Genomic DNA, 226,976 nt, shown 5'->3' with positions numbered 1-226,976 from the left:
AAACGAAATAGAATCGCACCGGCGCAGCAGGTCTATTTTGCTGACACGCGGTTGCGGCTTTTTCAAGGGGCGAGGCCTTTAGCCCGATAGCCTGAGGCGCTCAGCCGATCTTGCCGCCGCCTATCTTGGTGATCGCCACGACCGAAGGACGTGGGGGCATCCCGTCCTCAAAGTCCGGCCAGCGGGTCGCCGGGTCGTGGAAGGTGGAGGCCCGGGCGAACGGCGCGTAATCCTCTGTCGCATCCGTCCCAGGGTGCTGCACGGCAACGAACGCGGTCTGCTGGTCCGGTGTGAAGCAGGGCCCGCAAAGCTCCGCACCCACGGGGCAACGGAAGAATAGTTTCGCGCTGCTGCGGCCAGCCCCTTCCGTCTCCACCCCATAGAGCCCGTCCGCCTTGCCCGTTGCCTTCCAGTTCTCACCCTGATCGGTGGCGACCCACAGGCGCCCATCGGCATCGACCGCGGCATTGTCGGGCGATGCGAACCATCCGGCGTCGCTCGTCTCGGGTCCCCATAGGGCGCCGACCTCGGCGATGTGGGGATTGCCGCATTTCACCAGCAGGCTCCAATCGTAAGTCTCCGCGGCGTGGTCACCGTCCGGCGGCGCCATCTCCACGATATGGCCGAACACATTCTCCGGGCGCGGATTGGCGGCGTCGGTCTCGCCGGCGCCGCGCTTGTCGTTATTGGTCAGCATCAGATAGACGCGGCCGTTGACCTCGTTGGGCTGAATGTCCTCCGGCCGGTCCATCCGCGTGGCGCCAAGCGCATCGGCGGCGAGCCGGGCATCGATCACCACATCGGCCTGAGAGGCGAACCCGTTCTCTTTCGTCAGCCCGTTATGGCCATGGACCAAGGGCAGCCAGTGCAGCGTCCCGTCCGCATCGAACCTGGCCACAGACAGGGTGCCTTCCGACAGGAGCTGCATATTCGCCGTGCGATCTTCCGGGTCGTATGTGCCCGCCGAGACGAAGCGGTAGACATACTCGAACTTGCCGTCGTCGCCTGAATAGACCACCGCCCGCCCGTCCTTGTTCAGGATGCACTCCGCCCCTTCATGGCGGAAGCGGCCCAGCGCCGTATGCTTCACCGGCGTCGAGGACGCATCGAAGGGGTCGATCTCGCAAATCCAGCCGAACCGGTTGGGCTCGTTCGGCTCGCGATCGACATTGAAGCGGTCGTGGAATTTGCCCCAGCTATACCAGAGGGCAGGGACGTCATAGCGCTTGTAGCTCCCCGCCTGGTCGCCGCCGATTCCGGCCCGCGGCTCGTCCTCGGCGTCGAGATCGTCGGTCCAGAAATAGCCGTGGAAGTTCTCTTCAGATGTCAGATATGTCCCCCACGGCGTCACTCCGCCGGCACAATTGTTGAGCGTTCCAAGGATCTTCGATGCGGTCGGGTCATCCTTCGTCTTAAGGCGCCAATGGCCCGCGGCCGGACCGTCCACGCCCATCTCCGTGACCAGCGGGGAGATGCGCCGATTATGGGAACTGTCGAGTTTCGGCACCCAATCCTCGCCGATCCGCTCGATCTCCAAGATGGTGACGCCATGGGCGGCCATCTCGATCTCGGTCAGCCGCTTCGTCATGTCCTTGAAGAAGGCGCTCTGGTCCTGGCGTGGCAGATCCGGAAACATCACCTCTTCATTGGTGTACTCGTGGTTCACGCAGAGCAGCGCACGGGTGCCGGCCGCGTTCAGCGGGATGAAGCCGATATAGTCGTTGTTGTATCCGAACTGTCGAAGCTGGGCCTCCGGGCTCTGGTCGTAGGGGTCGAAATCGGGCGCATCGGCAAACACCGGATCGCCCCAGCGCAGCAGAATTTGCGCGCGATAGCCGTCCGCGACGTGGGCATCCTCGTCGATGCCCGCCGCGACCTCTTGGAAATCGAAACGGCTCGGCGCAGCCACCGGCTTCGCCTCGGCCGAGGTGAGCGCCTTACGGCCGAACAGGGCGGTCGCCGCCGCTACCCCCAGCGCCCCACGCATGACGTCTCGGCGGCTGTAGCGCCGGGCCACGATCTCGCCCAGCGTCCGGTTCGTCTCCGGGCTCCGCGGGATGTCGTCGTGGGCTTCGTAACTTTCCGAGCGGTTGCGGTGGCGGATGTCTCCGGCCATATCTCAATCCTCGATGTCTGAGAGACGGGCGCCGGACTCTAGGAGCGCTCCATGGCAGATTTTTAAACCCGATCGAACGGTTTGACGGAGGTCATATGGCGGAACAGACGCCGATTTGCGACTTTGGCTGGCAGGCGCCCGATTTCTCGCTGCCCGCGACGGATGGCAAGACCTATAGCCTGGAAGACGTCAGGGGAGAGAACGGCACGCTGGTGATGTTCATCTGCAATCACTGCCCCTACGTGAAGTCGGTGATCGACCGGATCGTGCGCGACGTGAACGATCTGAAAGCCCACGGCATCGGCGCCGTCGCCATCTGCTCCAACGACGCTGAGAGCCACCCGGAGGATTCCTTCGACAACATGAAGCTCTTCGCCCAAGAGCACGGTTTCGCCTTTCCCTATCTCCGGGACGAGACCCAAGAGGTCGCAAAACGGTATGACGCAGTCTGTACCCCCGACTTCTTCGGGTTCGACGCCGATCTCGGCCTGCAATATCGCGGGCGCCTGGACGAAAGCCGCAAGGAAGCGGCTGCGCCCGATGCCAAGCGCGAGCTCTTCGAAGCCATGAAGCAGGTCGCCGAGACGGGGAAGGGGCCGCGCGACCAGACGCCTTCCATGGGCTGCTCCATCAAATGGAAGGCGGCTTAGCTCAACCTGCACCAGGTTTGCTGAGTGATCCCCGCACTCTCAGCCGGCATTGCCAGGCTTGTCCCGGCAATCCATGAACACCCACATGAACACCCACGCCTATGGAAATAACTGAGGCCGGGGTTATGGATCCCCGGCACAAGGCCGGGGATGACCTCGTGATGGGGACTTCACCACGCCCCAAAACGACGCAACCCGTAACCACCCGCTAAGCTTGAAACTTTCCCCTTCGTTAACGCCGTTTGCCTAAAGTTTACTTCGAATTTTAGGGGAACGAGCTAGCGATGTTTCGCGCATGTTTTTCCATGGCGCTGCTCACCCTGTCGCTCTACGCGGTGTTCGCCGCCTGGGCGGAGACGAGCAAGGCTTTGGTCGCGGAGCAACAGGCCGGGAGCGCTGGCGAGGCAAATTACGGGATCCTGATCCTGGCGGCCATCGCCATCCCGCTGGCGCTTTCGCTGGTGGGGTCGATGGTCCACAGCGTGCCCGTGATGCTCGCCGAATGGTACGAGGACAACCGCGCCTGGCTGTCGGCCATGGGCCTCGGCGCGATCTTGCTCTTCGTCTTCTACTGGCTCTGAGGGCCGGACACGAAGGCGGGGCGCATAACGAACTTGGGGGAGCCCGGTCAGCACTGTTCATCAAGGCTTGCGGAGAATACGGGGACCGCGAGCTGAAAAGGGCAGGCCGGGCAACAAAAAGGGGGCGGCTCTTTGCGCAAGAGCCGCCCCCTTCGTTTTCAGCCTATCCGCCGTGTGTCGGCAGCGCGACTACCAGCTGTAATACAGCTCGTACTCCACCGGATGTGGCATTAGACGCAGCGCGTCGATCTCTTCCATCTTCAGCTCCAGATAGCCGTCGATCATGTCTTCGGTGAAGACATTGCCCTTCTTCAGGAACTCGCGATCGGAATCGAGAGCCTCGCAGGCTTCGGCCAGGGAGCCCGACACGGTCGGGATGTCGGCCAGCTCTTCCGGCGGCAGATCGTAGAGGTTCTTGTCCATGGCCGAACCCGGATCGATCTTGTTCTCGATGCCGTCGAGACCGGCCATGAGAAGCGCGGCGAAGGCGAGATAGGGATTCGCCATCGGATCGGGGAAACGAACCTCGACGCGCTTTGATTTCGGGCTGGAGCCGAACGGAATACGGCAGGAGGCCGAACGGTTGCGCGACGAGTAGGCCAGCAGCACCGGCGCCTCGTAGCCCGGCACCAGACGCTTGTAGGAGTTGGTGCTGGGATTGGTGAAGGCGTTCAGCGCGCGGGCATGCTTCAGGATGCCCCCGATATAGTAGAGCGCGTTGTCCGACAGGTCGGCGTATTTGTCGCCGGCGAAGGTCGGGTTGCCGTCCTTCCAGATCGACTGATGCACATGCATGCCCGAGCCGTTATCGCCGAATACCGGCTTCGGCATGAACGTCGCCGTCTTGCCGTAGGCGGCCGTGACGTTGTGCACAGCGTATTTGTAGAGCTGGATGTTGTCGGCGGTCTTCACCAGCGGGCCGAACTTGATGCCGAGCTCGTGCTGGGCCGCGGCGACCTCGTGGTGATGCTTCTCCACCGGAACGCCCATCTCGCCCATGACGCTGAGGATCTCACTGCGGAGGTCCTGGCCGGAATCGATCGGCGGCACGGGGAAGTAGCCGCCCTTGGTGCGCGGTCGGTGACCCATGTTGCCCATCTCGTACTCGGTGTCCATGTTGGACGGGAGTTCGGAGGAGTCGACCCGGAACATGCAGTTATACGGATCGGCCTTGAAGCGGACGTCGTCGAAGATGAAGAACTCCGGCTCCGGACCAAACACGGCCATGTCGCCCACGCCGGTCTGCTTCAGGTATTCCTGCGCCTTGACGGCCACGCCGCGCGGATCGCGCTCGTAGGGCTCGTCCGTCGTCGGCTCGAGCACGTTGCAGACCACCGCGAGGGTGCTCTGGGCGAAGAAGGGATCGAGAATGGCCGTATCGCAGTCGGGCATGAGCTTCATGTCGGACTGGTCGATGGTCTTCCAGCCGGCAATGGAGGAGCCGTCGAACATGACGCCCTCGGCGAAGGCCTCCTCGTCCATCAGCCCGGCATCCATGGTGACGTGCTGCATCTTGCCCCGGGGATCCGTGAACCGGACATCGACATACTTGATGTCCTCGTCCTTGATCTTTTTCACTAAGCTCGAAGCGTCTGCCATAGTACTCCCCTGTCGTTTCGGAAAAAGGATGATCGCCGCAAGGCAACCCTGGCGGCAATCCTTGATGAATTGATGATGGGGCGACATACGGCGCCCCTCTCAGGCTATCGCCTTCCTAGATGGCCTCTGGCCCGGTTTCGCCGGTACGGATACGCACCGCTTCCTCCACGGCCGACACGAAGATCTTACCATCGCCGATGCGGCCGGTTTTTGCGGACCGGCTGATCGCTTCGATGGCCTTGTCGATCATGTCGTCGTCGATCACGAGCTCAAGTTTTACCTTAGGGAGGAAATCGACCACGTATTCGGCGCCGCGATAGAGCTCCGTGTGGCCTTTCTGACGTCCGAAGCCTTTGGCCTCGGTTACCGTGATGCCCTGCAGGCCAATCTCCTGCAGCGCTTCTTTCACTTCATCTAACTTGAACGGTTTGATGATAGCTTCGACTTTTTTCATGTATGACGGCATCTCCCCGCTGGGTGGTGGGTGGCGGTTAGCAACGGCGTCCGCCTTTGGCTTTGTTAGTCGACTGCATGTAGCATGCGCTATGCCAAAAATGATGCGGCGGAATAACCTCGGTATTCCAACAGGATAGAGAAAACCGCACAAAAATTCCGCTAAAACCGCCTGTTGCACTGCACAAGTTATAGGCGTTTCGCCTAACAACTAATCAACGAAGGTCAATTCTCGTGCTTGAGCTGCTCACCGCGAAGGAAATGTCCGTCGCCGACCGGCTGACCGCGGAGCGGGGCGTGCCGGGATACGATCTGATGCAGAACGCCGGGGACGCAGTCGCGGACGAGGTCTTCAAGCGCTATCCGCAAGCCGAATCCGTCAGCGTGCTGTGCGGTCCCGGCAACAATGGCGGCGACGGGTTCGTGGCCGCTGTCGCCCTGCAGCAGAAGGGCTACCGCGTGCGCCTCGGCCTGCTGGGATCCCTGGAGAAGCTCCCCGGAGACGCTGCCGCCCATGCCGAGCGCTGGGAGGGCGAGGTCGAGCCCCTGAGCGCCGATCTGCTGGACGAGGCCGATGTGGTGATCGACGCCATATTCGGGGCAGGGCTTGCGCGTCCGATCGAGGGCGATATCGCGGCCTTGATAGAGGCTCTGAATGACAGCGACATCCCGGCCATCGCCGTCGACGTGCCCTCCGGCATCGACGGGACGTCCGGGTCGGTGCGCGGTATCGCGATCGAAGCCGAGGCCACCGTCACCTTCTTCCGTCTCAAGCCCGGACATCTGCTGCTGCCGGGCCGTCTATATTGCGGCGAGATCACCCTCGCCGATATCGGCATCCCGGATTCCGTGTTGCAGGATATCGCGCCGTCGGCCTTCGGCAACGAGCCGAGGCTTTGGCTCGGCGATTTTCCCTGGCCGGAGGTTGGCGGCCATAAATACAGCCGCGGCCATGCCGTAGTGGTTTCGGGCCCGGCCGATGCCACGGGGGCCGCCCGGCTCGCAGCGCGCGGCGCCTTGCGCATAGGGGCAGGGCTGGTGACGATGGCGTCGCCCAAGGATGCCCTCTCCATCAACGCGAGCCAGCTTACCGCGGTGATGGTCCGTCCGGTGGACGGCGCGAAGGAATTCTCGGAGCTTCTGTCCGACACCCGCAAGAATTCGGCCGTACTGGGCCCGGGGCTTGGGGTGGGCAAGCCGGCCTGCGAGATGGTCCAGGCGGCGCTCGAAAGCCGTGCCGCCGTGGTGATCGACGCCGACGGGCTGACCTCCTTCGCCGACGCCCCGGACAAGCTCTTCGACTCTGTGCAGGACCGCCAGGCGCCAACCGTCTTCACACCTCACGCAGGCGAGTTCGCGAGGCTCTTCCCCGATCTGAAGCCCAAGACGGAAGGGGAGCCGGCCTCCAAGCTCGAATCCGCACGTGAGGCGGCAAAGCGCTCCGGCGCGGTCGTCGTCTTCAAAGGTCCCGACACGGTCGTGGCAACGCCGGATGGCCGCGCCAGCATCAATGCGACCTCGTCGCCCTGGCTCGCCACCGCCGGAACGGGCGATGTTCTGGCAGGAATGATCGGCGGTCTTCTCGCCCAGGAAATGCTTGATCAGGCCTTGCCTGTTTTTGAGGCAGTCTCCGCCGCGGTTTGGCTGCACGGCGAAGCGGCACGCGCGTTCGGCCCCGGCCTGATCTCCGAGGATGTGCCGGAAATGCTGCCTGAGGTGTTTCGCGCGCTCCTCACTTTGTAACGTGGGAAGCCCGAGAGACGCTTTCTTGACAACCTCTCCTGGAGGATAAAGGAGAAGGGGATTGGAGGAGCGGCCAGGCCGGAAATCGATGCTGCGTCTTGTGAGTCATACTCCGCGTTCTGGCGCGTGTTTTGTCGTATGCCTTACCGCATGCCTTGCCGCGGCGACTCTCGCCCTGCCGGCAGCGGCCCGCGCCAAGGAGGACGTCACGCTGCTCCGGGCGCGCGAAGGCGCGGCCGCCCTGATGCGCGGCCAGTACGACAAGGCGATCGCCTCTCTCAACCTGGCCCTCGAGCAGCCCGAGATTTCCGACTTCGTGAAGGCGAGCATCTTTAGCGATCGCGGCATCGCCAAATGGCGGCTCGGAGACTCCAAGGCGGCGATCGAGGATTTCAACGAATCCATCACCCTCTCGCCGGAAAACGCCAGCGTCTACAACAACCGCGGCAACGCGCTGCTCCAGCTCGGCCACGCCGAGGAGGCGGTGAAGGATTTCGACCGCGCCGTGGCGCTCTCCCCCAATTACGGCGTGGCGTTCAACAATCGCGGCAATGCCCATGTCGCCTTGAACGAATACGATTCTGCCTTCCAGGACTTCCGGAAGGCTGTGCAGCTCATGTCCACCAGCGCCGTGCCTTTGAACGGGCGAGGGCAGAGCCACGCGGCCCTGAAGCGCTATCATGCGGCGATCCGCGATCTGACCAAGGCGGTCGAGGTCGATGCCAGTTGCCGCGCCTGCTATGCCAATCGCGGCAAGGCCTATCTGGCGATCGAATCCTATGACAAGGCGGCGTCCGATTTCACCCAGGCGCTGCTCGGCAGCCCCGACGATCAGGAGCTGCTGCTGCTCCGGGCGAAAGCCTATCTCGGCGCGCGCCAATACGGCCCCGCACGCAAGGATCTCGACAAGCTGATCGCTCTCGATCCCGAAGGACTCGAGCCCTATCTGGAGCGCGGAAAGCTCTTCACGGCCATCGGCCGCTATGACGACGCGATCAAGGATCTGACCTACGTGATCGAGAAGAAGCCGAGCGGCGAGGCGTATGCTTTGCGCGCCGAAACCAAGCTGAAGGACAAGCAGCCGGACGAAGCGCTGACCGACGCCCTCCAGGCCGCCTCCATGGACACCGAAAGCGCCTTCGCCTCTCGCGTGCGCGGCGACGTCTACCGGGCGCTGGAGCGTAACGACGACGCCATCCGCGCCTATCGCACGGCCCTGAAGAAGGATCCGTTCCAGGACGCTGCCCGCGAAGCGCTCCTCGCCCTCGACGAGGAGGTGCCTCCGGCAGAGGGGGCGCCCCTCGGGCCGCCGGTCTCCGGCTGGATCGTGAAGGAACCGGAGCCCAGCCGCTTCGTCGCCCTCAATCCGAAATATCCCGCCATCCGCGCGCAGCTCGAGATGTTCGGCTCCGGCAAGCCCAAGATCCTCGAATGGAGCGAGCTCGACGATGCCAAGAACGGCATCGGCCTCCTCCGCTACCATGCCGGGGAGCTCACGGGTGAAAGCAGCTCCGAACTCGTCTACGTCGCCATCGTGGATCTCTGGGGCAAGAAGGTGCTCGCCGTTGAGCCCTATAGCTGGGGCTCCAACAGCGCCGATTGGGAATGGAGCCGCTATGCCGTGGCCGTAACCGATCCCGAAGGCAACACCAACCGGATCCAGCTGCGCAAGCCGAAGCCGCCGCCCCAACCCACCACCAGCACCTATCAGCCGAACCGCCCACAGCAGCGCCGTGGCGGCGGCGGTGGCCTGTTCGATTTCCTGTTTCGCTGATAGACCGGCAGGACATGACCCAGTTTTCGACATGACCCAGTTCCTGGCCAGCGTGCGGGGGCCGGAAGAGGCGGAGATCGCTCTTCGGGCCGGCGCCGACATCATCGACCTCAAGGAGCCCGATCGCGGCGCCTTGGGCGCGGTTCCCGACGACGTGTTGCGGGAGACCGTGCGCCGCATTGCCGGGCGCGCGCCTGTGAGCGCCACAGTGGGCGACCTCCCCATGGATCGGGATGTGTTGGAGACGGCCATCGCGAAGACCGCCACGGCCGGCGTCGACTATGTAAAGTTCGGCGTGTTCGAAAGCGCGGCCACGGAAGCCTGTCTGCGTGCGCTGAAGCCCAGACTGCTGGGTGCACAGCTGATTCTCGTGCTCTTCGCCGATGAGCTGCCGGAGTGTGATGCGATTGGATTGGCGGCGGAGATGGGCGCCGCCGGCGTCATGCTCGACACGCGGTACAAGACCTCCGGCCATCTTCTGAGCCATTTGAATCGGGATGCGCTCGCCGCCTTCGTTGCCGACGCCCGGAGCCGCGGACTGCGCGTCGGCCTTGCCGGCTCCCTTCGTGCCGGTCACGTGCACGATTTGCTGCCGCTGGGACCGGACCTGCTGGGCTTTCGCGGTGCACTCTGTGAAGCGAGCCTGCGCGGCGGCGCCCTGAGCGAGCCGGCCGTCCGCGCGGTCCGCGCGCTGATCCCGGCGGAGCCCGAGACCGTTTCGCGCGTTGATCCCTCATTGTCGGCAGATGCGCCGACACCGATATGGTAGGCAGCGAGATATCGCGGCCGACAGCAATTCTTCGAACCACATGAAAGCGAGTGACGTGCCGGAACAGACCGCACAACGTTTAGCATCCACCACAGCAGCGTCGGCCGACGCGACCGGCGGAGAGCCGCTCGACCGCATCTTCGTCCACGACTACGTCCTGGATAGCGAGATCGGCGTCTACTCCAACGAGAAGGGCGTGACCCAGCGCGTACGCGTTTCCGTCGATGTCGAGATCGGCGCGAGCGATCAGCCTCTTCAGGACGATATCCACCGCACCTTCGACTACGACGTCATCATCAATGCGGTGAAAGAGGTTGTCGGCAGCGGCCATATCAATCTGACCGAGACCATGGCCGAGGAGATCGCGGCCCGCGTGCTCAACCATCCGCGCGCCCAGACCGTGAAGGTGAAGGTCGAGAAGCTCGACAAGGACCCCGGCGCCGTCGGTACGGAGATCATGCGGAAGCGGCGGGCATGAGCGGGCAGGCGCTCCAGACCTCTGCCGCCGGCCGCCCGGCCCATATTCCGGAGCATCTGCGCCCCATCGTGGTGAAGCTCGGCGGCAGCGTCGTGCGCTCGGGCGACCTCGAGGCCTGGCTCAACGCCATCGCCGGCGCCCCATGTCCTGTTGTCGTGGTTCCGGGCGGCGGCGCCCTGGCCGACGAGGTTCGGGCGACCCAGTCCGCCCTCGGCTTCGGCGATCCGGCTGCTCACCGCATGGCGCTGCTCGCCATGGATCAACTCGCCTGGGCCGTGGCGGGATTACGCCCCGATTTTACGGTCGGCGATAGCGAGACGGCGCTGCTGGAGAGCCTGGATCAGAACCGGGTGGCGGTTTGGGCACCTGCTGCTCATGTGGCGAACCGGCCGGAGATCGCGCCGTCCTGGACCATCACGTCCGACAGCTTGGCGCTGTGGCTGGCCGGCCGTTTGGCCGCGACCCGCTGCTACGTCGTGAAGTCGATCGAACGGCGCCAAAGAGTGACGAGCGCCGCCGCGCTGGCAGGTGAGGGCATCGTCGACGAGGCATTTCCCGACATGCTGCGCGCCGCCGGCGTGCCCACCTTCCTTCTTGGGAAGGGGGACCAGCAGGATTTCGCCACGGCGCTCGCGTCCGGACAGACGTGCGGCGCGGCCATCGATTGACGCTTGCCAGGGCGACCGCCTCTGTTATGGAGGCGACCGCCTCTGCCATGGGACGCTGTTTTCGAAGCTCGAACGGATAGCTGAAGCCATTCTCTTTCTGACCGGACATATCGCCAAGCCACGCCTCGAAGCCGTGCTCGAGGGCATGCAGCCCGATTTCGAGTACGAGGTCTTCGATATCGGCGTGAAGGTCGCGGCCCTGATGACCGAGGAGATCATCGCCCGGCGCCTGCCCGAGCCCGTCGAGGCGGATCAGGTCATGGTGCCGGGACGGTGCCGGGCCGATCTCGATCAGCTCTCCGAGCGCTTCGGCGTGCCCTTCGTGCGCGGCCCCGACGAGCTGAAGGATCTGCCGACCTATTTCGGCAAGGCGAAGCGCGACGCCGATCTCAGCCAGTACGACATCAAGATCTTCGCCGAGATCGTCGATGCCTCCGCGCTCTCCGTCGAGACCCTGGTCATGCGCGCCGCGGAGCTGAACGAGGCCGGCGCCGACGTGATCGATCTCGCTGTCTTCCCGATACGCCGTTTCCGCACCTGGAGGAGGCGATCCGGGCACTCCACGGCGAGCGCTACAAGGTCAGCGTCGACTCCGCGAACCCCGAAGAGCTTCTGCGTGGCGGCAAGGCGGGCGCCGACTATCTCCTGAGCCTCAACGAGGACACGCTCCATATCGCCGATGAGGTGGCGTCGGTCCCGGTTCTCATCCCGAAGGACCACGGCGATCTCAACTCGCTCTACCGCGCCATGGACGCCATGGAGAAGAAGGGGCTGCCCTATATGGCGGACCCGGTGCTCGACCCGATCAACTTCGGCTTCATGACATCCCTGGAGCGCTACGCCGAAGTGCGCCGGCAATATCCCGATTGCGAGATTCTCATGGGAACGGGGAATTTGACCGAGCTGACCGATGCCGACTCCGGCGGCGTGACCGCCATGCTGCTCGGCATCTGCTCGGAGCTGCACATCCGCAACGTCCTCGTCGTCCATGTCAGCCCCCACACGAGGCGCACCGTGCAGGAGCACGATCTGGCGAGGCGCATCATGCATGCGTCCAGAGGCGATCACGATCTGCCGAAGGACTATGACTCCGGGCTGCTGAGCCTCCACGACAGACGGCCGTTTCCCCAGACGCCGGAAGAGCTGGCCGAGCTGGCCGCCGAGATCAAGGACAAGAATTTCCGCATCTATACGGCGGAGGACGGCATCCACATCTTCAACCGGGACATGCATCACGTGGCCGACGACGCCTTCGACCTCTTCCCGAAGCTCGGGGTGGAGGAGGATGGCGCGCATGCCTTTTATCTCGCAGCAGAGCTGACCAAGGCCCAGATCGCCTGGCAGCTCGGTAAGCGCTACGCCCAGGACGAGCCCCTGGATTGGGGGGTCGCCGCGCCGAAGGACGATGAGGACGAGACCCAGCTGAAGGAAGCCGGCCACACCCTCGTCACCAAGAAGCAGGGCAAGAAGAAGCAGAAGGCCAGCGGCGAGACTCCTCCTGAGAAGAAGGAGCCTGGAGAGACGCCCCCGGCCGAAAAGGAGCCTGGGACCCCGCCTGCGAAAGAGGAGCCGGGCAAGGACAAGCCTGTGAAGAAGGCGGAGCAGGCAGGCGGCGACAAGATCCCAGACCGCAAGATCAAGAAGGAGACGGCCTCCTAAGGTCCGCGCGCGCCATGCCGATGATCCGCGAATGCATCGTCACGACAATGAGCGGCGGGGGAGAGGTCCACGTCGCCCCGCTCGGCATCATTGCCGATGACGACAACTGGATCATCGCGCCGTTTCATCCCTCCACGACCCTGGAGAATTTGCGCGAGAACCCCCATGCCGTCGCCAATTTCACCGACGACGTGCTCGTCTTCGCCGGCTGCCTCACGGGAAGGAAGGAATGGCCCACGGTGCCCGCGGAAGCCGTGCCCGGGGCCCGTCTCGCCGAGACCCTGGCCCATGCCGAGCTTGCTGTGGAGAGCATCTCGGAAGATGAGCTGCGCCCGCGCTTTTCCTGCCGCGTCGTGAAGACCGTCAACCACGCACCCTTCGGCGGTATGAACCGGGCGAAAAGTGCCGTGCTGGAAGCGGCCATCCTGGCGAGCCGTCTGAAGATGCTGCCACGGGAGAAGGTCGAGCAGGAGATCGGCTATCTCACCATCGCCATCGAGAAGACCGCCGGCCCGCGCGAGCAGGAAGCCTGGGATATGCTGATGGCCAAGATCGATGCGTTCTATAAGGACGCGGCCCAATAGGGCGGATCAGCCCAGCGCGGTGAGGCCTACGGGCCTAGCGCCGCTTCACCTTCACGCAGACCTTCCCATTCCAGACCGCGCCCTCCGGGCATGTCTGCGGCCGCTTCCGGTGATGCTTGCCGGGAATGCGGAAAAACGTACGGGGAGGGGGACGAACGCTCTTCGCGAGCACGACCTCGCCGGACGGCAGCACCAACGGCGGCTGCGGCAAGGCTGGCGCAGCAAGGACTGCACTTGTGGAAGTCAGGAGAGGCCCCGCAACTGCCATTATCACGCCCGCGGCAATGAGAAGCGACGCGAGCCGGCAGCCGAAAGACCTCTCCTGCATCATCTGTCTACGGCGTCTCTTCGTATCGCGCGTCTACACAAGCGATGCCGTTCCAGTAGTGATACTCGCCGCAGGTCGTCGGACGGACCGGGACCACGGCTGCGCCAGGCGGCACCGCCACGGCGGGTCCCGTGCCGACGATGACCGGAGCCGTCCCGGGAGGCGCCGGCGGAATCACCGTGTAGCCGTTGCGGCGGAGGCGCCGTTCCGCCCGATCGACGAAATCGACCTGCTGAACGGCCGACGCGCTGGCGGCATGCGCCGATGTCGCGGACTGGCCAGGCGTGGCATGGGCCGGGCCGCCTGCAGCAAGCGCAGCGGTGCCGGCGGCGAGGCCGAGGGCAATGAAATAATTACGCATTTCTAGCTCCAAATGGCTGTTTCCTACCGGAAAGACAACGCGGAGCCTTCCTGATCGGTTGCAGCCAGGAGCGCCACCGAAACTGCCGGTGCGCAGACGGCGGCAGCGTCCCGAAGCGGCTCCGCTGCGCCGATGGAGAGGCCGAAATCCCGATAGGGCCGGTCGAGCATCCGCGCGAGCGCTTCGCCCAGGAAACGCCCGCAACCCGCGCCGACCACAGGCGCATCCGGCGCCAGGGCTTCGCGTGCGATCACGGCCTCCGCTTCCCGGACGATCTGCTCCCGATGACGGTCTGCGAACCATCGCGACAGGGTTAGCCAATCGGCCATGGGAGCGTCGTCCGCGTCCCGGCCCAGCATTCGCGCCAGCCGGGCAGCGCTCGCCTCTAGGCTTTTGTCGCGGCCATCTGCGGTCGGGTAGGGATCGGCATCTGCGGGCAGCTCACCGGTCAGCCGGTAGATGTCGGCCAGGGTCGCGAATTTCTCCGCCGTCACGCCCTGCATCCGTCCCTGAAATGGGGCCCGTTGGGCGAGCGCCATCACCGGGGTGCGCACCACGCCGGAATAGATCAGCTCGCCCTCCGTGAGCCGCGCCGCATCCGTCTTTCCACGCATGCGGGGAATGCCGTCCCGAAATGGAATCAGGTCCGTCGTCGTCGTGCCGATATCCACCAGAAGCCCGGTCTCCTCCCGCCGCGCTGCCAAAACGGCGGTGGCGAGCCAGTTTGCCGAGGCCACGGCCTGGTCCTCTCGCTTTGCGCTCTCCGGTGCGAGAAGCCCCTTTTCCCCCGCCCAGAGCGTCAACGGCGTCTTCGCGGCCGTCCGCTCCATGAGGGCGATGAGATAGGCGACGCCCTCGCGGCGGCTCTCGAACACGTCGGAGAGTTCGCCGGTCATCGTGACAGCGTGCAGATCCGCCCCGGCCGATTCGGGAACGGCCTCCAAGGCAGCCGTAACCGCCTGATCGAACTTCGAGCGATCCGGCAAGATTGGGCAGGGAATCTGGACCGCCCGCGCGAGCGCTCCCTCTTCGACGACGGCCAGCTTGAGGTTCGCGCCGCCGAGATCCCAACCGATGACTTTGTCCATGGACTTCTCTTCCGCGATACCACGCCGCTATTCAAGCGGCCCGGCAGACGCTACCTGAATGGGATGAGAGATTTCTCCGTTATCCCCGTACTCGACCTCATGGACGGTCAGGTGGTGCACGGCAAAGCCGGTGCCCGGGAAACCTATCGGCCGATCCAGACGCCCCTGGGGAGCGCGGACGATCCTGTCGCGTTGGCGAGCGCCCTGGTCGATCGGGCCGATGCGGGGGAGCTTTATATCGCCGATCTCGATGCTATCGAGCGGACGGGCGATCATCTCTCTCTCTGCCGCCGCATCAAGGCGGCTCTGCCCGATACGCAAGTTTGGGTGGATGCGGGCCTGACGGGAGCCGAGCCCGTGCGGCTTTGCCTCGAGGAAGGCCTCACCCCCATCATCGGCTCGGAGAGCCTTGGCGATCTTGCCCAGTGGGCTTCCATCTGCGCTGCGGCCGGCGACGATGTGGTTCTGTCTCTCGATTTCGACCAAGCCGGCTTCCGCGGCCCCGAGATGCTGTTGGCCGACGCAAAGCTTTGGCCATCCCGCATCATCGTCATGACCCTGGGCGCCGTCGGGTCCAATGCCGGGCCGGATATCGCCAAGCTCGCGGAGATCGGAAATCAGGCCCGCGCCGGCACAGCACTCTATGCCGCGGGCGGCATTCGCGGGGTCGAGGACCTCGACGTCGCGGCGGGGGCAGGGGCCAGCGGCGCCCTCGTGGCGACAGCGCTTCACCGTGGGGCTCTAACCCAAAAAGAAATCGCCGCCTTCCGGAGAAGACGGCGATTATCGGCCTCTAACACGACGCCCTAGAGCGCCGTGCCGTTACTTAAAAACCCAGCTTACTTAACCACCGCCGTATCGGGCCCGGTGAATTGCCGGATTCGCCCCGACCGGGGGGCTCGCTTTTTCAGCCAGCTGCGAACGGGTGAGACGCAGTGTCCTTCTGAGCGGTAACTTCGGCAGCCGTGGGCTCGCCCTTGACGGCGCGCTGGATGGACTCCTTGGTCGCCTGGTAGTTGTAGTCCTGGATCTTCTTGTCGTCCTTGGCTTCCCAATGGATGAAGACGCCGACGCAGATGTAGAGATCGTCAGCCTCGTCAGCCGGGATGATGCCCTCGGCGACGCAGTCAGCAACAGCCTTGGCAACGCCATACTGAGCCGGGCCGAACATCTGGGTCGCCTGACGGGCGTCCTTGATGGTGACCTTGTTGAACAGCATGGTGTTCGGCTTGCAGAGAAGGTTCGGAGCAACCACCGCCAGAAGCGTGGTGAAGCCGTCCTTGTTGTTGGTCAGCGCGTTGCAGAAAGCGGTCTCGACGGCCGAGCCACGCGGGCCCATGAGAAGATCGATATGAGCAACTTCGTTGCCGTCGCCCACGAGCGATTCGCCGACGCGTACATTGGTAATTTTGGCCATGAACTAAGCCCTCCCTAAATTCAGAGAAATGAAAATGAGATCGCGCCCGCGCTCGAAGCACCCGGACCGACCGACGAGAGCGCTATGCCTCAAACGCTCGTCGTTCACAACTCCTGTCCAGAGTTGCGGGGGCAACATAAGCAGGCGTCGATGTCAGGAGCAAGTCGATTATCGGCAGAATAAGGCCTTTTATTGAGCGGATTCGAGTCTTTGCAATCGGTCGGCGAATAATGTCGCAACCGTCAGATCCGCCGTAGTGCCCGGATTCAGCGCGCGTTTTTTGAGTGACCGGTCGAAACAGAGAAGGTCCGATTCGAGTTTTTCCGGGTCGTCCGACGCGGAAATTTTTTCTGCGAATTCGCCTGCTTCCTCGCGCACGCCACTGGCCGCCTCCATTCCGTGCTTGCGGGCGATGAGGCTGTCCGGCTCGGCGGCGAGAAACGTCATATAGACCGCTGCCAGCGCCCAGTTGGACGCCCCCCAACGCTCCATCGCTTGGGCAAGAGTGGGGAGGCCTATCTCGAATATGTCAGCGAAATCATGGGTGTAGTTCCAGGCAATCCGATCGCGGCTCTGGGCCGCGGACATCGCCTCGAGGAAAGTCGTTGAGGGCTGGTCAGCCACGTCATGCTCCGGCACCTCGCCGAGCCCGCCCGCGTTCGCGGCGCGAATTCCGGCATACGCTTCCCGGGCGTCGTGCTTATCGAGCTTCATCAGGGTTCTGGCCAGGCGGTGCTGGAGATCCTTCTTCGCGCTCCGCTGGGCGGCCGCCGCCAGGGGGGCGGAGAGCAGGATGATGCCGAGATTGGTGTTGGTGCCGCAGGCCTCTGCCGTGGCTTCCGCCGCGCCGCGGATCCGCTCGCCGACTTTCAGCTCTGAATTGGCGAGGTAGGGTGCGGACGCCTCAGCGCTCTTTTCGAAATCCTCGACGAAGTGCCGCGGATCGCCGGCATAGCGATGCACATTGCCGGGCTTCAGGGCATCGAGCTCGGCCAGGCAGGCCTCGATATATGCCTTGGCGACCACATCGTCGGCCAGGTCGTCGCTCACGCCTCGCCTCGTTCTGCCGCTCTTCCGTGAGCAAAGGCGGCATCGAGGAAGGCATCCACCACGTGCTCGGTGATGCCGAACTTCGTAACCTTCTGCAGTCCGTTCCATGCGGGCATGCTGTTCACCTCCAAGACAAGGAAGCCGCCGTCCCGGGACTGGATCACGTCGACGCCGGCGTAATCGGCACCAACGCACGCCGCCGCTTTTAGTGCCATATCGCTCAGGTCTTGCGACGGGATCGCAGCCTTCGCCCGGGCCCCTTGCTTGATATTGGTGATCCAGCTCACCCCATGGCGCAGCATCGCCGCGACCACACGGCCCCGGCACACGAAGATGCGCCAGTCCTGAAACTGCTCGTCCAGGGCAGGGGGAATGAACTCCTGCAGATAGTAGGTGCCGTTGACCTCTTCGTCGGGCGCCAGGTCGTCCGGCGTTTCGACCAGCACCAGACCGTTTCCCTGAGCGCCGAAGAGAGGCTTCTGCACCGCCTTCAGACCTTCGGCCCTAAGGCGTCTCACGATCTCGATCGCCTCGTCGCGATGGACTGTGGTCCAGCTGCGCGGCGTGCGCAGTCCCGCCTTCGCCAGGCGGAAGCTGGTGGTCGACTTGTCGACGCACGCTTCGATTGTGCGCGCGTCGTTCCACACCATGACGCCCGAATCCCGCAAGGCGTGAAGCACCCCGAGATACATGGTCACCTGCTCGAAGCTGCCGCCAGGCACGAAGCGCACGAAGGCGGCCGCGGGCAGCTCGTCGCCGAGGCCCGGAATGGCGAGTCCGTGGGACTTCGTCGTGTCGAAGCCACATGCCCCGAGCGGCACGGTGATCGGCGAAATGCCCCGCGCCTTGAACGCGCGGCCGAGGCTCTTGCCGTGCCAGTCCCTGCCGTCTCCGAACAGGAGGATCGGCGCATCCTGGCGCGGCTGGACCACGGGGCGATCGTTGGAGCCGGAAGCGAGAGGCGTGATATCTGCCATGTGAGTGCCTGTATGGCGCCCTGCGCTATTTGTAGAAGCAGCGGTTCAGAAGCACGTTGTCGATGCCGCCGGCCTGGAAGCTCTTGCCGCTCTCCAGCGCGCTGACCATTGCCTGAGCAGGGCTGAACAGCATCTTGTCGATGGCGTAGAAATCGCCCTTCACGGCGGAGAAAATCTCGGCGAAGGGCTGGCCGTAATCCTTCGACGCCGAGCTCGGCAGCTTCTCGGCCAGCTCTTCGGCGGCCTTCTCGTCACCGTTCACATAGAGCTGCACCCGGCCGCCATAGATGATGGCGTCATTGGTGCGGCCCATGGCCTGGACGAAGTCCGGAGCGGGGGGCGCAAGCGGCGCCGAAGCGATGCCGTCGACGATATTCTCCAGCGGGAAATGCAGCTCGTGGGCCTTGTGCAGGGCCACCTCAAGGCTGCGGCCGATGATCTGGACCATGCCCGCGATGCTGCTGGTGGGCGCATAGAGGAAGGTGAGGTTCTCCGGCTTCACCTTGCAGGCTTCGGCCACTTCCTTGACCAGCGAGGCCGGCGGCGGGGCGTCGGCCTCGAGCACGAAGAATCCTTCGTCGGCCGTGTCGCGGTATCCGAGTTCCTTGAACAGCGGCTCGGAAGATCCGAGCGCGCGGCCGGGCCCCGAGCCCAGCACGTAATACGTCTTGCCGTCGTCCTTCTTGGCCGACAGGCTCCAGCCCGCGTATTGGGAGCCGAGACAGGCGATCACCGGCTGGCTGGAATGCACCGTGACGTTGAAGGCAAAGGGGCTCTCCGTGTCGGCCACTTCGAGGCTCACCGTGCCGAGCCCGCCGAGGCAGACTTCGGCCATGCGCCGTCCGGCTTCCAGGCCGCCGGGAACCTTGTCGCCGCAATCGATCAGCGTCTCGCCGGCTTCACCTTTGGAAACCGCGATCCGGAGCTGATCCGCTTCCGCGATCATCTTCTCCACGATGGGTTTCACAGTCTTGTTGACGCTCGGCGCCTTGATCTTATCGCTCACTAAACCCTCCTATGAGCCGCTGACTGCGGCCAAGATGTCCCGAACCCGCGTCTCGGCTAGCTGCCGCGCCCGGTCCGTCGTCTTCTCCCGGGCCATCACGGTGCAGATGGGCCCGTTCCGCGCGATATGCTCGCCCGGCTTCGGTATATCGGAAGCCCACTCCGGCCAGTCGAAGCTGTGCGGAATAGTCACCCCATGTTCGGCAAACACGACCGCGCTCGCGGCCGCATCGCGCATCCCTCGCAGGCTGGGTAGCTTTCGCTCAGTCACCGCGTCAAGGTGAAATGAAATGAGCGGATTGCCCGGATCGTCGAAGATCTCGAGGGTTGCGCCCGGCCGCGGATTGATCTCCAGGAGCCAGGCCTCGTCGCCTTGTACGAGGAAATCGGCGCTCCCGAGCCCTATCAGGCCGAAAGCCCTGGCCAGTGCCGCGACCCATGAGGCCATCCGTTCTTCAAGCGCCGCGCCGAGGCCGGCGGGCCTCACCGCGCCGCCGTAGCGCCAAGGCGATCGCGGACTCGGGCTCGGCCATTGGGCGCTGAACCCTAGCGGCGTGATCTCGCGCCCATTGGCCACGAAGAGCAGGGAGACGGGTACACCTTCCACCTGTCGCTGATAGTAGGTGCCGTCGGAATGGGTGGCGGGGGCAGGGCCGACATGGCTGCCGCCGGATCCACCGATACGCTTCCCAAGCCAGCCTTCCAGCATCGGAGGGGGCGTGGCGCGTGTTTCAGGATGCGGAATCTCCAGGCGACGAAGCGTCTCGAAGAACCGCACCGGATCCTTCACCCCAGCAATTATGTCGGAGCTGTTGCCCAGCACGGGCCAGCGCGCCGCGACCGCGTCGAGCATGCCCGGATTCGCTTCGAAACCGGACCCGTAGAGGAGGCCAATTGGCGGGGAAGGGGCGTCGGAGGAAAGCCGCTCCAGCTTGTCGAGAAGATCGTCCTGCGCGATGCCCGCCTTCATCGCCCCATCGAAGGTGAGGCTCGCTTCGGCCATTTCGCAGGTGTCGCGATCGGCGAAGAAATCGACCGTCAGCGGGATCATCCCCGCACGCCTGACCGCGGCGGCCAGGCTTCGCGCCGAGACCGCCGCAACCAGAATGCATGCGCCGCTACGGCGCGATGGTCTTGGCAAGGTCGTAGGCGTCGCGGAAGTCGAGATAGAGCGGCTTGTCGGACTCCAGCATTTTTTTGAACAGCCCCGCCTCGGTCTTGTACTTCACGTCGCCGATGGCGAGCGCGCCGATGCCGACCGTCTTTAACCCGTCGATGGGCTTGCCGTTGTCCTGGATGCCGATGCCCTCGATGCCGGCAGGCGGCACCGCGTTGACGTCCGCCGCCACCAGAAGCTTGTCGGCCTCCTTCAGCTGATTGGTGGTGAGGAGCTGCCGGCCCGCGGGACCCGCGGAGAAGGTGAGATCGCACTCTTTCAAAATCTCGGTCTTCTGGGATTCGGTGCTGCCGTCGGCATATTGCAGGTTGGCGTCGAAGCGGGCGTTGGACTCTTCTGCCAGTCGCCGTACGCGCTCCGGCCCGTCATAGCCCACGAGCACCGGCGTCGCGCCGTGCAGGCCTGCGATCACCGCCGACGCGAAGCCCACCACGCCGGTACCGCCGTAGATGGCGATACGCTTGCCGTCGAGACCGGTGTCGAACTTGTCCTCCAGCGCCTTGTTGGCGCACGCGACCATGGCGGCGGCCGTGGTGAACGAGCCGGCCGGATCGGCGAAGACGGAGATCTCGAAAGGCGGCACCATGGCCTCTTTCGCCTTGTCCATCATGTTCAGCGCTTCGATGGCGCGCTTGCCGCCGATGAAGATGCCGGTTTGCTTCACGCCTTCGGGGCCGCGGGAGAAGATCGCGTCCTGCACCAAGCCGTTCACATCGCTCTCGGTGACGCTGGTATAGGGAATCACCACGTCGAACCCGGCATCGACCGCCATGTTGACGTCGAACGGGCTCATATATTTGAGCGGGGTGAGCATGTGCAGAATGTGGCGGTGCGCCATGAGCCTTTCATCTCCTCAAAATTTCGAAATCGAATAACGAATGGCCCAAACGGCCCTATTCAAGCTTCCCTGACTATCTGGCAAAACCAGCTAAAGGGCACAAGGCTTAGCCAGGACGTCTTGGCGTCGAACGTCACGCAACAGACGAGTGCTCAGACGCATTCGATCGATGCGCCAGTGTTGCAGCCCCGCGCGATCTCGAATCGCAACCCGGCGAATGCGGGTCGCGATTCGGCTTCCGAAAAGAGACGCTCCGCCTCCGCCGCGCTGGGCAGAAGCGCATAACCTGTCGGTCCCCATGAGCTTTGGCCGACGCCGTCATAGCCTTCGTCCCGCAGCCAGTGCACCGCGGCGCTGACCTTCTCGCTGACCAGCGGACCGCCCTGATAGGGCGCGAAATACAATCCCATCACCGACTGCAGATGGCCGATCGCTTCACAGAACGTGTCGAACCGCCGCTCTGAAAGGGCCGGGAACGCAATTTCGAGCGCGCGCTGCTTCAACCTTGCAGCTTCGGCGTCGGGAAAGGCCGGCGCCGTGGCGAAAGCCTCCAGCTCGCCCGAGCCGTGCAGGCCCTTGCAGCCGGGGTCGAAGATCAGCAGCACGCGCCATTCTTCCGGAAAGTCCGCCCGCGCCAGCATCGCGGGCAGGCCACCGTCCTGGGGGCCGCTATCGATGACCGCGCCGCCCTGGGTGAAGGTGCCGATACCGATGCCGGAGCGCCGCCCGCGCTGCAGCACGCTGGCGATCTCCTCCGGCGTCAGGTTGAGCCCTTCGAGACGCGCATAGGCCGTGCCCACGGCGAGGGCCAGCTGGGTGCCGGATCCCAAGCCCGAGTGGGAGGGGATTGCCGATTCGATCTCGAGGTCGAGCGCCGCGTCACGTCCGCAATGGCGTGCAAGCTCGGTGAGATAGGTTCCGGCGCGCTCGCTTTCGGGGCCGCGTACGGCAAGCGATTCGGCGCGGCGCAGGCTGAGCTTGGTCACCGGCCGGTCCAGGCCGAGGCCGAAGCTGCCGAAGGGCTGGCTTCCCTGGCCGCTCGGATCGAAGAAGCCGAAATGCAGCCGTGCCCGCGTCGTGACGGAGACGCGCTCCGGCCAAGCCCGCTCGGTGTGGCCTCCGGACCGTCCAGGCGAAGAGGCGAGTATGCGATCAAATTTGGTCAATCGTGATCCCGGTAAGGTCCTTGATAGAAGCCTCGGCGGCCCAAAGGCTTCGGCGACTCAAAACATTCCATTCCCGTTGGCCGACTGCTCCGGAACAGTCTGCAGCACGTCCCAGTGCTCGACGATCTTGCCGTCCTCATCCAACCGGAAAATGTCTATCCCGGCCCAATCGCTGTCGCCGGGCCATTCCTGGCGGCAATGCAGAACGACGAGATCGCCCTCTGCGATCACGCGCTTGATATGGACCCGCTTCCCCGGAAAGCGGCGAGCCATCTCCTCGAAATAGGCGATGAAGCCCGCCTTGCCGTCGGGGACGCCGGGGCTGTGCTGCCGGTATTCCTCCCCGGCATAGCGCTCGATCGCTTCCCGAGGCCGGCACGCGTTGAACATCAACTCATAGAAGGCAACCACGGCCTTCTTGTTGCGTTCCACTTGAGACGCTGGCGTTCCGCAAGAACCATCCATTGCTGCGCATGAAGCCTCTCGGTATGGTGACGTCAAGCGAGAAGACCGAATTTTGTAAGAGAAGTTTTTCCCACGGAAGTTTTTAAAAGACAGGTGTCATGGCAACGTCCGACCGCGTTTACGACGACAACGAATGTGAGAAGCGGCTCAAGGAAGAGCTGCCCCATTGGTATCTGGAAGACGGCTGGATTCGCCGGAAATACAAGACCGCGAGCTGGAAAAGCACCCTGATGGTGATCAACACCGTCGGTCACCTCGCCGAGGCCGCTTTTCATCATCCCGATATCACCGCCTCCTATGCTTGGGTCGAGGTTCGCCTCAAGAATCACGCCGCCAAGGGAATCACCGACAAGGATTTCGAGCTGGCGAAGAAGATCGAGGAGGTCGTTCATTGGCAGCCCGGCGTCGAGGAGGGCTCCTTGGAAGGCACTCCGGACGATCAGCGCTTTGCCTACATCAAGTATGATAAGGCCAAATCCTAGTTCGCCCCTCTAATCGCCTGGGCTGATTGAGAAGCCGCCCATGCAATCCTTCATCCCAACGGCCTGCGCGCATTCGAGCGCTTGCGCAGGTCTTCGCTTCTGAATAAAGGTGCGCCGCTATGGCGGTCTATTTGAACGGTAATGAGGTCGAGGAGTCCCAGGCGCTCGACAGCGCGGCGGAGCTCCTGAACCGAGCCAATCTTCCTTTGCTTGCAGGTCTGATGACCGATGTCGCGGGTGCCGAGGCGGCGGTCACGCTCGCCGAGGAGATCGGCGGCGTGGTCGATCATGCGAGCGGCGGCGGCTTGGCGCGGGCCAACCGGCTGATGCGCGAGGCGGGCTCCACGCCCGTCAGCCTCGGCGAGCTGCGCAACCGGTCCGATCTGGTGATTGTGCTGGGCAAGAAGCCCTTCGAGGCCGACCCGGACCTGCTCGATAAGATCTTCCCCGGCAAGAAGGGACTGCCCCGTCCGGGCGCTGCGCCCCGCCGGTTGGTCACCCTCGGCGCGAAGCCGAAAAAGCTCCCGGATGCGATCGAGGCGAAGGTCATCGAGACCCGCAAGACCGACCTCGCCACGGCCATCGGCATGCTCGCCGCAGCCACGCGGAAGCATCCGTTCGGCGACACGGGCAAGGCTCTGCCGAAGGAGCTTGCAGACGCGGCGGAGATGTTCCGCGAAGCCGCGTTCTCGGTATTCGTCTATTCACCGGAGGAGCTCGACGAGCCTGTGCTCCATGTCGTGCTCGATATGATTCGCTCCCTTTGCGACAAGAATCGCTCCGGCCTCTATACGGTCCCGGTTCGGGGCAACGGCGACGGCGTGAATCTCTGCTCCGTGTGGACCTGCGGGCTGCCGATGCGCACCAGCTTCGCCCACGGCGATCCCGTCAACGATGCCTGGCGCTTCGACGCAAACCGCATGATCGAGTCCGGTGAGGCCGACGCGCTGGTCTGGATCGATGCGTTCGGGGAGGGCAAGACCGATGCGCCGAAGGGCCTGCCGACGATCGCGCTTGCGGTTCCTGGCGCGGTGAAGCCCGACGCGGCCGATATCGTGATCGAGGTCGCAAAGCCCGGCGTCGACCATGACGCGGCGCTCTATCTCGCTGAAATTTCTGGTCTCGGCATGGTGAAGGCGAAGGCCGGCGGATCGGGTCTGCCGACCGTCGCCGATGTGCTCCGTGCCCTGTCGGACCGTCTCAAGACCACGGAGGCCGCATAATGCTGATCTGCCTGAAGGGCGGCCGCGTCGTCGATCCTGCGAATAATCGAGACGCGGTCGGCGACGTTTTCATCGATAACGGCCGCGTCGTCGCCGACGCCGGCGGCCGCGAGCCCGACGAGACTTATGATGTCTCCGGCAAGATCGTGATGCCCGGCGGCGTCGACGTCCATTCCCACATCGCCGGCTCCAACGTCACCTTGGCGCGTCAGCTCATGCCGGAACTGCCGTTGCTGGCAGCAGAAGGCGGTGTCCACATTCCGCCGACGCCCGCCTCGTGGGGCGCCTACGCGACGGGCCTGCGCTATGCGCAGATGGGCTACACCACGGCCATCGAGCCGGCGGTCCAGCCAACCCATGCGATTCAGACCCATCTGGAGCTTGCCCAGATCCCGATCCTCGACGTGGGCGGTCTGGCGATCCTGGGCAACGACGACCTTTCGCTCCAGCAGCTTCACCGCAACGCGTCCGAAAGCGAGATCCAGGATTACGTCGCCTGGACCCTCCATCGCACGAAATGTCTCGGGCTGAAGGTCATCAACGCGGGCGGCGCCGAAGCCTTCAAGTTCACGCGCGCACCTTCGACCTTGATGACGAGGTTCCGTATTACGGCGCCACTTCGCGCCAGATCGTCCAGTCCATGCAGCACGCGGTGCATAATCTGGGCGTGCCTCATCCGGCTCACGTCCACTGCAACAATCTCGGCATCGCCGGGAATATCGACACCGCCATCGCCACCATCGAGGCGGCGGAGGGCGTGCCGATCCATTTCGCCCATATCCAGTTCTACGGCTACGGCACGGAAGGCGAGAAAGGCCTATCCTCCGGCGCGCCGCGTTTGGTGGAAGCGCTGAACGCCCATCCCAACGTCACCGTCGATGTCGGCCAGGTCCTGTTCGGACAGACCGTCACCATCTCGGGCGACGTGCTGCGCCAGTTCGACGGCCGCAAGGCGGCGAGCCCCGGCAAATGGGCGCTCTATCAGGGCGAGGGCAATGGCACCGGCGTCGTGCCCTACAAATATAAGTCCAAGAGCTTTGTGAACGCCGTTCAGTGGGCCATCGGCCTGGAGATCTTCCTCCTGGCCAAGAACCCGTGGCAGGTTCTGTTCTCCACCGATCATCCCAACGGCGCGCTGTTCACCCGCTACCCGGAGATCTTCGGTCTGCTCCTGGACAAGGACGAGCGCACGCGCTGGCTGGACAAGCTGCCGGAGGCGGTTCGCGAGGTCACCAATCTCGCCGAGATCGATCGGGAGCTCACCCTGTCGGAATTCGCCGTCATGACCCGCGCCGGGCCTGCAAAGCTGCTCGGCCTCACCGATCGCGGCCATCTCGGGGCAGGCGCCGTGGGCGACGTTGCGGTCTACACCGAGCAGAGCGACAAGGTCGCCATGTTCGACCGCGCCAGCCTCGTCTTCAAGGACGGCAAGCTGGTCGTCCGCGACGGTCAGATCACCGACATCACCTGGGGCACGGCATTCCACGCCACCCCGGATTACGACAGCGCCATCGAGCGCCGGGTGGACAAGTTCTACGGCGACAATTATGGCATCCACCCGGAGGTCTTTGACGTGCCGGAGGGGATCGCAGGGCGCGAAGGCCGCTTCGCGAAGCTGCCAGGGACGACGTCATGACCGATATCAAACGCAAGGGCGTGAACATTGTCGACACCTTCGCGGAGGCCTTCCCCATGGTGGGCACCCGGGTCGTCGTCACGGCGCCGACCGCGGAGTGGGCGGAGATCGCCGCCCGCACCATGACGGGCTTTGCCACCTCGGTGATCGCCTGCGGTGCGGAAGCCGGCATCGAGCGGAAGCTTTCCAGGGACGAAACCTATGACGGCCGTCCCGGGGTCTCCGTGCTGCTCTTCACCATGGATAAGGACAAGCTCCAGAAGCAGCTGCGCAACCGCGTCGGCCAGTGCATCCTGACCTGTCCGGGCACCGCCTGCTACGCCGGCATCCCGGGCAAGCCGTCCCTGAAGCTCGGCTCGTCGCTCCGCTTCTTCGGCGATGGCTGGCAGATGTCCAAGGTCATCGAGGGCCGCCGTTTCTGGCGCATCCCCGTCATGGATGGCGAGTTCGTCTGCGAGGAGAAGACCGGCTACACCAAGGACGCCGTCGGCGGCGGCAACTTCCTGGTGCTCGGCAAATCCCATGAGGGCGTGCTGAAGGCCTGCACCCGCGCCGTGAAGGCCATGAGTCAGATGCCCGATATCATCACCCCGTTCCCGGGCGGCATCGTGCGGTCGGGCTCCAAGGTCGGCTCCAAATACAAGGGGCAGATCGCCTCCACCAACGACGCCTATTGCCCGACCCTCAAGGGCGCGGTGGACTCCGAACTCCCCCTCGATGTCGAGGCCGTCATGGAGATCGTCATCGATGGGCTGCGCCCGAGGCCATCTCCGCCTCCATGAAGGCCGGTATGGATGCCGTCATCGACGGCGGCTCCAAGGACGGCATCATCAGCATCGCTGCCGGCAACTACGGCGGCAATCTCGGCCCCCATCATTTCCATTTGAAGGAGATTGTCGGTTGAGCGCTCTCACCTTCAAGATGAAGCAGCGGCCCGATCAGCGGGTCGATCTGTCTTGCCTGACGCCCGATCGCCTGGCCGGCATGCGGTCCAAGGATATCGAGGCCCTGCATATCGGCACCACCCGGAGCAAGCTTTGCGTCGGGGACCTCTTCAAGGTCTCGGGCGACGAGACCTCCCAGATCCGCTTTGTCGGCACCGATGACCGCTGCGACCATATCGGCGCGCGCTTCGGCGAGGGCGAGGTTCTGGTCGACGGCGATGCCGGCGCCTATCTCGGTGCGTCCCTGAAGGGCGGGACCCTGACCCTAAAGGGAGATGCCGGCCCTTATGCCGGTGCGGCCATGTCCGGCGGCACCCTCGACATCGGCGGCAATGCGGGCGAGCGGGCCGGCGGCGTGCTGGTCGGCGAAGTGCACGGCATGCGCGGTGGGCGTCTCATCATCCGCGGCAACGCAGGCCCCATGCTGGCTGAGCGTATGCGGCGCGGCATCATCACCGTGTGCGGGGATGCCGACGATTATGCCGGCGCCCGCGTCGTGGCGGGCACCATCGTGTTTCTCGGCAAGGTCGGCCGCTTTGCGGGCTATGGCTCCAAGCGCGGGACCCTGATCTTCAAGAAAGAGCCGAAGGAGATCCTGCCCACCTTCGCCGATTGCGGCGTCATCGAGTTCACCTATCTGAAGCTGCTCGAGCGCCATCTGAAGGAGCACGACGTCAAGCTCCGGCTTCCCCGGCGGGCCCAGCGGCTCATGGGCGATATGGCGGCCATGGGCAAGGGAGAGATGCTGATCCTCCGCTAGCCTTGCGCTAAGCTGGCGAGCCCGGCGCTCGATCTTGGTGCTGGCCATTCCCATATGAGAGCCGGCCCAGTAAGGCGCCGGTCGGGAGCATAGGGAGCCGCGTCGGTTCATGACCGATTCTCCATACGTATTGCTAGATGACAGCCTCAGGCCCGGCGGCGTCTCGCTTCTGTTCGAGGAGCCGCTGGAGGTCGTGATCTGCCGCGACCCCGCGGAGGTCGAAGAGAAGCTCATCGCCGTTGAGCAGGGGCTGAAGCGCGGACTCCATGCGGCAGGATTCTTCGCCTACGAGCTCGGCTACTGCCTGGAGCCGAAGATCCGCGAATTGATGCCGGAAGGGCGCGACCAGCCGCTGTTCTGGATCGGGCTTTATCGCGCGCCGAAACGGTTCGACGATCGAGAGACCAAGGCGTGGCTCGCCCGCAAGGGCGGGGAGGGCGATCCTGACGTCACCGATCTGGAACTCTCCTGGTCGAAGCAGGAGTATCTCGATGCCTTCGCCAGGGTGAAGGACTACATCACCGCCGGCGACGTCTATCAGATCAATCTCACCCTCAAATATTTCTTCCGTTATGCGGGCGACCCCGTCGCCCTCTACCAGGCGCTACGCCGGAAGCAGCGGGTCTCCTTTGGCGGGCTGATCGGCGCGGAGGATTTTCACTGCCTCTCGCTCTCGCCGGAGCTGTTCTTCAAGCGGGAAGGGACCGTGCTCTCCACCCGCCCCATGAAGGGAACGGCGCCCCGCGGCCGCACGCCCCGCGAGGATGCGCGGCTTAAGACGTGGCTCGCCGTCGACGACAAGCAGCGCGCGGAGAACCTGATGATCGTCGATCTCCTGCGCAACGATCTCGGCCGTCTCGCCAAGATCGGCTCCGTGGAGGTGACCGACCTCTTCACCGTCGAGACATATCGCACCGTGCATCAGATGACGTCGGGGATCCGCGCCGAGATGCGCAGCGATATGGGCCTGCGGGAGATGCTCAAGGCGCTGTTTCCCTCCGGCTCCGTCACCGGCGCACCGAAGGTCCGCGCCATGGAGATCATCCGCGAGTTGGAATCGCTGCCCCGCGGGGTCTACACCGGCTCCGTTGGGACTATCGCGCCGAATGGGGATGCGGAGTTCAACGTCGCTATCCGCACCCTGATGCTGAGCGGCGGCAAGGGCGAGATGGGAATTGGCAGCGGCGTGGTCGCCGACAGCAAGGGCGAGTCCGAATACGAGGAATGTCTCCTGAAAGGCGAATTCCTGACCAAGCCCGCCCAGAATTTCGACCTGATCGAGACCATCCGCTGGGAGCGGGAAGCTGGCTTCTATCTGCTGGACCGCCATCTGAGCCGTCTGAAAGCCTCCGCCCAGCATTTCGGCTATCCCTACGAGCGCGAGGCCATAAAGGAGGCGCTTGCCGCCGAGACGTCGGGCTTGCAAAGCCAGACCTACATGGTCCGCATGCTGCTCGGCGAGGACGGCGCGATTTCCGTCTCCGCCAAGGAGATCACCCTGCCGGACCAGGGCACGGTCTGGACATTCGCCGTCTCCGACCGTCGCCTCGACGAGAAGAACCCGTTCTTCTTTCACAAGACGACGATCCGCGCTTTTTACGAGGAAGCTCTGGCTGCCGCGCAAGCCGCGACCGGCTGCGACGAGGTCATCTTCCTCAACAGCAAAGGCGAGCTGACCGAGGGCACGCGCACCAATCTCTTCATCGAAAAGGATGGAAGGCTCTACACGCCTGCCGTGGCGTGCGGCCTGCTGCCGGGCACGCTCCGTGAGGAGATGATCGACCTGCCGCGCGTCGAGGCGAGTGAAGCGATCCTCACCTTGGACGACCTCAAACGGGCCGACCGCATCTATCTGGGAAATTCTGTCCGCGGTCTGATTCGCGCCGTGCCGGTCGAGAAGGCCGCTGCGGAAGGCAGCCCGCAAGCGGCCGCAGCGGACGGGCGCTGATCGTCAGACCGGAATAGCGGGTCCTTCGCCTTCGATCCGTTCGGGCGTTGCCGGCAAAGGGGTAGGGCGAAGCGCCCGGTCCCCGGCCAGCCAGCGTTCGAAGGCATCGATCGCCCGGAGGGTGCGCCCCTCGAGCGCCTCGTACGTTCCTTTCGCATGGCTTCGGAGGGCGCCGAACTTTTCGAGCGTCTCCTCCCAGGCATCATCCATGCGCTCGGCCGACTCCGTCACCGATATCCCAAAGGAACGGACAGTATTCTCCGCCTGTCGCTGCAGGCGCGCCGCCCCGTCATTCAGCCGTTGCAGCGTTTCGACGGCGAAGGCCTCGAAGCTCGAAGGATCGTGCCCCTCTGGGGCCAGCGCATCGGCAGTGGCATCCGCCCCGTGCTCGATCTGCTCCGCCGGGGCCGAGAGAAGGGGAGACGCCGCAAGCGACAGGGACAGCGCGAGCACGCAGAAAGAGAGCGCGGCCCCGATTGCCACGCTCCCGGTATTCTCTTTGCGGTGTCGTCGAAAGATAGCCGCCTCCCTCGGTCGCGGCTGACGCTCCGATCGCTCCTAGGTGCCCCAGGGGATCGGGCCGGTCCAGCCGACGGCCAGAATAAGATACATGGCGACTGCTGCAACCACGGTCGAGATCAGCAGCACCCACACCATTGCGCCTGGGCGCGTGCCCTGGCGCGCTTCCTGGGTGGCAAGCTCGTCTTTCGTGTGATCGTGGGCCATTCTCACTCTCTCTTTCGGTCTTATACGGTTCGCGATCCGGCTTTCCGGACCTTCGATGGAGGGGATTAGGCTTATGCCAGCGCCAGTCGATGGCTGCTTCGCGCCCGACCCCCATGTCGATGAATAAAACGTCGCAAATCGGCGAACGTTCCTCTTCCGGAAAGCGAGAGCGGAAAGCGCTACTTCGAATCGAGTTTGTCGAGGGCACTGCGAACCGCGCGCACGAGTTCGCCGCTGGCCGCATCCTCGTCCATCCCCTCGTCGCCGGCGCGCAGCAGCGCATCGGCGTCCATTTCCCAGCGCTTTAGGATGGCCCGCTTGTCAGCCTCCGAAAGACCGTCGGCGGATAAGACGTCCTGCGGGCGGTCGAAGACCGTAGACGGATCCAGCTTTGCCTCTTCGAGCTCCGCGGCGGAAAGTTTGGCCATTGGTGTCCTCCTCATCGACGGTGAAAGTTGCCCGGCAATCGCACCTCAAACGAAACCTTTTTCTAGCGAAGAGCGTTGCCCAGACCTGAAAGAAAACGAGCGACTAAAGGAGACTATAATGCTGGGTTGGGCACTTACATTCTTGATCATCGCCTTGATCGCGGCGGCGCTGGGCTTCGGTGGCCTTGCCGGTACGGCGGTAGGCATTGCCAAGCTGATTTTCGTCGTTGCTCTGATCCTGTTCGCGCTGTCCATCGTGGCGAATATTATCCGCCGTTAGGTATCGGACGGTCTTGAGCGCCTCTCCCCAGGCCTCATGAGCGCATCAAAAAGCGGGCGCCTCCGTAAGGGGACGCCCGCTTTTTATTGGATCCGTCCGCGATTATCTCGGCGGCCGGGCAGGGGCACTATAATCAGAGCACCGGTTGAAACCCGCGCGCTGAACCCATGTCCTGCTAGCGGCTCGTGGGTCCCGCGGACGCCAGCGCCGATGCAAGCCCCTGGTCGAACTCCTCGCCGCTCGCGCCGAGGCTTTCGCCCAGCCTGTTGCGGGCGCGGTTTACGCGGCTCTTTATCGTCCCGATGGCGCAATCCGAGATCTCTGCGGCCTCCTCGTATGAGAACCCGGCCGCGCCGACCAGGATCAACGCCTCGCGCTGATCGTCCGGCAGCTCAGCCAGCGCCTCCCGGAAGTCCTGCAGATCCATATGCCCATGCTGCTCCGGGTGGGTGGAGAGCTTGGCGGCGTAGCTGCCGTCGGCATCCTCCACCTCACGCCGTCTTTTGCGGCGCTCGGAGAAGTAGGTATTGCGCAGGATGGTGAAGAGCCAAGCCTTGAGGTTGGTCCCCTCCCGGAAGGAATCGAGATGATTCCAAGCCTTGTAGAGGGTCTCCTGAACGAGGTCGTCCGCGCGCTCCTTGTCGCCGCACAATGAGACGGCGAAGGCGCGCAGATTGCTCATCTCGCCCACAAGGGCTTCCTTCAAACTCGCCGAAGCCTTTTGGTTCACTTCTTAGACCCGCTTTCCTCAAGGTCCTTGAGAAGCTGCATGAACCGGTCCGGAATCGGCTCGCGCGCCACCTCGTCGAAGGCAGCGCGAAGCTGACGGCCGATATGCGCCTGCAAGTCGGACGACAAGCCGCTCTTATCGTCGGCGGCGGGCTGCCCGTCCATCATAGGAGAGACAGCATCATCCGCTGCGCTGTTGGACGCATTCCCTGTTGCTAGGTCCATCCTTCCCTTCTCTTCCGGGGTCTTATCCCGAGCCCCACTCTTCTGTTTGTCAGTCACAAGTCATCCTTCAATCCGCTCAATACCCGGTCCGACGGCGAATGCAGGTCGATCAAGGGCGAGAAACGCCTGAAAACTCGCTCGGTTCCTTGATGGAACCTAGAAAGAAACAAATGTGTTGAATACCCCGGCTGCCTTTTTGAGTTGCCATTTCCCGCCTGCCCATGCCATTGGGGGCCGTATCAGGGGGAGGTCTTTATCGAGGCCTCTCAAAATTTCCAGAGACGGAATTTAGATGTCGATTTCCAAAGCGATTGCGCCACACCTTCCATACCTGCGCCGATTTGCTCGGGCCCTTGCCGGCACCCAGCAGGCCGGCGACGCTTACGTTGCGGCGACGCTAGAGGTTCTCGTGGAAGACTCCTCTGTCTTCAACACCGAGATCGAGCCGCGGGTTGCGCTGTACCAGACTTTCGTCGGCCTGTGGAACTCTCTCGACGTCAATCGCCGGGCCGAGATCTCCACGGACCTCGCCTCGACCATCGATCGCAAGCTCGAATCCATCACGCCGCTTCCGCGGCAGGCCTTCCTGCTCTGTTCGGTAGAGAATTTCACCCCGGCCGAAGCCGCTACCATCTTGTCCATTGACGAGGATGAGGTTCGCAGGCTGGTGGACGAGGCGGGCCGCGAGATTGCTCAGCAGGTGGCGACCGATGTCCTCATCATCGAGGACGAACCCATGATCGCCATGGACCTAGAGGGCATCGTCGACGGACTCGGCCATAACGTCACCGGCGTCGCGCGAACCCATTCCGAGGCGGTCGACGCTGTGAACGCCCAGCGTCCCGGTCTCGTGCTGGCCGATATCCAGCTTGCCGACGGAAGCTCGGGCCTCGATGCGGTGAACGAGATCCTCGGCGGATTCGAGGTTCCGGTGATCTTCATCACCGCCTATCCGGATCGGCTGCTCACCGGCGACCGGCCAGAGCCGGCCTTCCTGATCACCAAGCCTTATCAGCCGGACACCGTGAAGGCGATCATCAGCCAGGCCCTGTTCTTCGAGCGCCGCGCCCATCTGCGCGATCGCTCCGACGCCGACGCGTAAGTCCCGGTCCGATCGCTCCTCGTTGAAGCGATCCTCCGACGGGACAGCACAAATTGCGACGACCGAATAAAAAAGGGCGGCTTCATCGGAGCCGCCCTTTTTGCGTCGCGAGCCTGCCACGCGGTAACTCGCTGGTCCGTTACACGCGTCCCAGCAGCACCAGAATGATCAGGATGACGAGGATCAGTCCGACCACGCCCGACGGACCGTAGCCCCACGACCGGCTGTAAGGCCAAGCCGGAACGGCGCCCAGCAGGATCAGAATGAGAATGATGATGAGAATCGTGCCCAACATGTTGCCTCCTTATGAGGGATCGCCCTAGGGCCGCCTTGGCCGGACGCCCTAACCGCAGCGATGCGGCCGCTGCTCCCGAAAAAACGCAAGTCGATAATGACGCGGGGCGAGACAATCCAACGCAAGCGAAAAGAGAAAATCGTCCCCGCCGAAACACCCTCATACCGTCGCCTAGCGCGCCGCGCCGTTTGAATGGCGAAGATATGAGGGTGAACTCCGAAGCGGCGTTTAGGACCGGTCCATCCAGTTGTCGACCTCACGCTCGGCTTCATCTTTCGCAACGCCGTAGCGTTCTTGGATGCGGCCGACGAGTTCCTCGCGGCGGCCTTCCACCTGATCGAGATCGTCGTTGGTGAGCTTGCCCCACTGTTGTTGAGCCTGTCCCTTAAACTGCTTCCAATTACCTTCGATCTGGTCCCAGTTCATTTCGGCCTCCTTGGCTTGTTCGTGTGATTACCAGGTCTCCGATCGATCAACGTTCGCCCGCGCAAGCCGGTTCCTGTCGGGACAGGTCGCTTTCAATCCGGAGCGTCTGCCGGGCGCAGGAGAAGTCGCCGAGCCTTAAGTTTGCGAAACGGAGGAGGGCTCGGGGGATGGTCGGGATGGAGCCTGAAAAAGCAAACGCCCGCGCCGGGGGAGGGCAGCGGGCGTTTTTTAAATCTCGGTGCCGCTGGAGGGGCGAGTTGCGGGGGGTGCGGCGATCCGATTGGCGAATAAACGCCGACCCCTAACTCCAGTTCCCGAAAACCGAAAAATTTCTGTGCGCCTTGCGAATCCCTCGGCGATTGATCGTCAAACGTGCATCTGCGGAGCTGCAGTTGAAAATCCGAGTCAGGAGAGAACGAATTTTGCTTCAGGGGGTTATGCGAAGGCACACTTGATGTCGCCTTCCTGCGACCGCAATGGTGCCAAACTCGACGCCGGGGCGGGCACGGTGACATCCGACGACCGCTTACTGAATGCTTCCGCGAGGCGCGGTCACGGATGGCATGTGTCCTCGCGCGGTTTCGAAAATGATGGAGTCTGGGATCGCTAGTGTTTTCGAATCCGAAATGTCCGGCGGCATGAGCGGCGGCTTCCTCTACTTGCAGACCGCAGGCGAGATCATGCTCGCCATCGCTCTGCTCGGCATGGCCGGCCTCATTTTCTTCGTCTATTCGCAGTTTGAGAATCGCCGGGGCCTGACCTCGGCCATGCTTCTGCTGCTCGGAATAGGCGTGGGCATCGCCGGCTTGGCGCACCTTGCCGATCTTCCGAGGCTGTGGTCCGGCGCCAACCGGTTCGAGGCGGTGCTCAATGCCTTTGCAGGCGTTTTCGCGCTCGGATCGCTCGGTCTGGCGATGTGGCTGGCGCCACGGCTGCGCAAACGGTTCAACAAGGATCTTGAGGCTGAAATCGCCGCTCATTCGGCGACCCGCAACGCACTTACCAAGGCGGAATCCGAACTCGAGGTGCGGGCCGCGGCCCACCAGAGCGAGCTGGCGCGCATCAAGCAGCGGTTCGAGCTGGCGCTTCGCAACTCGCCCATCGGGGTTTTCACCCAGGATACGGATATGCGCTTCACCTGGGTGCACAATCCGCCGCCCGGCATGTCGTCGAAGAACCTGCTTGGCCGGCGCGATGAGGAGGTTCTGCCCCTCAGCGTGGCCGAGCCCATCATCGCCGCCAAGGAAAAGGCCATGGCGACCATGCAGCCGCAGGAGCTCGAGACCACCTACGAAAGCGGTGGACGCCAGCGCGCCCTTTACATTCTCGTCGAGCCCATGATCGACAAGGACGAGAAGGCCGCCGGCACGATTTCCGTCGTCGTCGATATCAGCCAGCGCCGGGCCCAGGAGATGCAGCTCCGTCTGCTGCTCCGCGAGCTCACCCACCGGTCCAAGAACCTTCTGGCCGTCATCAACGCCATCGCCCGGCAAACTGCTGCGCGGACATGCACGCTCGACGAGTTTCTCGACAGCTTCAACGCCCGCCTGGTGGCGATCGGGTCCGCCCACGATCTTCTCGTGGCCGACGATTGGCGCGGCGCATCCTTGCGGAACCTGGTTCAGAGCCAGCTCTACAACCACCTCTCCAGCAACGAGGACCGGATCGAGGTGGAAGGCGAAGATGTCATGTTGAAGCCGGAAGCAGTCCAGAATGTCGGCCTGGCGCTCCACGAGCTCTTCGTCAACGCCCAGAAATACGGTGCGCTCTCCACCAGCGGCGGTCACGTGAACGTGAGTTGGGACCAGTTCGACGGCCACGGTGTGAAGCTTGTTTGGGAGGAGCGTGGCGGCCCGCAGGTTCCGCGTCCGGATTCCGTGGGCTTCGGCAGAACCATGATCGAGAATGTCGTCGGCAGGGCCTTGAATGGGGAGGTCGATCTCACCTTCGACCCGGACGGCGTTCGCTGCGAGATCGCCATCCCGCCGAGCCAGCTCATCGCCGATTAGGCCGGCGGTCGGTCCCGCGTCGGGCTGAAGATGTCTTGCGTTTCGGTTCTAGGCTTTTTGCCGACAAAGCGCAGGCGGCAGCTTAGAGTGGGAGAGTACATATTTATGAGTTGCCCGTGTGATGTGGTGACACTCGCAGCCATCCGCGCGCGGATCAGATCCAAAGTCTAAGAGGGATAATTCGATGAGCATATTTGGAAAGATCGTAGATTCGATTTTCGGCAGCAGCGAAGCCAAGGCCGAGGAGGCCAAATCGGCCGAGGCTCAGGCGGAAGAGGGCAAGGCGCCGACGGCAGCGCCCGGCGAAGCCGCCGCGGCCGAGCCGATCACTGTCGAGGAAGTCGAGATCATCATCGCCAAGATCGATGCGAACCGGCCCGGCGACTACAACTGGAAGCAATCCATCGTGGATCTGATGAAGCTGCTCGATCTCGATAGCAGTCTCGGCGCGCGCAAGGAGCTTGCCCAGGAGCTTGGTTATACCGGTGCCCTCGACGGCTCCGCCGAGATGAATATCTGGCTTCATAAGCAGGTGATGGAAAAGCTCGCCGAGAGCGGCGGCAAGGTGCCTGACAGCCTGAAATAGCCGGACCTTCCGGAAATCCCCGCACCGGAGCGGGGTGGGCCGGCGCCCTCCATCGGGTGCCGGTCTAGACTTCGCTCTCTTCGCTTGCCCGGCTCTCGTCCACATCGACCAGGCCGCGCTGATGCGGTGGCAGCTCGGAGGGGATGGCAACTTCCAGCGCGCGTCGCGCGACGGAAAATTCCGCCGGCGTGGTGCTCCTGATGTCGCCGTCGATATTGATATGACGGGGCCGGGAGGTGGTTAGCCGAACGGTTTCGGCGGCCCGCCGCTTCAGAGTCTCCCGTTCGCCCCCAAGTCCGAATTTCAGGCTGGCAACCGAGGCGGCGAGGTCCAGAAAGGTGCCCGGCCGGACCACGTAGATGTGCAGCTTGCCGTCGTCGATGGCGGCATCCTCTGCCACCACTAGCCCGCCGCCGTGGAAACGCCCGTTTCCCACGCTCACCTGGTGGACCATTCCACGCCAATGGTTGTGATCGTCTAGCGTCATGGAAACGCTGAACGGCTTGGCGTCCCGGATCGCCTCCCGGAAGCTCATCGCGTAGCTCAACACGCGGAACGAACGCTTCAAGTCCTTCGACTGAAGTTCGCTCACCTTGCTCGCCACGCCGACGCTCGCCACGTTGATGAATGGATGGTCGTTGACCATGCCGACGTCGATCAGGTGGGTGCGCGGCCCGATCGCAACCTCGACCGCCTCGATCGGGTCCTCCGGCAAGCTGAGGGTCCGCGCGAAATCGTTTGCCGTTCCCAGGGGCAGCACGCCCAACGGCTTCTTCAGCTTCAGCAGCTTGGGCAACATGGAGGAGATCGTGCCGTCGCCGCCGCCGAGCACGATCCGGTCGGCCTCCGGGCCGCGCTCGTCGAGCGCGTTCAGCATCTCGTCGGGAGTTTCGACGGCCACCAGCTCGGCGTCCGGCTCGGAGTCGAATCGCTCTTTCAGCCGCGGCATGGCCTCCTCGCCGCCCGAGGCATTGGGGTTCACCAGGATCAGGAGGCGCATAGGGATCTCATCTCATAGGCCGGGCCGAAGCCGGCGCGGGGCAAATCGTAGGCAAACCGCGGTGTAACCTGCTCGTGATCGCATGTGGGGTGAAGTTGATTTGAAAGGCCCCGGTGCTCGTCCCCATTTTATCCTCAAGAACTTTGTGTCCCTACGCTGCCGGAAAGGAAAGACCGATGATCACCAGACGCCAACTTGGAATCGGGGTCCTTTCGATCGCGGGCTTGGCGGGCGTCCGCCTGTTGGCCCCACAGGAAACGGCAGCAAAGGCCGGAAAGTTCGATGTCAGTTATACGCCGGCCCAATGGAAGGAGCGGCTGACGCCGGAGCAGTATTATATTCTGCGCGAGGAGGGGACCGAGCGCCCCTTCACCAGCCCCCTGAACAAGGAGAAGCGCGCCGGCACGTTCCACTGCGCCGGCTGCGATCTGGCCCTGTTCTCATCGGAGACGAAATTCGATAGCGGCACGGGTTGGCCAAGCTTCTACGCGCCCATCGACGGCGCGGTGGAGCAATCCAGGGACGCATCTTTGGGCATGGTCCGCCAGGAGGTCCATTGCAGCCGTTGCGGCGGTCATCTCGGCCACGTCTTCAACGACGGACCGAATCCGACGGGCCTGCGCTACTGCATCAACGGCGTGGCGCTGACCTTCGACGCTGGCACGGCGTAATCGCCAGGCTGCGATCTTTCCGGATGTGTGAAGAAGAAAGTTGGCTCCCCGGGCCGGACTCGAACCAGCGACCCAGCGGTTAACAGCCGCTTGCTCTACCAACTGAGCTACCGGGGAGCAGGGCACGTTGCGACCGTGATCGGTGCGACGCGCGTGAGGCGTCATAGCAAAACCGGATTGGTCTTTAAAGGCTTTTACGCATCTCCGGAACGAAGATGCGCCTCGGCCATTCTGCTTCGGCGATTGAAGGCGGATGAATGAGCGCATATCTGCGCCTCTCACCCGCAAAGTCGAATCGTCAGCCCGGAGCAGCAATCCCGCCAATGGCCCATAAAATCCGTTTCGGCGATCGTCATATCAAGCTGCCGGGGTCCCGCATCCTGCGCGTCGTCATCGGCGTTCTACTCGTGCTTGGCGGAATCCTGGGATTCCTGCCAATCCTCGGGTTTTGGATGATTCCTCTCGGCCTGCTGATCTTGTCGGTCGACGTTCCCGCCGTGCGGCGATGGCGCCGTCAGCTCACCGTCTGGTGGCATCGCAGAAAACAGGAAAAGGATGAACGGAAGGGGCGTGCCGGCGAAACGGGAATGGAAGATCCCCGCACCGGCAACGGCTCGGCGCCATAGGCACCGGGTCGATTTCGCCGATTTTTCAAGAAACTGGAGGCCACGCCCGGAATCGAACCGGGGTACACGGATTTGCAGTCCGTTGCGTCACCACTCCGCCACGTGGCCCTCGTAAGTGCGGAAAGCGATTGGATCGCCCTGCACGGCGTTACTAAGTGTCGCTTGTGATTGCGTCAACAAGCCTTCGTCTCTGTCGCGCAAAAACGTCGCCAAATCGTAAGCCTCCCGCTAAGCTTCGTCCCATGCCGCACGAAAACCGAATCAATCAATTCAGCGGGCCTGCAGGCTCCGCATCGGCGCGGGCAACGGACTTCGCAGCGGCCCGCGAGATCATGGTGGAATCCCAGCTCCGGCCGTCCGGCGTCCATGACCGGAAGGTCATTTCCGCAATGGAAAGTCTGCCCCGGGAGCGCTTCGTGAGCGAGGCGAGCCTGCCGCTCGCTTATATGGACGGCGCGGTGCCCGTCGATGTCGGGGGCCGCGGTAGCGATGGGAGAATGCCTCGCTATCTGGCGCCACCCATGGTTTTGGCCCGCATGATCCAGCTCGCGGAGCCGGACGAGACCGACCGGGTGTTGGTTGTCGGCTGTGCCACGGGCTACTCCGTCGCTGTCCTCTCCTGTCTCGCCGGGGAGGTGATAGGGCTGGAATGCGACGAAGGGCTGGCAGCCCGGGCCGCGAGCAATCTCAAGGCCTTAGACGTAACCAATGCGCGCATAGTTCAAGGGACCCTCACCGACGGTGCTGCGTCAGACGGACCCTATGACCTCATCCTGATGGATGGTAGCGTGCCCACCATTCCAACTGCCATCGAAGAGCAGGTTAAAGAAGGGGGACGGTTAGTCGGGGTCGTATCGAACGGCGTGCAGGGGACGGTCTACCTCTTTGTGAAGACCGACGACGAGTTGGTGGCGCTGCCCCAGTTCTCGGCCGGCGCCAAGCCTCTGCCAGGCTTCGCGGCGGAAGCCGTATTCGATTTTTAGCTGCCTGAACGGCTTTCGCGGCGCTGTTGCTCTCTTCACACAGGGTGCTGATGTTTTTCGGGAATTTGGATTTCTGAACGAGTCAGAGTATGTCTAATTGCGCCAGGTGCCCTATATTGGGACATGGCATGAGGCAAGGGGCCGTCTCATATGCAGGGGAATATTGTGCGTCGTATTAGAGCCTTCGCTGCTTTGAAGCAGGTCGGTCCGCTGGCGGTTGCGCTTGGCGGGACGCTGCTGATGTGCGCGCCGGCCTATGCGGAATCGCTTCAGCAGGCCCTGGCGAATGCTTATCTCGTCAATCCGACCTTGAATGCGGAGCGTGCGGCCCTGCGTTCGTCGGATGAGAATCTGCCAATCGCCAAATCGAACTTGCGGCCTCAGATTCTCGGCAACGCCTCCAAGAGCTACATCAATCAGAACAGCGACGGCCCGACCGGGGTCGGCACTGGCATTTCCGACGGCACGGGCACGGGCGTCGACTTCACGACCTTTTCCACGGACGGGGTGACGCGGCCGTTTAGCATGGGCGTGACCCTCAGCCAGACCATTTTCGCAGGCTTCCAGAACGTCAACGCCATCCGTCAGGCCAAGTCCGGCATTCAGGCGGCGCGGGAGGCCCTGCGCTATGCCGAGCAGCAGGTGCTGCTCCAGGCAACCATCGCCTATGTGGACGTGGTGCGCGACGAGGCGGTGATCCGCCTGCGCGAGAACAACGTCAACGTGCTTACCGAACAGCTGAAACAGACCCGCGACCGGTTCGATGTGGGCGAGGTGACCCGCACGGACGTCGCTCAGGCCGAAGCCCGCCGCGCCGACGCTCTGTCGACCCTCAGCGTGGCCCAGGCCAACCTCAAGTCGAGCCGGGCCACCTACGAGCAGATCGTCGGCCATCCGCCGCGCAGCCTCGCCAAGCCGACCTCGATCATGCATCTCCTGCCGCGGACCCTGAGCCAGGCCCAGACCTTGGGCGACGGCGAGAATCCGCAGATCCTCAACGCGGTCTATCTTGAGGAAGCCTCCCTCTACGTGGTCAATCAGATCACAGGCGAGCTGCTTCCCCAGGTCAGCCTGGAAGCGGGCTACCAGAAGGATTACGGCCTTTCCGACCGCCTGGACGAGCAGGAGGCCACCACGGTCACGGGCCGTGTCACAGTGCCCCTCTACCAGGGCGGCGGCGTGGCTGCCCGCATCCGTCAGGCCAAGGAAGACAACCACCGGCTGAAGAAGCTTGTCGAGGAAGCACGCCTCGCAGTCCATGCCGACGTGATCTCGTCCTGGGGCGTGCTGCAATCCACCGCCGCCACGATCCGTTCGGCGGAATCTGCCGTGCGGGCCAACAAGATCGCGCTCGCCGGCGTGCGCGAGGAAGCCCAGGTCGGCCAGCGCACCACCCTGGATGTATTGAATGCCCAGCTTGAATATCTGGAATCCCAGATCAATCTGGTGACCGCGCTCCGTGATCGGGTCGTCGCGGAGTACTCGCTCTATGCCGCGATCGGCCGCATGGATGCCCAGACCCTCGCCCTCAACGTGCCCTATTACGATCCGTTCGAGCACTACGATACGGTGAAAAACAAGTGGTTCGGCCTGCGGCCTCCGTCGCCGCCTCTAGCCGACGAATAGCTCCCGTTAACCATAGGCGGAACCAAGTGTCCGCCAACCAATCCGAGACTTGTACGTTAAGCCTATGTTAAGCTCCGCACGCGCTGGGGGGTAGAGCAGGGTCGCCGTTGGCGATGCCAGTTTTGAATTGCGGCAAGAGGTTTGAGTTATGAGCAGTACGGACCGGGCTCCGGAACCCACCATGGAGGAGATTCTGGCGTCCATCAGGCGCATCATCTCCGAAGAAGAGAACAACGACGCTCCGGACGAGGCAGCCGCCGAAGCGGATGAGGTATACACCCGGCCGGCGCAGCAGCAGCCGGAGCCGACAGCGCCGCCCGCAGGGCCGGGCGCACCTTCGGCGGCCCCGCATGGCGCTCAGACGGATCCTCAGCCAGACGCGCCCGACAATGCCCCGGCCACCGGAGCCGATGAATCGGCCCCGGCAGATATCGAGTTCGTCGAGGAGACCATCGAGGAGCTGACCATCGCCGTCGAGCCGGAAGACGAGGTCGCCGGTGGCGGAGATGAGATCCTCGAGCTCGGCGATCTGACGGCCGGTGCTCCTGAAGACTCGGCCCCTGCCACGGCGGACGAGCCCTTGGAGCTTTCCGACGACGGCGCCTTCCCCTTCGAGGAAGAGGACGAGCCGGAGGACACCGGCGAGGCCCTGGTGCGGGAAACCTCGGCTCTGGAGGCCGCCATCGCCGCGCTGAAGGGCGATCAGTCCCGCTCCGGCATGATGGAAACCCCATCCGAGCCGGAAGAGGAGCAGTTTACCCAGGCCGCCGAAGCGAAGCCTGCTGGCGAGACGCCGTTTCCGGCCGAGGCTTCAGAAGAGCCGTCCCTCGAATCGGCCCTTCGTGAGGTCGCCGAGGAGGATGACGACGTCGACTTCGAGGTTGGCGAGACCTACGGCGATCCGGATGACGACGAGACCCTGGCGGAGGATGCGGCAGCGTTCCCTGGCGCCTATGCCTCCGAGCGCCGGAATGGGGCGGCCCATCATCGCGAGTCCGCCGATTTCGCTCACGCCGCCGCTGCCGGCCCTCTTGAGGAGACCGTGAAGGCGATGCTTCGCCCCATGCTCCGCGAGTGGCTCGACGAGAACATGGACCGGCTGCTTCAGGAAGCGCTTCACGAAGAGCTTCAGTCGGACGTGAAGCCCCAGCGAAACTAGCTGACGGCCGGGTCGTCAAGACCCGGCCCAGCTCTCGCTTTTCGGACAATTCGGATTTGTCGTCGGACCGCGCAATTGCGGCGCCGCGGCCCTTTGGCTTGCGCCTCTTGTGCTCGCGCGCCCTTCCGCTCTATTCACAGTCTCCGAATTGCCAGCCTGCCGCCGGCGCCTTCGCGCCCGCGGCCGACATAAGAGACTCCGGCCCCATGCTCGATAAGACCTACCAGCCCGCTTCCCTCGAAGGCACGATCTTCGCCGCCTGGGAAGACGCGAACGCATTTGCTGCGGGGGCCGGAAGCGACGGCGGCCAAGCTTACTCCATCGTCATCCCGCCGCCCAACGTCACCGGCTCGCTCCATATGGGCCACGCCCTGAACAACACGCTTCAGGACATCCTGGTCCGGTTCGAGCGGATGCGCGGCAAGGACGTTCTCTGGCAGCCCGGTATGGATCATGCGGGCATCGCGACCCAGATGGTTGTCGAGCGCCAGCTCATGGAGACCCAGGAGCCGGGGCGCCGCGAAATGGGCCGCGAGAAATTCGTGGAGCGTGTCTGGCAGTGGAAGGGTGAGAGCGGCGGCAAGATCCTGTCCCAGCTGAAGCGCCTCGGCTGCTCCTGCGACTGGTCCCGCGAGCGCTTCACCATGGATGACGGCCTGTCGGAAGCCGTCCGCAAGGTCTTTGTCGAGCTCTACGAAGCCGGCCTGATCTACAAGGACAAACGGCTCGTCAACTGGGATCCGAAGCTGCTGACCGCCATTTCCGACCTCGAGGTCGAGCAGGTCGAGGTCAACGGTCATCTCTGGCATTTCCGCTATCCGCTGGAAGGCGTCGACTTCAATGCCGAGGATCCATCCACCTATATCGTCGTCGCCACGACCCGGCCCGAGACCATGCTGGGCGACACGGCCGTCGCCGTTCACCCCGAGGACGAGCGCTATACGAATCTGATCGGCAACCACATCATCCTGCCCCTGGTCGGCCGGCGCATTCCCATCGTCGCGGACGAGTATTCGGACCCTGAGAAGGGCTCCGGCGCGGTGAAGATCACACCGGCCCACGACTTCAACGACTTCGAGGTCGGGAAGCGCCACGACCTGCCGATGATCAATATCCTCGATATCGAGGGGAAGGTCGTCCTCGAAGGCAACGAGGACTTCACCCGCGATGTCAGCGGAAGTTCGGAACTGACTCAGACGACTCGCGAATTGCAAGGCCAGGACCGCTTCGCCGCCCGGAAAGCCGTCGTCGCCATGATGGACGAGCGCGGCCTGCTGGCGGAGATCGAGGACAACCGCCACGCCGTTCCGCACGGCGATCGGTCGGGCGTCGTCATCGAGCCCTTCCTGACCGACCAGTGGTATGTTGACGCCAAGACCCTCGCGAAGCCGGCCATCGAGGCCGTCCGCAGCGGCCAGACTGGCTTCACCCCGAAGACCTGGGAGAACACCTATTTCCACTGGATGGAGAACATCCAGCCTTGGTGCATCTCCCGCCAGCTCTGGTGGGGTCACCAGATCCCGGCTTGGTACGGGCCGGACGGAACCGTCTTCGTCGCCACCGACGAGTCGGAGGCGAAAGAGAAGGCAAAGGCCCATTACGGCGAGGCGACGGAACTGACCCAGGACGAGGACGTGCTCGACACCTGGTTCTCATCCGGCCTCTGGCCGTTCTCGACTTTGGGCTGGCCGGACGAAACCGAGGCGCTCAAGCGCTACTACCCGACCTCCGTCTTGGTCACCGGCTTCGACATCATCTTCTTCTGGATCGCCCGCATGATGATGTTGGGCATCCATTTCATGGAGGAGGTCCCGTTCCACCGGGTCTACATCCACGCCCTGGTCCGCGACGAGAAGGGCCAGAAGATGTCGAAGTCCAAGGGGAACGTCATCGATCCTCTTGATTTGATTGAGCAATACGGCGCCGATGCCTTGCGCTTCACCCTAGCGGCCATGGAGGCCCAGGGACGCGACATCAAGCTCTCGACTGCCCGGGTCGAGGGCTATCGGAACTTCGCCACCAAGCTCTGGAACGCCGCCCGCTTCGCCGAGATGAACGAATGCGCGCCCGTCGACGGCTTCGATCCGAAGAGCGCGACGCTCACCGTCAATCGCTGGATTGCCGGCGAGAGCGAACGCGCCGCGGTCAAGGTCACGGAGTCGCTTGAGAACTTCCGGTTCAATGACGCCGCCGGCGCCATCTATCACTTCCTGTGGCACATCTTCTGCGACTGGTATCTGGAGCTCATCAAGCCGGTCCTCATGGGCGACGACGAGGACGCCAAGCGTGAGACCCGCGCCATGGCCGGCTACGTTCTCGACCGCGCCCTGAAGCTGCTGCACCCCTTCATGCCCTTCGTCACTGAGGAGCTGTGGGCGAAGCTGGGCGAGGGCAGGGAGCAGATCCTCATGCTGAGCCCTTGGCCCCGCCACGAGGGGCTTGAGAACGCCCAGGCCGATGCGGAGATCGATTGGGTCATCCGCTTCGTCACCGAGATCCGCTCCGTCCGGGCCGAGATGAACGTGCCCGCCGGTGCCCGCGTGCCGCTCATCGTCACTGGCGCCAACACCGAATCCCAGGAGCGGCTCGCCAGCCATGGCGAGACCCTAAAACGGCTGGCCCGGCTGGAGAGCATCGAAGCTGGCGAGACCCCAAAGGGCGCCCTCCAGATCGTCCTCGAGGAGGCGATCCTCGCGCTTCCGCTGGCCGAGATCATCGATGTCGCGGCGGAATCGGCACGGCTGAGGAAGGAGATCGACAAGGTCTCCAAGGAGATCGGCCAGCTCGACGCCAAGCTCGCCAACGAGAAGTTCGTCTCGCGCGCCCCGGAGCACGTCGTGGAGGAGCAGCGGGAGCGCAAATCCGAGGCCGAAGCCACCGCCGCCCGCCTTAACCAGGCTCTCGACAGACTCCAGGCGGTCCTCTAGATCGCCCAGCTTTTGAGCATGCCGCTGGCGCCTTCGCGGGCAGTTGCCGGAATCCGGTTAGACTGTGCTAAATGTGCAACGAAGTGAGGCATTTGCGCCTCCTTTGCGCCATAAAACATTGATACCCGCTGCCATTAACAGGGAAGAAGCCGTTTCGGGTGTATTGGGCGCCCGAACGACGGCTCGCCCGGCACACAATGCCGGGCCTTGAGGCCAGTTGAGTGAGGTTTGGGGAAAACGGCGGCGAGCCCTCCTGCCGCCATCTTTTCGGGATCATTGAGACGCTCCCATCGGATGCTTGAGGAATGGACGCTAAAACCTTCGATAAGTCGCGCCTGCCGAGCCGGCATGTGACCGAGGGCCCGAGCCGGGCCCCGCACCGCTCCTATTATTACGCCATGGGGCTGTCGTCCAAGCAGATCCATCAGCCCTTCGTGGGCGTGGCCACCTGCTGGAACGAAGCCGCGCCGTGCAATATCTCGCTGATGCGCCAGGCCCAGGCCGTGAAGCAGGGTGTCGCGTCCGCCCAAGGCACGCCGCGCGAATTCTGCACCATCACCGTCACCGACGGCATCGCCATGGGCCACCAGGGCATGAAGTCGTCTCTGCCGTCCCGCGAGGTGATCGCCGATTCCGTCGAGCTCACCATGCGCGGCCATTGCTACGACGCGCTGGTCGGCATGGCCGGCTGCGACAAGTCTCTGCCCGGCATGATGATGGCCATGGTCCGCCTCAACGTGCCGTCGATCTTCATCTATGGCGGCTCCATCCTTCCCGGCACCTTCAAGGGCAAACCCGTCACCGTCCAGGACGTCTTCGAGGCGGTCGGCCAGCACTCCGTCGGCAACATGTCCGACGAGGATCTGGAGGCCCTTGAGCAAGTGGCCTGTCCCTCTGCCGGTGCCTGCGGCGCCCAGTTTACCGCCAACACCATGGCCATGGTCTCCGAGGCCATCGGCCTGGCGCTGCCCTATTCGGCCGGCGCGCCCGCACCCTACGAGATGCGCGACCGCTTCTGTCACACCGCCGGCGCCAAGATCATGGACCTCATCGCCATGAACATCCGGCCGCGGGACATCGTGACTCGCAAGGCGCTGGAGAATGCAGCCGCCGTCGTCGCCGCATCCGGCGGCTCCACCAACGCAGCGCTCCATCTGCCGGCCATCGCCAATGAATGCGGCATCGAGTTCGACCTGTTCGACGTCGCCGAGATCTTCCGCAAGACCCCCTATATCGCCGATCTGAAGCCCGGCGGCCGTTACGTCGCGCGAGACCTCTTCGAGGCCGGCGGCATCCCGCTGGTCATGAAGACCCTGCTGGAGCACGGCTTCATGCACGGCGACTGCATGACCGTCACTGGCCGCACCATCGAAGAGAACATGGCGCGTGTTGAGTGGAATGCGGATCAGGACGTCGTCTATCCGGCCAACAAACCGATCTCCAAGACCGGCGGCGTGGTCGAGCTGCGCGGCAGCCTTGCGCCCGAAGGCGGCATCGTGAAGGTCGCCGGCCTCGCCAATCAGAAATTCCGCGGCCCCGCCCGCTGCTTCGACTGCGAAGAGGACGCCTTCGCCGCCGTCAGCAAGAAGGAATACAAGGAGGGCGAGGTTCTCGTCATCCGCTACGAAGGCCCGAAGGGCGGTCCCGGCATGCGCGAGATGCTCGCCACCACGGCTGCGCTTTATGGCCAGGGCATGGGCGACAAGGTCGCCCTGATCACCGACGGGCGCTTCTCCGGTGCCACCCGCGGCTTCTGCGTCGGCCATGTCGGCCCCGAAGCGGCGGTCTGCGGTCCCATCGCGCTCATCCGCGACGGCGACATGATCACCCTCGACGCGGAGAAGGGCATCCTCGACCACGAGCTTTCCGAGGCTGAGCTCGAGGAGCGCAAGAAGGACTGGAAAGAGCCCGCGCCGAAATTCGGTTCCGGCGCCATCTGGAAATATGCCGAGCAGGTGGGACCCGCCCGCGACGGCGCGGTGACCCATCCCGGCGGCAAAGCGGAAGTGAACTGCTATGCAGATGTCTAGCCGAGTGACATTGATCACAGCCGCGGCCGGCGTCCTTGCGTTCTGGCTCAACCCTGCGCCGGCGGAAACGCCGGCCCAGAAGACGAGCCCCGCAAACGCCGTCGCCGCCGGCGTATTCTCCTCCGCCACCGCCGCCTATCGGGAAGGCGTGTCCGCGGTTCAGTCCGGCGCGGTCGACAAGGGGGTTCCGGCGCTTCGTTTCGCCGCCGATCGCGGCGTCCTCGGCGCCCAGCTCCGTCTTGCGGAGCTCTACGCCAAGGGCGGGCCCGTGCCGAAGGACGACGCCCAGGCCTTCACCTATTACCGTCAGATCGCCGACACCTACGCCGATATCCCGCCGCGCAGCCCGGTTGCGAAATACGTCGCCGACGCGTTTGTGGCGCTCGGTCGATATCAGCTCGCCGGCATCCCGCAGATCGGCTTGCGGCCAGATCCGAAACGGGCCGCCGATCTCTTCGGCCATGCGGCGAGCTATTTCGGCGACGCCGACGCCCAGTACGAACTGGCCCAGCTCTACCTGTCCGGCAATGGCGTGAAGCGCAATCTCCGCCTCGGCGCCAACTGGTTGGCCATGGCCGCCCGCAAGCAGCATCCCGAATCCCAGGCCATGCTGGGCGAGATGCTGTGGCGCAGCGAGAAGGGCAGCGGACGTTACATTCGAGGTCTCGCCTTGATCGCGCTGGCCCACCATAACTCGGTGACCACGGGCAATGAGCCGGCTTGGATCAAGGATCTCTACGCCGAGGCCTTCAGCGACATCGACGACGAGACCCGCCAGGCGGTGGAAGCGACCACTCCACGCTGGGGCGGCCCGCGCGTGGCCATCGTCTCGGCACACGAGCATCACGAGGAGATGGCAGACGAGCGGTCCATCGGCTCCCGTATCGGCGGCTTCGTCCTGGGCGATCCGATCGGCGATCTCGATGTCCATGAAGATCCCGCGCTGACGGCTCAGACCGTCTCGGACGATGCCATCGTGGCACCGGAAGGGATCGGCGAGCCGGTCATCAGCCTGCAGGGCATGAATGCCGCAGGCGATCAGAGCGCCGCCTCGGCCTCCGCGGCGCCCGTCATGCCTTCGGATATGACGAGCGGTTCGGCGGGCATGGGCGTGTCCATGGGCTTTAGCGGCAGTGCCGCTGGCGGCCTGCAATAGGCCGGACCTGAAGGGGCGCCTCGGCGCCAAACGCTCCGAAGCTCTAAACCGAGAGTTCGATCCAGATCGGCACGTGGTCCGACGGCTTTTCCCAGCCGCGCGGGGCCGTATCGATCTCGCAGGTTCGCAAAAGGTCGGCGGCTTGCGGCGACAGCAGCAGGTGGTCGATCCGCAATCCTCGGTTCTTCTGCCAAGCGCCGGCCTGATAATCCCAGAACGTATATTGATGGGCTTCGTCGTGGCAGGCCCGGAAGGCGTCCGTCAGGCCGAGATTGAGCAGGCTGCGGAATTGCGCTCGCGTCTCCGGCTTGAACAGGGCGTCGTCCACCCAGGCCGCCGGATTGTAGACGTCGTCGGGCATTGGGATGACATTGTAGTCGCCGGCCATCACCATGGGCTCTTCGTAGGTCAGAAGCTCTGCCGCCCGCGCCTTCAGCCGATCCATCCAGGCGAGCTTGTAATCGTATTTGGGACCGTCCGCCGGATTGCCGTTGGGCAGATAAAGATTGGCGATCCGCACCACGCCCGACGGCACCGAAACCACCGCCTCGAGATAGCGCGCCTGTTCGTCCGCATCGTCTCCGCCAAGCCGCGGCGCCGTCTCGTCGAACGGAAGCTTGGAGAGTAGGGCGACGCCGTTGAAGCCCTTCTGGCCATGCACGGCGACGTTATAGCCGAGCTCCTCGAACTGCTCCGACGGGAAGGATTCGTCCACGCATTTGATCTCCTGCAGGCAGGCGATATCGGGCGAGGCGTCCTTCAGCCAGGTCAGCAGCGTGTCGATCCGGGCCTTGATGCCGTTGATGTTCCAGGTGGCGATTTTCATGGGACGATTGTCATACGACCATTTTCATCGGGATGCCGGCCAACCCTCTCCGTCGTCATGACCGGACTCGATCCGGGCATCCATACCCGGACGGCGCAGCGAATCTAAGCGGTCCGATTGGTCCGCTGAGGAACGTGAGAAGTAACGGCATGGCCCCCCGGGTCAAGCCCGGGGGTGACGAAACTGTACGACCCGCTAAAGCGAGAAGCTGGTGCCGCAGCCACAGGACGCGGTGGCGTTCGGATTGTTGACCTGGAAATGGGCGCCGATCAGATCGTCCACGAAGTCGATCTCGCTGCCCGCCACGAACGGCACCGACATGGGATCAATGATCACCCGCGCGCCGTCGCGCCCGATATCGATATCGTCGTCCTCGCGTTCCTTGACGAGGTCGAACCGGTATTGGAAGCCCGAGCAGCCGCCGCCTTCGACGGTGACCCGCAGCACGGTGTCCTGGGATTCCGCCTTTAGGATCTCGTTGATCCGCTGGACGGCGCTGTCGCTTATGGTGATGGACGCTTCAGTCATCCTGGGTTAGGTCTGTCCGCGATTGAGAGAGTTCAAGTGCATGAGCGAAAGGCCATGAGCCTCTCGCCTCGATATCATACCAGAGAGATAGGGGTACGGCCCGGCTTGTCAATCGCTGACGGGCCGTTCGAGACGCTGACCGACCACCTTAAAGTCCAAGAATCGGGCGCCGTGACCTACCCGTTCGCGCGCGCACCCTATGCCGTCGATCCGGCGAAAAGCCGGGGGCGCTACGAGCCGGAGCCGAAAAGCGCGACCCGCTCGCCGTTTCAGCGCGACCGCGACCGGATCGTCCATGCGACCGCCTTCAGGCGTCTCACCCACAAGACCCAGGTCTTCATCTATCACGAGGGCGATCACTACCGGACCCGGCTGACCCATAGCTTGGAGGTGGCCCAGATCGCCCGCTCCATGGCGCGCAGCCTCGCCCTCGACGAGGACCTGACCGAAGCGGTGGCGCTGGCCCACGATCTCGGCCATTCGCCCTTCGGACATGCGGGTGAGCGGGCGCTCGACCGGGCCATGCAAGGGGCCGGCGGTTTCGACCACAACGCCCAGAGCTTGCGGGTCGTCACCGAGCTTGAGCGGAAATATGCCGGCTTCGACGGGCTGAACCTCACCTGGGAGACTCTCGAAGGGCTCGTGAAGCATAACGGCCCGCTAGAGGGCCCGGATTCCGAGGACGAAGAGGTGCCCGCGCCTGTCCTCAACTATAACGCCAAGCACGATTTGGAGCTCGGCACCTATGCCTATCTGGAGTCCCAGCTCGCCAGCCTCGCCGACGACATCGCCTACAATAATCACGACGTTGACGACGGCTTCCGCTTCGGCTGTTTCGCATTCGAGGAGCTTGGCGAAATCCCCCTGGTGGGCGTGATCCTCGGAGAGCTTCGCTGGCGGTATCCCGAATTGGAGACGCCGCGCCTCTTGAACGAGCTGAACCGGCGCCTCATCACCCGCATGATCAACGATGCCCGGAACGAGACCGCGAAGCGTCTGGAGGACCTGGCGCCCGAGGATGCCGATGCGATCCGCTTCGCAGGCCGGCCGATCGCGGCCTTCTCCGACGAGATGACGGCGGAACTCGACACCTTGCGGGATTTTCTCACCGAACGTGTCTACCGCCACGACCGCGTGATGGGCATCATGCGCCGGGCAGAGCAGGTGGTCGCCGACCTCTTCCAACGCTATAAGGACGATGCTGGCGCCTTGCCGCCCAACTGGAGCGACCAGGCGCCCGATCGCGGCTCGCCCGCCTACGCCCGACATATCTGCGATTTCATCGCCGGCATGACCGACCGCTATGCGCTCGCCGAACATGCCCGGCTGTTTGACGTGACCCCGGACTTGCGCTAGGGCCCCGCCGCTTCACTTTTCGGATTTTCGACCATGGATGTCTTTGCACCCTTTCACGACGCGGTTCTGAACGCCGTCGCCAAGCTTCAGGAAGACGGCATCGTTCCCGCCGACGTCAAACTCGGCGCCATCACCATGGAGCCGCCCCGCGAGTCGGGCCATGGCGATCTCGCCACCAATGCCGCCATGGTGCTGGCGAAACCGTCCAAGGCGAAGCCGCGCGACCTGGCCGAAAAGCTGCTGCCCATGATCGAGGCCCACGATGATGTGGAGAAGGTCGAGATCGCCGGGCCGGGCTTCCTCAACCTTACCTTGAAGCAGAGCTTCTGGCCGGGTGTGGTGCGGGCCGTGCTGGGGCAAGGTGAAGCCTTCGGCTCCAGCGACCAGGGCGCGGCCGGAAGGTGAACGTGGAGTATGTCTCCGCCAACCCGACCGGCCCCATGCATGTGGGCCATTGCCGGGGAGCGGTGTTCGGCGACGCGCTGGCCAACCTCCTGTCATTTACCGGCCATGACGTCACCTGCGAGTATTACGTCAATGACGCCGGCACCCAGATCGACGTGCTCGCCCGCTCCGCCTATCTCCGCTATCGCGAGGCGCTTGGGGAGGATATCGGCGAAATCCCCGAAGGCCTGTACCCGGGCGACTACCTCAAGCCCGTCGGCGAGGCCTTGGCGGCGAAATATGGGGATAAGCTGTTGAAAGCTGACGAGTCGGACTGGCTTCCGACCGTAAAGCTCGAGGCAGTCGACGCCATGCTGGCTCTCATCAAGGATGACCTCAGCCAGCTAGGCATCAGCCATCACGTATTTTTTTCCGAGCGCTCCATGCTCGAAGGCGAGAATCTCGTCATGGAGACCATCGCCGACCTCAAGCAGAAGGGGGTTGTGTACGAAGGCCGTTTGCCGCCGCCCAAGGGCGTGGTCGACGAAGACTGGGAAGACCGCGAACAGCTGCTTTTCCGTTCCACGGATTTTGGTGACGACCTCGATCGGGCGCTCCTGAAATCCGATGGCTCGCCGACTTATTTCGCTTCCGACATCGCCTATCACCGCGAGAAGTTCAGACGCGGCTTTAACACGATGATCGATGTGTGGGGCGCCGATCACTCGGGCCATGTGAAGCGCATGAAGGCGGCCCTTGCAGCTCTGCTCGGCGAAGAGGCCGAGCTGGATATTAAGCTTTGTCAGCTGGTTCGCTTGTTTCGGTCTGGCACGCCTGTAAAGATGTCTAAACGCGCCGGGACGTTTGTGACTTTGAGGGACGTCGTGGACGAGGTCGGGCCTGGTCCGGTTCGTTTCATGATGTTGTTTCGGAAGAACGACGCGCCGCTCGACTTCGACTTCGCGAAAGTCACCGAGCAGTCGCGGGACAACCCGGTGTTCTATGTCCAGTACGCCCATGCGAGGGCGTGTTCGGTGTTGCGTAATGTGCGGGAGGTCTTTCCCACACTCGACCCAGGGGGTGATGCGTTGGGGCAGGCGGCAATAGATCTGTTGAACGACGAGTCGGAACTCGCTCTGATTCGGCGCATGGCGGACTATCCGCGAATCGTTCAGGCGGCCGCGTCTGCCCATGAACCTCATCGCATTGCATTTTACCTTCATGACCTTGCGAGTGACTTCCATAGCCTCTGGAATCGAGGCAAAGACTCGCCACAATTACGTTTTATTCACCAAAACGACCCAGATTTGACGAATTCTCGTGTTGCGCTTGTGTCAGCTGTCAAGCGCATTTTGTCGTCTGGACTGGGCATTCTCGGCGTCAAACCGGTTGAAGAGTTGCACTGAGCCCGCCGATCGGAAGGGTTCGAGGGGAGTAGCCATGTCTATCAAGGATCAGCAGGCTGGTCGGCCTGGAAACGCCGCACACGGTCAGCAGGGGCAGCGCCCCGCGCCGCGTCCGCGGGCGGCGACCGGACTTGCCGCCGGCTCGTTCGCGCGTATGCCGTCTTACACGCCGGTGACCCGCGCGCCTGAGCAGGCCTATCCTCAGGACCCGGGCTACGACACCCAGCCGGCGCCTGCCGACTACACCTACGACGAGACCGCCCAGGGCGGCGCATATCAGGGTGAGCACTACGCTCCTCATCAGGGCTACGCCCAGCAGCCCCAAGGATATGAGAACCAGGGCTACGACAACCAGCCTTACGATAATCAGGGCTACGCGAACCAAGGCTACGACCAGCAGGGTTATGCTGGTCAGCAAGGTTACGAGAACGGTCAGCCGTATTATCAGGACGAGACCGGCTACCCTGCCGAGACCTATGCCGAGCAGGGCTACGATCAGAACGGCTATCCCCAGCAGCCCTACCAGGGGACCGATTACCAGGCGCCGAATACGGCCAGCCCTACCAGAACGGCGCCTATCACGACGCCGGCGCGGCCGAAGACGAGCCGCTCGACCTGGATATGGAAGATGCGTCCGAATACGCGGGGCAGCAGCCGGTCGAGCAGAGCTTCGAAGCCTATGGCGAAGAAGCAGCCTATGCGGACCAGGAGGCCCAGGGATACGATCACTACGCTCCCGCCGAGGGTTATGGGCCCGGACAGGAGCAGGGCTATAGCAACGGCTATGGCGATCAGGCTTACGCCGAGCAGGACTACGCAGAGCAGGGCTACGATCCCAACGCCTATGCCGGTCAGGCTTATGCCGAGGGCCAATATCCCGATGGCGAATATGCGCCGCAGGATGGCAGCCACGCGGTGCAGACTTACGAGGCAGCCTATGACGGCGCGCCCGAGATCCCGCTGAGCTACGGCCAGCCGGGCGCCGGATACCAGGATGCCGAACCCCAGTCCGATGCCGACTTCATGGGTACCGAGGGCGGTGCCGACGGTAAGGTCAAGGCCGGCATTTTCAGCAAATATATGGGCCGCCGCAGCGGCATCATGATCGGCAGCGCCGTGGTCGGCGCCATCGCTCTGGGCGGCGCTCTCGCCTTTGCCTTCAAGCAGAGCGGTGGCGGCATTTCCGGCGAGCCGCCCCTGATCACGGCCGAGAACACCCCCGTCAAGGAAGCGCCCGAGCAACCCGGCGGCAAGGAGTTCCCTCACAAGAACAAGCTGATCTACGACCGGCTCGAGAACGGCGATCAGCCCGAGGCCGATCGCCTCGTTCCGCGCCAGGAAGAGCTGGCCCTGCCGAACATGCCGGCCCAGACCGACATGCCGGATATGCCGGAGCTGGCCGCCAATGACGCCGGCAACGCCGGTGCGGCCGACGCATCCGACCCGGATTCCGGACCGCGCAAGGTGAAGACCCTAACCGTGCGTCCCGACGGCTCCGTCGATGCAGGACAGGCCACCGCCAATGCGGCCGGCGCCCAATCCGAGCCGACCACCACGGCCTCCATCGAGCCGCAGGCACAGCCGGCACCCGCGCCGGCGGCCGCAAGCCGGAACTATGTGGTCCAGGTCGCTTCGAAGAAGGATCAGACCGAAGCACTCGCCGCCTTCGCCGACATGCAGCAGAAATATCCTTCGCTGCTGGCGAATTACCGGCCGATGGTCAACCGCGTGAACCTTGGCGACAAGGGCGTGTGGTACCGTCTCCAGGTCGGCCCCATGTCCAGCCAGGCCGACGCATCTCAGCTTTGCGGTCAGTTGAAGGCAAAGGGTCTCAACGACTGCCTGGTGATGGCCCAGTAGAGCAGGCTGCCGCCAAAGCGGTGGACGCAGTCAATAAGCGGGCTTGACGGGGTGAGCCGCCCCGGATAGCCCGCTTGAATGGCATTCCAAGCCTTCATAGCGAGTTGCGCGGGTCCGGAGCTTTCCGAGGCCGAGCGCAGCTTTTTCGGACGGAGCCGCCCCTGCGGCCTCATCCTCTTTGCCCGCAATTGCGAGACGCCGGAACAGATCCGCGCGCTCACCGACAGCTTCAAGCAGGCGGTCGGCAGCGAAGAAATCCTCATCCTGATCGATCAGGAAGGGGGCAGGGTGCAACGTCTCAAGCCGCCGACATGGCCGCAAATGCCGCCCGCCCGGGCCTATGGCGACCTCTACGCCAAGGATGCCGAGGCCGGGAAGCGGGCCGCCTTCTACGGCGCCCGTCTCATCGCCCACCAGCTCCATGCCCTCGGCATCAACACCAATTGCGCCCCCGTGCTCGACGTGCCCCAGCCGGGGGCCCATGAGATTATCGGCGATCGCGCCTACGGCACCGATCCCGAAACCATCGCGATCCTCGGCCGGGCCGTCATGGACGGCTATCTCGCCGGCGGCGTTTTGCCGGTGATCAAGCACGTGCCCGGCCACGGTCGTGCCGAAGCCGACAGCCATCTGTCTCTGCCCAAGATCGATGCGACCCAAGAGGAACTGGCGGCAGTCGACTTCAAGCCGTTCCAGGCGTTGAAGGACGCGCCGCTCGCCATGACCGCCCACGTCCTTCTGCCTGTTTTCGATTCCGACCGTCCAGCCAGCACCTCGCCCGTTATAATGGGGGAAGTGATTCGGAAGACCATCGGCCTCGAAGGACTCGTGATGTGTGACGACCTCGGCATGAAGGCGCTTTCAGGCACCATGCGGGAGAAGGCGGCAGCGGCCATCGCGGCCGGCTGCGATGTCGCCCTTCACTGCAGTGGCGCGCTGTCCGAGATGGAAGACGTCGCCGAGGCCGTGCCCGCGCTAACGGGCGAGCCGAAATCCCGCTTCGACCGCGCCATCGCGGCGCTCCATGCCCCGGAGCCCTTCGACCACGAAGAGGCGCTCGCCATGCTCGCCCAGGTCCAGGGCACGCCCATCGTCTGGGCGGAAGGCTAGCCATGGCCGAAGACGAGATCTCCCAGGAAGAAGAGAGCGTCGACGCCGGGTCGAAACAGGCCGCGCCCTCCAAGGCACCGCCGGCCGATCCTGATTTCGCCTCTTGGGACGACGATCCCTTGCGGGAGAGCGACCCCAACGAGGCCCTCGTCGTCGATGTGGAGGGCTTCGAAGGCCCTCTCGACCTGCTGCTCGCCATGGCCCGCACCCAGAAGGTGGATCTGTCAAAGATCTCCGTCCTGGCGCTCGCCCAGCAATATCTCAGCTTCATCGAGGACGCGCGCAAGCTGCGCCTGGAGCTTGCCGCCGACTATCTCGTCATGGCGGCATGGCTGACCTTCATCAAGTCCAAGCTGCTCCTCCCCGACGAGGAGGACGACGAGGAAGGGCTCTCCGGCGAGGAGATGGCCCTGATGCTGCAGTTCCGGCTGAAGCGCCTCGATGCCATGCGCGAGGCCGCCGCCACCCTGATGAACCGCAAGCGTCTGGGCCGCGACATCTTCAGACGCGGCGACCCGGAGCCGATCCGCGTGATGCGCCGCCAGATCTATGACGCCAATGTCTATGACCTGCTGAAGGCTTACGCCCAGCAGCGCCAGCGAAATTCCGTTCGCGCATTTAACGTGAAGAAGCGCACCGTCTGGTCCATCAAGGAAGCCCGCGGCGAGCTCGAACGGCTGCTCGGCATGGCCGTCGACTGGGCGCCCCTCAACGATCTTTTCGCCGAGTTCCTGGTCGATCCGGAGATTCGGCGCACGGCGCTCGCCAGCGGGCTCAATGCCAGCCTGGAGATGGCGCGGGAAGGGGCTGTCGAGCTCCGCCAGTCTAAGGTGTTTGCGCCGCTTCTGGTGCGCCGCCGCGAAGGATCGGAAGAGGGCGGTACGGACCGCCACAGGACTGCCGAAGAAACGCACTAGAGAGACACGAGAACGAGGTCGCGGATGACAGTCAAGAACCTGGAGAGAGCCGCAAAGGTGGAAGAAGAGGAACACGATGCCGGCCGGCCCGAGCTGGGCTTGCCTCTCCCGTTCCCCTCCAACGTCACGTCGCTTCCCTCCGCCGACCGGCGCGAGAAGCTGCGCATCGTGGAGGCGCTGCTGTTTGCCGCGAGCGAGCCGCTGGACGAGAAGACCCTCGGCCGGCATTTTGCCGCCGACGAGGACGTCTCGGCGCTAATCGAGGAGCTTCAGGGCCTGTATGCAGGGCGCGGCGTGAACTTGGTCCGCGTCGCCGGCAAATGGGCCTTCCGCACCGCGGAGGATCTCGGCTTCCTGCTGGAGCGCGAAGCCGTCGAGCAGCGCCGCCTGTCCCGTGCGGCTCTGGAGACCCTCGCCATCATCGCCTACCACCAGCCGGTCACCCGCGCCGAGATCGAGGAGATCCGCGGCGTCAGCATCTCCAAGGGCACTCTGGACGTGCTGCTGGAAACGGGCTGGGTGAAGCTGCGCGGCCGGCGCCGCGCCCCGGGCCGTCCCGTGACTTACGGCACGACGCCTTATTTCCTCGAGCATTTCGGCTTCGACTGCATCGACGATCTGCCCGGCCTCGCCGAGCTGAAAGGGGCGGGTTTGCTCGATTCGAGCCTGCCGCCCGGCTTCGCCATGCCGTCGCCCAACGATTCCGCCGAGCTTCGCGACGACGAGGATCCGCTGGAGGACGGCGAATTCGACGAGTTCGACGAAGCGGCCCCGGAGTCCGATGACGAGGACGAGGGTTCAGATGCGAACGCAAAAGCGGATGCCGAGCCCGGAACCGCTGAATCCGAGGGTGAGGACAACGTCACCACGGCGTTGTCCGATCCAGAGCGCGATGGGAGCGGCTGAGGGACCTTCGTGAGGTCGGCAGCCGGATCGATGTGTTGGAGTTCCTGAAAGCGCTGCGCCGGGATCCCGGAGATGGAGGTCAGGCCGGCTCTACACCGGCGCGACCCGACGTGACGCCCAAGGCTGGCGTCAGTTTCGCCAAGCCTCTCATCTTCGATCGCGTCGGGCGGAAGTTCGGCCGGACTTCGGCGCTGAACGATGTCAGCCTCGATATTCCTCCCGGTGAGATCCTTTGCCTGCTCGGCCCGTCCGGCTGCGGCAAGTCCACCCTACTGCGCATCGCAGCCGGCGTGGAGCGGCCGACCAGCGGGCGCGTGCTTCTTGACGGCGAGGAGGTGGCGGGGCCGAGCCGTTTCGTGCTTCCCGAGAAGCGCGGCATTGGCCTGATGTTCCAGGACTACTCGTTGTTTCCCCATCTGACGGTCGTGCAGAACGTCGCCTACGGCCTGCGCGATCTCGGCCGGGCCGAGGCGCGGCGGGAAGCGATGATGGCCCTGGACCGGGTCGGACTGGACGCCTATGCCGGGCGTTATCCCCACGTTCTCTCGGGCGGCGAACAGCAGCGCGTTGCGCTCGCCCGGGCCATCGCGCCGCGGCCTGGCGTGCTTCTGATGGATGAGCCGTTCTCCAATCTCGATTCCCGCCTCAGGGACCGTATGCGCGATGACACCCTCGCCATCCTCCGGGAGACCGGCGCCACTGCCATCGTGGTGACCCATGACAGCGAAGAGGCCATGCGCATGGGCGATCGCATCGCCCTCTTGCGGGACGGGCGGCTGATGCAGCTCGGCTCGGCGGAAGAGCTCTATGTCGCGCCGAACGATATTTTCGCGGCGCGTTTCTTCTCCGATCTCAACGAGATTCCGGCGCGGGTGACCGCGGGCAGGGCGGAGACCCCCCTCGGCAGTTTCGAAGCGGACGGCCATGCCGATGGCAGCGCCGTGGTGGTATGCATTCGCCAGCGGGATCTGAAGCTTCTGCCGGCAGGCGAAGGTACCTCCGCCCGAATCGTGGACCGCCGCTTTCTCGGAGACGTGCTGCTGGTCGAGCTTGCGGTGGCTGGTCTCGACCGCCCGATTTTCCTTCGCCCGCCGGGCGATGCGCCGCCGCCGGGCACGGAAACCGGGCTTGGCGTGGCCGCCAATGCCCCGTTGATTTTCGCAGGACAAGGCGCCTCTGCCCAATAGGGGCTATATCCGCTGACCGGCTTGCGGCCCGTGGGGCTTTCCTGTCATAGTGTGCGAAATCTTCCCTGCCATCCGGTGCGCGCTACGAAATCGAGAGGCTCTTCATGGGGCTAAGCTGGGCTCACATTCTAATCGTCTTGGTCGTGTTCATCCTTCTGTTTGGACGGAACAAGATCTCCGATCTCATGGGCGACGTCGCCAAGGGCATCAAGAGCTTCAAGAAGGGGCTCGCCGAGGACGACGATGTGCGCGAAGAGGATACGCCCGCGGAGCGGGTCGCCCGGGCCGAGCCCCAGGTTATCGAGCATCAGCCTGTCGAGCCGCCCCCGTCGCCGAAGCCGGCCAAGAAGGCGCCCGCCCGTCGTGCAACCACCAAGGCCGCGGCCAAGCCGGCGGCGGCCCGCAAGACCTCCAGCCGTACCGGCACGAGCGCGAAGAAGACCACGGCCAGCGCCCGCAAGACGTCCGGCAGCAAATCGACCACCCGGAAGTCGTCCAGCGGCTCCAGCCGCAAATCCGGTTGATCCGGCATTCGGGCGAGACGCGGCGCCGACCGGTGACCGTGAACCAATAAGACAGCACCCATGTTCGACATCGGCTGGATGGAGCTTCTGGTCATCGCGGTGGTGGCCATCGTGGTGGTGGGGCCGAAGGATCTACCCCGCCTGATGCGAACCTTCGGCCACTACGCCGGCAAGATCCGCCGCATGGCCAGCGACTTTCAGAATCAGTTCGATCAGGCTCTTAGCGGTGCAGAGCTGGAGGAGATGCAGCGCCGCTACCAGGAAGCGGTCGACATGCCCGAGCGGGTGAAGGGTCCGCCGATGCTTCCAGCGCCCGAAGAGGCGCGGGCGCATCCGCAGAATCAGCCGAAGGAAACAGCGCAGGCCGCGAACACGACCGCGCGCAAGTCGCCAACGCAAGCATCCGCTGCCCGAAAGGCCGCGTCCTCCGGCACGACCAAGAAGCCAAGCGCTACTAAGACAGGCAAATCCACTTCCGGCAGCGCCGCGTCCAAATCCAGGACGACGGCGGCAACCGCTTCGAAGGCCGGTGGAAAGACATCTCGGAAGACCGCGGCCAGCGCGAAGGCCGGCTCTGCCACGACGGGCGCGGGCAAGGCCTCCGCCGCGGCGAAGCCCGCATCCGCCAAGGCGCCCCCGAAGCCCGGCGGGACCAAGCGGGCCGCATCGGGCACAGCTAAGCCGCGCGGTGGCGCCAAGCCCCGGGGCAAGGGCGGAGCCAAGGAGCAATCCTCGTGAGCGCCGACGACGATCAGGACGATATCGACGCGAGCAAAGCGCCGCTGATGGATCACCTGGTCGAGCTGCGCCGGCGACTCCTCTGGTCGCTTCTCGCGGTGGGCGCGGCCTTCATCCTGTGCTTCGCCTTTGCCAAGCAAATCTACAATCTGCTGCTCTGGCCTTACCGCTGGGCGGCGGGCGTCAACACGCCCATCGAGATGATCTACACCGCGCCCCAGGAATTCTTCTTCACCGAGATGAAGCTCGCCCTGTTCGGCGCCGTGTTCATCGCCTTTCCGGTGATCGCCAGCCAGCTCTACATGTTCGTGGCGCCGGGCCTCTACAAGAACGAGCGGCGGGCCTTCCTGCCGTTCCTGGCGGCGACGCCCGTGCTGTTCCTGCTCGGCGCGGCGCTGGTCTATTTCCTGGCCATGCCGCTCGCCATGACCTTCTTCCTCTCCATGCAGCAATCGGGAGAGGACGGGGTGAAAATCGCGCTGACCGCCAAGGTCAGCGAGTATCTCAGCCTGATCATGACCCTGATCCTGGCGTTCGGGGTCTGCTTCCAGCTCCCTGTGGTGCTGACGCTGCTGGCCCGCGCCGGCATCATTACCGCCGACTGGCTCCGGAAATATCGCCGCCACGCCATCATGGTCATGGTGGTCATCGCCGCGGTCCTGACGCCGCCCGATCCCATCAGCCAGCTCGCCCTGTGGATCCCGACCATCCTCCTCTACGAACTGTCGATCCTCGCGGTCTCCATGGCCGAAAAGAAACGCGATCAGGCGAAAGAGGCGGACGAGGACGATAAGTCCGACGAGTAGTGGGAAAGCGCTCGAGCTTGGATCCGTCGGGCGCGATCAAATTCTGAGTCATCACCGGGCTTGTCCCGGTGATCCATGAACACGGAATAAATGATTCAGCACGGTGGTCATGGATGCCCGGCACAAGGCCGGGCATGACGCCGATATTAGAAGCAACGCTGATCTAGATTCTCATGGTGAGGGCGGGCGCAGCCCGCGTCCCGAACCATGCAGGCCCCCAGCCACACATTCCACGTCATTGCCGGACTTGATCCGGCAATCCAGGGCAAGTCGTACTGGAGCTTCCGGCCCTGGATGCCTGGGGCGAGCCCGGGCCTCACGGAGTCACAGGAAGGCCCCCCATGACAAAGCTCGGCTATCGCCGTATAGGGGAGACGACTTTCAGCGGCGAAAAGAACAGGGTCCCTCGTGCTCGACATCAAATGGATTCGCGATAACCAGGACGCCTTCGTCGAGGGCCTGACAAATCGCGGCTTCGACGATCCCCAAGCCCAGTTGAATCAGATCCTCAAGCTGGACGAACAACGTCGTGAGACGATTCAGAAATTGCAGGACGCCCAGGAGCGCCGCAATGCTGCGTCCAAGGAGATCGGCAAGGCCAAGCAGGCGAAGGACGAGACGCTCGCCCAATCCCTCATGGACGAGGTCGCCGGCCTGAAAGACGAGGTGAAGCAGGGCGAGGATGCCGAGCGTGCCATCGATACAGAACTCCGCGATCTCCTTGCGGGCATTCCGAATATGCCTCTCGACGACGTGCCGGTCGGGCCGGACGAGGAGGCCAATGTCGAGATTCGGAAATGGGGTGAGCTGCCCAGCCTAAGCTTTGACGCGAAGCAGCATTTCGAGCTCGGCGAAGACCTGGGCCTGATGGATTTCGAGACCGCCGCCAAGATGTCCGGCGCCCGCTTCGTGGTGCTGCAAGGGGCGCTCGCGCGCCTGGAGCGCGCCCTGGGACACTTCATGCTCGACCTTCACACGAGCGAGCACGGCTATACCGAAGTGGCGCCGCCGCTTTTAGTCCGCGACGACACCATGTTCGGCACCGGCCAGTTGCCGAAGTTTCGAGATGACCAGTTTCAGGCCAAATCAAAGGTCGCGCTTGGAGACGAGGAGTTCCGTGTAACCGTCGGCTCAGAGTCAGGCACTCTGTCTGTAGAATTCCTCGGGCCACGGAAAGATGAGCTAAAAAGACGCTTCGTCGGCTTGATGGATTTGCGGAATCCTCACCTGGACCAGGGGGTGGTGGTCGGGGCCAAACCTGTCATCGACGATCACGAATGCTGGCTCATCCCGACCGCCGAAGTGCCGCTCACCAATCTTGTCCGCGAGGAGATCGTCCCCGAGGACACGCTCCCCAAACGCGTCACCGCCTTCACCCCGTGCTTCCGGGCCGAAGCAGGGGCTGCGGGCCGCGACACCCGCGGCATGATCCGCCAACACCAGTTCTCCAAGGTCGAGATGGTCTCCATCACGACGCCGGATGAGTCCCTTGACGAGCTGGAGCGTATGACCGGCTGCGCCGAGACCGTGCTCCAGCGTCTCGGCCTCCCGTATCGCGTCGTGACGCTGTCGACTGGCGACATGGGGTTCTCGGCCCGCAAGACCTACGACATTGAAGTCTGGCTTCCGGGGCAGGATGCCTATCGCGAAATCTCGTCCTGCTCGGTATGCGGCGATTTCCAGGCCCGTCGCATGAATGCCCGCTACCGGGTGAAGGACGGCAAGGACAACCGCCTCGTCCATACCCTGAACGGCTCCGGCGTCGCTGTCGGGCGCGCGCTGATTGCCGTCATGGAGAATTACCAGGAGGCGGACGGCGGCATTCGCATTCCCGACGTGCTGAAGCCCTATATGGGTGGCATGGAAAGAATCGATCCTCCCAAGCGTTGAGGCCTCTCCGCACGGACGAGGAACACGAAGACGTCGCTGGTGGCCGGTAATCGGGTCACGGCCGCCGGCTCGAGAACAAGCATGCAGGGTGAGCAGTAGGTGAGTATGAGAATCGTTGTGACCAATGACGACGGCGTCGAGGCGGCCGGGATCGAGGTTCTGGAGGAGATCGCCCACGAGCTCTCCGACGACGTCTGGGTCGTCGCGCCGGAGACTGATAATAGCGGCGCCTCCCATTCCCTGACCCTGGCGGAACCCCTCCGCCTGCGCGAGCTCGGTCAGCAGCGCTACGCGGTGAAGGGCACGCCGACCGATTGCGTGATCATGGCGGTCCGCTCGCTCCTGCTCGATCATCCGCCGGATCTCATCCTTTCCGGCGTCAATCGCGGACAAAACGTGGCCGACGACGTGACCTATTCCGGCACCGTCGCAGGCGCCATCGAAGGCACGCTGCTCGGCATCCGCTCCATCGCGCTGAGCCTGGTGACCGGACCCATGGAGCAGGGCGTTCCGATCTGGGAGACCCCGCTCACCCACGGCGCCAAGGTCGTCCGGCAGCTTCTCGACACGGATTGGACCAGGGGCGTGCTGCTCAACGTGAACTTTCCCGATTGCCAGCCCGACGAGGTAACCGGCGTTGAAGTCACGCGTATGGGCCAGCGCTCGCCGGATCTGCTCAATATCGACGACCGCATGGATACCCGCGGCAAGGCCTATTATTGGATCGGCGTGAACCGCGAAATGGCCGAGCCCCCTGAGGGCACCGACATCTGGGCGGTGCGCAACAAGGCCATCTCCGTGACGCCGCTCTGTCTCGACTTCACGCACCAGCCCACCTGCGAGCAGCTCCAAAAAGCGCTGAAAAGCTGAATCCGCATCGCGGCCATGGCGTAACAGCCTAGAATCGTCGGATATTCCGGGACCGACTCTGATTCGGAGCAGTCCCCTTATGGCGGCAAGCGCCCAAGACCAGATCGGGCTGATCATGCAGCTCAGGCGTCGCGGCATCCGCGACACGCGGGTCCTGCGCGCCATGGAGCTCGTGCCGCGTGACGTCTTCGTCGAGCCGTCCTTCCTCAAGCACGCCTATCAGGATATCGCGCTGCCCATCGAATGCGGGCAGACCATCTCTCAGCCCTACGTGGTCGCCTTCATGACCGAGGCGCTGGAGGTGGCGGATCATCACACCGTGCTCGAGATCGGCACCGGCTCCGGTTACCAGGCCGCAGTGCTCTCCCAGCTTTGCCGCCACGTCTACACCATCGAACGCTACCGGGAATTGCAGAAGCTCGCCGACGATCACTTCGAAGCGCTCGGTATCGACAATGTCAGCACGATCATCGGCGACGGCTGGATCGGCTGGCCGCCCCAGGCGCCGTTCGACCGCATCATCGTCACCGCGGCGGCGCCCGAATTGCCGGAAGCCCTGGTCGATCAGCTGAAGGTCGGCGGACGGATGATCATCCCCATCGGCGAGAACCGGGACTCTCAATCCCTCGTCCAGGTCGACAAATTTGGCGAAGACGACGAATTCACGGAAAGATCGCTCCTGCCGGTGCGATTCGTGCCGCTGGTGAAGGGCAGGGTGAAACGCTCATGACGCGAATCCTCAGGGTTTCAGGGGCGCCGCGACGCTACCAGCCCGAATGGCGGACCCGTGGAGAACTCTCGGCCCCAGACGGCATCGCCGATGAAAAGGACAGCGAAATCATGCCCATCCTCACCAATCAGGGAGCGGTGTTAAGACGCTGTTTACCCCATCGGCGCTTAACTGCCGCTTCGATTAGAAAGTTTGGAGTACGGGGGTTTCTGGGTATGAGGGAAACGGCATTTTGGTCGACCCTTGGGCGCGGCTCAATTCTGGCTGCAGCCGCCATTGCCACCGCCGGCGTGGCGGGGTGCAGCAACAGCTCCCGCTTCGATAGTCCGGCCTACAGCCTGTCGAGCAACGGCGGCAGCGGTTACGACGAGACCACAACCGCCTCTCTCGGCCCGGTTCCGCCGGAATCCGTCTATGGCGGCAGCGGCGGCTCCTATGGCGGCGGCGGTTCGAACCAATATGCCAGCGCCACGCCACCGCGCACCACGCCGGGCTTCGACAGCCGCGGCCGCTATACCAGCGGAACCGGTTACGCGAGCAACAATAGCGGCGGCAGCAGCTATAGCGGCAGCAACAGCTACAGCGGCGGCGGGAACAGCTATTCGAGCAATTCCTACAGCGGTGGAAATTCGTATACCGGCGGCAACAGCTACAAGCCGACGCCCGTGTCCTATCGGCCGAACGACGACACCACCAGCAGCTATTCCGGCTCGACCAACAAATACCCGGTGCAGCAGGCGGTCTACACGCCGCCCGCGCCGAAGCAGCCCGCTATGCCGCCCCAGCGCGTCGCCTCCGCCGACCGTGCTGCGCTGACCGGTCCGGGCTCCAAGACCATCACCGTCCAGAACGGTGACAGCCTCTATCTCTATTCCCTGCGCTACGGCGTGTCGGTGGAAGCGATCCAGAAGGCCAACGGCCTGTCGGGCATTGCCCTGACGGCTGGCCAGAAGATCGTCATCCCGGCCAAGGGTGCGACGGTGGAGGACGATTCCTACATCATCCAGGCCGGCGACAGCCTGAGCTCCATCGCCCGCAAGCACGGCGTGACCGAGCAGGCCCTCGCGAGCGCCAACAACATCAGCAATGCGCGCAGCCTGCAGATCGGCCAGGAGCTGAAGATCCCGAGCGGCGGCAGCACGCCTCAGCCGACGGTTCAGGCCCGCAGCCAACAGCCGCAGACGGCGCCCGCCGCTCCGCAGCCGCCGGCCCAGCAGGCCGAAAGCGACAGCAACGTGCGGGTTGTGCGGACTCAGAAGGTCGAGTCGCCCGACTTCGCCAAGCAGAGCCAGCCCGAGCCGCAGCAGGAGGCGAGCACCGCACCCGCCAGCGGCAGCCAGGTCGCGAGCACCAAATCTCTTCCGTCGCCCGATCCCATGTCCGGTCAGCGCTTCCGCTGGCCCGTGAATGGCCGCGTGATCTCCAAGTTCGGCTCCCGTGCTGATGGGGGTCATAACGACGGCATCGACATTTCCGTGCCCCAGGGCACGTCCGTGAAGGCCGCCGAGAATGGCGTCGTCGCCTATGCGGGCAACGAGCTGAAGGGCTACGGCAACCTGGTGCTGATCCGGCACTCCAACAACTGGGTCTCGGCTTACGCCCACAACGAGAACGTTACCGTCAAGCGCGGCGACAAGGTGACCCGCGGCCAGACCATCGCTCAAGCCGGCGCCACGGGTTCGGTCAGCCAGCCGCAGCTCCACTTCGAGCTGCGTAAAGGATCTCGCCCGGTCGATCCGCTCAAATATATGAGCACGGCGACCGCCGGCGCGAACTAGGGACCGGTTTCCGAAGAGACGGGTTTCAGAAGAGATTGAATCAGGGGTGAGCCGAGGCTCGCCCCTTTTTCGTTTGGGGGTCGCCAACCACGCCTCCTCGTCGGGAGAGTAGGAGCCCGTTGCGGGTTTTGGGAAAATGGTCCCGCAAAACACGTCGTCATGCCCGGGCTCGTCCCGGGCATCCATGAACACCGGCGCCCGTTGAAAGAACGCCCGCAGGGGTTATGGATCCCCGGCACAGGGCCGGGGATGACTGGCTTCCCGAGGCGAGCGTGTCTAAAACCGCTTCCCCAGCCGCCCCGCAAGCGACTGGATATACTGCCAGGCCACGCGGCCCGAGCGGCTGCCCCGGCCCATGGCCCAGGCCAGCGCCTCTCGACGCAACTCCTCATCGGAGATGTCGAGCCCGTAATGCGCGGCGTAGCCTCGGACCATCTCCAGATAGTCATTTTGGCTGCAATTGTGGAAGCCGAGCCACAAGCCGAACCGGTCCGAGAGGGACACCGATTCCTCCACCGCCTCTGACGGATTGATCGCCGTGGACTGCTCGTTCTCGATCATCTCCCGGGACAGGAGATGCCGACGGTTGGAGGTTGCGTAGAAGATCACGTTCTCCGGCCGGCCTTCGACACCGCCCTCCAGCACCGCCTTCAGCGACTTGTAGGAGGTGTCCTGCGCCTCGAACGAGAGGTCGTCGCAGAACAGGATGAACCGGTACTCCGCATCTCTCAGCAGATGAAGAAGCTGGGGCAGGGAGCCGATATCCTCCCGGTGAATCTCGATGAGCTTGAGGTCGGGCGTCTCGGCCTCGCCTGCGGCCTGTTCTGCGACCGCGCCGTGGACAGCTTTCACCAGAGAACTCTTGCCCATGCCCCGCGCGCCCCAGAGAAGCGCGTTATTGGCGGGTAGCCCGTGAGCGAAACGCTCGGTGTTCTCCACCAACGTGTCGCGCATATGGTCGATGCCCTTGAGCAGGGGCAGGGGTTGGCGGTTGACCGCAGCCACCGGCTGCAGGGCCTCGCGCTCCGCCTGCCACACAAACGCATCCGCCGCACCGAAATCGGGCGCCTTGCGATTTGCGGGCGCCATGCGGTCCAACGCGTCCGCGATTCGAGCCAACAGGCTCTCGGTCTTCGTCTCAGAGGTCATTGATGGTTCTGCCGGGAGAAAGATTGCGAGAAACAGGCTTTACGATGCCCTCACAGCCGTTGCAAAGGCGCGTTAGCTGGCTATAGTCGCGCCAAACGCGGGGAGGGGTTTCCCTCCTTTATCAAGCCCTTCGACTGGGCGGCCATAATTTATGTAATACGAGGGATGGGAGCAAATGATCGAGCCGGTCTTAGCCCAAGCTGCTCCGGGCGCAATGGACTACTTCAATAGTCTCCTGATCCCGACTGTTCTGATCATCGGCATCATGTATTTCCTGATGATCCGTCCGCAGCAGAAGCGGATGAAAGCCCATCAGGACATGATCGGATCTCTGCGCCGGGGCGACAATGTCGTCACCGCCGGCGGCATCCTCGGCAAGATCACCAAGGTCGATGACGACGAGATCCAGGTCGAGGTTTCGGAAGGCGTTCGCATTCGCGTGCTGAAATCGACCATCTCCGAGGTTCGCGGCAAGCCCGAGCCCGCCAACAACAACGACAAGACACCGGCCAAGCCCGGCGGCCGCTCCAAGGGCGGGAGCGCCTCCTGATGCGCCTTGTCCGCTCTCGGCCGTCCGGCCACCTCGCCTAGTCAATCCGGAGCTCCGCGGCGATGCTGCAATTCCCAAGATGGAAGGTGGTGCTGATTCTTCTCGTCGTCATCGGCGGCGTAGCCTATGCACTCCCCAACGTTTTCCCGTCCAAGACCATGGCGGACGTGCCGGATTGGCTGCCCCACAAGCAGGTCAATCTCGGCCTCGATCTCCAGGGCGGCGCCCATCTTCTTTATGAGATCGACGAGAAGCAGCTCGTCGACGACTGGCTCAAGACCTTGCGCGGCGAGACCCGTTCCGCCCTGCGCGACGACCGCATCGGCTACACCAACCTCCAGGCCAACCCGAAGACCAAGAGCGTCTCGGTGCGCATTCGCGACAACTCCGATTTCGACAAGGCGGTCAGCGCCCTCAAGGAGCTGTCCGTTCCCATCGATACCTCCGGTTTCGGGATGAGCGGCGAGCGCAACATCTCCGTCCAGGGCGGCGAGAATCGCACCGTCACCCTGACCATCACCGATGCGGGCCTGACCCAGCGCATCAACGGCGCGATCGAATCCTCCATCGAGACGATCCGCCGCCGCATCGATGCGTTCGGCACCTCCGAGCCGAGCATTCAGCGCCAGGGCCGCGACCGCATTCTGGTCCAGTTTCCGGGCATCCAGGACGTGCAGCGTCTGAAGGGGCTGATCAACGAGACCGGCAAGCTCGACTTCCAGATGGTGGATCCGTCCGCCAATCCCCAGGAGGTCGAGGCGAGCAAGCGTCCGCCCGCCGGCTCCATCCTCACCTACTCGGCGGACGACGCGAAGATCCCGTACGTCTTGAAGGATGACGTGCTGGTCAGCGGCGAGAATCTCGTGGATGCCCAGCCGGGCTTCGACGGGCGGACCGGCGAACCCATCGTGTCTTTCCGCTTCGATTCTACCGGGGCCAAGCGGTTCGCGCGCGCCACCCAGGAGAATGTCGGTCTGCCCTTCGCCATCGTGCTTGACGGCAAGGTGATCTCCGCGCCGCGCATCCAGGAGCCCATCCTCGGCGGCAGCGGCCAGATCAGCGGCAATTTCACTGTCGAGGAGGCCAACGACCTCGCCATTCTGCTGCGGTCCGGCGCATTGCCTGCAAAGCTGACACCGATCGAGGAACGCACCGTCGGGGCGAGCCTCGGCGCAGACTCCATTGCCTCGGGCAAGCGCGCCGCCGTTATCGCGGTGATCGCCGTGGCGGTCTTCATGGTGCTGGCCTACGGCCTGTTCGGCCTGTTCGCAGATCTGGCGCTTCTGTTGAACGCCATCCTGATCTTTGCCGCGCTATCGCTCATCGGCGCGACCCTCACGCTGCCCGGCATCGCCGGCATCGTTCTGGTGATCGGTATCTCGGTCGATTCCAACGTGCTGATCTTCGAGCGCATACGCGAGGAGGTCAGAGCCGGGAAGTCGCCGCTTGCGGCCATCGATGCGGGCTATTCCCGCGCCATGGCCACGATTATCGACTCCAACGTCACCACCCTGATTTCCACCCTGGTCCTGTTCTGGCTCGGGTCCGGCCCGGTGCGCGGCTTTGCCGTGACCCTGTGCATCGGCATTCTCTGCTCGATGTTCACCGCCGTGACCTTCTCCAGGATGATCGTGGCTTTCTGGCTGCGCTGGACCCGGCCGCAAGTCGTGCCGATTTAGGAGACGCGCGATGTTCCGAGGCTTCAGTTTCGTCCCGCCGGACACGAAAGTCGATTTCGTCGGCATGCGGGGCATCAGCTTCTTTGTTTCAGCCCTGATGATGGTCCTGTCGTTGGTGGCCTTGCAGACCTATGGCCTCAACTACGGCATCGACTTCGAGGGCGGCACCCTGATCGAGATCAGCACCAAGTCCCAGGAGGCGGATCTCGCCGAGCTGCGGTCCAGCCTGAACGCCCTGGATATCGGCGAGGTGCAGATCCAGCGTTTCGGCGCGCCCAACGATGTGCTGATCCGTATCCAGGAGCAGGGCACCGAGAAGGCGCAGGCCGCGTCGGTCGAGAAGGTGAAGGGGGTGCTCGGCGACACGGTGGATTATCGCCGGGTCGAAACCGTCGGACCGACCGTTTCCTCCGAGCTCATCTATATGGGCACCATCGCGGTGGTTGTCGCCATGCTGGCGATCCTCGTCTATGTGTGGCTGCGTTTCGAATGGCAGTTCGCCGTGGCGGCTATCGCGGCGCTGACTCATGATGTGGTCGGCGCAATCGGGCTCTTCTGTATCCTCCAGCTTGAGTTCAATCTGGCGGCGCTCGCGGCAATCCTGACCATCATTGGTTATTCGCTCAACGATACGGTCGTTGTCTTCGACCGTATCCGCGAGAATTTGAGGAAATACCGCAAGTTGCCCATGGCCGATCTGATCGATCTCGCCATCAACGAGACCCTGTCGCGTACCCTGCTGACCCATTTCACCACTTTCCTGGCGGTGCTCGCGCTCTATCTGTGGGGTGGCAAGGTGATCGAGAACTTCAACATCGCCATGCTGTTCGGCATCATCGTCGGTGCGTACTCCTCGATCTTCGTCGCCGCGCCGCTCCTTCTGATTCTGGGCATGCGCCGGGACTGGGGAGCGTCGTCCACGACCAAGCGTCCGAAATCCGGTATGCCGGCCAGCGTCTAGGGCAGGGGGACCAGGTTCCCGATCGGAGGGATGGAGGCTTCAGCGAAGTCTTCATCCATGGCAGCCTTCCGGCCCATGGGATCCCTGGCCGGATAAGGAGCTTCAGCCTTGGAAGAGGCCGAAAGGCGCAAGACCGTTCGCGACGTGGCCCGGGCGCAAGATCCCGACCGCTATTTGGCGACACTCTTCGCGCCGGCGGCCGCCCGCGACGCTCTTTTCGCACTTTACGCATTCAACGCTGAGCTGGCCCGCATCGCCGACGAGGTCAGCGAGCCGACACTGGGCGAGATCCGCCTGCAATGGTGGCGGGACGCGATGCGGGTAGCCGTCTCGGGCGAGCGCACCGGAAACCCCGTTGCCGATGCGTTGGGTGCGGCCCTGAAGACCCACGACATTCCAGTTTCGCGTCTCGATCCGATGATCCATGCCCGCCGTTTCGACGTGCTGGAACGGATCATGCCGGACAGCGCGAGCCTGTTTAGATATCTCGACGATACGGCGGGCCAAGCCTTTCTTCTGGCGGCCGAATTCATGGGCTGCGACGCCGAGCGCGCCACGCCCGCGGCCATGGCGGCGGGACGTGCCTACGGGCTGACGGGGCTCATGCGGGCGGTCACGGCCCATGCCGCCCGAAACCGGCTCTATCTGCCCGTGCAGAATCTTCAGACCAGCGCCACCCAGCGCCTGCTGGCGGGAGAGGCCGACCCTGCGTTTCTCGGTCTGATGAGTGAAATGCGCCGCCAGGCCCGGGCCGAGTTTGAAACTGCGCAGCCATTGATCCGGTCGCTTCCGCGCGAAGCGCAGGCCGCCTTCAAGCCGCTCGCCCTAGTCGAGCCCTATCTCGATGCCCTGGAAGCGATCGAAGATCCCATGGTCAGCCTGGCCGATATCAATCCGCTGCGCAGACTGTGGCGGCTCACCACGTGGCGGCCTTAGCCAGCCGGTCTTCGTAGAGGCGGGCGCGCCTTGATTATTCCGCGGCGACCGCGGGGACGCCTTCCAGCCACTGCTCGAGATCGCGTAAGGCGCGGGCGGTCGTCGCGCGCCGCCTCGCCTGGGTCTTCGCCTTCTTGCCCTTCACTTTCTCGATCGGCTCGGTGTAGGGCGGCAACAGTCCGAAATTGATGTTCATGGGCTGGAAGCGGTTGTCGTCAGCCGTCAGATGTCCGCCAGTGATATGGGCCACCAGGGCACCGAGCGCCGTGGTCTGCGGGGGCGGGGTGCCCGAGCCGCCGAGCCGTTCGGCAGAGGCGAACCGGCCGGCGATCAGTCCGATGGCCGCCGATTCCACATACCCTTCCACGCCCGTGATCTGGCCGGCGAAACGCAAGCGCGTATCGGCCTTCAACCTGAGCTGTCCATCCAACAGCTTGGGACTGTTGAGGAACGTGTTCCGGTGCAGCCCGCCGAGCCGCGCGAACTCCGCCTGTTCAAGCCCAGGGATGAGCCGGAAGATCTCTGTTTGGGCGCCGTATTTCAGTTTGGTCTGGAAGCCGACCATGTTCCACAGCGTGCCCAGCGCGTTGTCTTGGCGGAGCTGGACCACCGCCCAGGGCTTCTCCTCCGGCTTATGGGCATTGGTAAGCCCGATCGGCTTCATCGGGCCATGCCGCAAGGTCTCGCGACCGCGCTCGGCCATCACCTCAATGGGCAGGCAGCCTTCGAAATAGGGCGTGTTGGCTTCCCACTCCTTGAACTGGGTCTTCTCGCCTTCGATCAGCCCATCGATGAAGCGCTCGTATTGCTCCTTGTCCATGGGGCAGTTGATGTAGTCGGCGCCCGAACCGCCGGGGCCCGGCTTGTCGTAGCGCGACTGCATCCAGCACACCCCCATATCGAGCTTTCGCGATGTACGATAGGGGCGATGGCGTCAAAGAAGGCGAGCTCGGCTTCGCCGGTCAATGCGCCGATTGCTTGGGCCAGCTTCTCCGCCGTCAGCGGCCCGGTCGCAACGATGACGCTGTCCCAGTCGGCCTGCGGCATGCCGTCGATCTCCTCGCGGACGATTTCGACGTTGGGATGGCTTTCGAGCCGTTCCGTGACTGCCGCGGCGAAGCGTTCGCGGTCGACGGCGAGTGCACCGCCTGCCGGAAGCTTGTGGGAATCCGCCGCCGCCATGATCAGGGATCCCGCCCGGCGCATCTCTTCGTGGAGCAGCCCGACCGCATTGGTCTCCGCATCGTCCGAACGGAACGAGTTCGAACAGACGAGTTCCGCGAACGAGCCCGTTTGATGGGCGTGCGTCCCCCGCACAGGCCGCATCTCGTGCAGCACGACGGGTACGCCTGCCTCCGCCGCCTGCCATGCGGCTTCGGAGCCGGCGAGCCCGCCGCCGATGACGTGAATTGGTTTCATGCTCTCCTGCTATCGAGAACGGCAGCAGCCTGCAAGCCGAAGGGCGGGGTTGGTCCGCCACGCGGGAGCCCCGATTACAGGCTAAGACGCCTCCGGCAATCGAAGGAGGCCTCTCATGGCATCGTTGACCCTCTACCACGCGTCTCCCTCCCGCTCGTCTATCGTGCGCTGGATGCTGGAGGAGATTGGCGAGCCCTATGACCTCGAGATCATGAACCTTGGGAGCGGCATTCAGCGCCAAGCCGAGTATCGCAAGATCAACCCCATGGGGAAGGTGCCGGCCTTGCGCCACGGCGACACGATCGTGACCGAGGGAGCCGCCATCTGCACCTATCTGGCCGACGAATATCCTCAGGCCGGATTGAACGTGCCGATCGGCGATCCGGCGCGCGGACCTTACCTGAAATGGCTCTTCTTCAGCGCCGGCTGCCTGGAGCCCGCCATGATGGACAAAGCCTATCCGCGCCAGGAGACGCCATTCAGCGGCATGCTGGGCTACGGCAGCTTCGACCTCGTCCTCGACGTGCTCCGTCAAGCCGTCAGTCGCGGCGATTTTCTCCTCGGCGAGAAATTCTCCGCCGCCGATATCGTCCTTGGCTCCAACATCCGCTGGGGCATGATCTTCGGCCTGCTGCCCCAGGTCGATGAGCTGGAAGCCTACGTGAAGCGCCTCGAGGCCCGGCCCGCCTTGCAACGGGCCCTCGCTCTCGATCAGGAACTCGCCCCGAAGCCGGAAGAGGCGTGACTCAGGGCGACTGGCCGTCGCCTAGTAACGCCCCTCGTCCGGAATTGTGAGCTGTTCGCCGCAGGCCTTGCAGTGGATCGCGTCGGCCTCATGGCGCTGAAGTCCGCAGGACGGGCAGGGGAACCGGACCTTGTGAGGCCGCAGTAGCGTCTGCAGCAGCCGAAGGAACAGCGTCACCCCGAAGATCATGATCACGACGGCGACCAGCCGTCCGATCGACCCTTCGAGAGTAATGTCGCCGAAACCCGTCGTGGTCAGCGCCGTAACGGTGAAATAGAGGGCGTCGACATAGTTGGCGATCTCCGGATTCCGCCAGTGCTGGGTCTCATAGACCACCGACGTCATGATGAAGAGGAAGACCGAGAGGTTCACCACCGCCACTACGGCTTCCTCGTTGCGGCGGAAGAAGACGCTCTCACGCCGCAGCCGCGAGATCATCTGATAGGTGTGCAGCAGCCGCAGCGTTCGCAGGATTCGCAGGAAGGCGAGGCCTTCGCCCGCGAGGGGTGCCAGGAAGGAGAAGATCGCCACGATATCCGCCCAGGTGGAGATGTGGGTGAACTCTCTCCAGGGGCGCTCATGGGCGTAGAGGCGCGCGACGAAATCGGCCAGCACGATCAGGCCGACCGTGATGTCGATATACTCGATCATCGCGCTTCGCTGCACGAACGAGGTCGCGATGATGAAGACCACCGTGATCGCATCGAAGATCAGCAGCCCGAACCGGAATCGGTGTGCGGCCTGGCTCTGGCCGAAATAGAGCTGTCTCAAGCGTTCGCGCAAAATTGCCTATCCTTCGGCCCGCCGGTCGCCAGCCTCTAGCTCATCTCTCCGCACTTGCCAACCCAAGCGCCCCAAGACCTGAGCCCGGGAAGGGTTGGCCGCAAGACTGCGGTGGTCCGCTCATCACGAACACGGCGTGGAACGCCCCGCCAAGCAGGCCGTTTGCTTCAGAATGGATCGCGAAGAAGAACCGACTGCGCTCTACATCGTTGCGTTTGACCCGGCGGCGGAGAACGATGGAACCCTCGGCGGCGCCGATGCGATGAAATTGCGGCCGGGCCTTTATCTGGTTCGGACCGCTGCCTCTCAATCGCGGCTCTATCATTCCGTGAAGCGCCAGGCGCGGCCTAATAGTCTCTTCGTGGGCCGTCTCGACGGCGATCCGAAATTCAAGGGTATGGCGGAAGGCGCGCTAAGGTGGCTTCGCCAAGAATAGCAGGGAGCAACTCGACATGGCGCTGATCATCACCGGTGGACAGACAGGCGTGGACCGCGCGGCGCTCGACGTCGCCCTTGAGGACGACATCGACTATGGCGGCTGGTGCCCCCATGGTGGTTGGGCGGAGGATATGACCGAACCGCCGGGCCTGCTGTCCGCCTATCCCAAGCTTCGCGAGACGCCCTCCGACGATCCGGCCCAGCGCACCGAATGGAACGTGCGCGACAGCGACGCGGTGCTGATCATCACAGATGGGGCGGGGACCGAGTCCTCGAAGGGGTCCAAGCGCGCCGAAGATTTTGCGGAGAAATACGGCAAGCCGCTCATGGTGATGAATGTCGAGGACGAGGACGACGTGGAGCGGGCCGAGATCTGGCTGACCGAGCTCCTCACTGCCCATACGGTCGATCAGGATTTCCAGCTTGGCATCGGCGGTCCCCGCGAGAGCGAGGCGCCCGGCATCTATGAGAAGGCGAAGAACGTGCTGCCGGGACTATTGGAAGCGCTTTAGACCCCGCCGCTTCCCCCGGTGCATGAGCGCCGCGCAATAAGCATCGGCCAAACCCCAGCGAATCGTTGTCAGCGTCCGCGCGCCCGCGTAGTTTGACGCCGCCGGTCCGGGGGAGGAGCCGGCGAGCCCTGAGATGGAGGAGGCGATGAAGCATTTTGGTTTTTGTATTGCCGCGGCGATGGCGCTTGGCCTGGCCGCATTGACGGCCCAGCCCCAGCCGGCATCGGCCATGAGCGGCTTTTATGATTCCGATCCGGATCCAAAGAACTGCGAGAACGAGGACGGCGCCCTCGACAACGCCGATTTCGTGATCGTGATGTCGCCCCGCGCCGGCGACCGCGTCCACACGGGTTTCGCCGTGAACGGCTGCTCCCGCACCTATGAGAGCAACGTCCAGTGGAAGCTGGTCGGCAAGGACGGTTCCGAGCTCGCCAGCGGCAACACCGCGGGCGGCGGTGTCGACGGGTCCGCGACCTTCGACTTCAATGTCGCCTATGAGGTCAAGGAGCGTCAGATCGGCCATCTCGAAGTGATGGGCGAGGACGCCTCTGACGGCGAGGGCAACCCTCCGGGCCGTACCGTGATCCCGCTGGTGCTTCAAACGCCGGAAGCCGAGTAAGACCGGCTTCGATCGATCAATCCGTCATTCCGGCCGGGCCGGATCCGGCTCTATTCTCGACGAATGTGCTGGATGCGGCTTAGCCGGCGTGCCGGGTGATCAGCGCGCCGCCTCGATCTTCGGATTTCCCGACACATCGAAGACCGTCAGCCGCTCCGCCAGCCCCTCGGGGACCGGCGGAGAGAGGTCGTTGTCGTCCAGCCGCAGGACCTGGAGCGGCGCGATCGCGGCGAGGCCTTCGGGGATCGTGCCCGTCAGACGGTTCCGGTTAAGCCGGAGATCGGTCAGGTTTGCGAGCCCTCCCACGTCTTTCGGGATCGGGCCGGTCAGCCTGTTATCGGCCAGCAGCAGGGATGTCAGGCTTTTCGCATCGGAGAGCGTTTCCGGCAGCTTTCCGCTGAATTTGTTGCTGTGCAGGAAGATCTCTTTCAGCGCCTGCTGCTGAAACAGCTGGTCCGGAAGCTTCCCGGTGAATTCGTTATCCTCACCCCGGAAGATCTCCATCTTCGGGGTCGCCCAATGCTCCGGGAGCTTGCCGGACATCCGGTTGGCATGGATGTCGAGATATTCCAGTTCCGGCAGCGTCGCGACGCCGTCGGGCAAGGGGCCAGTGATCCTGTTTCCCTTGAGCCAGAGATTCTTCAGTGCCCGGCATTTCTCAAGCCCCTCGGGTAGGCGGCCGGAGATTTTGTTGAAGGAGAGGTGCAGCGTATGCAGCCGCTCCAGCCCGCAGATCGCGGCCGGCAGCTTGCCTTCCAGATTGTTGTCGTAGATCGTGAGGCGAACGACGTAACCATCTGAATCCGTTTCGATCCCGTGCCAGCGGCCCACCGGCTCGTCGCTGGCCCAGAAATCCCGTTGGATCCAGTCAGGCCCGGCCAGACGGTCATAGAAGATGAGGAGCGCCTTGCGTTCCCGCTCGCGGATCGCGGCGTCCGCCGGCTCGGGCACGGTGTTGACGATCGTTCCGTCAGCATCGGCGGCATGAACGGGTAATGGGGCAGATGCCGCCATCCACGCTCCCAGAACCATGAAAATTCGCGCAGAAATGGATCGAAACCGCCGCATCTGCGTTGCTCCCCGATAGGTTGCGCCTGGTGCGTTCCGCACTGGGCCCGGCGCCAACGTCTTGTAAAGAGCTTATGGCGTAATATCTATCGGTTGAAGGCTTCGAATCACCCGCAAGATTGCGGAACCAGGAGAGACCACGTGCTGCGCTTTTTGATCCTACTGTTGCCGTTGGCCCTGGCGGGCTGCGTCACTGAAGAGCGTCAGCCTCTGCCCATGTCGCTCGGGCCGACCGACGGTGCCGCCTCATGCCTGGAAGTTGGGGATTCCCCGAGCTTTTCCGATTGCAAAGGCCCGGCCACCGTCACGATTCCGGCCGAGTAGCCTTCTTCTTTCTCACCATGTGAAGCGTGTCGCGGTCCGCCGCGAGTTCGGCGTGACCGGTCGTGGCTTGCCCGCAGCCACAGCCATGTTGCGTTAGTCCGCGTTGCCCATCAGCTCGGCGCGCTGTGCCCGCAGCGCATCCAGCTTTTCCTGCTGATCGGCGATGCGCTCTGCGTTCCGCTCCTCGTCCGCGGCGCCAGAATAGGCGGCGGCCTGCTCCTGCAGCTCGCGAAGATTGTCCTCCACGATCTGAATGCGGCGTTCGACTTCTTCCAGGGAGAGGGGCTCGGTCATGGGACGATCTTTCAAGCAAAGAAATTGAATATCAGCGCGGAAGATAGCCGTTTCGACGCAGCTTGCTCAAGCGAATGAGCGGCCGCTTCCCACAATTCGGTAGACCTGAAGTGCAGGCTTGGCCAAACTCAGCCGATGGGGGAGCTGCAACATCGCGTGCGCAACGCGATCGTCGACCGCGAGCGGATCTGGTTGCTTGAGCCGGACGCGCTCGGCTGGCGCGACGACAAGGGCCGGCAGGGCCGAATGCCCTATGCCGACATAGCGAGCCTGCAGCTCATCGATTACGCCTCCTTCGACGGCCGCATCTATCAATGCGCGGTGCAGCGGCGGTCAGGCAGCGGCGTGAAGATCCGCTCCCACAGCTATGTCAGCCTCGGCAGGTTCGAAGACCGCCTCGCCACCTACGCGCCGTTCATCCGGGAGCTCGCCGGAAGGGTTGCGGACGCGAACCCGGAAGCCGAGTTCATCGCCGGCAGCACCGGCCTCTGGATCGTCTGGACCGTCGTCGGTCTCTTGGCCATCGTCATGCTCGGCTTCTTCTTCGCCTCGTTCGGGGCCGGAGGCCCGAGCGTCAACGGCACCATCATGGTGGTCGTCATCCTGCTCGTGGGCGGGCCGATCATCTGGCGCCAGTTGAAATACGGCAAGGCGAAGAGCTTCGATCCCAGGGCCGTCCCGCCCGAGCTGATCGGGGACGCCTAGCGCTCGCCTGCGCTCAATCCTTCAAGGCGTTCGTATCCGGCACCACCACGGCGAACAAATCGGCCAGCGCCGACAGGCTCGCATCCTGCACCTCTCCCGCCGGCACCGTCTTGCCGGCCCAGCCCTCCGGCAGGTCCCGCGTGGCCGTCGCCCCGGCGACCACCGTCGTGGCATAGCCCCGATTGAAGGACGCCCGCGCGGTCGAGTTCACGCACATATGGGTCATGAAGCCGGCATAGACGACGTTCTCCGCCTGAAGCCGCTTCAGCTCTTCGTCGAGATTGGTGCCCTCGAAGGAGCTGGGCAGGTTCTTCACGATCACGGTCTCGCCGTCGATCGGCGCGACGGAATCCGCGATCTGGCCGATCGGCGCGTTCACGTCGTAGGGCGTGTCCGGCCCCGCATCGTGCATGATGTGGATGACCGGGCGCCCGGCGGCGCGAAACCGCTTCAGAAGGGCTGCGGCTTCCGCAAGCGCCGGCTCCACGCCGTCCAGCTGCATCACCCCTTCGCGATAGGTCTGCTGGCAATCGATCAGCACCAGCACGCTTTCCGAGATCGGAGCAGGGCTGTCGGGCAGCGCCAAAAGGTTGCGCAAAGTCGGTCCGGCCATCGTTTATCCTCCCTACGGATTCGCTTTCAGCACGCTTGTCGTTGGCGTCACCATAGCAGACTGAGCACCGCGGAGTTCGACCGCGTAGGGCCGGAACGCGCGGAAGCCGTTTTTGCCTGTAACCCAGGACGCACGCCTCGCACAGTGCTGACAACTCAGTAAAAATCGACACAGGTTGTCGGAATTTTCCTTCGCAACCAAATCTCCCGACGCGGCGTTCTGAAATCCGAGGAGCGAAGAGGAGGAGATCTGAAATGTTGAAGGCAGTCATATTCGGCGCGCTCGGCTTGTTGGGCCTCGCCATCATCGCCACCAGCAGCGCGCAGGCCGCCGTGGTCTGCAACGGAGCCGGCGATTGCTGGCGCGTCAAGAAGCAGCATACCTATCCCGACGCGGCCCGCGTCCATATCTACGGCGACGATTGGGCCTGGGACGAGGCTGAGGCCGATCGCTACCGCTGGCGCGACCCGGGCGAAGGCCGTGGCTATTACGACGGCAGCGGGGTCTGGATCACCTTCTAGGCGATACCCTGCTAGGACGCTGACGACGCCTGCAAGAGACGCGCTCGGACCTCGCGGTCCGGGCGCTTTTTGTTGTGATCCCCACTGCTTTCAGCGCATGCAACCATCTCGGGCAGCGACGGGCCCGCTACCCGCAAATTGCAAATCGGATCGATCTGGCTAAGCTCGAAGGAACTTGGTCACGACTTCAGGGGGAGGTCGGCAATGTATGTACCGACCGATTATTGCATAGTCGGGTTTCCGAAATGCGCGACGACGGCACTCGCCAGACTGTTCGAGGCCCATCCAGACTGCCACCTCGCAAAGCTGAATGGCCGTTATGAATCGCCCTATTTTCGATTGGGCGACCTCGATCCCTCATCCGACTACAAGCGGGGCAAGATCAATGGCCACAAATATGCGGCCTACGCCAATTCCCTCGAGCAGATGGACCGGATCTACACCTCCAACCCCGATGCGCTCTTCGTCTTCTGTGTCCGCAGCAGCCGCTCGGTGCTCTTCTCGTGGTGGAAAATGCACCGCCGCGTTGCCCATCGGAATCTTCCGCATCATCCCATCAACCAGGATGAAGAACGGCGCCATTTTCACCTCAACTGCACGCCGGAGGAATATTTCGCGAGGTTCGCATCGTTGTGGATGCGTTATGGCGAGAAGATTGAGCGCTTCCGGGATCGGTTCCCCGATGGACGGTTCTCCGTTGTCTCGCAAGAAAGGTTGGCCAGAGACCCCAGCGGTGTCATGCGTAACCTCCTTGGCACCCTCGGCGTAGAGGCGACAAGCCAATATCTCGAATCCTTGCCTGCAGGACACGAAGCCAAGGGCGACAAGATCCGCAAGGAAATCAGCCTCAGCGCAGATGTCTCCCGCAAACTTAAGCAGCTCGACGAAGAGCTTGACGCTGTCCTCGAAACACTGCCGCAGCAGCAGAACCTGACGACCCATGCGCAGCCTCCGCAACGTCTGAAACCGCTTTCTTTGTTGAGGGGGCTGATTGGCCGCCGTAGCCGTTCTGATGCGCAAGGAGAGCGCATCTCGTCGGAATCATAACCGCGCTTTCGGGCGGCCGAACGGCTCTCACGGCTGCAATCACGGACGGAAACCTGCCGCAAGCCGAGGGAGCAAGACGCTCGGACTTCGCGGTCCGGGTGCTTTTTCGTATTCCTTTGGTAACAAAACCGGCGCAGCGTGTTGAGTTGCAGGCTAAAATGCCTCGCGCACGCATTGCTTGAGCGTGCGCGCTTTGCACCTGTCTCGCCGACTTCACTCAGCTCACCATGGGGACTGCCATGATTTCCCGGACTGCCGCTGCAAATCGTAAGATCGCGACCCGTCTCTCCGCTTTCGCCCTCGCTGCCGGGATGGGCGCGCTGCTGGCCGTGCCATCGGCCCATGCCAGCCGCTTCGACGGCAGCTGGGACATGCTGCTTCAGACCACCAATGGCCATTGCGGGAAGATCAAGATCGACGTCGCGGTGACCGGCGGCGAGATCTCAGCAACCGGCGGCCGGTTCGTCTTCCACAAGATCGCGCTCGGCGGCCATGTCGGCCCCGCCGGACATGTGAACATCAAGGGCATAGCCGGCCCGCGCACCGCCTGGGGAACGGGCCGCTTCGGCCGCGAGCACGCACAAGGCAAGTGGCACGGCGTCGGCCCGTCCGGCAAATGCAATGGCGTGTGGGCCGCCGAACGGGTTTAGCGCACGACGCCATATGATGCTTGATGCCCGGGGGACTTTCCCCGAGCATCAACCGTTCACCTAAGACTGCGAAGCGCTGCCGCCTGCCGTGGCGCCGCCATCGATGCGGAGCTCCGTGGTGAGCCGCGCATGCACGGCCGCGAGCAACAACTCGTGGGCCTTGTCGATGATCTCGTCCAGGGACGGCGTCTTGGCGAAGAGCTGCCGCGCCGTTTCGACCAGCTCGTCGCGGGTCGGCACATGGGGTAGGTGCATGGTCGCCAGGATATCCGCCGTGCGGTGATGGGCTTGCAGGAGCGAAACCTCCGAGCTGCGCAGCGTCGAGGCGACCGCAAGGGCGATGCGCTCGGCGTTGAACTGCCCGGCGAGCTGCTCCGCCGCCTTCCGCACCACCTTCGAGCCGAGCCGCTGCTCGTTGCGCAGCACATGGGCCGGCGGCGTCTTCACGTCCCAGATCAGCCGGACGCGCTCCAGCCCTTTCAGGATGTAATAGGTCGGATCGATCTCCCAGGCGCGGAACCCCTGGCGTGCGCTGCTCTGATAGGCGTGGTGGTTGTTGTGCCACCCTTCGCCCATGGTGAAGATCGCCAGGATCCAGTTGTTGCGGGAATCGTCCCCCGTCACGTAGCGGGTGCTGCCCGAGACATGGGCGAGCGAGTTGATGCAGAACGTCGCGTGATAGACCAGCACGGTGCTCCAGACGAAGCCGACGATGAGCCCCGACCAGCCGGCGATGGCGAAGCACAAAGCCGCCAGCACCATGGCCGGAACCAGCTCCAGCTTGTGCAGCCATACGAGCTCCGGATAGCGGGTCAGGTCGCCGACCAGCTCCAGCTCCGGCTCGTCATGCTTGGCCGCGAAGATCCAGCCCACATGGCTGTAGAAGAAGCCCGTATGGCGCGGCGAATGCACGTCGTGCTCGGTGTCCGAATGAAGATGGTGATGCCGATGCTTCGACGCCCACCACAGCACGCTCTTCTGCGCGGTGCTCTGGGCCAGGAAGGCGAGCACGAACTGGAAGACGCGGCTGGTCGAATAGGCGCGGTGCGAGAAATAGCGGTGATACCCGGCGCCGATCGCGAAGATCCGCAGCCAGTAGAGCGAAATGCATAGGACTACCGCTTCCCACGTCACACCGGTCCAGATCGCCGCAAAGCAGGCGAGATGGAGCAGGACAAAGGGAATGGCGGACGGATAGACGACGTCGTCGTGAGGAGATTCGTGTTCGGTTTCCATGGGGCCAAGTCTGTCACATCGGCGCGCCGCTGGTAAGAACCGGTAGACCGGCGCAGGCCCGATAAACATGCATGCTGAAAGGCTCGAGAATGGTCGGACTCGAGAACGGGGCGGCGAACCGCCGGCACAGCATAGATAGGCGGGCAGGGCGGAGCAACAAGGGCGGCCATGCCGCGAGAAGCGAGATGTCAGGCGCAGCCTTTGCGGCAGAACGAGCCGCCGGCCCCGGCGCCGAAAGGTCTCGCCCCGCCCTTACGGGGCCAGGCTGAAGCTGATCACCTCGGCCGCCATGCCTTCGCCCACCCGCAGCGTGATCGTCTCCGGCGGGGCCGGGAAGATCAGCGCCAGGCTGCAGGTGAACTGGCCATGGGGCGGAATGGGCCCATCGCAATGCGTCCGGTGATAGTCGTAGTCGCCGTATTCCCCGCTTTCCGCCTGCGCCTCGACGAAGAGCAGGAAGGCGATGCTCTTTTCCTCGTCCGACAGATTTTCCATGCGCAGCACCACATCGGCCTTCGGCCCGTCGATCGCGAAGGAGTCGAGGGTGACGCGGATACGGTCGAACTGCTTGACGTCGCCGACCTTCGAGTTCACGGGCACGGGCGCGGCGACCTGCGCCGATGCCGCGGGCGGGAACGAGAGCGTCGAAGCGACGAGCGCGAAGACGGACAGCGCCGTCACGCTCAGCGCCAACGGAACGGCGGTCAGCCCCGCCGAAAGGAATCGCGTCATGCCGGTTCACCAAATGGCGGTTGGAGAAGCTTGGAACCGCGTCCGGAGAACCCGGGGCGGACCCCCGCATTTCGATCATTTCCCAGGGTCCGCGCAAGCGAAAATTCGCGCATGAAGTGTGGTCGTTCCGTCGCACCCGGCCATGACGAGGCATTCGGATCGGCTCCGAACCTCTCGGTCATACCGGCGAAAGCCGGTATCCAACTCAGGGTTCGGAGCTTGTCGCTGGATTCCGGCTTGCGCCGGAATGACGCCCTTACGGATCTGCAAGCCTTCAGTCTCCAGTGGCATAACCCTTATCCCCCAAAGCCCGGCGCCAGAGGCGGTAGGCACGAAGGTCTGCGGGCGTTTTCACCAGATCCTCGATTTCCGAGAAGCCGGGCCGCGCCCGCCGCTCCGCCTCAATGGCCTTCAGCCACGTCACGATGCGCCCGGAGCAAGCCTGCACGTCGCCTCGGCAGGCGCGCGCACGCCGGCAGCGAAGCGAGCCGCACAGACACCAGAGGCACAGCCGGTCCGCGCCGAAGCGCAAGGCCCGGTCCAAGTCCCGCTCCAAGTCCCGGTCCGTGTCCCGGGCGCGGTCGGACACCCGTTTCGATGGCGTCTCTCGCCGGGGCTTTCGCGTCACGTTTCTCCTTTCATGAGGAAGTGGGGGGTAGGGGTAAGGCAAGCAGTCCGAGCAGAATGCTGCGTCATCCCGGCGAAAGCCGGGATCCAGCGATCGCTCTCAGCCGCGCGCGATCAAGCAGGCACGCGCAAACCCTCTCGCCGGGCCGGACCCGCGAGGTTTAAGGGGAATGGCGCGCCGGGAAGCGCAAACCTTTTGGCATCCGCGTATCCGAAGAGCCGCGGCGGGCGCCTCGCGGCGCGCCACAGCGAACGTCTTATCGGCGGCAGGCCCAGCTTCGATCCCGGACGGTGTCCGGTCTCTACACGCCAGCACGTAAACCTGTGCGTCTGGCAGGGGCTCGTAATGGCCCCGGGGGGAACCCCGCCGCCGCCCAAGTCAGTTCTTGTCATGAGAGCGCGCGCCTCGCGTCAAGGCACGCCCGCAGGCGCCGCACCCCGTCCCGCATCACGAACGCCTTCGCGACAACGCCCCTTAATAGGACGAGGTGAGGGGAGGATACGGCAGGTTTTTGGGGTGGGGGATAAGGTTGGGGTGAGGCGGGATGAATGGCTCCGCTAAGCTAATTTTTTAATATCACCACGCTTGAATTCAGTCACGCCGTCTCGGGACAACAGTAACAATCGATCAACGCGGCCAACCTGGGACATCGCCAAACAGCTGTTGAACGCCGAACCCCGGTTGGTGAGGCCCTCTGCCCCCGTTGCTGGAGGGAATAATCTGTAGGACCAGCCAGTTAGGATGTAGTCTTCAGCTTTAGAAGAACGGCCAAACATAAGAGCGCCGTCATGCAGTGCCGCATTGGCGGCCATTGCCTTCAGAAGATAGCAGGTGAAATTTGAATCCAGCGGGTGGCCGGCATCTGGAACTGGCGAGCGCGGCATCGCATGGCAATATGAAGGTGGTTCCTTACCCCTGTAGAAACAAGCTATCAAAGACTCCTCAATGACTTGCGATTTATGCAAATCTAGAAAGAACTGATCTACAGTGGGCACCAAGTCACCCCCATGCTCAATCTTTTACCGGTCAAAATCATTGTAACAGTTCTTCTGATATTGGCAGGACTTTGGGTTGTGCTTGCAACTTATGCCGGCATGGTCGGGAGCAAAGGCCTGCTGGCAGACACACTTTTGATCGTACGAGTCGCGTCCTCCGCAGCGCTAATTATCACAGCGATCGCATTTGCCGCTTGGAGATGGCTGCCTTTCGTTCAACGAGCAATTTTTCCCTACTTGGGAGGACGGTGGAACGGCACTCTCTACTACGATGGGCAGCGGGGAAAAGGTCGAACGCAGGTAACACTTCGAATTCGGCACACTCTCCTAAAAATTGAACTCATCCTAGATAGTAAAGAATCCACATCTCGGACGTTGGCTGTTCAAGCGCGACGCGACGCGGGATTGAATCAAGACCACCTCTATTACGTGTATTCGAACGAACGGAAAGAGGGCGTCCTTAACGCCGGAAGTCGATATCGGGGTCTTGCGATTATGCTCGTAGAGGCTGGAGCCTCCCCAAAGTTACAGGGGAGTTACTTCGCCGAAAATAGTAACAATGGGACGCTTCGACTAAAGCGCCAAGAACCAAATCCTTGGTGGTGTATATGGCAATAAAAATACTTTATTTAAACCCTAATTTTCCCAGAATTGTCTAGCTGCACCAAAAAATGCGGTAAAGTTCGCAATTGGCCATGATGTCGGGGAGCCGTCTCTTACAAGCCAGTGCAATTCGTTCGCACAGGTCAACTTGGTTCTATCAGCCTGCACTAGCCAATTGAAGCAATTCACCAACATATCAGTGTATGTACCGGAAAATATCTCATTAGGGACATTGTAGAGCATTCCCTCGAGAAAATATGATGGAGCAATGCCTTTCGCCAGAAAACCCGTTTCAATCATCTCGTTGCGCAAATTCTTGTATACACGAACAATGCGTTTGAAATTTTGGTTAGTGGCTTGGTGCTTGGCCGTGCAGTTCTCAATGTGCTGCTTAGGGAAGTTCACAATCCGTCGACCGTTCGCATAAAAGGCGAGGCCTTCGTGAAAACTGTAGTTACCGAGCGTGGTGGAGTAGTAGTGGCGAAATTGCTGCGCTATAAGCACGTCAACATCTCTCCGGCTATTGTTGCCTAAGATGGAAACCGCCTTGTTACCTAGGCGCACTCCACTAAAGAGCTGGTTGACCCATTTTTCCGCGTCGGCCTTGAAGTCGAAGTAGCCGTAACTTGCGTTCGACGAGAAGCGCACGTTGAAGGCCTGTTTCTCTTGTTGTGGTAAGCCGCTTATATCGAAATAAAAGGCTCCGTTATGTTTGAGCACGATATCGACGTCGCTATCCGCCCATACATTAGTGCTATTCGCATACGAGCCTTGCAAAAACACCTCGCAATCAGTCACAGGATATATCGCTGATTTATCCATTAAGTGGGTGCGAAAGGACTTGTAAGTATCAGTAAACTGTCCGGTCTTACCTTGCTTTGACCACCTCTCCAATCGTGCCTCGGCGATTGCCATGGCAGCTCTCCTAGCCCAAAAAATTCTTCAGTTCGGATTCAACTTCACGTGCGGAGTCTCTGCCTCGTTGCCAGAGAAGATCTAACTTAGATAGGTCGGCTTCGAAAATATCTGTCGCCAATTCTGGCTGTGTATAGCGGTTATTGATGCGGATGGTTGGCACTTCTAGAAAAAGCACCCTACGGAGTTGATCCATCGACTGCGTATTTATCTCTAGTGACTTTTGTAGGAGTCGGACCGACGGGAGGTAGCCAATCCAACGCATTACGCTGAGCCAACTCTTCCTTGGTGCCGGATATTCACCGACCCCGATACTCACGACGCGTACTTCGTGACGCGCTGCACCCAGCGACTCAGTGGCATCGGAGATGGCGTATAGAGCGGGGTTATTCGCGCAGTAGCCCCCGTCGGCGAGTTCTATTCTTTCTCCTCGACTAGTCGTCACCACCTTTCTGGTAAAGAAGGGATAAGCTGAACATGAAGCGACAACGGCATCGCCGATGGTGCATCCAAAACCGGGTACGAATGTCCCCGCTCCAGCGTATGCTTGCTTGGAACTCGTCTTGAAGATCATTGGGCGCTCGAAGTCCCAGCGCGTGCAGACAATGCCCACGTCAGTCTTGAAGGAATCAAACCTCCGGTCGCCATAGATCCGTTCCGAAAGTTCTTGGAGTGCAGCAGACTTTCGAAAAGGCAGCCATCTTCCCATGACCTCGACGACGTGTTCACGGTAGTAACAAAGCACTTCATCGACCGAATAGCCTAACGCCACCATACTCGCGATGATTGCGCCCGTTGACGTGCCAAATACCAAATCGAACTTCTCATACAATCCTGTGTCCGCTAGGGCTTCGATCTCTTTCAACGCCCCAAGAGTGTAGAAGCCCTTGGCTCCGCCGCCATCGAGGCTGAGTACGCGGCAAAGTGTGTTGGAAGACGGATCAGACATATCCGCTTATTTCCAGGTGCCGGCTCGATCTCCCTCGAAGCCGATCACCCGAGCAGGTCCTGAGGGAACGGCCCCGGAATCGTCGTTAGATTCCATAGCGTCCAAGACCTCAATTTTCGCGTAGACTTCCAAGCCCAAGCTCTTGTGGCAAACTTCAACAGCATCGCTCGCGGAAGCCGCAGCCACCAGCGCTACGCGCGGCTCGCTCTCCAAAGCGTCATTCGGGCGCCAACAGCCCAACCTGTACAGGTTCATTGTCCCTCCCACTGTCTGGGTCCGTAGGCTGTAGTTCAATCGGCTCAAACCGATTCTACCGTTCAATTTATCCGAGCAAAATTCATAGTATCAAACACCGCGTGTAAATCCATCCCGATGAAAGGATCACTCCGCCGCCTCAGCCGCACCCGCCTTCGCCGCGGCACTCCCGGTCTTCTTCCGCCGGCCGAGCAGCTCCTTCAGATACTGCCCCGTATAGCTCTCCGGGACCTTGGCGACTTGCTCCGGCGTGCCTTCGGCCACGATGCGGCCGCCGCCGTCGCCGCCTTCCGGGCCGAGGTCTAGGATCCAGTCGGCGGTCTTGATCACCTCCAGATTATGCTCGATGACGACGACGGTGTTCCCCTGGTTCACCAGCTCGTGCAGCACCTCCAGGAGCTTCGCCACGTCGTGGAAATGCAGGCCCGTGGTCGGCTCGTCGAGGATATAGAGGGTGCGGCCCGTGGCGCGCTTGGAGAGCTCGCGCGAGAGCTTGATGCGCTGGGCCTCGCCGCCAGAAAGCGTCGTCGCCTGCTGGCCCACATGGATATAGCCGAGGCCGACCCGCTTCAGGGTCTCCAGCTTGTCCCTTATCACCGGCACCGCCTTGAAGAAGTCGGCGGCTTCCTCCACCGTCATGTCGAGCACGTCGGCGATGGACTTGCCCTTGAACTTGATGTCCAGCGTCTCGCGGTTATAGCGCTTGCCCTTGCAGACATCGCAGGTGACGAAGACGTCAGGCAAGAAGTGCATCTCGATCTTGATCAGCCCGTCGCCCTGGCAGGCCTCGCAGCGCCCGCCCTTCACGTTGAAGGAGAAGCGCCCGGGCTTGTAGCCGCGCGCCTTGGCTTCGGGCAGCTCGGAGAACCATTCGCGGATCGGCGTGAAGGCGCCGGTGTAGGTCGCCGGGTTGGAGCGCGGCGTGCGGCCGATCGGGCTCTGGTCGATATCGATGACCTTGTCGAGATGCTCCAGCCCTTCGATCTTGTCATGGGCGCCGGGGATCTCGCGCGCGCCGGTGAGCTTGCGGGCCACGGCGCGGTAGAGGGTCTCGATCAGGAAGGTGGACTTGCCGCCGCCCGAGACGCCGGTGACGCAGGTGAAGAGGCCGAGGGGAATGTCGGCGGAAACGTTCTTGAGGTTGTTCTCCCGCGCACCCTTGACCGAGACCTTCTTCCGGCCGGGCTCCCGCCGCTTCTTCGGCAGGGGGATCTGCTTCATGCCGGTGAGGTACTGACCGGTGAGGCTGTTCGGGTCGGCCATGATCTCGGCCGGCGTGCCTTCCGAGACCACCTGGCCGCCATGGATGCCAGCGCCGGGGCCCATATCCACCACATAGTCGGCCTCGAGGATCGCGTCCTCGTCATGCTCCACCACGATCACCGAGTTGCCGAGATCGCGTAAGGCCTTCAGGGTCTCCAGGAGGCGCGCGTTGTCCCGCTGATGCAGGCCGATGGACGGCTCGTCCAGCACGTAGAGAACGCCGGTGAGGCCGGAGCCGATCTGGGAGGCGAGGCGAATGCGCTGGCTTTCGCCGCCCGATAATGTGCCCGAGCCGCGCGACAGGGTGAGATAGTCGAGGCCGACATCGTTCAGGAAGCGCAGCCGCTCGCGGATCTCCTTCAGGATGCGGCTGGCGATCTCCTTCTTCTGAGGCGTCAGGGTGTCGCCCACCTGGTCGAACCATTTGTTCGCCTGGCGGATCGACATGTCCGAGACCTCGCCGATATGCATGCCGGCGATCTTGACCGCGAGCGCCTGAGGCTTGAGCCGGTAGCCGTTGCAGACCTGGCAGGGCTGGCTCGACTGGTAGCGGGAGAGCTCGTCGCGCACCCAGTTGCTCTCCGTCTCGCGCCAGCGCCGGTCGATATTGGTGATGACGCCCTCGAACGGCTTGCTGGTCGAATAGCGCCGCACCCCGTCGTCATAGGTGAAGGTGATCTCCTCGTCGCCGGAGCCGAACAGCAGCACGGCGCGGAACTCCTCCGGCAGATCCTTCCAGGGCGTCGTCATGCGCTGCTTGTAGTGCTTGGCGATGGCCTCCAGCGTCTGCTGGTAATAGGGGGAGGAGGCGCCGGTGCGCGCCCAGGCGGTGATGGCGCCGCGGTCGAGGCTCAGGCTTTCGTCGGGCACGACGAGGTCCGCCTCGAAGGTGAGTTCCGTGCCGAGCCCGTCGCAGGCCGGGCAGGCGCCGAACGGGTTGTTGAAGGAGAACAGCCGCGGCTCGATCTCTTCGATGGTGAAGCCGGAGACTGGGCAGGCGAAGCGGGAGGAGAAGATCAGCCGCTCGGGCTCGCCTTTCTCGTCCTTGCGGTCGGCGAACTCGCCCACGGCGATCCCGTCCGACAAGGCCAGCGCCGTCTCGAAGGAGTCCGCCAGCCGGGTCGCCATGTCGTCGCGCACCACGATGCGATCCACCACCACGTCGATGTCGTGCTTGAACTTCTTGTCCAGGGCAGGGGCATCGGCGATCTCGTGGAATTCGCCGTCGATCTTCACCCGCTGGAAGCCCTTCTTCAGGAGCTCCGCCAGCTCCTTCTTGTACTCGCCCTTGCGGCCGCGCACGATCGGTGCCAGCAGATAGAGCCGCGTGCCTTCCTCGAGCTCCAGCACCTTGTCCACCATCTGGCTGACGGTCTGGCTCTCGATGGGCAGCCCCGTGGCCGGCGAATAGGGCACGCCCACCCGCGCGAACAGCAGCCGCATATAGTCGTAGATCTCGGTGACCGTGCCGACCGTGGAGCGCGGGTTCTTCGAGGTGGTCTTCTGCTCGATGGAGATCGCCGGCGACAGCCCCTCGATGGAGTCCACATCCGGCTTCTGCATCATGTCCAGGAACTGGCGCGCATAAGCCGAGAGAGACTCCACGTAGCGCCGCTGTCCTTCGGCATAGATCGTATCGAAGGCGAGGGACGACTTGCCGGAGCCGGACAGGCCGGTCATCACCACGAGGCCTTCCCGCGGCAGCTCCAGGGTCACGTTTTTCAGGTTGTGTTCCCGCGCGCGCGCACGGAAAGGGTCTTGGATGTCATGAGCACCAATGTCGGGGGGCCACAAGGCTTTCACAAGGGATAAGCGCGTCTATCCAAAGGAACAAGAGGGGTGCGATGGCTTGATGGACGGCTGCTCCTTACTCGGCGTCATCACCGGGCTTGTCCCGGTGATCCATGACCACAGAATCAAAGATCGGGTACGGTTCATGAATCCCCGCACAAGGCCGGGCATGACACCAGAACGTCCTAAATCAGCTCCAGCTTCTTTAAACGCGACCGGATGGCGCCGGGTTTCCGGCCATGGGCGGCGGCGATGGCGGCCACGGTCTCGCCGGCCTCGTGACGTCGGATAAGGGCCTGCTCCTCGTCCTCGCTCCACGGCGCATAAGCCTTCTTATGACCGTCGGCCCGGGCAGCCGCGACCTGGGGCGAGGCAGCGGACTGGGCGGCCTCCGCCGCCTCCAGGGCGTCGGCCAGGAAGTCCCGCTGCTTCGCGGCGATCGCCTCCGAACCTGCCTCCTGGGCGGCCTGCAGCGCCGTTTGGGACAGGGCTTGAAAGGCCTCGTCCTGCTCCACCGCCGCCGGGTGAACCTGCAGTGCGCGGGCGTTCAGCCCCAGCAGGTGAAGCCCGGCGAGACCCCGCAGTCGGGAGAGGGCCACGTAGCCTTGGCCGTATTCGAGGCCCGGGAGAGGTCGATCACCGCGGCATCCAGCGACATGCCCTGGCTCTTGTGCACGGTCATGGCCCAGGCGAGCCGGAGCGGCAGCTGGGTGATGGACGCCCGCTCCTTGCCGTTCTCGTCGATCTTCCACTTGGTCGGTTCGGCGACGATCATCTTGCCGGACCGCATGCGGATCATCGGATTGCCGGTCTCGTCGTCGAAGGAGATCACCTCGCCGAGCGTCCCGTTCACGAAACGCAGGCCGGGATCGTTCTTGGTGAACATCACCACCGCGCCTTCCTTCAGCACCAGCTGCTCCGGCGACAGGCAGCCGCGCTTCAAGGTGTTCACGAACACCTCCGGTCCCGTAGCGTGCATGGGGAAGCGCTTCGCGTCGCCTGGAAGCTTCCGCAGCTCACGGCCGTTGATCTCGTCCACGGCGGCGTTGTGGGTGAACAGCCGCGTGCAATCGGCAGGGAATTCGTCCCGGGCGATGGTGCGCCGGTCGAGGATCGCGCGATGCGGCTGCGCGCAGTCATTGCGGCGGATCGCCGACAGCAGATCGAGGAATTCGCGGTCGCTCTGGCGATGCTGCTCTGAGAGATAGCAGACCGTCGGGCTGAGATCCCGCCAGGCGGCGGAGCCATAGGCGAAGACGGGTCCGGTCTCCGCCATGTCGCCAAACAGGGAGGCGTCGTTTGCCTCCCGGCGCACCACCGGCGGAAGCTGGAAGAAATCGCCCACGAGAATGACCTGAAGCCCGCCGAACGGGGCTGGGTTCTTCCGCACATGGCGGCAGACCGCATCCACCAGGTCCAGGGCGTACGCCGGCAGCATCGAAATCTCGTCGATGATCAGCACCCGAGACTTCTCGATCCGCGACGCCACCCGGCGATTGGCCGCGATCCGGTCCAGGTCGCGACGACTCAGCGAGCTGTTCACGCCAATGCCGCTCCAGGCATGGATGGTGATGCCGTTGCCGTGGGTGGCCGCGATCCCCGTCGAGGCGGTGTAGGCCACCGGGATCTTCGCCTGGCGCAGGGCGGCGATATAGCGGTTCACCGTATGGGTCTTGCCGCTCCCCGGCTGCCCGGTGAGGAAAACGCTCATGCCGGTCTTCATCAGCGCCAGGGCTTGGGTCTGCTTCATGGTCGGTCCGGGATTCGGGGTAGTGGTGGATAAGGGAGGATAGGGGGCAGGACGCCCGCGCGAAAGGCCGTAGCGCGGCGTGGAGCGTTCAGCCACACTCCCACGCCATGCGACTCACACGCCAACAGACAGTCTATCTCGTCGCCGCCATCGGCATCGTGCTAGCGACCGCCGCCATTCTGCTCTCCATGGGCCGCGTGCCCATCTGCAAATGCGGCTACGTGAAGCTCTGGCATGGCGAGGTGGTGAGCTCGGAGAACTCCCAGCACCTTACGGATTGGTACACGCCATCCCACGTGATCCACGGCTTCGTGTTCTACGGGCTGCTCTGGCTGGTGTTCGGCCGGCGCCTCTCCTTCGGCGCGCGGCTGATTCTGGCGCTGCTGGTGGAGTGCGCCTGGGAGATCTCCGAGAACACCGATACGGTCATCGAGCGCTATCGGGAAGCGACCATCGCGCTGGATTACTATGGCGACAGCGTCGTCAATTCAGTGATGGACATTCTGGCCATGGTGCTCGGCTTTTGGCTGGCTTCGAAATGGCCTGTCTGGCTCACCGTGACCGTCGCGGTGGCCCTGGAGCTGTTCACCGGCGTGATGATCCGCGACAACCTCACCCTGAACGTGGTGATGCTCCTTTGGCCCCTCGACTGGATCAAGGAATGGCAGGCCGGAGCGTTCCAGCCCGGCGCGTAGCGTGGGATGCAGGCCCGCTAGGGCGCTCCGAGCACGGCGTCATCCCGGCGAAAGCCGGGATCCAGACGCGGGTCTATGCGCGTTTGGCTGGATGCCGGCGTTCGCCGGCAGGACCGGCTCACGGTGTCTTCCGCCCCTAGAGCGGAACCCGGATGCCCGTTGTCATGTAGACGATGAGGCAGAAATACGCGGCCACGGTCGGGTAGAAGGTGAGCCCGAAGCCGAAGGCCCGCAGATGCGGGTTCTTGTGGTAGCCGATCCAGAACAGGATACGGCCGAGCACAAACAGGGCGGTCAGGATCACCACCGTGCGGGCTTCCGAAGCCGGCGAATAGATCGCGAGGGCCGCATGGGCGATGAAATAGGCGGTGAACTGCTCGAACGTGTTCAGGATGAACCGCGTGTTGATGTCGAGCGAGGAGTTCGGCTTCGCCATCTGGCCCACGAACATGTTCGGGTTGAGCCGCTGCGCCGCCACGATGCAGATGCCGATGACGCCCGGCAGGATCGCGAACACCGAATCCTTGATCACCAGGCCGATCTTGTCGCCGGTCGTCTGCCATTGGGTGGGCTCCCAGTCCCAGACCAGCTTGCAGATGATCAGGAAGGCGAGGGCGAAGACCCAGTTTCCGACGAGGACGAACAGGAATTCCCATTGCCGCCACGTGAAGCCGAAATATTTGACTCGCGGGTCCTGCCGTCTGCGCTTCTTAAGATGGGCGGCAGACAGGTTCGGGTGCGCAGTACGCTGCATTCTTTTCCTCTTCTCGGAGCGGCTTGTGCCGTTGGCTCGAGGTCTCACGCAAGGACCTCCATAGTCCATAAGCGACGAGCATGGGCTGGCGTTTCATAAGGCATATTACCCTCGCGGGGCAACGGTACGGTTTACGGCCTCTGGACGCACAAGAACAAAAAGAGTACATTGCTCTTTCCGCGCGAGGGAGAGCGGCGCCGACTGCCTGTGGACGACTGCCGGGGGCTCTGGCGGAGCGCACCCGCCGCGGGCTAGGGTCGCAAGCAATGGTCGAGAGCGAAGGATCGCTCGAAAGCGTAACGATCGGCAACGATCGAGTGAGCAGGACGGAGGGTTAGTCAATGGCCGGATCGGTGAACAAGGTAATTTTGATCGGCAATCTCGGTGCCGATCCGGAGATTCGTCATACCCAGGACGGGCGCCCCATCGCGAATCTGCGGGTCGCCACCAGCGATAGTTGGCGCGACAAGAATTCGGGGGAGCGCCGCGAGCGTACCGAATGGCACCGGGTGGTGATCTTCAACGAAGGGCTGTGCCGCATTGCCGAGCAATATCTGCGCAAGGGCTCGAAGGTTTATCTGGAAGGCCAGCTGCAGACCCGGAAGTGGGAAGATCAGTCGGGCCAGGAACGCTATTCCACCGAAGTGGTGCTCCAAGGCTTCAACTCGGCCCTGACCATGCTGGACGGCCGCCAGGGCGGCGGCATGAGCGACAGTGGCGGCGGCTCGGGCGGACGGTCGTCCGACGATGGCGATTTCGGCCGCACCAGCGCGCTGGGCGGCGGATCCTACGACAAGGAACTGGACGACGAGATCCCGTTCTAGCGCTCCAGGCTAGCGTCCAAGCGCGATTTTGGTGCAGGGGCCGCCTGTGCCCCCACCGGATATCGGCGCTGCCAAAGTTCTAAGCGCCGCGGGAAGATTTAACTCTGATTCGATTCAAGCTGATCGGTCGCCGGCCCAAACGTTAAGATGCGTAATGGACCCGATCCGATCTCAAAGCGCTCGCGAAAACCGGCTGTTGTCGTCGGCGACCGTCGCCGAGCGCATGTCGGGCCGGGACAACAACTTCAACCTGATCCGCTTCCTGGCCGCCACCGTGGTCATGCTGGATCACGCGGTCGCTCTGGCAGGGACCGGGGATCCCCGGGTGCTGACCCTAGGACCGTTCTCCTTCGATCTGCACGCGGTACCCCTCGGACGCATCGCCGTGGACGTCTTCTTCGTCGTCTCCGGCTTCCTGGTCACGAGGAGCGTTCTCACCCGCCCGACGGTGCTGGATTTCACCGTCGCCCGGGTCCTGCGGCTGTTCCCGGCACTGCTTGCCGTTTGCCTGCTGACCGCTTTCGTGCTCGGTCCGCTGATCAGTGACCGGAGTCTCTCCGAATATTTCGGTGATCTGAAGACCTGGCTCTATGCGCCCCTCACCGGTCTTCTGGTCAGCCACTCGGAGACCTTGCCGGGCGTGTTCGGAACCGTCCGGGAGGAGGGGGTCGTGAACTCGCCTCTCTGGACCCTGCGCTACGAAGCCGTCTGCTATGCCATCCTGGGCGGACTAGCTCTCGTCGGCGCGCTGCTCGATCGCCGTATCGTCTACACCCTCGCAGCCCTGCTTGCCGCGTATCTGTTGGTGACGTTCGGGACGGATCTGCGCGGGCAGATGGCCGCCATCGACAGTCTCGCCCGGTTCGGTCTCAGCTTTTTCCTGGGCGGCGCGATCTATGTCTTCGCCGACCGCATCCGCCTCAATCTGCTGTGGCTCGTCGGCCTCGCCGTGGTTGCGGCGGCGACCAGCCAGACGTCCATTGCGGAGTTCACCTTCCGCCTGGCCTTGGCCTATGGCGTTGTCTGGGTGGCCCTCGTGCCGGGCGGCCCGATCCGCAGCTTCAACCGTCTCGGCGATTACTCCTACGGCCTCTACATCCTCTGCTGGCCGATTCAGCAGACCATCGTCACCCTCATGCCCGGCATCGCCGCGCCTGCGCTGTTCGTCCTCAGCTTCCCCGTGACCCTCGGGATCGCCGCGCTCTCCTGGCACCTGGTGGAGCATCCCGCTCTCGAGCGGAAGGAAGCGACCAGCCGGCGCGCCGCATCCCTCGCCACCAGCGTTCGGGGGCGGCTCGACGGATGGCGCGGCGGCCGGCGCAAGCCGGGGCTCGACCCGCAGGAATCCAAGGGATCGTGAACCGGGGCTCCTACTCCTGTTGGGCTTTCCGCGCTTCGAGCTTCTTGGCATAGGCGTCCGCCGCAATGGCTTCCGCCGTGATGCGCACCTCCATCTCGTCGCTTACATTGGGCACGTAAGCGTCCATCCCGAAATCGGAACGCTTTAGAGTGGTGGTCGCATTGAATCCCGCCGCCGGCGCGCCGTCATACATGGGATGCGGGCCCTTCTTGTTCAGCTCGCTGTTGAGCACGACCTGCTTGGCGATCCCGTTCACCGTGAGCGTGCCGACGACCTGGAAGCGCTTTCCGTCCTCGCTGACATTGCGGATCTCTTTGCTCTCGAACGTGATGTCGGGATGCTCTTCGACCTGGAAATACTCGGGCTTGGTGAGGAGGTGCTCGTTCAGCAGCGGCACATGAGTGTCGATGCTCTTGACCGGGATGGTGACCGACAGCGCCGCCGTGCTCGGGTCCTCGTCGTCGACATTAAGCGTGCCGGTGACCTCGTTGAAATTCGCCTCGGGTACGGAGAACCCGAAATGGTGCCAGGAAAAGCGCACCTGGGTATGGGTCGGGTCGAGAGTGTACTCGGCCGCCTGGGCAGGCGAGACCGCCAGGGGCAGGACAGAGGACAAGCCGAGGGAAAGGGAAAAGAGGAAAGCGAGCAGAGCCTTGCGCATAGGGTCTCCTTGTTGGGGATGCTGACGTGAGCCCACCTGCGGCCAGGCCGCAAAGGTTCGGGCTGGGGACAGTCGCCACGTGGGCGGAGACGGGACGGCCTTCAAGACTCCGCGCGAGCCTTCCGCTCCTCTGCGGCGAATTGCTCGTGCCGGCGCTCCGACTGCACCTCGATGAAGATCCGGGTCACCATGGGGTGCGCCTTCTTGATCTTCATCTCCAGCTGGCTCACCGCCTCTTCCACCTCCGCCGAGCTCATCTCGTCGGAGAAATCGATGCTCAGGGCGAGGAGGATCTCCTGCGGCGCCAGATGCATGGTCCTGATCTCGTTGAGATGGAGAACGTTGGGCGAGGACTCGACGATCTCGCAGATGCTGGTGGTCACCGTCCGGCTCGCCGCTTCGCCGATCAAAAGACCCTTGGTCTCGTAGGCCAGCAGGATCGCAGCGCCCGCCAGGATGGCCGCGATCACGAGAGACGCCACGCCGTCGGCCCAGGCGATCCCGTAGACGTCGCTGAGGAAGACGCCCGTCAGCGCCGCGACCAGACCGAGCAGGGCGGCGGTGTCCTCGAAAAGCACCGTGAATACCGTCGGATCTTTCGATTGCCGCACGGCCCGGACGAAGCGGAACGGCCGGTGCTTGTCCTGCGCGCCGCGGAATTCGCGATAGGCGATGAACCACGCGGTCGCCTCGAACCCCATCGCGACCGCGAGGATGATGTAGTTCACATAGGCGTTGGTGATCGGGTGAGGTTCGATGAGCTTGATCACGCCCTCGTAGAACGAGATGCCCGCGCCGACGGCGAAGATCAGGATGGCGACCACGAAGGCCCAGAAGAAGACCTCCGCGCCATAGCCGAAGGGATGGTGGCGGTCGGGCGGGCGCTGGGACCGCTTCATGCCGAGCAGAAGCAGCCCCTGGTTCCCCGTATCCACCACCGAGTGCACCGCTTCGGAGAACATGGCGGAAGACCCGGTATAAAGCGCCCCGCCGAACTTGCTGATTGCGATGATGAGATTGGCGCCGAGCGCCGCATAGATGACCTTATGCGAACCGGTGGCCATGTTGTTGCCCCTCCGTTGATCTCAGCCCCTCAGCCCGTGGGGCGTTGACGTGCGGCGCCTCGCCGGACGTGCCTCAATAGGTGCGCTTGACCTCTCCGTCCTCGCCCCGCACCACGCTCTGCTCTTCCAGGGTGCGATACGCCGGAGCGGCGCTCAGCGTCTCCTTCGTCAGATTCGCCATGATCTCGATCTTGCCGTTCTCCTCGTTCCGCGAGACCACCACGTCGTCATACTGGACGGCGACGTTCTTCTCGCCAATGCCGAGGAAGCCGCCCACGCCGATGACCACGCCGCGGATCTTCCCGTCGGCCCCGCCGATGATATCGTTGATCTGGCCGACGGTTTCCCGGGCCGGGTTCAGCACCGGCTTGCCGATGAGATCGCTGGCCAGCGCATCGGTCGGCGACTGCTCTGTGATGAAGCGGGCCGTCTTGGCCGGAACGCCGTTGACCTGGCCGGCCGTCTGCGACTGCTCCATGGTCTCCGTCGGATGGGGCGGCGCGACCGGCTCGCTGCTCTCGTCCTGGGCCAAGGCCGGGCCGGCGGTCATGAAAATGCCGGCGATCGTGCCGATGAGGATGCGCTTCATAAATCTTATCTCCGCAATTGTCGGGACAGTGAGATGCCCTGGAATATGGGTTTAGTGTCTCCTTGCGGATCAAGCGGTGCAACGCCGCCTGAACAGAATCGTTCCGCATTCTGACAAAGTGACGCCGCGTTTCGATCCGCGTATGCCGAGCCGTTGGCGGCCGCCTTGAGCGGGTCCCCTGACGATTCGGCAAGTCCCTGAAATAATTTAGAGAAAACGCCGAAAAAGAGGCCGGCAAATGACGGTTCGAAGAGTTGCGGTAGAAGCGTCAAATCGGCTATACAGGGCACGCTAGAAGCGCCGCTATTTCACGGTTGCAGAGCGTGTCTCGTCGCGCTTCGCGACCCGCCGCTTATTCCCGCCTTTCAGCCGAACGGTTTTCAGCCATTGACTGACGACGACAAGACGGAATCGCCGGAAGGATCCGGAGACCCCTCCGACATTCATCCGATCTCGCTCATCGATGAGATGAAGCGGTCCTATCTGGACTATGCGATGAGCGTCATCGTCAGCCGTGCGCTGCCCGACGTGCGCGACGGACTGAAGCCGGTGCATCGACGCATTCTGTATTCGATGTACCAGAACAACTACACGCCGGACCGGCCGTACAACAAATCGGCCCGCGTCACCGGCGACACCATGGGTAAGTACCACCCCCATGGCAACCAGGCGATCTACGACGCCCTCGTTCGCCTGGCCCAGGAATTCTCCATGCGCCTGCCGCTGCTCGACGGCCAGGGCAATTTCGGCTCCGTGGACGGCGACCCGCCCGCGGCCGAACGCTATACCGAGGTGCGGCTCGCCAAGCCGGCAATGTCGCTCCTCGACGATCTCGACAAGGATACCGTCGATTTCCAGGACAACTACGACGGCCGCGAGCGCGAGCCGACCGTCCTGCCGGCCAAGTTCCCGAACCTTCTGGTCAACGGCGGCGGCGGCATCGCCGTGGGCATGGCGACCAATATCCCGCCCCACAATCTGGGCGAGGTGATCGACGCCTGCGTGGCCCATCTCGACAACCCGGCCATCACCATCGAGGAGCTGATCGAGTTTATCCCCGGTCCCGACTTCCCGACCGGCGGCATCATTCTGGGCCGCACCGGCATCCGCTCCGCCTATCACAAGGGTAGGGGCTCCGTCGTCATGCGCGGCCGGGTCTCCACCGAGACCGTCGGCAAGGGCGACCGCGAAGCGCTGATCATTTCCGAGATCCCCTACCAGGTGAACAAGGCCTCGATGATCGAAAAGATCGCCGATCTCGTGCGCGAGAAGCGCATCGAGGGGATCTCCGACATCCGCGACGAGTCCGACCGCCAGGGCATGCGGGTCGTCATCGAGCTGAAGCGCGACGCCATGGCCGACGTGGTTCTGAACCAGCTCTATCGCTTCTCGCCGCTGCAAAGCACCTTCGGCTGCAATCTGGTCGCCCTCAATGGCGGCCGTCCCGAGCAGCTGAATCTGAAGGACATGATCTCCGCCTTCACGGACTTCCGCGAGGAGGTCGTCGGGCGGCGCACCAAGTACCTGCTGAAGAAGGCGCGCGACCGCGCCCATGTCTTGGTTGGCCTCGCCATCGCGGTGGCCAATATCGACGAGATCATCAAGCTGATCCGCCATGCGCCGAACCCGGCGACGGCCCGCGAGCAGTTGATGGAGCGCGATTGGCCGGCCCGCGATATCGCGCCGCTGGTCGAGCTGATCGCCGATCCGCGTCACAAGGTGTCGGAGCAGGGGACCTACAAGCTTTCCGAGGAGCAGGCCCGCGCCATCCTCGATCTGCGTCTCCACCGGCTTACCGCGCTGGGCCGCGATGAGGTTGGCGGCGAGCTCCATAAGCTCGGCGCCGAGATCCAGGAATATCTCGACATCCTGCGTTCGCGCTCGCGCATCATCGGCATCGTCAAGGACGAGCTCGCAGAGATCCGCGAGCAGTTCGATACCCCCCGCAAGACGGAGATCGTGGACGCGGAAGGTGAGGTCGAGGACGAGGACCTGATCGCCCGCGAGGACATGGTCGTCACCGTCTCCCACAAGGGCTACATCAAGCGCGTTCCGCTCTCCACCTACCGGGCTCAGCGCCGGGGCGGCAAGGGCCGGTCGGGCATGTCGACCCGGGACGAGGATTTCGTCACCCGCATCTTCATCGCCAGCACCCATACGCCGGTCCTGTTCTTCACCTCCGGCGGCATGGTCTACAAGATGAAGGTCTGGCGTCTGCCGGTCGCTGCTCCGCAGGCCCGCGGTAAGGCGTTGGTGAACCTGCTGCCGTTGGGCAAGGACGAGAACATCACCAGCATCCTGCCGCTCCCCGAGGACGAGGAGAGCTGGGCAGATCTCGACGTGATGTTTGCCACCAATGTCGGCGCCGTCCGTCGCAACAAGCTGTCCGATTTCGTCGAGGTGCGCCAGAACGGCAAGATCGCCATGAAGCTGGACGAGGGCGACTGGATCGTCGACGTCCATACCTGCAGCGAGGCCCAGGACGTCCTGCTCACTACGGCGAAAGGCCAGGCGATCCGCTTCCCCGTGACCGATGTGCGCGTCTTCAAGGGGCGCGACTCCACCGGCGTTCGCGGCATCCGTCTCGCCAAGGGCGATGCCATGATTTCCATGTCCATCCTGACCCATGTGGAGGCGAGCCCCGCCGAGCGTGCGACCTATCTCCGCCAAGCCCGGCAGATCCGGAGCGGCGGTGTCGAGATGGAGCCGGAAACGGATCTGGAGGAGGGCAGCGAGGAAGAAGTCGTTCTCTCCCAGGACCGCTATGCGGAGCTCAGCGCCCACGAACAGTTCGTCCTGACCATTTCCGAGAACGGCTTCGGCAAGCGTACATCCGCCTACGAATACCGGACCTCGGGACGCGGCGGCAAAGGCATCATCGCCATGACCGTCAACGCGCGGAACGGTAATCTCATCCGCTCCTTCCCCGTGGAGGAGGACGATCAGATCATGCTGGTCACCAATCGCGGCCAGCTGATCCGCGTGCCGGTCACCGATATCAGCATCGTCGGCCGCTCGACCCAGGGCGTTACGGTATTCTCGACCGCGAGCGACGAGCAGGTGGTCTCCATCGAGCACATCCCCGCCGACGTCGAAAGCGACGAGAACGGGGATATCGACGAGCTGGATGACGACATCGATTCCGACGACACCAATTCCAGTGAGGACGAGGGGCCGTCCGAGGACTAGGCGCCGCCGGCCGGGCCGACGGTCCAATCCCTAGCCAAGGGGCTGGAGCGAGACCCCGCGGACAAACAGCTTCGCCAATGCTTCGGCCGCGGGTGTGAGCGCAGACAGCGCTTCCAGCTGGCAGGTCACCGTCCGCTTCTGGCGCTGCTGGCGGATCAGGCCTCTGGCCCGCAGACCCGACATGATGCGTGACAGGGTATCTGCGTTGAGCCCGAGATAATCGGCCATCTGCCCCCGCGTCAGCGGCATGGCGAAGACCACGCCGCCGGCCCGCGATGGGACGCCGTTGCGCATGGCGAGCTCGACCAGGTAGGTGGCGAGTCGCTGCTGGGTATCGAGCTGGCCCAGCGCCGCCATATGGATCGCCTTCGCCGCATCCTGGAGCGCCGTGGTTCGGCAGAAATAGCGGCAGATCTGCGGATTCCGCTCCATCAGCTCGGAGAAGACCGGCCACCGCAACCGCAGAAGCTCTCCGGCGCGAACGGCGATGAAGCTCGTGATCCCTTCGGCCAATGACCCCGTGCGGACAAGGCCGCCGGGATGGAGAATTTCGGTAATCTGACGGTGCGCCCCCTCAAGGGTGACCTCCTGGATCAGGGCGCCTGAGCGGACGAAGTAGACTGCTTCGCTACCGTCTATGGTCGCCGCCAGGCTCTGGCCCGGACGCGTCGTCATCTTGGATGCTTTTTCGAGAAGTGACGGCGGAAGACCGTCATAATTCAGCGGTTTCATCTCAGCACGCGCGGCTCTCGTTTTCAGGGGGCCGCCCCCTCATTCAGCGTTGCCTATAGATAAAAGTGGGGATGCGCGGGCGCTCCGGCGACATACAACCTGCGACATTTTCGACGGTTTCCCGCCGTTCCGACGCGGTCTCGCGGGGGGCGTTGCTTCCGCGCAACAGATTCCTGCCGATCCCGATTCCGGCTGACCTGGATCAGCGAGGACCGGCGCTCCGAGCTGGTAGGGGCCCCGCCCATCGTCACAAAAATAGATCGGTTACACGGATTCGCGTGGGCCTCTTCACGCGACGTTGGGGACTCTGAAATGCAAAAAATCAAGACCGTTACGATCGGAATTCTGGCGCTCGCAGCCCTTGGAATCATGGCTCAGCCTGCCGCAGCAGGCGACGACCACGGCGACTTCATGGTGCGCGGGCTGGTGACGGGGGTGCTTCCGGAGACCGATGCGGCCGTCTACGCCGGTGGCAGGCGCATTCCGGGCGCCGGCGCCGAGGTGAGCGACGAGATTATCCCAGCGGCGACCCTGACCTATTTCTTCACCGACAACCTGGCCGTGGAGCTATTCTGCTGCTTCGCAAAGCATGACGTGAACGCCACCGGCTCGATTGCCGCTCTCGGCGAGATCGCCGATACGTGGATCTTCCCGCCCGCGTTGACGGCCCAGTATCATTTCAATCCGGGCGGCAAGTTTCAGCCCTATGCGGGCGTCGGCCTGCAATACATCGCCTTTTTCGACGAGGGCAAAGGCTCGAACCTCCTCGGTGCGAGCAGCGTCGATATCGACGACGCCTTAGGCTTCACCCTCCAGCTCGGCATGGATTATTCCTTGGGGAATGGTTGGTTCCTGAATGCCGACGTGAAGAAGACCTGGATCGACACCGACGTGAAGTGGACGGGCACCGGCATCAGCGGAGATGTGGACCTCGATCCGTGGATCGTTTCCGCCGGCGTCGGCTATCGCTTCAATTTGAGCGACGTTCTCGGCGGGCTTTAGGCGGCTCAGACGGTCCCTCGCGAAGAAGCAAGACCGCTGAAAGGCCCGGCCTCACCGGGCCTTTTTCCTTCTCGCCACCGCCGTGCCGTTGGCGACAATCGCCATGCGGTCTTGCGAAGACGGCTTCCGCCCGGCTAGAAGGGCGCTCACGCGCCGCGGACCTCATCCATCGGGGGTGAGTCCCGTCCGCGAGTCGCCTGGAGTCCCTGCCGTATGCGCACCGCTCTCTATCCCGGAAGCTTCGATCCCATCACCTTCGGCCACGTCGACATCGTGCGCCGCGCCGCAAGGCTCGTGGACCGCCTGGTCATCGCCATCGGCATCCACCACCAGAAGAATCCGATGTTCTCGCCGGGTGAGCGGATCGACCTCGCCAAGCAGAGCCTCCATACGGTCGCGCGCGACACGGGCCTGGATGTGAAGATCGCCACTTTCGAAGGTCTGGTGGTGGACGCCGCCAAGATCGAAGGCGCGAGCATCATCATCCGCGGCCTTCGCGACGCGGCCGATTTCGATTACGAGATGCAGATGGCCGGCATGAACGCCGCGCTGTCGCCCCACCTCGAGACCATGTTCCTGGCCTCGTCGCCGGGCACGCGACACATCACCGCCACCCTCGTCCGGCAGATTGCCGAGATGGGAGGCGACGTCACGCCCTTCGTTCCGGCCTGCGTCGCAGATGCATTCAAGAGGAAACTGTCCAAATGATCTTTGCCCGTATCGCGCTTGTCGCCGGCCTTCTCTTCGCGTTCGCGCCGGTCGCGACCGCCGTTCAGGCGGCGCCCGAGAAGACCCTGGAAAACACGCTGCTCCTCGATCTGAAGGACGGCCGAGTCACCATCCTCCTGAGGCCCGACCTGGCGCCCAACCACGTGGAGCGTATCAAGAAGCTCACGCGGGAGGGCTTCTATGACGGCATCGTCTTCCACCGCGTGCTCGACGGCTTCATGGCCCAGACCGGCGACCCGACCGGCACCGGCATGGGCGGCTCCGACTATCCCGACGTCGCGGCCGAATTCTCGCAGGAGCCTTTCGTTCGCGGCACTGTGGGCGCGGCGCGCAGCCAGGATCCCGACAGCGCCAACAGCCAGTTCTTCATCATGTTCGCCGAGACGCCGTCCTTGAACGGCCAGTACACGGTCTGGGGCGAGGTGATCGACGGCATGGAGCATGTCGACAACATCAAGCGGGGCACGCCGCCTTCCGGCACCGTGGAGAACCCCGACAAGATCGTGAAGATGCAGATCGCCGCCGACGCGGATGCCGCATCGCAAGCGAAGGCCAAGCAGGCGCTCCAGAAATAATCGGACGTTTCGAAGAAAGCGCCATAACAGCAGCAAGGGAGGCCCCGATGACTGCAAGCCCAGAAGATACCCTCATCATCGAAACGGACCGCGGCCCGGTGACCATCGAGCTCCGTCCCGATCTCGCGCCGAAGCACGTGGAGCGCATCAAGCAGCTTGCCCGCGACGGCTTCTATGACGGCGTCGTGTTCCACCGGGTGATCGATGGCTTCATGGCCCAGACCGGCGATCCGACGGGCACCGGCATGGGCGGCTCGGACTATCCCGACGTTCCGGCGGAGTTCTCCCAGGAGCCGTTCACCCGCGGCACCGTGGGGGCGGCCCGGGCGCAGCACCCGGATAGCGCCAACAGCCAGTTCTTCATCATGTTCGCCGACGGCCCCTTCCTGAACGGCCAGTACACGGTTTGGGGCAAGGTCGTCGACGGGATGGAGAATGTCGACAAGATCACCCGCGGCGAGCCGCCCGAGACCCCGGACAAGATGAAATCCGTTCGGGTTGCGGCGGACGTTCAGTAGGCTAGGCATCGGGCAGGGCGAACGGCCGCGCAGGCGTTCGCCCGAGAGAAAATCGAGAACGGGAAAGCGAAGACGATGGGGCTGCAGGCGATCGTGTTGACCCTCGTGGCGTTTGTCGGCGGCGGGTTCATTGCCCTCCAGGCGCCGATCAACGCCCAGGCCGCGTCCCATCTGGGCAACCCCATCGCCGCCGCTACCCTCTCGTTCTGCGTCGGCACGATCGCGCTCATCATGTTCTGCGGACTCTTCGCCCGCAGCACCAATCTCGGCGCGCTCACCACCATGCCCGCCTATATGATCTTCGCCGGCGGCCTGCTGGGCGCGGCCTTCGTGACCATGACCATTACCTTGGCCCCGAAGATCGGCATTGCGGCCGTCATGGCGCTCGCCATCGCGGGCCAGCTCTTCACCGCGCTGCTTTTGGACCGTCTGGCGCTGTTCGACCTTCTGGAGCGAGACCTCTCCATCGGCCGCATCACCGGCGCGCTCCTGGTCGTCATCGGCGCGCTCATGGTCCGGCTGCTCTAGGGTCCGAGCCCGGCGTGCGCACCGACCTCTTCCATTTCGAACTGCCGGAGGAGCTCATCGCCCTCCGGCCGGTAAGCCCGCGGGATTCCGCACGGCTGCTCGCCGTCGATGGCGCCACCGGCAGCCTGCGCGACTGCTCGGTCCGGAACCTGCCGTATTTGCTGGAGCCGGGAGACGCCCTCGTCTTCAACGACACCCGCGTTATTCCGGCGGAGCTCCGCGGGATAAGGAGGCGGGACGACGCGGTCGCATCCGTCACGGTCAATCTGACCGAGCGTGCAGGCGACAGCCGGTGGCACGGTTTCGCCCGCCCGGCCAAGCGTCTCCGCGAAGGCGACCGCATCGGCTTCGGAGGTGAAGGCGATGTCTGCCTCGCAGGCCGTCTCGACGCGACGGTCGAGGCGAGGGGCGAGGGCGGTGCCGTGACCCTGGCCTTCGATCTCACCGGGCCGGCGCTCGACGAGGCGATCGCCCGGCACGGCGCCATGCCGCTTCCGCCTTATATCGCTTCCAAGCGCCCCGCCGAAGAAAGCGACCGGCAGGACTACCAGACCATCTATGCCGCCAAGGAGGGCGCCGTCGCCGCCCCGACCGCGGGACTGCATTTCACCGATGCCCTGATGGACGCGCTCGATGCGCGGCGCATCGCCCGCCACTGGCTGACGCTGCATGTGGGGCCGGGGACCTTCCTTCCGGTCAAGGCGGAGGATACCGACGATCACGTGATGCATTCGGAGACCGGCATGATCGACCGGGCGACCGCGGATGCGCTGAATGGCGTGAAGGCGCGCGGCGGCAAAATCGTCGCCGTGGGGACCACCGCCATGCGGCTGCTGGAGAGCGCCGCCGACGAGGAAGGGGTGCTGCATCCCTTCAACGGCGCCACGGACATCTTCATCACGCCGGGCTACCGCTTCCGCTATGTCGACCGGATGATGACCAATTTTCACCTGCCGCGCTCGACCCTGTTCATGCTCGTATCGGCCTTCTCCGGGTTGGAGGTGATGCGCCGGGCCTACGCCCATGCTATCGCGCAAGGCTATCGCTTCTATTCCTATGGCGATGCCTGCCTGCTGAGCCCGGGAGATGAGCGCTCGTGACGAAGGACTTCACCTTTCGGCTGCTCGCCAGGGACGGCGCGGCCCGGCGCGGCGAGATCGCCACGCCTCGCGGCCCCATTCGCACGCCCGCCTTCATGCCCGTGGGCACGGCCGCCACGGTGAAGGCGATGTTCCCGGAGACCGTCGAGGCGACCGGGGCCGATATCATCCTCGGCAACACCTACCATCTGATGCTGCGCCCGGGCGCCGAGCGCGTCGCCAGGCTCGGGGGGCTCCATCGCTTCATGCATTGGGAAAAGCCCATCCTCACCGATTCCGGCGGCTACCAGGTCATGTCCCTGTCGAAGCTCCGCAAGATCACCGAGGAAGGCGTCGCCTTCCAGTCCCATATCGACGGGTCGCGTCATATGCTGACCCCCGAGCGGGCCGTGGAGATCCAATGCCTCCTCGGCTCGGATATCCAGATGGTCCTCGACGAGTGCACGCCCTTTCCGGCGACGCGGGACGAGGCGAAGCGCTCCCTCGACCTGTCCATGCGTTGGGCGGCCCGCTGCAAGACGGCATTTGCGGAGATGTCCAAACCCGGACAGGCGCTGTTCGGCATCGTCCAGGGCAGCACCTATCCGGACCTGCGGAAGGAGAGCGCCGGCGCCCTCGTCGAGATCGGCTTCCCGGGCTATGCCATCGGCGGTCTTGCCGTGGGCGAGGGCCACGAGACCATGGTCGAGATGGTCGGCATCACCACGCAATTCCTCCCCGAGGACAAGCCGCGCTACCTGATGGGTGTCGGCACCCCGCAGGATCTGATCGCGGCTATCGGCCAGGGCGTCGACATGTTCGATTGCGTCATGCCCACGCGGTCCGGCCGCCATGGCCAGGCCTTCACTTGGGCGGGCCGCTGCAATCTTCGCAACAGCCAATACGCGGAGGATGAGACGCCGCTCGACGCGGAGAGCAGCTGTCCCGCAGCGCAATACTCCCGCGCTTATCTTCATCATCTGGTGAAGTCGGGAGAGATGCTGGGCGCGATGTTGTTGAGCTGGGCGAATATCCATTTCTATCAGGAGCTGATGGCACGCGCCCGCACGGCCATCGAAGTCGGCGAATTCGACGACTTTTCCAAAGAAATGGGCCGGCGCTACGGAGACACCGGCCCGAAGGGGAGCGAGTAGTACGGGGGAAAAGCGCTAGGCCTGCTGGCCGGGTGCCGCCTCGACGACGCAGCTTTTAACGCGCCAGTCGCCGGTCAGTTGCTGCTCGACCTGGAATTTCGCAAGCCAGCTGCGGCCGTCTTGATCCGTCAGCAGCACCTGCTGCTGGGCGGCGCCGCGATCCTGCTCAAGGCCGACGAAGGCGAAGCTCTTGGTCTTCACCACGGGCGGAGCATCGGTCGCCACACTGCGCATGAAGCGCTGGGGCTCGGAAAAGAAACGCTGGGTCTCCGGCGCCAGGTTCGCAAACGCCATATTGGCGTCGCCTTTGACGAGCGCGGTCAGCTGTTCGCGAACCGTGTCTTCGATGCCGTCGCGCATTTCTGCGGAAAGGTCGAAAGCATCCAAGTCGTCCGTCTTGACGTCGTCCTTCCTGGCGTCGTTCTGGATAGCGCGGTCAGCCGCTGCGGTCTTCGGAACAACCGTGATATTGGGCGTGGTGGAGGGATTGACCCGCATTGCCACGGTAACGCTCTCCTGCATGGTGCCGGAGGCGGACTGGGCGGCGGATTGAGCCTGCATCGCGCCAAGAGCGCCGGCGAAGACCAGAGCCGGGAGCGCAAATTTGGCGGAAGCTTTCGGAAGCGCAGCGGTCATGTTCCTCATGAAGACGTCTCCTTCAACGTCTCGAAATTCATCGTCTCGAATTCCTGCCCCATTCCCTTCTGCAGGTAAGAACTTCGAAACCGCCCGAGAGTTTCCTCCCGGGCGCTCATGGTAAATGAAGGTTTAATTTCGCTTCTGGGAAACGGCGCTTTTCCGCCTTTTATCGCGGCGCGATATCTGCGGCCGCCTCGGCATCGCCTTTGCCCAAGCGCTCCCGCCAGATGAGATAGAGGCCCGAGAGGATCACCACCGCGCCGCCGCCCAGGGTCCACCAGGTGGGAATGTCACCGAAGACCGCGTAGCCGATGATCGTGTTCGAGAGCAGCCCGACATAGATGAACGGCGCGAGAACGGGGGCGGGCGCCCGGCGATGGGCGAGGATCAGCAGCCAGTGGCCGCCGCCGCCCCAAAGACCGAGGCTCGCGAAGAGCAGCCACGTAAACCCGTCCGGCGGCATCTGCCAGGCGGCCAGCGCGAACGGCATCGCCAGCACCACGCCCGCCAGCGGGGAATAGAACTGGGTGACCTCCGCGGGATCGTAATGGGCGAGCATCCGCGTCCAGATGCTGTAGCACGCAAGACAAAAGGTCGAGATCAGGGTCAGGCTCGCCGCCCAATGGATGCCGCCAAGCCCCGGCCGCATCACGATGAGCACGCCGACAAAGCCGACCATGATGGCCATGAGACGCCGCCATCCGACCCATTCGCCAAGGATGGGACCCGCGAGACCCGCCACGATCAGCGGTCCCAGGAAGAAGATCGTCACGGTCTGGTCGAGCTGCAGATAACGCAGAGCGAAGAAGTTGAGCGCCGTGGCGCCGAACATGAAGAGCGAGCGCAGGATCTGATGGAACGGCTTCTTCGTTCTGAAGGGCGAAACGGTCGCGATGGGCCACAGCACCAGGAACGTGAAGACCGCATGGGCGGTGAACCGCACCCACACGACTTCCGCTACGGGCAAGCCGGACGTCACCAGGTATTTCGCCGTCGAATCCAGCAGCGAGAAGCTCACCACCGCTCCGATCATCAGGGCGATCGCGATCAGCCGGTGGCGCGGACCCTCGAAACCGTCCGAAAGCAGACGCTCCGCCATCTCTAGCGGAGACCGGTCTGAACGGGGGCGAAGGGACGGATTGGCATGACCGCGGAGCGCCTGGCATGGTAGGCCCGGAGCACATTGAGCTTCTGAGGATCAAACGACATGGCGGATATCCGCTCGATCATTGCCATCGGACAAAGCGGCCAGCTCGGCCTGAATGGGAGGCTGCCCTGGGAAGGCAACCAGGGCCGCGAGTACAAGGCCGACGTTGCGCGATTCTTCGATATCACGCGAGGTCATGTGCTGATCGCGGGGCCGACCACCATCGGGGCCGTGCCCGATTGGGCCTATCGCGACCGCACGATCTTCGAGATCCGCTCTCATATGGATCCTGAGGAGGTCTTGGCGAAATTCGAGAACCGGATCGTCTATGTCGGCGGCGGGCCGCCCGTCTGGGACGTCTATGCGCCCTATATCCAGCATTGGGATATCAATCGCTTGCCGTATGACGGCGAGGCTGATCGCTGGTTCAACCCGGAATGGGTCGTCCAGACCAAGTAGCGCCGTTCGCGGCCAACCGTTCGCCGACGGGTCCGAGCGCCTGCGGAACTTGAGGGAAAGCGGGGCCTCGCAGCCCCGCGCCCGTTTTCTGTGTCGACCGTTACGGAGAGACGTCCGGACCTTGATCCTTTGGCCCCGGCTCCGCTTCGTTGTCGGCATCGGAGCTGGAATCGACATCCACGTCGACGTCGGGCACCGATACCTCGCCGACCGTCATGATGCATTCCATCCAGCTCGGTTCGCCCCATTTACAATCGTTCCGCTCATGCTGAACGATGACCAGGGCCACGATGATGACGATCAGTAGTATAAGCACGCGCATTACAAGTACCCTCCCTTGTGGTGAGCGCAGGATAGACTACGGCCCAATAAAGGAGAAGCGCGTCGGAACCATGAAGTTGAAGCTGTGGGCAAGTCGTTACAGCAAGTCGTTCGGACGGGTGGTTGAACCGTCATCACCGCCGCTTTCTGCCGCGGCGCGCCCCCTATAGGGCGAATATCCTAAATTCCGTAATACTCCCGGTACCAGGCTACGAACCGCGCCATCCCGATCTCCAGCGGCGTGTCCGGGCGGAACCCGATATCCCGCTGCAAATCGTCGATATCCGCATAGGTGGTATGCACGTCGCCGGGCTGCATCGGCAGGAATTCCTTGATCGCCTGCTTGCCCGTCGCGTTCTCGATGCAGGCGATATAGTCCATGAGCGGCACGGGGGAGTTGTTGCCGATATTGTAGAGCCGGTAGGGCGCCGACGAGGTGGCGGGATCCGGCGCATCCCCGGACCAGCCGGTATCGGGCGTGGCGATCCTGTCGACCGAGCGCACCACGCCATCCACGATATCGTCGATATAGGTGAAGTCGCGGGCGTGCTCGCCGTTGTTGAACACCTCGATCGGCTGGCCTTCGAGAATCCGCTTGGTGAAGATAAAGGGCGACATGTCTGGGCGTCCCCATGGGCCGTAGACCGTGAAGAAGCGCAAACCGGTCACTGGCAGGCCGTAGAGATGGGCATAGGAATGCGCCATCAGCTCGTTCGACTGCTTTGTCGCCGCGTAGAGGCTCAAGGGATGGTCGACGGGATCGTGCACGCTGAAGGGCGTCTTGGTGTTGCCGCCGTAGACCGAGCTGGAGGATGCAAACACCAGGTGCTCCACCGCCGCCTGGCGGCAGCCTTCCAGCACATTCAGGAAGCCGAGCAGATTCGATTGGGCGTAGGCGTGGGGGTCCTTCAGGGAGTGGCGAACGCCGGCCTGGGCTGCGAGATGGATCACCCGCTGCGGCCGCGCCTCGGAGAACAGCGTCGCCATTCCCTGACGGTCCGCGAGGTCGAGCTTGTGAAAAGTGAAGCCCGGCTCGCCTTCGAGCTGCGCTAGTCGCGCTTCCTTAAGAGAGACATCATAATAATCGTTGAGGTTATCGAGACCGACCACCTCGTCCCCGCGCGCGAGCAGCAATTTGGCCGTATGGAAGCCGATGAAGCCTGCAGCGCCGGTCACCAGGATTCTCATCGGACCGTTCCCACCTCGAAGCTCATATGCCAATCCATAACTGCGTTAGTTCATGCGTCCGTCTAAGGCCGCGGCACTCTATCGGCGGCGGCCAGCCCCGGATACCCTTTCAACCGATTCGCATGCGGAATAACGGGTCGTGACGCCAGATGTCGACACCATAGTTATCGGCGGCGGCGTGGTCGGGCTGGCGATTGGCCGAGCCCTGGCCAAAGCCGGCGGCGAGGTCCTGCTGCTGGAGCGCCATGAGGCGACCGGCACGGAGGCGAGCTCGCGGAATTCCGAGGTCGTCCACGCGGGGCTGTATTATCCGCCGACCTCCCTGCGGGCCCATCTTTGCGTGCAGGGCCGGCGGATGCTCTACGCCTATGCGGAGGAACGAGGCATCCCGTACCGCCGCTGCGGCAAGCTCGTGGTGGCGACATCGACCGCCGAGATCCCGCATCTCAAACTGTTGAAGGCGAATGCGGGGCGGAGCGGGGTGGACGACATCCTGGAGCTCACGGGCCATGAGGTCCGCGCCATGGAGCCGGAAGTCCATTGCGTGGCGGCGCTGCTGTCTCCATCGTCCGGGATCATCGACAGTCACGCGCTCATGGGGAGCCTGGAGGGCGACCTCACCGACAATCGCGGTCAGGTCGTTCTGAACACCCAGGTCGATCGCCTCCTGCGTCCCGGAGAGCTGTTCAAGATCGAGACGTCGGAGGGGGGCAGGCCGTATACGGTGACCTGCCGCCGCGTCGTCATCGCCGCAGGCCTCGACAGCAGCCGTCTCGCCAGGGGCCTATACTATCCCCGCCATTACGACGTGCCGCGCACCTATCCGGCGAAGGGGCATTACTTTGCCTATTCCGGCATCAATCCCTTCAATCATTTGATCTATCCCATGCCGAGCGGGGCCTGGCTCGGTGTTCATGCGACCATCGATCTGGGAAATCAGCTGCGGTTCGGCCCCGACAATCAATGGGTCGAACGAGTCGATTACGGCTTCGATACGGAAGGCGGCGCCCGTAAGCAGCGCTTCGAGCAGGCCATCCGCCTCTACTGGCCGAACATGCCCGAGAACGCCATTCATCCCGACTATGTCGCATTCGCGCCAAGATCTATCAGGAAGGGGAGCCGGCTGCCGATTTCAGGATCGACGGTCCGGAGACCCATGGCATTCCGGGACTTGTCACCCTCTACGGCATCGAGAGCCCCGGGCTCACCGCCTCCATGGCCATCGCTGACCATGTCGCCGCCCTGCTCGAGCAGGGGGCGTCCGCCCCGGTGTACTAAGAGGAACCCCTTGGCGGACTAGAGCGATGCCATGGCGCTGCGGACCGCATCGATGATCCGCGCCTGATCTTCGTCGCTGAGATAGGGATGCATGGGCAGGCTCACCACCTCGCCGCAAAGCCTGTCGGTCACGGGCAGGGCGCCGCCGGTGCGCGGATAATCCGCATAGGTCGTGCGCAGATGGATGCCCTTCAGATAGTGGATGGCCGTCGGGACGTTCATGTCCTTAAGGGCCGCCACGAGGGAATCGCGCAAACCCGACTTGATCTTGAGGGTGTACTGGGCCCAGACCGACTGCAGCCCATCGGGCACCACAGGCGTGACGACGTCGGAAAGCCCTTCGAAACCGGCATTATAGGTCGCCGCGATCCGGTCGCGGGCCTCGATCTCGTCGGGGAAGATCTTCAGCTTCTCGATCAGGATGCCGGCCTGCATGGAATCCATGCGGCCATTGAGGCCGACGATTGGATTGTCGAAGCTCTTGGTCGAAGCGCCGTGATTGCGGATCGAGTGGAGCGTCTCCACCAGAGCCTCGTCGTCGGTGAAGATGGCGCCGCTATCGCCATAACCGCCGAGCGGCTTGGCCGGGAAGAAGCTCGTCGCCGTGCCGTAGCCGAAGGTGCCGACCTTCCGGCCCTTATACGTCCCGCCAAAGCCCTGGGCCGCATCGTCCAGCACCCAGAGCCCGTTCTCTTCGGCGAAGGCTTCGATGGCGTCGTAGTCGGCAGGAAGGCCGAACAGATCGACGGCGATGATACCCTTCGGCGTCAGGCCTGCGGCTTTCGCCGCCTCGACCGCGGCCGGAAGCTGCGCGGGATCGAGATTGAAGCTCTCCTCCTCGATGTCGATGAACACCGGCGAGGCGCCGAGCAGGGCGACCATCTCCGCCGTTGCCGTGAAGGTGAAGGAGGGGCAGATCACAGCATCGCCGGGGCCGATCCCCTTCGCCATGAGCAGCATCAGAAGCGCATCGGTGCCGCTGCCGCAGGCGATGGAATGCTTGGCGCCGCAGAACCGCGCGAGATCCTCCTCCAGCTGGGTGATCTCCGGACCCATGATGTATTTGCCGTGATCGAGCACCCGCAGCACGGCCTGCTCGACTTGCGGCCGGATACGTTCCTGCTGGGCGGCGAGATCGATGAAGGCGAGGGGCTTGGCGACGCTTTCGGTGCGCTCGCGTGCATTAACGTCAGTCATGGTCATAGTTCGATCCCCGTTTGGATGCGGCCCTCGCGTTCCGGTCACGCCCACTGGCCCGCGGTCGGACCGGAGCTTAGCTTTGGCAAGCTGATGCGCCGGAAATGAGGAGAATGTAAGAGGCCCGTTCGACCATCCACCTCTGCGGAACGGCTCGATTGTCGGGCGCAATTCCTGCACAACTCGGTTGCGGCGAGCAACAATGATCTTGCTGCGTTCGGCGGCGATTTGACACGGGGGGAGGGAGCGCCGGGCCCTGGGCTGCCGCTCCGCGCGACCACGACGCGTCTCGACTTTCGGCGGCGGATATCGGAGTTTCTGCCGATGGTGCAGGCGCCCCCAAAAACGCTGCTCTATATCGGCGGCTACGGACGTAGCGGCTCGACGCTGCTCGGCCGTATCCTGGCCCTGAACCCCGATGTTCTGAATCTCGGTGAGGTGATCACGGCACCGCGCTTCTTGCAGCGGCCCGGCCGCCGCTGCATTTGCGGCGAGACCTTGCGGGACTGCCCCGTCTGGGCGCCTGTGTTGCGGGGAGTTGTCGACGAACCCACCCGCTTTGCCGACCGGCGCACCCATCTGAAGCTCTTGGAGCGAATCGCGGAGACCGCGCACAAGCGGTATATCGTTGATGCGTCCAAGACCGCCTGGCTTCACGCAAGCCATGCCTTTTATCTCCGGCGCAAGCTGTCGATTCCGCTCCACATGCTGCATCTGGTGCGCGATCCCCGTGCCGTGCTGTGGTCGGTTTTCCGGCTGCGCGACGAGCGAAGGGGCGCCCCTGACAGCGCTCTTGGGCGCGCATCGCTCGCCGTGAAGGTGGCCGTATCCTGGGTGTTTGCGAATCTCGCCGCAGAGCTCTTCCGCCTCCGGGCCGGACGCGACGTGACCCGCGCCCTCTACAACGACGTGATCCTCAAGGGACTTCCGGCACCTCTCGATGAAATTATCCCGGGGGCGCCCCTCACAGGCCGGGTCTTGTCGGACGAGGCCGGCAGCAATCACGCCATCGCCGGCAACCCCATGCGGGTGATCAAATCCGCAACCGTCGCACTCGACGAGGAGTGGTGCGAAAAGCTACCCGTTGCCGTCGGCTGTCTTGTGTCTGTCATCTGTTTCCCGTTGCTGATCAGATACGGGCTGCCCGTGTGGCGGTGGCGCGGGGGGACTGCCTTGCCAAGCCACGCGCCAGGCAGTATCGGAGGATCGGATAGCTAAAGGGCCGAGGACGTTATGAAAATTTGCATGCTTGGCGCGGGCTATGTGGGCCTGGTTTCCGCGGCCTGCTTCGCCGATTTCGGATGGGACGTGATCTGCGTCGACAACAACGCCGAGCGCGTCGCGGATCTGGAACGCGGCCGGATGCCGATTTACGAACCAGGTCTCGACGATCTGATCGAGCGCAACGTCAAGGCTGGTCGCATCCGCTTCACCATCGAGCTGGAGGGCGCCGTCAAGCAGTCCGAGCTGGTGCTCCTGGCCGTCGGCACGCCCATGCGCCGCGGCAGCGGTTATGCCGACCTAAGCTATATCTTCGAGGCGGTGAAGGACATCGCGCCCCATCTCCAGGACGGCGCCGTGATCACCACCAAGTCGACCGTCCCCGTGGGCACCAGCCGCGAGATAGAACGCCGCCTGCGCGAGCTCCGTCCCGACATCGACTTCGCCGTCTGCTCCAATCCTGAATTCCTGCGCGAAGGATCGGCCATCCGGGACTTCATGTTCCCGGACCGCGTCCTCGTCGGCTGCGATAGCGAACGGGGCAAAGAGGTGATGGAAGCTCTCTACAAGCCCCTTTCCCTCCGCAGCGCACCGGTCATGTTCGTGGAGCGCGAATCGGCCGAGCTCGCGAAATATGCGGCCAACGCCTTCCTCGCCATGAAGGTGAGCTTCATCAACGAGATCGCCGATCTCTGCGAGAAGGTGGATGCCGATGTTCAGCAGGTCGCCGACGCCATCGGCGCCGACAAGCGGATCGGACCGAAATTCCTTCATGCCGGCCCCGGCTATGGCGGCTCTTGCTTCCCGAAGGACGTCTCCGCCCTGATCCGCACCGCGCGCGAGGCTCATGCTCCCGTAACGCTCGTTGAGCAGGTCGACCGGGTGAACAACGAACGCAAGATCAGCATGGCGAGCCGCATCCAGGAGGCGGCGGGCGGCGAGCTCCGCGACAAGACCGTTGCCGTTCTCGGCGTCACGTTCAAGCCAAACACCGACGACATGCGCGAAGCACCGAGCCTCACCATCCTGCCGATGCTGCAGGACCGCGGGGCGGCGATCCGGGCCTACGATCCCGAGGCCTCCAAGGACGCCGAGGAGCAGCTTCCGGGCGTCGTGTGGTGCGAGAATGCGCTTTCGGCTTGCGAGGGCGCGGACGTCCTACTCGTCCTGACCGAATGGAACGAGTTCCGCGCGCTCAACCTGAGCCAGCTGAAGGAGGCGATGCGCGGCGACGTGCTGGTGGACCTCCGCAATGTCTATTCGAGCGCCGGCGCCGAGGCCGCGGGCTTCCGCTACAGCTGCGTCGGCCGCGGAAGGGAGCTGTCTGAGCAAGCCCCTCTCGTCTCGGATAGAGATGCCGCCGCGCCCGGCGACGGCGAAAAGACCTTCGCCAAGGCCGTATCCTAGGCGTTTCCGACCTCACTCCAGATTGTAGAGAAACTGCCGCCAGTTGATGTCGGGGATCGGCAGATAGGGCGGGTAGAACCGGCCGTGCCGGCTGTAGAGTCCGTAGACGAAGGTGAATGGCCGCCGGAAGATCGGGTTCACATCCGCTTCGACCTCCTGCGCCCATTCCTTCCGCGCGTCGGACTGGAGGTCGGCTACGCCGATCGCGCGGCCATCCGCCGTCAAGCCGATCCAGGGCCGGTTGGAATCGATCGCCATCCAGCCCTTTTCCGTCAGCACCTCGGACACCGCATGGGAGGGGATTCGGGGTGTGGCCAGCGCTTCCAGGGTACTGCCGCTTTCCCGCGTACTGAAGATCGAGACATGGCGCGTGCGCATACCGTAGTGATTGAGCACCGTCTCGATGGCCCGGCTACGGTCATAGCAGAGCCCTTTGCCGCGCTTCATCAGATCGGAAAGCTCGCGGGCTTGCCCCAGGGGAATGCCGTCATCCACCGGCGCGGCATCGAGCACCGCGCGCTGGACGGCCCTCACCAGAGCGATTTGATCCGCGAACGCCTTGGGGGGCGCCGTGACCTCCAGATCCGGCGCCGCAGTCTCCATGAGCCTGGCCGCAGCGGCTTGTTCCTTGTCCCCCGGCTCGTCTGGCACATTGTTCCAGGCGAGCAAGGCCGCTATCCCAAGAGGGACCAACAGCAAGGGGATATATCGTGTTCGGTTCATTCGATCCCATTCGACGCCACCGGCAAGGGCTTAGAGATCGGCCGGCGGGACGCGGCTGGTATGCACCTCATTTCCTCTTCCCGGTCAACATTCCGCACCCGAACGCCCGATGCGGCCCGGGGGGCGCACAATGATCAGCGCCGTCATCCCTGCCTATAACCGAGCCGGCAGCATCGGGCGCGCCGTCGACAGCGTGCTGGCCCAGACCCGGAAGGTGGATGAGATCCTCATCGTGGACGATGCCTCGACCGACGACCTTGCGGCGGCGCTGGCACCTTATGGGGCGCGCGTCCGTCATATCCGGCACGATAGCAATCGCGGCGCGTCCGCGGCCCGCAATACCGGCATCGCCGAGGCGAAAGGCGAATGGATCGCGCTGCTCGACAGCGACGACGCTTGGCTGCCGGAGAAGATCGAACGCCAGATCCCGTTTATGGAGGCAGCCGATCTCGAAGCGAGCTGCACCAACTTTTTCCTGGTGCCGCCGGAGAGTGAGGATCGGCACGCGGCCTGGCGGCCCTACGACGAGCCGCTGACGCTGCTGGACGCCGTCTGGGGCTGCTATGTCTCCCCGGGCTCGACCCTCGTTGCGCGCAAGGATCTCCTTGAACGGCTCTCGGGCTACGATACGAGCTTTCCGCGATACGAAGACTGGGACCTCCTGATCCGCATGGCCCGGGCGACGCGAGCGATCGGATTTCTTCAGGAACCTCTCGCCACTATCTATCTGGGTACCCACCTCTCGCCCGATGCGGCGGAGGCCGGGCTGGACCGGATGGAGGCGAAGCACTGGTCGCCCCTGGCAGGGCTCGGCTACGGCACCCGCTTCAAAGCGGCGCTCGCCTTCAATCGCGCATCCGTCTCGCGGCTCGAGGGAGACTATCTCTCCATGCTGCTTCAACTCGCCCAATCGGCCTGGCTCTACCCGTTCGGGAATTGGCCGCTCAAAGTTGTGCTACGCGACCGGATCCGCCGCAGCTGATCCTAGGGGTCGTCGGACAAGTGCCGTCGGACATCAGTCATCGGCCTCAGATGCCGGAATGGCGTCCCCGCCATTTGAGCCACAGCGCCAATCCGCGGGGAAGCCTCCGCCACCAGCCTCGATCTCCGGCCCGGAGCTCATGGCGAAGAGCCTCGGCGCCCTCCCGGTCGCCGCGCGATCTCAGGTGGCGAAGCGCCTTGACGCCTTCCAGCGCACGCCAGGACAGGAGGACCCGTACGTTCAGCCCGTCGGCCTGAGCCAGCAGCCGGTCGGCGAGGGCGAGATGCTCGCGCCAGATGCGCATCTTCGTGTCGGGGTCGCCGGCCAGCGAGCTGGAGCCGCTATGGGCGCGATACAGGTAGAGCGGCGCGGGGATCGCAGCGGCGGCGGGACGGTGCTGCAGCAACCGCCACAGGAATGCGCGATCCGCGCCCAGCCCCATGGCAGGATCGAATGTGCCTGTGCGCTCAAGAAAGCTCCGGCGGAAAAAGCGGGCATTGATGACGGGAACGCCGAACAACAGGCTGGCGGGACATTGCGGATAGTTCGGCGACTCCAGCCGGGACGTCTCCCGGCCTTCACCGTCGATCATGATGCACCCGCCGGTGACGGTTTCCAGGGAAGGCGTGGCCGCGAAAGCCTCAGCAACGTGGTTCAGCGCGCCCGGCGCGAGCCGGTCGTCCGCATTCAGGATACCGATGACCTCGCCGCTGGCGGCCGCCAACCCCCGGTTCATGCCGTCATAGATGCCGGTATCCGTGCCGTCGAGGAGCGTGGGGCGGGATACGGCGGCGCGAACGATGGCGAGGGTCTCGTCGGTCGATCCGCCGTCGGCGATAATGTGCTCGACCCCCGGAACGCTTTGGGCCGCGACGCTTTCAAGCGCCTCGCCCAGAAACCGGGCGGCGTTGAGCGTTGGGGTGACGAGCGATATGGACGGCGTATCGGGCATGAACGGCGGGGCAGGGCGACGGGACGGACGATCTGACGGCACGCGCGTCGTGCGACGCGCCGTAGACCTACCCTTATACGATCCTCGGCAAACGCCAATCGTCTTGGCCGAAAAGAAGCAGTGCGGACCCGCCCATATCCGGAAATTGCGGACCAGTCAGCCGATCATCGACCGGGCGAAGGAGAAGCAGGTGCTCGTCAGCCAGTAGAGGCAGACCCCCGATGGCGCGGGATAGATCAGCACCAGTAGGACCGCGGCCACGATCAGGAAGCGCCGGCGCGACTGGGCCGTCGATTCCTTCCGCAGCCAGGATTCCAGCAGGGTCACCCCGATCAGCACCAGCGGCAGCAGGTTGAGCCCCTGTTCCAGGAACGGCAGGGGCAACAGATGATCCGGTTGCCCCAGGTCGTGCAGGAAGAGGAAGGGGTCTCCCTGGATGGGCGGATAGTCCATCAGCAGGAACAGGGCCGCGATCAGGAACGGGAGCTGGATCAGCAGCGGCACCAGCGAGACCATCGACTTGATGGGGTGGTAGCCGTGCTCCTGATAGATCGCATCAATCCGTTCGAAGCGCTCTTGGCCCTTATGGTTCGCCTTCACCTCCGCGATGGCCGGCGCCATCCGGTCGAGCCGCTCCTTGTCCCGCATCTCCAGCTTCCTGGCGTAGGACGAGATGGGAAGGAGAACCACGGAGACGAGAAGGCTCAGGCAGATGATGGACAGGCCATAGCTCCCAAGCAGGGAGTGGAACGCCTCCAGCACCACCTTCAGCAGCGCTGTCAGCGGCCAAAGAATCGTCTGCAGGAAATCCATCAGCGGCGGCGGAGATAATAGATCTTGCGATGGCCGCCCTTCAGGGGCTCGGAATCGGCGATCTCGAACGACTCGCTGGCAAACCGCTCGAATTCCTCTTCCGTGTAGTCGCCATACTGGTTGACCTTGTTGCGCAGCAGCATGCGCGACATGTCATCCTCGGCGCTGACGAATTCGAGGATCACGTCGGCATCGAGCGATGCCAGCCAGCCGATGAACTCGCTCATCGGGATGTTGGCCGTGATCACCATGTGATGGATTAGGGCGAGGCAGAGCACCAGGTCCGGCTTGCCGCGGGCGTCCAGCGCTTTGCGTTCGGCGCCCCGCCATCCCTGGTTCGGCGAGATGTTCGAAAGATCGATGATCATCGGCAGGAGCTTGGAGCCTTCGCGCTCCTTCTCATGCTGATAGAGCCGCTCGATCGCCTTGGGATCGCCGTCGATCGAAATCACCCAGTCGGAGAACGGCTCGCACAGTCGCGAGAACGTGCCGGTGTTGCAGCCGATATCCCAGACCAGCCCGCGATGGCGCTCGCCGCCGTTCCGGGCCACGAACGCCTTCTTCTTTTCGAAGGAGCTGTCGCCGTAGCTGTGATCGGTATCGTAGTTGCCCCACACGGTGCGGGCGTCGGGGCTGCTCATCTTGCGGATGGTCCGCCGCAGTCCCTGGATCGTGCCGAGGACCATCGCCTTGGAGTGGCGGAAGCCGCTTGCGCCCTTGACCTGGCCCTTGGCGTCCTCCGTCAGTTCCTTCGCTTCGTCGAGCTCCTGCGCCGCAGCGCGTTCCTGCATCCGCGCATGCAACGCCACATGGGTCAGCACGCCTTTGCGGAAGCGGCTCCGCCCGGTGAGGATCTTGTTGGCGAGGCTTGGGTCGATGCCATCGAGATTGCTGCGCAGGAAGGGCGCAAAGTCGATCCCGCGATAGGCTTTGAACATCAGCGGGTAGAGGAACATCATGCAGAACTGGCGATATCCGCGCCAGGGGTCGCCTTCTGCGTAGGGCTCCATGGACGGAATATCGATGAAGACCGGGCGGGGCCCCTTCCACTGCACGTTGAACGCCGACGAGTCCTTCAGCGTCCAGCCTTCCTCCATGGCCGACTCGAGCAGCTCCAGATGCAGCAGCGCCGCATCCTTCAGCATGCCGAAAGACCATTCGTACGGATAGCTCAGGAACGGGACGCGCTCATGCACGAGCATGCCCGGCCAGTTATCCAACTCGGCTGCATTCCCGCGGGGGAGGGCGGCTTCCTCGGTGGGGACGATCTTCGAGCGCGCGGTCAGATCTCGGAAAAATCCCGTTCGGGAGACCTGCCGCCAATTCTCCAAGGCTTCGGAACTGACGCCGCGGTAGATCTGCTCACCGTCGTCAAAGACCCGGTTATTCCTGTCGCGGAACGAACCGGGATCGGCCACGGGCGTGGCCGAACCCGTATGCGCGGTGATCATCTGGAGGCCGCTTCGCGATCGCTCTCCGATGTGTTGCTGCGGCCGAGCACGACGCTCTTCAGCCGATAGAAATACTTGCGGCATGTATACGCGATGGCCGCGAAGAAACCGATGATCGCGGTCGTCAGAACGCTACCCGAACCCGGATCGATATACGCGTAGGCGGGTGCAATCATGCAGCCGAAAAAGACGGCGCTCATACCGAGAACGTGAAGTTTGCGCATTTGATTTCCCAACCGTTCGATGATCAAACTGTCACAATTTCTACATGAAACTGTCACACCCACAAGTTGGCCGCCGCCAGTTTTAAGTTCACTGTGGCTTCCTTGCACGTGGCGCGGGGGAGCGCTGACTCCAAGTGAAGGAACAATAAAAGGTGTCGGATCGCGCAGTCGGTAAGGCGTTTTTCGGCTCGCTGATGCTGAGCGCCACAGTTTTTATTCTGAATCCTTCTTTCATCTACCAGAACAATCCACAGGATATTTCTCTCGAATACGGAAATCTTCTCCTGTTCGGAGCGTGCTTTGCGGTCTTGGCGACTGCTATCGTCTTCCCGCTTGCGGTATTGACGCGAACCGGTTTCGCTGTTGCTGGCATCGCTCTCGCGGCGGCAGGGAAGTTGTATTTCCTGCCCTCTCACGTTCCGCTACTGGACGGCGGGGAAGTTTTCTCCAAGTTCGCCAGCGCGGCCGGCCTATGGTCGGTGCTTTCGATCGTCCTTTTGGTCTTGGGGGGCATTTGGCTCGCCCGCCGACTCAGCGCGTCCGCCTTGGCCTTCTGCCTGATTGCGCTCCTCGCCATGGGGCTTCAGCCGTTGCTCGATCCGGAAAGTTGGCGATTCTCCTGGCCGTCCACCGCTCTCGCGAGCGAACTCGCGCCGAATTCGGAAGAGGCCCGCTTCTTCAAGTTCTCAAAGCAAGGCGACGCGTTGATCGTGCTTCTGGACACGGTTCAGTCCGACGTCTTCGCCCAGGTGTTGCAGGAGCATCCGGAGTATCGCGAGGCGCTTACGGGCTTCACCTATTTCTGGAACAACGTGGGCCGGGCGCCCACGACCCTGATGTCGATGATCCCGATCTATTCGGGCAAACCCTATGAGGGCGGCAGCGTCACGGCGCGCTATAACGATCTCAGGAAGGACAGCCTGTTCTCCGACTTCGAGGCCCACGGCTATGGCTCATCGCTTGCCGGGATCAGCATCATCGGCTGTCCGGCGCAACATTGCATTTCCACATCGAAGCTGATCCGCCTCGAGAAATTCCAGGTCGATCTCAGCAATTACCTCGAAGTCCTCGAGCTGGGCCTTCTGAGGATATTCCCCACTTTCGTTCACGAGCGCTGGTACAACGACGACCGTGGCCGGCTGCGCACCGCCCTGAGCACGGTGCCTGCCAGCAAGGCTGCGAAGTCGCTGGCCGCTCTCTCCTCGATCGCACGATATCTCGAGCCAACGGATGCCGACCGTAGCCTGAAGGTTCTTCATCTGATGGGGGCGCATCCTCCCATCGCGCTGGATGGCGGCTGCAACGAGGTGAACGTATCGGGCAAGTCACGCGAGGATTACGAGGATCTCGTACGATGCAATGTGAGGACGTTTGTCGACCTGGTCGCGGCGCTGAAGGAGGCCGGCGTCTATGACCAGATGACCATCGTTCTTCTCGCCGATCATGGCGAAACGACGGGAGAGCCGGAGGAGGAGCTAGAGCCGATCTTGGGCAAGGTCCCGCCGCTCTGGGGGCGGCTGGCCCGCTTCGAGCCGCTTCTCGCCATCAAGCTGCCCAACAGGACTGGGCCTTTTCAGATCGACGACGCCCCGACCCAGAACTCCGATTTGAGGGCGACACTCTGCGCCGAAGTCCTTCGGGATTGCGGAGGCGGCATCCTCGGCGAGAACGTCTTCGCTCTGGAGGACGATGCCGCGCGGCAACGCCATTTCATCGATTTTCTGCTTTGGCAGACCGATCACCGCCGGCTGGACGGCATGCCTGAGGAGGCCTACGAGGAGTTCACTGTGACCGGGCTTCTTCGGGATGCCGATTACGATTCGAGCGCACTGCCGCCGCGGGAGAAATTCAAGTGAGACCGGACCGCGAGATCGCGGGCGGTCAGGCGCGCAAATCAGGCGGAGCGGCGGGCCTCTGCCAGCGCCGCGTCCAGCGGCATCTTCGGAAAGACGGTCAAGGCCCCGTCCTTCGTAGCATCGACGATGCGGCGGGCCTCCGCTTCGTAGACGTCCCTGGCGAGCCGGTAGGAAAGTTCAGACTGTTCCAGATCGGGCAGGTTCCAGCGGACGCCGGGGCCGAAATAATCCTTCGCGAAGTGATCGACGTCGTGTTTGTCCTGAACCACCTCGAGATGGGCGGGGCCGGCCTGGGCGAAGCGGTGGTCTACGCCGACGAGAATGACGTTGGTGAACCCCATGAAATAGGCGATCTGCATGGCGGCGAATGTGACCGTCGCGCCGGGCCAGACGCCTTTCCGGATGTCCTTGAAGAAGCGTTCCTGCCAGCGGGCTTCGATGAAGATCACGTTGTCGTGCCCATCGAACAGGTGATGGTATTGCCACGGTACGAAGACGGGGCAAGCGAGCGCCGCCAGCTCATCGTGGAACTGCTCGATCACCAGGTCGTTGACGGCGACCGCGTAAGTCGGCGTCATCCCGTCCTCGTTCCATTTCAGATAGCCGCGATTCAGGCAAAACGTCGTGAGACCGTCGAACTGGCCAAGATCGACATCGGCGAGACTCGGCCCGTTGCCGAGGATCACGCAGGTCTCGCCCCGATGAGACTCCCGCATCGCTTCGAGGCGCTCCAGCGAGTGCCGGAACTGCGGATGACGGCGCTCTTGCCGATGGGCGAGGTGCTGAAGCTGAGCGGCAAGGGCCGGACGAAACCGCTTCGGCACGAGCGCACGGCCGATGGCGCGCAACGAGGTCGGAAGCTCCGTAGCGAAAGGCAATTTCATTGGGAAGCAGGGCCTTTGCCCGGAGAGTTTGCGAGGCACAACACTCCGCACAATTAACGAGAGCATAGGGTGTTGTCCATGGAGAGCGAGCAGGCGTCAGCAGACGTCTGGCCGGCATGGGCTAGGCCCTATCCGGAGATGCCGGAAATCAAAAAGACTGGGGACATCCAGGTGTTGGATGGAACAAGGAGGGAAGCATGTGGGGATCTCGATCGGCAGTCTTCGTGAGCGCTCTTGCGCTCGCCGCATCCCTATTTCTGCTGATGCCGTCGCCGCTCTTTCAGCAGGCTCCCGAGGGAATCGATCTTGCCTTCGGTAACTTCTATCTCATCGGCGCCCTCGTTTCTCTGGCGGTGGCATTGCCCCTGATCGGGCTTGGCTTGTTGGTGCCGAGGCTGTCGAGGGTCTACGTCGTGCTTGCGCTGGCCATCGCGATCAAGGCCCTGCTTTTCGCGTCCGACGTGCCCGTGCTCGACGGCGATGCCGAATTCACACCGTTCCTCACAATGTCGGGCATCTGGTCGCTGCTGGCGCTCCTCCTGGCCTTGGGCATCGCGGCCGTCGCCGTATATCGCTTTGGTGTCGGCGGCGGGCTGGTGCTCGTGGTGGTTCTGGCGCTGACCCTGCAGCCGCTCCTGAATGAGCGGAACTGGTCGTTCGAACCGGAAGCCTTCGAGACCGAGGGCGATCCGCCGACCGAATTCATGACGTTCTCAAAGCAGAACGAGAACATTCTCATCGTGCTCGTCGACACCTTCTCGTCGGATGTCTTCGCCGAGGTGATGGAGGAAAACGATGGGCTGCGGGAGGCGATGCAGGGTTTCACCTACTTCTACAACACGCTCACCTATTCGCCCTACACAATGATGTCGATGATGACGATCTACTCTGGGCGCCCTTACGAAGGCGGCACCATCCGCGACTATTACGCGAAGGCGCGGGACGACAGCATGTTCGCCGATTTCGAGGCGAAGGGCGGGCGGACCCAACTTGCCGGGTTCAAGCTCGCCGGCCTCTGCCCCGCCCAGAAATGTTGGAGCGAGACCCAGGTCGCGAGCTTCAGTCCCGCGACAGACTCCGCCGTCACCTATGCGGAGCTTCTCGAGATCGGCGCCCTTCGTGTTCTGCCGACCTTCGCCCACGAGTGGATGTACAACGGCGGCAAGGGGCACATCCGCGGCTACATCGATGCCCGCCTTCAGGGACGCGCGGCGCTCTCGGCCGAGGCGATGGCGTCTTTCGCCGACAGCCTGACCGCCGGCGACGTGCCTCCGACCTTGAAGTTCTTTCACCTCATGACCACCCACTCGCCACTCGTGCTGGACGATGATTGCGATGTGGTTTCGGAACGCGACCATGCGCGGGAGAACTATAAGGCGCAGCTCGTTTGCGCCGTTCGCGGTTTTACGGAGCTGCTCGATGCCATGAAGCGGGCAGGGGTCTACGACAACACCACCATCGTCCTTTTGGGCGATCACGGCGGAAGTGTCACCAAGAGCGAAGACAAGCGCTTCTTCGACGTCGTCTCCTCGGCGAGCGGACCGTTGGGACGACTAACGCCCGTTCTCGCCATCAAACCGAAGGATGACGAAGAGCCATTCACTCTTTCGGGCGTGCCCGCACGTCTGCCCGATCTGCGTGCCACCTTGTGCGCCATCGCCATCGGCTGCGATGGGAAAGCGCCCGGCGAAAATATCTTCGCTCTGCAGCCGGATCCCGACCGGAAGCGCGATTTCATCGACTACGACAATGGCAGCGTGAGCCGCTATGTCGGCAAGCACGGCCAGCCCGAGGAAGGGTCCTTCGTCGAATACACCTTTGGAGGCACGCTGGACTCGGTTCGGAAAGCCTATGATCGAAGCCGTGTAACCGGGAAGAACGCTGCCGGCGATGATGGCGATACGGGCGACGATTGAGCGCCAACCTGGTCATAACCGGGCCAAGTTCACAGGTCAGGAATGGACCAACCGCGCTTTTGTTGACAGCAGCAGCGTGAACGGGCACCAGATCGAGAGCATCCGAGCGGTCCTGCCTGGGCCGCGCTTGGGGGAAGTGCATGAAGGTCTCTATCGTCATCCGGGCGTATAATGAGGACGAGCATCTGGAGAAGCTGCTGCTCGGCATCTCAGTTCAGACCTTGCAGCCTCATGAGATCATTCTGGTCGATTCCGGTTCCACCGATCAGACGGTGGCCATCGCCGAGCGCTACCACCTCAAGATCGTGCCCATCGACAAGGCGGACTTCACCTTCGGCCGTGCGCTGAACTACGGCTGCGCGGCCGCCACGGGCGATATCTGCGTGTTCGCCAGCGCCCATGTCTATCCGGTCTTCGACACCTGGCTGGAGACCCTTGTGGCGCCGTTTAAGAACGAGCGCGTCTCCGTCAGCTACGGCCGGCAGATCGGCAACGACTCGAACAAATTCTCCGAGCACCAGATCTTCGCCCAGTGGTTTCCGGAAGATTCCATGTGCCCCCAGGGCACCTATTTCTGCAATAACGCCAACTGCGCCATCCGCCGGTCCGAGTGGGAAACCCACCCCTACGACGAGAGCCTGACCGGCCTCGAAGACCTCGCCTGGGCAAAGGCATCCCAGGCGCGAGGCAACTGGATCGCCTATGTGGCGGATGCGGTCATCGTGCATGTGCACGACGAGAGCTGGGACCAGGTCTTCACCCGGTATCGCCGGGAAGCCGTCGCCATGCGCGGCATCGACGATCATGCCAAGTTCACCCGCCTCGACCTTTATTGGCTGCTCGCCCGAAACATTGCCTCCGACTGGATGGAGGCGTGGCGCCAACGCGTCCTCCGGAAGGAATTCGGCTCGATCGTCATGTTCCGCTATAACCAGTTGACCGGCACCTACCGCGGCCACAACGATCCCCCGGAAATTTCGGCTGCGCTCAGGACCCGCTTCTACTATCCCAAAAGCCCGCACGAGCGCCGCCTCGCCCAGCGGGAACGAACCCGCCACGCCATCCGCTACGAGGACCTGCCTCCCAGGCCCGAGCGGCGCAGAGCGAAGGCCTCCGGCGAAGACGAACCGCCTGCAATCTCTGCCGGCGGACGTCCCTCGGGCCCCAATCTGCGTGTATTGAACAGAGACGACTAAGTATGACCCGCCACAAATTGGTTGCGCTGATGCCCATGCGGCATTCCTCCGAGCGCGTGCCCGGAAAGAACTATCGGCCCTTTGGCGACGGACGCCCACTCTTCCACCACATGGTGGACGTGATGCAGTCCTGTCCGCAGATCGACAAGATCGTCATCGACACGGATTCGCCGGACATCGCGGCGCAATGCGCCGAGAAGTATCCGGATGTTGTGATCCTCGACCGCCCGGAGCATCTGCTCGGCGGCATGACGCCCATGAATGACGTGCTGCTCCACGACATCAGCGAGGTGGACTCGGAGTTCTATCTCCAGACCCATTCCACCAACCCGTTGATGACCGTGGAGACCCTGAACAAGGCCATCGAGACGTTCTTCGCGAACTATCCGATCTACGACAGCCTGTTCTCGGTCACCCGTGTCCAGACCCGGTTCTGGGACAGCCTGGCCCGGGCCATCAACCACAACCCGAATATCCTGATCCGCACCCAGGATCTGCCGCCCTTCTACGAAGAGAATTCCTGCGTCTACATCTTCGAAGGAAAATGTATGAAGGAGCGCCACAACCGGATCGGCTTGCGCCCCTACCTGTTCGAGATGGAGCGCCTGGAGGCCCAGGATATCGACGAGGAGATCGATTTCCGCATCGCCGATCTGATCTTCAAGCAGACCCGGGGCGCGTGATCTGAGATGCCCAAAGCGCTCCTGTCCTGCCTGCATCTGCAGCGCAACTTTAACGATTTCCGCCACATCTACGACGAGGCCGGAGTCGAGCCCGTGCTTCCCGACGTGCCGGGCCAGCAGCTCGCCGCCGACGAGATGCGCCGGCACATCGCCGGCGTGGACTGCGTCATCGCCGGGGACGACGAGATCGATGCCGCCGTTCTCGATGCGGGAAAGGCGAGCGGCCTGAAGGCCGTGATCAAATGGGGCATCGGCACAGACAGCATCGATAAGGCCCATGCCGCGCGGATCGGGATCCCTGTGTTCAACACGCCGGGGGTCTTCGCCAACGAGGTGGCGGATCTCGGCCTCAGCCTGTTCCTGAACCTCACCCGCGGCACCCATCTCATGCACAACTCCGTGGCAGAGGGCGGCTGGCGCAAGATCGAAGGGCGGTCCCTGACCGGGATGACCGCCGGCGTTCTGGGCCTGGGGTCGATCGGGCTCGCCATCGCAGACCGCGCGCGCGCCTTCGGCATGCATCCGGTGGGCTTCGACGTCCGTCAGCTCAGCGACGAGGAGCTCGGCCGTCATGCCATCGAGCAGCTGCCCTTCGATGACGTCCTGGCGCGAGCGGACGTGATTTTCGTCGCCTGCAATCTGACGCCGGAGAACCGACACATGCTCAGCCGCGAGCCTCGGCAAGATGCGGCCCGGCGCCTATGTGGTGAATGTCGCCCGCGGACCTCTGATCGACGAGGCCGCGCTGGCCGATGCGCTCCAATCGGGCCATATCGGCGGGGCCGGGCTGGATGTCTTCGAGCAGGAGCCTCTCCCGGCCGACAGCCGCCTGCGAAAGTTCGAAAACTGCGTGTTTTCCACCCATAATGGATCGAATACCCGGGAAGCCGTCGCCCGGATCAACCAGATGACGACGGAGATCCTGCTCCATGTCCTGGGGCTGGCCGAGGCGACCTTCGAACCGAACCGCGTCGCCTAAACCATCGGAGCCGCCATGGCGGAGGCACAAGCAAGCTATCCGAGCCTGAAGGGCAGGGGTGTCGTCGTGACGGGCGGCGCTAGCGGTATCGGGCGTGCCGTCGTAGAGGGCTTCGTGGAGCAGGGCGCCCTTGTTGCGGTGCTCGACACCGACGCCGAGTCGGGCAAGGCGCTGGAGGAATGCCATAGCGACGCCATCCGGTTCATTCCCACGGATGTAAGCGACACGGAGAAGCTCGGGACCGCGATAGACGAAGCGGCCAAGAGCTTCGGACGCCTGGATGTGCTGGTCGCCAACGCTGCGAACGATTCACGCCACACCGTCGAGGAATTGACCCCGGAACTCTGGGATCAGGTCATGGCGGTCAATCTCAAGCATCAGTTCTTCGCCGCCAAGGCCGCCTTGCCGCACCTGGAGAAGAACGGCGGGTCGGTGATCTGCATGGGGTCGATCTCGTGGCTCAACAACACGACAGGCATGCCGGCCTACACCGTCGCCAAGGCGGGCATCCACGGGCTGGTGCGGACCCTTGCGGTGCTTTGGGGGAAAAAGAAGATCCGGGTGAACGCAGTGCTGCCGGGCTGGACCATGACGGAGCGCCAGCAGACCCTCTGGGTCGATGCCGAGGCCGAACAGCTCATGGACGAGGCGCAAGCCTTGCCTGGCCGCGTGATGCCCCATGACATCGCCAACGCTGTGTTGTTCTTGAGCTCCGACGAAGCTGCCATGATCACCAAGCAGGCGATCGTCGTCGATGCGGGCTGGATCTAGTCCGGCCGGCCGACCTGAGCCTTACGCGCTCAGCCGCGCCGTTTCGATGTTCTCGCAGAACCAGCCATAGGTCTGCTCCAGCCCCTCGCGGAGGGTATAGCGCGGTCGCCAGCCCGTATCGAACAGCTTGGAGACGTCCATCAGCTTGCGGGGCGTTCCGTCAGGTTTGGAGGGATCGGTCACCACCTCGCCCTGGAAACCGACGATGTCGCTGACCAGCTCGGTCAGCTCCAGGATGGTCACGTCCTCGCCGTAGCCGACATTCACGTGGCTCGCCCCGGAATAGTTCTTCATCAGCGAGACCATGGCGTCGGCGGCGTCGTCCACGTGGAGGAACTCGCGCCGCGGAGAGCCGGTGCCCCAGACCGTCAGGCTGGCCGCACGGCTTCGCGCCGCCTCATGGGCCTTGCGCAGCAGCGCCGGAATGACGTGGCTCTTCTCAAGATCGAAATTGTCGCCCGGGCCGTAGAGATTGGTGGGCATGGCGGAGATGAAATCGGCTCCGTGCTGCTTCCGGTAAGCCTGACACAACTTGATGCCGGCGATCTTGGCGATCGCGTACCACTCGTTGGTCGGCTCCAGCGGACCGGTGAGCAGGGCCTCCTCGGTCATCGGCTGGGGCGCCAGCTTCGGATAGATGCAGGACGAGCCCAGAAACAGAAGCTTCTCGACCGCCTCCCTGAAGGAGGCCTCGATGATATTCGCCTCGATGATGAGGTTGTCGTAGATGAAGTCGGCTGGGTAGGTGTCGTTGGCCAGGATGCCGCCGACCCGTGCGGCCGCCAGAAACACCGCATCGGGCTTCTCCGCCGCCATCCAATTGCGCACGGCAGCCTGATCCCGCAGGTCCACGCGGTCGCGGCCGACGGTCAGAACCTCGCAGCCTTCCGTCTCGAGCCGCCGCACGATCGCCGACCCGACCATACCGCGATGGCCGGCTACCCAGACCCGTTTGCCAGTCAGCTTGTAGATGTCTTTGGACGCCGCCACTCAGACCTCGCTCTAAAAACCGAATTTTGCGCTACGGCCCGACGCTCTTCATCGGAAGCAGGGGCCTTCGAATAGCCGAGTGACGAGCACTCCTCAAGCTAGGCATCGCGGATTTGGGTCTGCGCTGCAACCAGCTTCTCGTAGCTGTTCCTGTAACATTTCTTGTGGCTTCGTTCGCGCCTGTAGATTGCTCTCGGTTCCCGCGAAACCGCTGATAATCCGCGGCCTCCGCGAAATCCGGATCGGCCTAGGCGATCGCGCCGCTATATCCGAACTTTTCCGCCACCCGTTGCCGCTCTTCATCCGAAAAGAAGCATCGAAAGTATTTCAGGGCGAAGCACTCGGCGAGATAGGCCTGGCGGATCTTCGACGGCGCCGCAAGCCATTCCCGATATGTCCGGTAATACCACTTGCTGTTGGCTTCGTTTGCACGGGTCAGGGCGATGCGCTGTCCGAGGAAGTCGCTCAATATCTCGGACTTCACTCTATCGGGCGAAGCGGTCTTCAAGATCAGGATGTCGAGGTTATCGGCCTGGAAGCGGAAATGTGCGGCATCCCGGTCGTGGTCCATGTCCATCAGGTCCAGCCCGGTCACGACGCGGAAATCCTCATCGAACCATCGGTCAGGAACGTTGACCGGATACTTTCGGAGTCTCTCGAAAATCGCCTTTGGATCGTTCTGCAGCCGTTGAGGCATGTTCTGGAAAGCTGCAGAGATGTTGCGGCCGACAGGCTCACGGATCAGCGAAATCAGCTTGATCGGGCGCCGCTCGATCAATGCCTGCATCACCCAGAGCGAATCCACCAGATGTCCGGGCATCACCATCTTCCGCCCTTCCTCGCGGTTCCTCCAAAACAGACGCGGCCGTTGCGGTGCTCTTTGGACGAAATCGGTGTTTGTCCCGATCGAGCGCAGGAGGGCGAGATATCGCTCCGGCGCCAGGCTGTGGACGTCGAAACAGGGGATGTCATGAGTCTGAAGGGATTTTGCGATCGTCGTCGAGGCGACCTTCCCCATGGTGTAAATTGCAACCTGTTCAGTCTGCGCCTGGCTCATTACGCTTCATCTTAGTTTTGTCGTTACGTCACAGACCCAGGTCGGAGCGTTGCGAGCCTGCCAATGCGATGGCCACCTTAGAGGCCGATATCGGTCATTTCGAGATAAGGCTTCAGGATCGGATTGAAGTCTGCGATCGCGCGCTTCACCCCCAGCAATCCGCCGCGCTCGGCGAGCGTAAGCAGCCGTTCGGCCTCCGACGCGCTGATCTCGTCGGCGAACGCCATCGCCTGACCCTTGCGGAAGAACTCGCCGGGCCCTTTGACTTTCTTGCTCTCGAAAGACCCCTTTTCGATCGCGCGGGACCGCATTTCCGGATCTGCCGCCAGGCCCGCAAAATCGAAAAGCTGGTCGGCTGCCGCCTCGACATCGTCGATCAGGAACTCATATGAGGTGATGAAATAGTTGTCGCGCGTCCTGAGTGGCGATCCGATCCAGTAGCGATGGTAGGCGATCGTGTTGGTCACCAACTCCCGCCCATGACGCGCCAGGAATGTGGAAATGTCCTGGTCGCACTCGGCCCGTCGCTGCTCATGATGATAGAGCGATACGGCGACATCCCGGACATCGCGGATGATGTTGCAGACCTGAACGCCAGGTTCTGGGAGGAGGCGGGCGTAGCGCCGCATCTTTTGCTTGTTGGCAAGGCGCCGCTTCAACTGCCGGGCACGCCGGATTAGGGCACTGCCTTTCAGTCCCGTTCCTGTGGAGAGCGGAAGCGGGGTCGGCCAGTGCTGCTTGGTGGCATAACGCTCGCTGCTCATGCCGAGAAGTTCGACCGCACGATCCAGCTTCGCCTCGGCCACCGAAGGATTCACCCAATCCGGATCCTGAAGCTCCCCAGGCAGGGGGGCGTAAGCGCCCGTAGATTGCAGCAGCTGAAAGATCCAAGTGCTGCCGCTTTTAGGCGCCCCGTTGGCGATGAGCCAGCTCATGGCAGATATCTTTCAGCGGGATGGCTTTGGGCGCGGATGGCTTTTAGCTCAATGGGCTGCCGGCGATCAGCCGGACCGGTCATTCCGCCAGCTTTCCCGTGCGACAAGAGCTCGGTCGGACGCCACCATGTCTCTCACAAGCTGCTCGAAGGGCGTCGTAGACTGCCAGCCGAGTTTCGCCTTGGCCTTGGAAGGGTCGCCCAACAGAAGCTCGACCTCCGTCGGCCGGAAATATTTCGGATCGATGCGCACAAGCACGTCTCCTGACGTCGCATCCTTGCCGACTTCCTCGACCCCCTGACCTTCCCAGACGATCTCTCGTCCGACTTCGGCGAATGCCAGCTCGACGAATTCCCGCACCGAATGGGTCTCGCCGGTGGCAAGGACGAAATCGTCGGGTTTATCGTGCTGCACGATCCGCCACATGCCCTCGACATAGTCCTGGGCGTGGCCCCAGTCGCGCTTTGCATCGAGGTTGCCGAGAAAGATGGTCGACTGCAGCCCGGCTTCGATGCCGGCCACCGCCCGCGTGATCTTCCGGGTGACGAAGGTCTCGCCGCGCATCGGGCTCTCATGGTTGAACAGGATGCCGTTCGACGCGTGGATGCCGTAAGCCTCCCGATAGTTCACTGTGATCCAGTAGGCGTAGAGCTTCGCTGCTGCATAAGGCGAGCGCGGATAGAAGGGGGTCGTCTCCTTCTGAGGAGTCTCCTGCACCTTCCCGTAAAGCTCCGACGTTGAGGCCTGATAGAACCGGACCGAGTCCTCCAGTCCAAGGATTCGAAGGGCTTCCAGCATGCGCAAGGTGCCGAGGGCGTCCGCGTTGCCGGTGTATTCGGGAGTCTCGAAGCTGACCTGCACATGGCTTTGAGCCGCGAGATTGTAGATCTCGTCGGGCTGGGTCTCCTGAATGAGACGGATCAGATTCGTCGCGTCGGTGAGGTCGCCATAATGGAGATGGAACCGCGTCTCGTGCTCGTGGGGATCTTCGTAGAGATCGTCGATCCGCTCCGTGTTGAAGGACGAGGAGCGCCGCTTGATTCCGTGGACCTGATAGCCCTTTTCCAACAGAAGGCGCGAGAGATAGGCGCCGTCCTGACCGGTAACGCCGGTGATCAGCGCGGTTTTGCCGTTTGTCATGAGTGTTGTCTAACTTTCACATTGGAGCGTTACGAACCTATCGAGGGCGCCCTGTGGGAAGGGAGCCTATGGCCGGATCGTTGTTCTCCGAAGCACTACTGATCAGCGTCCGCAGCCTCTTAGCGGGCTCCCGGATGGAATGCAAATAGCAGAGAACAACGTTCAGTCGTCGATGGGCGCGAGCGGATGTTTGACTTCATACGAAAATCCTATCTCTGGGACGCATGGGACCGCGGTTTGAACAAGGCGGTCTCCGAAACGGAGGCATTCCACCTCAAATCGATACAGGACCTGGCGGTTTTCGATCAACTGAAGGACGCCGAGCAGAAGACGATCGCGGAGATTGGCGGCGGCAAGTCCCGCATCCTCCCGGTGCTTGCCAAGAAGAATACCTGTTTCAACGTCGAGAAATTCGAAGGCGTGGACGGTGGGCCGAACCGCGAGATCCGCGTGCGCAATGTGAAGAACCTGCACGCGTTCCTGGGCGAGCGGACGGGGCTTTTGCCCAAACAGAGCTTCGACATTCTATTCTCGGTTTCGGTCGTGGAGCACGTGCCAAGCCCGAAGCTGACCGACTTTCTCGATGAGGGGGTGGATGCGCTCAAGGACGGCGGCCTTTGGCTCCACGCGATCGATCTCTATCTCAGCGATGAGCCGACGCCTGAAGCGCGGCATCGCTATGATGCTTATCGGGCGTGGCTCGATCATCCGGACCTCGAGCCGGTCGGCGCAATCTATGATGGCCCGGTCGTTTTTACCTGCGACATGGCCAGCAATCCCGACAACATCATGTATCAATGGGGCAGGGTCGCGCCGGCGCTGATCGAGAAGCGCCAACGTTCGCAGAGCGTTAGCCTGCTCGTGGCGTTGCGGAAGACCGCCAGGGCCTAAACCCCGATGGGCGGGCGAGGTCTGTTTGGGCCCATCGTGTGCCGCACTGATCGGTCGATTACGAGTTGCTATTCCGTCGACACCTAGCTATGGCAGCCGAGTGGTTACCGTTGTTTCGGCTGTACAATGATTATCTGGCTCGCCTCTTATCCGCGCAGCGGCAACACCTTCTTCCGCTCGGTCCTCAAGCACTATTTCGACCTCCAAAGCTATTCGATCCATGGAGATCACCGTGATATCGGTGCGAACGAGGGACTGGGAGATCTTGTCGGCCATATGCAGGGCGACAAGGGCACCCTAGACCTGGATGCGCTGCGGCATGATCGCGAAATTCATGTCGTAAAAACCCACGACCTGCCGTGTGAGTACATGCAGGGCAGCGACGAGGTCATCTACGTCTCGCGCGACGGCCGCGACGCCACGACTTCATATCTGAAATATCTCCACCGGGTGGCCGGCCTGCCCGCGACCTCCCTGGAAGATGTCATCGCCGGCAAGGTCCCCTTCGGCTTCTGGGGCAATCATGTCCATCGCTGGCGCCAAGCGGTTTTCGACCGGATTCAGTTTTTCAGATTCGAGGAGATCACCGCAGACCCGTATAGCTTGGCGGACCGCCTCGCAGAAAGCATCGGACGCGGTCGGTCCCGCGAGCCGTTTCCCGACTTCAATTCCTTCAAAGAGTCTGCGCCGAACTTCTTCGGGTCCGGTAAATCCGGGAATTTTGCCAACCAGTTTTCGGAGGAAGAGCTGGCCCTGTTCGAGCTCTATAGCGGCCCGGCCATGCGCCTTGCTGGCTACTCCAGCAGTGAGCTCGATGAGAACGAGGTTGCAGCCTATGGCGCCTTTTGCGCCAACGTGACAGACGGCAACAGCGCGATCGGCGAAGCCGCGAGGCTGCGGGCGGAACTTCAGCAGGCGCGAAAGCGCTACAACTCGGCGGAGCAGGCCTTGCAGAAAGAAAGGAAGCTGAGACACGAACTCAGCGAAAGGCATGACAGGTTGCGGCGCTATACCGGCCTCGAACTCTACCGAAAGGTGTTCCCGAAATAGGGACCCTCTGAAGTCACCTAAGCCCCGGCAAGAAACTAGTTATGCAGCCCAATCTCCAGCTCTACTTCCTCCATAACGGATCGCGACCTCAGGATTTCGTTGGCCCAGGGGTCGAAATTCGAGACGGTGATCGGGAGGCGGTGACAATTGTCGGTTCGCGCGAGCAGGGCGGGAGCGGCGGCACGATCGGCCATTTGAAACCTAAATCAGAGCTCGTGGGGATCTTCGACCTGGACGTGCTCAAGGGTTTGAGCCGTAAGGCGCTCATCGAAGACGGCGGCCCGAACGGGGTCATGCCTGTCTCGCCAGCGCAGATCGTCCGTGGGCGCTACGCGAACGACACGCTCCACTATCTGGAAGCGACACCCAGCCGTGACCTCTGGCGATTCCTGAAAGAGGACTCTGTCTGGGCTGAACTTGGGACCGCACTTGAGGCAAAATACAAACAGCCATACGAACGGATCATCCCGTCCCTGACAGGGGTCATACTGCGCAGCGATCATTTTGCCGCGTGCCTGCGTTGGTTGGCCCGGCAAGCAGACCATGTGGAAGTCGAGATAGAGAAGGTCTCGGCGGCCCAAGCAGAAAAAATCGAGCTGCGAGAAAAGATCACGATCCGGCTGGCCGCCTGGTTCATCGCCCAGCGCTACAAGCCCCATAAGGTCGCGCCATTGCGCGACAGCCTGATCCTGCCCGACGATCTCTCTTTGCTTCAGGTCGCCAGCCGCGCAGCGGACGAGGCCAACAACATCATCATCACCTTCGGCAATTCCGACTATGCCAAGGTCATCGACAACTGGTTGATCGGTCTCGACCGGCTCGGCGGAATGCCGGTGATGGTCTGCGCCCTTGATCGCGAGCTGACGGTCAGGCTGCGTAAGGAGGGCGTTCCTGTCGTCCATACGCCATACGGCGCAGTCTCAACGATTTGTGGGCCGTGCGCGCAAAGTGATCGAAACTTTGGTGGCCGCCGGGTTCAACGTTACCCATTCCGACGCGGACGCGGTGTGGGTACGGGACCCGTTTCCGTTGATGGACTCCCTAGAGGCAGACATCGTCAGTTCCCAAGGCACGATTCAGCCCCCGTCCTGCCATGCCGTCTGGGGCCACGTCCTCTGCTACGGATTTATCCAATTCCGCTCGACGCCGGCATCGCTGACATTGCTGCGCGAATTCGCCGAACTCGCCGAAGGCGAAGGAAAGTTCAGCGATCAGATCAGCCTGAATGAACGGCTTCTCAGCCTCGAGATGGAATGGACCGTGAAGGAGCCCTATGGCCTCAACTTCCGAGAGAAGGACTTCTTCTGCAGTGCTGAGCCGATTTTCGGTTCGGCGGAGAGCGAGGATCTTGGACGTATCAGCGTGGCGATCCTCCCCCACGCGCAGGTTCAGCGTCTTCCAAACGACGTCGAGGAGAAAACGGATGCCTATGTGAGGCATCCTCTGTCCCAGAAGAACGCCGAAGACATCGAGACCGTTCTGCGCGACCAGGACTGCTGGTTCATCGAGCGGAGGGATCGTCCGGCGACGGAACGAACCAGCGACGAGAAGCTCGAGGCACATCCCGTATGATTTCCCATAAGCATCACTGCGTCTTCATCCACATCCCGAAGACGGCCGGACGAACGATCAAGAGTCTTTTCGGGCTGCCCGAGCTGGGACGCTATTACAAGGGCGAGCTGGAGTGGATCGAAGACCCGTTCGACCATCAGTCGATCACCAAATATACGGACCGCGACTGGTTCGACGACTACTACAAGTTCTCCGTGATCAGGAACCCGTGGGACCGCGCGGTCTCCGCATTCTTCTATCTGGATAAGGGCGGTTCGAACCAGTTCGACCAGGCCTTCCGCGACGAGTATCTCGCGAAATACGGCGGCGACTTCGACGCCTTCGCCCAGGACATCGGCAGCCTGGCCGAGCACAAGTTCTTCAAGCCTCAGATGCACTGGGTCGGTCGTGTCGAGGAACGGGAAGTCCTGTGCGACCACCTGATCCGGTTCGAAAACCTGTCCGAAGAGGTGATGGCCCTGAGCGAAAGGCTCGGCTTGCCCATGCCCGAGGTGCCCCATGTCAATCCGGGGAAGCACCCTCCGTACCAGGAGTGCTATTCGCCGGCAGGGCGAGATGCCGTCGCCGAAGTCTATGCCGCGGATATCGAGGCCTTCGGCTACAGTTTCTAACTCTCGCCGGTCTGCTCCCGGAACCACGCCCAGGTCGCGGTGACCCCGTCCTTCAACCCGGTGTCGGCACTGAAGCCCAGTTCTCGTCGCGCCTTGCCGATGTCGCACCATGTGGTGTGGATTTCGCCGGCCCGGAAATCCTCGTAGCGCACCTGCAGATCGGGCTCGCCGCTGACCTCCTTGAGCACGCCGATGAGCTCGTTCAGCGTGGTTGGCTTGCCGCTTCCGAGCTGGAACACGCCGCTCTTTTCCGCGGTAAGGGCTGCATGGATACCGTCCATGAGATCGCCGGTATAGAGGTAGTCACGTACCTGGCTGCCGTCGCCGTAAACGACGAGCGGCTTCCCGGCCAGGATCTGCTTGATGAAATGGGCGACCACGCTTCCCTTATGGAAGGAGCGCGGCCCATAAATATTCGAGAAGCGGAGGGATGTCGCCGCCAGGCCATAGCTTTCGCTGAAGGCGGACAGATATCCCTCGACGGCGAGCTTGGAGGCCCCATACGGCGACGAGGGCCGGGCGACCATCTCCTCATGCACCGGTGGGGGCGCTTCACCCAGGATCGCACCACCCGTCGAGGCATTCACGATCCGGCCGACACCGTGGCGCCGGGCGGCCTGTAGGAGACGGAAGGTGCCGAGCACGTTCACGTCGAAGTTCTCGTCCGGATTCTCGATGGAATCGATGACCCGGGTGTCGGCCGCGAGATGCACGATGGCGTCCTTGCCGGGCAGAACCCGGTCGAGAGCATCCACGTCTCGGATATCGCCTTTGACGAACTCGATGTCGTAGGGGGCCAAGTTTTCCCGCCGGCCTAAGCTCTCGTTATCCAGCGCGCAGATTTCGAAGCCGCCGCGCTCCGACAAATAATGGATCAGATTGGTGCCGACGAAGCCGGCACCGCCTGTCACGAGCAGTCGCATGACGTTAGGCTCCGTAAACGGCCATTACCAAAGCGACCGGCAGGGGATCTTGGAGAGGTCGCAACGATCCGCGTATCTTTTGGCCACGTCCTGCACTTCCTGAAGGAGCCCGCTCTGCAAGGTGGTGGGCTCCAGGCCAAGCGACAGGAATGTCTCGTTGGCGACGTAAAGGTCGTTCTCAGGCGCTTCCTTGCGCGGATTGTCGAGATTGTCGATCGTGGCGCCGGTGAGTTCGCAGATCATCTCGGCCAGCTCGCGCACCCGGTGGGTCTCGGTCATCTGATTGATGATCCGCACGCGCTCCCCCGATTGGGGCGGGTTCTCGATGGCGAGCTGGACGCACCGCACCGTGTCTTGGATGTGGATGAAAGCCCGCGTCTGGCCGCCCGTGCCGTGAACGGTGAGGGGATAGCCGATGGCCGCCTGCATCAGGAACCGGTTGAGGACCGTCCCGTAATCGCCATCGTAGTCGAACCGGTTTATGAGCCGTTCGTCCATCTTGGTTTCTTCGGTCTGGGTTCCCCACACGATACCCTGGTGGAGGTCCGTCACCTTCACCTTGTCGTTCTTGTTGTAGAACGCGAAGAGCAGCTGATCCTGGGTTTTGGTCATGTGGTAGATCGAACCCGGATCGCTTGGGTAGAGGATCTCCTTGCGCACCTCGCGTCCATCCTCGGTATCGAGCTTGACCTCAAGATACCCTTCAGGAATGCGCATGCCTGCGGTGCCGTAGCCGTAAACCCCCATCGTGCCGAGATGCACCACATGGGTGTCGATGCCCGATTCCACGACGGCAGCGAGCACGTTGTTGGTCGCGTTCAGGTTGTTGGAGACCGTGTAGCGCTTGTGCCAGGAAGACTTCATGGAGTAGGGCGCGGCGCGCTGCTCGGCGAAATGCACGATGCGTCGGGCTTGGTCTCGCTGAGCAGCGTGAGAAGGCGATGATAATTCTCCGCAACATCGAAGCGATGAAACGCGATCTCCCGTCCCGTCAGCTCCTGCCAGGCTGCGAGCCTTTGTCCAGCCGGCCGGATCGGGGTGAGAGATTCCGCTTCTAGCTCGTTGTCGATATTACGCCGCGAAAGGTTGTCGACGATGGTGACGTCCCAGCCTCGACTGGAGAGATGGAGTGCTGTCGGCCAGCCGCAGAATCCATCTCCACCCAAAATCAGCACATGCATGAACACTTCCCCACTGACCCGTGCTCTGCTCGCCCCTAGCGCCTGTCGTCAATGCCGTCGAAAGCGCACGAGTATCGCGGTGAGAGCTGAATTCCTACTTAGCCTCTTGCAGATACCTTGGCAACGCGACCATCGCCGTACAACGATTCCCGGGAACCATCCGTACAAAGTACAAATTTTCATCCTGTTACGGGTGAAAGTGGCAAATCTGCACGTGAAGATTGGTTGTGGCGTCTGGGTATAACAGCTCATTAGCCCGCTCAATTAAGAGTTGAGTTTAATTGGAGTATGGCTGAAGTGAATGCGCTCGCCTCCTCGGTCCCAGACGTCGCTTCGAATATCTCGACCATCGGCATCCCTTTGGGGCCGTACCGCAATCTCACGACGCTGACCGCGGCGATCCTGGCGACCCATCCGCAGTGCCTTGTGCTTAATCACGCCGCATCCTGGATGCTGGAAGACCGTCGTCTCGATTTCTTCTGGAAGGGGGATCTCGAACAATTCCTGAAGGCCGCGGTAGACCATAGCTTCGGCGGCGAACGGGGGAAGGTTGGCGGCGACATCCGGCTGTCCCATGCCTTCGACGATGCCGCCATGCGGTCGCTCTACGAGCGATTCAACGGCGATGCGGTTTTGACCCCAAACATCCGTACGCTTTACTGGAAAGACTCCATGCGGGTTACAAACCACATGGAGCGCTTGGGGATTGGCCCGGCAGAGTTCACCGCGCGGTATCCGCAGGTACGCTTCCTGCTCCCGATCCGGCGGCCCCTCGACTGCGCAAGGTCTAACCTGAGGGACAAATTCCGCCACCTGACCTCCGATCCCGATCCCACCAAGATGGACCTGACGCGCATAATATTGGAGATCATCCGGAATCTAACTCAGCATCGGGCTGCGGTCTTGACCTTCACAGAGAAGGAGATGGACGGAGGTTTTTTGGCTAGGCTTTGTGACTTCCTCGGTCTGGATCCCATCCCCGAGTGGATCGAAGCTATTGAGACGAAGCTTCAGGTCCGCAAGGGCTATGATCACGAGCCTGAGGAGAAGGAGCAATACGTCGAAATGGTCGAGACGATGTTTTTCGACGACGACGCGATGCGGGACAGGCTGCTAGACCTGCTGGACTGATAACATTCGTGATCGCCGCGCTGGCGAGGGGACGATTTGTATGGCCACGAAGATTTTCGGGATCGGTCTCAACAAGACCGGCACGACGACCTTGGCCGCGTGTCTGACGGAGTTGGGATATAACCACCAGCCGGGAGGAGGGGGTATTCGACGGCGTCTTCTCGAGGCGCTGCGGGCCGGCAATCTCGATCCAATCTTCGAGGTTGTCGACCAGTACGATTCCTTCGAAGACTGGCCCTACCCACTGCTCTACCGGGAACTTTACGAACGGTACGGCGAGGACGGCAAGTTCGTCCTGACGGTCCGCAAGTCTCCGGATCGCTGGCTCGAAAGCCTCAAGGCTCATTCTCTGACGACATCGCCCACCAGGCACTGCCGCACGTTGGCATACGGCTACGATTTTCCCCACGGCTTCGAGGAAGAGCACCTGGACCTCTACCGGAGACATAACGAAGAGGTCAGAGCCTTCTTCCAGGATCGACAGGACGAAAGCAAATTGCTGCAGGTGTGTTGGGAGGCCGGAGATGGTTGGCAGGAGCTCTGCGATTTCCTTGGCAAGCCCATTCCGAACAAAGCCTTTCCACGCACCAACGAAGGAGGTGCACGGCTCGCCAACGCCGCGTCCGAGGTGCGCGCGGAGAATAGCCGGTTGATCGAGCAGCAATTGCGGGATATCGCTCGCCAACGCGAGCACGGGACGGTCTAGGCCGAATTCGCCGACAGTATCGACGGCGGCGCCCATGGAGACCGAAGCCAAGGAGCACGTCATGGACGGCAGTCACGACCTTGCAGACGGCCATGATCGGCCCTCGGTCATTGTTGATGACGCAGGCGAAGATCGCGTGGTTTTTAGCTTGCCGCCAACCCGCAGGCCCGATTTCACGAGCGTCACAGCCTTTGCACTTAACAAGTCGGGCTCGGTCCTCCTCAACCATATCCTTCGCGATCTGTGCGCCTATCTGGATGTGCCGTTCGTCGCGATCTCCGAGGAGTTCTTTAAGGCGGGCGTCAAGCTTCAGGAGGCCCCTCCGAGCACATCCGACATTTTTCTCGAGAAGGGATATTGCTACGGCGGCTTTCGCCGCTGGCCCACATCCTTTGCCATCCCTATTCTCGCGACGAGCCGGCCGGTTCTGCTCGTGCGCGATCCGAGGGACCGCCTCGTATCGAACTACTACTCGATGCGCGAAAGCCATTCCCAGCCGGGCAAGAACGGCGTTCTGAAATCAGCAAAAACGGAGCTGTCGAAGCGTAATTTGGCGAAGTCGCTCGACATCGACGATTACGTCCGGGAAGTTGCGCCGCTCTTTCTCGAGCAGCTCGAACTGTACCGCGACGAGCTCTGTGCAAGGCACGACGTGAAAATCTATCGCTACGAGGATGTGATCTACGACAAGCCATCCTGGGTCGCCGATCTCGCCAGACATTTCGGTTGGGACATACCAGGCGACGTCCTGCGACAGATTGCAGCCCGCAATGACGTGATTCCGGACGAAGAGCAGACTGGCAAACACGTTCGCCAAGTGCATCCGGGCAATTTTGAGCGCAAGCTCCAGCCGCCGACGATTGATTACTTGACCGGCTATTTCCAGAACGTTATGGCCGATTTCGGCTACGACCTGAGCCTTCGAGGTTGAGCCCAGACGGGACCTCAGAGAGAGATAGCGGCGCTCCCATCCAACCGTATTTGCGATGCAGGCGGCGCCTCAAATGTGCGTAGCTGACGGTGACTTCGAGACAGGGTCGCTCGCCAACGCCGGGACATTGAATGCTGACGATCTTCCGCAACGCATTTTCAGACATCGCGGCCGGCTTGAGGATGCGCCGGGTCTGGGCCGCCTTGGCTGCGGAGGATATTGGCGATCAGCATAGGCGAACCTGGCTGGGGCCGATCTGGATCCTGCTCAATTACCTTGCCCATGTCCTGACCTTCGTCGTCATTTTCCAGCGCGGGAAGGGCGTTGAGGATTTTCCGACCTATGTCTCCGTGGGCATGCTGGTCTGGATGTACATTTCCGGCGTGATCACCAGCAGCGCGCGGCTTTTCATCAAAGAAGAGAGCCTGATCACCGGCACCAAGCTGCCCATCACCGTCTACGTCATGCGGCTGACCATGGAGTCGCTGATAAAGTCGGGCTACATGGCCCTCGGCTGCCTCGCCATCGTCTTGTGGTCCGGCACGTCGATCGAGATCGGCTGGCTGTGGTCGCTCGCCGCCATCTGCCTGATCGTTGCCATCACCCCTGCGGTCATCATTATCGTTGCGATCGCGGGCACCTACCTGCCGGATCTGCAATTTGTGATTGGTAATGTCATGCGGATCGGACTGTTCGCGACCCCGATCTTTTGGGCGCCCGGCGGCAGCAACGCGCGGACGGCGCTCTATAAGTACAATCCCTTCACATATTTTCTGGAGATCGTGCGTCTACCCATTATGAAGGGTATCGAGCCCGTCAATTCCCTGGCGATCTGCGCCATCACGGGCGTCACCGTATGGCTTATCGCGCTCTTCCTGCTCGGCAAGTTCCGGCGGCAAATCATCTTCACGCTCTAATGGTCTCAATCCGCGTCGATAATCTGAGCCTGGCCTATAGGATCCTTCGGGGACCCGGTTCGGGCGCCATCGCAGAAAGCATCATCCAGGCGGCAATATGAGCCGGTCGAAGACCGGATCCGTCGTGCAGGCGCTCAACGATGTCAGCTTCAAACTCGAGTCCGGCGACCGGCTCGGCCTCGTCGGCACCAACGGAGCTGGCAAGACGACCCTGCTAAAGGTGCTCTACGGGATTTACGAGCCGACCCACGGCGAGGTCGACGTCGTCGGGCGGACCGACGCGCTCTTCAACATCAATCTCGGTTTCCGCAAGGAGGCCAGCGGCCGTCGCAATATCGTCCTTCGCGGTTTGATCAACGGCTGGGACATGTCCCAGATCAACGAGCGGATGGAGAAGATCATAGAGTTCAGCGAACTCGGAGATTTCATCGATCTGCCGCTAAAGACGTATAGCCAGGGCATGGCGGCCCGCCTGGCGTTTTCCGTCGCCACCTCCCTGGATCCGGAAATCCTGCTTATGGATGAGTGGATCGGCGCAGGTGACCCGGAATTCCAGGCCAAGGCCAAGAACAGGATGGAGCATTTGGCCGAGCGGGCGGGCATCATCGTGCTGGCGTCCCACAACCACCTTCTGCTGCAAAGAACGTGTAACAAGATCCTCGAGCTTGAGTCCGGAAAACTGAAGGCATTTCAGGAAGCTGAGGAGTGGTTCGACGCCCACGGAATTGCCGGTGAAAGCTGAGCCGGGGGCGGCCCTGGGGCCAGTTGCATTCTAGCGGCGATAGTGATCAAACAGTTTTTTGATCTGGGCGCGACCAGCGGGGCGGCACGACGCAATTACCCGCCGAGCCAGTGCGAAACCACGCATTTTTGGTGGGGTACGTAAGATATGCGGAGCTTTCTCAAAGCGCTCTCGTTTCAGCCGAGCGAGGATTGGCAGTACCGCTCCGCGATTCGCGAGCTGCCAACGCAGTCGCCGATCTTTCTTCCGACGGATCAATTCCCCCGGGACCGACGGTTGGATGGCGTCAAGCGCATCAAGCGAATCTACGAAACCGAACTCGATGGGAAGTACCGTCCCAAGCTCCGCGAGCTGCGTCAAAGGTATAAGGGCACCAAACGCTGCTTTGTTATCGGCAATGGGCCGAGCCTGAATCGGACGGATCTGTCTGTTCTGAAGGACGAGGTCACGTTCGCGGTGAACGGCTTCTTCCTCAAGGCGCGCGACCTGGATTGGGACCCGACCTTCTACGTGGTCGAAGACCATCTCGTCGCGGAAGACCGGCGCGACTGGATCAATGCGTTGCACGGTCCGACGAAGCTCTTCCCGGCCTATTTGGCTTATTGTCTCGACGAGGGAGACGACACCATCTTCTTCAACCATAGGGGCCGCAAGAGTTACCCCCATGGCTTCGATTTTTCGACGGACGCTTCTGAGATCACATACACGGGCTGCACCGTAACGTTCACGGTGCTCCAGCTGGCCTTCTATCTGGGCTTTGAGGAGATCTACCTGATCGGCGTCGATTCGGATTATGCGCTTCCTCAGGATGCGAAGCAGAGTTCCGAATACGGGGTCGGTATCTTGGACATGAAGTCCGACGATCCGAACCACTTCAATCCTGACTATTTCGGCAAGGGGTTCCGCTGGCACGATCCCCAGGTCGAGCGGATGCTTGAAGCCTACGAGGAAGCCCGCAAGGTCACCGACCAAACCGATCAGCGCATATACAACGCAACCGTTGGCGGCAAGCTCGAGGTGTTTCCCCGCCGGGACTTCGTCTCGCTCTTCGATCATGCGAAGACGCCCGAAGAGCTCGATCGCGAGAATGCAGAGCGCGAGGCAGCCAAGAGCAAGGAGAAGGAGGCGACGGCCGGAGTGGAATTGGCCGAAAGGGTCCCCCGGCTTCTCGTTCTCGATATCACGCGGTGCGGCGATGCCACGGCTACGGGACAGGTGAAGGCGAACCTGTTGAGTGGCTGGCCGGAAGACCGTCTGCTTCAGGTCTACAACGCCGGCGGACGCGCGCTCGGTCTTTCAAAAGGCCTGGAAGCGAGCGGCGACGAAGGCCCTGTCGGACCCGAGAAGATCGCGGAGGCTATCCGCGGCTTCCAGCCCGAACTCATCCTATACCGGCCCGTGCCCGACGCCCCGCATCTGCACGCCCTCGCCATGAATACCATCGACAAGTATCGGGTGCCGCTTGTCACCTGGATCATGGACGACTGGCCGAAAAGGCTGGAGCGGGATGACCCCGCTCAACTCGCAGAGCTCGGCCCAGATCTGCAATCGCTATTCGAGCAATCCGCGGCGCGTCTCTCTATCTGCGACGCAATGTCGAAAGCCTTCGGCGAGCGCTACGGCGTCACGTTCCAGGCCTTTGCGAATGGTGTGAATGTCGGCGATTGGCCACGTCCGAAGACAAGGCCCCCGGGACCGTTCACGCTGCGCTACGGCGGTTCGCTGGCCGACAACATGACCCTGCAGAGCGTTGTTCGGATTGCCCAGGCTGTCGAGGAGCTCCACGGCGAGGGCCTCAACATGGTCCTCGAGATCAAGACGCGGCCCGATTGGGCCAGGCTCGCGGCCAAACATTTCAAGACGCTTGAGCGGACGCAGTTCATCACCGGCGATCTGCTCTATGAGGACTATTCTTCCTGGCTCAGCGATGCCGATGCCGTCGTCATCGCCTACAATTTCGACGAGCGGTCGATCGACTACGTTCGCTACAGCATGGCGAACAAGTTGCCGGAATGCCTGGCGAGCGGCGCTGTCCTCTTCGCGCATGGTCCGAGAGAGGTCGCGACCATCGACTATATCGCTCAGACCGGTGCCGCGGTCGTGGTCGACGAGCCGGAAATCGCAAGTCTGAAGTCCGCTCTGCGCGAACTGGCCGCCGATCCGTTTCGCCGCCTGGATCTGGCGGAAGAAGCCCAGGCCTATGTCTTTAAGCATCATCGGCTGGATCGCCTCCAGTCGGAACTGCGGGCGGTTCTCGTGGAGGCTGCGGCAAGCGAGCCGCGCGAGGCGCCGCGGGAGCTCCACGCCCAAGTAGACGAAACGGCCGTCGTTTCGGAGCTTCTGTCGGAGCGTCGGGGCGCCGGGCATTTCATGCTCGATGTCGGCGCCCATCACGGTACCTCAGCCAACTATTTCGATCAGCTGGGCTGGCGCATCTACTGCTGCGAGCCGGACGCCGAGAATCGGCGGAAGCTAACCTCCCGCTTCGACGGCAATGACCGCGTGACGATCGACACACGCGCCGTCAGCAACGAGGCCGCGAGCGGCGTTTCCTTTTTTGCCTCGGAAGAGAGCACGGGCATCAGCGGGCTGCACGCCTTTCGCGATACTCATCAGGAGACCGGGAAGGTCGATGTCACGACGGTCGCGGCTCTGCTTGACGAGCTGCAGATCGATCACATCGATTTCCTGAAGATCGACGTCGAAGGGTTCGACTTCAATGTGTTGAAGGGCGTTCCGTGGGACCGCTGCAAGCCTGACATGATCGAAGCGGAGTTCGAAGACGCCAAGACTCTGAAGATGGGGCATAGCTACACCGATATCTGCGCCTTCCTGCAGGAGCAGGGATACGCGGTCTATCTGTCTGAGTGGCACCCCATCGTGCGCTACGGCATCGCCCACGATTGGCATCGGGTCGTGAAGTATCCCGAACCGATCGCGACACCCGATGCGTGGGGCAATATCCTGGCGTTCCGGGAGGACCCGGGAATCGAACGGGTTCGATCGACCTTCTACCGCTGCATGCGCTCGCGCATCGCGCGGGAGATTCAAGCAGAAGCCAAGCCGAAGCCGCGTCCCGTCGCGCAGCAGCTTCAATCCGTTCAGACCGAAGAAGGCAGGCCGAGGATCAAGACAGCTCCTGAAAGGCGAAGTGTCGGCGAGCGCGTTTATGAGTCTGTGTATCGCCTCCGCGGCGGGCTCTCGCGCCGCCTGGCTGGCTCACGTGGAGCCGGCAATAGCGGTGTTGTCGGCCTGTTCGTCGAGTTCGCAAGATGGCTGCTCGAAGCGATCTGGGCGTACCGGGCGATCTTCGCCGCCGTCATTCTGGCTGTCCTTGCTGTGCTCATTGGAGCCGCCTTCGCGCCGATTCCCGCCCCCCTTCGCATCTGGGTTGTCTTGAGCGTCGAACTGATCGTCGTCTTCGGTTTGGCAGGCCTCGCGATACTGTTTTTCGCTCGAAGGGCGCAGGCGCAAATCGCCGATCTCCATGCCCGCCTCAACAGGCTGCAATCGGAGCTGGAGCGGTATCGCAGGGGTGGCGATGCCGACGGTGATCAGATGAAGTCCGTAAAGCGAGACGCAGCTGAATGAAGGCCGTCGAAGGGGTAAGCCGCTGGCGTCTAGCCTGCGAGACGCGTGCGATCCTTGGCGAATCTCCGATCTACGATCCGCGGGACGGTCTGGTGTGGTGGCTGGACATCAAAGGAAAAAGCCTTTGGCGCTACGACCCTGTCAGCCAGCTCTCGGCACAGCAGGACCTGCCGGTACGTGTGACCTGCCTCGCCGTTCCTGACGAGAGCTGGCCCGAAGACCGGCGACAGGCGGGACAATTTCTCTGCGGCTCCGATGCCGGGTTTGCCTGGCTCACGGTGGACGGTCCGGAAGCCCGGCTCGAGACCATCCTCCATCCCGAGAGCGATAGGCCGGGAAACCGCTTCAACGACGGTGCTCTCGCCCCGGACGGGCGGTTCTTCGCGGGCACCATGGACGATGCCGAGGAGGACGCGAGCGGCACCCTCTACGCGCTGTCGCCCTCGGGGGATGTCGTGACGGTCCGCGATGGCTATCGCGTTCCGAACGGGCCGGCCTTCACGCAGGATGGTGACGCCTTCTTCCACAACGATTCCCCGCAGGGGATCACGTACCGCTTCCCGTTGGAAGCGCAAGGCGGGGTGGGCGATCCTGAAATCTTTCACCGGTTCGAAGCGGATGAGGGCGCTCCCGACGGAATGACCGTCGGGCCTGACGGCAATCTTTACGTGGCACTCTGGGATGGGGGCGGCATCGCCATCCTTTCGCCTACGGGCGAGCGCATCGGTTTTCTTCCGCTTCCGACGCCACGCATCACCTCATGCGTCTTCCACGGGGACAATCCAAAACGCCTCTACGCGACCTCCGCAGCGATCGGACGTCCCCCCGAAGACCGCCATGCAGGATGCCTGTTCGAGATAGATTTGCCTTAGCGAACCCCATGCCGCTAAGTCAGGGCGCGCGCAAGCAGAGTTAGGAGCCAAGGCGAACCCCCATGAGAGCCCTATGACCGTCGTCCCCGTTATTCTGTCCGGTGGAGCCGGAACCCGGCTTTGGCCGCTATCCCGCGCGCTATACCCGAAGCAGTTTCTGAAGCTCATCCCAAACGACGAGCGGAGCCTGCTGCAGACGACGCTCATGCGCTTGCCCGAAGGCGATGGCATCGCCGCGCCTATCGTCCTCTGCAACAACGATCACCGCTTCCTGGTCGCAGAATCCGCCCAGGATTGCGGGGTCGCGACCGGCGCCATCGTTCTGGAGCCTACGGCGCGCAACACGGCACCGGCGATCGCCACCGCAGCGCTTTGGGCCCGGGCGGTGGATCCCGAAGCCGTGCTGGTCGTAATGCCGAGCGATCATGTCATCGCCGATGAAGAAGGCTTTCGGGCCGCCGTGAAGCGCGCCATTGCGGTTGCGCAAACCGGCCGCCTGGTCATGTTCGGCATCACCCCGAACCAGCCCCACACCGGATACGGCTATGTCCGGCAGGACGAACCCTTGGAGGGATTCGGCGACACCGCGTTCGCCGTGGCGAAGTTCACCGAGAAGCCGGATGCGGAAACCGCCGAAGCCTATCTGAAGGACCCGCACTATTTCTGGAACAGCGGCATCTTCGTGCTGCACGCCAAGACCTTCCTGGCTGAGCTTGAACGCCTTCAGCCCCAGATCGTCCGTGCGGCCAAGGGCGCCCTCGGCAACGCCCAGACCGATCTCGATTTCCTGCGTCTCGACGAGAAGCGCTTCGCTGAAAGCCCTTCGATTTCCATAGATCATGCCGTCATGGAGCACACCGACAAGGCTGCGATGCTGCCGCTCGATATCGGCTGGAGTGATGTCGGATCGTGGTCAGCGCTTGCCGAACTTGGCGAGACCGACGAGCGCGGCAACGTGGTTGCCGGACTGGCGGCCGAACCCTCCCAGGCCTTCTTCGAAGACAGCAGCAATTGCTACGTGTATTCGACGCGATCGCTGGTCTCCACCATCGGCCTGAACGACATGGTCATCGTGGAGACGCCGGACGCGCTGCTCGTCTCTCATAAGAGCCGCACCCAGGATGTCGGCAAGCTGGTCGAACGCCTGAGGTCGGGAGACAGCCGTCACCATGAGCAGCATCTCAGGAATCATCGTCCTTGGGGGTTCTTCGAGCAGCTCAATCTTGGCGACCGGTTCCAGGTCAAGCTTCTCCACATCAAGCCCGGCGGAACCCTCTCCATGCAGATGCACCACCATCGCTCCGAGCATTGGGTTGTGGTCAGTGGCACCGCCATGGTCACGGTGGGCGACAACCAGAAATTCGTCCACGAGAACGAGTCGATCTACATCACCGCAACCCAGTGGCATCGGCTCGCCAATCCGGGCAAGGTGCCTCTGGAAATCATCGAGGTGCAGCTCGGCAGCTATCTCGGCGAGGACGACATCATCCGCGAGGACGATATCTACAACCGTCGCCAGGACGAGACGAAATAGTCCTCACCGAAAGAGCTCGCCAAGCTCGAATCGATACCTCGCCAAGCGGATGACGCGCATGTGATCCAGTGTTGTTCGCGTTGCGGCATGCTGACACGGAAAGCCTGTCAGCTGCGCCCGGCTGCCGCACTCGATGCGGATGTGCGTCTTTGGCGCAGTTGAAAAACCCCTAGTGAAAACAACCGAATAGGACAAAAGGACCAACGTGCGCTCATCACGTTTCGATCACGTGCTCGCGATGTTTTTCGCCCCCCAGATAACAAGCCCGAGAGGCAAAACCCCGCCCGCTGAAGATGCCTAAAACCGTCTCGACTTCGGGAAGGTTCGCATAACTGCCGGCCCATAGTGCTCCGCCCCTTGTTCAACCAAGGAGCGATCATGTCTAAGGTTTCCTACACCGCCGAAGAAGCGGCAGCGCATATCACACGGGACCAGTACAGCTGGGGATTCACGACCGGAACACCCATTGAAGTCAGCTACGCCTTCCGGTTGGGACGACCGAGTTACGACAACGGCAGCGATATCTACGCGACGTTCGGACAGTTCAATGCAAAGCAGGTCGCCGCGACGACCGTGGCGCTCGATCTTTGGTCCGATGTGGCCAATATCAGCTTCGTGCCCCAATCCGACGTCGCTGGTGGCGATCCGTTCGCGGACTCCGCGACGATGCTGTTCGCGAACTATGAGGCGCGGGATGGCGCGGGCGGATTCGCCTATCTCCCTGCGGCCTCGCGGACGGAAGGCCACTACGCTCAAGGCGACATCTGGATCAATCGCTATTACGGGCTGACGAGCCCGGAGAAGGGCGACTACAGCAATTTCACGTTGATCCACGAGATCGGTCACGCGATCGGCCTGCAGCACCCTGGCCACTACGACGTCCTGGACGGCCAGCCGATCACCTATTCCAACAGCGCCGAATATCTTGAAGACAGCCGCCAATATACGGTGATGAGCTACTTCAACGCCGGGTTCACCGGCGCGGAACACGACTGGAATTTCGCGCGGACGCCCCTGATGCACGACATCACGGCGATCCAAATGCTCTACGGTGCGAACTACCAGACCCGCGCCGGCGACACCGTCTACGGTTTCAATTCCAACGCCGGTGCCGCCTTCTCCTTCGGAAGCGCGTCCGAGCGGGGCGTATTCAGCATCTGGGACGGCGGCGGTGAGGATACCCTCGACTTCTCGCGATATGAGGCAAATCAGGTGATCAACCTCCGCCAGGAGAGCTTCTCCAGCGTCGGCGGATTGACCGACAACGTCTCGATCGCGTCCGGCGTCACCATCGAGAACGCCATCGGCGGCCGGGGCCGCGACCGGATCATCGGCAACGACGCCGAGAACGAGATATCCGGCCGTGGCAGCGCCGATTACATAAGCGGCGGCGCCGGCGATGACATCCTGAAGGGCAATCGCGGCCGTGACATCCTCATCGGATCGGATGGCAACGACGCGCTCTATGGCGGACACGGCTACGACAGGCTCTCGGGCGGCGCGGGTGACGACCTGCTCGTCGGCGGGAGGCACCGCGACATTCTGCGTGGCGGCGAAGGAGCCGACCGGTTCACCTTCAACACTCTGTCCGATAGCGGCATCGGCGCCAGGCGAGACATCATCACCGACTTCGCAGCCGGCGAGGATCTTATCGATCTCGCAGCGATCGACGCCTTGGCCAGTGCCGCGGGAGATCAGGCGTTCCAGTGGATAGGAACAGCCAGATATAGCGGGCAGGGCGGCGAGCTGCGGTATAGGGAAGTCGCTGACGGCGTTGTCGTGAAAGCGGATTTCGACGGCGATAGCGGGGATGACTTCCAGATCTTCGTGCGCAACGTCCGCTCGCTGCAGGCTTCGGACTTCGATCTCTAGCCCCGGTCGCCCATGGGCCTGCCGGCTCCCGTCCAGAGGGAAGGCACGCTGATCTGTGTTGCAGTCTTGATGGAATGGTGAGCCGGCAGGGATTCGAACCCTGGACCTACTGATTAAAAGAAGGTGAGGGAGCCGCCGGAAGCTTTGATTTCCAGGGCTTTCAAGCGCTCCCCCTCTACCAAGTCCGGGGGAAATTTGGGCATTTCTCTACAAAAGCCGGGGCAAGCTAGACGCGGAGAGGGGCGCCCCACGTCTCCATGCCGATCAGTCCTTTATCTCCCGCACACGGAGCGGCACCCCCTTCGCCGGCATGCTGGCGAACTCCTCGGCGAATCGACCGTTATCGGTCCTTCGCACCACCCATCGATTTCCATAGTTCCGCACAATCGCCCACTCGCCTTCCTCGGTCTGAAAGACCGGGAAGTGTCGCTGCATTCTGCCGTATACTTGTCCGGTGAAGAAGAAGGCAATCGGCAGAAGCAGCACGATGGTCAAAAACAGGTTCCAGTACCTGATGCCAACGATGCTTATTAAGGGTGAAAAGTTACGCCGGATTGCTTCACTGTCAGCTTTTACATCTGCCTCAAGCCTATCAAGAAACGAGCCGTGGCGCCTGATAAGGAGGCGTGACACCGTCACTGCGATCACGAAAAAAATTAGGAGAGACAATGCGATTGTAATCCAAGACCAGCCCAGATACCACCACGCCAGCAGCCATGCCAAAAAACTAACTGCTACTAGCCTTAGCATAGCCATGAAAAGTAATACGGCGCGTGGTAAAAAAGCGAGAAATAAGCAATAACACGTCGCAATAGCCCACAATAACGCTCCTCCTGTAGCAATGGCGACAAGGACTGTTCCTACGCCAACTTCCACGAGGTCAGTGGGCATATTGTGTGAACGTAGGATACCACGCTCAAAGTAGTACGAGTAATAATAGGCGACAGCAGGCGCCAGGGCTATCAAGAGCGCGTCAGAGTATGTGAGCCGCAAATCCCTCTGAGACTCACCTTCCGATTTAGTCTCGGCCATCATCTCCACCCACCGCTGGACGAAAATTACCCTAGCTGGTGAAGCTGCAAAAAACACGCGTTCTGATATGTAATCAGATGCCTCCAGGCGCTGAACAATGCTAACCCGTTGCGCGAAAAGAAGAAATGAGTGGCGTCAACCCTCTACCAAGGTAGAGATTGAAATGACCTTTAAAAACAGTAAGTTACGCGCGCGGAGGCTCGAAATCTCTACAAAGCCACCCTCTACAAAAGTTGGGGCAAACAGAGAACAGGGCGAGCTAACCCATTGATAGTCAATGGTGAGCCGGCAGGGATTCGAACCCTGGACCTACTGATTAAAAGTCAGTTGCTCTACCAGCTGAGCTACCGGCTCCCGAGGCGCTTGCTAGCATCGGCCTTCTAAGAAGTCCATGCCGCCAAGCCTGCCCGACGGGGAAATAATAGCGGGGCCGTCTCCCGCCCGTCTGCGCAGAGCAGGAGGGCCGAGCGGTGGCATCGCAGGAAAGATTTTGACGCGCTTCGTGCGAAGAAATAGTGAAGGGCGGAGGAACGGCCGGAAGAGCCGGACGCGATCGTGGTGGAAACGGTCCGAGGGGGATTGCTATGAGCGAACAATCGCCGAAATCCGGTGCGCGCCGTCACTGGCCGCGCCTCCTGTTTGCGATCCCCTTCATCGTCGTCCTGTCCGTGCCGCTCTACGACCGGCTGACGCCTGAGCTCCTCGGCATTCCGTTCTTCTACTGGTTTCAGCTCAGCTTCGTTCTGGTCGGCGCGGTCATCGTGGCGGTGGTCTACGCACTGGACAAAAGAGGCGGGCAGGAACCGTAGAGGTTACGGTCGGCCGCGAACCGGGGGGTACGCTTCGCTTTGGATCTTGTCGCGACATCCGTTTTCGTCGGGCTGTTTCTCTTCGTCACCTGGGTCGGCTTCATCGCCGCCCGCTGGCGCAAGGCCGACCTCAACATGCTCCATGAGTGGGGGCTGGGCGGCCGGCGCTTCGGCACCGTGGTGACCTGGTTCCTGCTCGGCGGCGACCTCTATACCGCCTACACCTTCATTGCCGTGCCGGCCCTGGTCTATGGCGTGGGCGCCCTCGGCTTCTTCGCCATTCCCTACACGATCCTGATCTATCCCATCCTCTACCTCGTCTTTCCGAAGCTCTGGCGTATCGCCCATGCCAAGGGCCACGTCACCGCGGCGGATTTCGTGGAAGACCGCTTCGGCAACAAGCATCTGGCCCTCGCCATCGCCTGCACCGGACTGTTCGCGACCATGCCCTATATCGCGCTTCAGCTCGTCGGCATGGAGGTGGTCATCGGCGCCCTGGGCTTCCGGACCGAAGGCTGGCTCGGCCACATGCCGCTGATCATCGCCTTCATCATCCTGGCCGCCTTCACCTATACGAGCGGCCTGCGCGCCCCGGCGCTGATCGCCATCGTCAAGGACCTGCTCATCTTCGTCACCGTCATCGCGGCGATCGTGATCATTCCGGCCAAGCTCGGCGGCTACAGCGCCATCTTCGCCGCCGTTCCGCCCGAAAAACTGATCCTGCCGAAGCCGGAGCCGGGGAGTCTCGGCCAGTATTCGGCCTATGCGACCTTGGCGCTCGGCTCCGCACTGGCGCTCTTCCTCTATCCCCACTGCATGACGGGGATCCTGAGCTCGTCCAGCGGCAGCGTGATCCGGCGCAATGCCGGGCTTCTTTCCGCCTATTCCTTCGTGCTCGGGCTCATCGCGCTACTCGGCTACATGGCCATCGCGGCCGGTGTGGGAGACAATCCGGACTACGCCTTCGGCTTCGAAAACTACGGACCGAACTTCGCCGTGCCGGCCCTCTTCCTGGACAGCTTCTCTTCTTGGTTCGTGGGGGTTGCCTTCGCGGCTATCGCCATCGGCGCCCTGGTGCCGGCGGCGATCATGTCCATCGCCTGCGCCAACCTCTACACGCGCAATCTCCACAAGGCGTATCTGCGCCCGGACTGCTCGGACGCCGAAGAGGCCCGCGTGGCGAAGATCGTCTCCCTGGTCGTGAAGGTCGGCGCGGTGCTGTTCATCCTGCTGCTGCCCCAGGAATATGCCATTCAGCTGCAGCTCCTGGGGGGCATCTGGATCATCCAGCTTCTGCCCGCCATCCTGCTCGGTCTCTACACGACCGTCTTCGGAGCACGCGCCATCATGGCGGGCTGGGCCGTCGGCATGATCGCCGGCACATGGATGGCGGCCAGTCAGGGTTTCGGCTCGTCGATCTATCCGCTTACCGTATTCGGCTTGGAGATCCCGGCCTACGCTGCGCTCTATTCGGTGATCCTCAATTTCGCCGTCGCAGGCGCCTGGACCCTGGTGTCGCCCGCGAAGCCGCGCCCCGCGGCGGCCTCCGCATGAGCCGGAGTTGACGGCGGACGTCTGCACAACTCGCTCGACCGCGCCCAAAATCGTGGCTACGCTCCCCGGGCATAAAGAAGCTGAAGCCCTTAGGGAGGCAAGCATGGCACACGAGCACGAGAGTGGGGGTAAGGCCTTTTTGGCGATCGTACTGGGCGGCATCGTTCTCGCCCTGATCATCGCCGCGTATTTCATGTATGGCGATCGCGGCGACCAAGCCGCCGTCGATGAAACCACGACCGAAGAATCCGCCCCGGCCCCCGCCGAGGAGCCGAACGCAGAAGCGCCGGCCGACCAGGGCACCATGAACGAAGAGCCGGACGCCGGCGATCCCATGGCACCGGAGCCCAATGCGGCAGCGCCTGAGGACGAAACCACCGCCCCGGACGATTCCGGCGCTATGGCACCTCAGGAGCCCGAGCCCAATGCCGCCACCGGCCAGGAGATGGAGCAGGAAGCGCCGATGCCCGACGAGCCTGCCACGGAAGACAGCACCGGCGGCAGCGGGGGCGGAAGCCTCAGCCCGTAGCCGACGGCGCGATCGTCATCGGGGAGCCGGCGGAGCGAATGCTGCGCCGGCGATCCGTTTCGGCCGATTTCCGGGCGAAATCACAGGCAGAGGCTAGAAAAAGATGAGCCCCGGCGCGGGGAGTGCCGAGGCTCAAAGCTTACTCCGAACGCGGGTACGCCCGAGGGCTAAGCGCCTCGGATGGTGGGCACCATGGCAAGCCGAGATGGCAGTCGGACGACACTTCCTTGAAGCTTCTCTGACCGGCGCGGCATCTCTTGTGCGCACCTTCGCCCCATGCAAAATGAGCGGACCCGCGCCGGGAAGGGACTGGCGAGGCGCTTGGTAGCGAACGACTGGCTAGGGGAAAAATATGCGCTGGCGTGGCCGCAGAGAGAGCAGCAATGTGGAGGACCGGCGCGGTCAGGGCGGCTATCAGGCCGGCTTTCCGGGCGGCGGCATGCGAATACCCGTCGGCGGGAAGGGCGGCGTCGGCATCGTCGGATTGCTGATCATCGTGGGGCTCATGCTGTTCTTCGGCATCGATCCCCGCGTGCTCCTGGAGGGCGGAGCCCCTCCGGGTCAGCAAACCCAGCAGCAGACAGACGACCAGACCGGTTCGGAGGTGAACGACGAGACGAAAAAATTCGTCTCCGTCGTGCTCGCCGACACCGAAGACGTCTGGAACGAGATTTTCGCCAAGAGCGGCCGAAGCTACAAAGAGCCCGAGCTGGTGCTCTATAGCGGCCGCGTCGCATCGGCCTGCGGTCTCGGCATGGCCGCCATGGGGCCCTTCTATTGTCCGCAAGACCAGAAGGTCTATCTCGACTTCTCCTTCTTCCAGGAGCTGAAATCGCGCTTCAAGGCGCCCGGTGATTTCGCCCAGGCCTACGTGATCGCCCACGAGATCGGCCACCATGTGCAGAAGCAGCTCGGCATCGCCGATCAGGTGGCCGCGGCGCAGCGTCAGACCGGCGAGCGCCAGTCGAACGCTCTCCAGGTGCGCATGGAGCTTCAGGCGGACTGCTTGGCCGGCGTGTTTGCCAACCATGCTCAGCGCTCGAAGGAGATCTTGCAGCCCGGCGATATCGATGAGGCGCTTCAGGCCGCCAGCGCTATCGGCGACGACAAGATCCAGGAGCAGAGTCAGGGCTATGTCGTGCCCGATTCGTTTACCCACGGATCGTCGGAAATGCGCGTCCGATGGTTCAAGCGCGGGTTCGAGAGCGGGGCGGTTTCAGAGTGCAATACGTTCGATGCGGACCGTCTTTAGACGAAATCAGGGCATGTTTTAACGGCTCCGTAATGGTCAGTACACGCACAATTGGACGGGGCATTTCGGGCGGCATATGATCCGCCCCAATGAGGGCACAGTCTATCGGGGGACATGGCGGTCCTTCCAAGGCTGTCTTGGAGGTGGCGATGCGGAAAAGCCGCTCTTGGGCAGCGCAAAGCTTCGGATTTTTGTTGATTGTTGCGTCACTCGCCTTGGGTGGGGGCCTGATGACGGCTGCCAGCCCGGCTGCGGCTGACGAATCGGACATTCGCCTTGGCGCGCCGATTTCCCTGACCGGACCGTTCTCCAAGAGCGGCCGATACGTGCGGGACGGCTACGAGTTCGCCGTGGAGCGGATCAACGCCCGGGGCGGCATTCTGGTCGATGGCCGGCACCATCATATCGTTCTGGTCTATCGCGACGACCAATCGGAAGCGAGCCACGCCACCACCATCGTCGAGGATATGCTGAGCCGCGATAGGGTCCAGCTGCTACTCGGCCCGTATTCGACCCAGTTGGCCCAAGCCGTAGAACCCATCGCCGAGCGGTATGATGTCCCCATGGTGGAAGCCGGAGCCGCCGGCAGCAGCCTCTTCAAGCGGGGCTATCGACATCTCTTCGGGCTTCTGACCACCACCGATCACTATTTCGACCAGCTGTTCAACGTGGCGAGCAAAGAAGGCGCGCCGGCTCTGGGTAAGCAAGCGACGGAGATGCGTGTCGGCTTGGCGGTTCGCGACGACCGGTTCAGCCAGGATCTGCGGGACGAGGTTCTGAGCGAGATCCGCAAGCACAACATGCGTCTCGTGATCGATGACCGGCTGCCGCCGAGTCCCACCGATATGAGCATGACCCTGGACCGGGTGAAGCGGCTCGAACCCGATATCCTGGTCATCTCCGGTCATGAGGAGGCTGCCCTCGCGGCCATCGACCACATTCACCGCCAGCGGATCCAAGTCCCCATGCTCGCGGTGACCCACTGCCATTCCGCCAACATCAACCAGGTGAGGCCGGAATCGAGCCAGGGCGTATTCTGTCCCATGCAGTGGCATCCGGAAGTGCCTTATCGCGACGACGTGTTCGGCTCCGCCAAGGATTACTCGAGCCGGTTCGCAAAGCGCTATGGCTATGCCCCGCCGAACCAGGCCGCACAGGCCTCGGCTGCTGTCCTCATCTATCTGAAGGCCATCCAGAACTGCGGCAGCACCGACCCGGTGAAGGTTCGTAAGGCGCTGGCCGATATCCGCACCGAGACCTTCTACGGTCCCGTCGACTTCGATGATACCGGCCGCAACACCGTGAAGCCCATGCTCCTGATGCAGGTCATCGATGGGCGCTACGTGATGCTGGCGCCCAACCGCGGCGGCAGGACGAAGGCGGTCATCCAGCCCCGTCCGTGAAGCCGGCACGAGCCGACTGTAAAGACAGCCTCAGCAAGGAAGATCGCTTCAGCGAATATGCCCGCTTCGGCTGAGGATTCGCTCCGGCCTAAAGAGAATCTCCGGCGAAGACCGTCGGTTCGCACGGCAGGTCCGACTTCTTGAACAGCACACAGGCGCGTGCGGCTTCCGTCGCGTCGGCAAAGGGGCCGGCGATCAGCCGCCACTGATTGTCGGGGGCCATCACGCGGCGTGCTTCCAGCCCCGCGACCAGCGCCGCATGCTTGGTCAGCATGTTCCGCCACAGCGGCCGAAGCTTCTCGCGGCTTTCCACCGTGCCGATCTCGATGCCGAACCGGTTCGTGCCGGGCGGGAGGTCGGGCGTGGCCAACGCCGCCGGACTCTCGCCGAGGCTGGCGGTCGCCTGCGGCGGCTCGTCGGCATCGACGCCCGCAGGCGCGAGCGGTTCTTCGGCCGGGGCGACCTCTCCGGAAGGAACCGGCACCTCGCCGGAGGGAACGTCGGATTCGGCGGTCTCGGGTGCGGCAGCCTCAGGCTCGGGTTCCGGCGCGGCGGCTTCCACCGTCTCTTCGGCAGGTGCGGGCTCGGCTTCCGGTTCCTCGACCGGTTCGGATGCGGGGGCAGGGGGCGCCGCGGCCTCCTCGGTCTCCACGTCATCCCCGCTCTCATCGACGGGTTCGGGCTGGGTCGCCTCTTCCATGGGCTTGGGGCGGGGCGATGGCGGCGCGGTCTCACCGCCGACTCGTGCTGAGGCATGGCGGCGACGGGGCCGAGCAGCTTCTCGATAGGGCTCAGTCGCGTGTCGACGCCGGAGAGTCGCTGCTGCAGCTGATCGATGGTGGATTTGAGCTCGGCGATCTGGCGCTGTTGGGCTTCGTCGGTCACGGCGTTGCGTTGCAGCGCCTCTTCGGACGCGCCATCGTCTTGCGGCGGCGGTGCAGTCTCGGTCTTGGTGATCTGGACGATCTGGGGCTCTTGCAGGACGCTGAAGAGATAGGCTCCGGAAAAGCCGCCCAGCACGACCCAGAAGACCGCAAAGATCTTCGGAAGCAGAGTCCGGAATCCGCCAGGGCGATCCTTCACATACATACGCTAAACCCCCTCCTCTTCGCCACGCGCCGCATTCGGCCAAGATAGGCAAAAATGCTGCTCCGGCAAGCCGCCGCCGGAGCTTATCCGCTTCCCGTGTCAGGTCAATTCGTGGACGACGTACACCTTAAAGCAAAAATCCCGCGCATATGGCTCTAATAAGCGCTTTGTATTAGATAGGCGATCGTGCGGCCGCCTTGGCGCCGTGCGCAGCAACTCGCTTCGAATCCGGGAAAATGATGTCTAAACCCGAAACGACCGCCGTCATTCTCGCCGCAGGCAAAGGCACGCGGATGCGCTCCAACCGTCCCAAGGTGCTGCACCCCGTCGCAAACGCGCCAATGCTGGCTCATGTGCTGGGCGTTGCGGGCGCGGCAGGCATCGGCCGGGCGGCCGTCGTCGTCGGGCCGGACATGGAGCAGGTGGCCGAGGCCGGAAAGACCATGTCCGACGGTCTCCAAGTCTTCATCCAGCAGGATCAGCGCGGGACCGCCGACGCGGTGCTTGCGGCCAAGGACGCTCTGCAGTCGGCCGCGGGCCCGGTCCTGGTGCTCTACGGCGATACGCCGCTGCTCGAAACCGACACCTTGTCGGAGGTTCAGGCGGCCCTCACCGAGGGGGCCGACCTCGTCGTGGTTGGCTTCGACGCGCCGGATCCGACGGGCTATGGCCGGCTCCTCGTGGACGACGCGGGCACGCTTACCGGCATCCGCGAGGAGAAGGACGCCTCCGAGGCCGAGAAGGGCATCACCCTCTGCAATTCCGGGATCGTCGGATTCGGCTCCGGCGCGCTTCTCCTGAGCCTCCTCGATCGCATCGGCAACGACAACGCCAAGGGCGAATACTATCTCACCGACGCGGTGGGCCTGGCCGCCGCCGACGGGCTGAAACTCAAGATCGTGACCGCCGATCATGAAACCTTGCTCGGCGTGAACTCCCGCGCCGAACTGGCCACGGCGGAAGCCGTCATGCAGAAGCGCCTGCGGGCTCGCGCGCTCGCCGGCGGCGTGACCATGACGGCCCCGGAAACGGTTTTCCTCAGTGCCGACACGAAGATCGCCCCCGACGTGATCATCGAGCCCAATGTCATCATTGGGCCGGGCGTCACCATCGGCGAGGGAGCGCATATCAAGGGCTTCTGCCATTTCGAGCAGGCGACCATAGGGAGGGGCGCGACCGTCGGCCCCTTCGCAAGGCTGCGCCCGGGTGCCGAACTTTCCGAACGTGCCCATGTCGGGAACTTCGTCGAGATCAAGAAATCGACCGTGGGCGTCGGCGCCAAGGTCAACCATCTGACCTATATCGGCGATGCGGAGATCGGCGCGGAGGCCAATATCGGCGCCGGCACCATCACCTGCAATTACGATGGCTTCGACAAGCACCGCACCGAGATCGGGGAGGGCGCCTTCATCGGCTCGAACAGCTCTCTCGTCGCCCCGGTGAAGATCGGCGACGGCGCCTATGTGGGTTCGGGCAGCGTCATCGTCCACGACGTTTCGCCCGGCGCCCTGTCGCTGAGCCGCTCGGCCCAGGAAGAGAAGGCCGATTGGGCGACCCGCTACAAGGCTCGCCGCATGAAAGCCAAACAAGGCGAGTAACCGGCTTGGCGAGTCCCATTCCCCGATCGGGGAAATAATGGGAAATAGCGTTTGAATTGCAGCCTGTTGGCGGACTGGCCTACCTATCGGTCAGCGCGGTCCAAGGAATTGAATCGAATATGTGCGGAATTGTCGGAATCCTCAGCAAGGAACCTGTCGCCGAGCAGCTGATCGATGCGCTCAAGCGGCTCGAATACCGGGGCTACGACTCGGCCGGCATCGCGACCCTGGAGGACGGCGTACTGGTGCGCCGGCGCGCCCCGGGCAAGTTGCGCAACCTCGAACGCCTGGTCGAGGATCACCCTCTGCACGGCCATACCGGCATCGGCCATACCCGCTGGGCGACCCACGGCAGGCCGAACGAAGGCAATGCCCACCCCCACATGACCGAGGATGTCGCCGTCGTTCACAACGGCATCATCGAGAATTTCCGCGAGTTGAAGACGGACCTTCAGGCGAGTGGCGCCGAGTTCACCAGCGACACCGATACCGAGGTCATCGCCCATCTCATCGGCCGCGAGCTGAAATCCGGCAGCGATCCTGTCCGCTCCGTCTTTCACACCCTGCAGCACCTGGAAGGGGCCTTCGCCCTCGCGATCATCTTCCGCGGTTTCGACGATCTGATGATCGTGGCGCGTCAGGGCAGCCCCCTCGCCATCGGCCTCGGCACCGGCGAGATGTATGTGGGGTCCGACGCGATCGCGCTGGCTCCCTTCACGGACCGTGTCGTCTATCTGGAGGACGGCGACTGGGCCGTTCTCACCCGCGAGGGACTGGCCATTCGGGATCGCGCCGGCAAGGCCGTGCAGCGCCCGGTGTCCCAATCCCAGGCCCAGGCCCTTCTGGTCGACAAGGGCAATCACCGCCACTTCATGGCGAAGGAGATCCATGAGCAGCCCGAGGTCGTCGGCCATACCCTGGCGAGCCTCGTCCGTTTCGAGACCAACGAGATCGAGCTGCCGGAGCTTCCCTTCGACTTTGCCGCAATCCCGCGCCTGACGATCTCCGCCTGCGGCACGGCCTATTACGCAGGGCTCGTCGCCAAATACTGGTTCGAACGCTGGGCGCGCCTTCCTGTCGAGGTCGACATCGCCTCGGAGCTCCGCTACCGCGATGCCGTGCTGGATCCGGACGGAGCGGCGCTGTTCATTTCCCAATCGGGCGAAACGGCCGACACCTTGGCGACCCTGCGCCATTGCCGGGATCAGGGCCAGGCCATCGTCTCGGTCGTGAACGTGACGGAATCCTCCATCGCGCGGGATTCGGACCTCGTCCTGCCGACCCTTGCAGGACCGGAGATCGGCGTTGCATCGACCAAAGCCTTCACCGCCCAGCTTACGGTCTTGGCCTGCCTCGCCATCGCGGCCGGGAAGGCCCGCGGCGTGATCGACGAGGCGAGAGAGAAGGAGCTGGTCGGCGCTCTCGGCGAGGTGCCGCGCCACATGGCGTCGCTGCTGCGCGACGAGACGCCCTACGAAGAGGTCGGCCACGCCCTGTCGAAGGCCCGCGACGTCCTCTATCTCGGCCGCGGCCAAAGCTTTCCTCTCGCCATGGAAGGCGCCCTGAAGCTCAAGGAGATCTCCTATATCCACGCCGAAGGATATGCTGCCGGAGAGCTGAAGCATGGGCCGATCGCCCTGATCGACGAAAATATGCCGGTCATCGTCATCGCCCCGCGCGACGGGCTTTTCGACAAGACCGTATCCAACATGCAGGAGGTCGCCGCCCGCGGCGGACAGATCGTCTTGATCAGCGATGCGGAAGCGGGCGAGGCGGGATGCGAACTGGCGGGGCATCTGAAGGTGCCGGTCGTCGATCCGTTCGTGACGCCGCTAATCTACGCCATTCCGATCCAGCTGATCGCCTATCACACGGCCACCCTGATGGGCACCGACGTCGATCAGCCCCGCAACCTGGCTAAATCGGTCACTGTCGAATAGACTGGAAGCCTCGGATTCGCCCGAATTATTTGCTTGAGCACGGGAATGATCGAAGCTCGGCAGCGCCACGGCGCGCCTAAACCTTTTGCCGCTCTCATACGTCACGCGCAAGCCCGCCTCGTACCGGCGGCCTTATCCCTTGCGCTGACGATGTCCGCCCTGTGCCTGGCGCCCGTGCCAGCCTACGCCGTCAGCGCTGCCGTCGATGCCGGCGCCGCCGAGCTGCGCGCCGGCCAATACCAAAGCGCCGTTCAGCGTCTGACCGCCGCTCTGGGCGATGAGAGCCTTTCGTCCCGCGAGGCGGCTCTTGCGCTCTATTATCGCGGCCTTGCCAACCGGAAGCTGGGCCGCCATGCCCAGGCCATCGCCGATCTCGGCAACGGCATCTTCCTCGGCCTGCCGTCCACGGACCGCGTCGCCGCACAAGTAGAGCGGGGCTACGCGTTCAGGGATCTCGGCCTGGCCGAGGAATCCCAGCGCGAGCTCGCCTACGCTCAGAAGGCGGCGCCGAGCCAGACCGCCCGGCTTTCGAAGCAGGGCGGGGTGGATGTCCGCGAGGTTGCCACCGGAACCCAGCAGGTCGCCGTGGGCGGCTTCTGGGACCGCATGTCGCCCTTTGGCGGCACGACCGGCACGCCCGCCAAGGGCCCGCCGCCGAGTCAGACCACCACGACGGATCCCGCCGCCACGGAAGGCTGGTCGACCCAGGTCGCGACGGGTGATCAGGCGGTGCCGGCGACCCCGCCTGCGCGAACCGCCGCACCCGCGCCCGTGCCGCAAGCAGCTCCTGCGCCTGCGCCAGCGCCGCAACCGGAGCAGGGCGGCAATGCCATTACCCGCTGGTTCGGCTCCTGGGGCAATTCCTATGCCGAGCCGCCGGCCGAGACAGCGTCCACAAGCGAGGGCGGAGGCTACCGCCTTCAGCTCGCGGCCAGCCGGTCCGAAGCCGAGGCACGCCAGCTTTGGCAGAAGGTCCAGTCCTCGAACCCGGCGCTTTCCGGCAAGACACCTCAGATCGAACAGGCCGATGTGGGCGATCTGGGCACGTTCTATCGGCTCCAGATCGGCCCGTTCAGCGACAAGGCGGAGAGCGAGAAGCTCTGCAACGATCTGAAGCGCAGCGGTGTTGAATGCTTCTTAGTCGTTGCGCGCTAGGCTCTCCGCGAGCCGCAAACCATTCGGGGGCTGCCTGAAGCGTCCGCCGAGATGCCGTATTGTCGTGTGGCTGCCGCAAGCGCTAGATACGCTTCGCGCGTGGCCGGAAAGACGTGGCACGCGGCACCGCAATTCAGGGGCAGATGGGCCCTGTTCGGGCTTGAGGACAGAACGCTGAGATGAATCAAAAAGAGACCGAGGATCAGCTCAGGCAGCTCGCGGCTGCGGGGGCGGGGCATTCCTCGCATTTTCTCGCCCGCCTGCGCGGCTATTTCCTGACCGGCCTGATCGTCGTCGGCCCCATCGCCATCACGATCTACGTGGTGTGGTGGTTCATCAACCTGGTGGACAACTGGGTGAAGCCGCTCATCCCCCAGGATTATCTGCCCGAGACCTATCTGCCCGTGAACATTCCGGGCGTCGGCCTGATTGTCGGCATTCTCGGCCTGATGTTCATCGGCGCGCTGATGGCCAATCTGTTTGGCCGCACATTGTTCTCCTACGGCGAGATCCTGCTCGACCGCATGCCGGTCGTCCGCGGCGTCTATCGGCTCCTGAAGCAGATCTTCCAGTCCATCTTCGCCGACACCGGCCACTCTTTCAAAAAAGTCGGGCTGATCGAGTTTCCCCGCCAGGGCGTCTATGCCGTGGCCTTCATTTCGGGCGAGACTCCAAGCGAGGTGAAGGAGAAGGCGGGCGACAAGGACGATGAGATCATCACCGTCTTCATGCCCAACGCCCCGAACCCCACGACCGGCTTTGTCATGTTCATGCCGGCCAAGGACGTGCAGATCCTCGACATGACCGTGGAGGAGGGCGTGAAGCTCGTGCTGTCCGCCGGCCTCGTCTCGCCCGACAAGGAGCGGTCAATCGCCGAGCTGCAGAAGGACGTCGCGCCCCGGAAGCGCCGAGGCCGCAAGGAAAGCATCGAGGCACCGGTAGAACCGCCATCCGACGTACCGGTCCAAAAGGAGCCGATGTCCTGATCCACGACGGGTCGGGGCTAGCCCGCCCGCAGCAGCCGGATCGCATCGTCCCGTTCGAAGAGATAGAGCAGGGTCTTCAGCGCCTGGGACCGAGGCTCCGATAGGGTCGGGTCGCGGGTGAGAGCCAGGCGTGCCTCGTCCCGGGCAGCCTCCAGGAGTTCCGTGTGCTCCGGCAGCCGCGCCAGACGAAACGCCGGCATGCCGCTTTGCCGGGTCCCCAATACCTCGCCGCCGCCCCGCAGCCGCAGATCCTCTTCTGCGATGACGAAACCGTCTTCGGTCCGCCGCATGACGTTGAGGCGCTCCTTCGCCGTCTCCGTCAGCGGCTGCCTGTAGAGCAGGATGCAGGCCGACTCCTTCGCGCCGCGTCCGACCCGGCCGCGAAGCTGATGCAGTTGGGAGAGACCGAACCGCTCGGCATGCTCGATGATCATGATGCTGGCGTTGGGTACGTCCACGCCGACCTCGATCACCGTGGTGGAGACGAGGATGGACAATTCGCCGGCGGCGAACCGTCCCATAACCTCATCCTTCTCCTTGGCCTTGAGCTGGCCGTGGATCAGTCCGACATGATCGCCGAAGATCTTCTGGAGCACCGCGAACCTCTCCTCCGCCGCCGCGATATCGAGGGTCTCCGACTCCGCCACGAGCGGGCAGACCCAATAGACCTGGGCGCCGTTGGCCACCGCCCGCTGCGCGCCTTCGATCACCTCGGCCAGCCGCTCGTCAGGCACCGTGCGGGTCTTGATCGGCGTGCGGCCCGGCGGTTTCTCGTCGAGCTTAGAGACATCCATTTCCCCGAAATTCGTGAGGAGGAGCGTGCGCGGAATGGGCGTGGCCGTCATGACCAGAAGCTCCGCGCCGGCGCCCGTGCTTTTCCCCTGGAGGGCGAGGCGCTGATGCACCCCGAAGCGGTGCTGCTCGTCGATCACGGCCAGCGCCAGATCCTTGAAGTCGACGCCCTCCTGGAACAGCGCATGGGTGCCGATCAGGATATCGATCTCCCCCGCACCGAGCCGCTCGAGCAGGGCTTGCCGGGTCTTGCCCTTTTCCCGCCCAGTCAGGATCTCCACCTTCAGCCCGGCCGGTCCCGCGAAGCCTTCCAAAGTCTTCGCATGCTGCCGGGCCAGGATCTCCGTCGGCGCCATGAGCGCGGCCTGACCGCCGGCCTCGATGGCGGCCGCCATCGCGAGCAGGGCCACGATCGTCTTGCCGCTGCCGACATCGCCCTGGAGGAGCCGAAGCATGCGATGGCCATCGGCCATGTCGCCGTCGATCTCCGACAGGGCAAAACGTTGGGCGCCGGTGAGCTCGAAGGGTAGGGCGTCCAGGATCTTCTTTCGGATATGACCGTCGCCCCGGATCGACCGCCCCCGCGCTTTCCGGATGCGCTGGCGTATCGCGGCCAGCGCGAGCTGGTTGGCCAGCAACTCGTCATAGGCGAGCCGCGCGCGAGGCGGAGCCGTTGCCTCGAGGTCGGCAAAGCTTGCCGGACGATGGCTCGCCAGCAACGCCGCCTTGAAACCGGGCCAGCCGTTCTTCTTCAGCCAAGCCGCGTCGATCCATTCCGGCAAGGACGGCACGCGACCAAGCGCCTGATCCATCAGCTTTCGCAGCAGGCCGTTGCTCAAACCTGTCGTCAGTGGGTAGACCGGCTCGACATCCGGTAGATCCGTCCCGTCCGCCCGCGCCACGTAGTCCGGATGGGGCATCTGGAGGTAGCCGTCATAGGCTTCGACTTTGCCGGAGATCAGCCGCTCTTCGCCGACGGGAAGCGTCCGCTGTAGATAGGACCGGTCGGCATTGAAATAGACCAGCTCCACCGCGCCCGTGTCGTCCTCCACCAGAATTCGGTAGGGCGCACGTCCCCGGCGGAAGCGGCCTTGGACCCCGGGGCGGTGCTCGGCGATACGCACCTTGAGAGTGGCGAGCTCTCCAATGCGGGCTTCTGAGATCGAGCCGGTCATACGCCGGTCGACGCCGCCAGAGGGCAGATGCAGCAGGAGATCGACGAGATAGAGCGCCTCCGGCTGGCGCTTGGGGCGCAGCAGGGTCTTCAAAAGCCCGGCGATGCGCGGCCCGACCCCCTTCAAGCCGGTCAACGGCGCGAAGAGCGGCGCCAGCTCGGCGGGCCGCGTAGAGGCTAATCGTCGCTCGGCCATGTTTCCGATGCCCAAGGCAGGGGGCGCAGCTTGACAGAACTGGGCCGGCCCGGCACTTAAACCTCCCCCGAGACAGTGCCCCGCATGCCACTCGCGCTTCGGTCCGCAAACGGAAGTGCAGAGGCCTCGGGACATTTGTTGATGCACGCAATATGCCGGGGATTCGGCGCGTCGCGAAAGCCTTGCCGGATGAAGCGGGCGTGTCGGCGCATTCGAAACCTCAACGGGATTTTTCGACGATGTCCGATTCCCAGCTGGACCTTCGCCGGCGCCGCGCGCTCTACCGGGCGACCCATCGCGGCAGCAAGGAGCTGGATTTCCTTCTCGGCCGCTACGCCGCCGAGACCATCCCGGATATGGCATCCGACGATCTGGCGGTCATGGAGCATTTGATCGAGGCGCCGGACCCGCTGCTTGCCGAGTGCATCTATGAGGGAACACGCCTAGGCGAGCCGGGGCTCGACGAACTGATCGGACGCATGCGGCGTTACCACGCTTCAAGGACGCCACCGCGGAAGACGAAAAGAACATCTGAGGCGAACAGACTCCATCGTGGCGAAAGATCCATCTCTTCTATCCACCCCGGTTCAGGGGCTCCTTTCCGGCAAGCCGGTGATTGCCGGGGGCGTTCCGGAAGGCGTCGACGCCATGCTGCTGGGCCAGCTCGCGCGCGATGCCGGAAAGGCGGGGCAGTCACTCCTGCATGTGGCGCGCGATGCCCAGCGGATGACGACGCTTGAGAACGCGATCGAGTTCTTCGCCCCCGATGTGGAGCAGCTCAGCCTGCCGGCGTGGGACAGCGTTCCTTACGACCGCGTGGCGCCCAATGGCGACCTGGTCGCCCAGCGCATCCTGACCCTCGGCACGCTTGCCAACCGGGACCGGAATGAGAAGCGGCCGCTGATCGTGCTCACCACAATCAACGCGCTGCTGCAGCGGCTTCCGCCGCGGAGCTTCATCGAGAATTCCGTGCAGCACCTGAAGCCCGGTCAGAGCGTCAATATGGCCTCCCTGGTCGAAGGGTTGGAGATGTCCGGCTATGTCCGCTCGGGCACCGTGACCGATCCCGGCCAATACGCGGTACGCGGCGGCATCCTCGATCTGTTCCCGCCGGGCGGCCAAACGGCGCGGCTCGACTTTTTCGGCGACACGCTGGAGACCATCAAATGCTTCGACCCCGAGACCCAGCGCTCGACAAAGCAGCTGACTGAGCTCGTGCTCCGTCCCATGAGCGAGCTGGCACTGACCGAGGAGACGCGCCGCGCTTTCCGCCAGCGCTATATCGAGCTCTTCGGGCCCGTCACCAGCGAGGATCCCCTCTACGAATCCATCTCGGCGGGCCATCAGCACCAGGGCATGGAGCACTGGCTGCCGCTCTTTCACGACCGGCTGGAGACTGTGTTCGATTACGTGCCGGACGCCGCTCTGAGCCTCGATCCGCTGGTGGACGACGCGAAGGAGAAGCGCCTGGAGCAGATCCAGGATCACTACGAGGCCCGCGAGCAGGCTCTCGAGCGCAAGGCCTTCGGCGCGACTCCGTATAATCCGGTGCCGCCGGAGAGCATGTTTCTGACCGAGAAGGACTGGACCGCGGCGCTCACCGGTCGATCCGTCGTCTCACTTTCCCCCTTCGAGCGCCCCGAAGACGCGAAAGGCGAGGTCACCTCGTTCGGCGGCCGCCAGGGCCGGTCCTTCGCGGCCGAGCGCAAGGCCGAGAACGCCAATGTCTTCGATGCCGTCGTCGCCCATATCCAGAAGCTGAAGACCGAAAAGAAGCGTGTCCTCGTCGCCTGCTGGACGCCGGGCGCCCGGGAACGCCTTGCCACGCTTCTGGAAGAGCATGGCACCGGTAAGGTCCGCCATATCGACCATTATCCCGAGATCCTGACCGTTCCGCGCGACATTGCCGCCTTCGCCGTGTTGCCCCTGGAGACGGGCTTCGAGACCCCGGACCTCGCGGTCATCGGCGAGCAGGACATCCTGGGCGACCGCCTCGTCCGCCGCACCCGCCACAAGAAGGGCGCCGACGTCCTCACCGAGGCGTCGAGCCTCAGTGTCGGCGATCTGGTCGTCCATGCCGATCACGGTATCGGCCGTTTTGCCGGCCTCACCGCCATCGAAGCCCTCGGCGAGCCCCATGATTGTTTGGAGCTGACCTATCAGGGCGGCGACAAGCTCTATCTGCCCGTCGAGAATATCGATCTCCTGACCCGCTTCGGCTCGGAGGAGGCGGGGGTGCAGCTCGACAAGCTCGGTGGCGTGGGCTGGCAGTCCCGCAAGGCCAAGCTCAAGAAGCGCATCCGGGACATCGCCGAGAAGCTCATCAAGGTGGCCGCCCTGCGGGAGCTGCGCACGGCGCCGGCCATCTATCCGCCGGAAGGCCTCTATGACGAGTTCGCCGCGCGTTTCCCCTATGAGGAGACCGAGGATCAGGCCAACGCCATCGAGGCGGTGATCGACGACCTGCGCAGCGGCAAGCCCATGGATCGTCTGATCTGCGGCGATGTCGGCTTCGGCAAGACGGAGGTGGCGCTGCGTGCCGCCCTTATCGCGGTTCTCGCCGGCAAGCAGGTGGCCGTCGTGGTGCCGACCACGCTTCTGGCCCGCCAGCACTACGCGACCTTCGTGGAGCGTTTCCGCGGCTTGCCCGTGAAGATCGCCCAAGCCTCGAGACTGGTGAGCCAGAAGGACATCAACGAGACGAAGAAGCTTCTGAAGAGCGGCGATATCGACATCGTCGTCGGAACCCATGCGCTGCTCGGCACATCCGTCGACTTTGCCGATCTGGGCCTTCTGATCATCGACGAGGAGCAGCATTTCGGGGTCGGCCACAAGGAGCGGTTGAAGGCGCTTCGCGAGGACGTCCACGTCCTGACGCTCACCGCCACGCCGATTCCGCGCACCCTCCAGCTGGCCCTGTCCGGCGTGCGCGAGATGTCGATCATCGCGACCCCGCCCGTGGACCGCCTCGCGGTTCGCACCTATGTGACGCCGTTCGATCCCATGATTCTGCGCGAGGCCCTGTTGCGGGAACGCTTCCGCGGCGGCCAGACCTTCTATGTCGTGCCACGCGTTTCGGATCTCGACGATGCCGAGGCATTCCTCAAGGAGCACGTGTCCGAACTGAAGATCGGCCGCGCCCATGGCCAGATGGGCTCCAAGGAGCTCGATCAGGTCATGAATGCCTTCTATGACCGGCAATACGACGTGCTGCTCTCCACCACCATCGTGGAGTCGGGACTGGACGTTCCCTCGGCCAACACCCTGATCGTCCATCGTGCGGATATGTTCGGGCTGGCCCAGCTCTACCAGCTGCGCGGCCGGGTCGGCCGGTCCAAGATCCGCGCTTATGCCTATTTCACCACACCTGCGAACAAGCATCTGACGCCCACGGCCGAACGCCGCCTGAAGGTGCTGCAATCCCTGGATAGCCTAGGAGCCGGCTTCACCCTCGCAAGCCACGATCTCGATATCCGCGGCGCGGGAAATCTCCTCGGCGAGGAGCAGTCGGGTCATATCCGCGAGGTCGGCTACGAGCTTTACCAGAGCATGCTGGAAGAGGCGATCGAGGCGCTGAAGGGCGGCGACGGGATGCTCGTCGAAGAACAATGGTCGCCGCGCATCAATCTCGGCACCTCGGTTCTCATCCCGGAGCCTTACGTCCCGGATCTCCAGGTCCGCCTCGGTCTCTATCGCCGGCTGTCCTCGGCCGACGACGCCCAGAGCATCGATGCCTTTGCCGCTGAGATGATCGATCGCTTCGGCCCGCTGCCGGACGAGGTCCGCCACCTTTTGGAGGTCGTGGAGATCAAGCGTCTATGCCGCCAGGCGGGCGTGGAGCAGATCGATGCCGGCCCGAAGGGCGCGGTGCTCTCTTTCCGGAACCAGAGCTTCGCCAATCCCGAGGGGCTCATCGCCTTCATCGGCAAGGAGGGCGTCGGCGTGAAGCTGCAGCCCGACCATAAGCTCGTCTATTACGAAGACTGGCCGGAGCCGAAGGACCGGCTGGACGGCGCGCGGAAGCTCCTGGCCGAGCTGGCCGAAATCGCAAGCCGGGGCAAGAAGGCCGCTTAGGCCGCACAGGCGGGGAAATGACAGCGCCCGGGTCCGATGCCGGACGCAAGAGCGCTGCAGAAAGGTTTACGAGACCTGCTCGGCGGTCTCCGACGCATCCACCCAAGGGTCCCTCTCATCCGTGAGATGGGCCGCCAGACGCTCACGCATCACACGCCCGTCCGGCCGGCGGGGGATGCGGGGCACCTCGATCACGTCCTCCGGCATCTTGTAAGACGCGACCTGACGGCTCTTCAGGAACCAGTGGAGCGAGCTGCGGCGCACCGACTGCCCGGGCTTCGCCACGAGAGCGGCGCAGACCCGCTCGCCGAGCACGGGATCGGGGACCGCGAAGCAGGCCGCGTCCTCGCAGGCAGGAAAGCTGCCATAGAGACGGTCCAATTCGCTCGCGGACACGAGGACGGCGCCGAGATGGATCAGCTCGGGATCGCGCTTCAGCCGGAGCAGCGGTTCGGGCGCAGGCTCAGGGAGGCAGGGGATGCCGGTGCCAACGAAGCCGCGCCCATCGGGCGTGATGGGCCCATGGCCGTGACCGCACGCCACCGCGGGTCCCCTGAGCAGGAGCTCGGCCACCTCGGCATTGTTGCTCTTGCTCAGAGCGGTCTCCACGAAAACGACCCCTTCCTTCTCCGGCGCGGCAAGAGTCAGCTTGCCCCGCGGCAGAAGGCTCGCATCGGCGCCGTCCATATAGGTGAGCAGCACGCAGGCGAGATCGCCCAGCGCGTGAACGTCGAATAGGATCGGCGAGAAGCCGCCGAAGCTCGGAGCGGGGGCCGACGCGCGGCAGGCATGGATGACCCGGCCGATGCGCTTCAGCGACATGGCCTGCTTGACCGTGAGCCGCTTGGAGAAGGCGCTCAAGACCGGGGCCGGCAGCGCCGTGACGGTCGCCTGAGCCTCGCCGACCTGCTGCGCGAAGACCGCGGCGTCGAAGGCGTGGTGCTGGATCAGCACGCCACCCGAAACCAGCCACGGCATCAGTCCGAGGGTGAGACCGGTCGGCCCGCTCAACGGGAACGCATTGAGAATGCGATCGTCCGCATTCAGCCCCAGGGCGAGCACGGTCATGGCGCCCTGGGCCAGTAGCGTCTCGCAACTATGGGGGACGGGAAGCAGCGGATGGCCGGGCCGGGCCGTGAATGTGATCAGAGCGGGCGCGTAGGAATGATGCTCGGCAACGGGGCTCGCATCTCCGTCGGCATCATCCTCGGAGAACACCCGGCCGAGATCGGCGATACCGTCGGGGAGGCCGGGCCCGAAGCCCGCCACCAGCCGCACGCTGAAATGCATGGCAGCCGTCTCACGGAGAATCTCGGTCACCGTGCCGTCCCCGGTCGTTCCGGCGCCTATCAGAGCCGCCGGGTCGAGGGTGGCGCAGGCCTCCGCCACCTCGGTCTTGTGCCAGAGATGGGGAAAGGCCGCGACGGTGAGGCCGCTTCGCCATGCCGCCAGATAGATCAGAACCGTCTCGGCGACATTGGGCATCTGGACGCCGACCGTGTCGCCGGGCTCCAGCCCGTGATCGGCGAAGAAACGACAGAGCGCGTCAATTGCCCGGTCGGCTTCGCCATAGGAGTAGGTCCTGCCTGGCTCCATGCCGAACGCGGCCCGGTCGGCCCGGTCGGCCAGCGCAAGCGCCTGTGGACGACGCTCAGCCCGCTGACGGAAGAGCGTGCTTCCGGCCAGGACCGGGCTCTCGTTGCGTCCCGCCTGTGCCGCGTCCGGGGCGTTCTCCGAAGGCGCCTCGCTCACTGGGCGCCCCCGGGCTTCGGCTCGGCCCACCATGTGTCGAGGATATAACCGAAGATCGGCACCTGCTCGGGCCGGTGCAGCCTCCGCCAATAGGCGACCCATTGCTTGGGCAGATGGAAGAGGGGGAGGACGTAGCGCCCGGACAGCAGCACCCGGTCGAGCGCCCTGACCGAAGAGACGAAATCCTTGTCGCTCTTCGCCCGCAGCAGGGCGCCGATCATGGCGTCCACGGCTTCGCTCTCGATACCAGGATAGTTGAAGGACCCGTCGGTCACGGCAGCCTCGCTCCCCCAGCGAAACAGTTGCTCGTTCCCAGGCGACAGAGAGACAGGCCAGTAATACTGGATCATGTCGAAATCGAAGGTCTGCTTCCGCCGCTGGTATTGTGCCGAGTCAACTTGCCGGATTCGCACGGCAATTCCTAACTGTTTCAGGGCTCTTGCATAAGTGAGCAGCAACCGCTCCTGGGGACGGGTTGCGGCCAGGATCTCGATGGAGAAGGGCTTGCCCGTTGCTTCGTTGATCAGCCGACCGTCCTTCAGGACGTATCCGGCCTCGCGGAACAGCTTCAGCGCGTTGCGGCGGCCGGTGCGGTTCTGACCGCGGCCGTCGCTTTCCGGCAGTGCGTAGGTGCCGTCCATGATGTCGGGCAATACCGCATCCGGGTAGGGCGCCAGCAACTCCTCCTCATGGAGGTCCGCCGGCCGGCCATGGGAGGAGAGATCGGACCGCGCGAAATAGCTCTGCGTGCGGTCGTATTGGCCGTGATAGAGGGTCCGGTTGATCCAGTCGAAATCGAACAGCTCGATCAACGCCTGCCGGACCCGGATGTCGGCGAATTGCGGCCGGCGGGTGTTGAACACGAGCGCCGACATGCCCGCCGGGACTTCGATGGGAAGCGCTTCCTTCACAACGCGCCCGTCGCGCACCGCCGGAAAATCGTAGCTCTCCGTCCACCAGGTTGGATCCTCCTCCTCGCGGAAATCGATCAGTCCGGATTTGAAGGCTTCGAGCATCGCTCCGGAGTCCCTGTAATACTCGATGCGGATCTCGTCGAAGTTGAACCGTCCCTTGTTCACGTTGAGATCGCGGCCCCAATAATCGGGATCGCGCTTATAGGTGATGCTCTTGCCCGCATCGACCGAGCCCACGACGTAGGGCCCGCTGCCGATGGGGATGTGCAGGCTGGTCGTCTCGAAGGTCTCCGGATCGACGAGATGGCTCGGCAGGACCGGCATCAGGCCCATTATGAGCGGCATCTCCCGGTCGGAGCCGTCCTCGAAGGTGAATTTGACACCGTGCTTGCCGACCTGCTCCGCCTTTGCGATTTTGGAATAGAAGGTGCGGTGGTTGGGCCGGCCCCGTTCGCGCAACACCTGGTACGAGAAGATCACATCCTTCGGCGTAATCGGGTGTCCGTCCGAGAATTTCGCCCTCGGGTTGAGCTGGAAGAGCACCCAGCTGCGGTCCGGCGGCGTCTCGATGGTCTCGGCGATCCTGGCGTAGAGGGTGAAGGGCTCGTCATAGGACCGCGCCATGAGCGACTCGTAGACATAGTCGAGCAGCCCCTCGGCGGCATGCCCCATCACGATCAGCGGCGTCAGGCTGTCGAAGCTGCCCCGTTCGCCGAGCACCAGCCGTCCGCCTTTCGGCGCATCAGGGTTCACATAAGGAAAATGGTCGAACCCCTTTTCCCGCAATGGTTCTCCGTGCATGGCAATCGCATGCTGGGGAGCCGTGGAGGAGGCTGCTTTCGCGCTCGGCATGCTCGCGCTGGCGGCAAGCGCGGCGACCACAATTAGGGCTTTAACAATCAAGCGGCCATGGCTATAGATGCGATGAAGGTCACAGCAACCGGTTGATTGCGCTTCGTATCGTGTCCGCCTGCAGAAGATCTGAAAAGGCCGCTGTGGCATTTCTGACACATTGCGCGGACAGTGACGCCGCAAAGTCTCTTGAATAACGGCTCTAGTCACGTCTACGCCTCAATTCGGGTATTGACCGTAAGAAAATCCAACGCAGGCGAAAGTTGGCCTCGAGCGGCAGGATGTTTGCCGCGGTTTCTGTCCTGCGAGATCAAGGAAAGGTTCGCTATGCTGTGGTCGAAAGATCAATGGAACAGGCTCCAAAGGGGCGTGCGGGGACTTCCGCTCCTCGTCGCGCTCGCCGGCACGGTTGCAATGTTCGCGCCCCCGGCTTCCGCTCAGGAGGCGCCTGCTCCTAACGCCGCCGCGCCTCAGCAGGGTGCAGCACCGGCACAGGACGCCTGGGTGAAGCTTTGCGAGAAGAACGCGCAGACCCAGGATAAGGAGATCTGCCTCACCCACCACGAGCGACTCGACGGCAATACCGGCATGGTGCTGGTGGCGGCGGCGATCCGCAAGGTGGAAGGTGAGGACACCGAGACGTTCCTCGTCCGTCTGCCCACCGCGATCGCGCTTGCCATTCCGGCTGGCGTGCAGATCCGCATCGATGAAGGCGAGCCCCTGCGGCTTCCCTACACGCTCTGCTATGCCACGAGCTGCCAGGCCGAGATGGAGCTGAAGCCGGAGCTTCTCAAGGAGCTTCGTGGCGGCAAGCAGCTGGTCGTCGCCGCGGTCAATCTGCAGCGCAAGGCCATCGGCTTCCCGGTTCCCCTCGAGGGTTTCTCCAAGGCCTATGACGGCGAGCCCGTCGATAAGGCGAAGTATCAGGAAGCCCGCCGCCGGCTGATGGAGATGATCCGCAAGCGTCAGACCGAGCTCGCCAACAAGGCGGCTGAGGCTGAGGCCGAGAAAGAGGGCGGCGGAAACGGCGGTGGCGCCAGTTCGGTTGCCCCCAAGACGGCCGTCCCGGTCGAGTAGCATCGCCGATCCGGTCCCATAGGACTGAGGGTCGCGAAGAAGAAAAGCGAAAAGGGCCGCCGGAGCATCTGCTCGGCGGCCCTTCTCGTATCTGGGACAGGGAAGCGGGCTCCGAACTCTTCGAAGCGCCTGCCGTCCTAATGCTCCTGCAGGAACCGGAAGCGGAACACGCCGTCCTGCAGATCCTCGAATAGCTCCGAGACTTGCGAATGGCGCAGCGGCTCGTCGGACTCGTCAGGCATGAGATTCTGCTCCGAGACATAGGCGATGTACTCGGTCTCGGCGTTCTCGGCGAGCAGGTGATAAAAGGGCTGCTCCTTCGAAGGACGCACGTCCTCCGGGATCGACTGATACCATTCCTCGGTATTGTTGAACGCCGGATCCACGTCGAAGATCACCCCCCGGAACGGATAGATCCGGTGGCGCACCACTTGTCCGATTTGATATTTGGCATTGCCGACGACCGCCATGGCAGGTCCCCTCCGATCGGAGTTTCAAGGCGATGATGATCGCATCGAGTTTAAACTGTCAATTGTGGGAAGTGCCGCAATAGCACTTCAGAACCAACGTCTGTTGGACCACATAAACTGTTCGGGATGCTCCCGAATCCAACCTTCGAAACAGCGCTGGATGGCCGCCGTGATGTTGCGGATATCCTCCGCTTGATTACGCGTGCGGGGCACGTGCAGCTCATTCACGTTTACGTCAAAGACAGCCCGATTCCCGATTCTCACGCAGCGCCCGATCCAGATGCGGGCGCCCACGCGCCGGGCGATCATGGCCGCGATCGGCATGCTCTTGGCAGGGTAGCCGAAGAACGGCACCTCGACACCTTGGCGGTCGTAGAGATCGGAGATGAAGCCGAGCCGGCCGCCCTGGCGAACATAATCCATGATCAGGCGCGCAGTCTTCTGGCCCTCCTGGGTGCCGTCGGCCCGGCCGCGCCCGAACAGCCCGCCCGGATAGAGCGCCTGACGTTGTGACCGGAGGTAGCGGTCGACATACGGGTTCTTCACCAGACGGTAGACGCCGGCGGGACGGACACCCGCGAGGGTCACCGGCCACATCCCGATTTCCCAGTTGCCCATATGCATGGTGACGATCAGCACCGGACCCATCTTCTCCCGGTAGCGCTCGATCACATGGCCGTTCGTGACGTGCAGCCGGTCCGGTTGCTGGATGATCCGGTCGATATTCATGGTCTCGGCCATCACCCGGCCGAGATTCTCCCACATGTCGCGCGCGATCGCCTCCCGCTCTTCCTTCGTCTTCTCCGGAAAGGCGATCTCGAGATTCATCATCGCGCGCTTGTGGCGCTTGTTGTACGGGCCGAGCAGCCGCCAGGCCTTGCCCGACAGCGTGCCGGCGAGGTCGATCGGGAACAGCCGCACGAAGCCGATCAGCCCCCGCAGAACGGCGTATTCGGCGAGGTAGCGGATCTTGCGCGGCAAAGGAATTTGCGACGGGTCGGCCACAAGGACTCCTATCGATCGATGCTCTTTAGAGAGGATCCCCGCGCACCGGATCTGCAGGCGGGAAGCATTCGGCGCGCTTCCGTGGCAGCTAGGGCGGTGCGCGTCAAGCCTGCCAAACGGCGCAAACCGGCAAATCGGCGAGTGATCCTCAGGCCTGGCTCTGCATCAGCGGCGGCAACGGGGTCGGCGGCGCGATCCCGGCCCGCATGGCGAAGCGGCGCAGCATGGGAAGGGATTTCAAGCCCCGGAGGATTGCGCCGCGGGCGGCTTGGGCCGGTGGGAAGCGCGTGATGAGCGAGCGGTTGAGGAGATCGACGCCGATGGTCCGGCTCATCACATCCATCTGCCGTGAGTCCCCATAAGCCAGCAGAACGGGCCGCGCGCCCGCATCACCCGATCCTTCGAATACCGGTCGCAGACGTTCGGCGAGCCACCCCGCATCCCGGAAACCGAGATTGAGTCCCTGAGCCCCGATCGGCGGCAGGATATGGGCAGCCTCGCCGACGAGCGCCGTACGCGGTCCGGTCAGTGTCCGGGCGGTCATTCCCGCCACCGGAAAGGCCCGGATCTCGCCGACATCGCTGATCGGGCCGGTGAGGGCGCCGAGATGGGATTCCAATTCAGCGGCGAAATCGGCGCGTGACAGCGTAACCAACCGCTCGGCTTCGTCTTCCTCCACCACCCAGATCAGGCTGGACTCGTTGGCGTCGGGCAGGGGCACGGTGGTCAGGGGCCCCGACGGCCGGTGAAACTCGGTCGAAATCTGCTCGTGGGGCAGGCTGTGCCGGAAACGGGTCGCAATCGCCTTCTGCGGATAGCGCCATTCCTGGACCGGAATCTCGGCTGCTTTCCGGCAGACCGAGTTCCGTCCATCGGCCCCGACCACGAGCTTCGTCATGATCTCGCGGCCGTCGGTGCAGACGAGCCGGGCATGGTCTTCGGCGATATCAATGTGCGAAACGCTGCCTGCGGCCACCGGCATCGCCTGCCGGGCCTGTTCGTAGAGTGCCCTCACGAGCACCGGGTTCGGGATGTTGTAGCCGAAGGCCGGCAAACCCAGCTCCGAAGCCCGGAAGACGACATCTGGCGCGGCGAAAAAGGGGCTGGCCGAGTCGACAATACGGATTCCCTCCAGCGGTGCCGAAACGGGGGCGAGCCCGGGCCAGATTCCGAGCTGCTTCAGCAGAGCGATGGAGCTGTCCATCAGCGCGGCCGTCCGCGTGTCTCCGGCAGCCGCGGTTTCGTCCGGAGCGGGTCCCACCAGACCGATCTTGGCGCCGGTGCCGCGCGCCACATAGGCCAGGGCGAGAGCCGTGACCAGGCCCGACGGACCGGCGCCGACAACGACGGCGTCGAAGACGGCAGGCGAGTCGGCCGCGGCCGCGCTGTGAGAAGAGGGGTCGCTCATGGGTCCAGTTTCGCACCGGGATTGCCCGTTTGGAAGCGCACAATCCACCGTATGGCCGGACTCCCCGCATGAATCGGTTGATATTGTTGGGCAAACGCGCCGGCACCATTGCCGACTTTCCCACGGTGTCTGAAAGTCGTATGAGTCCCTCGTAATATACAGGAGGGAATAACGATGACGCTCAGGATTCGCGCCGGTCTCGCCGCGGCTGCGCTTGTGCTTTTCGGGACGGTCCTAAGCCAGCCCATCCGTCTGGCGTCTGCACAAGATGCAGGACCCACGGTCTTTGCGGCCGCGAGCCTCAAGGATGCTCTCGATGCCGTCAACGCGGCCTGGACGGAAGAGACGGGCCACAGTGCCCGCATTTCTTATGCGGCCACATCGGCCCTGGCGAAGCAGATCGTCGAGGGCGCTCCCGCCGACATCTTCTTTTCGGCCGATCAGGACTGGATGGATTTCGTGGAGAAGGCCGGAAGGGTCGAGGAGGGGACGCGCACCGATCTGCTCGAGAACGCCATCGTGCTGATTGCGCCGAACGGGTCCGATGTCTCGACGACGATTGTCCCCGGCTTTCCGCTCGTGGAGCTCCTGGGAGGCGGACGTCTGGCCATGGCGAATGTCGATGCGGTCCCTGCCGGGAAATACGGCAAGGCTTCGCTTCAATCGCTGGAGGTTTGGGACGCTGTGAAGGACCGTCTGGCGCAGGCCCAGAACGTCCGTGCCGCCCTGGCTCTCGTCGCCCGCGGAGAGGCCCCTCTGGGCATCGTCTACCGCACCGATGCGAAGGCCGAGTCGCGGGTTCGCATCGTTGGAACGTTCCCTCCCGGATCCCACCCGCCGATCGTCTACCCGATCGCTCAACTTACGGATGTAAGCGCCTCAACGGCAACGGAGTTTCTAGACTTCCTGCGGGACAGGCGGGCCGCGGAAATCTTCCGAGCGCAAGGATTTGGCGTCGTTCCCGAAAGAGAGGAAGACGGCGACAAAAACCTATGAGTACCAGTAGGTTATAGGCGTTTCGTCACAAGTGTAATGCAGCTGTCTGCGTATCGCCGCGCGAGGACTCGCGCCTGGGCGCCATAACACGCGTGGCCTCCATGCAACAGTTCCAGCCGGAATCTCGGACCGAGATTGAACTGTCATGAGCCTGTCATCGCTCGAGAAATAGAAACGACCCATTCGCTGCCTGCGGAACGTGCCTTCGAAACGGGCACTTTGTGCAGTGCCCAGCAGGGAAGCTTCTAAGTCTCTGAAAGACAATGGGAAAAGAAGCGTGATTACAGAGGAGTCGATTATGATTGGGGGACTGGGAAAAATGAACCGCATGCTGCTTGCCGGCGTGTGCGCCGTGGCGCTTCTTGCCACCGGCGTCACCGCAGCCAAAGCCGGCGACGACGAGGATCTTGACCTCAAGGTCAAGTGGAAGGGCGCGCCCGAGTTTTCGAACAAGGACGGCTCGTTCAAGTTCAAGATTCGTGGTCGCATCATGGGCGACTACGACAATGTCGATCAGGATACGGCGATCACCGGAGAGCCGGATATCAGCGGCACCGAGCTGCGCCGCGCCCGCCTCGGCGTCGAAGGCGTCATCATGACGAACTTCAAATATAAGTTCGAAGTCGATTTCGCCGGAGACGAGGTTTCCACCAAGGACGCCTACGTGGCCTGGGCCAACTGGGCACCGGTCGAGAAGTCCGAGGTCCGCGCCGGTAATCAGTACGTCTACAGCTCCCTGGAGCAGGTGACGAGCTCGCGCTTCATCACCTTCAACGAGCGCGCGGCCTTCATCGACGCGTTCTTCCTGGAGCGCCAGATCGGTGTCGGCGTCCTGCTCGGCGACGACCACTGGTCCTTCCAGACCGGCTACTACGGTGCGCCGCCGGATGAGCAGGGCGATTTCTCCGACGACACCTCGGCCTTCACGGTCCGCGGTACGGTGGCGCCCATCAACACCGACACGACGGTCCTGCATGCCGGTGCGAGCTATCGTCACCGTGACGCCGGCACCAGCCGCGACACCGGAACGGCCGAGCTCTTCCAGTATCGCGCCCGTCCCGACAACCACCTGGCCGATCGCTTCATCGAGACCCCGAACTTCGCTTCCGGCGACGACATGTTCGTCCTCGAAGGCGCGGCCGTCTTCAAATCCTTGTCGGTGCAGGGTGAATACGCCCAGCTGGAAGCCGACGATGCGCTGGCGGGCTTCAACCCGACCTATAACGGCTACTACATCGACGCGAGCTGGTTCATCACCGGTGAAATGCGCAACTACGAAGCCGACTCCGGCGAGTTCGGCCGCACCAAGGTGCTCAACCCCGTCACCGACGGCGGCTGGGGTGCCTGGCAGATCGCCGGTCGCTACGACGTTCTCGATCTGAGCGACGGTAGCGGCGCCATTCCGGGCTGCACCGAGTGCGGCGAGCAGAAGACCTGGCTCATCGGCCTGAACTGGCTCACCACCGACTACACCGCCCTGAAGCTGCAGGTGGCTCAGGCGGAGATCGATGGCGGGGCTAACGACGGTGCCGAGATCACCTCGGTCGGCCTGCGCGCCCAGATCGACTGGTAACACCAGCCGGCAAAGAACGAGAAAGAACCCCACCGAACGAAAAGACGAACAGTCCCTGACCCTCCGCCGTCCCCGCCACGGGACGGCGGTTCTTTTTCGTGGAGCTCTCTTTTAGCCGGGAGCTCGGCCGTTGGGGGATAGCTGGTCGAACGGGGGGAATTGAGCTCGAGACGAAGGAGCCGCTCCGACTGGGGCGGCTTCCTTGCGTTTTTGACCTAAGAAATTGGCCGGAAACCGTCCTTTCGCGGCCCGACGTTGCGGATTTGCCACGAACATCGCGAAAATCGCAGGGATTCCCGTCCGTTAAGCCTCACGCAATGCCGTTCAACGAGGCTTTTGCCTCAAGCCGTGCTATGTTCGACGGCAGAACGGGGAAGGACGATGGGAAAGGGATCTCTCACTATCGCTGCGTCGACGGCGTTCCTGTTTGCAGGGGCAAACGCCGCGTTCGGCTTCAACGAAGTCGAATCCGCGCCGCCTCCCAAACCGCCGGCCGACATTCGATCGGAAGCCGCCAAGGCGCCCGGGCTGAGCGTTGCGCCCGCACCGTCGGCCGCCGAGCTCGGCACGCCCATGGCCGCCGATGCGACCCAGGGCAACGACGTTCAGATCTTCAGCTTCGGCGTTCTGCCCAGTCTCGACTTCGGCCTCGACGTTCTCTACGGCCATTCCGACGATCCGGCCCTCGATCCAGCCGGTAAGCCCGACGAGGTGGACGATATCGGCGTCGTCGGCACGGTGAAGCGCCGTTTCTAGAATGTCCTGATGCTGCGGGCCGCCGCCGTTCACATCCTCACAGCGAGCGGCGCCTGCCTCGCGCTGCTTGCGCTCCTGGCCGCCACCCAGGGTCAGTGGCAAACGATGTTCATTTGGCTCGGTGCGGCGCTCGTCGTGGACGGGATCGACGGTCCCCTCGCGCGGCGCTTCGGCACCAAGGAGCATCTCGCCCGCTGGAGCGGCGACGACCTCGACAATATCGTCGACTATCTCACCTATGTGCTGGTCCCCGCCTTCGCCCTTGCCATGTCGGATCTCCTGCCAGCCGGCACGGGGCTCGCCGCGGCCTTCGCCATCCTCCTGAGCAGCCTGTTCCATTTCTCCGACACCGAGAGCAAGGCGGCGAGCAACGAGTTCGTCGGCTTTCCCGCCGTCTGGAACGTCGTCGCGCTATACCTGTTCGCCTTCGGCCTGGCCCCAGTCGCCAATCTCGTGATTGTGGTCGTATTGGTCGTCCTCACCTTCGTCCCGACGCCCTACGTGCATCCCTTCAGGAGCACGCGGCTCCGCCGCATCAGCATCGCCATAACGGCACTCTGGATGTGTGCGGCGGCGGCAAGCCTGGCCTTTCCGTTCCCGTCGCCGGGCTGGCTGCAGGGCCTGCTGCTGGCGGCGGGCATCTACTTCGCGGTGGCCGGCTTCCTCACGCACCGGTCGGGATGAAGCTTGCGGCCCTGTGTTGCCGCGATGTCATGTCGCCGGAGCGAGTTGATGGGCGGCGACCTTCGCCGTAGACCTTGCCGTGCCGGTGCATTATTAGCGGTGCGGCAATCACTCTCGGGAATACATCTCCTGCTTCGCGAATGTTCGACTGGCTGACCGACCCGCACATCTGGGCGAGTTTCATCGCGCTGAGCGCCATGGAAATCGTCCTCGGCATTGATAATGTCGTTTTCATCTCGCTCATGGTCTCCCGCATGGAGGAGAGCCGGCGGCTCATGGCGCGCCGCGTCGGTCTCCTGCTGGCCTTGGTATTCCGGATCATCATGCTGGCGGGCATTGCCTGGCTGATCCACTTCACCAAGCCTGCCTTCAGCGTGCTCGGTCAGACCTTCTCCTGGCGCGATCTCATCCTCATCGCCGGCGGCCTCTTCCTCCTGGTGAAGGCGACCCGAGAGATCCATCACGACATCGAGGATGCGAGCGAAGAGCCGAACGCGAAGCCGGTCGCCGATTCCATGACATCGGCGATCCTGCAGATCGGCCTCATCGACATCGTCTTCTCGGTGGATTCCATCATCACCGCCGTCGGCATGGCCGACCATGTGGGGGTCATGATTGCCGCCGTCATGGTGGCGATCGCCGTGATGTATTTGGCCTCGGAGCCGGTGGCGGAGTTCATCGAGCGCCATCCGACCACCAAGATGCTCGCGCTATCCTTTTTGATGCTGATCGGCGTGGCCCTGATCGCCGACGGATTCCACTTCCACATCCCGCGCGGCTACATCTATTCCTCCATGGCCTTCGCCGCCCTGGTGGAGATCATCAACGTCGTCGCCACGCGCCGTCGCAGGGCGCGCCGGAAGCGGTAGTCGGGGTGGTCGCGGAGCGCGATTAATGTCCCGCTAACCGTGCCGCAACTTGGCCACTCAACCACCTTCCGGAAGCCCCAAATCGACCAATATTCTAGCGTCCCTTAGCGCTCAGCAAAAAGCGCCACAAATTTTCGAGATCCAGGGACGCATCGTATGAAATTCCAGGGACGCATCGTATGAAATTCAAGTCTCTCCTTTTGGCCGGCTGCGTTGCGCTTGCCCCGGCTGCGGCCGTCGCAGGCGGCAACAGCCTGGCGGGCGACGAGCTCCGCTCCGCCGTCAGCGGCAAGACCGTCTATCTCCGCATCTCCGGCTTCGAACTGCCGATCCAGTATTCCGCCGGCGGGTCCATGCGCGGTCGCATGGGTTCCGTGGCTGCCAGCTTCGCAGGCGGCGAGAGCCCGACCGACACCGGCAAGTGGTGGGTGAAGGGCGATCAGCTCTGCCAGAAGTGGAACAGCTGGATGGATGGCCAGTCCTACTGCTACCGGCTCACCAAGACTGGCTCCACCGTAAGCTGGGTCCGCAATGACGGACGTTCCGGAACGGCTCGCATCAGCGGCTGAGCGCTTCTAAGCGTCAGACGTTGAGCTTCTTGTTAAGAGAGCCGTCCCATAACAGGACGGCTCTTTTTATTTGGGTGGGGGGTCCACCCGCTGCGCACACTAAGATTGGGTTGCTGTCATGCTGTCACTCGCCTCGCTTCCAGATTTGTCCCTCTTCGTTCTCGACGCCACGACCATGACCATGGTGACGGCAGGCGGCCTCGCAGTCCTTCTGATGGCCCATGCCGGCGGGCGGGGTTGGACAAGGGCCTTCGTGCGCGACAAGCAGTGCGGGCAGACGATGGGCCAGAGTAATTTCTCGACGGATACGGAGATTGGGAGCGTGAAGACGAAGCGTGAGCTGCCGACCCTTCAGGAAGCGAACTCCATCGGCGATCTGGACCGGCTGTTCCGGCAGATGGCGAAGCCGTACAATCAGAACGAGACCTACCGCCGTTTCATCCAGCGCGCCGGTCTTGAGCTGCGTCCCCAGGAGCTGTGGCTCCTGAACCGGCTGAGCGTGATCGTCGGTGCCCGGTCGGAGCATCTGGCGGAGGCCCTGCGCCATCCGCAAGAGCGCCTCGTCGCGCCGCTGGCATCCCTGCAGCGCCAGGGGCTGGTGTCCGGCGGCGACGACAGCCTCACGGTTACGGAGGAGGGGCGCGCGGTGCTGATCAAGATCGAGCGCGCCCGGACCGATTCCCTGACCGAACTGTTCAGCGAATGGGCGCCCGGCGGTCACTACGAGATCCAGCGGATCCTCGACAAGTTCACGAAGACCCTGAGCAAGACGATGCCGCCCGAGGAGGAAGTCTCCGAAAGCGCCTGAGCGCTACGGGCGAAGCCGGGCAGGGCGCAGCTTAGCGCTTGCCCTTCGCTTTCGCCTTCATGGATTCGAGATCGAGCGTCCGGCGAGGCTTCGGCTTCGCCGGACGTTTTTTTGGCTCGGTCTCCGGCGGCTGGACGATCTTGGCCCGGCCGGCCGTCAGCGCCCTCAGATGATCCCGCCGTGCCGCGGGCCGCGCCTGGCGCAGCTCCTTGTTGTGAGGATCCATCTTGTTGAGCAGGGTGCGGATTTCCGCGTCGCTCATTCCGTCGATGATGGAATCGAAGGCGGAGGGACCGACGGCCTTTTTCACGGCCCGCACGGAATCGAGTTCGGGCTTCGCCTTGATCTGCTTCACCACCAGACTGCGCGCCTGCTTATCGGCATCCGGCTTGATGTCGGAGAAGACCTTCGAATTTCCCGAAATCTTTCCGAGCACATTCAGCCCGTTCAAGCTAACCGCCATGGACAGCCTCCTTGGTTTCCTTCGCCAGGGCCTCGAGCACCGGCAGCACCTCCGGCCCCCACTTGTTCGTGAAGGTCGGCTCCGAGCCCGTCCGCCCCAACGCTTCGGCGATGCGGGTCCGCTCCGGAATCTGGGTCTTGAAAAGCTTGAACGACGGCTCTGACTTGTACCGCTCGTTGTACATCTCGTTCGCGTAGCGGTGATGCTCCCGGGTCTCCCGCTTGCGGGTGATCAGGACGCGGGGAATGACGCCTTCCTTCGCGACGCCCTTGCCGTACCGCGTGCCCTTCCAGACGCTGTTGCAGAAGGCCTGCAATCCCGCGGTGGAGAGAAAGTCCGGAATGGTCGGCACGATCACCAGGTCGGCGATACGTAAGGCGGCTTCAGTAATCGCCGAGATGCCCGGCGCGCAATCGATGATGATGTAGTCGAAGCGGCGGCTAAGCTTGTCGAGCTGGTTCTCCATTAGCCGGGCGAGACGCGAAATCACCGCGTTGAGCCCGAGGCCTTTCCCCGTCAGCGCCACCATGATCTCCCGTTCCAGCAGCCGCAGTTCCGGACTGGACGGGAGGAGGGAGACGTTGAGCGGTTCGGCGCCCTGACTGACGTCGGAAACCCCTCGTTGGATGCAGTCGGCGAGCTCCAGCTTCTTCTCGCCCAGGTAGTAATCGTCCAGGAAGCCGTCGATCGTCCGCTTGTTCTCGATCAACTCCGACAGCGTGGCATCGCCGGCGAGCACCAGGGAGGCGTTCGCCTGGGCGTCCACGTCGATCACCAGAACCCGGGCATTGTCGGTGGCCGCCAGCGCTTCGGCCAGCATGGCAACGGTGGAGGTCTTGCCCACCCCGCCCTTCATATTGGCCACGGCTATGATTTTTGCTGCCATTCGAAGCCGCCTCGCTTCCGCACGACAAAATGTATCTGGATGCAAGTCTTACCGGGAATCGGCCGTTTCTTCCAGCCACGCCCGTTCTGGCCGGGATAAACCGGGCCCAAAATGTTGACTCCTTTTCTCAACAATCTTAACAGTCGTTAACGCATCCGCTTCGTGCATTGCAGAGTGGCCTTCGAAATCGGGGGATTTTGAGGGACTTAACACCGGGCCGGTCTATCGGCCGTGGGGATTATTGGGGGACATTCGTGACAGGCAGCAGCCTCTGGCGGCGCGGCCCGCTTGCGCTCATCGTGGTCGGCATTCTCTTCGCAGGGGGAGCCGCTTTCGCTCAGGAAGAAGGCGCGGACACCGATAGCGATATTGTCGAGCAGGAAGATACCGCGAGCGATGTGGAGAACCCGGACGCTCAAGAAGAGCAGCCGAGCCTCCAGGAGGAAGAGGCCGAGACGGATAGGGGTGCAGAAAGCAGCGCCGCCGATCACGAGCTTCCGGAGATTACGGTCCAGGCCCCTTACGAAGCGCCCGCTGCCCGGCCGAGCCCGGCCCCGGCCACCACGTCGCAAGCGTCTGCTCCGGCACGGATCGAGAGCGATGCCGAGCTCCAAACGGCCCCGTCCGCAGGCAACGTCGAATCCGCATGGGGCCCGGTGGACGGCATCGTGGCTACCCGCAGCGCGACCGGCATGAAGACCGATACGCCGATCATCGAGATCCCACAGTCCGTCTCCGTCATCAGCGCCGACCGGATCGAGCAGCTGGGCGCCAACACCCTGAACGAAGCGGTGAACTACACCGCCGGTGTGCGCTCCGGCATCTACGGCGTCGACTCCCGGTACGACTGGCTCGCCATCCGCGGCTTCGATGCCTACTACCCGGGTTTCTATTTCGACGGTTTGTTCGCCCGGAACAACAACACGTGGTCCACCTGGAAGGCCGAACCGTATGGGGCCGAACGCATCGAGATCCTGAAGGGGCCGTCCTCGGTCCTCTATGGCCAGATGAATCCCGGCGGCACGGTGAACTACGTGACGAAGCGGCCCATCGACGAGGAGTTCGGCGAGGCAGAGATCCAGGCCGGAAACGATCAGTGGGTGCAGGGTAATTTCGACATGGGCGGCCGCGTCACCCAGGACGGCAAAGTGCTTTATCGCCTGACCGGTCTGGCACGCAGCCATGGCAGCCAGGTTGATTTCGTCGATGGCGACGACTTCTACATCGCTCCCGCCGTGACATACCGGCCGAGCGACGCCACGGAGATCACGGTGCTGGCCCATTACCTGAAGAACGACACGGGCCTCAGCACCCAGTTCCTCCCCGCGCAAGGGACGCTGCTGCCGAATCCCAACGGCAAGATCCGGCGCAGCTTCTTCGGCGGAGAGCCGAACTACGACAATTACAATCGGGAACAGTGGGCGGTCAGCTACTTCCTGGAGCATGACCTCAACGAAACCTGGACGCTCCGTCAGAACGCCCGCTACGGGTCGCTCGATACGGGTCTCAACCAGGTCTACGGCACCGGGCTCGATCTCTCCGATCCCAGCATGCGCCGGATGAACCGCGCTGCGTTCTATTCCTATGAGGACGTGAACCAGTTCGTCATCGACAACCAGGCCCAAGCAGATTTCGCCACGGGCGGCATCGAGCACACGTTGCTGATGGGCGTGGACTATCAGAACAACAAGTTCGATCAGCGCTCGGGCTTCGCCGCCACGACCTCCATCGACATGTACCGGCCCGATTACGGCGGCTTCGATGGCGTGGATCCGGCGCCGTTCAACGTCTCCGATACGACAATCGAGCAGACCGGCCTCTACATCCAGGACCAGGCCAAGATGTTCGACCGGCTGATCCTCGTGGGTGGCCTGCGCTACGACTGGGCCAAGATCAACGTCGACGATCAGCTCTTCGGGGCAGATTCCACCCAGCACGACGATGCCCTGAGCTGGCGCGTTGGAGCCGTCTACGAGATGGACGGCGGCTGGGCGCCGTATTTCAGCTATTCGACCTCGTTCCTCCCGGTTTCCGGCGTGGATCCGTTGACCGGGCAGTTCTTCGAGCCTGAAACGGGCCGGCAATACGAGGGCGGCCTGAAATATCAGCCCAACGACAATCTGTTGATGACCTTCTCCGCCTTCGATATCCGCAGGCAGAACTACATCACCAGCGACAACAACTTCGTCCAGAGCCAGGTGGGCGAGATCAAATCAAGCGGCCTGGAGTTCGAGGCTACCGCCGAGGTGGTCGAAGGGCTGGACGTGATCGCCGCCTATACGTGGCTTCCGGACTTTGACATCGAGCAAAGCTCCGATCCGGCGGAAGTGGGCAAGCGCGAGCCTATCGTGCCCGAACACATGGCGTCACTCTGGGCTCACTACCAGTTCCAGCAAGGCCAGCTCGAAGGCTTCGGCTTCGGAGGTGGCGTCCGCTACACCGGCGAGACCTATGGCGATATCGCCAACAGCGCCCTCATGACCGTGCCGTCCTACACCCTGTTCGACGCCATGGTGGACTACGAGACCGAGAAGTGGCGCTTCGCCCTGAACGTCCAGAACATCGAGGACGAAGAGACGCTGTCGTGCTGGGACACTTGCTACTACGGCGCCGGGCGGACCGTCATCGGCAGCATCAAGCGACGCTGGTAGTGCGTGAGGTTGCGCTGAAAAGAGACTGACTTTGCTCAAGCTTCGAAAACTTGACTCTCGAAGTCATCAATCTTAACAAATGCCTAAAGCAATTTTGGGGGACCGATTCCGCAGCCGGCGGCAGCCGAAAGCGGGGTCTGAGTAAACGGTGAACCGGCAGGTTCGCCGCTGTTGGGGGACTAATCGTGAAGCTTCACTTTGTGGGGCGGGCCAGCCAGCTCGCCGCGTCTATCGCTCTTGCCTGCCTTGTGACCACCGGCGCCATGGCGCAGGACGGAAACACCGCCGAAGAGAACGGTGTTTCGACGGAAGCGCCCGAAGCCAGGAGCTCGGAAAGCAGTCCGTCGGAGAGCCAGGCTCCCGAGGTCCAGGAGCAGGAAGCTTCACCGGCCGAGGAAACGACCGGCGAGGGGGCGGCGACCGACCACGAGCTTCCGGAGATCACCGTCCAGGCGCCTTACGAAGCGCCTCCGGCGCCCACTCAGCCGACTCGCACCGCCTCGACGCCGACGCCCGTTCGGGCGCCCGCTCCCGCGGCCCCCGACATCGAGGCCGGAACGTCGGTCGACGCCGAATCGGCTTGGGGCCCGGTGGATGGATATGTCGCCGAGCGGACCGGAACCGGCATCAAGACCGATACTCCGCTCAACGAGATCCCACAGTCGATCACCATCGTCACCGAGCAGCAGATCCAGGATCAGGGCGCGACGAGCGTCCAGCAGGCACTGGACTACGTCCCCGGCGTGGTGGCAGGCCCCTATGGCTTCGACATCCGCGGCGACTGGGCCCGCATTCGCGGCCAGGACCCGGTCCAGTATCTCGACGGCATGCGCCGCATCTACGGCTACTACAACAACACCCGGGTCGATCCCTACACCCTGGAGCGGATTGAGGTGCTCAAAGGACCGGCTTCCGTGCTCTACGGCGCGGGCTCGACCGCCGGTATCATCAACCTGATCTCCAAGCGGCCCCAGGAAGAAAGCCACACTGAAATCGGCGTCCTGTACGGCAGCCACGATTTCGGTCAGGTGCAGGGCGACTCGACCGGCAAGATCACAAAGGACGGGAAGTGGCTCTATCGGATGGTCGGCGTCGCCCGCAATTCCGATACCCAGGTCGACTTCGTCGAATACGACCGCTACGTCTTCAACCCGTCCATCACCTGGCGGCCGGACGACAAGACCGAGCTGACGGTCATCGCCAACTTCCAGAAGGACGATACCGGCTCGAGCGCCAACTTCCTTCCCTGGGAGGGCACACGCTACGCAGGACCCAACGGGTACATCCCGTGGAGCCGCTTCGTAAGCGATCCGGACTGGGATCAGTACAAGACCGAAAGCGCCAGCGTCGAAGTCCTGTTCGACAGGGAGCTGAGCGATGTCTGGACCTTCCGCCAGGGCCTCCGCTACGTCGATGCCGAGGTGGATTACCGGTCCATGTATCCGAACGTCTACACGGATCCGCAGAATCCCTTCGTGGACCCGGCACGGCGGACGGTTCAGCGCTACAGCTACATCAGCCAGCCCCATGCGCAGACCTTCACGTCTGACAGCAACTTCATTGCCGATTTCGACACCGGCACGATCGAGCACAAGGTGCTGCTGGGCGTCGATTACACCCGCTTCAAGGAGAAATCCCGCCAGGGCAGCGGCTTCGTGGCGACGCCGTTCGATCTCTACAATCCGGACTACAGCCTGCCCTTCATCCCGCCTGTGGCCGTGGAGTTGCCCGAGACGGGCACCGAGCAGCTCGGCTTCTACGCACAGGATCAGATCAAGCTCGGCAACTGGATCGCCGTGCTCGGCATCCGCAATGACGAGGTCACCAGCTCCGCCGAGGGTCAAGCGGATCAGGACGTGAACGCGACCACCTATCGCGCCGGCATCATGTACGAGTTCGCCAATGGGCTGACCCCGTATTTCAGCTACATGCAGTCCTTCGATCCGATCTTCGGCACGAACTTCTACGGCCAGGCCTTCGATCCGCTCGAGGGCGAGCAGTACGAGATCGGCTTCAAGTATCAGGTGCCGGGCAAGCCGATCGTCGTGAACGGCTCGCTCTACGACACCACCCAGAGCAATCTGCAGGCCTCCGATCCCAACAACCCGTTCAACCAGATCCAGATCGGCGAGGCGCGATTTAGGGGCGGTGAGATCGAGACCATCTTCACCCTCAGCGACAAGCTCGACGTGATCGCGGGCTACGCGTTCACCGACGCCGAATACACTGCCGGCGATCTGGCGGGTTATCGGGTCGAGACGGTGCCTGAGAACCAAGCGTCTCTGTGGGCCACCTACCACTTCTCGGCGTTCGGCGTGTCCGGCTTCTCCGTCGGTGGTGGCGTCCGCTATATCGGCGAATCCTGGGATGGCACCGACAGCCTCAGGACGCCGTCCTACACCCTGTTCGACGGCATGCTCAGCTACGACACGGAGCATTGGCGCTATCAGATCAACGCCACCAATCTGGGCGACGAGAGATACGTCACCACCTGCCTGTCGCGCGGCGACTGCTTCCTTGGGGAGGGCCGTACCGTGCTCGGCAACATCACCTACAAATTCTAAGGCGCGCGTCCGGAAAGGACCGCTTCAAGCCAGAAAACCGATGGGCCGCGGCAATACGCTTGCGGCCCATCGCGCAAAATCCGGCGCTCGGGGTGCGGAAGGACTGGAAGTTCACCACCGGCCTCGTTTAAGTTGACTGTGAGTGTCAACAATGTTCAGTCGGCGCCCCGGGCGGGGCACGACGCGGCGACATGGGCGTGCTGACGCCCGGATGAGACCAGCGGCGAGGCAAGCGGAACATGACAGCCAAGACGATGAAGGGATGGGTGTGGGTCCATAAGTGGAGCAGCCTCGTCTGCATGCTGTTCCTGCTGATGCTGTGCATCACCGGCCTGCCGCTCATTTTCTATCACGAGATCGAGGACGCCCTCGGCAACTCCATCGAAGGTCCGGAGATGGCGGCCGAAACACCCCACGTCTCCCTCGACAAGGTCGTCGACGGGGCGAAGGCGGAGATTCCCGGCTGGACGCCCATGTTCATGAGCTGGGACGAGGATCATCCCGCCGAGGTCTTCGTCACCATGGCCGAGTCGGCCGGCAGCGAGAGGGACAACACCCGGCTTCTCGTCTCCGATATGCGCACGGGCGACGTGCTGGGCGAATACGATTTCCGCGACACGGTGATGTACTTCATCTTCAAGCTCCATGTGGACCTGTTCGCGGGCCTGCCGGGCATGCTGTTCCTCGGCGCCATGGGGCTGCTCTTCATCGTCGCGATCGTCTCGGGCGTCGTGATCTACGCGCCGTTCATGAAGCGGCTCGATTTCGGCACCGTGCGGAAGGAGAAGACCACCCGGGTCAAATGGCTCGACATCCACAATCTGATGGGCGCGGTGACCATAGCCTGGGCCCTGGTCGTCGGCGGAACCGGGGTGATCAATACACTCGGCGAGCTCGTCTTCATGTATTGGCGCAACGACCAGCTCGCGGCCATGGTGAAGCCCTATGAGGAGCTGCCCCCATACGAGAAGCTCGGCTCCCTCCAGACGGCGATGGATGCAGCCCTCGATGCCGCGCCGCATATGTCGCCATCCTTCGTGGCCTTCCCGCAATCCGCCTTTTCCAGCGCTCATCACTATGCGGTGTTCCTGCGGGGCGACACGCCCCTGACGTCGAAGCTGCTGAAGCCGGCCCTGGTCGATGCGAAGACGGGCGAGCTGACCGACATGCGCGATCCGCCCTGGTACGTTACGGGGCTGCTGCTCTCCCAGCCGCTCCATTTCGGCGATTACGGCGGCATGCCGCTGAAGATCATCTGGGCGATCCTCGATATCATCACAATCGTCGTCCTGGGCAGCGGGCTTTATCTCTGGCTCGCTAAGCGCAAGGTCAGCGTCGAATCGCAAATGGCCGAGATCGAACGGATGACGGAGTCCGGCCCCGCACCGCAGGCTGCGGAATGACGCGGCGGCCGGCAAAGCGGGGTACCAAGAGCCTCGGCGAGATCTTCTTCGTCCCGACCCTTATCGGCATCGTCAGCATGGTCGGTCTCATCGCCGCCCTTGTGGGCGACGGCGTCTGGGACGCTGTGTCCTGGGCATCGCTCGGAATTCCTGTCATCGTGACCGTCTGGATGGTCTGGGGTCCTCGCGGATCTCTCCAGCGGGGCTAGACGGCTGGCGCACGAAGGCGATAGCTGCGCGCCACCGGAAGAAAGGGGCAGGGCATGCTGCGCATATTGATGATCTTGTCGGGCGGCTTCGAGCTGCTGTTCGGCGTGAGCGTGCTGGTCTTGATCGCCAAAGGCGTGACACTCAGCGGCGGTGCCACCCGCGAGCAGGCCACGCTCTTCGCCATTTTCACCATCGTTCTCGGCACAGCAGCACTGGCCGTGAACAACCGTCTCGAGACCTCCTTCGGCATCGGGACCGCCTACGGACTGTGGCTCTACAATGTCATCGCTGCCCTTATTCTGCTCTATCTCGCCACTAATACCGCCGACGTGCTGATCCGCAGTACAGCGGCAATCCACACCGTGTTCGGGCTGCTCTTCACCTACGCGCTCTTCGCGGCCGGGACCGTCGAGTAGGAGGTCTCCGCGGGAGGCCCCGCAAGCGCCGGCCACTGTGGTTGCCATGCTTCATCCGCCGGATCGGCATGGGACCGGCCAGCAAGGCGTTCCGACGCTTGGAACATCTCCGCGCTTGAGCCGTCGGTCCCTTACGCATCTCCCAACGGATTTGGGAATGGAGGCGCCCCGTGAGGGGTGCCGATGAACCAAAGGACCGAAGTAAGGAGGGAAAGTCATGAAGACTCCCAACACACGGACCGAGACCCTTTCCGCAACCCGCATTAAGCTCATCGCCGGCATGACGGCCCTGACGCTAGGCGGGTTCGTTGCGATGCCTGCCGTCGCCCAGGAATCCGCGCCGCCGCCGGAGCAGGCGGCTGGCCAGCCCATGGCCGCGGGCAACATCGACGAAGGTCAGCTGGACGACTTCGCCGAAGCATCCGTCGCCGTCGGCAAGATCTACCAGAAATACGGCGCAGAGGCCCAATCTGCCTCGGACGAGAGCGAGGCCATGCAGATCAAGCAGAAGGCCGAGAAGGAGATGATCCAGGCGATCAACGACGCCGACCTGGATCTTCCCACCTACAACAAGATCGCGGCGGCTGCCCGTCAGGATCAGAAGCTCGCTCAGCGCATCCAGAAAAAACAGCAGAAGTTCGACTAGGACCGATCATGGCGGCGCCGGACCGTCTGCGTCCGGTGCGTCCTCCTCGACCCTCAGCTCGGCCGCGTGAGCACGTAGCCCGCGCCGATCCCCATCAGCAGCAGAACGCTCGCCATCGCCGCCCAGCCCGGGTGGCTGAAGTAATAGAACGCGGCGAAGCCCGTGCTCATGCCCAAAACGGCGAGCATCTTCGCCCGCCGGGGGATCGCCCCCCGTTCCCGCCAGTCCCGCAGCAGGGGCCCGAAATGGGCGTGATCCAGCAGCCACCGCTCCAACCTGGGCGAGGAGCGCGTGAAGCAGGCCGCAGCCAAAATCAGAAACGGCGTGGTCGGCAGAACCGGCAGCACGATTCCGATCGCCCCGATGCCGACGAAGATCAGGCCGAGCAGACGGAAAGCGTTCCGCCGTATCGTGTTTCGCTTTTCGCCCTTTGCCACGCACGACCTTCGGTGAAGAGGGGAATCAGGGATGCTTACGCGTCGATCCCCAGCTTGGCGAGGATGAAATCCGCCCGTTCCGCAACGCCGGTCTTCGGTATCCGCACCGTCTCGTAGCCCAGCGCCGGATAGGCTTTGGCGAGCCGCTCGAATTCCTCTATCGCCACATCGAGATCATGGCGGCGCGCCGCGTCGCCACGATAGATCTCCGGCCATGGCGGCGTAAGGAAGACGCGCTCGTGATAGCGCCGGCCGACCTCGGCAAGCGCATCCTCTCCCGTGAGATGCTGCAGGAAGGCTGCCGCATCCACCAGCCCACGGTCGAAGAAGACCCAGCCGTCCCAGGCCGCCGCTGCATCGAGATCGGACAGCGCCATGGCGATGGCCCGCCTTGCAAAGGCGACGGGATCCTCCCAGGGAAGCGCGTGACCGCCCGTCGCCATCTCCTCCTCGACGATGCGCCGCCCAGGCTCGTCCACGGTACGATGGCCCCGCCGTCCCAGCTCGGCGAGCAACGTGGATTTTCCGCCGCCGGAGCAGCCGGAGATGACGACGAAGGGATTCATCGGCGATACACAGGGATGGGGTCTCTAGCTGAGGATTTTTCGAGTTGAAGCCTAGGGCAGCCGGCCGATGGCCTCGGAGATCGGTGTCTCGCCTTCGATCAGCTCCACGATCGTCCGGCTGACCTCCGGCCGGTCGACCAGCTCGGCCAGCACCGCGGCGACATCCTCCCGCGGCACGGTGCCGTAGGGAATGGCGAGATCGGCTTTGACCCTTCCGGTGCCGGGATCGTTGGTGAGGGTGCCGGGCCGCAGGATGACATAGTCCAACCCGCTCGCCGCGAGATAGGCATCGGCCAGCTTCTTGACCCGGATATAGTTCTCGAAGCCTTCCTTCCGCTCCCGGTCCCGACCGGCATCGGGAAAGGCCGAGACGAGCAGGAACCGGTCGATGCCGGCGCGCTTCGCCGCCTCCACCGACGTCTCTAGCCCGCGCCCGTCGATGGCGTTGGTGACGTCCATGCCGACGCCGCCGGCACCGGCGCTGAAGATCACCACGTCGCTGCCCGCCATGAGCGCCGCGAGATCGTCTTCGGAGAGCTCGGTCAGGTCTCCCAGCACCGGCGTGGCGCCGAGCGCTTCCAGCTCTTCACGCTGCTCGGGCTTCCGATAAAGAGAGATGGGCTCATGCCCCCGATCGGCAAGCATTGCGGCGAGCGGCCGGGCGACCTTGCCGGCCCCGCCGACGATGAAGACTTTGCTCATGTCACCTCCGTAAACATTGCCTGAGTGTAAAAGACGGCCAGGGCTGCCGCGGCATGACCGGGGAACGAAGCCGTCGGCCAGTTGCCCGGTTCACTCTGCAGGTTCGATAACATTCCGCCAGTGGCGGTGAAGCGCTGAAATGTCGCCACTGGTCAGGATCGGCATGACCTGCTTGAGCTCATCGTCATTCCAGTTCCACCAGCGAAGTTCGAGCAGCTGGGCGATCTGAATATCGTCAAACCGCTTTCGGATGACCTTGGCGGGGTTGCCGCCAACGATGCTGTAGGGTTCGACGTCTTTGGTTACCAGCGCTCTGGTGCCGATGACGGCGCCGTCCCCGATCGTGACACCCGGCATGATGATCGCCTCCGAGCCGATCCAGACATCGTTTCCGATCACGGTATCGCCAGCCGGGCGATAACCGTCTTCCGCGCCCGCGAAAGCAGGGACATCGGACATCCAGTAGAACGGAAACGTGCTGATCCAGTCGCTTCTGTGGCCTTGGTTGCCGGCCATTATGAAGGCTGCGCCCGAACCGATCGAACAGAAGGAACCGATAATGAGTCTGTCTGCGCCTTCGTCCGGCACGAGGAAGCGGGCGCACTCGTCGAACCCGTGTCCGTGATAGTAGCCGGAGTAGTAGCTGTACCGACCGACTCGAATATTCGGATTGGTGACGAGACGATCGAGAGTTATGCCCCTGAAGGGGCTTTCGAAAACATTGGTCATAGGAAGCACCGTACCTTGGCATCACCGCACATGCGGCTACGCAGGCCTGCATGATCCGCAGGCGGTGATCGGCCAGCGATCTCTGCAATCGCTCGCCGGCCGCTTCTCACGTCAACGGCGTGGAAGCGGTATGCTGGTGGTACAGTCGGCGCACTTCATATCGCTATCATGCACGCGGCGGGGCCGACGTCCAACGGTGAGTCCGGTTGCGACGGTCATACCACCCAGAAGAAAGGAATGGCGGATGGGGTGGGATTCGAACCCACGAGACGCTCGCGCGCCTGCCGGTTTTCAAGACCGGTGCCTTCAACCGCTCGGCCACCCATCCGCTAGGCGAGAGAGAAAGCGCCCCGCCGGTTCACCGTCAAGGGGTCTCCCGAGAAAACAAGCTCCCCAATCACAGGCGGGGACGAGCGCGCCATTTCGCTGGCAGCGCGGGACGAATAGGCCCCATGATGCACGCGATTGACCGAACCTTCCGCACGCACCGTGCCCTTGGGATGAATCGCCGCCGATCATGAGCACAGATACTGCGACCGCGGAAGAGCAGCCTGACGACGACAAACCGCCGGAGGAGGCCGATGTCTACGGCCGACACGCCCGCGTCCCCACCCAGATTCCGCTGATCGGCTGGATCCAGATCGCCCACAGGGTCTGGCGGGAATCGGGCCGGGACAATCTATCCGTCGTATCGGCGGGCTGCGCCTTCTATGCGCTTTTCGCGATCTTCCCGGCGCTCTCCGGCCTGATCTCTCTCTACGGCCTGATGGCCAGCCCGGCCACGGTCGAGCAGCATTTCAGCATCCTGGACGCGCTTTTGCCCCAGCAGGCCTATGCCATGGTGGAGGAGCAGATCCACCGTCTCGCGACCGCCTCCGGTCAGTCTCTGGGCTATAGCCTGGCGCTCAGCCTCGGCATCGCCTTCTGGAGCACCAACCTCGCCGCCCAGGCCATGTTCGCCGCCCTCAACATCGCCTATGAGGAGGAGGAGCGGCGCAGCCTGCTGCAATACTATTTCGGCGCATCGGTGTTCGCGGTCGTGGGCATCCTCGGCGGCTTGCTCATGCTGCTCGCCATTATCTACGTGCCGAACTGGATGGAGTTTCTCGGCTTCTCCGACCTGTTCGAGCAGGTGATCCGCATCGCCCGCTGGCCGTTTCTCGCCGTGGTGACCTTGCTGATCCTCGCGCTGCTCTACCGCTACGGTCCCTGCCGTAATCCCGCCAATTGGCACTGGGTGACCGTCGGCTCGGTCTTCGCCACCTGCGTCTGGCTGATCGCATCTGGCGGGTTCTCACTCTACGTCGCCAACTTCGCCAATTACGGCCGCATCTACGGCTCCCTCGGCGCGGTGATCATTCTGCTCTTCTGGCTCTACCTGTCGTTCTACATCGTGTTGATCGGCGCGGAGATAAACGCCGAGCTCGAGCTGCAGACGGCCGAGGACACGACCGTGGGCGAGCCGAAGCCCATGGGACAGCGCGGCGCCTTCGTGGCAGATCATGTGGCCGGAGGGGCAAGCGGGGCGAAGCGGCCGTTCAATCCCCATGCGGGGTTGCCCCAGTAGCAGGGCGCGGAGCATCCACGCGAAATCGCCTCATCCCGAAGAGCGCCACGCCAGAGCGCTCCATCCCGGAGAGCTCCGTCAGATGTAGTCCGGCCTCTCGCGCTGCTGACATCGTCGCCGCCACATATATCCGGCGCTCAGCACCAGCGCGATCCCGGCCAGCCCCGCAAACAGCCAGGCGTAGGGGTAATGCCCTTTCGCCATCAGCGAGGCGATGAAGGGATCGGTGATGATGATCTCGCCGGCGATCCAGCCGAGCAGGGCGGCGCCGGCCCAGATCACGATTGGGAAGCGCTCCACGGTGGCGAGCACAAGCGCGGCCCCCGCCATGATGAGCGGAATGCTGACCAGCAGTCCGAAGATGAGGAGCGAGAGCGTTCCGCGCGCCGCCGCCGCGATGGCGATCACGTTGTCGAGGCTCATCACGATATCGGCGACCGCGATGATCCGGATCGCCCGGCCCAGGGTCTCGCCGGTCTCGACCCGGCAGTCTTCGTCGCAGCTATCCTGGACCAGAAGCTTGACCGCGATCCAAATGAGCAGCACGCCGCCCGCGATCTTCAGATAGGGAACCATCATCAGCTTGGTGATGACGCCGGCGAAGGCGATGCGCATCGTGATCGCGACGATCGTGCCCAGGACGAGACCGGTAAGTCGCTGACGGGGTGGAAGGTTGCGGCAGGCAAGCGCGATGACGACGGCGTTGTCACCGGAGAGCAGCAGATCGATCCAAATGATTTGCAGGACGGCAATCAGAAAGGACGGATCGTCGAATGACATTGCGGCGCTCATCCTCCACACGTGCCCGGTTCGATCGGGCGAGGCCTGCGGCCAGCCCGGGGGCTGGGGTACCGTCTGTGTCGCCGCGCAGCAAGCCGGCAACCGTAGGAAACTCATTGCGGCCAAAGGAAACTTTTGGCGGTCAGAGGAGACTTCTTAGCGGCCCAAGAAAACTCCATGACCACGCTATAGGTAGGTGCGCCCGAAGCCCTTTGAAAGGCGTCGGCCGCAACGGGAACAAAGGACGAAAGCCAACGCTTACTGGAAGAGGTCGGCCACGACATTGTGGCGAACCTGCCGTAAGCTCAAAGTGTCGACCGGCCGAATCAGGCAGCAAACTTTCGAAATGGAAGGGGGGAGTATCCGATGGAGAATTTCGATCCCGCGATCGTCAATCCGCTGATCGCGCTCATCGCAGGCGTCATCATTCTGCTGGTGCCGCGCATGCTGGCCTATATCGTGGCCGTCTATCTCATCATCGTCGGTATCCTGGGCCTCGCGGCACACCTCTAGGCTCCAGACAAGAATTGTAACAAGACGAGCCTAGCTTGGCCCCGTCGCTTCACCTATAGTCGCAAGCGGCGCGGCCAAGTGGGCTGTTCGCTTACCCGGCTTCGGGGGTCGTCGGCATGAGCCGCGATCGGTCGGGTTACAGGCGTTCGGCACTCCGCAAAGACGATCGTTGTTGTGTCGCGATCGGGGAGCCGCAGTTGACAGTCGCCTTGCTGGCGGCATGATACGAGTCATATTTCAGTCTCATTTGCGCCATGCTTCGCGCAGGTGAGGGGTTTGGACAGCAGGGACCCAAGCCAAGCTAAGCGCTCATGGAGGGGTGTATCATCCATGTCGGTTCGGCCGACCCTGTTGTCTTTCGTTATCGCCAGTCTGCTGCCTCTTCTCTTCGTTGCCGGTGTGATGATCAATCAATGCCGTGCCGAGCCCGAAGACGCGCGGGCCGAAGCCGCTATCGGCTCGTCCGCGAACGCCGCTGAACAGACCGCCGATCCCGAGACCTCCGGAGCGCTTCCCGTCGGCGGCGAAGCCTCGGGAGACAGTCCTTCCACATCCACCGCCACCGATGCCGGGAGCATCGGCACGTCCGAGGATCCGGCGGAGCCCGACGCCATGGAGCGCGCGGCGCTTCCCAAGCGTGCCACACCCGACGATGCGTCCGACAAGGAGGCAGCCGATGACGCTGCCGCCAAGGTCGAGCCCTATCGCTGGATGGCGCGCCGCAGCGACAACAAGATCAAGCTGCGCGGCGCGGTGCCGTCCGAAAAGGATCAGCGCACCGTCGTCGGCATGGCGAAGGCTCATTTCGCCGATCTCGATATCGACGACGGCATGCGGGTAACTGAGGGCGCCCCCGCCAAGGAGCAATGGCTCGGCGCGGTGAGCTTCGCCCTCAAGCAGCTGACCCATATCGAAAACGGCACGGTCCGGCTTTCCGACGTTGCACTGACCGTGGATGGGCGCGCCCGCTCCACGAACGACTTCAGCGAGTTTCAGGAGGCCATGCACGGACCTCTGCCGACCGGCCTGAGCGTTCAGAAGATCGCCGTCTCGCCGCCGGTCGCCGATCCGTTCGTGTTCAGCGCCTCCCTCGAGGGCAACGTGCTGCGCCTCGCCGGAAACGTTCCCAGCGAAGAGATCCACACGCATCTGAAGGATATTGTTGGCTCCCAGTTTCGCGGCCGGGCGGTCGACGATCAGCTCGAAGTCGCCTCCGGCGCGCCGGAACATTGGGAGGCAGCGATCCAGGCTGCACTCTCGGCTCTGAGCCGTTTGCAGGAGGGCGAGGTGAACTTGTCCAAGGGCGCCGTCAAGATCGACGGCATGGCACCCGACAAGTCAACCGCGACCGAACTGTCCTATCAGCTCAAGCGGGATCTTCCGCAGCGCTATCGCTCGTCGGAGAATATCCGCTGGAAGGAAGCGGCGCGGGCCAATGACGTCGCGGGCAACATCCTTCCGCGGCTCAAAGCCATCGCCGATCGCCGGGAGACGAGCCTTCCGACCACGCTGCCGTCAATTGTGACGCAGTCCGAGCGCTGATCTTCAGACCTTGTGACGTGCAATAATCCTGCAATATGCAGGACGAATATCTGTCCGGTACGTGAAGTGGCAGAGTCCGGACGTCGACCAAGCGAAAACATATGTGGGGGCACATGAACGAATTGACCGTAACCATAGGCATTCTCGTAATCGTCGCCGCGGGGCTCGTCCTGGTGAGCTGGGTGTTCACCAGGCAGCAGCGCGCTAGCGGTCCGATCGGCGACGTCAAGCCGAAGGGCACCGCCGAGACTTCGGCGAGGACCATGGCGGAGGCCGCACCTTCTGCGACCAGAAGCGAAGCGCCCGCATCCGCTGCCAGGGAACCTGCGGCGGCCACTGCCAGCGACACGCCGAAGACCGAGACCAGCAGCGCGGGCACTCGCCGCACCACAGCCAAGTCGGGCACCGCCCGCCGCGCGACGAGCAAATCGACCGCTTCCGGGACGGCTGCTAAGAAACCAACCGCGAAGCGTACAGCCGCCAAATCGTCTGCGGCTAAAAAGGCAGCCACAAAGAGCTCCGACCCCAAACCGTCCGGCGCAAAAACATCCGCGACCAAGGCGTCTTCAAGCAAGACGCTGCGGCCAAGAACACCACATCCAAGAACACCACCTCGAAGAGCACCGCATCGAAGCCCACGACGACGAGGCGTGCTTCCGAGAAGTCCGCCACGACCAAGTCGCCTGCATCCAAGTCGCCTGCATCCAAGGCACCTGCGTCCAAGGCACCTGCGTCCAAGGCACCTGCGTCCAAGGCCGCTGACACAAAAGCCGCCTCGACGAAACCGAGTGCGGCCAAGAGTGGTCAAGCCAAGAGCGGGAGCACCCGCCGGGCATCGTCGGGGCGCACCACCCGCCAGCGCACGGCAACCCCGAAGCCGAGCGACGAAAGCTAGGCGCCTATCGCCCGCGGGACGGATCGTTCGCGGCCAGGAACTGAGAGATGGTTTCGAGGGTGCGCTGATCCTTCAGCATCGGCGCATGGCCTTCGCCGGCGATCGTCGCGGTCTCCAGGTTGGGATGGAGTTCGGCCATCTTCTCCAGCGTGTCTTCGGAGAGGATGTCCGAGTTCTCGCCTCGGAGCGTCAGAGTCGGGAACGGGTAGAGCGCGGTGAACGCGCCCCATTGCTCGGCGCCAGGCTGGCGCAGGTCGATCCCTTCGAACGCCTTGGCAAGATTGGGATCATAGGCCGGTGCCGGCTTTCCGTTCTCCTCGTTGAAGAGGGCTCGGGCGATCTCCTCCCATTGCTCTTTCGGGACGGCGGGAAAATCCCGCTCGTTCATCTCCCGCACAAGCGCCGTCGCATCGCTCCAGCTTCGCGGCGTCGGCGTCTTGCCGAGATGACCGATGATCCGCGCCAGGCCGCGATTCTCGATCACCGGCCCGATATCGTTGAGAATCACCGCGCCGATCGCTCCCGGCCGCAGTGCCGCCATGGCCAAGGCGATCAGCCCGCCGCGGGACGTGCCGATGATTGCTGCCTGGTGGATTCCCGCCAGCGCCATGAAGTCGAGCGTATCCTCAAGCTCGATCAGCGGCGTGTAGTTCTCCCAATCCTTGTCCCAGGCCGAAAGCCCGCGCCCGCGATAGTCGATCGCGTAGACGTCCCTCGGCGCTCTGGTGTCCGTTGAAAGCGAGACCGCGAGGTCGTGGAAATCGCGGCCGTTCCGGCTCAGTCCCGGCAGGCAGATGGCGGGCCGCCCACGCGCTTCCGTCGCCGGATAATGTCGGGCGTGGAGCCGCAGCCCGTCGCTGGCGGCGAAAAAGATATCCTGCCACAGCTCGCCATCGGGCGTGGGCATGAAGGGCCTCGAATCGGGCTGGAAGGTTGCCGGAACGCCGGCGGAGAGATGCCTCCGGCGCGCCCTCAGTCTCCGCGAAACCATGCGTGGCGGCAAGCCTCCGCGGCGGATGCGTATCAGAAAATCGGAGCGAGCGACCTGGCGCTATCCGGTGGCGTCTATTCGGAGCTGGCTTGCCGCCGAAGCTCCGCCGCACCGGGCGGCTCCGGCGGTGTCGCGGCCGCCTGGGCGCGGCCGCGATTGAGATCCTGCCAGAGCTGGAGAGCCTTCTCCGTGCCATGCAGGCGCGAGCGGTAGAGCTGCAGGCTCTCCATGATCTTGATCACGTATTCGCGGGTCTCGGTGAAGGGGATGCTCTCAACCCAGTCGATGGGATCGACATCCGGGTCGCGCGGATCGCCGAACGCCTCCACCCACTGCTTCACCCGCCCGGGACCGGCATTGTAGGCGACCAGGGCGAGGAAGTAGGAGCCGTCGTAATTGCTGATGAGATCGCCCAGATGGGCTTCGCCGAGCTGCACGTTATAGGCAGGCTCAGTCAGCCGGGCGGCGGAGTACTTCACATTGAACTGCTTCGCCACCAGCCGCGCCGTCGACGGCATGAGCTGCATCAGCCCCTGGGCGCCCACGGGACTTTTGGCGCCGGCATTGAACTCGCTCTCCTGCCGCGACAAGGCATGCACCAGCGCGACATCCACCTTGTCGCTGAGCCGCACGAAATTGGGAATCACGCCGATCGGAAGCGCATATTCGCCCACCGGCATGTCCCGGTTGAAGGCGATCTTGGCGAGCCGGATGCTGATCTGCCGGTTGCCGCTCTGCCGCGCCAGCTCGGCCAGCAGAACCACCTCGGCCGGCGACTCCAGGCTGCGGGCGAGGGAGATGAAGAAATAGGGCATCAGCGCTTCGTAGTCGCTGGCCATGGCGACGCCGATGGCCCGCACCGCGTGGCGCGACGTGAAGCGATCCACATCCGCCTTGCTCGGCACAGGTGTCGGCGTCACCTCCAGCTTGGCGGGTGCTGCGTCGAGCGCCTGTCTGCCGAGCTGGCCGTAATAGTGCTGCGGATAGCGGGCTGCCGCCGCGAAATGGATGATCGCCGTCCGGCGGTCGCCGAGGGCCTGGGCTGTGCGCCCCATCCAGTATTCGGCGCGGGATTGGGTCTTGGAATCGTCCGCTGTCGTGCGCAGAAGCGCGAAATGGGGAAGCGCCTCTTTGGGCTTTCCAAGAAAGCGCAGCGCGATCCAGCCGGCCAGGAACTCCGCCTCCGCCAGATACTCCTTCTCCTTGATGGGACCGTGATTGGAGGCGATCTTGTAGGCCGCTTCGTATTCGCCGAGCCGGAGCGCCATACGGCAATTCACCCGCCGCTCGATCCACCACTGATCGAGGTCGCCGAGCCGGGCGGGATCGTCGGGCACCGACAGCATCAGCTTCAGCGCCTCGTCTTCCTTGTCGTTCCGCCGGAGATACTGGATGCGGTTGAAGAGCAGCCCGACATCCTTGGCATCGGCATCGTCGGGCAGGGCGTCCAGCAGCTTGCCGGCATTGCTGCGGCGCTTCTGAACCGCGATCCGCGCTTCGATCTTCTTCTGATCCTTGTCGGGCAGCAGCTTCGCGACCCGCTCCGCCTCGTCGACCAGGGTGGAATCGTCGGGATACATCAGCATGTCGATGCGCGCCCGGTGATCCTCGTCACTTAGCAGCTTGCCGAAATCGGCGAGGATTTTCTCCTCCACCTTCTTGTCCAGCGGATGCTCACGCCACGCGGACCTGACCATCAGCTTCGCCTTCTCCTTGTCGCCGACCGTCGTATAGGCGGTGGCGAGCGCGGCCTTGCCCGCGCCAGTTTCGGGCGCCGAATCCTTGAAGAATGCGGTGACCTCGTTCGCGTCGGCCTCCGCCATGAACAGCTTCCGCTCGGCCGCGGCCCGCAAATCGTCCAGGGAAGGCCAATGGGGATGGGACTCGCGGAACGCCTCGATCGTCCGCGCATCGGCCGGCGGATCGTCGCTGCGATACGCGTACCAAAGAGCGAGCTCCTTCGCCGAAGGATCCTGCAGCCGTTCGATCGCCCGCTTCGCCTCGTCGCCCTTGTCGTGATAGGCGGAACTGATCGCATCCTTCAGATGATCGATATCCGAGCTGCTCAGCTTGTAGTGGAGGATCGGGTCCAGCAGGGCCGCATAGTCGGGGCCGTTCCCCTTGGGCTTGTCGCTGCCCGCAACCGGCGCGGTTTCGGTCTGCTTCGCGTCTTCGGAGTTTTCGGTCAGGCGTGGATTGCGGATCGGGAGCGATCCCGCGGCCGACTCGGTATCCGCATCGTCGCTATCGTCCGCGGCGCTCTCGGTCTCCGGCGCATCGGATTTTGAGTCATCCTCGGCCGTGGCCTCCGCGTCCCCGGCATCCTTGGCGTCGCCGGATGCCTCCGCGTCGCTGCTCTTGACCTCGCCGGTCTTCGAATCGCCAGTCTTCGAATCATCAGACTTTGAATCATCGGACTTCGATGGTTCCTCGGCGGCGGCATCGGACTTGAGTTCCGACTTGGCGTCGGCGGTAAGGTTCGGATTGCGCTCGGGCAGAGTCACATCCTCGGCCGCATGGGCCGACGCGGAAGCGATCAGCAAAGCGAACAAGGTGATGACAAGCGGGGGGACGCCGATGCGTATCATTCTGTCGGTTCTCTACCGCTTCGTCGCGGAATCCGGCGGGTGGCCTCCTGAGTCGGGCACAAGGACTTAACCATGCGATAGTAGCAATTTTCGGCGTTTCGTGCGCAAGAATGTCCGAAATTGCGTCTGAAAGATGGAATGGCGCACAGCAGAGGGCGTTTTGCACCGATGCTTGCTGCCCTCATTCTAAATCCCTATTGTCCGGCATATTTCCAATCCGACCGGTTCATGGTCCGGCGATCTCTCACATCAGCTCAGGAGTGCTTTCGTGTCCCGCTCTCGTTTCCAGGGTTCGCTCACGGCGTTGATAACGCCATTCAAGGATGGCGCGCTTGATCTGGATGCCTACCGAAAACTCATCGAGTGGCAGATCAATGAGGGCACGAACGGCTTGGTTCCCGTCGGCACGACAGGTGAATCGCCGACGCTTAGCCATGCCGAGCATGACGAGGTGATCGAGGTTTGCATCGAGGCCGCCGCCGGGCGTGTGCCCGTCATTGCAGGCACGGGGTCGAACTCCACGAAGGAAGCGATCCGGCTGACCCTGCACGCCAAGAACGCGGGCGCCGACGCGGCGCTTATCGTGACGCCATACTACAACAAGCCGACCCAGGAAGGCCTGTATCTGCACTTCAAGGCGATCAACGACGCCGTCGATCTGCCGATTATAATCTACAACATCCCGCCGCGCAGCGTGGTGGACATGTCCGTGCAGACCATGGCGCGCCTCTTCGAGCTGCCGAACATCATCGGCGTGAAAGACGCGACCGCCAATCTTCAGCGCGTCAGCCAGCAGCGCATGGCCATGGGGCCGGACTTCATCCAGCTCTCCGGCGAGGACGGCACTGCGCTGGCCTTCAACGCTCATGGCGGCGTCGGCTGCATCTCGGTCACCGCCAACGTGGCGCCCAAGCTCTGCTCGGAATTCCACCGCGCCTGCCTGAGCGGCGACTACAAGCGCGCCCTTGAGATCCAGGATATCCTGATGCCGCTGCACGAGGCGCTGTTCATCGAATCCAATCCCGGACCGGTGAAATACGCCGCCGAACGTCTCGGCCTGTGCAGCCGCGATACGCGTTTGCCCCTGGCGCCGATCATGGAGACCACCCAGCGGCGCGTGGACGAAGCTCTCGTGAAGGCGGGGCTGATCTCCGGCTGATCGCCGGGAGCCAATCAAGGTCCATCCCATGGCCAAGAAGACCGGCACGAGCAAAACCGTCGCCGAAAACCGCAAGGCGCGCTTCAACTACGAGATCGGCGAGACCCTAGAAGCGGGGATCTCGCTGGCCGGCTCGGAGGTGAAGTCTCTGCGGAACGGGAAGGCGAACATCGCGGAGTCCTATGCCTCCGCGGAAGGCGGCGAGATGTGGCTGATCAACTCCCATATCGCCGAGTACGCCCAAGCCGGCCGCGAGAACCACGATCCGACCCGCCGCCGGAAGCTCCTTCTGAACAAGAAGGAGATGGACAAGCTCGCCGGTGCCATCCAGCGCGAGGGCATCACCGTCATTCCGCTGACGCTTTATTTCAACTCCCGCGGCATCGCCAAGGTGAAGCTCGGCGTGGGCAAGGGTAAGAAGCTCCACGACAAGCGCGAAACCGAGAAGAAGCGGGACTGGAATCGCCAGAAAGCCCGCATTTTGCGCGAGCGCGGGTAACATTCGCCATGCGCGAAGGTCTCCGCCTGCCTTCCGTTGAGCTTCCCGCGACGACCGGCGGCTCAATCGATCTGAGCACCCTTGAGGAGAGGGCGCTGCTTGTCCTCTACCCCTGGACGGGCCGCCCCGGCACGCCGAATCCGCCGCGGTGGGACGATATACCGGGCGCCCACGGCTCCACGCCGGAGCTGGAGGGCTTTCGCGATTCTGCGGAGCGTTTCGAAAATGCCGGCATCGCGATCTTCGGACTGAGCCGCCAAGACACGGCCTGGCAGCGCGAACTTGCCGAACGCCTCTCGCTCTCGTTTCCACTCCTGAGCGACGTGGACGATAAGCTCTGGCCCGCCCTCGGCGCGCCAACCTTCGAGACCGGCGGCGAAATCTACCTGAAGCGGGCAACGCTGCTCGTGGAGAACGGCCAGGTCGCGGCCGTCTTCGCGGATATCGCCGATCCCGCGGGACATGCGACCGACCTGCTGCAACGCCTCCTCGGCTAGGTAGTCCCGAGGCGGCGCGCGATCTCGCCGAACACGCCTTCGAACATCTCCGTCGTGAGCACGCCGGTATTCGTGTTGTAGCGGGAGCAGTGATAGCTATCGATCAAGGTCAGTTCGCCGACATCATGAACCGCCCCATGGCCGAACGGTGCCTGTTTCAGCTTCAAACCGAGGGTGCGGACGACGCTGTCATGGGCAATCCGGCCGAGGGCCAGGATCATGCGGAGCCGGGGCAGGGTATCGATCCGGGCGGTCAGAAACTGCCGGCAGGCCTTGATCTCATCGGTGGTGGGCTTGTTGGCCGGAGGCACGCAGCGCACCGAATTGCTGATCATGCAGTCCACGAGCTCCAGGGCGTGCGGGTCGTCGGGCGTATGGTGCCCGCGCGCGAAACCGAACTTCATCAGGGTCGGATAGAGGAGATCGCCGGCGAAATCGCCCATGAAGGGCACGCCGGTCCGGTTCGCGCCCTGCAGACCGGGCGCCAGCCCGACGATCAGCAGCCGCGCATCGGCGCCGCCGAACGACGGTACCGCGCCGTTGAACCAATCCGGATGTTTGACGGCGTTGTCTCTACGGAATTCAACCAGCCGTGGGCAGAGCGGACAATCCGGTGCCGGCTCGGGAGTGGCATTGGGCTCCGCAATGCGGGGATTGGCGGATGTCATCCTTTCGCGGCGAGAGGCGCATCGTCATCACCCGCATCGCGCTTGGCGAGCTTGCCCAGCGCCGACCAGTCGAGATCGCCTGCGCCGGCCGCCATCAGCGTCAAGAAGCGCTCCGAGACCAGGGACGCCATGCCCATGGGGACCTGAAGCTCTTCGGCCGCATCGAGCGCAAGCCCCATGTCCTTATGACCGAGCTGAGCCGTGAAGCCCGGCGGCGTATAGCGCTCGTCGGCGATAAGCCCGCCATAGGTCTTGTGAATCGGCGCGGAGAAGAGCGTCTCCGTCAGCAGCTCCAGATAGGCATGGCGATCGATGCCGGCCTTGCCCACGAGGGCGAAGGCTTCGGCCAGGGATTCGATCGTAGAGGCGATCAGGAAATTGCCTGACAGCTTCACCAGATTGGCCTTGGCCGCCTCCTCTCCGAAGAAGAAGGTGCGCTGACCCAGCATCTCGAGAACGGGCTGGCAGGTGTCCAGCACCTCTGCAGGTCCCGCCGCCACGATGAAGAGCTTGCCGGCCGCCGCAGCATCCGGCCGGCCGAAGACCGGTGCGGAGACGAAGCCCTGGCCCGCTTCCGCATGGGCCGCCGCAAGCCGCTCGGCCAGAGCGACGCTGATGGTGCTCATGGAGATATGGGTGGCGCCCTTCGGCAGGGCCTGAAGGATTCCATCCTCCCCGAAGACCGTAGCCTCCACGGCCGCGTCGTCGGCGAGCATGGTGATAACGATTTCGCCCTGGGCCGCGCCGCCGGGCGTATGCGCAAACTCCGCGCCGTCGGAAATGAGGCTCTCCGCCTTTTTCTCGGTGCGGTTATGAACGGTCAGGGGCTTCCCGGCAGCGATAAGATGGGGCGCCATGGCGCTGCCCATGGAGCCAAGTCCGATAAATCCGATTTTCATAATGTCAGGTCTCTGAAAACGTATGAGCAGAAAGAATGGCTTCGGCGTCTTCGGTGCCGATCAGGTCTCGATCAGATCGTCGTCCGATTCGAAGCTATCGTCATCCTGGGGGTTCAGTTCGGGCGCTCGCCTCCGAGGCTCTCTGTTGTAGCGCTCGTTGGGATCCCGGCCGATCTCGTCCTGGAGATCCGCCAGATCGATGAACTGGTCCGCCTGCCGTCGAAGCTCGTCCGCCACCATGGGGGGACTGGTCATCAGAGTGGAAACCACGCTCACCCGGCGGCCACGATGCTGCAGCGCTTCGACCAGCGAACGGAAATCGCCGTCGCCGGAGAAGATCACGAGGTGATCGAGATATTCCGCAAGCTCCATGGCGTCGACTGCAAGCTCGATATCCATGTTCCCTTTGATCCGCCTGCGACCGGCCGCATCGGTGAACTCCTTGGTCGGCTTGGTGACCATGGTGTAACCGTTATAGTCGAGCCAATCGATCAGTGGACGGATGGAGGAATACTCCTGCTCGTCAGCGAGCGCCGTATAGTAGAGCGCACGCACCAGACGGGCCTGGGAGCCGAAGACGGTCAACAGCCGCTTGTAATCAATATCGAAACCGAGCGCCTTCGCTGCCGCATAAAGATTGGCGCCATCCACAAAAAGGGCTACGCGCTCCGTGGCGTAAAATTGCATTGAATCTCCTGTTTAGCGAAGTAAACGCGGAAACCGCGACCGAGTTCATGACAGTATCGACTCAACACACTTGGCCGCCTGCCGGGTTCCATCGGGACCAGAACCCGTGATCGAAGAGGCCGTATGAGGGGAAACGCGCTTGTCGCGCTCGGCGCCAATTTGCCGGGCCCGTGGGGGACTCCGCTGCAAGCGGTGAACCGCGCCCTGGCCGAGCTGGACCGCGGCGGCACTGCGGTCGTGAGCGCCTCGCCCCTCTATGAAAGCGAGGCTATCGGCCAGCCGGGCCAGCCCGCTTATGTGAACGCCGTGGCGGAGATCGCGACCCACATGCCGCCCGAGGCATTGCTGCGAAAGCTCAAGCGCCTCGAAGCGGCAGCCGGACGCCGCGGAAAGAATGCGCCGTGGGGCGCCCGCAATCTCGATCTCGACATCGTGGATTACGGCGGCCGGGTCCAGGGATGGCGCGGGAGCAGGGCAGTGATGGCGGGGGCGGGGCCACGCAAGCTTACCTTGCCTCACCCGCAGACCCATCTCCGGTCCTTCGTCCTGGTCCCCCTTCGCGATATAGCGCCCGCTTGGCGGCATCCGGTGCTCAAGCGCTCCCCGTCGTCGCTCCTTGCGCACATTCCCGGCGATGAGCCTCTCCATGGTCTGACGCGGCTTTCTGAAGCAACGCCTTGACCGTAAAGGCCACTTCCCTTGCGTTGACGGGCACAACCTTCTAAATAGGGCGCAACTTCACGACTCCCGAAAAAGGATTTATCGATGGCTCGCGTTACCGTCGAAGATTGCGTCGACAAGGTCGAAAACCGGTTTGAGCTCGTTCTGCTCGCCAGCCATCGCGCCCGGACCATTTCCGCCGGCGCCCCCCTGGCCGTCGACCGCGACAACGATAAGAACCCGGTCGTCGCGCTGCGCGAGATCGGCGACGGCGAGATCTCGCCGGACGATCTGAAGGAAGACTTCATCCACTCGATGCAGAAATACGTCGAGGTGGACGAGCCCGAGGCCGATGCCGTTCCGGACATGCAGTCCGACAGCCGTCCGCTGCTCGGCGCCGACGATCCTTCGATCGACACCCAGATCGACAAGATGAGCGAAGAAGAGCTGCTGCGCCGCATGGCGACCCAGGCGCCGTCCGACGGCTCCAATGCGGGTCCGCGGTCCCGCTAGCAGACGCCGCGCAATGGCGATGCGCCGCGCGGATGCGGCTTGCGAATTCGACCGGCCGGGCTTGAGTGCTTCGGCCGGTCTTTTTGCCTGTAGGCTCGGGCTCGACACGCCGCCGCACTTCAAAAGTCAATCTTTACCGGCCATCTTTAGTCTGCCGTCTCCCCGCGGCGGAGGTGTACCCGCGCCATGATGCGCCAATACGAACTCGTCGAACGCGTGCTCCGCTATGAGCCCAACGCAGACGAGGCGCTTTTGAACCGCGCCTACGTCTACGCGATGAAGGCGCACGGCAATCAGCGGCGTGCCTCCGGAGACCCGTTCTTCTCCCACCCCCTCGAGGTGGCGGCGATCCTTGCCGACATGCGCCTGGACGATGCGACCATCGCCACCGCGCTCCTTCACGACACTCTCGAAGACACCCAGACCACCCGGGACAAGATCGATTCGATGTTCGGGCCGGAGATCGGCTCGCTCGTCGAGGGCCTCACCAAGATCAAGAAGCTCGATCTGGTGACCAAGAAGGCGGAGCAGGCGGAGAATTTCCGCAAGCTCCTGCTCGCCATCTCGAGCGACGTGCGGGTGCTGCTGGTGAAGCTGGCCGACCGGCTCCACAACATGCGCACCCTGCAATACATGAAGCCGGCCAAGCGCAAGATCATCGCCCAGGAGACGATGGACATCTACGCGCCGCTCGCCGGCCGCATGGGCATGCAATGGCTGCGCGAGGAGCTCGAGGACCACGCCTTCCGCTGGCTGCACCCGGAGGCTTACAAGGCCGTCGTCAAGCGTCTGGAAACCCTGCGCGAAGAGCATCAGGGCCTGATCGACGACATCCAGTCGGCCCTCACCAAGAAGCTGGACGAGGCCAAGGTGACGGCGACCGTCGTGGGGCGGGAGAAGAAGCCCTATGCCATCTGGAGCAAGATGGAGCGGAAGCAGATTAGCCTCGAGCAGCTGTCCGACATCTACGGCTTCCGTCTCGTCGTGGACGTCGTGCCCGATTGTTACCGGGCGCTCGCCGTCGTGCACACGAGCTGGCACATGGTCCCGGGCCGCTTCAAGGATTACATCTCCAATCCGAAGCCCAACGACTATCAGTCTCTTCACACCACCATCGTGGGGCCGAAGCATCAGCGCGTGGAGCTGCAGATCCGCACCGAGCAGATGCATCAGGTCGCCGAGTACGGCGTGGCCGCCCATGCCCTCTACAAGGACAGCGGCAACGGCTCCAACTATGTGGCGGCCCCCGCCGACAGCAACGCCTATCGCTGGCTCCGCCATCTCATCGAGATGCTCCAGGAGGGCGACAATCCGGAAGAATTCCTGGAGCACACCAAGCTCGAGCTGTTCCAGGATCAGGTCTTCTGCTTCACCCCCAAGGGCCGCCTGATCGCCCTGCCGCGCGGCGCCAACGCCATCGACTTCGCCTACGCGGTGCACACCGATGTCGGCAACACCTGCGTGAGCGCCAAGATCAACGGACGCCCCATGCCGCTGGCCACGGCTTTGCGGAATGGCGACGAGGTGGAGATCATCTGTTCCGAAGGGCAGCAACCGCGTCCCGCCTGGGAGAAGCTCGCCATCACCGGCAAGGCGCGCTCGAATATCCGGCGCGCCACGAAGGCGGCCGTTCGCGCCCAGTACGGCGCTCTCGGCAGGCTCATCCTGCAGCGCACTTTCGATCGCCACGGCAAGCAGTTTTCCGAAGATGCCTTGCGCGAGGTTTTGGGCCGGCTGTCCCAGAAGACCACCGAAGACGCCATCGCCGCCGTGGGGCGGGGCGAGTTGCCGTCGGCGGACGTTCTGAAGGCGGTCTATCCGGAAGAGACTCCGCCTTCGCCCGCCGCGCCCAAGCGGAAGCCGAAGGTGAAGAACGACGAGGAAGGCTGGTTCGGTTTCGGCAAGGTGATGGGTCTGAAGTTCCGTTGGCCCGGCACGTCGAAAGGCAAGCGCGATCCCCTGGCGGGCGTGCCCGTTCGCGGGGTGAGCGGCGATCTGCCCGTTCGGTTCGACGAAGGCGGCGCCGTGCCCGGCGACCGGATCGTCGGCATCCTGACCCCGGGAGAGGGGATCACGATCTATCCCATCCACTCCAAGGCGCTGCACGCCTATGACGACGAACTCGATCGCTGGATCGACGTGACCTGGGATCTCGACGATGTGAACCCCCAGCGCTTTCCGGCCCGTCTCCAGCTGGTCGTTCTCAACGAACCCGGCAGCTTGGCGCAGATCGCCGGCGTCTTCGCCGAGAGCGACGGCAACATCGTCAATATCCGGATGAACAACCAGCTCCCGGACTATACGGAGATGACCATCGACGCCGATGTCTGGGATTTGAAGCACCTGAATGCCACGATCGCGAAGCTGCGGACCATGGATGTGGTCTCCAGCGTCGAACGGGCGGGAGACTGATCACACACGGAATATTGCCCTTGGAAAATTGAGCGGCTACGTCAACCGCTCGGTGACGATGATGCGATGTTGCGCGGGTTCGGGCCGATAGCCGCCACAAATCGCCGCCACATTTCCTCACCACCTGTTTTCACAAGAGATTTAACCTAAATAGGGTAGTTCTAGCGCTCTCGATTGCCACTTTTTGAGCGCGGTTCAGTGCTTTGAGGACCGGATGCTGTTCAAGCGTCGACAAGCTGAATCTTTCTGGACGAAGGCGAGGGTGCATCTCTGGCCCCGTCGCAGCTGGTCGCGCTCGACCCGCTATGTGAAGCATCGGGTCACGCGCATCAACGCCACGCCCCATGTGATCGCCCTGGGATTCGCCGCCGGCTGCTTTATATCGGCTACCCCCTTCGTAGGCTTCCATATGATCGGCGCCGCGCTGATCGCCTGGATGATCGGCGGCAGCATCATCGCAGGCCTGCTCGGAACCTTCGTCGGCAACCCGTTGACCTATCCCTTCTTCTGGTTTGCGAGCTTCAAGGTCGGCACGGTGATCCTGGGGACATCCGGCACCCACACCCACACGGATTTTTCCGGCGAGTTCTTCTCCTCGTCATGGGACAAGATCTGGCCGATCCTGAAACCCACCATCGTCGGCTGCGTGCCGGTGGGACTTGTGCTATTCGCGATCTTCTATTTTGCCACCCGCTGGGCCGTGCAGGTATACCAGGAGCGGCGGAAGCAGCGCTTTCAGCTGCGCCAGCTCCAGCGCGACCAGGCAATCGGGGCGCAATGAAAAGCTCCGCGAAGATCGATTTCGACCAGTCCGATGACCTCTGAACCACCTCCGATCCGGCTCGGCATCAATGTCGACCACGTCGCCACGTTGCGGAACGCGCGCGGCGGCACCCATCCCGACGTCGTTCGCGCGGCCCAGACCGCCATCGACTCCGGCGCCGACAACATCACCGCCCACCTCCGCGAGGACCGGCGCCACATCCGCGACGAGGATATCGCCCGGCTGGTGGAGCTCTCGAAGCCTCTCAATATGGAGATGGCCGTCACGCCAGAGATGCTGCAGATCGCGCTGCGCACCCGGCCCCACGCGAACTGCCTGGTGCCGGAGCGCCGCGAGGAGCTCACCACGGAAGGAGGGCTCGACGTGGCAAGCCAGGTCGAGACCCTGAAGCCGTTCGTCGCGAAGCTGCGCGACGCTGGCATCCGGGTATCGCTCTTCATTGATCCCGACCTCGCTCAGATCGAGGCGGCGGCGACGGTGGAGCCGAATGCCGTTGAGTTGCATACCGGCACCTACTGCGAAGCGGGCCTCGCCAAGAATCAGGCAAAGTTCGAAAAAGAGCTGGCGCGTCTCCAGAAGGCCGCCCAAGCGGCGTCCGACGCCGGCCTCGAGGTCCATGCCGGCCACGGCCTGACCTACGGCACCGTCGGCCCAGTGGCGGCGATTCCCCAGATCGTGGAGCTGAATATCGGCCACTTCCTCGTCGGCGAAGCGCTCTTCGTCGGCCTCGGCGAGAGTGTCCGCCACATGCGCCGCCAGATGAACCGTGCCCGCCGCGCCGTCGAAGCAACGGGCCGCGTTTCCGCGGACGAAACCCTATGATCATCGGGCTCGGCAACGACATCATCGACATCCGCCGGGTGGAGAAGACTATCGAGCGGTTCGGCGAGCGCTTCCTCGACCGCATTTTCACCGACGTGGAGCGCACGAAATCCGACGCCCGCGCCGCCCGCGCCGCATCCTACGCCAAGCGCTTCGCCGCCAAGGAGGCGTGCTCGAAGGCCTTGGGGACCGGTTTTCGGGAAGGGGTCTTCTGGAAGGATATGGGGGTGGTCAATCTGCCCTCCGGCAGGCCGACCCTGAAGCTTACTGGCGGCGCCTTGCGCGCCCTGGAGCGCCTCACGCCGGAAGGCCACGAGACACGCATCGATCTGACCATCACCGACGACTTCCCCACGGCCCAGGCCATCGTCATCATTTCCGCCATCAAGGTGCCCATGCGCGACTGACCGGCGACGGTTCAGCGTCCATCGGCCGCGCGACCGGCCGATACGGGGTGTATTTGCGCCCGCCCGACCGAAGGTCTATAGCCATGACCCTCACGCCGGAGTGGCATTTCAACGAGGAGACCGCCGCATGAGTGTCCAAGCGGAACGGACGCAACAGAAGAGCAGCTTCACATCGGTCATCATCCCGGCGCTGCTCTTGGCCTTGTTCGTGCGGGTGTTCCTTTTCCAGCCGTTCAATATCCCGTCCGGCTCGATGATCCCGACGCTGCTCATCGGCGACTATCTCTTCGTCTCGAAATACAGCTACGGCTACAGCCGCTATTCGATTCCCTTCAGCCCGGACCTGTTCTCCGGCCGCATCTTCGGCGAGATGCCGAAGCGGGGCGACGTGGTCGTGTTCAAGCTGCCCACGGACAACAAGACCGACTACATCAAGCGCGTCATCGGCCTTCCAGGCGACAAGATCCAGGTGAAGCACGGCATTCTCTTCATCAACGGCGAAGAGGTGAAGAAGGAGCGCATCGAGGATCTGGCGCTCGAGGGGCCAACCGGCCGGGTGCGCAACCTGCCGCAATATCTGGAGACCCTTCCCAACGGCGTCACCTATCACGTGCTCGATACGGTTCAGGAAGGCATCAGCGACAATACCGAGGTCTACGAGGTCCCCGAAGGCCATCTCTTCATGATGGGCGACAACCGGGACAACTCGACCGATAGCCGCTTCCTGAACGAGGTGGGCTACGTGCCGTTCGAGAACCTCATCGGCCATGCCCAGGTGATCTTCTTCTCACTCGGGGAAGGCGCCCATTTCTGGCAGGTGTGGAAATGGCCGAGCGCCGTCCGCGGCTCGCGAATCTTCGACCTGGTGCGCTAGGATTGCCCGACGCGTCTGACAAGGCACTGAAGGGGTTGGCGGGCCGGCTTGGGCATGACTTCGCCGACCTCAATCTTCTGAAGCTCGCGCTCACCCATTCGTCCGCCCGGGCGGTCGAGGCCGCCGACGATGACAATGAGCGCCTCGAATTTCTCGGCGATCGCGTGCTCGGCCTGGCCGTGGCCGAGCTTCTGACCTCGCGGTTCCCTGAGGCCCGGGAAGGCGAGCTGGCCCGCTGGTTCAATCATCTCGTCCGCGCCCAGACCTGCGCAGAGATCGCCCAAGGTTGGGATCTCGGACGGTATCTGGTGATGAGCAGCGGCGAGGCCGGCAGCGGCGGACGGCGCAAGATGACCATCCTCGCCAATGCCTGCGAAGCGGTGCTCGGGGCGCTCCATTGCGATGGCGGCTATGGGGTAGCGGCCAAGATCGTGCAGCGGGATTGGGCGCCCCATCTCAGCGAGTTGGATGTGGCCGCAGCCGATGCGAAATCCGTGCTGCAGGAATGGGTACAAGGTCAGAAGCTTCCCTTGCCGCGCTATGTGGAGACAGGCCGTTCCGGCCCTGACCACGCCCCGGAATTCACCGCCGAGGTGCAGATCAAAGGCCTCGATCCCGAACGTGGAAAGGGCCCGAGCAAGCGGGCTGCAGAGCAGGCCGCGGCGCTCGCGGTGCTGATCCGCGAAGGCGTTTGGGATAGCGTCGAGCCCTAGAGCGATTTTGATGAAGCGGCAGCAATGAACGACGAGAACCAACCATCACCCGACGAGCCGGCCGGTCCCATCGGAGGAAAGGGCGACACGAGCTGCGGTTTCGTGGCGCTGATCGGGGCGCCCAATAGCGGCAAGTCGACCCTGACGAACGCACTCGTCGGCGCCAAGATATCCATCGTCACCCATAAGGCTCAGACGACCCGCGGCCCTGTCCGCGGCCTGGCCCTCGAGGACAACACCCAGATCGTTCTGGTCGACACCCCCGGCATCTTCCAACCGCGCCGCCGTCTCGACCGCGCCATGACCGCCACCGCCTGGGATCGTGCCGCCGATGCCGACCTCATTCTCCTGGTGGTGGACGCGCGTCGCGGTGCCGACGAGAAAGCCATGGCCGTCGTCGAAAGGCTCGACGAGATGAAGGTGCCGGCCGCCCTTGCCATCAACAAGGTGGACCTCGTCAAGAAGCCGAAGCTCCTGGAACTGGTCGCGGACCTCTCAGCCCCGGACCGCTTCGACGAAACCTTCATGATTTCCGCCCTGAACGGCGATGGGGTCGCAGACTGAAGAAATACCTGGCCAGCAAGATGCCCGCCGGGCCCTGGCTCTTCCCTGAAGATCAGCTGACCGATGCGCCGCTTCGCCAGGCCGCCGCCGAGATCACCCGCGAGAAGCTGTTCCTCCGGCTCCATGAGGAGCTGCCTTACGCGCTCACCGTCGAGACGACCGAATGGAAGACCCTGCGCGACGGCAGCGCCCGCATCGAACAGACCATCTTCGTGGAGCGCGACAGCCAGAAGAAGATCGTGCTCGGCGCCAAGGGTCAGACCATCAAGGAAATCGGCCAGGCGGCCCGGACCGACATCGCCGAGATCGCCGACCAGCCGGTCCATCTCTTCCTGTTCGTGAAGGTCCGCGAGCGTTGGGGCGAGGATCCGGAACGCTATCGCGAGATGGGGCTGGACTATCCGAAAGAGTAGGGCCTAATCCGCCCCATGGATTGGCGCGACGACGGCATTCTTCTCTCCACCCGGCCGCTTGGCGAAGCGAACGCCATCGCCGAGCTTTTGACAGAGGGGCATGGACGTCATCTGGGGCTGGTCCGGGGCGGCCGTTCCCGGCGCCTCCGCCCCTTGCTCCAACCCTCGAACCTGCTGCACATCACCTGGCGTGCACGGCTGCCGGAGCATCTCGGCTCCATCACCGTGGAGCTCATGCAGTCTTACGCCGCGGGGGTGCTCGACGATCCTGCGGCGCTCCTGGGCATCGAATCCCTGACATCCATGGCCCGCATGCTGCCCGAGCGCGATCCTCATCCTGCCCTTTATCACGGTGCCCGCGCAGTCTTCGACGCCCTGGACGACCCCGAGATCTGGCCCGCGCGTCTCGTTCGCTGGGAGCTGGAATTTCTCGCCGATATGGGCTTCGGCATCGATCTGTCCGAATGCGCCGCGACCGGCACCACGGACGACCTCATTTATGTGTCGCCGAAATCGGGCAGGGCGGTCTCCAGGGAAGCCGGCGAACCTTACGCCGATAAGCTTCTGCGCCTTCCGGCCTTCCTCATCGATGAGGCCGCCGAGCCATCGCCCCAGGACATCGCCGATGGCTTTCGGCTCTCCGGCTACTTCCTCGACCGCGATATCTACAGTCCTCATGGCGAGCCGCTGCCGGCCGCGCGGGAGCGGCTGCTGGCGCGTCTTGCGCAAAGCTAGTCAGGTCGACAAATCGGATGTGGAGGGCGTTAGGAGGCCTCAGGCGGGGCGATGAACTCCCAATCCTTGGGGAGCTCGTCGGCCAGTTCGGCCGAGATCGAGAGATTGGTCTCCAACACATCCGCCGGATTGCCCGACAGCCAGGCGCTCATGTCGATGGCCTGGTAATCCCCGTCGTTGAATCCGACCAGGACGCGAAGGACTTCGCTGCCGGTATTCTTGATGTAGTGGCCCGCGCCCATGGGGGCGTAGCCGACATCGCCGGCCGAGAACTCGTCGATCACCTTGTTTCCCTGAGCCAGGAAAACGCCCATCTCAGCGGTTCCGGAGATGTAGTACTGCCACTCGTCGGCATTCGGATGCCAATGGAGCTCCCGCAGCGCGCCGGGCTCAAGCTCGAGCAACGAGCCCGCCATGCCGTGAGAAATCGGAAATTCCGCGACCGTCACGGTGCGCTGGGTGCCCCCGCCGGGCATCCGCCGCGGCTCCTGGGCCAGCAGGGGATAGCGGTGCGACGTGGTCAGAGCGGCCTCGGGCCGGCGGGTCGACAGGCGCGACTCGTCGTCCGGCACAGGCCCCTTGGCGAAATAGACCTCCGACTTGGGCAGGCTGGCGACCTGCTCCTGCGTCCATCCGAGATTCTGCGCCACGATCGGCGCCGGCATCTGGGCAAGAAAATCGCTGATGCTGAAGGTGTGGTCCTCGGAGAAATCGCCATTGTCGAAGATCAGGATGAAATGGCAGTCGCCCGGCCCGATCCCCTGGATCGAGTGGCCGAAGCCACGCGGGAAATACCAGACGTCGCCGGGCCCGAATGTGTCGATCGCCGCGTTGCCATCAGGGTCGATGATCGTGATCCGGCAATTCCCCTCGATGACGTATGCCCACTCCGCCGCGTTGGCATGCCAGTGCAGCTCGCGGATCGTGCCCGGGCCGAGCCGCATGGAGACGCCGGCGATGCCCGTGGAGACGGGAAACTCGCGCACCGAGGCCCCGCGCGTGATGCCGCCGTTGAAAGCCTTCGGCGGCTGCGCTTCGAGCGCGTATTTGAAGGAGGGGAGAGGCGAGCGCTTGTCCATGCGCAACCATAATCGAAATCTCGGAATAGAATATTACAGAATTCGCAGCCGCCTTGAGCGATCGTCCGCGATGGGCTAACCGGATTCCATGGGAAAAGACGTGACGCCCGATGATTCGGGCCCGATCGAGCCGATCAATCTCCGCGAGGCGCTGGAAGAGCGCTATCTCGCCTATGCGCTGTCCACCATCACCCAGCGGGCGCTGCCCGATGTGCGCGACGGGCTGAAGCCGGTCCATCGCCGGCTGCTCTACGCCATGCAGCAGCTTCGCCTTGCGCCCCAGGGCGAATTCCGCAAATGCGCGAAGATCGTCGGCGACACCATGGGCAACTACCACCCCCATGGAAACCAGGCGATCTACGACGCGCTCGCCCGTCTCGCCCAGGATTTCGCGGTGCGCTATCCGCTGGTCGACGGCCAGGGCAACTTCGGCAATATCGACGGCGACAACCCCGCGGCCGACCGCTACACCGAGGCGCGTCTCACCGAGGTCGCGACCCGTCTGCTGGAGGGTATCGACGAGGACACCATCGACTTCCGCCCCAACTACGACGGGCGGGACATGGAGCCGGTCGTCCTCCCGGCCAACTTCCCGAACCTCCTGGCCAACGGCGCGTCCGGCATCGCCGTGGGCATGGCGACCAGCATCCCGCCTCACAATGCGGGTGAGCTTTGCGACGCCGCGCTCCATCTCATCAAGTTCCCGAACGCGACCGTCGAGAAGCTCGTCGAGTTCGTCCCGGGCCCCGACCTGCCGACCGGCGGCATTATCGTCGAGCCGCACGAGCAGATCGTCGAAGCCTATAAGACGGGCAGGGGATCATTCCGTGTGCGCGCCCGCTGGGAGCAGGAAGATCTCGGCCGCGGCGCGTACCAGATCGTCGTCACCGAGGTGCCGTACCAGGTTCAGAAGGCTCGGCTCGTCGCCCGTATCGCCGAGCTTCTGCAGCAGAAGAAGCTCCCGCTGCTGGCGGATGTGCGTGACGAATCCACCGAAGAGGTTCGCCTCGTCCTCGAACCCAAAACCCGCACCGTGGATCCCATCCTGCTGATGGAATCTCTCTTCAAGGTCACCGACCTGGAGACCCGTCTGCCCCTCAACATGAACGTGCTGAGCAAAGGCCGCATCCCCAATGTCGTGAGCCTGCGCCAGGCTCTGCGGGAGTGGCTGGATCACCGCCTCGAAGTGCTGGTCCGCCGTTCAAATTACCGCCTCGGCAAGATCGACCACCGCCTGGAGGTGCTCGCAGGCTATCTCATCGTCTATCTCAACCTCGACGAGGTGATCCGGATCATCCGCGAGGAGGACGAACCCAAGCCCGAACTGATGGAGACCTTCGAGCTGACCGACGTCCAGGCCGAAGCGATCCTCAACATGCGCCTGCGCTCCTTGCGCAAGCTGGAGGAGATGGAGCTCCGCCGCGAGCACGACACCCTGTCGGAGGAGCGGAAGGAGCTGAAGACGCTGCTCGGTTCGGAAGACCTGCAGTGGAAGCGTATCGGCGAGGAGCTGAAGGAGACCAAGAAGAAGTTCGGTCAGGAGACCGAGCTGGGCCGCCGCCGCTCCAAATTCGACGAGGCGCCGGAAGCCGATCTCGATCTCGTCGAGGCCATGATCGAGAAGGAGCCCATCACCATCGTGCTTTCCGAGAAGGGTTGGATCCGCGCCATCAAGGGCCATCAGACCGACACGGATTCGCTCGCCTTCAAATCCGACGACAAGCTCCTGCGCGCCGTGAAGGCCTCCACCACCGACACGCTGCTCGTCTTCGCCACCAATGGCCGGTTCTATTCGCTGCCTGCGAACAAGCTGCCCGGCGGGCGCGGCCACGGGGAGCCCCTGCGCTTGATGATCGATATCGAAGGTTCGGCGGATGCGGTGGAGATGATGGTCCATCAGCCCGGTCGGAAGCTGCTTGTCGCCGGCACCGCCGGCTACGGCTTCGTGGTGCCGGAGGACGAGGTCGTCGCTATGACCAAGAAGGGCAAGCAGGTGCTCAACGTGCGCGGCGCCGACGAAGCGTTGCTCTGCGCACCTGTCGCCGGCGACAGCGTGGCGGCCATTGGCGAGAACCGGAAGCTGCTGCTCTTCCCGCTTAAGGATCTGCCCGAGATGCCCCGCGGCAAGGGCGTGCGCCTCCAGCGCTTCAAGGATGGCGGCCTGGCGGACGCGAAGACATTCTCCAAGGCGGAGGGTCTCTCCTGGGTCGATGGAGCAGGGCGTACCTTCACCCAGAGTTCGGACGAACTCGCCGAATGGTGGGGCGAGCGCGCCCAGGCCGGCCGCATGGCCCCGCGCGGCTTCCCGAAATCCAACAGCTTCGGCCCGCGCTTCAACGGGCAGAACTAGAGAGCCCGGCGGAGAACCGGGCTATCGGCTGAAGCGACGTCGGCCGAAACTGTTAGCTTTAGAAGTCGGTGAAGGCCGGGGCGAGCTTGCGGTCGGCACAAGCGCCGCATCCGTCCGCCTCTGGCGCGTCGCTCTTGCCGTCGAACCGCACCCAGCCCTTGGCGGTCAGGTGCTCCTGCGGGTGGAACCGGTTCTTGTAGCGCATCTTGCGCGCGCCCTCGATCCAGTAACCGAGATAGACATAGGGCAGGCCGAGGCTCTGGGCGTACTGGATATGCTCCAGGATCATGTAGGTGCCCAGGCTGCGCGAGGTGAGCTCCGGGTCGTAGAAGCTGTAGACCATGGAAATGCCGTCGCTCAGCTGGTCGCAGAGGCAGACCGCCACCAGCGGCGTGGAGCCGTCGCCTTCCGGATCGGGCTTCAGCCGATACTCGCTCACGAAGGTCTCCACCACGCTGTCTTCCATCATCAGCGAATAGTCGAGCACCGTCATTTCGGCCATGCCGCCGTCGGCGTGGCGGGAATCGATATAGCCGCGGAACAGCGAGTACTGCTCGCTGTCGGCGGATGGCTCCTTGCGGCGGACCATCAGGTCACGGTTGGTCTTCAGGACCCGCTTGTGGGAGCGCCGCAGATCGAACGCATCGACCACGATCCGCACCGGCACGCAGGCCGAGCAGGAATCGCAGTAGGGCATGTAGGCGATGTTCTGACTCCGCCGGAAACCGCCCTTCAGGAGGTTGTCGATCAAGAGATCGGGCTTGTCGGGGGTTAGATGCGTGAAGAGCTTCCGCTCGTAGCGCCCCGGAAGATAGGGGCATGGCTGCGGCGCGGTGATATAGAACTCCGGGAAGTTGCTCTTATGCTCTGTCACCTTGGCTGTGCCTCAAAATGAATTGGGGTCACCATAAACGGCGAATCGGCCGGAAGCGTTTCATCAAGACCGCCGCGCTCGAACCGTTGGCAAAGTGTAGGGGATGAGCGGCGCCCAGAGCAACAGGAGAGGAATAGGGCCGAACGGCGAGGCTCGGAGAGAACCGCTATCGATCTCTGTCCCTCCGGCGCCAAGCGCCATGAACTCAAGCCCATTCCACTCAAGCCCATTCCACTCAAGCCCAATCCACTCAAGCCCAATCCACTCAAGCCCAATCCACTCAAGCTCGTGAACTCAAGACATGGACCTAGGTGTTCCGGACCGCCACGACGCCCGCGAAAATGTCGTGCAGGCAGCGCTTCTGCCGGTCGATCAACGGCCACAGCAGGATCGGGAAGAAGATCGTCAGCGACAGCCAGAAGAGCAGGGCATGGAACGCGCCGATCAGCGGCGAGACGCTCCCGCCATGCCACATCTTTATCTTCACGCCCATCATGCGCATGCCGATCGTCGACTGGTTCGGGCCGCCCACGGTGAGGGCATTGTAGCCGAGCCCGACGATTGGAAAGAGGACCCCAACGAAGAAGAGCGCGATTCCCAATGTCAGAATCGTGCTCACGACGAATAGGACGGTCCACAGAACCGCGATGATGATTGCGTCAATGATGAACGCGACGCTCCGCCGCCGCAAAATCCCTTCGAAGAGATTTGGATGGGAGACCACGTCGAAGGCCGGATTGAAGGGCGTGCCCTGCTCGCGGGCCGTCGTCTGTGCGTCGCTCATGAAGTGTTCCGAATCTCCGATTGGATTTGCAACTGCCATCATACCGAAACATGGGTAACACGTCGCAGGAAACAAGCGTTTCGGCCGGCTCGCGGACGTTATCAACCGCCCCTCGATCCTGACGCCAGTCCCGCGGCCGTGCCCGGTTGCCGACTCTCTGGCGAGGCGGTAGACATTTGCCTCACACGGATTCGGGAAGGGGATCGACATGCCGCGCCGCGTGAAAAATTCTCGCCGCCACGCTTCAATTCTTGCCGCCTGCCTGCTCGGAGCATTGCTCTTCGGCCCCGCGGCCGCAAACGCCGCCTGCGACGGCTCCAACGAGGTCTTTTCCGACGACTTCCAGGACGATGCCGGCGGCTGGGCCCTCAACCGGGCGGTGAAGATCGCCGACGGCACCTTCACCTTCGATCTTCAGCCCGATGAGATGCAGGCCAATCTCAACGTCAGCCACACCATCGACCAGGACGTGAAGATCTGCGCGGACGCAGTCTGGCCGGAGGAAGAGCCCGGCATCCTTGGCGCTGGAATCCTGTTCTGGGGTGAGGATGCGAAGAACTATTTCCAGTTCGGCGTTCTGAACACCGGCAAGTACTGGATTGCCCGGAAGGAAAACGACCGCTGGCAGGTGATCGTCCAGAACGTCACCTCCGACGCCATCAAGACCGGCAAGGGCGAGACCAACACCCTGCGGATCGAGGCAAACGGCGATCAGGTCGGGTTCTACGTCAATGGCGAGAAGTTGCGCGAGCTCCGCGGACAACAGCCTAAGGGTGGCTGGCGATTCGGCCTGAGCGGCGACAATTTCGACCGCCAATCCGCCGAGGCTATTACGTTTTCGTCCGTGACGGTGACCAACTAGGCCGACGCCTTCAGGCGCTCGGCGACCTCGCGCGCAAAATAGGTGAAGATCGCATCCGCGCCGGCCCGCCGGTAGCACATCAGTGTCTCCATCACGGCCGTGTTCCGGTCGATGCATCCCTTTTCCACCCCGGCGCTGAGCATCGCGTACTCGCCGGAGGTCTGATAGGCGAAGGTGGGGATGCCGAAGGTCCGCTTCACCCGCGAGAGCACATCGAGATAAGGCAGGCCCGGCTTGACCATCACCATGTCGGCGCCCTCGGCGATATCGAGGGCAACCTCGCGCATGGCCTCTTCCGTATTGGCCGGATCCATCTGATAGCTCTGCTTGTCGCCCTTCAGCATCGAACCCGAGCCGACGGCGTCGCGGAACGGGCCATAGAAGCCCGAAGCGTATTTCACCGCGTAGGAGAGAAGCTTGGTGTTGATATAGCCGGCCTCTTCGAGAGCCGCGCGCATGGCGCCGATCCGTCCGTCCATCATGTCCGATGGCGCGAGGATATCGCAGCCGGCCTCGGCCTGGACCAGGGCCTGGCGCACCAGCACCTCCAGGCTGCGGTCGTTGTCGATCTCACCGTCCACGATGATCCCGTCATGTCCGT

Annotated in this window: 213 protein-coding genes, 4 tRNA genes and 9 pseudogenes (1 of these 226 only partly in view); 137 read left to right on the top strand and 89 right to left on the bottom strand. The window is 63.3% G+C overall.

What is annotated here, in order from left to right; translation table 11 throughout:
• Positions 1 to 100 precede the first annotated feature (100 nt).
• Positions 101 to 2,116, bottom strand: a complete 2,016-nt coding sequence (locus tag A7A08_RS03085; RefSeq protein WP_069094030.1) for a PhoX family protein — start codon at positions 2,114 to 2,116, stop codon at positions 101 to 103.
• 95 nt (positions 2,117 to 2,211) lie between these two features.
• On the opposite strand from A7A08_RS03085, the gene A7A08_RS03080 reads away from it, so the two are divergent.
• Together A7A08_RS03080 and A7A08_RS03075 are read left to right on the top strand one after the other, a co-directional pair.
• Positions 2,212 to 2,766 (top strand): thioredoxin family protein, encoded by a 555-nt coding sequence (locus A7A08_RS03080; protein ID WP_069094029.1) that lies wholly within the window; start codon positions 2,212 to 2,214, stop codon positions 2,764 to 2,766.
• A 284-nt stretch (positions 2,767 to 3,050) separates the two neighbouring features.
• On the top strand, positions 3,051 to 3,347 hold the full coding sequence (locus tag A7A08_RS03075) for a hypothetical protein (RefSeq protein ID WP_141693814.1): 297 nt from the start codon (positions 3,051 to 3,053) through the stop codon (positions 3,345 to 3,347).
• A gap of 189 nt (positions 3,348 to 3,536) precedes the next feature.
• Here A7A08_RS03075 and glnA read toward each other — a convergent pair whose 3' ends face one another.
• Both glnA and A7A08_RS03065 read right to left on the bottom strand, forming a co-directional pair.
• Positions 3,537 to 4,946 (bottom strand): type I glutamate--ammonia ligase, encoded by a 1,410-nt coding sequence (gene glnA / locus A7A08_RS03070; protein ID WP_069094027.1) that lies wholly within the window; start codon positions 4,944 to 4,946, stop codon positions 3,537 to 3,539.
• Between the two features lie 115 nt (positions 4,947 to 5,061).
• Positions 5,062 to 5,400, bottom strand: a complete 339-nt coding sequence (locus A7A08_RS03065; protein ID WP_069094026.1) for a P-II family nitrogen regulator — start codon at positions 5,398 to 5,400, stop codon at positions 5,062 to 5,064.
• A gap of 233 nt (positions 5,401 to 5,633) precedes the next feature.
• Between A7A08_RS03065 and A7A08_RS03060 the strand changes: the two genes are divergently transcribed.
• The 7 genes and pseudogenes from A7A08_RS03060 (at position 5,634) to A7A08_RS03025 (ending at position 13,074) form a co-directional block, all read left to right on the top strand.
• Positions 5,634 to 7,142, top strand: coding sequence for an NAD(P)H-hydrate dehydratase (locus A7A08_RS03060; RefSeq protein ID WP_280948614.1), 1,509 nt, complete (start codon positions 5,634 to 5,636; stop codon positions 7,140 to 7,142).
• Positions 7,143 to 7,203: 61 nt separating this feature from the next.
• A complete protein-coding gene (locus A7A08_RS03055; protein ID WP_069094025.1) occupies positions 7,204 to 8,916 on the top strand; it encodes a tetratricopeptide repeat protein in 1,713 nt (570 codons plus the stop codon).
• A gap of 31 nt (positions 8,917 to 8,947) precedes the next feature.
• The gene (locus tag A7A08_RS03050; protein ID WP_069094024.1) at positions 8,948 to 9,685 is read left to right on the top strand and encodes a (5-formylfuran-3-yl)methyl phosphate synthase; all 738 of its coding nucleotides are present in this window, start codon (positions 8,948 to 8,950) and stop codon (positions 9,683 to 9,685) included.
• A 40-nt stretch (positions 9,686 to 9,725) separates the two neighbouring features.
• Positions 9,726 to 10,163, top strand: a complete 438-nt coding sequence (locus tag A7A08_RS03045; protein ID WP_069094023.1) for a dihydroneopterin aldolase — start codon at positions 9,726 to 9,728, stop codon at positions 10,161 to 10,163.
• Positions 10,160 to 10,831, top strand: coding sequence for an amino acid kinase family protein (locus A7A08_RS03040; protein WP_083226396.1), 672 nt, complete (start codon positions 10,160 to 10,162; stop codon positions 10,829 to 10,831). Before A7A08_RS03045 ends, A7A08_RS03040 begins: the two co-directional genes overlap by 4 nt.
• A 76-nt stretch (positions 10,832 to 10,907) precedes the next feature.
• Positions 10,908 to 12,490 (top strand): annotated as a pseudogene (locus A7A08_RS15415) (DUF6513 domain-containing protein).
• Positions 12,491 to 12,504: 14 nt separating this feature from the next.
• Positions 12,505 to 13,074: a DUF447 domain-containing protein gene (locus A7A08_RS03025; protein ID WP_069094020.1), complete on the top strand. Its 570-nt coding sequence runs from the start codon at positions 12,505 to 12,507 to the stop codon at positions 13,072 to 13,074.
• A 335-nt stretch (positions 13,075 to 13,409) separates the two neighbouring features.
• On the opposite strand, the gene A7A08_RS03020 is transcribed toward A7A08_RS03025, so the two are convergent.
• Complete coding sequence (locus A7A08_RS03020) at positions 13,410 to 13,763, bottom strand: hypothetical protein (RefSeq protein WP_069094019.1); 354 nt, start codon at positions 13,761 to 13,763, stop codon at positions 13,410 to 13,412.
• 23 nt (positions 13,764 to 13,786) lie between these two features.
• Positions 13,787 to 14,851 carry a hydantoinase/oxoprolinase family protein gene (locus A7A08_RS03015; protein WP_069094018.1) on the bottom strand — a complete coding sequence of 355 codons (1,065 nt, stop codon included), beginning with the start codon at positions 14,849 to 14,851 and terminating at the stop codon, positions 13,787 to 13,789.
• A gap of 63 nt (positions 14,852 to 14,914) precedes the next feature.
• On the opposite strand from A7A08_RS03015, the gene A7A08_RS03010 reads away from it, so the two are divergent.
• A complete protein-coding gene (locus tag A7A08_RS03010; protein WP_069094017.1) occupies positions 14,915 to 15,661 on the top strand; it encodes a HisA/HisF-related TIM barrel protein in 747 nt (248 codons plus the stop codon).
• Positions 15,662 to 15,758: 97 nt separating this feature from the next.
• On the opposite strand, the gene fae is transcribed toward A7A08_RS03010, so the two are convergent.
• From fae to A7A08_RS02970, 8 genes are all read right to left on the bottom strand, one after another.
• Entirely contained in the window at positions 15,759 to 16,268 is a 510-nt protein-coding gene (gene fae, locus A7A08_RS03005; RefSeq protein WP_069094016.1) for a formaldehyde-activating enzyme, read from the bottom strand.
• 189 nt (positions 16,269 to 16,457) lie between these two features.
• Positions 16,458 to 17,318 carry a triphosphoribosyl-dephospho-CoA synthase gene (locus A7A08_RS03000; RefSeq protein WP_069094015.1) on the bottom strand — a complete coding sequence of 287 codons (861 nt, stop codon included), beginning with the start codon at positions 17,316 to 17,318 and terminating at the stop codon, positions 16,458 to 16,460.
• On the bottom strand, positions 17,315 to 18,295 hold the full coding sequence (locus A7A08_RS02995; protein WP_083226394.1) for a RimK family alpha-L-glutamate ligase: 981 nt from the start codon (positions 18,293 to 18,295) through the stop codon (positions 17,315 to 17,317). Before A7A08_RS02995 ends, A7A08_RS03000 begins: the two co-directional genes overlap by 4 nt.
• A 25-nt stretch (positions 18,296 to 18,320) precedes the next feature.
• A complete protein-coding gene (gene mch / locus A7A08_RS02990) occupies positions 18,321 to 19,301 on the bottom strand; it encodes a methenyltetrahydromethanopterin cyclohydrolase (protein WP_069094014.1) in 981 nt (326 codons plus the stop codon).
• 9 nt (positions 19,302 to 19,310) lie between these two features.
• A complete protein-coding gene (locus A7A08_RS02985; protein WP_083226393.1) occupies positions 19,311 to 20,351 on the bottom strand; it encodes an ATP-grasp domain-containing protein in 1,041 nt (346 codons plus the stop codon).
• A gap of 67 nt (positions 20,352 to 20,418) precedes the next feature.
• Positions 20,419 to 21,315 carry an NAD(P)-dependent methylenetetrahydromethanopterin dehydrogenase gene (locus tag A7A08_RS02980; RefSeq protein WP_069094012.1) on the bottom strand — a complete coding sequence of 299 codons (897 nt, stop codon included), beginning with the start codon at positions 21,313 to 21,315 and terminating at the stop codon, positions 20,419 to 20,421.
• A gap of 152 nt (positions 21,316 to 21,467) precedes the next feature.
• Positions 21,468 to 22,481 (bottom strand): beta-ribofuranosylaminobenzene 5'-phosphate synthase family protein, encoded by a 1,014-nt coding sequence (locus A7A08_RS02975; protein ID WP_083226392.1) that lies wholly within the window; start codon positions 22,479 to 22,481, stop codon positions 21,468 to 21,470.
• Positions 22,482 to 22,538: 57 nt separating this feature from the next.
• A complete protein-coding gene (locus A7A08_RS02970; RefSeq protein WP_069094011.1) occupies positions 22,539 to 22,946 on the bottom strand; it encodes a nuclear transport factor 2 family protein in 408 nt (135 codons plus the stop codon).
• Positions 22,947 to 23,044: 98 nt separating this feature from the next.
• Here A7A08_RS02970 and A7A08_RS02965 point away from each other — a divergent pair, with 98 nt between their 5' ends.
• The 6 genes and pseudogenes from A7A08_RS02965 (at position 23,045) to pabB (ending at position 29,939) form a co-directional block, all read left to right on the top strand.
• Positions 23,045 to 23,428: a 4a-hydroxytetrahydrobiopterin dehydratase gene (locus tag A7A08_RS02965; RefSeq protein ID WP_069094010.1), complete on the top strand. Its 384-nt coding sequence runs from the start codon at positions 23,045 to 23,047 to the stop codon at positions 23,426 to 23,428.
• Positions 23,429 to 23,547: 119 nt separating this feature from the next.
• Positions 23,548 to 24,651 (top strand): molybdopterin-binding domain-containing protein, encoded by a 1,104-nt coding sequence (locus A7A08_RS02960; protein ID WP_069094009.1) that lies wholly within the window; start codon positions 23,548 to 23,550, stop codon positions 24,649 to 24,651.
• Positions 24,651 to 26,287 (top strand): annotated as a pseudogene (locus A7A08_RS02955) (formylmethanofuran dehydrogenase subunit A). Before A7A08_RS02960 ends, A7A08_RS02955 begins: the two are co-directional and overlap by 1 nt.
• Positions 26,284 to 27,191 (top strand): annotated as a pseudogene (gene fhcD / locus A7A08_RS02950) (formylmethanofuran--tetrahydromethanopterin N-formyltransferase). Before A7A08_RS02955 ends, fhcD begins: the two co-directional pseudogenes overlap by 4 nt.
• Positions 27,188 to 27,991 (top strand): formylmethanofuran dehydrogenase subunit C, encoded by an 804-nt coding sequence (locus A7A08_RS02945; RefSeq protein ID WP_083226391.1) that lies wholly within the window; start codon positions 27,188 to 27,190, stop codon positions 27,989 to 27,991. Before fhcD ends, A7A08_RS02945 begins: the two are co-directional and overlap by 4 nt.
• A gap of 109 nt (positions 27,992 to 28,100) precedes the next feature.
• Entirely contained in the window at positions 28,101 to 29,939 is a 1,839-nt protein-coding gene (pabB, locus tag A7A08_RS02940; RefSeq protein WP_069094008.1) for an aminodeoxychorismate synthase component I, read from the top strand.
• A 3-nt stretch (positions 29,940 to 29,942) separates the two neighbouring features.
• Here pabB and A7A08_RS02935 read toward each other — a convergent pair whose 3' ends face one another.
• The 3 genes from A7A08_RS02935 to A7A08_RS02930 all read right to left on the bottom strand — a co-directional run bounded on the left by A7A08_RS02935 (position 29,943) and on the right by A7A08_RS02930 (position 31,093).
• Entirely contained in the window at positions 29,943 to 30,422 is a 480-nt protein-coding gene (locus A7A08_RS02935; RefSeq protein WP_069094007.1) for a hypothetical protein, read from the bottom strand.
• Positions 30,423 to 30,497: 75 nt separating this feature from the next.
• The gene (locus A7A08_RS16135; RefSeq protein ID WP_169822904.1) at positions 30,498 to 30,665 is read right to left on the bottom strand and encodes a hypothetical protein; all 168 of its coding nucleotides are present in this window, start codon (positions 30,663 to 30,665) and stop codon (positions 30,498 to 30,500) included.
• Positions 30,666 to 30,844: 179 nt separating this feature from the next.
• Entirely contained in the window at positions 30,845 to 31,093 is a 249-nt protein-coding gene (locus A7A08_RS02930) for a hypothetical protein (RefSeq protein WP_069094006.1), read from the bottom strand.
• Positions 31,094 to 31,211: 118 nt separating this feature from the next.
• Here A7A08_RS02930 and A7A08_RS15410 point away from each other — a divergent pair, with 118 nt between their 5' ends.
• Positions 31,212 to 31,373, top strand: a complete 162-nt coding sequence (locus A7A08_RS15410; protein WP_083226390.1) for a DUF1328 domain-containing protein — start codon at positions 31,212 to 31,214, stop codon at positions 31,371 to 31,373.
• A 175-nt stretch (positions 31,374 to 31,548) separates the two neighbouring features.
• Here the strand turns inward: A7A08_RS15410 and A7A08_RS02925 are convergent, their stop codons facing one another.
• Both A7A08_RS02925 and A7A08_RS15835 read right to left on the bottom strand, forming a co-directional pair.
• Positions 31,549 to 32,103, bottom strand: a complete 555-nt coding sequence (locus A7A08_RS02925) for a sigma-70 family RNA polymerase sigma factor (protein ID WP_280948609.1) — start codon at positions 32,101 to 32,103, stop codon at positions 31,549 to 31,551.
• Positions 32,100 to 32,327, bottom strand: a complete 228-nt coding sequence (locus tag A7A08_RS15835) for a NepR family anti-sigma factor (protein ID WP_141693813.1) — start codon at positions 32,325 to 32,327, stop codon at positions 32,100 to 32,102. Before A7A08_RS15835 ends, A7A08_RS02925 begins: the two co-directional genes overlap by 4 nt.
• A gap of 292 nt (positions 32,328 to 32,619) precedes the next feature.
• On the opposite strand from A7A08_RS15835, the gene A7A08_RS02920 reads away from it, so the two are divergent.
• Positions 32,620 to 33,429 (top strand): response regulator, encoded by an 810-nt coding sequence (locus A7A08_RS02920; RefSeq protein WP_069094005.1) that lies wholly within the window; start codon positions 32,620 to 32,622, stop codon positions 33,427 to 33,429.
• A 139-nt stretch (positions 33,430 to 33,568) separates the two neighbouring features.
• Here A7A08_RS02920 and A7A08_RS02915 read toward each other — a convergent pair whose 3' ends face one another.
• Both A7A08_RS02915 and A7A08_RS02910 read right to left on the bottom strand, forming a co-directional pair.
• Positions 33,569 to 33,724, bottom strand: coding sequence for a DUF3309 family protein (locus tag A7A08_RS02915; protein WP_069094004.1), 156 nt, complete (start codon positions 33,722 to 33,724; stop codon positions 33,569 to 33,571).
• Between the two features lie 228 nt (positions 33,725 to 33,952).
• Positions 33,953 to 34,150 (bottom strand): CsbD family protein, encoded by a 198-nt coding sequence (locus A7A08_RS02910; protein ID WP_069094003.1) that lies wholly within the window; start codon positions 34,148 to 34,150, stop codon positions 33,953 to 33,955.
• Positions 34,151 to 34,776: 626 nt separating this feature from the next.
• Here A7A08_RS02910 and A7A08_RS02905 point away from each other — a divergent pair.
• Positions 34,777 to 36,159, top strand: coding sequence for a sensor histidine kinase (locus tag A7A08_RS02905; protein ID WP_069094002.1), 1,383 nt, complete (start codon positions 34,777 to 34,779; stop codon positions 36,157 to 36,159).
• 184 nt (positions 36,160 to 36,343) lie between these two features.
• A complete protein-coding gene (locus A7A08_RS02900; RefSeq protein ID WP_069094001.1) occupies positions 36,344 to 36,745 on the top strand; it encodes a DUF3597 domain-containing protein in 402 nt (133 codons plus the stop codon).
• Positions 36,746 to 36,809: 64 nt separating this feature from the next.
• On the opposite strand, the gene A7A08_RS02895 is transcribed toward A7A08_RS02900, so the two are convergent.
• Positions 36,810 to 37,745 (bottom strand): diacylglycerol/lipid kinase family protein, encoded by a 936-nt coding sequence (locus tag A7A08_RS02895; protein ID WP_069094000.1) that lies wholly within the window; start codon positions 37,743 to 37,745, stop codon positions 36,810 to 36,812.
• Between the two features lie 176 nt (positions 37,746 to 37,921).
• Here A7A08_RS02895 and msrB point away from each other — a divergent pair, with 176 nt between their 5' ends.
• Positions 37,922 to 38,416, top strand: coding sequence for a peptide-methionine (R)-S-oxide reductase MsrB (gene msrB, locus A7A08_RS02890; protein WP_069093999.1), 495 nt, complete (start codon positions 37,922 to 37,924; stop codon positions 38,414 to 38,416).
• A 41-nt stretch (positions 38,417 to 38,457) separates the two neighbouring features.
• Here the strand turns inward: msrB and A7A08_RS02885 are convergent.
• Positions 38,458 to 38,533, bottom strand: a tRNA-Asn gene (locus A7A08_RS02885).
• Positions 38,534 to 38,739: 206 nt separating this feature from the next.
• Between A7A08_RS02885 and A7A08_RS02880 the strand changes: the two genes are divergently transcribed.
• Positions 38,740 to 39,042, top strand: a complete 303-nt coding sequence (locus A7A08_RS02880; protein WP_069093998.1) for a hypothetical protein — start codon at positions 38,740 to 38,742, stop codon at positions 39,040 to 39,042.
• Positions 39,043 to 39,076: 34 nt separating this feature from the next.
• Here the strand turns inward: A7A08_RS02880 and A7A08_RS02875 are convergent.
• A tRNA-Cys gene (locus tag A7A08_RS02875) sits at positions 39,077 to 39,150 on the bottom strand.
• 134 nt (positions 39,151 to 39,284) lie between these two features.
• Between A7A08_RS02875 and A7A08_RS02870 the strand changes: the two genes are divergently transcribed.
• The 6 genes from A7A08_RS02870 to A7A08_RS02845 all read left to right on the top strand — a co-directional run bounded on the left by A7A08_RS02870 (position 39,285) and on the right by A7A08_RS02845 (position 48,923).
• Positions 39,285 to 40,025, top strand: a complete 741-nt coding sequence (locus tag A7A08_RS02870) for a protein-L-isoaspartate O-methyltransferase family protein (protein WP_083226388.1) — start codon at positions 39,285 to 39,287, stop codon at positions 40,023 to 40,025.
• A 150-nt stretch (positions 40,026 to 40,175) separates the two neighbouring features.
• On the top strand, positions 40,176 to 41,651 hold the full coding sequence (locus A7A08_RS02865; protein WP_083226387.1) for a TolC family outer membrane protein: 1,476 nt from the start codon (positions 40,176 to 40,178) through the stop codon (positions 41,649 to 41,651).
• A gap of 148 nt (positions 41,652 to 41,799) precedes the next feature.
• Positions 41,800 to 42,810 carry a DUF2497 domain-containing protein gene (locus A7A08_RS17075; RefSeq protein WP_083226386.1) on the top strand — a complete coding sequence of 337 codons (1,011 nt, stop codon included), beginning with the start codon at positions 41,800 to 41,802 and terminating at the stop codon, positions 42,808 to 42,810.
• Positions 42,811 to 43,016: 206 nt separating this feature from the next.
• Positions 43,017 to 45,737 (top strand): valine--tRNA ligase, encoded by a 2,721-nt coding sequence (locus A7A08_RS02855; protein ID WP_069093996.1) that lies wholly within the window; start codon positions 43,017 to 43,019, stop codon positions 45,735 to 45,737.
• A 305-nt stretch (positions 45,738 to 46,042) separates the two neighbouring features.
• The gene (gene ilvD, locus A7A08_RS02850) at positions 46,043 to 47,767 is read left to right on the top strand and encodes a dihydroxy-acid dehydratase (protein ID WP_069093995.1); all 1,725 of its coding nucleotides are present in this window, start codon (positions 46,043 to 46,045) and stop codon (positions 47,765 to 47,767) included.
• A 4-nt stretch (positions 47,768 to 47,771) separates the two neighbouring features.
• Positions 47,772 to 48,923, top strand: coding sequence for a tetratricopeptide repeat protein (locus tag A7A08_RS02845; protein WP_169822903.1), 1,152 nt, complete (start codon positions 47,772 to 47,774; stop codon positions 48,921 to 48,923).
• Between the two features lie 43 nt (positions 48,924 to 48,966).
• On the opposite strand, the gene xth is transcribed toward A7A08_RS02845, so the two are convergent.
• A complete protein-coding gene (gene xth / locus A7A08_RS02840; RefSeq protein ID WP_069093993.1) occupies positions 48,967 to 49,749 on the bottom strand; it encodes an exodeoxyribonuclease III in 783 nt (260 codons plus the stop codon).
• A gap of 195 nt (positions 49,750 to 49,944) precedes the next feature.
• Positions 49,945 to 50,277, bottom strand: a complete 333-nt coding sequence (erpA, locus tag A7A08_RS02835; RefSeq protein ID WP_069093992.1) for an iron-sulfur cluster insertion protein ErpA — start codon at positions 50,275 to 50,277, stop codon at positions 49,945 to 49,947.
• A gap of 171 nt (positions 50,278 to 50,448) precedes the next feature.
• Here erpA and A7A08_RS02830 point away from each other — a divergent pair, with 171 nt between their 5' ends.
• From A7A08_RS02830 to A7A08_RS02765, 14 genes and pseudogenes are all read left to right on the top strand, one after another.
• Entirely contained in the window at positions 50,449 to 51,633 is a 1,185-nt protein-coding gene (locus A7A08_RS02830) for a deoxyguanosinetriphosphate triphosphohydrolase (protein ID WP_069094289.1), read from the top strand.
• Positions 51,634 to 51,666: 33 nt separating this feature from the next.
• Positions 51,667 to 53,423 (top strand): annotated as a pseudogene (gene argS / locus A7A08_RS02825) (arginine--tRNA ligase).
• 621 nt (positions 53,424 to 54,044) lie between these two features.
• Positions 54,045 to 55,283: an SPOR domain-containing protein gene (locus A7A08_RS02820; RefSeq protein WP_069093991.1), complete on the top strand. Its 1,239-nt coding sequence runs from the start codon at positions 54,045 to 54,047 to the stop codon at positions 55,281 to 55,283.
• A gap of 78 nt (positions 55,284 to 55,361) precedes the next feature.
• Complete coding sequence (gene nagZ, locus A7A08_RS02815) at positions 55,362 to 56,393, top strand: beta-N-acetylhexosaminidase (protein WP_069093990.1); 1,032 nt, start codon at positions 55,362 to 55,364, stop codon at positions 56,391 to 56,393.
• A 2-nt stretch (positions 56,394 to 56,395) separates the two neighbouring features.
• Positions 56,396 to 57,310, top strand: a complete 915-nt coding sequence (locus A7A08_RS02810; protein WP_083226383.1) for a segregation and condensation protein A — start codon at positions 56,396 to 56,398, stop codon at positions 57,308 to 57,310.
• Positions 57,311 to 57,334: 24 nt separating this feature from the next.
• On the top strand, positions 57,335 to 58,216 hold the full coding sequence (gene scpB / locus A7A08_RS02805) for an SMC-Scp complex subunit ScpB (protein ID WP_083226382.1): 882 nt from the start codon (positions 57,335 to 57,337) through the stop codon (positions 58,214 to 58,216).
• Positions 58,217 to 58,326: 110 nt separating this feature from the next.
• Positions 58,327 to 59,403 (top strand): ABC transporter ATP-binding protein, encoded by a 1,077-nt coding sequence (locus tag A7A08_RS02800; protein WP_141693838.1) that lies wholly within the window; start codon positions 58,327 to 58,329, stop codon positions 59,401 to 59,403.
• A gap of 104 nt (positions 59,404 to 59,507) precedes the next feature.
• Positions 59,508 to 59,645 (top strand): annotated as a pseudogene (gene tatA, locus A7A08_RS16680) (twin-arginine translocase TatA/TatE family subunit); the annotation flags it as partial.
• Between the two features lie 342 nt (positions 59,646 to 59,987).
• Positions 59,988 to 60,665, top strand: coding sequence for a Sec-independent protein translocase protein TatB (gene tatB, locus A7A08_RS02790; RefSeq protein WP_069093989.1), 678 nt, complete (start codon positions 59,988 to 59,990; stop codon positions 60,663 to 60,665).
• Between the two features lie 47 nt (positions 60,666 to 60,712).
• Positions 60,713 to 61,471 carry a twin-arginine translocase subunit TatC gene (gene tatC, locus A7A08_RS02785; RefSeq protein ID WP_069094285.1) on the top strand — a complete coding sequence of 253 codons (759 nt, stop codon included), beginning with the start codon at positions 60,713 to 60,715 and terminating at the stop codon, positions 61,469 to 61,471.
• 408 nt (positions 61,472 to 61,879) lie between these two features.
• On the top strand, positions 61,880 to 63,361 hold the full coding sequence (gene serS, locus A7A08_RS02780) for a serine--tRNA ligase (RefSeq protein WP_069093988.1): 1,482 nt from the start codon (positions 61,880 to 61,882) through the stop codon (positions 63,359 to 63,361).
• A gap of 105 nt (positions 63,362 to 63,466) precedes the next feature.
• Positions 63,467 to 64,231 (top strand): 5'/3'-nucleotidase SurE, encoded by a 765-nt coding sequence (surE, locus tag A7A08_RS02775; RefSeq protein WP_069093987.1) that lies wholly within the window; start codon positions 63,467 to 63,469, stop codon positions 64,229 to 64,231.
• Positions 64,232 to 64,310: 79 nt separating this feature from the next.
• The gene (locus A7A08_RS02770; protein WP_069093986.1) at positions 64,311 to 64,961 is read left to right on the top strand and encodes a protein-L-isoaspartate(D-aspartate) O-methyltransferase; all 651 of its coding nucleotides are present in this window, start codon (positions 64,311 to 64,313) and stop codon (positions 64,959 to 64,961) included.
• Between the two features lie 215 nt (positions 64,962 to 65,176).
• Positions 65,177 to 66,739, top strand: coding sequence for a LysM peptidoglycan-binding domain-containing M23 family metallopeptidase (locus tag A7A08_RS02765; RefSeq protein ID WP_069093985.1), 1,563 nt, complete (start codon positions 65,177 to 65,179; stop codon positions 66,737 to 66,739).
• A 276-nt stretch (positions 66,740 to 67,015) separates the two neighbouring features.
• Here the strand turns inward: A7A08_RS02765 and A7A08_RS02760 are convergent, their stop codons facing one another.
• The gene (locus tag A7A08_RS02760; RefSeq protein ID WP_069093984.1) at positions 67,016 to 67,888 is read right to left on the bottom strand and encodes an ATP-binding protein; all 873 of its coding nucleotides are present in this window, start codon (positions 67,886 to 67,888) and stop codon (positions 67,016 to 67,018) included.
• Between the two features lie 175 nt (positions 67,889 to 68,063).
• On the opposite strand from A7A08_RS02760, the gene yajC reads away from it, so the two are divergent.
• The 4 genes from yajC to A7A08_RS02740 all read left to right on the top strand — a co-directional run bounded on the left by yajC (position 68,064) and on the right by A7A08_RS02740 (position 72,014).
• Entirely contained in the window at positions 68,064 to 68,438 is a 375-nt protein-coding gene (yajC, locus tag A7A08_RS02755; protein WP_069093983.1) for a preprotein translocase subunit YajC, read from the top strand.
• Between the two features lie 89 nt (positions 68,439 to 68,527).
• Positions 68,528 to 70,117 carry a protein translocase subunit SecD gene (secD, locus tag A7A08_RS16435; protein ID WP_245290785.1) on the top strand — a complete coding sequence of 530 codons (1,590 nt, stop codon included), beginning with the start codon at positions 68,528 to 68,530 and terminating at the stop codon, positions 70,115 to 70,117.
• A 10-nt stretch (positions 70,118 to 70,127) separates the two neighbouring features.
• Complete coding sequence (secF, locus tag A7A08_RS16430) at positions 70,128 to 71,078, top strand: protein translocase subunit SecF (RefSeq protein ID WP_069093981.1); 951 nt, start codon at positions 70,128 to 70,130, stop codon at positions 71,076 to 71,078.
• A gap of 108 nt (positions 71,079 to 71,186) precedes the next feature.
• The gene (locus A7A08_RS02740; protein ID WP_069093980.1) at positions 71,187 to 72,014 is read left to right on the top strand and encodes a phytoene/squalene synthase family protein; all 828 of its coding nucleotides are present in this window, start codon (positions 71,187 to 71,189) and stop codon (positions 72,012 to 72,014) included.
• 34 nt (positions 72,015 to 72,048) lie between these two features.
• Here A7A08_RS02740 and trmFO read toward each other — a convergent pair.
• Positions 72,049 to 73,433: pseudogene (gene trmFO, locus A7A08_RS02735) on the bottom strand (methylenetetrahydrofolate--tRNA-(uracil(54)-C(5))-methyltransferase (FADH(2)-oxidizing) TrmFO).
• A 115-nt stretch (positions 73,434 to 73,548) separates the two neighbouring features.
• Here trmFO and A7A08_RS02730 point away from each other — a divergent pair.
• Positions 73,549 to 74,178: a glutathione S-transferase family protein gene (locus A7A08_RS02730; protein ID WP_069093979.1), complete on the top strand. Its 630-nt coding sequence runs from the start codon at positions 73,549 to 73,551 to the stop codon at positions 74,176 to 74,178.
• A gap of 21 nt (positions 74,179 to 74,199) precedes the next feature.
• On the opposite strand, the gene A7A08_RS02725 is transcribed toward A7A08_RS02730, so the two are convergent.
• On the bottom strand, positions 74,200 to 74,961 hold the full coding sequence (locus A7A08_RS02725; RefSeq protein WP_245290784.1) for a potassium channel family protein: 762 nt from the start codon (positions 74,959 to 74,961) through the stop codon (positions 74,200 to 74,202).
• A gap of 172 nt (positions 74,962 to 75,133) precedes the next feature.
• Between A7A08_RS02725 and A7A08_RS02720 the strand changes: the two genes are divergently transcribed.
• From A7A08_RS02720 to A7A08_RS02710, 3 genes are all read left to right on the top strand, one after another.
• Positions 75,134 to 75,397: a hypothetical protein gene (locus tag A7A08_RS02720; protein WP_069093977.1), complete on the top strand. Its 264-nt coding sequence runs from the start codon at positions 75,134 to 75,136 to the stop codon at positions 75,395 to 75,397.
• Positions 75,398 to 75,413: 16 nt separating this feature from the next.
• Complete coding sequence (locus A7A08_RS02715) at positions 75,414 to 75,911, top strand: putative molybdenum carrier protein (protein WP_069093976.1); 498 nt, start codon at positions 75,414 to 75,416, stop codon at positions 75,909 to 75,911.
• Between the two features lie 229 nt (positions 75,912 to 76,140).
• Positions 76,141 to 76,530 carry a Gmad2 immunoglobulin-like domain-containing protein gene (locus A7A08_RS02710; RefSeq protein ID WP_169822902.1) on the top strand — a complete coding sequence of 130 codons (390 nt, stop codon included), beginning with the start codon at positions 76,141 to 76,143 and terminating at the stop codon, positions 76,528 to 76,530.
• A 99-nt stretch (positions 76,531 to 76,629) separates the two neighbouring features.
• Here A7A08_RS02710 and A7A08_RS02705 read toward each other — a convergent pair whose 3' ends face one another.
• Positions 76,630 to 77,544 carry a leucine-rich repeat domain-containing protein gene (locus A7A08_RS02705; protein ID WP_169822901.1) on the bottom strand — a complete coding sequence of 305 codons (915 nt, stop codon included), beginning with the start codon at positions 77,542 to 77,544 and terminating at the stop codon, positions 76,630 to 76,632.
• A 195-nt stretch (positions 77,545 to 77,739) separates the two neighbouring features.
• On the opposite strand from A7A08_RS02705, the gene A7A08_RS02700 reads away from it, so the two are divergent.
• On the top strand, positions 77,740 to 77,922 hold the full coding sequence (locus tag A7A08_RS02700; RefSeq protein WP_069093973.1) for a hypothetical protein: 183 nt from the start codon (positions 77,740 to 77,742) through the stop codon (positions 77,920 to 77,922).
• Between the two features lie 93 nt (positions 77,923 to 78,015).
• On the opposite strand, the gene A7A08_RS02695 is transcribed toward A7A08_RS02700, so the two are convergent.
• Complete coding sequence (locus A7A08_RS02695; protein WP_069093972.1) at positions 78,016 to 78,216, bottom strand: hypothetical protein; 201 nt, start codon at positions 78,214 to 78,216, stop codon at positions 78,016 to 78,018.
• 156 nt (positions 78,217 to 78,372) lie between these two features.
• Between A7A08_RS02695 and A7A08_RS02690 the strand changes: the two genes are divergently transcribed.
• A complete protein-coding gene (locus A7A08_RS02690) occupies positions 78,373 to 78,921 on the top strand; it encodes a hypothetical protein (RefSeq protein WP_141693810.1) in 549 nt (182 codons plus the stop codon).
• Between the two features lie 13 nt (positions 78,922 to 78,934).
• Here A7A08_RS02690 and A7A08_RS02685 read toward each other — a convergent pair whose 3' ends face one another.
• Complete coding sequence (locus tag A7A08_RS02685; RefSeq protein ID WP_069093970.1) at positions 78,935 to 79,534, bottom strand: cysteine hydrolase family protein; 600 nt, start codon at positions 79,532 to 79,534, stop codon at positions 78,935 to 78,937.
• Positions 79,535 to 79,788: 254 nt separating this feature from the next.
• Here A7A08_RS02685 and A7A08_RS02680 point away from each other — a divergent pair, with 254 nt between their 5' ends.
• From A7A08_RS02680 to A7A08_RS02670, 3 genes are all read left to right on the top strand, one after another.
• A complete protein-coding gene (locus tag A7A08_RS02680; RefSeq protein ID WP_069093969.1) occupies positions 79,789 to 80,055 on the top strand; it encodes a hypothetical protein in 267 nt (88 codons plus the stop codon).
• A 204-nt stretch (positions 80,056 to 80,259) separates the two neighbouring features.
• On the top strand, positions 80,260 to 81,102 hold the full coding sequence (locus tag A7A08_RS02675; RefSeq protein WP_069093968.1) for a sulfotransferase family protein: 843 nt from the start codon (positions 80,260 to 80,262) through the stop codon (positions 81,100 to 81,102).
• Between the two features lie 239 nt (positions 81,103 to 81,341).
• Positions 81,342 to 81,752 (top strand): hypothetical protein, encoded by a 411-nt coding sequence (locus A7A08_RS02670; RefSeq protein WP_069093967.1) that lies wholly within the window; start codon positions 81,342 to 81,344, stop codon positions 81,750 to 81,752.
• A gap of 60 nt (positions 81,753 to 81,812) precedes the next feature.
• Here A7A08_RS02670 and A7A08_RS02665 read toward each other — a convergent pair whose 3' ends face one another.
• From A7A08_RS02665 to A7A08_RS15825, 4 genes are all read right to left on the bottom strand, one after another.
• Entirely contained in the window at positions 81,813 to 82,988 is a 1,176-nt protein-coding gene (locus tag A7A08_RS02665; protein ID WP_069093966.1) for an acyl-CoA desaturase, read from the bottom strand.
• A 252-nt stretch (positions 82,989 to 83,240) separates the two neighbouring features.
• Positions 83,241 to 83,720, bottom strand: a complete 480-nt coding sequence (locus A7A08_RS02660) for a hypothetical protein (protein ID WP_069093965.1) — start codon at positions 83,718 to 83,720, stop codon at positions 83,241 to 83,243.
• Between the two features lie 274 nt (positions 83,721 to 83,994).
• The gene (locus A7A08_RS02655) at positions 83,995 to 84,348 is read right to left on the bottom strand and encodes a hypothetical protein (RefSeq protein WP_141693809.1); all 354 of its coding nucleotides are present in this window, start codon (positions 84,346 to 84,348) and stop codon (positions 83,995 to 83,997) included.
• Between the two features lie 557 nt (positions 84,349 to 84,905).
• On the bottom strand, positions 84,906 to 85,343 hold the full coding sequence (locus tag A7A08_RS15825; protein WP_141693808.1) for a hypothetical protein: 438 nt from the start codon (positions 85,341 to 85,343) through the stop codon (positions 84,906 to 84,908).
• 12 nt (positions 85,344 to 85,355) lie between these two features.
• Between A7A08_RS15825 and A7A08_RS17520 the strand changes: the two genes are divergently transcribed.
• The gene (locus A7A08_RS17520) at positions 85,356 to 85,961 is read left to right on the top strand and encodes a Cap15 family cyclic dinucleotide receptor domain-containing protein (RefSeq protein WP_169822900.1); all 606 of its coding nucleotides are present in this window, start codon (positions 85,356 to 85,358) and stop codon (positions 85,959 to 85,961) included.
• An 18-nt stretch (positions 85,962 to 85,979) separates the two neighbouring features.
• Here the strand turns inward: A7A08_RS17520 and A7A08_RS02650 are convergent, their stop codons facing one another.
• From A7A08_RS02650 to A7A08_RS02625, 5 genes are all read right to left on the bottom strand, one after another.
• A complete protein-coding gene (locus tag A7A08_RS02650) occupies positions 85,980 to 86,861 on the bottom strand; it encodes an anti-phage nucleotidyltransferase (protein WP_069093963.1) in 882 nt (293 codons plus the stop codon).
• A 10-nt stretch (positions 86,862 to 86,871) separates the two neighbouring features.
• Complete coding sequence (locus A7A08_RS02645; RefSeq protein WP_069093962.1) at positions 86,872 to 87,810, bottom strand: anti-phage phospholipase; 939 nt, start codon at positions 87,808 to 87,810, stop codon at positions 86,872 to 86,874.
• A 381-nt stretch (positions 87,811 to 88,191) separates the two neighbouring features.
• Positions 88,192 to 91,008, bottom strand: coding sequence for an excinuclease ABC subunit UvrA (gene uvrA / locus A7A08_RS02635; RefSeq protein ID WP_245290806.1), 2,817 nt, complete (start codon positions 91,006 to 91,008; stop codon positions 88,192 to 88,194).
• A gap of 296 nt (positions 91,009 to 91,304) precedes the next feature.
• Positions 91,305 to 91,718, bottom strand: coding sequence for a hypothetical protein (locus tag A7A08_RS02630; protein ID WP_069093959.1), 414 nt, complete (start codon positions 91,716 to 91,718; stop codon positions 91,305 to 91,307).
• Positions 91,667 to 92,869 carry an ATP-dependent DNA helicase gene (locus tag A7A08_RS02625; RefSeq protein WP_069093958.1) on the bottom strand — a complete coding sequence of 401 codons (1,203 nt, stop codon included), beginning with the start codon at positions 92,867 to 92,869 and terminating at the stop codon, positions 91,667 to 91,669. Before A7A08_RS02625 ends, A7A08_RS02630 begins: the two co-directional genes overlap by 52 nt.
• A 107-nt stretch (positions 92,870 to 92,976) precedes the next feature.
• Between A7A08_RS02625 and A7A08_RS02620 the strand changes: the two genes are divergently transcribed.
• A complete protein-coding gene (locus A7A08_RS02620) occupies positions 92,977 to 93,564 on the top strand; it encodes a DUF2585 domain-containing protein (protein WP_069093957.1) in 588 nt (195 codons plus the stop codon).
• Positions 93,565 to 93,700: 136 nt separating this feature from the next.
• Here A7A08_RS02620 and A7A08_RS02615 read toward each other — a convergent pair whose 3' ends face one another.
• Positions 93,701 to 94,318: an MAPEG family protein gene (locus A7A08_RS02615; protein WP_069093956.1), complete on the bottom strand. Its 618-nt coding sequence runs from the start codon at positions 94,316 to 94,318 to the stop codon at positions 93,701 to 93,703.
• 341 nt (positions 94,319 to 94,659) lie between these two features.
• On the opposite strand from A7A08_RS02615, the gene A7A08_RS02610 reads away from it, so the two are divergent.
• Together A7A08_RS02610 and A7A08_RS02605 are read left to right on the top strand one after the other, a co-directional pair.
• Positions 94,660 to 95,142 (top strand): single-stranded DNA-binding protein, encoded by a 483-nt coding sequence (locus tag A7A08_RS02610; protein ID WP_069093955.1) that lies wholly within the window; start codon positions 94,660 to 94,662, stop codon positions 95,140 to 95,142.
• Positions 95,143 to 95,338: 196 nt separating this feature from the next.
• Positions 95,339 to 96,502 (top strand): acyltransferase family protein, encoded by a 1,164-nt coding sequence (locus A7A08_RS02605; protein WP_069093954.1) that lies wholly within the window; start codon positions 95,339 to 95,341, stop codon positions 96,500 to 96,502.
• A 10-nt stretch (positions 96,503 to 96,512) separates the two neighbouring features.
• Here the strand turns inward: A7A08_RS02605 and A7A08_RS02600 are convergent, their stop codons facing one another.
• The 3 genes from A7A08_RS02600 to A7A08_RS02590 all read right to left on the bottom strand — a co-directional run bounded on the left by A7A08_RS02600 (position 96,513) and on the right by A7A08_RS02590 (position 98,816).
• Positions 96,513 to 97,163, bottom strand: a complete 651-nt coding sequence (locus A7A08_RS02600) for a YceI family protein (protein ID WP_069093953.1) — start codon at positions 97,161 to 97,163, stop codon at positions 96,513 to 96,515.
• A gap of 101 nt (positions 97,164 to 97,264) precedes the next feature.
• Positions 97,265 to 98,227, bottom strand: coding sequence for a cation diffusion facilitator family transporter (locus A7A08_RS02595; protein ID WP_069093952.1), 963 nt, complete (start codon positions 98,225 to 98,227; stop codon positions 97,265 to 97,267).
• A 73-nt stretch (positions 98,228 to 98,300) separates the two neighbouring features.
• Positions 98,301 to 98,816, bottom strand: coding sequence for a PRC-barrel domain-containing protein (locus A7A08_RS02590; protein ID WP_069093951.1), 516 nt, complete (start codon positions 98,814 to 98,816; stop codon positions 98,301 to 98,303).
• A gap of 387 nt (positions 98,817 to 99,203) precedes the next feature.
• On the opposite strand from A7A08_RS02590, the gene gyrA reads away from it, so the two are divergent.
• Positions 99,204 to 102,005, top strand: a complete 2,802-nt coding sequence (gene gyrA / locus A7A08_RS02585; protein ID WP_069093950.1) for a DNA gyrase subunit A — start codon at positions 99,204 to 99,206, stop codon at positions 102,003 to 102,005.
• A 30-nt stretch (positions 102,006 to 102,035) separates the two neighbouring features.
• Here gyrA and A7A08_RS02580 read toward each other — a convergent pair whose 3' ends face one another.
• Positions 102,036 to 102,680 (bottom strand): Crp/Fnr family transcriptional regulator, encoded by a 645-nt coding sequence (locus A7A08_RS02580; protein ID WP_169822899.1) that lies wholly within the window; start codon positions 102,678 to 102,680, stop codon positions 102,036 to 102,038.
• Positions 102,681 to 103,049: 369 nt separating this feature from the next.
• On the opposite strand from A7A08_RS02580, the gene A7A08_RS02575 reads away from it, so the two are divergent.
• The 7 genes from A7A08_RS02575 to tgt all read left to right on the top strand — a co-directional run bounded on the left by A7A08_RS02575 (position 103,050) and on the right by tgt (position 108,322).
• Entirely contained in the window at positions 103,050 to 103,739 is a 690-nt protein-coding gene (locus tag A7A08_RS02575) for an OmpW/AlkL family protein (protein ID WP_245290783.1), read from the top strand.
• Between the two features lie 213 nt (positions 103,740 to 103,952).
• A complete protein-coding gene (gene coaD, locus A7A08_RS02570) occupies positions 103,953 to 104,447 on the top strand; it encodes a pantetheine-phosphate adenylyltransferase (RefSeq protein WP_069093948.1) in 495 nt (164 codons plus the stop codon).
• The gene (locus tag A7A08_RS02565) at positions 104,444 to 105,043 is read left to right on the top strand and encodes a peptidylprolyl isomerase (RefSeq protein ID WP_069093947.1); all 600 of its coding nucleotides are present in this window, start codon (positions 104,444 to 104,446) and stop codon (positions 105,041 to 105,043) included. Before coaD ends, A7A08_RS02565 begins: the two co-directional genes overlap by 4 nt.
• Before the next feature lie 47 nt (positions 105,044 to 105,090).
• Positions 105,091 to 105,561 carry a peptidylprolyl isomerase gene (locus A7A08_RS02560; protein ID WP_069093946.1) on the top strand — a complete coding sequence of 157 codons (471 nt, stop codon included), beginning with the start codon at positions 105,091 to 105,093 and terminating at the stop codon, positions 105,559 to 105,561.
• Between the two features lie 75 nt (positions 105,562 to 105,636).
• Positions 105,637 to 106,089 carry a DMT family transporter gene (locus A7A08_RS02555; protein WP_083226377.1) on the top strand — a complete coding sequence of 151 codons (453 nt, stop codon included), beginning with the start codon at positions 105,637 to 105,639 and terminating at the stop codon, positions 106,087 to 106,089.
• A gap of 14 nt (positions 106,090 to 106,103) precedes the next feature.
• On the top strand, positions 106,104 to 107,189 hold the full coding sequence (queA, locus tag A7A08_RS02550; RefSeq protein WP_069093945.1) for a tRNA preQ1(34) S-adenosylmethionine ribosyltransferase-isomerase QueA: 1,086 nt from the start codon (positions 106,104 to 106,106) through the stop codon (positions 107,187 to 107,189).
• Positions 107,186 to 108,322, top strand: coding sequence for a tRNA guanosine(34) transglycosylase Tgt (tgt, locus tag A7A08_RS02545; protein ID WP_069093944.1), 1,137 nt, complete (start codon positions 107,186 to 107,188; stop codon positions 108,320 to 108,322). The genes queA and tgt overlap by 4 nt, the downstream gene beginning before the upstream one ends.
• A gap of 15 nt (positions 108,323 to 108,337) precedes the next feature.
• Here the strand turns inward: tgt and A7A08_RS02540 are convergent, their stop codons facing one another.
• Both A7A08_RS02540 and A7A08_RS02535 read right to left on the bottom strand, forming a co-directional pair.
• Positions 108,338 to 108,967, bottom strand: a complete 630-nt coding sequence (locus tag A7A08_RS02540; RefSeq protein WP_069093943.1) for a DUF4864 domain-containing protein — start codon at positions 108,965 to 108,967, stop codon at positions 108,338 to 108,340.
• A 160-nt stretch (positions 108,968 to 109,127) separates the two neighbouring features.
• Positions 109,128 to 110,060, bottom strand: a complete 933-nt coding sequence (locus A7A08_RS02535) for a DMT family transporter (protein WP_069093942.1) — start codon at positions 110,058 to 110,060, stop codon at positions 109,128 to 109,130.
• A gap of 108 nt (positions 110,061 to 110,168) precedes the next feature.
• Between A7A08_RS02535 and A7A08_RS02530 the strand changes: the two genes are divergently transcribed.
• A complete protein-coding gene (locus tag A7A08_RS02530; RefSeq protein WP_069093941.1) occupies positions 110,169 to 110,567 on the top strand; it encodes a dihydrofolate reductase family protein in 399 nt (132 codons plus the stop codon).
• A 100-nt stretch (positions 110,568 to 110,667) separates the two neighbouring features.
• On the opposite strand, the gene A7A08_RS02525 is transcribed toward A7A08_RS02530, so the two are convergent.
• Both A7A08_RS02525 and A7A08_RS02520 read right to left on the bottom strand, forming a co-directional pair.
• Positions 110,668 to 110,889, bottom strand: a complete 222-nt coding sequence (locus A7A08_RS02525) for a hypothetical protein (protein WP_069093940.1) — start codon at positions 110,887 to 110,889, stop codon at positions 110,668 to 110,670.
• Positions 110,890 to 111,068: 179 nt separating this feature from the next.
• Positions 111,069 to 112,076 carry an NAD-dependent epimerase gene (locus tag A7A08_RS02520; protein WP_069093939.1) on the bottom strand — a complete coding sequence of 336 codons (1,008 nt, stop codon included), beginning with the start codon at positions 112,074 to 112,076 and terminating at the stop codon, positions 111,069 to 111,071.
• A 139-nt stretch (positions 112,077 to 112,215) separates the two neighbouring features.
• Between A7A08_RS02520 and A7A08_RS02515 the strand changes: the two genes are divergently transcribed.
• A complete protein-coding gene (locus A7A08_RS02515; protein ID WP_342586611.1) occupies positions 112,216 to 113,376 on the top strand; it encodes an NAD(P)/FAD-dependent oxidoreductase in 1,161 nt (386 codons plus the stop codon).
• On the opposite strand, the gene A7A08_RS02510 is transcribed toward A7A08_RS02515, so the two are convergent.
• Positions 113,373 to 114,551, bottom strand: coding sequence for a DegT/DnrJ/EryC1/StrS family aminotransferase (locus tag A7A08_RS02510; RefSeq protein ID WP_069094282.1), 1,179 nt, complete (start codon positions 114,549 to 114,551; stop codon positions 113,373 to 113,375). The genes A7A08_RS02515 and A7A08_RS02510 overlap by 4 nt on opposite strands.
• Before the next feature lie 324 nt (positions 114,552 to 114,875).
• Here A7A08_RS02510 and A7A08_RS02505 point away from each other — a divergent pair, with 324 nt between their 5' ends.
• The gene (locus tag A7A08_RS02505) at positions 114,876 to 115,769 is read left to right on the top strand and encodes a sulfotransferase family protein (protein ID WP_069093938.1); all 894 of its coding nucleotides are present in this window, start codon (positions 114,876 to 114,878) and stop codon (positions 115,767 to 115,769) included.
• Between the two features lie 15 nt (positions 115,770 to 115,784).
• The gene (locus A7A08_RS02500) at positions 115,785 to 117,179 is read left to right on the top strand and encodes a UDP-glucose dehydrogenase family protein (protein ID WP_069093937.1); all 1,395 of its coding nucleotides are present in this window, start codon (positions 115,785 to 115,787) and stop codon (positions 117,177 to 117,179) included.
• Positions 117,180 to 117,191: 12 nt separating this feature from the next.
• Here the strand turns inward: A7A08_RS02500 and A7A08_RS02495 are convergent, their stop codons facing one another.
• Entirely contained in the window at positions 117,192 to 117,902 is a 711-nt protein-coding gene (locus A7A08_RS02495) for a transglutaminase domain-containing protein (RefSeq protein WP_141693806.1), read from the bottom strand.
• A 130-nt stretch (positions 117,903 to 118,032) separates the two neighbouring features.
• Here A7A08_RS02495 and A7A08_RS02490 point away from each other — a divergent pair, with 130 nt between their 5' ends.
• Complete coding sequence (locus tag A7A08_RS02490; RefSeq protein WP_069093935.1) at positions 118,033 to 118,884, top strand: glycosyltransferase family 2 protein; 852 nt, start codon at positions 118,033 to 118,035, stop codon at positions 118,882 to 118,884.
• Positions 118,885 to 118,930: 46 nt separating this feature from the next.
• Here the strand turns inward: A7A08_RS02490 and A7A08_RS02485 are convergent, their stop codons facing one another.
• The 4 genes from A7A08_RS02485 to A7A08_RS02470 form a co-directional block, all read right to left on the bottom strand.
• Entirely contained in the window at positions 118,931 to 119,836 is a 906-nt protein-coding gene (locus A7A08_RS02485) for a glycosyltransferase family 2 protein (protein WP_069093934.1), read from the bottom strand.
• A gap of 156 nt (positions 119,837 to 119,992) precedes the next feature.
• Positions 119,993 to 120,649: a membrane protein insertase YidC gene (yidC, locus tag A7A08_RS02480; protein WP_069093933.1), complete on the bottom strand. Its 657-nt coding sequence runs from the start codon at positions 120,647 to 120,649 to the stop codon at positions 119,993 to 119,995.
• Positions 120,649 to 122,100, bottom strand: a complete 1,452-nt coding sequence (locus tag A7A08_RS02475) for a class I SAM-dependent methyltransferase (RefSeq protein WP_069093932.1) — start codon at positions 122,098 to 122,100, stop codon at positions 120,649 to 120,651. The genes yidC and A7A08_RS02475 overlap by 1 nt, the downstream gene beginning before the upstream one ends.
• Positions 122,097 to 122,324, bottom strand: coding sequence for a hypothetical protein (locus tag A7A08_RS02470; RefSeq protein WP_069093931.1), 228 nt, complete (start codon positions 122,322 to 122,324; stop codon positions 122,097 to 122,099). Before A7A08_RS02470 ends, A7A08_RS02475 begins: the two co-directional genes overlap by 4 nt.
• A gap of 545 nt (positions 122,325 to 122,869) precedes the next feature.
• Between A7A08_RS02470 and A7A08_RS02465 the strand changes: the two genes are divergently transcribed.
• Positions 122,870 to 124,180 (top strand): sulfatase-like hydrolase/transferase, encoded by a 1,311-nt coding sequence (locus A7A08_RS02465; protein ID WP_169822898.1) that lies wholly within the window; start codon positions 122,870 to 122,872, stop codon positions 124,178 to 124,180.
• A gap of 38 nt (positions 124,181 to 124,218) precedes the next feature.
• Here the strand turns inward: A7A08_RS02465 and A7A08_RS15395 are convergent, their stop codons facing one another.
• A complete protein-coding gene (locus A7A08_RS15395) occupies positions 124,219 to 125,064 on the bottom strand; it encodes a 6-hydroxymethylpterin diphosphokinase MptE-like protein (protein ID WP_169822897.1) in 846 nt (281 codons plus the stop codon).
• A gap of 197 nt (positions 125,065 to 125,261) precedes the next feature.
• Here A7A08_RS15395 and A7A08_RS02455 point away from each other — a divergent pair, with 197 nt between their 5' ends.
• The 6 genes and pseudogenes from A7A08_RS02455 to A7A08_RS02435 all read left to right on the top strand — a co-directional run bounded on the left by A7A08_RS02455 (position 125,262) and on the right by A7A08_RS02435 (position 130,609).
• Positions 125,262 to 126,980, top strand: coding sequence for a sulfatase-like hydrolase/transferase (locus A7A08_RS02455; RefSeq protein ID WP_083226374.1), 1,719 nt, complete (start codon positions 125,262 to 125,264; stop codon positions 126,978 to 126,980).
• A 140-nt stretch (positions 126,981 to 127,120) separates the two neighbouring features.
• Entirely contained in the window at positions 127,121 to 128,176 is a 1,056-nt protein-coding gene (locus tag A7A08_RS02450) for a glycosyltransferase family 2 protein (RefSeq protein WP_069093928.1), read from the top strand.
• A gap of 2 nt (positions 128,177 to 128,178) precedes the next feature.
• A complete protein-coding gene (locus tag A7A08_RS02445) occupies positions 128,179 to 128,859 on the top strand; it encodes an acylneuraminate cytidylyltransferase family protein (RefSeq protein WP_069093927.1) in 681 nt (226 codons plus the stop codon).
• 6 nt (positions 128,860 to 128,865) lie between these two features.
• Positions 128,866 to 129,670, top strand: a pseudogene (locus tag A7A08_RS02440) (NAD(P)-dependent oxidoreductase); the annotation flags it as partial.
• A 39-nt stretch (positions 129,671 to 129,709) separates the two neighbouring features.
• The gene (locus tag A7A08_RS17070) at positions 129,710 to 129,838 is read left to right on the top strand and encodes a hypothetical protein (protein ID WP_280948599.1); all 129 of its coding nucleotides are present in this window, start codon (positions 129,710 to 129,712) and stop codon (positions 129,836 to 129,838) included.
• Between the two features lie 15 nt (positions 129,839 to 129,853).
• The gene (locus A7A08_RS02435; protein WP_069093925.1) at positions 129,854 to 130,609 is read left to right on the top strand and encodes an SDR family NAD(P)-dependent oxidoreductase; all 756 of its coding nucleotides are present in this window, start codon (positions 129,854 to 129,856) and stop codon (positions 130,607 to 130,609) included.
• A 21-nt stretch (positions 130,610 to 130,630) separates the two neighbouring features.
• On the opposite strand, the gene fcl is transcribed toward A7A08_RS02435, so the two are convergent.
• From fcl to gmd, 4 genes are all read right to left on the bottom strand, one after another.
• Positions 130,631 to 131,581 carry a GDP-L-fucose synthase gene (gene fcl / locus A7A08_RS02430; protein ID WP_069094280.1) on the bottom strand — a complete coding sequence of 317 codons (951 nt, stop codon included), beginning with the start codon at positions 131,579 to 131,581 and terminating at the stop codon, positions 130,631 to 130,633.
• Positions 131,582 to 131,846: 265 nt separating this feature from the next.
• Positions 131,847 to 132,656, bottom strand: coding sequence for a putative capsular polysaccharide synthesis family protein (locus A7A08_RS02425; protein ID WP_069093924.1), 810 nt, complete (start codon positions 132,654 to 132,656; stop codon positions 131,847 to 131,849).
• A 77-nt stretch (positions 132,657 to 132,733) separates the two neighbouring features.
• Positions 132,734 to 133,591, bottom strand: coding sequence for a sulfotransferase domain-containing protein (locus A7A08_RS02420; protein ID WP_069093923.1), 858 nt, complete (start codon positions 133,589 to 133,591; stop codon positions 132,734 to 132,736).
• A gap of 66 nt (positions 133,592 to 133,657) precedes the next feature.
• Entirely contained in the window at positions 133,658 to 134,731 is a 1,074-nt protein-coding gene (gene gmd / locus A7A08_RS02415) for a GDP-mannose 4,6-dehydratase (protein ID WP_069093922.1), read from the bottom strand.
• Positions 134,732 to 134,917: 186 nt separating this feature from the next.
• On the opposite strand from gmd, the gene A7A08_RS02410 reads away from it, so the two are divergent.
• Positions 134,918 to 135,622, top strand: coding sequence for a class I SAM-dependent methyltransferase (locus A7A08_RS02410; protein ID WP_069093921.1), 705 nt, complete (start codon positions 134,918 to 134,920; stop codon positions 135,620 to 135,622).
• Positions 135,623 to 135,748: 126 nt separating this feature from the next.
• On the top strand, positions 135,749 to 136,672 hold the full coding sequence (locus A7A08_RS02405; protein WP_069093920.1) for a sulfotransferase domain-containing protein: 924 nt from the start codon (positions 135,749 to 135,751) through the stop codon (positions 136,670 to 136,672).
• 206 nt (positions 136,673 to 136,878) lie between these two features.
• Here A7A08_RS02405 and A7A08_RS16125 read toward each other — a convergent pair whose 3' ends face one another.
• Positions 136,879 to 137,574 (bottom strand): hypothetical protein, encoded by a 696-nt coding sequence (locus tag A7A08_RS16125; protein WP_069093919.1) that lies wholly within the window; start codon positions 137,572 to 137,574, stop codon positions 136,879 to 136,881.
• A 28-nt stretch (positions 137,575 to 137,602) separates the two neighbouring features.
• On the opposite strand from A7A08_RS16125, the gene A7A08_RS02395 reads away from it, so the two are divergent.
• Together A7A08_RS02395 and A7A08_RS02390 are read left to right on the top strand one after the other, a co-directional pair.
• Complete coding sequence (locus A7A08_RS02395) at positions 137,603 to 138,244, top strand: putative nucleotide-diphospho-sugar transferase (protein ID WP_069093918.1); 642 nt, start codon at positions 137,603 to 137,605, stop codon at positions 138,242 to 138,244.
• A complete protein-coding gene (locus tag A7A08_RS02390) occupies positions 138,241 to 138,855 on the top strand; it encodes a sulfotransferase family 2 domain-containing protein (protein ID WP_069093917.1) in 615 nt (204 codons plus the stop codon). The genes A7A08_RS02395 and A7A08_RS02390 overlap by 4 nt, the downstream gene beginning before the upstream one ends.
• On the opposite strand, the gene A7A08_RS02385 is transcribed toward A7A08_RS02390, so the two are convergent.
• Both A7A08_RS02385 and A7A08_RS02380 read right to left on the bottom strand, forming a co-directional pair.
• The gene (locus A7A08_RS02385) at positions 138,852 to 139,778 is read right to left on the bottom strand and encodes an NAD-dependent epimerase/dehydratase family protein (protein ID WP_069093916.1); all 927 of its coding nucleotides are present in this window, start codon (positions 139,776 to 139,778) and stop codon (positions 138,852 to 138,854) included. The genes A7A08_RS02390 and A7A08_RS02385 overlap by 4 nt on opposite strands.
• A gap of 24 nt (positions 139,779 to 139,802) precedes the next feature.
• Positions 139,803 to 140,959 (bottom strand): annotated as a pseudogene (locus tag A7A08_RS02380) (NAD-dependent epimerase/dehydratase family protein).
• A gap of 297 nt (positions 140,960 to 141,256) precedes the next feature.
• On the opposite strand from A7A08_RS02380, the gene A7A08_RS02375 reads away from it, so the two are divergent.
• From A7A08_RS02375 to A7A08_RS02335, 9 genes are all read left to right on the top strand, one after another.
• The gene (locus tag A7A08_RS02375) at positions 141,257 to 142,090 is read left to right on the top strand and encodes a sulfotransferase (RefSeq protein WP_141693805.1); all 834 of its coding nucleotides are present in this window, start codon (positions 141,257 to 141,259) and stop codon (positions 142,088 to 142,090) included.
• 40 nt (positions 142,091 to 142,130) lie between these two features.
• A complete protein-coding gene (locus tag A7A08_RS02370) occupies positions 142,131 to 142,796 on the top strand; it encodes a sulfotransferase family protein (protein ID WP_069093914.1) in 666 nt (221 codons plus the stop codon).
• Between the two features lie 34 nt (positions 142,797 to 142,830).
• Complete coding sequence (locus tag A7A08_RS02365; protein ID WP_069093913.1) at positions 142,831 to 143,727, top strand: sulfotransferase domain-containing protein; 897 nt, start codon at positions 142,831 to 142,833, stop codon at positions 143,725 to 143,727.
• 131 nt (positions 143,728 to 143,858) lie between these two features.
• Positions 143,859 to 144,644 carry an ABC transporter permease gene (locus tag A7A08_RS02360; protein ID WP_069093912.1) on the top strand — a complete coding sequence of 262 codons (786 nt, stop codon included), beginning with the start codon at positions 143,859 to 143,861 and terminating at the stop codon, positions 144,642 to 144,644.
• A gap of 97 nt (positions 144,645 to 144,741) precedes the next feature.
• Positions 144,742 to 145,386 (top strand): ABC transporter ATP-binding protein, encoded by a 645-nt coding sequence (locus tag A7A08_RS02355; RefSeq protein WP_245290782.1) that lies wholly within the window; start codon positions 144,742 to 144,744, stop codon positions 145,384 to 145,386.
• A gap of 147 nt (positions 145,387 to 145,533) precedes the next feature.
• Entirely contained in the window at positions 145,534 to 148,977 is a 3,444-nt protein-coding gene (locus A7A08_RS02350) for an FkbM family methyltransferase (protein ID WP_069093911.1), read from the top strand.
• Positions 148,974 to 149,849 carry an SMP-30/gluconolactonase/LRE family protein gene (locus A7A08_RS02345; RefSeq protein WP_069093910.1) on the top strand — a complete coding sequence of 292 codons (876 nt, stop codon included), beginning with the start codon at positions 148,974 to 148,976 and terminating at the stop codon, positions 149,847 to 149,849. The genes A7A08_RS02350 and A7A08_RS02345 overlap by 4 nt, the downstream gene beginning before the upstream one ends.
• Positions 149,850 to 149,922: 73 nt before the next feature.
• The gene (locus A7A08_RS02340) at positions 149,923 to 151,383 is read left to right on the top strand and encodes a mannose-1-phosphate guanylyltransferase/mannose-6-phosphate isomerase (protein ID WP_069093909.1); all 1,461 of its coding nucleotides are present in this window, start codon (positions 149,923 to 149,925) and stop codon (positions 151,381 to 151,383) included.
• Positions 151,384 to 151,761: 378 nt separating this feature from the next.
• Positions 151,762 to 153,255, top strand: coding sequence for a M10 family metallopeptidase C-terminal domain-containing protein (locus A7A08_RS02335; RefSeq protein WP_069093908.1), 1,494 nt, complete (start codon positions 151,762 to 151,764; stop codon positions 153,253 to 153,255).
• Positions 153,256 to 153,519: 264 nt separating this feature from the next.
• On the opposite strand, the gene A7A08_RS02330 is transcribed toward A7A08_RS02335, so the two are convergent.
• Entirely contained in the window at positions 153,520 to 154,290 is a 771-nt protein-coding gene (locus A7A08_RS02330) for a hypothetical protein (protein WP_141693804.1), read from the bottom strand.
• 94 nt (positions 154,291 to 154,384) lie between these two features.
• Between A7A08_RS02330 and A7A08_RS17515 the strand changes: the two genes are divergently transcribed.
• Positions 154,385 to 154,558, top strand: coding sequence for a CS domain-containing protein (locus A7A08_RS17515; protein ID WP_425348982.1), 174 nt, complete (start codon positions 154,385 to 154,387; stop codon positions 154,556 to 154,558).
• Positions 154,559 to 154,565: 7 nt separating this feature from the next.
• Here the strand turns inward: A7A08_RS17515 and A7A08_RS02325 are convergent.
• A tRNA-Lys gene (locus A7A08_RS02325) sits at positions 154,566 to 154,641 on the bottom strand.
• Positions 154,642 to 154,871: 230 nt separating this feature from the next.
• Here A7A08_RS02325 and A7A08_RS02320 point away from each other — a divergent pair.
• The 5 genes from A7A08_RS02320 to A7A08_RS02300 all read left to right on the top strand — a co-directional run bounded on the left by A7A08_RS02320 (position 154,872) and on the right by A7A08_RS02300 (position 159,834).
• Positions 154,872 to 155,096, top strand: a complete 225-nt coding sequence (locus A7A08_RS02320; protein ID WP_069093906.1) for a DUF3311 domain-containing protein — start codon at positions 154,872 to 154,874, stop codon at positions 155,094 to 155,096.
• 39 nt (positions 155,097 to 155,135) lie between these two features.
• Positions 155,136 to 156,650, top strand: a complete 1,515-nt coding sequence (gene mctP, locus A7A08_RS02315) for a monocarboxylate uptake permease MctP (protein WP_069093905.1) — start codon at positions 155,136 to 155,138, stop codon at positions 156,648 to 156,650.
• Between the two features lie 103 nt (positions 156,651 to 156,753).
• A complete protein-coding gene (locus tag A7A08_RS02310; RefSeq protein ID WP_141693803.1) occupies positions 156,754 to 157,179 on the top strand; it encodes a hypothetical protein in 426 nt (141 codons plus the stop codon).
• 352 nt (positions 157,180 to 157,531) lie between these two features.
• Complete coding sequence (ypfJ, locus tag A7A08_RS02305; RefSeq protein WP_069093903.1) at positions 157,532 to 158,431, top strand: KPN_02809 family neutral zinc metallopeptidase; 900 nt, start codon at positions 157,532 to 157,534, stop codon at positions 158,429 to 158,431.
• 230 nt (positions 158,432 to 158,661) lie between these two features.
• Entirely contained in the window at positions 158,662 to 159,834 is a 1,173-nt protein-coding gene (locus A7A08_RS02300) for an amino acid ABC transporter substrate-binding protein (RefSeq protein WP_069094279.1), read from the top strand.
• 88 nt (positions 159,835 to 159,922) lie between these two features.
• Here the strand turns inward: A7A08_RS02300 and A7A08_RS02295 are convergent, their stop codons facing one another.
• Positions 159,923 to 160,534 (bottom strand): SPOR domain-containing protein, encoded by a 612-nt coding sequence (locus A7A08_RS02295; protein WP_069093902.1) that lies wholly within the window; start codon positions 160,532 to 160,534, stop codon positions 159,923 to 159,925.
• Between the two features lie 17 nt (positions 160,535 to 160,551).
• Between A7A08_RS02295 and A7A08_RS02290 the strand changes: the two genes are divergently transcribed.
• From A7A08_RS02290 to A7A08_RS02270, 5 genes are all read left to right on the top strand, one after another.
• Positions 160,552 to 160,971, top strand: coding sequence for a hypothetical protein (locus tag A7A08_RS02290; RefSeq protein ID WP_069093901.1), 420 nt, complete (start codon positions 160,552 to 160,554; stop codon positions 160,969 to 160,971).
• 191 nt (positions 160,972 to 161,162) lie between these two features.
• Positions 161,163 to 162,521, top strand: a complete 1,359-nt coding sequence (gene glmU / locus A7A08_RS02285; protein ID WP_069093900.1) for a bifunctional UDP-N-acetylglucosamine diphosphorylase/glucosamine-1-phosphate N-acetyltransferase GlmU — start codon at positions 161,163 to 161,165, stop codon at positions 162,519 to 162,521.
• A gap of 119 nt (positions 162,522 to 162,640) precedes the next feature.
• Positions 162,641 to 164,461, top strand: a complete 1,821-nt coding sequence (gene glmS / locus A7A08_RS02280) for a glutamine--fructose-6-phosphate transaminase (isomerizing) (protein WP_069093899.1) — start codon at positions 162,641 to 162,643, stop codon at positions 164,459 to 164,461.
• Positions 164,462 to 164,635: 174 nt separating this feature from the next.
• Complete coding sequence (locus A7A08_RS02275; RefSeq protein ID WP_141693802.1) at positions 164,636 to 165,616, top strand: SPOR domain-containing protein; 981 nt, start codon at positions 164,636 to 164,638, stop codon at positions 165,614 to 165,616.
• 179 nt (positions 165,617 to 165,795) lie between these two features.
• Positions 165,796 to 166,602: a DUF502 domain-containing protein gene (locus A7A08_RS02270; protein WP_069093897.1), complete on the top strand. Its 807-nt coding sequence runs from the start codon at positions 165,796 to 165,798 to the stop codon at positions 166,600 to 166,602.
• A gap of 17 nt (positions 166,603 to 166,619) precedes the next feature.
• Here A7A08_RS02270 and recG read toward each other — a convergent pair whose 3' ends face one another.
• Entirely contained in the window at positions 166,620 to 168,764 is a 2,145-nt protein-coding gene (gene recG / locus A7A08_RS02265) for an ATP-dependent DNA helicase RecG (protein WP_069093896.1), read from the bottom strand.
• A 152-nt stretch (positions 168,765 to 168,916) separates the two neighbouring features.
• On the opposite strand from recG, the gene A7A08_RS15390 reads away from it, so the two are divergent.
• Entirely contained in the window at positions 168,917 to 169,504 is a 588-nt protein-coding gene (locus tag A7A08_RS15390; protein WP_083226370.1) for a succinate dehydrogenase assembly factor 2, read from the top strand.
• The gene (gene mfd, locus A7A08_RS02255) at positions 169,413 to 172,838 is read left to right on the top strand and encodes a transcription-repair coupling factor (protein WP_083226369.1); all 3,426 of its coding nucleotides are present in this window, start codon (positions 169,413 to 169,415) and stop codon (positions 172,836 to 172,838) included. The genes A7A08_RS15390 and mfd overlap by 92 nt, the downstream gene beginning before the upstream one ends.
• 66 nt (positions 172,839 to 172,904) lie before the next feature.
• On the opposite strand, the gene A7A08_RS02250 is transcribed toward mfd, so the two are convergent.
• Positions 172,905 to 174,590, bottom strand: a complete 1,686-nt coding sequence (locus tag A7A08_RS02250; RefSeq protein WP_069093894.1) for an AMP-binding protein — start codon at positions 174,588 to 174,590, stop codon at positions 172,905 to 172,907.
• Positions 174,587 to 176,305 carry an extracellular solute-binding protein gene (locus tag A7A08_RS02245; protein ID WP_141693801.1) on the bottom strand — a complete coding sequence of 573 codons (1,719 nt, stop codon included), beginning with the start codon at positions 176,303 to 176,305 and terminating at the stop codon, positions 174,587 to 174,589. The genes A7A08_RS02250 and A7A08_RS02245 overlap by 4 nt, the downstream gene beginning before the upstream one ends.
• A 378-nt stretch (positions 176,306 to 176,683) precedes the next feature.
• On the opposite strand from A7A08_RS02245, the gene A7A08_RS02240 reads away from it, so the two are divergent.
• The gene (locus A7A08_RS02240) at positions 176,684 to 177,433 is read left to right on the top strand and encodes an invasion associated locus B family protein (protein ID WP_069094276.1); all 750 of its coding nucleotides are present in this window, start codon (positions 176,684 to 176,686) and stop codon (positions 177,431 to 177,433) included.
• A gap of 137 nt (positions 177,434 to 177,570) precedes the next feature.
• Here A7A08_RS02240 and hspQ read toward each other — a convergent pair whose 3' ends face one another.
• The 3 genes from hspQ to A7A08_RS02225 form a co-directional block, all read right to left on the bottom strand.
• Positions 177,571 to 177,903, bottom strand: a complete 333-nt coding sequence (gene hspQ / locus A7A08_RS02235) for a heat shock protein HspQ (protein WP_069093893.1) — start codon at positions 177,901 to 177,903, stop codon at positions 177,571 to 177,573.
• An 87-nt stretch (positions 177,904 to 177,990) separates the two neighbouring features.
• A complete protein-coding gene (locus A7A08_RS02230; RefSeq protein WP_208430554.1) occupies positions 177,991 to 178,908 on the bottom strand; it encodes a lysophospholipid acyltransferase family protein in 918 nt (305 codons plus the stop codon).
• Positions 178,909 to 179,056: 148 nt separating this feature from the next.
• Positions 179,057 to 180,316, bottom strand: coding sequence for an FAD-dependent monooxygenase (locus tag A7A08_RS02225; protein ID WP_069093891.1), 1,260 nt, complete (start codon positions 180,314 to 180,316; stop codon positions 179,057 to 179,059).
• Between the two features lie 174 nt (positions 180,317 to 180,490).
• On the opposite strand from A7A08_RS02225, the gene modA reads away from it, so the two are divergent.
• From modA to A7A08_RS02190, 7 genes are all read left to right on the top strand, one after another.
• The gene (gene modA / locus A7A08_RS02220) at positions 180,491 to 181,312 is read left to right on the top strand and encodes a molybdate ABC transporter substrate-binding protein (RefSeq protein ID WP_069093890.1); all 822 of its coding nucleotides are present in this window, start codon (positions 180,491 to 180,493) and stop codon (positions 181,310 to 181,312) included.
• Positions 181,313 to 181,631: 319 nt separating this feature from the next.
• The gene (locus A7A08_RS02215) at positions 181,632 to 182,885 is read left to right on the top strand and encodes an OprO/OprP family phosphate-selective porin (RefSeq protein ID WP_069093889.1); all 1,254 of its coding nucleotides are present in this window, start codon (positions 181,632 to 181,634) and stop codon (positions 182,883 to 182,885) included.
• A 381-nt stretch (positions 182,886 to 183,266) separates the two neighbouring features.
• Complete coding sequence (locus A7A08_RS02210) at positions 183,267 to 183,641, top strand: hypothetical protein (protein ID WP_069093888.1); 375 nt, start codon at positions 183,267 to 183,269, stop codon at positions 183,639 to 183,641.
• Positions 183,642 to 183,650: 9 nt separating this feature from the next.
• Positions 183,651 to 184,325, top strand: a complete 675-nt coding sequence (locus tag A7A08_RS02205; protein WP_069093887.1) for a CDP-alcohol phosphatidyltransferase family protein — start codon at positions 183,651 to 183,653, stop codon at positions 184,323 to 184,325.
• A gap of 140 nt (positions 184,326 to 184,465) precedes the next feature.
• A complete protein-coding gene (locus A7A08_RS02200; protein ID WP_069093886.1) occupies positions 184,466 to 185,194 on the top strand; it encodes a TerC family protein in 729 nt (242 codons plus the stop codon).
• A gap of 179 nt (positions 185,195 to 185,373) precedes the next feature.
• On the top strand, positions 185,374 to 185,763 hold the full coding sequence (locus tag A7A08_RS02195; protein ID WP_069093885.1) for a hypothetical protein: 390 nt from the start codon (positions 185,374 to 185,376) through the stop codon (positions 185,761 to 185,763).
• Between the two features lie 118 nt (positions 185,764 to 185,881).
• A complete protein-coding gene (locus A7A08_RS02190) occupies positions 185,882 to 186,571 on the top strand; it encodes a hypothetical protein (protein ID WP_069093884.1) in 690 nt (229 codons plus the stop codon).
• Between the two features lie 31 nt (positions 186,572 to 186,602).
• Here the strand turns inward: A7A08_RS02190 and A7A08_RS02185 are convergent, their stop codons facing one another.
• Complete coding sequence (locus A7A08_RS02185; protein WP_141693800.1) at positions 186,603 to 187,034, bottom strand: hypothetical protein; 432 nt, start codon at positions 187,032 to 187,034, stop codon at positions 186,603 to 186,605.
• Positions 187,024 to 187,920: a ParA family protein gene (locus A7A08_RS02180; protein WP_069093882.1), complete on the bottom strand. Its 897-nt coding sequence runs from the start codon at positions 187,918 to 187,920 to the stop codon at positions 187,024 to 187,026. Before A7A08_RS02180 ends, A7A08_RS02185 begins: the two co-directional genes overlap by 11 nt.
• Positions 187,921 to 188,174: 254 nt before the next feature.
• On the opposite strand from A7A08_RS02180, the gene A7A08_RS02175 reads away from it, so the two are divergent.
• The 6 genes from A7A08_RS02175 to A7A08_RS02150 all read left to right on the top strand — a co-directional run bounded on the left by A7A08_RS02175 (position 188,175) and on the right by A7A08_RS02150 (position 195,810).
• The gene (locus A7A08_RS02175; RefSeq protein ID WP_083226364.1) at positions 188,175 to 190,571 is read left to right on the top strand and encodes a TonB-dependent siderophore receptor; all 2,397 of its coding nucleotides are present in this window, start codon (positions 188,175 to 188,177) and stop codon (positions 190,569 to 190,571) included.
• Positions 190,572 to 190,756: 185 nt separating this feature from the next.
• Positions 190,757 to 193,135 carry a TonB-dependent siderophore receptor gene (locus A7A08_RS02170; RefSeq protein ID WP_245290781.1) on the top strand — a complete coding sequence of 793 codons (2,379 nt, stop codon included), beginning with the start codon at positions 190,757 to 190,759 and terminating at the stop codon, positions 193,133 to 193,135.
• A 239-nt stretch (positions 193,136 to 193,374) separates the two neighbouring features.
• Positions 193,375 to 194,538, top strand: a complete 1,164-nt coding sequence (locus A7A08_RS02165; protein WP_069093881.1) for a PepSY-associated TM helix domain-containing protein — start codon at positions 193,375 to 193,377, stop codon at positions 194,536 to 194,538.
• Positions 194,535 to 194,747: a hypothetical protein gene (locus A7A08_RS02160; protein WP_069093880.1), complete on the top strand. Its 213-nt coding sequence runs from the start codon at positions 194,535 to 194,537 to the stop codon at positions 194,745 to 194,747. The genes A7A08_RS02165 and A7A08_RS02160 overlap by 4 nt, the downstream gene beginning before the upstream one ends.
• 54 nt (positions 194,748 to 194,801) lie before the next feature.
• Positions 194,802 to 195,164 (top strand): hypothetical protein, encoded by a 363-nt coding sequence (locus A7A08_RS02155; protein ID WP_069093879.1) that lies wholly within the window; start codon positions 194,802 to 194,804, stop codon positions 195,162 to 195,164.
• Positions 195,165 to 195,381: 217 nt separating this feature from the next.
• Complete coding sequence (locus A7A08_RS02150) at positions 195,382 to 195,810, top strand: DUF4168 domain-containing protein (protein ID WP_069093878.1); 429 nt, start codon at positions 195,382 to 195,384, stop codon at positions 195,808 to 195,810.
• A 53-nt stretch (positions 195,811 to 195,863) separates the two neighbouring features.
• On the opposite strand, the gene A7A08_RS02145 is transcribed toward A7A08_RS02150, so the two are convergent.
• The 5 genes from A7A08_RS02145 to A7A08_RS02125 all read right to left on the bottom strand — a co-directional run bounded on the left by A7A08_RS02145 (position 195,864) and on the right by A7A08_RS02125 (position 198,572).
• Positions 195,864 to 196,247 (bottom strand): YbaN family protein, encoded by a 384-nt coding sequence (locus A7A08_RS02145; RefSeq protein ID WP_069093877.1) that lies wholly within the window; start codon positions 196,245 to 196,247, stop codon positions 195,864 to 195,866.
• 35 nt (positions 196,248 to 196,282) lie between these two features.
• Positions 196,283 to 196,813 carry an AAA family ATPase gene (locus A7A08_RS02140; protein ID WP_069093876.1) on the bottom strand — a complete coding sequence of 177 codons (531 nt, stop codon included), beginning with the start codon at positions 196,811 to 196,813 and terminating at the stop codon, positions 196,283 to 196,285.
• A 51-nt stretch (positions 196,814 to 196,864) separates the two neighbouring features.
• The gene (locus A7A08_RS02135) at positions 196,865 to 197,515 is read right to left on the bottom strand and encodes an SDR family oxidoreductase (protein ID WP_069093875.1); all 651 of its coding nucleotides are present in this window, start codon (positions 197,513 to 197,515) and stop codon (positions 196,865 to 196,867) included.
• 90 nt (positions 197,516 to 197,605) lie between these two features.
• Positions 197,606 to 198,244 (bottom strand): type B chloramphenicol O-acetyltransferase, encoded by a 639-nt coding sequence (gene catB / locus A7A08_RS02130; RefSeq protein WP_069093874.1) that lies wholly within the window; start codon positions 198,242 to 198,244, stop codon positions 197,606 to 197,608.
• Between the two features lie 238 nt (positions 198,245 to 198,482).
• Positions 198,483 to 198,572 (bottom strand) — tRNA-Ser (locus A7A08_RS02125).
• A gap of 189 nt (positions 198,573 to 198,761) precedes the next feature.
• Here A7A08_RS02125 and A7A08_RS02120 point away from each other — a divergent pair.
• Positions 198,762 to 199,811, top strand: a complete 1,050-nt coding sequence (locus A7A08_RS02120; RefSeq protein ID WP_069093873.1) for a YihY/virulence factor BrkB family protein — start codon at positions 198,762 to 198,764, stop codon at positions 199,809 to 199,811.
• Between the two features lie 78 nt (positions 199,812 to 199,889).
• Here the strand turns inward: A7A08_RS02120 and A7A08_RS02115 are convergent, their stop codons facing one another.
• A complete protein-coding gene (locus A7A08_RS02115; protein WP_069093872.1) occupies positions 199,890 to 200,591 on the bottom strand; it encodes a TerC family protein in 702 nt (233 codons plus the stop codon).
• A 366-nt stretch (positions 200,592 to 200,957) separates the two neighbouring features.
• Between A7A08_RS02115 and A7A08_RS15385 the strand changes: the two genes are divergently transcribed.
• On the top strand, positions 200,958 to 201,104 hold the full coding sequence (locus A7A08_RS15385; RefSeq protein ID WP_083226363.1) for a DUF3096 domain-containing protein: 147 nt from the start codon (positions 200,958 to 200,960) through the stop codon (positions 201,102 to 201,104).
• 330 nt (positions 201,105 to 201,434) lie between these two features.
• Complete coding sequence (locus tag A7A08_RS02110; RefSeq protein ID WP_069093871.1) at positions 201,435 to 202,646, top strand: hypothetical protein; 1,212 nt, start codon at positions 201,435 to 201,437, stop codon at positions 202,644 to 202,646.
• A gap of 899 nt (positions 202,647 to 203,545) precedes the next feature.
• On the opposite strand, the gene A7A08_RS02100 is transcribed toward A7A08_RS02110, so the two are convergent.
• Positions 203,546 to 204,448 (bottom strand): alpha/beta fold hydrolase, encoded by a 903-nt coding sequence (locus A7A08_RS02100; RefSeq protein ID WP_069094273.1) that lies wholly within the window; start codon positions 204,446 to 204,448, stop codon positions 203,546 to 203,548.
• Between the two features lie 158 nt (positions 204,449 to 204,606).
• Positions 204,607 to 207,120 carry a lytic transglycosylase domain-containing protein gene (locus tag A7A08_RS02095; RefSeq protein WP_069093869.1) on the bottom strand — a complete coding sequence of 838 codons (2,514 nt, stop codon included), beginning with the start codon at positions 207,118 to 207,120 and terminating at the stop codon, positions 204,607 to 204,609.
• A gap of 268 nt (positions 207,121 to 207,388) precedes the next feature.
• Between A7A08_RS02095 and dapA the strand changes: the two genes are divergently transcribed.
• From dapA to A7A08_RS02080, 3 genes are read left to right on the top strand one after another with little or no spacing between them, the layout of a single operon-like run.
• Positions 207,389 to 208,279 carry a 4-hydroxy-tetrahydrodipicolinate synthase gene (dapA, locus tag A7A08_RS02090; protein WP_069093868.1) on the top strand — a complete coding sequence of 297 codons (891 nt, stop codon included), beginning with the start codon at positions 207,389 to 207,391 and terminating at the stop codon, positions 208,277 to 208,279.
• A 28-nt stretch (positions 208,280 to 208,307) separates the two neighbouring features.
• Positions 208,308 to 208,778 carry an SsrA-binding protein SmpB gene (gene smpB / locus A7A08_RS02085; RefSeq protein ID WP_069093867.1) on the top strand — a complete coding sequence of 157 codons (471 nt, stop codon included), beginning with the start codon at positions 208,308 to 208,310 and terminating at the stop codon, positions 208,776 to 208,778.
• Positions 208,779 to 208,786: 8 nt separating this feature from the next.
• On the top strand, positions 208,787 to 209,275 hold the full coding sequence (locus A7A08_RS02080; protein ID WP_069093866.1) for a peroxiredoxin: 489 nt from the start codon (positions 208,787 to 208,789) through the stop codon (positions 209,273 to 209,275).
• Here the strand turns inward: A7A08_RS02080 and A7A08_RS02075 are convergent.
• The 3 genes from A7A08_RS02075 to A7A08_RS02065 are packed head-to-tail and all read right to left on the bottom strand — an operon-like array spanning position 209,272 to position 211,529.
• Complete coding sequence (locus A7A08_RS02075) at positions 209,272 to 209,943, bottom strand: uracil-DNA glycosylase (protein ID WP_069093865.1); 672 nt, start codon at positions 209,941 to 209,943, stop codon at positions 209,272 to 209,274. The genes A7A08_RS02080 and A7A08_RS02075 overlap by 4 nt on opposite strands.
• On the bottom strand, positions 209,940 to 210,842 hold the full coding sequence (locus A7A08_RS02070) for an NAD(P)-dependent oxidoreductase (RefSeq protein ID WP_069093864.1): 903 nt from the start codon (positions 210,840 to 210,842) through the stop codon (positions 209,940 to 209,942). Before A7A08_RS02070 ends, A7A08_RS02075 begins: the two co-directional genes overlap by 4 nt.
• 60 nt (positions 210,843 to 210,902) lie before the next feature.
• Entirely contained in the window at positions 210,903 to 211,529 is a 627-nt protein-coding gene (locus A7A08_RS02065) for a LabA-like NYN domain-containing protein (protein ID WP_069093863.1), read from the bottom strand.
• 123 nt (positions 211,530 to 211,652) lie between these two features.
• Here A7A08_RS02065 and folK point away from each other — a divergent pair, with 123 nt between their 5' ends.
• The 10 genes and pseudogenes from folK (at position 211,653) to recO (ending at position 220,426) form a co-directional block, all read left to right on the top strand.
• Entirely contained in the window at positions 211,653 to 212,210 is a 558-nt protein-coding gene (gene folK, locus A7A08_RS02060; protein ID WP_069093862.1) for a 2-amino-4-hydroxy-6-hydroxymethyldihydropteridine diphosphokinase, read from the top strand.
• A gap of 84 nt (positions 212,211 to 212,294) precedes the next feature.
• Positions 212,295 to 212,702 carry a DNA-directed RNA polymerase subunit omega gene (gene rpoZ, locus A7A08_RS02055; RefSeq protein WP_069093861.1) on the top strand — a complete coding sequence of 136 codons (408 nt, stop codon included), beginning with the start codon at positions 212,295 to 212,297 and terminating at the stop codon, positions 212,700 to 212,702.
• Between the two features lie 186 nt (positions 212,703 to 212,888).
• The gene (locus A7A08_RS02050) at positions 212,889 to 215,114 is read left to right on the top strand and encodes a RelA/SpoT family protein (protein ID WP_069093860.1); all 2,226 of its coding nucleotides are present in this window, start codon (positions 212,889 to 212,891) and stop codon (positions 215,112 to 215,114) included.
• A gap of 262 nt (positions 215,115 to 215,376) precedes the next feature.
• The gene (locus A7A08_RS02045) at positions 215,377 to 215,895 is read left to right on the top strand and encodes a DUF2062 domain-containing protein (RefSeq protein WP_208430553.1); all 519 of its coding nucleotides are present in this window, start codon (positions 215,377 to 215,379) and stop codon (positions 215,893 to 215,895) included.
• Positions 215,896 to 215,928: 33 nt separating this feature from the next.
• Positions 215,929 to 216,720 (top strand): pyridoxine 5'-phosphate synthase, encoded by a 792-nt coding sequence (locus A7A08_RS02040; protein WP_069093858.1) that lies wholly within the window; start codon positions 215,929 to 215,931, stop codon positions 216,718 to 216,720.
• Positions 216,717 to 217,127, top strand: coding sequence for a holo-ACP synthase (gene acpS / locus A7A08_RS02035; RefSeq protein ID WP_069093857.1), 411 nt, complete (start codon positions 216,717 to 216,719; stop codon positions 217,125 to 217,127). The genes A7A08_RS02040 and acpS overlap by 4 nt, the downstream gene beginning before the upstream one ends.
• Before the next feature lie 127 nt (positions 217,128 to 217,254).
• A complete protein-coding gene (gene lepB, locus A7A08_RS02030) occupies positions 217,255 to 218,001 on the top strand; it encodes a signal peptidase I (RefSeq protein ID WP_069093856.1) in 747 nt (248 codons plus the stop codon).
• Between the two features lie 2 nt (positions 218,002 to 218,003).
• The gene (gene rnc, locus A7A08_RS02025) at positions 218,004 to 218,714 is read left to right on the top strand and encodes a ribonuclease III (protein ID WP_069093855.1); all 711 of its coding nucleotides are present in this window, start codon (positions 218,004 to 218,006) and stop codon (positions 218,712 to 218,714) included.
• A 24-nt stretch (positions 218,715 to 218,738) separates the two neighbouring features.
• Positions 218,739 to 219,691: pseudogene (gene era, locus A7A08_RS02020) on the top strand (GTPase Era).
• A gap of 15 nt (positions 219,692 to 219,706) precedes the next feature.
• The gene (recO, locus tag A7A08_RS02015) at positions 219,707 to 220,426 is read left to right on the top strand and encodes a DNA repair protein RecO (RefSeq protein WP_069093854.1); all 720 of its coding nucleotides are present in this window, start codon (positions 219,707 to 219,709) and stop codon (positions 220,424 to 220,426) included.
• 29 nt (positions 220,427 to 220,455) lie between these two features.
• Here recO and A7A08_RS02010 read toward each other — a convergent pair whose 3' ends face one another.
• Positions 220,456 to 221,505, bottom strand: a complete 1,050-nt coding sequence (locus tag A7A08_RS02010) for a cupin domain-containing protein (protein WP_069093853.1) — start codon at positions 221,503 to 221,505, stop codon at positions 220,456 to 220,458.
• 88 nt (positions 221,506 to 221,593) lie between these two features.
• Here A7A08_RS02010 and parC point away from each other — a divergent pair, with 88 nt between their 5' ends.
• Positions 221,594 to 223,855: a DNA topoisomerase IV subunit A gene (parC, locus tag A7A08_RS02005; RefSeq protein ID WP_069093852.1), complete on the top strand. Its 2,262-nt coding sequence runs from the start codon at positions 221,594 to 221,596 to the stop codon at positions 223,853 to 223,855.
• 58 nt (positions 223,856 to 223,913) lie between these two features.
• Here the strand turns inward: parC and A7A08_RS02000 are convergent, their stop codons facing one another.
• Both A7A08_RS02000 and A7A08_RS01995 read right to left on the bottom strand, forming a co-directional pair.
• Positions 223,914 to 224,729 (bottom strand): arginyltransferase, encoded by an 816-nt coding sequence (locus tag A7A08_RS02000; RefSeq protein WP_069093851.1) that lies wholly within the window; start codon positions 224,727 to 224,729, stop codon positions 223,914 to 223,916.
• A gap of 307 nt (positions 224,730 to 225,036) precedes the next feature.
• A complete protein-coding gene (locus A7A08_RS01995; RefSeq protein ID WP_069093850.1) occupies positions 225,037 to 225,513 on the bottom strand; it encodes an RDD family protein in 477 nt (158 codons plus the stop codon).
• Between the two features lie 220 nt (positions 225,514 to 225,733).
• On the opposite strand from A7A08_RS01995, the gene A7A08_RS01990 reads away from it, so the two are divergent.
• Positions 225,734 to 226,375 (top strand): hypothetical protein, encoded by a 642-nt coding sequence (locus tag A7A08_RS01990; RefSeq protein WP_141693799.1) that lies wholly within the window; start codon positions 225,734 to 225,736, stop codon positions 226,373 to 226,375.
• Here A7A08_RS01990 and hemB read toward each other — a convergent pair.
• Positions 226,372 to 226,976 carry the 3' portion of a porphobilinogen synthase gene (hemB, locus tag A7A08_RS01985; protein WP_069094272.1) on the bottom strand. 394 nt of this gene lie beyond the right edge of the window, so only the last 605 of its 999 coding nucleotides appear in the window; the start codon falls outside the window, past its right edge — the gene reads right to left on this strand; it ends in the stop codon at positions 226,372 to 226,374. The two genes, A7A08_RS01990 and hemB, sit on opposite strands and share 4 nt — an antisense overlap.

The organism is Methyloligella halotolerans (assembly GCF_001708935.1).
In the GTDB taxonomy this organism is placed as follows: Bacteria; Pseudomonadota; Alphaproteobacteria; order Rhizobiales; family Methyloligellaceae; genus Methyloligella; species Methyloligella halotolerans.
Note: the sequence above shows the minus strand (reverse complement) of the source record. Positions and strands in the feature narration are given on the sequence as shown.

Coding starts and splice junctions, on each gene's coding strand:
- A7A08_RS03085 (WP_069094030.1), bottom strand. CDS start 2,116: ATGGCCGGAGACATCCGCCACCGCAACCGCTCGGAAAGTTACGAAGCC.
- A7A08_RS03080 (WP_069094029.1), top strand. CDS start 2,212: ATGGCGGAACAGACGCCGATTTGCGACTTTGGCTGGCAGGCGCCCGAT.
- A7A08_RS03075 (WP_141693814.1), top strand. CDS start 3,051: ATGTTTCGCGCATGTTTTTCCATGGCGCTGCTCACCCTGTCGCTCTAC.
- glnA (WP_069094027.1), bottom strand. CDS start 4,946: ATGGCAGACGCTTCGAGCTTAGTGAAAAAGATCAAGGACGAGGACATC.
- A7A08_RS03065 (WP_069094026.1), bottom strand. CDS start 5,400: ATGAAAAAAGTCGAAGCTATCATCAAACCGTTCAAGTTAGATGAAGTG.
- A7A08_RS03050 (WP_069094024.1), top strand. CDS start 8,948: ATGACCCAGTTCCTGGCCAGCGTGCGGGGGCCGGAAGAGGCGGAGATC.
- A7A08_RS03045 (WP_069094023.1), top strand. CDS start 9,726: ATGAAAGCGAGTGACGTGCCGGAACAGACCGCACAACGTTTAGCATCC.
- A7A08_RS03040 (WP_083226396.1), top strand. CDS start 10,160: ATGAGCGGGCAGGCGCTCCAGACCTCTGCCGCCGGCCGCCCGGCCCAT.
- A7A08_RS03025 (WP_069094020.1), top strand. CDS start 12,505: ATGCCGATGATCCGCGAATGCATCGTCACGACAATGAGCGGCGGGGGA.
- A7A08_RS03020 (WP_069094019.1), bottom strand. CDS start 13,763: ATGCGTAATTATTTCATTGCCCTCGGCCTCGCCGCCGGCACCGCTGCG.
- A7A08_RS03015 (WP_069094018.1), bottom strand. CDS start 14,851: ATGGACAAAGTCATCGGTTGGGATCTCGGCGGCGCGAACCTCAAGCTG.
- A7A08_RS03010 (WP_069094017.1), top strand. CDS start 14,915: ATGAGAGATTTCTCCGTTATCCCCGTACTCGACCTCATGGACGGTCAG.
- fae (WP_069094016.1), bottom strand. CDS start 16,268: ATGGCCAAAATTACCAATGTACGCGTCGGCGAATCGCTCGTGGGCGAC.
- A7A08_RS02995 (WP_083226394.1), bottom strand. CDS start 18,295: ATGGCAGATATCACGCCTCTCGCTTCCGGCTCCAACGATCGCCCCGTG.
- A7A08_RS02985 (WP_083226393.1), bottom strand. CDS start 20,351: ATGATCCCGCTGACGGTCGATTTCTTCGCCGATCGCGACACCTGCGAA.
- A7A08_RS02980 (WP_069094012.1), bottom strand. CDS start 21,315: ATGGCGCACCGCCACATTCTGCACATGCTCACCCCGCTCAAATATATG.
- A7A08_RS02970 (WP_069094011.1), bottom strand. CDS start 22,946: ATGGATGGTTCTTGCGGAACGCCAGCGTCTCAAGTGGAACGCAACAAG.
- A7A08_RS02965 (WP_069094010.1), top strand. CDS start 23,045: ATGGCAACGTCCGACCGCGTTTACGACGACAACGAATGTGAGAAGCGG.
- A7A08_RS02960 (WP_069094009.1), top strand. CDS start 23,548: ATGGCGGTCTATTTGAACGGTAATGAGGTCGAGGAGTCCCAGGCGCTC.
- pabB (WP_069094008.1), top strand. CDS start 28,101: ATGACCGATTCTCCATACGTATTGCTAGATGACAGCCTCAGGCCCGGC.
- A7A08_RS16135 (WP_169822904.1), bottom strand. CDS start 30,665: ATGGCCCACGATCACACGAAAGACGAGCTTGCCACCCAGGAAGCGCGC.
- A7A08_RS02930 (WP_069094006.1), bottom strand. CDS start 31,093: ATGGCCAAACTTTCCGCCGCGGAGCTCGAAGAGGCAAAGCTGGATCCG.
- A7A08_RS15410 (WP_083226390.1), top strand. CDS start 31,212: ATGCTGGGTTGGGCACTTACATTCTTGATCATCGCCTTGATCGCGGCG.
- A7A08_RS15835 (WP_141693813.1), bottom strand. CDS start 32,327: ATGGACCTAGCAACAGGGAATGCGTCCAACAGCGCAGCGGATGATGCT.
- A7A08_RS02920 (WP_069094005.1), top strand. CDS start 32,620: ATGTCGATTTCCAAAGCGATTGCGCCACACCTTCCATACCTGCGCCGA.
- A7A08_RS02915 (WP_069094004.1), bottom strand. CDS start 33,724: ATGTTGGGCACGATTCTCATCATCATTCTCATTCTGATCCTGCTGGGC.
- A7A08_RS02910 (WP_069094003.1), bottom strand. CDS start 34,150: ATGAACTGGGACCAGATCGAAGGTAATTGGAAGCAGTTTAAGGGACAG.
- A7A08_RS02905 (WP_069094002.1), top strand. CDS start 34,777: ATGTCCGGCGGCATGAGCGGCGGCTTCCTCTACTTGCAGACCGCAGGC.
- A7A08_RS02900 (WP_069094001.1), top strand. CDS start 36,344: ATGAGCATATTTGGAAAGATCGTAGATTCGATTTTCGGCAGCAGCGAA.
- A7A08_RS02895 (WP_069094000.1), bottom strand. CDS start 37,745: ATGCGCCTCCTGATCCTGGTGAACCCCAATGCCTCGGGCGGCGAGGAG.
- msrB (WP_069093999.1), top strand. CDS start 37,922: ATGATCACCAGACGCCAACTTGGAATCGGGGTCCTTTCGATCGCGGGC.
- A7A08_RS02880 (WP_069093998.1), top strand. CDS start 38,740: ATGGCCCATAAAATCCGTTTCGGCGATCGTCATATCAAGCTGCCGGGG.
- A7A08_RS02870 (WP_083226388.1), top strand. CDS start 39,285: ATGCCGCACGAAAACCGAATCAATCAATTCAGCGGGCCTGCAGGCTCC.
- A7A08_RS02865 (WP_083226387.1), top strand. CDS start 40,176: ATGCAGGGGAATATTGTGCGTCGTATTAGAGCCTTCGCTGCTTTGAAG.
- A7A08_RS17075 (WP_083226386.1), top strand. CDS start 41,800: ATGAGCAGTACGGACCGGGCTCCGGAACCCACCATGGAGGAGATTCTG.
- A7A08_RS02855 (WP_069093996.1), top strand. CDS start 43,017: ATGCTCGATAAGACCTACCAGCCCGCTTCCCTCGAAGGCACGATCTTC.
- ilvD (WP_069093995.1), top strand. CDS start 46,043: ATGGACGCTAAAACCTTCGATAAGTCGCGCCTGCCGAGCCGGCATGTG.
- xth (WP_069093993.1), bottom strand. CDS start 49,749: ATGAAAATCGCCACCTGGAACATCAACGGCATCAAGGCCCGGATCGAC.
- erpA (WP_069093992.1), bottom strand. CDS start 50,277: ATGACTGAAGCGTCCATCACCATAAGCGACAGCGCCGTCCAGCGGATC.
- A7A08_RS02820 (WP_069093991.1), top strand. CDS start 54,045: ATGGAAGATGCGTCCGAATACGCGGGGCAGCAGCCGGTCGAGCAGAGC.
- nagZ (WP_069093990.1), top strand. CDS start 55,362: ATGGCATTCCAAGCCTTCATAGCGAGTTGCGCGGGTCCGGAGCTTTCC.
- A7A08_RS02810 (WP_083226383.1), top strand. CDS start 56,396: ATGGCCGAAGACGAGATCTCCCAGGAAGAAGAGAGCGTCGACGCCGGG.
- scpB (WP_083226382.1), top strand. CDS start 57,335: ATGACAGTCAAGAACCTGGAGAGAGCCGCAAAGGTGGAAGAAGAGGAA.
- tatB (WP_069093989.1), top strand. CDS start 59,988: ATGTTCGACATCGGCTGGATGGAGCTTCTGGTCATCGCGGTGGTGGCC.
- tatC (WP_069094285.1), top strand. CDS start 60,713: ATGGATCACCTGGTCGAGCTGCGCCGGCGACTCCTCTGGTCGCTTCTC.
- surE (WP_069093987.1), top strand. CDS start 63,467: ATGAGAATCGTTGTGACCAATGACGACGGCGTCGAGGCGGCCGGGATC.
- A7A08_RS02770 (WP_069093986.1), top strand. CDS start 64,311: ATGGCGGCAAGCGCCCAAGACCAGATCGGGCTGATCATGCAGCTCAGG.
- A7A08_RS02765 (WP_069093985.1), top strand. CDS start 65,177: ATGAGGGAAACGGCATTTTGGTCGACCCTTGGGCGCGGCTCAATTCTG.
- A7A08_RS02760 (WP_069093984.1), bottom strand. CDS start 67,888: ATGACCTCTGAGACGAAGACCGAGAGCCTGTTGGCTCGAATCGCGGAC.
- yajC (WP_069093983.1), top strand. CDS start 68,064: ATGATCGAGCCGGTCTTAGCCCAAGCTGCTCCGGGCGCAATGGACTAC.
- secF (WP_069093981.1), top strand. CDS start 70,128: ATGTTCCGAGGCTTCAGTTTCGTCCCGCCGGACACGAAAGTCGATTTC.
- A7A08_RS02730 (WP_069093979.1), top strand. CDS start 73,549: ATGGCATCGTTGACCCTCTACCACGCGTCTCCCTCCCGCTCGTCTATC.
- A7A08_RS02720 (WP_069093977.1), top strand. CDS start 75,134: ATGGATCGCGAAGAAGAACCGACTGCGCTCTACATCGTTGCGTTTGAC.
- A7A08_RS02715 (WP_069093976.1), top strand. CDS start 75,414: ATGGCGCTGATCATCACCGGTGGACAGACAGGCGTGGACCGCGCGGCG.
- A7A08_RS02710 (WP_169822902.1), top strand. CDS start 76,141: ATGAGCGGCTTTTATGATTCCGATCCGGATCCAAAGAACTGCGAGAAC.
- A7A08_RS02705 (WP_169822901.1), bottom strand. CDS start 77,544: ATGGCGGCATCTGCCCCATTACCCGTTCATGCCGCCGATGCTGACGGA.
- A7A08_RS02695 (WP_069093972.1), bottom strand. CDS start 78,216: ATGACCGAGCCCCTCTCCCTGGAAGAAGTCGAACGCCGCATTCAGATC.
- A7A08_RS02685 (WP_069093970.1), bottom strand. CDS start 79,534: ATGGCCGGACCGACTTTGCGCAACCTTTTGGCGCTGCCCGACAGCCCT.
- A7A08_RS02680 (WP_069093969.1), top strand. CDS start 79,789: ATGTTGAAGGCAGTCATATTCGGCGCGCTCGGCTTGTTGGGCCTCGCC.
- A7A08_RS02675 (WP_069093968.1), top strand. CDS start 80,260: ATGTATGTACCGACCGATTATTGCATAGTCGGGTTTCCGAAATGCGCG.
- A7A08_RS02670 (WP_069093967.1), top strand. CDS start 81,342: ATGATTTCCCGGACTGCCGCTGCAAATCGTAAGATCGCGACCCGTCTC.
- A7A08_RS02665 (WP_069093966.1), bottom strand. CDS start 82,988: ATGGAAACCGAACACGAATCTCCTCACGACGACGTCGTCTATCCGTCC.
- A7A08_RS02660 (WP_069093965.1), bottom strand. CDS start 83,720: ATGACGCGATTCCTTTCGGCGGGGCTGACCGCCGTTCCGTTGGCGCTG.
- A7A08_RS17520 (WP_169822900.1), top strand. CDS start 85,356: ATGCTCAATCTTTTACCGGTCAAAATCATTGTAACAGTTCTTCTGATA.
- A7A08_RS02650 (WP_069093963.1), bottom strand. CDS start 86,861: ATGGCAATCGCCGAGGCACGATTGGAGAGGTGGTCAAAGCAAGGTAAG.
- A7A08_RS02645 (WP_069093962.1), bottom strand. CDS start 87,810: ATGTCTGATCCGTCTTCCAACACACTTTGCCGCGTACTCAGCCTCGAT.
- uvrA (WP_245290806.1), bottom strand. CDS start 91,008: ATGACCGGCCTGTCCGGCTCCGGCAAGTCGTCCCTCGCCTTCGATACG.
- A7A08_RS02625 (WP_069093958.1), bottom strand. CDS start 92,869: ATGAAGCAGACCCAAGCCCTGGCGCTGATGAAGACCGGCATGAGCGTT.
- A7A08_RS02620 (WP_069093957.1), top strand. CDS start 92,977: ATGCGACTCACACGCCAACAGACAGTCTATCTCGTCGCCGCCATCGGC.
- A7A08_RS02615 (WP_069093956.1), bottom strand. CDS start 94,318: ATGCAGCGTACTGCGCACCCGAACCTGTCTGCCGCCCATCTTAAGAAG.
- A7A08_RS02610 (WP_069093955.1), top strand. CDS start 94,660: ATGGCCGGATCGGTGAACAAGGTAATTTTGATCGGCAATCTCGGTGCC.
- A7A08_RS02600 (WP_069093953.1), bottom strand. CDS start 97,163: ATGCGCAAGGCTCTGCTCGCTTTCCTCTTTTCCCTTTCCCTCGGCTTG.
- A7A08_RS02595 (WP_069093952.1), bottom strand. CDS start 98,227: ATGGCCACCGGTTCGCATAAGGTCATCTATGCGGCGCTCGGCGCCAAT.
- A7A08_RS02590 (WP_069093951.1), bottom strand. CDS start 98,816: ATGAAGCGCATCCTCATCGGCACGATCGCCGGCATTTTCATGACCGCC.
- A7A08_RS02580 (WP_169822899.1), bottom strand. CDS start 102,680: ATGACGACGCGTCCGGGCCAGAGCCTGGCGGCGACCATAGACGGTAGC.
- A7A08_RS02575 (WP_245290783.1), top strand. CDS start 103,050: ATGCAAAAAATCAAGACCGTTACGATCGGAATTCTGGCGCTCGCAGCC.
- coaD (WP_069093948.1), top strand. CDS start 103,953: ATGCGCACCGCTCTCTATCCCGGAAGCTTCGATCCCATCACCTTCGGC.
- A7A08_RS02565 (WP_069093947.1), top strand. CDS start 104,444: ATGATCTTTGCCCGTATCGCGCTTGTCGCCGGCCTTCTCTTCGCGTTC.
- A7A08_RS02560 (WP_069093946.1), top strand. CDS start 105,091: ATGACTGCAAGCCCAGAAGATACCCTCATCATCGAAACGGACCGCGGC.
- A7A08_RS02555 (WP_083226377.1), top strand. CDS start 105,637: ATGGGGCTGCAGGCGATCGTGTTGACCCTCGTGGCGTTTGTCGGCGGC.
- A7A08_RS02540 (WP_069093943.1), bottom strand. CDS start 108,967: ATGAGGAACATGACCGCTGCGCTTCCGAAAGCTTCCGCCAAATTTGCG.
- A7A08_RS02535 (WP_069093942.1), bottom strand. CDS start 110,060: ATGGCGGAGCGTCTGCTTTCGGACGGTTTCGAGGGTCCGCGCCACCGG.
- A7A08_RS02530 (WP_069093941.1), top strand. CDS start 110,169: ATGGCGGATATCCGCTCGATCATTGCCATCGGACAAAGCGGCCAGCTC.
- A7A08_RS02525 (WP_069093940.1), bottom strand. CDS start 110,889: ATGCGCGTGCTTATACTACTGATCGTCATCATCGTGGCCCTGGTCATC.
- A7A08_RS02520 (WP_069093939.1), bottom strand. CDS start 112,076: ATGAGAATCCTGGTGACCGGCGCTGCAGGCTTCATCGGCTTCCATACG.
- A7A08_RS02510 (WP_069094282.1), bottom strand. CDS start 114,551: ATGACTGACGTTAATGCACGCGAGCGCACCGAAAGCGTCGCCAAGCCC.
- A7A08_RS02505 (WP_069093938.1), top strand. CDS start 114,876: ATGGTGCAGGCGCCCCCAAAAACGCTGCTCTATATCGGCGGCTACGGA.
- A7A08_RS02500 (WP_069093937.1), top strand. CDS start 115,785: ATGAAAATTTGCATGCTTGGCGCGGGCTATGTGGGCCTGGTTTCCGCG.
- A7A08_RS02495 (WP_141693806.1), bottom strand. CDS start 117,902: ATGAACCGAACACGATATATCCCCTTGCTGTTGGTCCCTCTTGGGATA.
- A7A08_RS02490 (WP_069093935.1), top strand. CDS start 118,033: ATGATCAGCGCCGTCATCCCTGCCTATAACCGAGCCGGCAGCATCGGG.
- A7A08_RS02485 (WP_069093934.1), bottom strand. CDS start 119,836: ATGCCCGATACGCCGTCCATATCGCTCGTCACCCCAACGCTCAACGCC.
- yidC (WP_069093933.1), bottom strand. CDS start 120,649: ATGGATTTCCTGCAGACGATTCTTTGGCCGCTGACAGCGCTGCTGAAG.
- A7A08_RS02475 (WP_069093932.1), bottom strand. CDS start 122,100: ATGATCACCGCGCATACGGGTTCGGCCACGCCCGTGGCCGATCCCGGT.
- A7A08_RS02470 (WP_069093931.1), bottom strand. CDS start 122,324: ATGCGCAAACTTCACGTTCTCGGTATGAGCGCCGTCTTTTTCGGCTGC.
- A7A08_RS15395 (WP_169822897.1), bottom strand. CDS start 125,064: ATGAAATTGCCTTTCGCTACGGAGCTTCCGACCTCGTTGCGCGCCATC.
- A7A08_RS02455 (WP_083226374.1), top strand. CDS start 125,262: ATGTGGGGATCTCGATCGGCAGTCTTCGTGAGCGCTCTTGCGCTCGCC.
- A7A08_RS02450 (WP_069093928.1), top strand. CDS start 127,121: ATGAAGGTCTCTATCGTCATCCGGGCGTATAATGAGGACGAGCATCTG.
- A7A08_RS02445 (WP_069093927.1), top strand. CDS start 128,179: ATGACCCGCCACAAATTGGTTGCGCTGATGCCCATGCGGCATTCCTCC.
- A7A08_RS02435 (WP_069093925.1), top strand. CDS start 129,854: ATGGCGGAGGCACAAGCAAGCTATCCGAGCCTGAAGGGCAGGGGTGTC.
- A7A08_RS02425 (WP_069093924.1), bottom strand. CDS start 132,656: ATGAGCCAGGCGCAGACTGAACAGGTTGCAATTTACACCATGGGGAAG.
- A7A08_RS02420 (WP_069093923.1), bottom strand. CDS start 133,591: ATGAGCTGGCTCATCGCCAACGGGGCGCCTAAAAGCGGCAGCACTTGG.
- gmd (WP_069093922.1), bottom strand. CDS start 134,731: ATGACAAACGGCAAAACCGCGCTGATCACCGGCGTTACCGGTCAGGAC.
- A7A08_RS02410 (WP_069093921.1), top strand. CDS start 134,918: ATGTTTGACTTCATACGAAAATCCTATCTCTGGGACGCATGGGACCGC.
- A7A08_RS02405 (WP_069093920.1), top strand. CDS start 135,749: ATGATTATCTGGCTCGCCTCTTATCCGCGCAGCGGCAACACCTTCTTC.
- A7A08_RS16125 (WP_069093919.1), bottom strand. CDS start 137,574: ATGGACGACAGGAACGCCCTCCTTACGCAGCCTGACCGTCAGCTCGCG.
- A7A08_RS02390 (WP_069093917.1), top strand. CDS start 138,241: ATGATTTCCCATAAGCATCACTGCGTCTTCATCCACATCCCGAAGACG.
- A7A08_RS02385 (WP_069093916.1), bottom strand. CDS start 139,778: ATGCGACTGCTCGTGACAGGCGGTGCCGGCTTCGTCGGCACCAATCTG.
- A7A08_RS02370 (WP_069093914.1), top strand. CDS start 142,131: ATGGCCACGAAGATTTTCGGGATCGGTCTCAACAAGACCGGCACGACG.
- A7A08_RS02365 (WP_069093913.1), top strand. CDS start 142,831: ATGGAGACCGAAGCCAAGGAGCACGTCATGGACGGCAGTCACGACCTT.
- A7A08_RS02360 (WP_069093912.1), top strand. CDS start 143,859: ATGCTGACGATCTTCCGCAACGCATTTTCAGACATCGCGGCCGGCTTG.
- A7A08_RS02355 (WP_245290782.1), top strand. CDS start 144,742: ATGAGCCGGTCGAAGACCGGATCCGTCGTGCAGGCGCTCAACGATGTC.
- A7A08_RS02350 (WP_069093911.1), top strand. CDS start 145,534: ATGCGGAGCTTTCTCAAAGCGCTCTCGTTTCAGCCGAGCGAGGATTGG.
- A7A08_RS02345 (WP_069093910.1), top strand. CDS start 148,974: ATGAAGGCCGTCGAAGGGGTAAGCCGCTGGCGTCTAGCCTGCGAGACG.
- A7A08_RS02340 (WP_069093909.1), top strand. CDS start 149,923: ATGACCGTCGTCCCCGTTATTCTGTCCGGTGGAGCCGGAACCCGGCTT.
- A7A08_RS02335 (WP_069093908.1), top strand. CDS start 151,762: ATGTCTAAGGTTTCCTACACCGCCGAAGAAGCGGCAGCGCATATCACA.
- A7A08_RS02330 (WP_141693804.1), bottom strand. CDS start 154,290: ATGATGGCCGAGACTAAATCGGAAGGTGAGTCTCAGAGGGATTTGCGG.
- A7A08_RS17515 (WP_425348982.1), top strand. CDS start 154,385: ATGCTAACCCGTTGCGCGAAAAGAAGAAATGAGTGGCGTCAACCCTCT.
- A7A08_RS02320 (WP_069093906.1), top strand. CDS start 154,872: ATGAGCGAACAATCGCCGAAATCCGGTGCGCGCCGTCACTGGCCGCGC.
- A7A08_RS02310 (WP_141693803.1), top strand. CDS start 156,754: ATGGCACACGAGCACGAGAGTGGGGGTAAGGCCTTTTTGGCGATCGTA.
- ypfJ (WP_069093903.1), top strand. CDS start 157,532: ATGCGCTGGCGTGGCCGCAGAGAGAGCAGCAATGTGGAGGACCGGCGC.
- A7A08_RS02300 (WP_069094279.1), top strand. CDS start 158,662: ATGACGGCTGCCAGCCCGGCTGCGGCTGACGAATCGGACATTCGCCTT.
- A7A08_RS02295 (WP_069093902.1), bottom strand. CDS start 160,534: ATGGAAGAGGCGACCCAGCCCGAACCCGTCGATGAGAGCGGGGATGAC.
- A7A08_RS02290 (WP_069093901.1), top strand. CDS start 160,552: ATGGCGGCGCGGTCTCACCGCCGACTCGTGCTGAGGCATGGCGGCGAC.
- glmU (WP_069093900.1), top strand. CDS start 161,163: ATGTCTAAACCCGAAACGACCGCCGTCATTCTCGCCGCAGGCAAAGGC.
- glmS (WP_069093899.1), top strand. CDS start 162,641: ATGTGCGGAATTGTCGGAATCCTCAGCAAGGAACCTGTCGCCGAGCAG.
- A7A08_RS02270 (WP_069093897.1), top strand. CDS start 165,796: ATGAATCAAAAAGAGACCGAGGATCAGCTCAGGCAGCTCGCGGCTGCG.
- recG (WP_069093896.1), bottom strand. CDS start 168,764: ATGGCCGAGCGACGATTAGCCTCTACGCGGCCCGCCGAGCTGGCGCCG.
- A7A08_RS15390 (WP_083226370.1), top strand. CDS start 168,917: ATGCCGGGGATTCGGCGCGTCGCGAAAGCCTTGCCGGATGAAGCGGGC.
- mfd (WP_083226369.1), top strand. CDS start 169,413: ATGCTGCTGGGCCAGCTCGCGCGCGATGCCGGAAAGGCGGGGCAGTCA.
- A7A08_RS02245 (WP_141693801.1), bottom strand. CDS start 176,305: ATGCACGGAGAACCATTGCGGGAAAAGGGGTTCGACCATTTTCCTTAT.
- A7A08_RS02240 (WP_069094276.1), top strand. CDS start 176,684: ATGCTGTGGTCGAAAGATCAATGGAACAGGCTCCAAAGGGGCGTGCGG.
- hspQ (WP_069093893.1), bottom strand. CDS start 177,903: ATGGCGGTCGTCGGCAATGCCAAATATCAAATCGGACAAGTGGTGCGC.
- A7A08_RS02225 (WP_069093891.1), bottom strand. CDS start 180,316: ATGAGCGACCCCTCTTCTCACAGCGCGGCCGCGGCCGACTCGCCTGCC.
- modA (WP_069093890.1), top strand. CDS start 180,491: ATGACGCTCAGGATTCGCGCCGGTCTCGCCGCGGCTGCGCTTGTGCTT.
- A7A08_RS02215 (WP_069093889.1), top strand. CDS start 181,632: ATGAACCGCATGCTGCTTGCCGGCGTGTGCGCCGTGGCGCTTCTTGCC.
- A7A08_RS02210 (WP_069093888.1), top strand. CDS start 183,267: ATGGGAAAGGGATCTCTCACTATCGCTGCGTCGACGGCGTTCCTGTTT.
- A7A08_RS02205 (WP_069093887.1), top strand. CDS start 183,651: ATGCTGCGGGCCGCCGCCGTTCACATCCTCACAGCGAGCGGCGCCTGC.
- A7A08_RS02200 (WP_069093886.1), top strand. CDS start 184,466: ATGTTCGACTGGCTGACCGACCCGCACATCTGGGCGAGTTTCATCGCG.
- A7A08_RS02195 (WP_069093885.1), top strand. CDS start 185,374: ATGAAATTCAAGTCTCTCCTTTTGGCCGGCTGCGTTGCGCTTGCCCCG.
- A7A08_RS02190 (WP_069093884.1), top strand. CDS start 185,882: ATGCTGTCACTCGCCTCGCTTCCAGATTTGTCCCTCTTCGTTCTCGAC.
- A7A08_RS02185 (WP_141693800.1), bottom strand. CDS start 187,034: ATGGCGGTTAGCTTGAACGGGCTGAATGTGCTCGGAAAGATTTCGGGA.
- A7A08_RS02180 (WP_069093882.1), bottom strand. CDS start 187,920: ATGGCAGCAAAAATCATAGCCGTGGCCAATATGAAGGGCGGGGTGGGC.
- A7A08_RS02165 (WP_069093881.1), top strand. CDS start 193,375: ATGACAGCCAAGACGATGAAGGGATGGGTGTGGGTCCATAAGTGGAGC.
- A7A08_RS02160 (WP_069093880.1), top strand. CDS start 194,535: ATGACGCGGCGGCCGGCAAAGCGGGGTACCAAGAGCCTCGGCGAGATC.
- A7A08_RS02155 (WP_069093879.1), top strand. CDS start 194,802: ATGCTGCGCATATTGATGATCTTGTCGGGCGGCTTCGAGCTGCTGTTC.
- A7A08_RS02150 (WP_069093878.1), top strand. CDS start 195,382: ATGAAGACTCCCAACACACGGACCGAGACCCTTTCCGCAACCCGCATT.
- A7A08_RS02140 (WP_069093876.1), bottom strand. CDS start 196,813: ATGAATCCCTTCGTCGTCATCTCCGGCTGCTCCGGCGGCGGAAAATCC.
- A7A08_RS02135 (WP_069093875.1), bottom strand. CDS start 197,515: ATGAGCAAAGTCTTCATCGTCGGCGGGGCCGGCAAGGTCGCCCGGCCG.
- catB (WP_069093874.1), bottom strand. CDS start 198,244: ATGACCAATGTTTTCGAAAGCCCCTTCAGGGGCATAACTCTCGATCGT.
- A7A08_RS02120 (WP_069093873.1), top strand. CDS start 198,762: ATGAGCACAGATACTGCGACCGCGGAAGAGCAGCCTGACGACGACAAA.
- A7A08_RS02115 (WP_069093872.1), bottom strand. CDS start 200,591: ATGTCATTCGACGATCCGTCCTTTCTGATTGCCGTCCTGCAAATCATT.
- A7A08_RS15385 (WP_083226363.1), top strand. CDS start 200,958: ATGGAGAATTTCGATCCCGCGATCGTCAATCCGCTGATCGCGCTCATC.
- A7A08_RS02110 (WP_069093871.1), top strand. CDS start 201,435: ATGTCGGTTCGGCCGACCCTGTTGTCTTTCGTTATCGCCAGTCTGCTG.
- A7A08_RS02100 (WP_069094273.1), bottom strand. CDS start 204,448: ATGCCCACGCCCGATGGCGAGCTGTGGCAGGATATCTTTTTCGCCGCC.
- A7A08_RS02095 (WP_069093869.1), bottom strand. CDS start 207,120: ATGATACGCATCGGCGTCCCCCCGCTTGTCATCACCTTGTTCGCTTTG.
- smpB (WP_069093867.1), top strand. CDS start 208,308: ATGGCCAAGAAGACCGGCACGAGCAAAACCGTCGCCGAAAACCGCAAG.
- A7A08_RS02080 (WP_069093866.1), top strand. CDS start 208,787: ATGCGCGAAGGTCTCCGCCTGCCTTCCGTTGAGCTTCCCGCGACGACC.
- A7A08_RS02075 (WP_069093865.1), bottom strand. CDS start 209,943: ATGACATCCGCCAATCCCCGCATTGCGGAGCCCAATGCCACTCCCGAG.
- A7A08_RS02070 (WP_069093864.1), bottom strand. CDS start 210,842: ATGAAAATCGGATTTATCGGACTTGGCTCCATGGGCAGCGCCATGGCG.
- A7A08_RS02065 (WP_069093863.1), bottom strand. CDS start 211,529: ATGCAATTTTACGCCACGGAGCGCGTAGCCCTTTTTGTGGATGGCGCC.
- folK (WP_069093862.1), top strand. CDS start 211,653: ATGAGGGGAAACGCGCTTGTCGCGCTCGGCGCCAATTTGCCGGGCCCG.
- rpoZ (WP_069093861.1), top strand. CDS start 212,295: ATGGCTCGCGTTACCGTCGAAGATTGCGTCGACAAGGTCGAAAACCGG.
- A7A08_RS02050 (WP_069093860.1), top strand. CDS start 212,889: ATGATGCGCCAATACGAACTCGTCGAACGCGTGCTCCGCTATGAGCCC.
- A7A08_RS02040 (WP_069093858.1), top strand. CDS start 215,929: ATGACCTCTGAACCACCTCCGATCCGGCTCGGCATCAATGTCGACCAC.
- acpS (WP_069093857.1), top strand. CDS start 216,717: ATGATCATCGGGCTCGGCAACGACATCATCGACATCCGCCGGGTGGAG.
- lepB (WP_069093856.1), top strand. CDS start 217,255: ATGAGTGTCCAAGCGGAACGGACGCAACAGAAGAGCAGCTTCACATCG.
- recO (WP_069093854.1), top strand. CDS start 219,707: ATGGATTGGCGCGACGACGGCATTCTTCTCTCCACCCGGCCGCTTGGC.
- A7A08_RS02010 (WP_069093853.1), bottom strand. CDS start 221,505: ATGGACAAGCGCTCGCCTCTCCCCTCCTTCAAATACGCGCTCGAAGCG.
- parC (WP_069093852.1), top strand. CDS start 221,594: ATGGGAAAAGACGTGACGCCCGATGATTCGGGCCCGATCGAGCCGATC.
- A7A08_RS01995 (WP_069093850.1), bottom strand. CDS start 225,513: ATGAGCGACGCACAGACGACGGCCCGCGAGCAGGGCACGCCCTTCAAT.